The organism is Vineibacter terrae (assembly GCF_008039615.1).
In the GTDB taxonomy this organism is placed as follows: domain Bacteria; phylum Pseudomonadota; class Alphaproteobacteria; order Reyranellales; family Reyranellaceae; genus Vineibacter; species Vineibacter terrae.
On sequence record NZ_VDUZ01000009.1, the window covers coordinates 1 to 213,355 of the forward strand.

Annotated in this window: 163 protein-coding genes and 1 pseudogene; 87 read left to right on the forward strand and 77 right to left on the reverse strand. The window is 68.2% G+C overall.

From position 1 onward, the window contains the following. Window positions 1-417, forward strand: a pseudogene (locus tag FHP25_RS40745) (hypothetical protein); the annotation flags it as partial. A gap of 107 nt (window positions 418-524) precedes the next feature. On the opposite strand, the gene FHP25_RS09855 reads toward FHP25_RS40745, so the two are convergent. From FHP25_RS09855 to FHP25_RS09870, 4 genes are all read right to left on the reverse strand, one after another. After that, window positions 525-1,811: an MFS transporter gene (locus FHP25_RS09855; protein WP_147846760.1), complete on the reverse strand. Its 1,287-nt coding sequence runs from the start codon at window positions 1,809-1,811 to the stop codon at window positions 525-527. Between the two features lie 318 nt (window positions 1,812-2,129). Continuing rightward, on the reverse strand, window positions 2,130-2,906 hold the full coding sequence (locus tag FHP25_RS09860; protein ID WP_147846761.1) for a crotonase/enoyl-CoA hydratase family protein: 777 nt from the start codon (window positions 2,904-2,906) through the stop codon (window positions 2,130-2,132). Between the two features lie 29 nt (window positions 2,907-2,935). Then, window positions 2,936-3,394, reverse strand: coding sequence for a MaoC family dehydratase (locus FHP25_RS09865; protein WP_147846762.1), 459 nt, complete (start codon window positions 3,392-3,394; stop codon window positions 2,936-2,938). Between the two features lie 78 nt (window positions 3,395-3,472). Beyond that, window positions 3,473-3,661, reverse strand: a complete 189-nt coding sequence (locus FHP25_RS09870; RefSeq protein WP_147846763.1) for a zinc-finger domain-containing protein — start codon at window positions 3,659-3,661, stop codon at window positions 3,473-3,475. Between the two features lie 68 nt (window positions 3,662-3,729). On the opposite strand from FHP25_RS09870, the gene FHP25_RS09875 reads away from it, so the two are divergent. The 8 genes from FHP25_RS09875 to FHP25_RS09910 all read left to right on the forward strand — a co-directional run bounded on the left by FHP25_RS09875 (window position 3,730) and on the right by FHP25_RS09910 (window position 12,876). After that, window positions 3,730-4,860, forward strand: coding sequence for an alpha/beta hydrolase (locus tag FHP25_RS09875; RefSeq protein ID WP_178133425.1), 1,131 nt, complete (start codon window positions 3,730-3,732; stop codon window positions 4,858-4,860). Window positions 4,861-4,955: 95 nt separating this feature from the next. Continuing rightward, a complete protein-coding gene (locus FHP25_RS09880) occupies window positions 4,956-5,987 on the forward strand; it encodes an N-acetylneuraminate synthase family protein (protein ID WP_218578310.1) in 1,032 nt (343 codons plus the stop codon). Next, window positions 5,984-7,150, forward strand: a complete 1,167-nt coding sequence (gene neuC, locus FHP25_RS09885) for a UDP-N-acetylglucosamine 2-epimerase (protein WP_147846766.1) — start codon at window positions 5,984-5,986, stop codon at window positions 7,148-7,150. The genes FHP25_RS09880 and neuC overlap by 4 nt, the downstream gene beginning before the upstream one ends. Before the next feature lie 21 nt (window positions 7,151-7,171). Next, on the forward strand, window positions 7,172-8,134 hold the full coding sequence (locus FHP25_RS09890) for an SGNH/GDSL hydrolase family protein (protein WP_147846767.1): 963 nt from the start codon (window positions 7,172-7,174) through the stop codon (window positions 8,132-8,134). A gap of 88 nt (window positions 8,135-8,222) precedes the next feature. Continuing rightward, window positions 8,223-9,629, forward strand: coding sequence for an MBOAT family O-acyltransferase (locus tag FHP25_RS09895; protein ID WP_147846768.1), 1,407 nt, complete (start codon window positions 8,223-8,225; stop codon window positions 9,627-9,629). A gap of 5 nt (window positions 9,630-9,634) precedes the next feature. Continuing rightward, window positions 9,635-11,008 (forward strand): surface carbohydrate biosynthesis protein, encoded by a 1,374-nt coding sequence (locus tag FHP25_RS09900; protein WP_147846769.1) that lies wholly within the window; start codon window positions 9,635-9,637, stop codon window positions 11,006-11,008. Window positions 11,009-11,016: 8 nt separating this feature from the next. Further along, window positions 11,017-11,916: a class I SAM-dependent methyltransferase gene (locus FHP25_RS09905; RefSeq protein ID WP_147846770.1), complete on the forward strand. Its 900-nt coding sequence runs from the start codon at window positions 11,017-11,019 to the stop codon at window positions 11,914-11,916. A 24-nt stretch (window positions 11,917-11,940) separates the two neighbouring features. Then, window positions 11,941-12,876 carry a polysaccharide deacetylase family protein gene (locus FHP25_RS09910; protein WP_178133426.1) on the forward strand — a complete coding sequence of 312 codons (936 nt, stop codon included), beginning with the start codon at window positions 11,941-11,943 and terminating at the stop codon, window positions 12,874-12,876. 75 nt (window positions 12,877-12,951) lie between these two features. On the opposite strand, the gene FHP25_RS09915 is transcribed toward FHP25_RS09910, so the two are convergent. Next, window positions 12,952-14,004, reverse strand: a complete 1,053-nt coding sequence (locus tag FHP25_RS09915) for a methyltransferase domain-containing protein (protein WP_178133427.1) — start codon at window positions 14,002-14,004, stop codon at window positions 12,952-12,954. A 315-nt stretch (window positions 14,005-14,319) separates the two neighbouring features. On the opposite strand from FHP25_RS09915, the gene asnB reads away from it, so the two are divergent. Beyond that, complete coding sequence (gene asnB / locus FHP25_RS09920; RefSeq protein ID WP_147846773.1) at window positions 14,320-16,188, forward strand: asparagine synthase (glutamine-hydrolyzing); 1,869 nt, start codon at window positions 14,320-14,322, stop codon at window positions 16,186-16,188. 16 nt (window positions 16,189-16,204) lie between these two features. Here asnB and hisH read toward each other — a convergent pair whose 3' ends face one another. From hisH to FHP25_RS09940, 4 genes are read right to left on the reverse strand one after another with little or no spacing between them, the layout of a single operon-like run. After that, the gene (hisH, locus tag FHP25_RS09925) at window positions 16,205-16,918 is read right to left on the reverse strand and encodes an imidazole glycerol phosphate synthase subunit HisH (RefSeq protein ID WP_147846774.1); all 714 of its coding nucleotides are present in this window, start codon (window positions 16,916-16,918) and stop codon (window positions 16,205-16,207) included. Then, a complete protein-coding gene (gene hisF, locus FHP25_RS09930) occupies window positions 16,908-17,783 on the reverse strand; it encodes an imidazole glycerol phosphate synthase subunit HisF (protein ID WP_231712270.1) in 876 nt (291 codons plus the stop codon). The genes hisH and hisF overlap by 11 nt, the downstream gene beginning before the upstream one ends. Before the next feature lie 7 nt (window positions 17,784-17,790). Then, window positions 17,791-18,996, reverse strand: a complete 1,206-nt coding sequence (locus FHP25_RS09935; RefSeq protein WP_147846776.1) for an N-acetyl sugar amidotransferase — start codon at window positions 18,994-18,996, stop codon at window positions 17,791-17,793. A gap of 32 nt (window positions 18,997-19,028) precedes the next feature. Further along, complete coding sequence (locus FHP25_RS09940; protein ID WP_147846777.1) at window positions 19,029-20,408, reverse strand: surface carbohydrate biosynthesis protein; 1,380 nt, start codon at window positions 20,406-20,408, stop codon at window positions 19,029-19,031. Between the two features lie 289 nt (window positions 20,409-20,697). On the opposite strand from FHP25_RS09940, the gene FHP25_RS09945 reads away from it, so the two are divergent. Together FHP25_RS09945 and FHP25_RS09950 are read left to right on the forward strand one after the other, a co-directional pair. Beyond that, window positions 20,698-21,429 carry a methyltransferase domain-containing protein gene (locus FHP25_RS09945; RefSeq protein ID WP_147846778.1) on the forward strand — a complete coding sequence of 244 codons (732 nt, stop codon included), beginning with the start codon at window positions 20,698-20,700 and terminating at the stop codon, window positions 21,427-21,429. A 38-nt stretch (window positions 21,430-21,467) separates the two neighbouring features. Beyond that, the gene (locus FHP25_RS09950) at window positions 21,468-22,517 is read left to right on the forward strand and encodes a methyltransferase domain-containing protein (protein WP_147846779.1); all 1,050 of its coding nucleotides are present in this window, start codon (window positions 21,468-21,470) and stop codon (window positions 22,515-22,517) included. Between the two features lie 27 nt (window positions 22,518-22,544). Here the strand turns inward: FHP25_RS09950 and FHP25_RS09955 are convergent, their stop codons facing one another. From FHP25_RS09955 to FHP25_RS09995, 9 genes are all read right to left on the reverse strand, one after another. Further along, entirely contained in the window at window positions 22,545-23,831 is a 1,287-nt protein-coding gene (locus FHP25_RS09955; RefSeq protein ID WP_147846780.1) for a nucleotide sugar dehydrogenase, read from the reverse strand. Between the two features lie 99 nt (window positions 23,832-23,930). Further along, window positions 23,931-25,262, reverse strand: coding sequence for an ABC transporter permease (locus FHP25_RS09960; protein WP_147846781.1), 1,332 nt, complete (start codon window positions 25,260-25,262; stop codon window positions 23,931-23,933). Continuing rightward, the gene (locus tag FHP25_RS09965; protein WP_147846782.1) at window positions 25,259-26,005 is read right to left on the reverse strand and encodes an ABC transporter ATP-binding protein; all 747 of its coding nucleotides are present in this window, start codon (window positions 26,003-26,005) and stop codon (window positions 25,259-25,261) included. Before FHP25_RS09965 ends, FHP25_RS09960 begins: the two co-directional genes overlap by 4 nt. A gap of 188 nt (window positions 26,006-26,193) precedes the next feature. Further along, window positions 26,194-28,182, reverse strand: a complete 1,989-nt coding sequence (locus FHP25_RS09970) for a vWA domain-containing protein (RefSeq protein ID WP_147846783.1) — start codon at window positions 28,180-28,182, stop codon at window positions 26,194-26,196. A 9-nt stretch (window positions 28,183-28,191) separates the two neighbouring features. Beyond that, window positions 28,192-29,418: an SEL1-like repeat protein gene (locus FHP25_RS09975; protein ID WP_147846784.1), complete on the reverse strand. Its 1,227-nt coding sequence runs from the start codon at window positions 29,416-29,418 to the stop codon at window positions 28,192-28,194. A gap of 197 nt (window positions 29,419-29,615) precedes the next feature. After that, entirely contained in the window at window positions 29,616-32,288 is a 2,673-nt protein-coding gene (locus FHP25_RS09980) for a virulence factor SrfC family protein (protein ID WP_147846785.1), read from the reverse strand. Window positions 32,289-32,295: 7 nt separating this feature from the next. Further along, window positions 32,296-35,268, reverse strand: a complete 2,973-nt coding sequence (locus tag FHP25_RS09985) for a virulence factor SrfB (RefSeq protein WP_178133428.1) — start codon at window positions 35,266-35,268, stop codon at window positions 32,296-32,298. Between the two features lie 505 nt (window positions 35,269-35,773). Further along, complete coding sequence (locus FHP25_RS09990) at window positions 35,774-37,486, reverse strand: SrfA family protein (protein WP_147846787.1); 1,713 nt, start codon at window positions 37,484-37,486, stop codon at window positions 35,774-35,776. A 28-nt stretch (window positions 37,487-37,514) separates the two neighbouring features. Then, window positions 37,515-39,140, reverse strand: a complete 1,626-nt coding sequence (locus tag FHP25_RS09995; protein WP_178133429.1) for a VWA domain-containing protein — start codon at window positions 39,138-39,140, stop codon at window positions 37,515-37,517. Window positions 39,141-39,410: 270 nt separating this feature from the next. Here FHP25_RS09995 and secA point away from each other — a divergent pair, with 270 nt between their 5' ends. After that, entirely contained in the window at window positions 39,411-42,185 is a 2,775-nt protein-coding gene (secA, locus tag FHP25_RS10000) for a preprotein translocase subunit SecA (protein WP_147846789.1), read from the forward strand. A 206-nt stretch (window positions 42,186-42,391) separates the two neighbouring features. On the opposite strand, the gene FHP25_RS10005 is transcribed toward secA, so the two are convergent. From FHP25_RS10005 to FHP25_RS10035, 7 genes are all read right to left on the reverse strand, one after another. Beyond that, window positions 42,392-43,093: a Fic family protein gene (locus tag FHP25_RS10005; RefSeq protein ID WP_147846790.1), complete on the reverse strand. Its 702-nt coding sequence runs from the start codon at window positions 43,091-43,093 to the stop codon at window positions 42,392-42,394. A gap of 14 nt (window positions 43,094-43,107) precedes the next feature. Beyond that, window positions 43,108-43,293, reverse strand: a complete 186-nt coding sequence (locus tag FHP25_RS10010; protein ID WP_147846791.1) for a hypothetical protein — start codon at window positions 43,291-43,293, stop codon at window positions 43,108-43,110. Between the two features lie 210 nt (window positions 43,294-43,503). After that, window positions 43,504-44,460: an NAD(P)H-dependent flavin oxidoreductase gene (locus FHP25_RS10015; protein WP_218578313.1), complete on the reverse strand. Its 957-nt coding sequence runs from the start codon at window positions 44,458-44,460 to the stop codon at window positions 43,504-43,506. Window position 44,461: 1 nt separating this feature from the next. Beyond that, on the reverse strand, window positions 44,462-45,235 hold the full coding sequence (locus FHP25_RS10020) for a crotonase/enoyl-CoA hydratase family protein (RefSeq protein WP_147846792.1): 774 nt from the start codon (window positions 45,233-45,235) through the stop codon (window positions 44,462-44,464). 85 nt (window positions 45,236-45,320) lie between these two features. Further along, window positions 45,321-46,115, reverse strand: a complete 795-nt coding sequence (locus FHP25_RS10025; protein WP_147846793.1) for an SDR family NAD(P)-dependent oxidoreductase — start codon at window positions 46,113-46,115, stop codon at window positions 45,321-45,323. Further along, complete coding sequence (locus FHP25_RS10030; protein ID WP_147846794.1) at window positions 46,112-47,662, reverse strand: class I adenylate-forming enzyme family protein; 1,551 nt, start codon at window positions 47,660-47,662, stop codon at window positions 46,112-46,114. Before FHP25_RS10030 ends, FHP25_RS10025 begins: the two co-directional genes overlap by 4 nt. Further along, window positions 47,659-48,369: a TetR/AcrR family transcriptional regulator gene (locus FHP25_RS10035; protein WP_147846795.1), complete on the reverse strand. Its 711-nt coding sequence runs from the start codon at window positions 48,367-48,369 to the stop codon at window positions 47,659-47,661. Before FHP25_RS10035 ends, FHP25_RS10030 begins: the two co-directional genes overlap by 4 nt. 129 nt (window positions 48,370-48,498) lie before the next feature. Here FHP25_RS10035 and FHP25_RS10040 point away from each other — a divergent pair, with 129 nt between their 5' ends. From FHP25_RS10040 to FHP25_RS10055, 4 genes are all read left to right on the forward strand, one after another. Then, window positions 48,499-48,936, forward strand: coding sequence for a Zn-ribbon domain-containing OB-fold protein (locus tag FHP25_RS10040; RefSeq protein WP_178133430.1), 438 nt, complete (start codon window positions 48,499-48,501; stop codon window positions 48,934-48,936). Between the two features lie 22 nt (window positions 48,937-48,958). After that, complete coding sequence (locus tag FHP25_RS10045; RefSeq protein ID WP_147846797.1) at window positions 48,959-50,104, forward strand: thiolase family protein; 1,146 nt, start codon at window positions 48,959-48,961, stop codon at window positions 50,102-50,104. Between the two features lie 72 nt (window positions 50,105-50,176). After that, on the forward strand, window positions 50,177-51,388 hold the full coding sequence (locus tag FHP25_RS10050) for a CoA transferase (protein WP_147846798.1): 1,212 nt from the start codon (window positions 50,177-50,179) through the stop codon (window positions 51,386-51,388). 10 nt (window positions 51,389-51,398) lie between these two features. After that, window positions 51,399-52,607 (forward strand): CaiB/BaiF CoA transferase family protein, encoded by a 1,209-nt coding sequence (locus FHP25_RS10055; protein ID WP_147846799.1) that lies wholly within the window; start codon window positions 51,399-51,401, stop codon window positions 52,605-52,607. A 137-nt stretch (window positions 52,608-52,744) separates the two neighbouring features. On the opposite strand, the gene FHP25_RS10060 is transcribed toward FHP25_RS10055, so the two are convergent. The 5 genes from FHP25_RS10060 to FHP25_RS10080 all read right to left on the reverse strand — a co-directional run bounded on the left by FHP25_RS10060 (window position 52,745) and on the right by FHP25_RS10080 (window position 58,205). After that, the gene (locus FHP25_RS10060; RefSeq protein WP_147846800.1) at window positions 52,745-53,737 is read right to left on the reverse strand and encodes an ABC transporter ATP-binding protein; all 993 of its coding nucleotides are present in this window, start codon (window positions 53,735-53,737) and stop codon (window positions 52,745-52,747) included. A gap of 1 nt (window position 53,738) precedes the next feature. After that, window positions 53,739-54,722, reverse strand: coding sequence for an ABC transporter ATP-binding protein (locus FHP25_RS10065; RefSeq protein WP_147846801.1), 984 nt, complete (start codon window positions 54,720-54,722; stop codon window positions 53,739-53,741). Beyond that, window positions 54,719-55,534 carry an ABC transporter permease gene (locus FHP25_RS10070; RefSeq protein ID WP_178133431.1) on the reverse strand — a complete coding sequence of 272 codons (816 nt, stop codon included), beginning with the start codon at window positions 55,532-55,534 and terminating at the stop codon, window positions 54,719-54,721. The genes FHP25_RS10065 and FHP25_RS10070 overlap by 4 nt, the downstream gene beginning before the upstream one ends. A gap of 1 nt (window position 55,535) precedes the next feature. Continuing rightward, a complete protein-coding gene (locus FHP25_RS10075) occupies window positions 55,536-56,492 on the reverse strand; it encodes an ABC transporter permease (protein WP_147846803.1) in 957 nt (318 codons plus the stop codon). Between the two features lie 159 nt (window positions 56,493-56,651). Continuing rightward, a complete protein-coding gene (locus FHP25_RS10080; protein ID WP_147846804.1) occupies window positions 56,652-58,205 on the reverse strand; it encodes an ABC transporter substrate-binding protein in 1,554 nt (517 codons plus the stop codon). A gap of 268 nt (window positions 58,206-58,473) precedes the next feature. Between FHP25_RS10080 and FHP25_RS10085 the strand changes: the two genes are divergently transcribed. Continuing rightward, the gene (locus FHP25_RS10085) at window positions 58,474-59,085 is read left to right on the forward strand and encodes a TetR/AcrR family transcriptional regulator (protein WP_178133432.1); all 612 of its coding nucleotides are present in this window, start codon (window positions 58,474-58,476) and stop codon (window positions 59,083-59,085) included. 5 nt (window positions 59,086-59,090) lie between these two features. After that, entirely contained in the window at window positions 59,091-60,008 is a 918-nt protein-coding gene (locus FHP25_RS10090) for an ADP-ribosylglycohydrolase family protein (RefSeq protein WP_147846806.1), read from the forward strand. Here FHP25_RS10090 and FHP25_RS10095 read toward each other — a convergent pair. After that, complete coding sequence (locus tag FHP25_RS10095; protein WP_178133433.1) at window positions 59,992-61,638, reverse strand: FAD-binding oxidoreductase; 1,647 nt, start codon at window positions 61,636-61,638, stop codon at window positions 59,992-59,994. The two genes, FHP25_RS10090 and FHP25_RS10095, sit on opposite strands and share 17 nt — an antisense overlap. A 98-nt stretch (window positions 61,639-61,736) precedes the next feature. On the opposite strand from FHP25_RS10095, the gene FHP25_RS10100 reads away from it, so the two are divergent. The 4 genes from FHP25_RS10100 to FHP25_RS10115 all read left to right on the forward strand — a co-directional run bounded on the left by FHP25_RS10100 (window position 61,737) and on the right by FHP25_RS10115 (window position 64,960). After that, on the forward strand, window positions 61,737-62,987 hold the full coding sequence (locus FHP25_RS10100; RefSeq protein WP_147846807.1) for an epoxide hydrolase family protein: 1,251 nt from the start codon (window positions 61,737-61,739) through the stop codon (window positions 62,985-62,987). A 4-nt stretch (window positions 62,988-62,991) separates the two neighbouring features. Beyond that, entirely contained in the window at window positions 62,992-63,510 is a 519-nt protein-coding gene (locus tag FHP25_RS10105) for a GNAT family N-acetyltransferase (RefSeq protein WP_147846808.1), read from the forward strand. Window positions 63,511-63,588: 78 nt separating this feature from the next. Beyond that, the gene (locus FHP25_RS10110) at window positions 63,589-64,260 is read left to right on the forward strand and encodes a TIGR02466 family protein (protein ID WP_147846809.1); all 672 of its coding nucleotides are present in this window, start codon (window positions 63,589-63,591) and stop codon (window positions 64,258-64,260) included. Window positions 64,261-64,306: 46 nt separating this feature from the next. Next, on the forward strand, window positions 64,307-64,960 hold the full coding sequence (locus FHP25_RS10115; RefSeq protein WP_178133434.1) for a TIGR02466 family protein: 654 nt from the start codon (window positions 64,307-64,309) through the stop codon (window positions 64,958-64,960). Window positions 64,961-65,096: 136 nt separating this feature from the next. Here the strand turns inward: FHP25_RS10115 and FHP25_RS10120 are convergent, their stop codons facing one another. From FHP25_RS10120 to FHP25_RS10165, 10 genes are all read right to left on the reverse strand, one after another. Next, entirely contained in the window at window positions 65,097-65,906 is an 810-nt protein-coding gene (locus FHP25_RS10120) for an enoyl-CoA hydratase/isomerase family protein (protein ID WP_147846811.1), read from the reverse strand. A gap of 8 nt (window positions 65,907-65,914) precedes the next feature. Further along, complete coding sequence (locus FHP25_RS10125) at window positions 65,915-67,066, reverse strand: CaiB/BaiF CoA transferase family protein (RefSeq protein ID WP_147846812.1); 1,152 nt, start codon at window positions 67,064-67,066, stop codon at window positions 65,915-65,917. Between the two features lie 62 nt (window positions 67,067-67,128). After that, a complete protein-coding gene (locus tag FHP25_RS10130) occupies window positions 67,129-68,112 on the reverse strand; it encodes a Bug family tripartite tricarboxylate transporter substrate binding protein (RefSeq protein ID WP_147846813.1) in 984 nt (327 codons plus the stop codon). A gap of 28 nt (window positions 68,113-68,140) precedes the next feature. Next, on the reverse strand, window positions 68,141-69,376 hold the full coding sequence (locus FHP25_RS10135) for an acyl-CoA dehydrogenase family protein (RefSeq protein WP_147846814.1): 1,236 nt from the start codon (window positions 69,374-69,376) through the stop codon (window positions 68,141-68,143). Window positions 69,377-69,535: 159 nt separating this feature from the next. Beyond that, window positions 69,536-70,279 carry an IclR family transcriptional regulator gene (locus FHP25_RS10140; RefSeq protein WP_178133436.1) on the reverse strand — a complete coding sequence of 248 codons (744 nt, stop codon included), beginning with the start codon at window positions 70,277-70,279 and terminating at the stop codon, window positions 69,536-69,538. Between the two features lie 22 nt (window positions 70,280-70,301). Next, the gene (locus FHP25_RS10145; RefSeq protein WP_147846816.1) at window positions 70,302-71,738 is read right to left on the reverse strand and encodes an amidase; all 1,437 of its coding nucleotides are present in this window, start codon (window positions 71,736-71,738) and stop codon (window positions 70,302-70,304) included. Window positions 71,739-71,801: 63 nt separating this feature from the next. Continuing rightward, window positions 71,802-72,491 carry a DUF2889 domain-containing protein gene (locus FHP25_RS10150; RefSeq protein ID WP_147846817.1) on the reverse strand — a complete coding sequence of 230 codons (690 nt, stop codon included), beginning with the start codon at window positions 72,489-72,491 and terminating at the stop codon, window positions 71,802-71,804. Between the two features lie 82 nt (window positions 72,492-72,573). Then, on the reverse strand, window positions 72,574-73,881 hold the full coding sequence (locus tag FHP25_RS10155) for an HlyC/CorC family transporter (RefSeq protein ID WP_147846818.1): 1,308 nt from the start codon (window positions 73,879-73,881) through the stop codon (window positions 72,574-72,576). 12 nt (window positions 73,882-73,893) lie between these two features. Beyond that, complete coding sequence (aroB, locus tag FHP25_RS10160) at window positions 73,894-75,024, reverse strand: 3-dehydroquinate synthase (protein WP_147846819.1); 1,131 nt, start codon at window positions 75,022-75,024, stop codon at window positions 73,894-73,896. Further along, on the reverse strand, window positions 75,021-75,590 hold the full coding sequence (locus FHP25_RS10165) for a shikimate kinase (RefSeq protein ID WP_147846820.1): 570 nt from the start codon (window positions 75,588-75,590) through the stop codon (window positions 75,021-75,023). The genes aroB and FHP25_RS10165 overlap by 4 nt, the downstream gene beginning before the upstream one ends. A gap of 232 nt (window positions 75,591-75,822) precedes the next feature. On the opposite strand from FHP25_RS10165, the gene FHP25_RS42255 reads away from it, so the two are divergent. From FHP25_RS42255 to FHP25_RS10180, 4 genes are all read left to right on the forward strand, one after another. Continuing rightward, on the forward strand, window positions 75,823-75,954 hold the full coding sequence (locus tag FHP25_RS42255; protein WP_269434391.1) for a hypothetical protein: 132 nt from the start codon (window positions 75,823-75,825) through the stop codon (window positions 75,952-75,954). Further along, window positions 75,951-76,958, forward strand: coding sequence for a site-specific tyrosine recombinase XerD (locus FHP25_RS10170; protein ID WP_147846821.1), 1,008 nt, complete (start codon window positions 75,951-75,953; stop codon window positions 76,956-76,958). The genes FHP25_RS42255 and FHP25_RS10170 overlap by 4 nt, the downstream gene beginning before the upstream one ends. Window positions 76,959-77,089: 131 nt before the next feature. Further along, window positions 77,090-78,070, forward strand: a complete 981-nt coding sequence (locus FHP25_RS10175) for an HpcH/HpaI aldolase/citrate lyase family protein (protein ID WP_147846822.1) — start codon at window positions 77,090-77,092, stop codon at window positions 78,068-78,070. Between the two features lie 66 nt (window positions 78,071-78,136). After that, complete coding sequence (locus FHP25_RS10180) at window positions 78,137-79,093, forward strand: acetyl-CoA carboxylase carboxyltransferase subunit alpha (RefSeq protein WP_147846823.1); 957 nt, start codon at window positions 78,137-78,139, stop codon at window positions 79,091-79,093. Between the two features lie 146 nt (window positions 79,094-79,239). On the opposite strand, the gene FHP25_RS10185 is transcribed toward FHP25_RS10180, so the two are convergent. Further along, window positions 79,240-79,593: a BolA family protein gene (locus FHP25_RS10185; RefSeq protein ID WP_408068521.1), complete on the reverse strand. Its 354-nt coding sequence runs from the start codon at window positions 79,591-79,593 to the stop codon at window positions 79,240-79,242. 39 nt (window positions 79,594-79,632) lie between these two features. Between FHP25_RS10185 and FHP25_RS10190 the strand changes: the two genes are divergently transcribed. The 3 genes from FHP25_RS10190 (at window position 79,633) to cobT (ending at window position 83,293) form a co-directional block, all read left to right on the forward strand. Beyond that, window positions 79,633-80,193: a J domain-containing protein gene (locus tag FHP25_RS10190; RefSeq protein WP_231712271.1), complete on the forward strand. Its 561-nt coding sequence runs from the start codon at window positions 79,633-79,635 to the stop codon at window positions 80,191-80,193. Window positions 80,194-80,375: 182 nt separating this feature from the next. Next, window positions 80,376-81,350, forward strand: a complete 975-nt coding sequence (gene cobS, locus FHP25_RS10195; protein ID WP_147846825.1) for a cobaltochelatase subunit CobS — start codon at window positions 80,376-80,378, stop codon at window positions 81,348-81,350. 17 nt (window positions 81,351-81,367) lie between these two features. Beyond that, entirely contained in the window at window positions 81,368-83,293 is a 1,926-nt protein-coding gene (gene cobT / locus FHP25_RS10200; RefSeq protein WP_218578314.1) for a cobaltochelatase subunit CobT, read from the forward strand. 15 nt (window positions 83,294-83,308) lie between these two features. On the opposite strand, the gene FHP25_RS10205 is transcribed toward cobT, so the two are convergent. Then, window positions 83,309-83,761, reverse strand: coding sequence for a class I SAM-dependent methyltransferase (locus FHP25_RS10205; RefSeq protein ID WP_231712272.1), 453 nt, complete (start codon window positions 83,759-83,761; stop codon window positions 83,309-83,311). Window positions 83,762-83,960: 199 nt separating this feature from the next. Between FHP25_RS10205 and FHP25_RS10210 the strand changes: the two genes are divergently transcribed. Then, on the forward strand, window positions 83,961-84,440 hold the full coding sequence (locus FHP25_RS10210; protein WP_147846826.1) for a DUF1178 family protein: 480 nt from the start codon (window positions 83,961-83,963) through the stop codon (window positions 84,438-84,440). Window positions 84,441-84,461: 21 nt separating this feature from the next. Here FHP25_RS10210 and ubiG read toward each other — a convergent pair whose 3' ends face one another. After that, window positions 84,462-85,202 carry a bifunctional 2-polyprenyl-6-hydroxyphenol methylase/3-demethylubiquinol 3-O-methyltransferase UbiG gene (ubiG, locus tag FHP25_RS10215; RefSeq protein ID WP_147846827.1) on the reverse strand — a complete coding sequence of 247 codons (741 nt, stop codon included), beginning with the start codon at window positions 85,200-85,202 and terminating at the stop codon, window positions 84,462-84,464. A gap of 259 nt (window positions 85,203-85,461) precedes the next feature. On the opposite strand from ubiG, the gene FHP25_RS10220 reads away from it, so the two are divergent. From FHP25_RS10220 to ispG, 4 genes are all read left to right on the forward strand, one after another. Then, the gene (locus FHP25_RS10220; RefSeq protein ID WP_147846828.1) at window positions 85,462-86,709 is read left to right on the forward strand and encodes an aspartate kinase; all 1,248 of its coding nucleotides are present in this window, start codon (window positions 85,462-85,464) and stop codon (window positions 86,707-86,709) included. 430 nt (window positions 86,710-87,139) lie between these two features. Further along, a complete protein-coding gene (gene ptsP / locus FHP25_RS10225; protein WP_147846829.1) occupies window positions 87,140-89,347 on the forward strand; it encodes a phosphoenolpyruvate--protein phosphotransferase in 2,208 nt (735 codons plus the stop codon). A 175-nt stretch (window positions 89,348-89,522) separates the two neighbouring features. Next, window positions 89,523-90,695 carry a helix-turn-helix domain-containing protein gene (locus FHP25_RS10230; protein WP_178133438.1) on the forward strand — a complete coding sequence of 391 codons (1,173 nt, stop codon included), beginning with the start codon at window positions 89,523-89,525 and terminating at the stop codon, window positions 90,693-90,695. 116 nt (window positions 90,696-90,811) lie between these two features. Further along, window positions 90,812-91,954 carry a flavodoxin-dependent (E)-4-hydroxy-3-methylbut-2-enyl-diphosphate synthase gene (ispG, locus tag FHP25_RS10235; RefSeq protein WP_147846831.1) on the forward strand — a complete coding sequence of 381 codons (1,143 nt, stop codon included), beginning with the start codon at window positions 90,812-90,814 and terminating at the stop codon, window positions 91,952-91,954. Window positions 91,955-92,040: 86 nt separating this feature from the next. On the opposite strand, the gene FHP25_RS10240 is transcribed toward ispG, so the two are convergent. After that, window positions 92,041-92,481, reverse strand: a complete 441-nt coding sequence (locus FHP25_RS10240; protein ID WP_147846832.1) for a PadR family transcriptional regulator — start codon at window positions 92,479-92,481, stop codon at window positions 92,041-92,043. A 136-nt stretch (window positions 92,482-92,617) separates the two neighbouring features. Between FHP25_RS10240 and hisS the strand changes: the two genes are divergently transcribed. The 4 genes from hisS (at window position 92,618) to FHP25_RS10260 (ending at window position 96,965) form a co-directional block, all read left to right on the forward strand. Beyond that, a complete protein-coding gene (gene hisS, locus FHP25_RS10245) occupies window positions 92,618-93,952 on the forward strand; it encodes a histidine--tRNA ligase (protein WP_147846833.1) in 1,335 nt (444 codons plus the stop codon). Between the two features lie 19 nt (window positions 93,953-93,971). Then, a complete protein-coding gene (prfA, locus tag FHP25_RS10250; RefSeq protein ID WP_147846834.1) occupies window positions 93,972-95,048 on the forward strand; it encodes a peptide chain release factor 1 in 1,077 nt (358 codons plus the stop codon). Window positions 95,049-95,064: 16 nt separating this feature from the next. After that, the gene (locus FHP25_RS10255) at window positions 95,065-95,796 is read left to right on the forward strand and encodes a sulfite exporter TauE/SafE family protein (RefSeq protein WP_147846835.1); all 732 of its coding nucleotides are present in this window, start codon (window positions 95,065-95,067) and stop codon (window positions 95,794-95,796) included. A 92-nt stretch (window positions 95,797-95,888) separates the two neighbouring features. Then, window positions 95,889-96,965, forward strand: coding sequence for a trypsin-like peptidase domain-containing protein (locus FHP25_RS10260; RefSeq protein ID WP_218578315.1), 1,077 nt, complete (start codon window positions 95,889-95,891; stop codon window positions 96,963-96,965). A gap of 27 nt (window positions 96,966-96,992) precedes the next feature. On the opposite strand, the gene FHP25_RS10265 is transcribed toward FHP25_RS10260, so the two are convergent. After that, on the reverse strand, window positions 96,993-97,817 hold the full coding sequence (locus FHP25_RS10265; protein ID WP_147846836.1) for an aldo/keto reductase: 825 nt from the start codon (window positions 97,815-97,817) through the stop codon (window positions 96,993-96,995). Window positions 97,818-98,034: 217 nt separating this feature from the next. Here FHP25_RS10265 and FHP25_RS10270 point away from each other — a divergent pair, with 217 nt between their 5' ends. The 24 genes from FHP25_RS10270 to tssG all read left to right on the forward strand — a co-directional run bounded on the left by FHP25_RS10270 (window position 98,035) and on the right by tssG (window position 147,252). Then, on the forward strand, window positions 98,035-98,529 hold the full coding sequence (locus FHP25_RS10270) for an L-2-amino-thiazoline-4-carboxylic acid hydrolase (RefSeq protein ID WP_231712275.1): 495 nt from the start codon (window positions 98,035-98,037) through the stop codon (window positions 98,527-98,529). A 115-nt stretch (window positions 98,530-98,644) separates the two neighbouring features. After that, window positions 98,645-99,502: a peptide chain release factor N(5)-glutamine methyltransferase gene (prmC, locus tag FHP25_RS10275; RefSeq protein WP_147846837.1), complete on the forward strand. Its 858-nt coding sequence runs from the start codon at window positions 98,645-98,647 to the stop codon at window positions 99,500-99,502. Between the two features lie 250 nt (window positions 99,503-99,752). Then, on the forward strand, window positions 99,753-100,748 hold the full coding sequence (locus FHP25_RS10280) for a DUF4167 domain-containing protein (RefSeq protein ID WP_147846838.1): 996 nt from the start codon (window positions 99,753-99,755) through the stop codon (window positions 100,746-100,748). Between the two features lie 199 nt (window positions 100,749-100,947). Further along, window positions 100,948-103,572, forward strand: coding sequence for an ATP-dependent chaperone ClpB (clpB, locus tag FHP25_RS10285; protein WP_147846839.1), 2,625 nt, complete (start codon window positions 100,948-100,950; stop codon window positions 103,570-103,572). A gap of 311 nt (window positions 103,573-103,883) precedes the next feature. Further along, on the forward strand, window positions 103,884-105,164 hold the full coding sequence (locus FHP25_RS10290) for an outer membrane beta-barrel protein (protein ID WP_178133439.1): 1,281 nt from the start codon (window positions 103,884-103,886) through the stop codon (window positions 105,162-105,164). 97 nt (window positions 105,165-105,261) lie between these two features. After that, entirely contained in the window at window positions 105,262-105,975 is a 714-nt protein-coding gene (locus FHP25_RS10295; protein ID WP_231712276.1) for a metallophosphoesterase family protein, read from the forward strand. A 186-nt stretch (window positions 105,976-106,161) separates the two neighbouring features. Beyond that, the gene (gene tssK, locus FHP25_RS10300) at window positions 106,162-107,508 is read left to right on the forward strand and encodes a type VI secretion system baseplate subunit TssK (RefSeq protein WP_147846842.1); all 1,347 of its coding nucleotides are present in this window, start codon (window positions 106,162-106,164) and stop codon (window positions 107,506-107,508) included. A 17-nt stretch (window positions 107,509-107,525) separates the two neighbouring features. Further along, window positions 107,526-109,034, forward strand: coding sequence for a type IVB secretion system protein IcmH/DotU (gene icmH, locus FHP25_RS10305; protein WP_147846843.1), 1,509 nt, complete (start codon window positions 107,526-107,528; stop codon window positions 109,032-109,034). Between the two features lie 37 nt (window positions 109,035-109,071). Next, complete coding sequence (gene tssM, locus FHP25_RS10310; RefSeq protein ID WP_147846844.1) at window positions 109,072-112,665, forward strand: type VI secretion system membrane subunit TssM; 3,594 nt, start codon at window positions 109,072-109,074, stop codon at window positions 112,663-112,665. Continuing rightward, window positions 112,641-113,807: a type VI secretion system-associated protein TagF gene (tagF, locus tag FHP25_RS10315; RefSeq protein WP_147846845.1), complete on the forward strand. Its 1,167-nt coding sequence runs from the start codon at window positions 112,641-112,643 to the stop codon at window positions 113,805-113,807. Before tssM ends, tagF begins: the two co-directional genes overlap by 25 nt. Next, the gene (locus tag FHP25_RS10320) at window positions 113,804-114,667 is read left to right on the forward strand and encodes a PP2C family protein-serine/threonine phosphatase (protein WP_231712278.1); all 864 of its coding nucleotides are present in this window, start codon (window positions 113,804-113,806) and stop codon (window positions 114,665-114,667) included. The genes tagF and FHP25_RS10320 overlap by 4 nt, the downstream gene beginning before the upstream one ends. Beyond that, a complete protein-coding gene (locus FHP25_RS10325) occupies window positions 114,657-116,843 on the forward strand; it encodes a protein kinase domain-containing protein (protein ID WP_147846846.1) in 2,187 nt (728 codons plus the stop codon). Before FHP25_RS10320 ends, FHP25_RS10325 begins: the two co-directional genes overlap by 11 nt. 203 nt (window positions 116,844-117,046) lie before the next feature. Then, complete coding sequence (locus FHP25_RS10330; RefSeq protein ID WP_147846847.1) at window positions 117,047-118,750, forward strand: ShlB/FhaC/HecB family hemolysin secretion/activation protein; 1,704 nt, start codon at window positions 117,047-117,049, stop codon at window positions 118,748-118,750. A gap of 166 nt (window positions 118,751-118,916) precedes the next feature. Beyond that, window positions 118,917-134,102 carry a filamentous hemagglutinin N-terminal domain-containing protein gene (locus tag FHP25_RS10335; RefSeq protein ID WP_178133440.1) on the forward strand — a complete coding sequence of 5,062 codons (15,186 nt, stop codon included), beginning with the start codon at window positions 118,917-118,919 and terminating at the stop codon, window positions 134,100-134,102. A gap of 16 nt (window positions 134,103-134,118) precedes the next feature. Next, the gene (locus tag FHP25_RS10340) at window positions 134,119-137,199 is read left to right on the forward strand and encodes a CHAT domain-containing protein (protein WP_178133441.1); all 3,081 of its coding nucleotides are present in this window, start codon (window positions 134,119-134,121) and stop codon (window positions 137,197-137,199) included. Between the two features lie 149 nt (window positions 137,200-137,348). Then, on the forward strand, window positions 137,349-138,086 hold the full coding sequence (locus tag FHP25_RS41345; protein ID WP_147846850.1) for an OmpA family protein: 738 nt from the start codon (window positions 137,349-137,351) through the stop codon (window positions 138,084-138,086). A gap of 211 nt (window positions 138,087-138,297) precedes the next feature. Beyond that, window positions 138,298-139,419 (forward strand): type VI secretion system protein TssA, encoded by a 1,122-nt coding sequence (gene tssA / locus FHP25_RS10350; RefSeq protein WP_147846851.1) that lies wholly within the window; start codon window positions 138,298-138,300, stop codon window positions 139,417-139,419. A 103-nt stretch (window positions 139,420-139,522) separates the two neighbouring features. Continuing rightward, window positions 139,523-140,032 carry a type VI secretion system contractile sheath small subunit gene (gene tssB, locus FHP25_RS10355; RefSeq protein ID WP_147846852.1) on the forward strand — a complete coding sequence of 170 codons (510 nt, stop codon included), beginning with the start codon at window positions 139,523-139,525 and terminating at the stop codon, window positions 140,030-140,032. Between the two features lie 3 nt (window positions 140,033-140,035). Further along, window positions 140,036-141,514 (forward strand): type VI secretion system contractile sheath large subunit, encoded by a 1,479-nt coding sequence (gene tssC, locus FHP25_RS10360; protein ID WP_147846853.1) that lies wholly within the window; start codon window positions 140,036-140,038, stop codon window positions 141,512-141,514. A gap of 94 nt (window positions 141,515-141,608) precedes the next feature. After that, window positions 141,609-143,036 (forward strand): type VI secretion system contractile sheath large subunit, encoded by a 1,428-nt coding sequence (gene tssC, locus FHP25_RS10365; protein WP_178133442.1) that lies wholly within the window; start codon window positions 141,609-141,611, stop codon window positions 143,034-143,036. Between the two features lie 33 nt (window positions 143,037-143,069). After that, a complete protein-coding gene (locus FHP25_RS10370) occupies window positions 143,070-143,879 on the forward strand; it encodes a type VI secretion system accessory protein TagJ (RefSeq protein ID WP_147846855.1) in 810 nt (269 codons plus the stop codon). Window positions 143,880-143,901: 22 nt separating this feature from the next. Beyond that, entirely contained in the window at window positions 143,902-144,387 is a 486-nt protein-coding gene (gene tssE / locus FHP25_RS10375; protein ID WP_147846856.1) for a type VI secretion system baseplate subunit TssE, read from the forward strand. A gap of 7 nt (window positions 144,388-144,394) precedes the next feature. Then, on the forward strand, window positions 144,395-146,209 hold the full coding sequence (gene tssF / locus FHP25_RS10380) for a type VI secretion system baseplate subunit TssF (protein ID WP_147846857.1): 1,815 nt from the start codon (window positions 144,395-144,397) through the stop codon (window positions 146,207-146,209). Next, window positions 146,206-147,252 (forward strand): type VI secretion system baseplate subunit TssG, encoded by a 1,047-nt coding sequence (gene tssG / locus FHP25_RS10385; RefSeq protein WP_178133443.1) that lies wholly within the window; start codon window positions 146,206-146,208, stop codon window positions 147,250-147,252. Before tssF ends, tssG begins: the two co-directional genes overlap by 4 nt. Window positions 147,253-147,258: 6 nt before the next feature. Here the strand turns inward: tssG and tagH are convergent, their stop codons facing one another. From tagH to FHP25_RS10405, 4 genes are all read right to left on the reverse strand, one after another. Continuing rightward, entirely contained in the window at window positions 147,259-149,469 is a 2,211-nt protein-coding gene (gene tagH / locus FHP25_RS10390; protein ID WP_147846859.1) for a type VI secretion system-associated FHA domain protein TagH, read from the reverse strand. A 164-nt stretch (window positions 149,470-149,633) separates the two neighbouring features. Next, window positions 149,634-150,497 carry an N-acetylmuramoyl-L-alanine amidase gene (locus FHP25_RS10395; RefSeq protein WP_147846860.1) on the reverse strand — a complete coding sequence of 288 codons (864 nt, stop codon included), beginning with the start codon at window positions 150,495-150,497 and terminating at the stop codon, window positions 149,634-149,636. An 11-nt stretch (window positions 150,498-150,508) separates the two neighbouring features. Further along, window positions 150,509-151,099: a DUF6931 family protein gene (locus FHP25_RS10400; RefSeq protein ID WP_147846861.1), complete on the reverse strand. Its 591-nt coding sequence runs from the start codon at window positions 151,097-151,099 to the stop codon at window positions 150,509-150,511. A 32-nt stretch (window positions 151,100-151,131) separates the two neighbouring features. Then, on the reverse strand, window positions 151,132-152,982 hold the full coding sequence (locus FHP25_RS10405) for a type VI secretion system Vgr family protein (protein ID WP_147846862.1): 1,851 nt from the start codon (window positions 152,980-152,982) through the stop codon (window positions 151,132-151,134). On the opposite strand from FHP25_RS10405, the gene FHP25_RS10410 reads away from it, so the two are divergent. Further along, the gene (locus FHP25_RS10410; RefSeq protein WP_147846863.1) at window positions 152,982-153,812 is read left to right on the forward strand and encodes a hypothetical protein; all 831 of its coding nucleotides are present in this window, start codon (window positions 152,982-152,984) and stop codon (window positions 153,810-153,812) included. The genes FHP25_RS10405 and FHP25_RS10410 overlap by 1 nt on opposite strands. A gap of 93 nt (window positions 153,813-153,905) precedes the next feature. On the opposite strand, the gene FHP25_RS10415 is transcribed toward FHP25_RS10410, so the two are convergent. The 4 genes from FHP25_RS10415 to FHP25_RS10430 form a co-directional block, all read right to left on the reverse strand. Further along, window positions 153,906-154,391, reverse strand: coding sequence for an Hcp family type VI secretion system effector (locus tag FHP25_RS10415; protein ID WP_147846864.1), 486 nt, complete (start codon window positions 154,389-154,391; stop codon window positions 153,906-153,908). Window positions 154,392-154,513: 122 nt separating this feature from the next. Further along, entirely contained in the window at window positions 154,514-157,150 is a 2,637-nt protein-coding gene (gene tssH / locus FHP25_RS10420) for a type VI secretion system ATPase TssH (protein ID WP_147846865.1), read from the reverse strand. A gap of 281 nt (window positions 157,151-157,431) precedes the next feature. Continuing rightward, window positions 157,432-157,854 (reverse strand): response regulator, encoded by a 423-nt coding sequence (locus FHP25_RS10425; RefSeq protein ID WP_147846866.1) that lies wholly within the window; start codon window positions 157,852-157,854, stop codon window positions 157,432-157,434. 95 nt (window positions 157,855-157,949) lie between these two features. Further along, window positions 157,950-158,705, reverse strand: a complete 756-nt coding sequence (locus tag FHP25_RS10430; RefSeq protein WP_178133445.1) for a response regulator — start codon at window positions 158,703-158,705, stop codon at window positions 157,950-157,952. A gap of 334 nt (window positions 158,706-159,039) precedes the next feature. Between FHP25_RS10430 and FHP25_RS10435 the strand changes: the two genes are divergently transcribed. Then, window positions 159,040-159,801 carry a sensor histidine kinase gene (locus FHP25_RS10435; protein ID WP_147846868.1) on the forward strand — a complete coding sequence of 254 codons (762 nt, stop codon included), beginning with the start codon at window positions 159,040-159,042 and terminating at the stop codon, window positions 159,799-159,801. 65 nt (window positions 159,802-159,866) lie between these two features. On the opposite strand, the gene FHP25_RS10440 is transcribed toward FHP25_RS10435, so the two are convergent. The 3 genes from FHP25_RS10440 to FHP25_RS10450 form a co-directional block, all read right to left on the reverse strand. Then, window positions 159,867-160,628 (reverse strand): response regulator, encoded by a 762-nt coding sequence (locus tag FHP25_RS10440; RefSeq protein WP_178133446.1) that lies wholly within the window; start codon window positions 160,626-160,628, stop codon window positions 159,867-159,869. 403 nt (window positions 160,629-161,031) lie between these two features. Next, window positions 161,032-161,481: an ANTAR domain-containing protein gene (locus FHP25_RS10445; protein ID WP_147846870.1), complete on the reverse strand. Its 450-nt coding sequence runs from the start codon at window positions 161,479-161,481 to the stop codon at window positions 161,032-161,034. Window positions 161,482-161,597: 116 nt separating this feature from the next. Then, a complete protein-coding gene (locus tag FHP25_RS10450; protein ID WP_147846871.1) occupies window positions 161,598-162,047 on the reverse strand; it encodes an ANTAR domain-containing protein in 450 nt (149 codons plus the stop codon). 213 nt (window positions 162,048-162,260) lie between these two features. Here FHP25_RS10450 and FHP25_RS10455 point away from each other — a divergent pair, with 213 nt between their 5' ends. After that, entirely contained in the window at window positions 162,261-163,376 is a 1,116-nt protein-coding gene (locus FHP25_RS10455; RefSeq protein ID WP_147846872.1) for a 5-methyltetrahydropteroyltriglutamate--homocysteine S-methyltransferase, read from the forward strand. Window positions 163,377-163,513: 137 nt separating this feature from the next. Here the strand turns inward: FHP25_RS10455 and FHP25_RS10460 are convergent, their stop codons facing one another. Then, window positions 163,514-164,494: an aldo/keto reductase gene (locus tag FHP25_RS10460; protein ID WP_147846873.1), complete on the reverse strand. Its 981-nt coding sequence runs from the start codon at window positions 164,492-164,494 to the stop codon at window positions 163,514-163,516. An 82-nt stretch (window positions 164,495-164,576) separates the two neighbouring features. Then, window positions 164,577-166,802, reverse strand: coding sequence for an LPS-assembly protein LptD (locus FHP25_RS10465; RefSeq protein WP_147846874.1), 2,226 nt, complete (start codon window positions 166,800-166,802; stop codon window positions 164,577-164,579). A gap of 274 nt (window positions 166,803-167,076) precedes the next feature. Here FHP25_RS10465 and FHP25_RS10470 point away from each other — a divergent pair, with 274 nt between their 5' ends. Continuing rightward, the gene (locus FHP25_RS10470; protein ID WP_178133447.1) at window positions 167,077-168,213 is read left to right on the forward strand and encodes a mandelate racemase/muconate lactonizing enzyme family protein; all 1,137 of its coding nucleotides are present in this window, start codon (window positions 167,077-167,079) and stop codon (window positions 168,211-168,213) included. A 6-nt stretch (window positions 168,214-168,219) separates the two neighbouring features. Here FHP25_RS10470 and FHP25_RS10475 read toward each other — a convergent pair whose 3' ends face one another. Genes FHP25_RS10475 through FHP25_RS10485 form a run of 3 tightly spaced genes read right to left on the reverse strand, consistent with a single transcriptional unit; the run spans window position 168,220 to window position 171,480 of the window. Then, window positions 168,220-168,570: a cupin domain-containing protein gene (locus tag FHP25_RS10475; RefSeq protein ID WP_147846876.1), complete on the reverse strand. Its 351-nt coding sequence runs from the start codon at window positions 168,568-168,570 to the stop codon at window positions 168,220-168,222. Window positions 168,571-168,590: 20 nt separating this feature from the next. After that, on the reverse strand, window positions 168,591-170,177 hold the full coding sequence (locus FHP25_RS10480; protein ID WP_147846877.1) for an ABC transporter substrate-binding protein: 1,587 nt from the start codon (window positions 170,175-170,177) through the stop codon (window positions 168,591-168,593). A 34-nt stretch (window positions 170,178-170,211) separates the two neighbouring features. Continuing rightward, complete coding sequence (locus FHP25_RS10485) at window positions 170,212-171,480, reverse strand: MFS transporter (protein ID WP_147846878.1); 1,269 nt, start codon at window positions 171,478-171,480, stop codon at window positions 170,212-170,214. Window positions 171,481-171,646: 166 nt separating this feature from the next. Here FHP25_RS10485 and FHP25_RS10490 point away from each other — a divergent pair, with 166 nt between their 5' ends. Continuing rightward, window positions 171,647-172,546, forward strand: a complete 900-nt coding sequence (locus FHP25_RS10490) for an amidohydrolase family protein (RefSeq protein WP_147846879.1) — start codon at window positions 171,647-171,649, stop codon at window positions 172,544-172,546. Window positions 172,547-172,593: 47 nt separating this feature from the next. On the opposite strand, the gene FHP25_RS10495 is transcribed toward FHP25_RS10490, so the two are convergent. The 5 genes from FHP25_RS10495 to FHP25_RS10515 all read right to left on the reverse strand — a co-directional run bounded on the left by FHP25_RS10495 (window position 172,594) and on the right by FHP25_RS10515 (window position 177,360). Further along, window positions 172,594-173,802, reverse strand: a complete 1,209-nt coding sequence (locus FHP25_RS10495; RefSeq protein WP_147846880.1) for an SAM-dependent methyltransferase — start codon at window positions 173,800-173,802, stop codon at window positions 172,594-172,596. 90 nt (window positions 173,803-173,892) lie between these two features. Continuing rightward, the gene (locus FHP25_RS10500; RefSeq protein ID WP_147846881.1) at window positions 173,893-174,714 is read right to left on the reverse strand and encodes an SDR family NAD(P)-dependent oxidoreductase; all 822 of its coding nucleotides are present in this window, start codon (window positions 174,712-174,714) and stop codon (window positions 173,893-173,895) included. Window positions 174,715-174,724: 10 nt separating this feature from the next. Continuing rightward, complete coding sequence (locus tag FHP25_RS10505; protein ID WP_147846882.1) at window positions 174,725-175,762, reverse strand: DODA-type extradiol aromatic ring-opening family dioxygenase; 1,038 nt, start codon at window positions 175,760-175,762, stop codon at window positions 174,725-174,727. Window positions 175,763-175,783: 21 nt separating this feature from the next. After that, window positions 175,784-176,104, reverse strand: a complete 321-nt coding sequence (locus tag FHP25_RS10510; RefSeq protein WP_147846883.1) for a 2Fe-2S iron-sulfur cluster-binding protein — start codon at window positions 176,102-176,104, stop codon at window positions 175,784-175,786. A gap of 38 nt (window positions 176,105-176,142) precedes the next feature. Beyond that, window positions 176,143-177,360, reverse strand: coding sequence for an NAD(P)/FAD-dependent oxidoreductase (locus FHP25_RS10515; RefSeq protein WP_147846884.1), 1,218 nt, complete (start codon window positions 177,358-177,360; stop codon window positions 176,143-176,145). Window positions 177,361-177,634: 274 nt separating this feature from the next. On the opposite strand from FHP25_RS10515, the gene FHP25_RS10520 reads away from it, so the two are divergent. The 13 genes from FHP25_RS10520 (at window position 177,635) to FHP25_RS10580 (ending at window position 192,800) form a co-directional block, all read left to right on the forward strand. Continuing rightward, window positions 177,635-178,936: an aromatic ring-hydroxylating oxygenase subunit alpha gene (locus FHP25_RS10520; RefSeq protein ID WP_218578316.1), complete on the forward strand. Its 1,302-nt coding sequence runs from the start codon at window positions 177,635-177,637 to the stop codon at window positions 178,934-178,936. A gap of 23 nt (window positions 178,937-178,959) precedes the next feature. Further along, on the forward strand, window positions 178,960-179,481 hold the full coding sequence (locus tag FHP25_RS10525) for an aromatic-ring-hydroxylating dioxygenase subunit beta (protein WP_147846885.1): 522 nt from the start codon (window positions 178,960-178,962) through the stop codon (window positions 179,479-179,481). A 16-nt stretch (window positions 179,482-179,497) separates the two neighbouring features. Further along, window positions 179,498-180,502 (forward strand): amidohydrolase family protein, encoded by a 1,005-nt coding sequence (locus tag FHP25_RS10530; RefSeq protein ID WP_218578317.1) that lies wholly within the window; start codon window positions 179,498-179,500, stop codon window positions 180,500-180,502. A 21-nt stretch (window positions 180,503-180,523) separates the two neighbouring features. Beyond that, window positions 180,524-181,180: a TetR/AcrR family transcriptional regulator gene (locus tag FHP25_RS10535; protein ID WP_147846887.1), complete on the forward strand. Its 657-nt coding sequence runs from the start codon at window positions 180,524-180,526 to the stop codon at window positions 181,178-181,180. Window positions 181,181-181,441: 261 nt separating this feature from the next. Next, window positions 181,442-182,413, forward strand: a complete 972-nt coding sequence (locus tag FHP25_RS10540; protein ID WP_147846888.1) for a tripartite tricarboxylate transporter substrate-binding protein — start codon at window positions 181,442-181,444, stop codon at window positions 182,411-182,413. A 32-nt stretch (window positions 182,414-182,445) separates the two neighbouring features. Then, complete coding sequence (locus FHP25_RS10545; protein ID WP_231712279.1) at window positions 182,446-183,414, forward strand: NADPH:quinone oxidoreductase family protein; 969 nt, start codon at window positions 182,446-182,448, stop codon at window positions 183,412-183,414. A 152-nt stretch (window positions 183,415-183,566) separates the two neighbouring features. Continuing rightward, entirely contained in the window at window positions 183,567-184,799 is a 1,233-nt protein-coding gene (locus FHP25_RS10550; protein WP_147846890.1) for an ABC transporter substrate-binding protein, read from the forward strand. Window positions 184,800-184,906: 107 nt separating this feature from the next. Then, window positions 184,907-186,031, forward strand: coding sequence for a Zn-dependent alcohol dehydrogenase (locus tag FHP25_RS10555; RefSeq protein WP_147846891.1), 1,125 nt, complete (start codon window positions 184,907-184,909; stop codon window positions 186,029-186,031). 94 nt (window positions 186,032-186,125) lie between these two features. After that, window positions 186,126-186,959 (forward strand): phytanoyl-CoA dioxygenase family protein, encoded by an 834-nt coding sequence (locus FHP25_RS10560; protein WP_147846892.1) that lies wholly within the window; start codon window positions 186,126-186,128, stop codon window positions 186,957-186,959. 366 nt (window positions 186,960-187,325) lie between these two features. Continuing rightward, window positions 187,326-188,609: a transporter permease gene (locus FHP25_RS10565; RefSeq protein ID WP_147846893.1), complete on the forward strand. Its 1,284-nt coding sequence runs from the start codon at window positions 187,326-187,328 to the stop codon at window positions 188,607-188,609. A gap of 4 nt (window positions 188,610-188,613) precedes the next feature. Beyond that, window positions 188,614-190,767: a hydantoinase/oxoprolinase family protein gene (locus tag FHP25_RS10570; protein ID WP_147846894.1), complete on the forward strand. Its 2,154-nt coding sequence runs from the start codon at window positions 188,614-188,616 to the stop codon at window positions 190,765-190,767. A 1-nt stretch (window position 190,768) separates the two neighbouring features. After that, entirely contained in the window at window positions 190,769-191,446 is a 678-nt protein-coding gene (locus FHP25_RS10575; RefSeq protein WP_147846895.1) for a hypothetical protein, read from the forward strand. A 142-nt stretch (window positions 191,447-191,588) separates the two neighbouring features. Continuing rightward, complete coding sequence (locus FHP25_RS10580) at window positions 191,589-192,800, forward strand: ABC transporter substrate-binding protein (protein WP_147846896.1); 1,212 nt, start codon at window positions 191,589-191,591, stop codon at window positions 192,798-192,800. A 22-nt stretch (window positions 192,801-192,822) separates the two neighbouring features. Here FHP25_RS10580 and FHP25_RS10585 read toward each other — a convergent pair whose 3' ends face one another. Both FHP25_RS10585 and FHP25_RS10590 read right to left on the reverse strand, forming a co-directional pair. Continuing rightward, window positions 192,823-193,947, reverse strand: a complete 1,125-nt coding sequence (locus FHP25_RS10585) for a hypothetical protein (RefSeq protein ID WP_147846897.1) — start codon at window positions 193,945-193,947, stop codon at window positions 192,823-192,825. A gap of 288 nt (window positions 193,948-194,235) precedes the next feature. Further along, window positions 194,236-195,096, reverse strand: a complete 861-nt coding sequence (locus FHP25_RS10590; RefSeq protein WP_147846898.1) for a universal stress protein — start codon at window positions 195,094-195,096, stop codon at window positions 194,236-194,238. A gap of 63 nt (window positions 195,097-195,159) precedes the next feature. Between FHP25_RS10590 and trxC the strand changes: the two genes are divergently transcribed. Continuing rightward, window positions 195,160-195,669 carry a thioredoxin TrxC gene (gene trxC, locus FHP25_RS10595; RefSeq protein WP_456243300.1) on the forward strand — a complete coding sequence of 170 codons (510 nt, stop codon included), beginning with the start codon at window positions 195,160-195,162 and terminating at the stop codon, window positions 195,667-195,669. Here trxC and FHP25_RS10600 read toward each other — a convergent pair. Continuing rightward, the gene (locus FHP25_RS10600; protein WP_178133448.1) at window positions 195,558-196,700 is read right to left on the reverse strand and encodes an NADPH:quinone reductase; all 1,143 of its coding nucleotides are present in this window, start codon (window positions 196,698-196,700) and stop codon (window positions 195,558-195,560) included. The two genes, trxC and FHP25_RS10600, sit on opposite strands and share 112 nt — an antisense overlap. Window positions 196,701-196,870: 170 nt before the next feature. Here FHP25_RS10600 and FHP25_RS10605 point away from each other — a divergent pair, with 170 nt between their 5' ends. Both FHP25_RS10605 and FHP25_RS10610 read left to right on the forward strand, forming a co-directional pair. Further along, window positions 196,871-198,034 carry a thiolase domain-containing protein gene (locus FHP25_RS10605; protein ID WP_147846900.1) on the forward strand — a complete coding sequence of 388 codons (1,164 nt, stop codon included), beginning with the start codon at window positions 196,871-196,873 and terminating at the stop codon, window positions 198,032-198,034. A 3-nt stretch (window positions 198,035-198,037) separates the two neighbouring features. After that, the gene (locus FHP25_RS10610; RefSeq protein ID WP_147846901.1) at window positions 198,038-198,421 is read left to right on the forward strand and encodes a Zn-ribbon domain-containing OB-fold protein; all 384 of its coding nucleotides are present in this window, start codon (window positions 198,038-198,040) and stop codon (window positions 198,419-198,421) included. A 128-nt stretch (window positions 198,422-198,549) separates the two neighbouring features. Here the strand turns inward: FHP25_RS10610 and FHP25_RS10615 are convergent, their stop codons facing one another. The 3 genes from FHP25_RS10615 to FHP25_RS10625 all read right to left on the reverse strand — a co-directional run bounded on the left by FHP25_RS10615 (window position 198,550) and on the right by FHP25_RS10625 (window position 203,015). Further along, complete coding sequence (locus FHP25_RS10615) at window positions 198,550-200,199, reverse strand: acetolactate synthase large subunit (RefSeq protein ID WP_147846902.1); 1,650 nt, start codon at window positions 200,197-200,199, stop codon at window positions 198,550-198,552. 27 nt (window positions 200,200-200,226) lie between these two features. Continuing rightward, window positions 200,227-201,297, reverse strand: coding sequence for an NAD(P)H-dependent flavin oxidoreductase (locus FHP25_RS10620; RefSeq protein ID WP_147846903.1), 1,071 nt, complete (start codon window positions 201,295-201,297; stop codon window positions 200,227-200,229). Window positions 201,298-201,395: 98 nt separating this feature from the next. Continuing rightward, on the reverse strand, window positions 201,396-203,015 hold the full coding sequence (locus tag FHP25_RS10625) for a thiamine pyrophosphate-dependent enzyme (RefSeq protein WP_147846904.1): 1,620 nt from the start codon (window positions 203,013-203,015) through the stop codon (window positions 201,396-201,398). A gap of 137 nt (window positions 203,016-203,152) precedes the next feature. Here FHP25_RS10625 and FHP25_RS10630 point away from each other — a divergent pair, with 137 nt between their 5' ends. Both FHP25_RS10630 and FHP25_RS10635 read left to right on the forward strand, forming a co-directional pair. Further along, entirely contained in the window at window positions 203,153-203,695 is a 543-nt protein-coding gene (locus tag FHP25_RS10630) for a VOC family protein (RefSeq protein ID WP_147846905.1), read from the forward strand. Window positions 203,696-204,034: 339 nt separating this feature from the next. Then, window positions 204,035-205,249 (forward strand): MFS transporter, encoded by a 1,215-nt coding sequence (locus tag FHP25_RS10635; RefSeq protein WP_147846906.1) that lies wholly within the window; start codon window positions 204,035-204,037, stop codon window positions 205,247-205,249. A gap of 226 nt (window positions 205,250-205,475) precedes the next feature. Here the strand turns inward: FHP25_RS10635 and FHP25_RS10640 are convergent, their stop codons facing one another. The 4 genes from FHP25_RS10640 to FHP25_RS10655 form a co-directional block, all read right to left on the reverse strand. Next, the gene (locus tag FHP25_RS10640) at window positions 205,476-205,910 is read right to left on the reverse strand and encodes a hypothetical protein (RefSeq protein WP_147846907.1); all 435 of its coding nucleotides are present in this window, start codon (window positions 205,908-205,910) and stop codon (window positions 205,476-205,478) included. A gap of 177 nt (window positions 205,911-206,087) precedes the next feature. Beyond that, complete coding sequence (locus FHP25_RS10645; RefSeq protein WP_147846908.1) at window positions 206,088-207,194, reverse strand: TRAP transporter substrate-binding protein; 1,107 nt, start codon at window positions 207,192-207,194, stop codon at window positions 206,088-206,090. Window positions 207,195-207,561: 367 nt separating this feature from the next. After that, on the reverse strand, window positions 207,562-210,954 hold the full coding sequence (locus tag FHP25_RS10650; RefSeq protein ID WP_147846909.1) for a carboxyl transferase domain-containing protein: 3,393 nt from the start codon (window positions 210,952-210,954) through the stop codon (window positions 207,562-207,564). Window positions 210,955-211,091: 137 nt separating this feature from the next. Further along, a complete protein-coding gene (locus tag FHP25_RS10655) occupies window positions 211,092-211,982 on the reverse strand; it encodes an alpha/beta hydrolase (RefSeq protein WP_147846910.1) in 891 nt (296 codons plus the stop codon). A gap of 214 nt (window positions 211,983-212,196) precedes the next feature. Here FHP25_RS10655 and FHP25_RS10660 point away from each other — a divergent pair, with 214 nt between their 5' ends. Then, entirely contained in the window at window positions 212,197-213,228 is a 1,032-nt protein-coding gene (locus FHP25_RS10660; RefSeq protein WP_147846911.1) for a phosphotransferase family protein, read from the forward strand. The last annotated feature ends 127 nt before the right edge of the window (window positions 213,229-213,355 follow it).

The following is a 213,355-nucleotide window of genomic DNA, read 5'->3' on the forward strand; positions in this document are numbered from 1 at the left end:
GCGGCGAGTCCGCCGGCGGCGACCTGGCGCGGCCAGCAGCGTCGGTTTGCCGCCTTTGTCCGCCAATTCAACGAAGAGCGGCCGCATGAAGCGCTCGGCCAGGTGCCACCGGCGCGGTGCTACCAGCCCAGCCCTCGGCGCTATCATGGCCAGCTGCTTGAGCCGCAGTACGACGGCACCGACATCACGGTTCTGCGTGTCCGTCCCAAGGGCACTATCCGCTGGCATGGCCATGAGGTGTTTCTGAGCGAAGCGCTGAGCGGCGAACCGATCTGCCTGGAGCCGACGGCACGCGATGGCGTGATGCGGTTGCGCTTCGGCCACGTGCCGTTGGCCCTGCTCACCCCCGCCGGAAAATTCGAGCCGCTGCCGGGGGCGCGCCCCCGGCAGCGGCCAGCGGCGGCACCGAAAGTGTAACCGATGTATCCGGTCCAAAGTGTTACCTATGTATCCGGTCTAAAGTGTTACCGATGTATCCGGTCGTACACCCTCCCTCTCCCCGCTCTCGCGGAGAGAGGTGTGCATCACGTATCGGCGTGAAGGACCCTGCCGCGGGTTTCCGGCAAGGCGAACGCGGCGATGAAGAACACGCCATACGCCACCACCGCAAAGATCGCGATGGCGTTGCCCAGCGAGGTTCGCGTCGACAGGAAGCCGACCAGGAACGGGAACAGCGCGCCGATGCCGCGGCCGAAATTGTAGCAGAAGCCCTGTCCCGACCCGCGCAGGCGCGTCGGGAACAGCTCGGTCAGGAACGCGCCCATGCCGGAGAAATAGCCGGACGCAAAGAAGCCCAGCGGGAAGCCCAGCAGCCACAGGATGTCGTTGGTCAGTGGCAGTTGCGTGTAGACGACGATGACGGCGATCGCGCCGACCGAGAAGGTCAGGAAGAGGTTGCGCCGCCCGATGCGGTCGGCGAGCCAGGCGCCGACGAGGTAGCCCACGAACGATCCGATGATGAGGGCGGCGAGATAGCCGGTGGAGGTCACGATCGAGAGGTTGCGCTCGGTGGTGAGGAACCGCGGCACCCAGAACGTGATGGCGTAGTAGCCGCCCTGGCACCCGGTGGCCGCGAGCGCAGCCAATATGGTGGTCCTCAGGATGGGACCCGAGAAGATCTCCCACAGCGCCGGGCGATCGCCGGTCGCTTGTTGCCGCGCGCGTGTCTGGGCGGCGATCTGCGGCTCTTCGACATAGCGGCGCAGATAGAAGACCATGAGCGCGGGCAAGGCACCGATCACGAACATCCAGCGCCAGGCGACCTCGGCCGGCAGATAGGAAAACAGCACCGCCTGCGCCAGCACGGCCAGGCCCCAGCCCACCGCCCAGCCGGATTGCACCGAGCCTACGGCGCGGCCGCGGTATTGCGGCCGGATGGCCTCGCCCATCAGCACGGCGCCGGCCGCCCACTCGCCGCCGAAGCCCAGGCCCAGCAGGGCACGCGCGATCAGCAGCTGATCGAAGTTCTGCACGAAGGCGCAGACCAGCGAGAAGAACGAGAACCACAGGATCGTCAGCTGCAGGGTGCGCACGCGGCCGATGATGTCGGCGATGTAGCCGGCGAGCCAGCCGCCGACTGCCGATGCCAGCAGGGTCACCGTGCCGGCGAGGCCCACCGTGCCGGCATCGACGTGCCACATCGCAATGATGGTGCCGATGACCAGCGGATAGATCATGAAGTCCATGCCGTCGAGGGCCCAACCCGATGCGCAGGCCCAGAACGTGCGCCGCTCCGGCACGTCCATGTCGCGATAGAATGCAAGCAGGCTGGTGTCTTCGACAGCAACGGTGTCAGAGGGGTTCGCCGCCATGGTCGCCTCCCGTCTTCTCATGCTCATCCTGCGATGACGCTGCTGCAGTCTATTCGCGTGTCATCGCCACTGCCATGAGTCGTCAGGTGCACGGCCGTGATTCTTGTCGGCCAGGGCGTGCGATGCCGGCCACCTGCTGGACGGTCAGTAGGCCACCGCGGGTCAGTCGCTATTCCGGTGCCATCGCGTTGCACCCGAAACAGATGCCAGGGGCTCGATCCAGTCGGGCGCGAAGGCGCCGCGGATGCAGATGGCGCCATCGTCGCGATAGCGCGATGTTGGCGTCGGTCAGGGGCAGGGCGGCTTCGTGGCTCATGGTCAGATATCCGCGAAATCACCGCCACGGCCCTTGCCGCCGGCGAAGCGGGCAGCGCCCTTGCGCGCTTCCTGGGCCAGCGCCGGCCCGCCGCGGCGGCCCTCGTTCCTCAGCGCGTCGGCGATGTCCATGCCCCATTGCTCGTAGGACGACAGCCGGTCGCTGCGCATGCAGGTCTGCGGGAACTTCGTCAGCACGGCCGCCAGCGCCTGGGCTTCCGCCAGGGCCTGGCCCGGTGCCACCAGGCGGTTGGCCAGCCCCCACTCGAAGGCCTCGCGCGCGCCGACCTCGCGGCCGGTGAGGATCATGTCCAGCGCGCGGCTATGGCCGATCAGCCGCGGCAGGCGCACGGTGCCGCCATCGATCAGGGGCACGCCCCAGCGACGGCAGAAGACCCCGAACCTCGCCGTCTGCGAGGCGACGCGCAAATCGCACCACAGCGCCAGCTCGAGGCCGCCGGCCACGGCATGGCCTTCGACGGCGGCGATCACCGGCTTGGACAGCAGCAGGCGGGAAGGGCCCATCGGGCCGACGCCTTCCGGGTCGTGGCGGGACATCCCGGCGCTGGACGCCGCCGCCTTCAGGTCGTAGCCGGCGCAGAAGGCGCCGACCGCGCCGGTCAGGATCGCGACCGACTGCGAGTCGTCCTGATCGAAGGCGATGAAGGCCTCGCGCAGCAGGATCGCGGTCTCGGGGTCGACGGCGTTGCGTGCCTCGGCGAAGCGGTTGATGGTGACGGTGGTGACGGCGCCCTCGCGTGCGACCAGAACCTTGGACATGGTGGTCTCCGTGCGGGTGCTGGCGCGGGTCAGACGCGGCCGCGCATCATGCGCAGCGGATCATAGGTCAGCACCGTCTCGCCCTTCTGGTTCTTGACCAGGTTCATGGTGCGCACGATGCCGCGTGACGGATCCTTCGAGGTCGGCCGCACCTCGGTCACCTCGCACTCGACATGGATGGTGTCGTTGACGAAGGTCGGCGCCTTGATGTCGAGCGTCATGCTCAGGAAGGCCATGCCCGTGCCCTGGATCGAGACCGGGATCAGCAGGCCTTCGGCGAAGCTGTAGACCAGCGCGCCCGGCACCAGGCGGCGCTTCGTCGGCGAATGCTTGTCGATATAGTCGAGGTTGTTGAACAGCCCTTCCTGCATGCCGGTGCAGCAGATGAAGTTCACAAGGTCGGCCTCGAAGATCGTTCGGCCGGTGGTCCTGAAGCGGTCACCGACCTTGAGGTCGGTGTAGTACATGCCTTCGCCCAGCGTGCGCATCGCGTGCTCCTTCGTGGTGGAGGACGATGCTGGCGCAGGCGACGCAGGACGGCAATCGCTGACGGTTTCGCAGGGCGGTCAATGACCGTGGCCGACATGGGCGCCTTCGGCCAGCACATAGTGGCGGCCGCAATAGGGACAGTCGACGAAGCCTTCCTTCACGAGGCTGAGATAGACCAGCGGATGGCCCAGCGCACCACCGCCGCCGTCACAGCCGACCCTGTCGGTTTTGACTTCAATCGTTTCCAACGGCTTCGTCGCATCCATGCGCGGCTCTCTCCCCGAACGGCAGGCGGCGGATCATAGCGGCGGGCGCCCGCCAATCAACAGGAGGCGTGACGACGCAGATCGCGCCACTGCTACCGGACCGCCACACCGGCGCCCACAACTGCGCTATAACTGCCGCACCCATGCGCCGATCCCCATCCATCGTCCTGCTGCTGGCGCTGCTCGTGCCGGCGCTGACGCATTGCGCCCCAGTGGTGGTGCCGTCGGGCCCCGCCGTTTCGGCGCCGTTGCTGGAGCCGTCCCGCATCGTGGCCGCCGACGGCGCCGTCCTGCCGCTGCAGCACTGGCCGGCGACGGCCGGCACCCGCAACGGCCAGCCGCAGGCCGTGATCCTGGCGCTGCACGGGTTCGGCGACTATTCGGGCGCCTTCGAGGAGCCGGCGCAGACATGGGCCGCGCTCGGCATCGAGACCTATGCCTACGACCAGCGCGGCTTCGGCGATGGGCCGCATCGCGGCCGCTGGGCCGGCGTCGACACGATGGTCAACGACGCGCTGACGGCGCTGCGCCTGGTGAGCGCACGGCATCCCGGCACGCCGATCTATCTCACCGGCGAGAGCATGGGCGGCGCCGTGGTGCTGGCGGCGCTGGGGCGGCTGGCCGATGCCCCGGGGCTGGCGCCGGTCCCGGCAGGGGCGATCCTGATCGGCCCGGCCGTGCGCTCGCGCGACACGATCGGCGGCCTGGCGCGCGGGGCGCTGTGGATGGCGGCGCACATCGCGCCGTGGCATCCGGTCGGCCCGACCTCGATCGACTTCCAGCCCTCGAACAACCGCAAGATGCTGGAGAAATACGCCAAGGATCCCAAGGTGCTGCGCTATCCGCGCACCGACCTGGTCTGGGGCCTGGTCGACCTCATGGACGCCGCCAAGCAGGCGGCGCCCAGGATCACGACACCCTACCTGCTGCTCTACGGCCTCAACGACCGGATCGTGCCGGAAAGCGCGATGCGGGAGGTGCTGGCCAGGCTGCCGCGGCGCCCCGACTCGCGCCTGGCCTTCTACGCCAAGGGCTATCACATGCTGCTGCGCGACCTGGACGGCGTGACGCTGCACCGGGACGTGGCCGACTGGATCGCCGACAAGCGGGCGCCGCTGCCGTCGGGTGCCGACCATCAGCGGTCCGACCTGCAGGCCCTGTGGGGCAGCCGCTTTGACTTGACGACGGGCGGCGGGTAGGTTGCGCCCGCGTGCCGCCGCAATGTCCCTGTAGGACGCAGAAACGCAAGACGAATCAAGGCGTTATGAACCAAGAAACCAAGCCTGTCACATGGTTGTCCGACCCCCGCCGGGGACGGCCATGCACCATCATTGGCGAGGTCGCGCAGGCACATGACGGCAGCCTCGGGCAGGCGCATGCCTTCATCGACGCCATTGCCGATGCCGGTGCCGACGCGGTCAAGTTCCAGACCCACATCGCGTCGGCCGAAAGCACGCCGGGCGAGCCGTGGCGCAAGAAATTCAGCCCGCAGGACGACACGCGCTACGATTACTGGAAGCGCATGGAGTTCACCGAGCCGCAATGGCACGCGCTGAAGAAGCACGCCACCGAACGCGGCCTGCTGTTCCTGAGCTCGCCCTTCTCGCCGCAGGCCGTCGAGCTCCTGAAGCGGGTCGGGGTCGCGGGCTGGAAGGTGGCGTCGGGCGAGGTGTCCAACCTCGATCTCATCGATGCCATGGCGGCCACCGGCCAGCCGGTCATGCTGTCGTCGGGCATGAGCGGCATGGCCGAGCTGGACGAGGCGGTTGCCGTCGTGAAGAAGCGCGGCGCGCCGCTGGCGGTGATGCAGTGCTCGACCATGTACCCGACCTCGCCCGAGGCCGTGGGGCTCAACGTGATGGCGGCGTTCCGCGAGCGCTATGGCTGCGCCGTCGGCCTGTCCGACCATTCGGCGAAGATCTTCCCCGGACTTGCCGCCGCGACCTTGGGCGCCGAGGTGTTCGAGCTGCACGTGGCGCTCAGCCGCCACATGTTCGGGCCGGACACCATCGCCTCGGTGACGCCGGAAGAGCTGAAGCAGCTGGTCGAGGGTGTGCGCTTCATCGAGCGCATGCGCGCGGCGCCGATCGACAAGGACCAGTCGGCGCGGGATCTGGCGGCGATGCGCGGCATCTTCACCAAGAGCGTCGTGGCCGTCGGCGATCTGGCGGCTGGCACCGTGCTCGAGGCCCAGGTGCTGGCAGCCAAGAAGCCGGGCACCGGAATCCCGGCCAAGGAGCTGAAAGGCCTGGTCGGCCGCCGCCTGAAGCGCGCCGTCAAGCACGACACGCCGCTCAGCTGGGACGACCTGGAGCCTGCCGCGTGAGCCCGGCGCGCCGCAAGATCTGCGTCGCCGTCACGGCCCGCCCGAGCTACTCCCGCATCCGCTCGGCGCTGGTGGCGATCCGCGCCCGCGATGACCTCGACCTGCAGCTGATCGCGGCCGCCTCGGCGCTGTCCGACAAGTACGGCAACGTCGTCGACGTCATGGAGGCCGAGGGCTTCCGCATCGACCGGCGGATCGGGATGGGCGGCGAGACCGGCACCCTGGTGGCGCAGGCGCGCTCGACCGGCATCGTCCTGACCGAGATGGCGGGCGCCTTCGATGCCCTCAAGCCCGACTGGGTAGTGAGCGTCGCCGACCGGTTCGAGACCATGGCCACGGCTGTCGCCGCCGCCTACATGAACATCCCGCTGGCGCATGTCCAGGGCGGCGAAGTCACCGGCAACATCGACGAGAAGGTGCGCCACGCCGTCACCAAGCTCGCCGACCTGCATCTCGTGGCCAACGAGAAGGCCCAGGAGCGGGTGGTGCGCATGGGCGAGCGGGCCAGCCGCGTCGTGGTCACCGGCTGCCCGTCGATCGACGTGGCCCGCGAGGCGGTCGCCGATCCGCAGGCGGCCGACGCCCTGGTGGCGCGACTGGGCGGCGAGGCCGGCCGCGACCTGAGCCGCGGCTTCCTGATCGTGTCGCAGCATTCGGTCACCAACGAGCACGGCGACGGGCCGTTCCAGACGGCCCAGACGGCCCAGGCCGTCGCCGCCTCGGGGCTGCCGGCGCTGTGGTTCTGGCCCAACCTCGACGCCGGCTCCGACGGCGTGTCGCAGACGCTGCGGGCCTGGCGCGACGGCGGCCGGCTGCCGGGCGTGCATTTCGTGCAGAACGTGCCGCCGGAGGACTTCATCCGCCTGCTGCAGCGCTGCCATTGCATCGTGGGCAACTCGAGCGTGGCGATCCGCGAATGCGCCTGGCTGGGCGTGCCGGCCATCAATATCGGCAGCCGCCAGTCCGGGCGCGATCGCGGCGCCAACGTGCAGGACGTGAACTACGATTCCGACGAGATCCTGGCGGCCATCCGCCGCCAGATGAAGGTCGGCCGCTATGCGCACGACACGCTGTACGGCGACGGCCATGCCGGCGAGAAGATCGCGGCTGCGCTGGCCACGGCCACGCCGCAGATCGACAAGCGCCTGGCCTACGATATCTGACCCCCTCCTTGGACGCCGACCGTGAAGAACATCCTGTCATCGATCGTCATGTTCGTCGTCTCGGTGGTGGTGGCGCTGGGCATCGGCGAGGCCGCGTTGCGCTTCAAGAACGCCGACATGCGCAACTACGACATCGAGATGTGGCGCTACGCGCTGGAGCTTAAGAAGCGGTCGGACGATCCGGTCCTGGGGCATGACCATCAACGCTCGAAGTCGGCGGTGCTGCAGTCGGTGGAGATCCGCACCAACGAGCTGGGGCTGCGCGGCGGCCCGACGCCGCCGGTCGAGCCGGGGCAGCGCCGCATCCTGTTCCTGGGCAGCTCGGTGACCCTGGGCTGGGGCGTGCCCGAGAAGGACACGGTCGAGGCGCGGCTGCAGGAGATGTTCAAGGCGCAGGGCGACAATGTCGTGGTGATGAACGCCGGCATCGGCAACTACAACGCCGAGCGCTACGCGCAGCGCTTCCTGACCGAGCTGACCGCGACGCAGCCGACGGATATCGTGGTGCATTATTTCGTGCGCGATGCCGAGAAGCTGGATGCTGGCGGCGGCAACTGGTTCCTGCGCAACAGCCAGCTTGCCGTGACCCTGTGGATCGCAGGCTCGCGCCTGTTCGGCGAGTCGGGCGAGAAGTCGCTGGTCGACCACTACAAGCAGGTCTACGAGCCCAGCCAGCCCGGCTACCAGGCCATGCTGGCGGCGCTGAAGCGGCTGAAGGACTATGCCGCCAGCAAGAACATCCGGGTCTACCTGGCGATGACCCCCGACGTGCACGACCTCGTCGACTACAAGTTCGACTTCATCCACGAGCGCATGAAGGCCGTCGCCGGCGAGGACGGGTTCAGCTACGTCGACCTGCTGCCGGCGATGCGCAACCTCAAGCCCGAGGAGCTGTGGTCGATGCCGGGCGACCCGCACCCCAACAGCCTGGGCCACAAGCTGATGGCGGAGGCGCTGTTCCCGGCGCTTCAGCTCGGCAAGTAATGCGATTCCTCTCCCGCAGGGCCTTGCCCCCTTGACGCCGGCCCGCGCGTCGGGTTCCTAACGTCACCCCCTCCGGCCGGATCCTCCCGTGCTGTTCAGCGCGCCCGAATTCTTCGCCTTCTTCACCATCTACCTGCTGCTGCACCTGGCGATCCCGGCGCGGCACCGGCTGATCCTCGTCATCATCGGCAGCACCATCTTCTACGGCTGGTGGAACTGGCGCTATGTCTGGATCCCCCATGTCCTGATGCTGGTCGCCTATCTCGGCGTGCTGTGGATGGAGGCGGCGGCCGCGGCGCCGGACCGCAAGCGGCGCATGATCGCCGTCACCGCGCTGCTGCTGCTGCCGCTGGCGTTCGTGAAGTACACCGACTTCATCTATGCCGACGTGCTCGGGCCGGTCTTCGGCTGGTCGGGCAAGCTGCTGAACATCGCGCTGCCGCTGGGCATCAGCTTCGTGACCTTCACGCTGATCGCCTATGTCGTCGACGTCTATCGCCGCAAGTATCCGGTCGAGCGCCGGGCCGGGCTGCTGGCCGGCCTGGTGCTGTTCTTCCCGCATCTGATCGCCGGCCCGATCCTGCGGCCGCACGAGCTGATGCCGCAGCTCGCCAAGCCGCGGCCGGCGCGGCGCGCCTTCGGCCGGCGGCTGGTGTTCGGGCTGGCGGTCTTCACCCTGGGCCTGTTCAAGAAGCTGGTGCTGGCCGACCAGCTCGCCGACGTGGTCGACCATGTCTACAAGACCACGGCCGGGCTGACCGCGGTCGACTACCTGCTGGCCATCTACGGTTTCTCCCTGCAGATATACTGCGATTTCAGCGGCTATACCGACATGGCCATCGGCGTGGCGCTGATGATCGGCGTGCGCCTGCCGACCAATTTCAGGCAGCCCTACACCTCGGCCTCGATCGTCGAGTTCTGGCGCCGCTGGCACATCACGCTCAGCACATGGCTGCGCGACTATCTCTACATCCCCCTGGGCGGCAACCGCGACGGCCGGGCGCGCCAGCTGCTCAACCTGATGATCACCATGCTGCTGGGCGGCCTGTGGCACGGCGCCAACTGGACCTTCGTGCTGTGGGGCGCCATGCATGGCGGCGCCATCGCCCTGGTGCATGCGCTGCGCTGGTCGCCGCTCTACGGTGCCATCCGGCGCGTGCCGGCATGGATCTGGCTGCTGATCACGTTCCATTTCGTGACCTGGGTCTGGGTTCCGTTCCGCGCGCCCGACATGAGCACGGCCGCGCGCGTGGCGCTGGGGCCTTTCACCGCGCCGCTGGGCGACTGGGAAACCGCCCTGCGGCTACATGCCTTCCCGATCGCGCTGCTGGCGGTCTTTCTCCTCACCCACGGATGGGATAATCATCGCGCCATCCACCGGGCGGCGCGCCGGCTGCCGCAAGCGGTGTTCTGGCCATTGATCGCGCTGGTCTGGGCGCTGGCGATCACGTTGAGCCAGGGCAGCTCGAAGAAGTTCGTGTACTTCGACTTTTGACAAACATGGCACGCGCATACGTCATCATTCCGAGCGAAAACCAGTCGCGCGAGTTCGACGCCAAGCTGCTGCTGGCCTGCGCCTTGGCCGAGCGCGGATTTAGCAGCATCGTTGGCTCGCGCAACGATATCCACATGCAGATCGCGCGCCTGCCTCGCTCTATCTATGTCGGCAAGGACATTCGTTCCTCCAGCAATCGCATCTCAGGCATTCTGAAGCGGCTGGGTCACGTCATCGTGGCGTTGGACGAGGAGGCGCTGGTCTATTTTACGCACCAGACCTACCTGACCGCACGTGTGGCGCCTCCGGCGTTCCAGGCGGCTGCTGCTCTCATGGCATGGGGCCCCGACAATGCCGAGGCTTGGCGTGAGTCGCCGCACTACCTCGGCACACCGATCTATGAGACCGGCAACCCACGCGTCGATATGATGCGGCCTGAGCTGCGTCCCTTCTTTGCCGCCGATGTCGAAGCGCTGAAGCGGCGGTTCGGCCGTTTTGTCCTGATCAACACTAACTTCGGCACCCTCAATCATTTCTTTCCAAATCTGACGTCGATGAAGGCACCCGAGCGGCCCGATGCGCCGCCTCCGGGCGCCGATTGGGAGACGGGCCTCGCCTATCATCGCTACGGCATCTTCTGGGCCTTCCAGAAGCTGGTTCCTGTTCTGGCGGCGCGCCATCCCGACACCGCGATCGTCGTGCGACCGCATCCGTCCGAGAATCACGAGACCTGGCGGCGTGTCGCGCAGGGGATCCCGAACGTCCAGGTGCTGCACGAGGGTAACGTGGTCCCGTGGCTGCTGGCGTCGCAAACCGTCATCCACAACGGCTGCACGACAGGCATTGAAGCTTATGTGCTTGGGGGGCGACCGATCGCCTATCGCCCGCTCACGTCGGAGAAATACGATCTCAAGCTGCCCAACAGCGTAAGCCATGAGGTGTTCGACGAAGCCGAGCTGCTCGCCGCCGTCGATGCGATCCTCGAGGACCGTTTCGCGGTCGGCACCGCGCAGGCCGAGGAACGTCGATCCATTCTGCGGCGGTACCTTGCGGCGACCGACGGCAGGATGGCGGTGGAGCGCATGGCCGATGTCATCGAGACAGTCGAAGGCTCGCACTACGGCCAGGTCCAGCCAGGCATCGGCACCCGGCTGATGGGGCATGCGGCAGCCGAGTGGCGCCGGATGCAGAAGCGTCGCAACGCCAGCCGGCCTCAGCACAAGTCGAACGTTGCCTATACGCGGCATCGCTTTCCCGACATCGACCTGCCCAAGGTGCAGCAACGTATCGATGCCTATGGTGGCATTCTCGGGCGTTTCCAGAACGTGCGTGCCGAGGCGGTCGATGCGAATATCTTCCAGATCAGCAAATCGAGATAGGCCCGCAGATGCCAGGCAACCAGCAAGCCGAAACGCAGCAATACTTCGATCGTTTCGCCGAGGATTGGAAACGCAAAGGTTCGGGTGCGCTGCCCGCTCGCGTCAACATCATCGCGCAGCGCAATGGCATCGCCCTCGATGTGCTGGCGTCGCTGCCCGCACCGCGCCGTGTGCTGGATATCGGCTGTGGCACCGGTGATCTGGTGCTCGATGTCGCACGTCGTGGCATGGATGCTGTCGGCATCGACTTCGCGGGGGACATGATCCGGATCTGCGAGGCGTCGCGTGCCGAGGCGGGGCTCGAGCGCGCGCGGTTTCAGCAGGTATCGGTGTTCGACTTCGACCCGCAGGGCGAATCGTACGACCTGATCAGCGCCCAGGGCTTGATCGAGTATATTTCGGCCGACCAGCTCGTCGACCTGTGCCGAAGGATCTTCCCACTGCTGGCACCGGGTGGCGCCTTCGTCGTGGGATCGCGCAACCGGCTGTTCAATGCCTTCTCGCTGAACGCCTTTACCGACATGGAGCGCAAGCTCGGTGCGCTCGATGCGATGATGATCGAGGCCGAGGCGATCGCGATGGCGGCAAATGGCGCGGCTGCTCTGGCAGCGGCAGAAAAGGCCGCCCGATCCTATCCCCAGCCGGAGCGGCATCCGGAGACAGGCGTGACTGTTTCAGTACGCTATCAATACACGCCAGGTGAGCTGTCGCGCTTGCTGCGCAGCCACGGCTTCACCCCCGCCGCCGTCTACGGAGCGCACTATCATGCATTGCCGCCGGCCGTAGCGAAGGACTGGCCGCAGCTCCATGCCGGACTCTCTGAAGCCATTTACCGCGAGCGTCGCTCCGATCATCGGCTGCTGGCGCAATGCACGACCTTTGTCCTTGACGTGCGCCGTCCGGCATAGGGGCGATCGGCGATGAGCGGGCGGTTGACCATCGTCATGTATCACTATGTTCATGAACTCGCCGGGCAAGGGTTCGTGAAGCTGGTTGGTCGAACCTATGACGAGTTCCAGGGTCAGCTCGACTATCTCGAGCGTCGCTTCACGATCGTCACGCCTGAGCAATTCATCGATGCCGTGAAAGGGCGCTGCGCGTTGCCGGCCAACGCCTGCATGCTCACGTTCGACGACGGGTATCGCATTCACTATTCCGTGGTCTTCAAGGCGCTGCGGGAGCGCGGCCTCGCGGGCTTCTTTTTTCCGCCGGCCCGTCCTGTTCTCGAGCCCAGCGTGCTGGATGTCCACAAGATCCACTTCACGTTGGCGTCGACGGCCGGGGCGGCCGAGGTCGCGCGGCAACTGTGCGATTGGCTCGAGATGAACGCGGTCGCGTTCTCGCTTCAGCCTGTCGCCTCATACAAGGCTGCCTATGCGAAGGCATCGCGGTTCGATCCGGCCGAGGTCGTGTTCGTCAAGCGCATGCTGCAGAAAGGCTTGCCTGATGCGGTCCGCACGGCAGCCGTCGATGCGCTGTTTCGCAACCTGTCCGGCTACGACGAGGCTCTTCTGTCGGAAGCGCTGTACCTGCGCGCGCACGAGATCGCGGAGATGGTGGACAGCGGCATGTACGTTGGCGCGCACGGCTACGATCACCGGTGGCTCGACACGCTGACGGTTGCCGAGCAGGAGCGCGAGCTTGATTTGTCCTTGAGCTTCCTTGAGGACGTCGGCGCGCCAACCGAGAACTGGATCATGTGCTATCCTTACGGCGGCCAGGACCCGCTGCTGCTCGACGGGTTGCGGCGACGCGGGTGCGTGGCGGGTCTTACGACCGAGGTCGCGGTGGCCGATATCGGTCGGTACGACCCATTGTTGCTGCCCCGCCTCGACACCAACGACCTGCCGTTGCACCGCGACGGATAGGAACGGCTCAGGCGATCCGGCGAAACGCAGCATCTTCCGGATCGACCCGGGCTGACGGCCGCGTTCCGTCGCATGTCAGGCCATTCGCCGGAAGACGAAGTGGTAGCGTCCTGAAAGCATCTCGTCCTCGGTGGCCGAGGGATGATTGCCGTGGACGGCATCCCAGAAGTCAGGGATCAGATCGATGAACTTCTGGATACGGTGCGCGTGGCGCATCGGCTCGTTGATCGACGCCTGCAGCACGAAGCCGTTGCGCCGGGCGATTTCCGTAAGCTGGTGCATCGTGTTGCGCGGATAGCAAAGGCCCGAGAAATAGAACTCGACCATCTTCTTGGCACGATGGCTGTGGAACTCCGTGGCGAAACGCCGGTACTCGGCATCGCTCAGAAGCAGGTGGCCCCAGGGAATATTGGTGGTCGCGTAGCGATGCGGGCCGAGATAGGCGAAGAACGAGAAATGCTTGATCACGAACAACGATCCGTCGTGGCTCGCCGCGCGTGCGGCGCGGAAGATGCCATCCCAATCGCTGATGTGGTCGATCGCCTTGCAATACAGGATATCGAACGTCTCATCCAGCTGCGCCAGGTCGTGGGCGCCGAGCTGGGCGAAGCGGAACTGCTTGGCGCTGCCGCGCTTGTAGGCGATCCGGCCCGGGCGCAAGGTGAAATGCTCGAAGCCCGTGAGGTGGCGGTAGCGGGTGAAGTCGAGCTCGCCCGGCGACTCGCTTTCGATGTAGTCCGCCAGCTCGCGGAACAGGCTGTCGCGATCATGCGGCTGCCAGCTGCTCTGGTGCTCGCCGTCGAGGAAGGGGTCGACACCGACCGCATTGCCCAGCACCGAGAACTCGAGCATCAGGCGGGGAATCATGCCGTTGCCGGTGCCGATATCCAGCAGTGACTTGCCGGTGAGGTCGACGCCGGATCGTTCCAGCACGTCAAGGACCTGGTGCAACTGGAGCAGGACCCGGCCGCGCTGGCGGTCGCTGGCTGCGCCCGGCGGAGGCCCATCCCAATACTGGCTGCCCGGCGAGGTCGGGGACAGGAAGGGCAGGAGGAAGTCATCGGAGACCGGAAGACGAATGCCGTTATCCTTCTCGAACGTTCCCGCAACTTTCACCGCATCATTCACGATTGTCCTCATTCGCCCGTTTGTCCGCAAAGCGTGCTCCGGAGTCCAGCGCAGGCAACCCCATTCCGTGACGCGTCTGTGATGCGCGCGAGGCCATTATATGAAATAGCGCAGCCGGGCGCCCAGCTCCGCGTCGGCGTATTGTCGCAGATTTGTTGGGCGGCCAACCAGCGGGCCTCCCGAATCTGGTTGCATCGGATCGGTCCCCGGCGTATGCGCGCTGCACGAATAATCAATGAGGCGAAAAAATAGCCTCAGGTGACAGAGAGGCTTTCGTGATATCGACGATCCGTCCGTTGCGCGGTTAGCATATAGATGTGCGGCTTGGTTTTCTGGCGGCACCGTCGCGCGGCGCTGGACGCTGCCGTCTGGGCCCGGGCGTTGGCCTATCTGAGGCAGCGCGGACCGGATGGTCAAGCCACTGCGAGCGGTCCGGGTTGGGCTCTGGGGTTCACCCGCCTAGCCATCATCGACCTGTCGGCGGCCGCGATGCAGCCGTTCGCCGATCGGACGGGACGCTACGTCCTTGCCTTCAACGGCGAGATCTATAATTACGCCGAGCTGCGCGACGCGCTGATCCAGGAAGGCGTGGTCTTCCGCAGCCGTTCCGACACGGAAGTCCTGCTTGAGCTGATCCTGAAGCGGGGCCTGGACGCTGCCCTGGCGGCTGTGAGAGGCATGTTCGCGTTCGTCCTGATGGACAAGCGAACCGATCGTGTGGTCGCGGTCCGGGACCATTTCGGCCAGAAGCCGCTCTATTGGTTTGCCGAGGATGGGCAGATCGCGGTCGCATCGGATCAGCGCAGCCTCAATGCGTTGCGCGCCTCGGTGGTGCCGAACCTCGATGCCTACCACGTCTATCTGTCGACCAGCGGCGAGGAAGGCACGCGCGGCATGTTCGGCGCGCAGACGAGCTTCTTCGCCGGGCTGCAGATGCTGCCCGCAGGCCACATGCTCATTGTCGACAAGGGCACGCCGTCGGTTCGGCGCTACTTCGCGCCCTGGGAACTGGTCGATGGCGATCGGATGGCGCAGGCCGCGGCGCAGCCCTATCCGGCGCTGCTGGACGAGCTCGCCGGCCTGTGGCAGCAGGCCGTCCGCCGCCATCTCGTCGCCGACGTGCCCACTGGGGTCCTGCTGTCGGGCGGGCTCGATTCAAGCATGGTCTTCTGGCACGCGCAGCGCCTGGCCAGCCCGCTGACAGCCTTCACCAAGCTGTCGCCGGGGATCGAGGAGCTGCCGCTGTCCGTCGTGCCGGACCTGCTGGAACAGCGCCCGGCGCATTGCTATTTCAGCTTGCAGAGCCGCCGCACCTATCTGCCCGAGCTGCAGGCGTTCGTCGACTATGCCGCAGCACCCTCGCGCTGGGGCGGCGGGCCGCCCATGCACCGCCTGTGCGTCGATGCCCGCCGCAACGGCGTCATCGTGCTGCTCGGCGGCGATTGCGCCGATGAGTATCTCGGCGGCTACAAGCACTACAAAGCCCTGTTCGAAGCCGCCACCGAGACGACCCTCGGGCCGCTGGTCGGATTGGATCCGCGCAGCCCGTCCTACAACGCCGGCGCCGCGGCATCGCACGAATCCCGCGAGGCCGGCGTCCGGCAGGAGATACTGGCGCATCTGACCCGGGCTGGTGTCCGCACCGACCGTGCTGCGCATGCCATCATGCTGCACGACACGGCGGGCTTCCTGCCGACATGCAACCTGCCGCATAGCGACACCTACGCAATGATGGCCTCGGTCGAGCTGCGCAATCCCATGCTGGACATGGATCTCGTCCGGTTCTGCGTGAACCTGCCGCTCCGCCTGCGCGCAGCGCCCGACGAGTCGGGCCAGTTCGGCAAGCGGATCCTGCGCGACCTGGCATCCCGCGAGATCGGTCCTTCGATCAACCGGAAGAAGGAAGGGACGCGCAACTACTCGATGGCGATGGCGGATCCGACATATTGGCGGCCGGATGCGTTCCGCATCGGGGCGTTCCTGCCTCTGCCGGCCGCGCCCACCCGCCGCGACATCATCCGGTTCGTCAATCTCGAGCTCTTCCATCGCCGCCACATCGAGGGGCAGGACGCACCCCTGCCGTCGATGCTGACGGAAGCCGGGCTGGCGGCGACCGACCTGGGTCTGGCGCCGGATGCTGCCGCTCAAGGGCACGCCATGGAACCCGCCGCGGCCGTCATTTGACGGGGCCGGCATAGGATCACCACGGCAGTGATTGCGCGGCTGCTTTGACTCCCAGGTGTCGCGCGAGGTTGTCGTAGAGGCGCAGGCCGTCGGCGCCGGAGCGTTCCGGGTGGAACTGGCACCCGAAAACGTCACCGGCCTGGATGGCGCAGCAATAGGCGAGCTCGCCGAAGCGGGCTGTCGCCAATGTCGCCGTATCCCGCGCCGGCCGCGCATAGAAGGAATGGACGAAGTACATCGGCGCCCCGTCGGGGACGCCGGCCAGGAGCGTGCCGGTCCATCCGTCATCCGATCGCCCCGTGCTTGCGCGGTGGATGCCGAGCCAGCCGACATGGGGCACCTTGAGCCTCCGGCCTGTGGCGGCAGCGGGCGCTGCGTCGCGCAGGTTCTCGACGACGCCGTCGACGATGCCCAGTCCGGCATGGGTGCCGAACTCGCAGCTTTCGCTGAAGAGGAGCTGGAAGCCCAGGCAGATGCCGACGACAGGCTTGCCTGCCGCCGCGACCTCGATCAGGGTCGAGCGCAGGCCCAGCCGGTCGAGCGTGCGCATGGCATGCCCGAAGGCGCCGACGCCGGGCAGGATCACGCCATCGGCGCGCCATAGGTCATCGGGCGCGGACGTTATGGCGCTGTCGAGGCCGGCATGGCGGCACGCCTGCGCCACGCTGAAGAGGTTGCCCAGGCCATAGTCGACGATGGCGACGCAAGGGCGGCCGGCTTCATCGGGCATCGGCGGGCTCCGCGCTGTCCGCGATGCGGCAGGCTATGCCGGCGTCGATCAGATGCCGCTTCAGTGTCGGGATGTCGCTCGGCTGGACACGGCCGAAATCGCGTTTCTCGGCCAGGACCTTGAACTGGCCGGCACCTTCGAACTGGAAGCCGCGCTCGAGCAGACGCTGCGCCACCCCATAGTGCAGCATCGAGGCGACACATACGGCGTCGGCGTGCGCATCGGCGATCGCGACCCGGACGTGATCGCCGGTGCCGGCGCCGCCGCAGGCGATCACCGGCAGCGGCACGGCGTCGGCGATCGCGCGCGTCAGGTCAAGGTCATATCCCTGGCCGGTGCCCTCGCGATCGATGGAGGTGATCAGGATCTCCCCGGCGCCCAGATCAGCGGCGCGGCGCGCCCAGTCGACGGCATCGAGGGTTGACGGCTCGCGCCCGTTCTCGGTCCAGGCGATCCAGCGCCCGCCGGCGCTGCGCTTGGCGTCGATGTGGACCACGATGGTCGATGAGCCGAACCGCTCGGCCGCGGCCTCGATCAGGTCGGGATTGCCGATCGCGGCCGTGTTGATGGCTACCTTGTCGGCGCCGGCACGCAGCACGGCGGCGATGTCGTCGAGCGAACGCAGGCCGCCGCCTACGGTGAGGGGAATGAAGGTCTCCCGTGCCGTGCGCTCGACGACATCCAGAAGGCTGTTGCGTCCGTAGAGGCTTGCGACTGCGTCCATGAACAGCAGCTCGTCGGCACCGGTCTGATAGTAGGTGCGGGCGAAGACCTCGGGCCGGCCGAGCACGCGCAGCCCCTCCAGATGGATGCCCTTGACGAGATTGGGTCCCTTGATGTCGAGCCGCGGGATGATGCGGATCACGACGCCTTCACCGCGTCTGATGCTTCAGCACCCAGGCGTTGCCGTCCTTGCCCCACAGATGCGGCGAGCGGGCGCTGTCGACGACTTCCCAGTACTTGTCCTCGTCGAGGCCGACATAGCCGAGGAAATCGCCGAAATACTTCTTGGGGAACTCGCCGTCGTACTTGTTGCACAGCACCACGCCTTCCTCGCGCGTGATATGGCCGTCGCGGATGTCACGGCAGGCATCGTTCATGGCACGGCCCTGGCCGAACTTCACGAACATCGTGAAATAGTGCTGCCCGTCGATGCGGTCGTCGAGGCTGGCATACTTGGAGTAAGTGCCCTCGCTGCGTCCGTCCGGGTTGGGCTCGAAGGCGGCGTGCTCCTTGGCGTAGTAGTAGTTGTATTGCGGCGACCAGGGCACGTAGTAGCTCATGTAGTGCACTTCGATTCTGGCCTTCACGACATCCTCGCGCAGCAGCGGGAGGTAGGGATTCATCTCGTGCAGCGGCACGCCGTGCTGCGCCATGTCGTCGATGTGCACGCCGCCGAAATAGAGCTCGCGGTCCGACGTCGATTCGCGGGTGAAGTGTTTGATGTCCATCAGCGGCGAGAAGTTCTCGCCCATGACGTTGTGGCACTCGGCCTGGTTCTCGCCGTACATGATCAGGGGCACGTTGTACTGCAGCGCGACCCGCGGCGCGGCGATCTTTTGTCCGAGAATGAACGGCTGGAACGGGTTGACCAGGTTCAGGAACGCCAGCCGCGTCATGATGCTGTGCGCTTTGGGGTTGGGCGTCACCAGGACGCTGTCGAACCCCGACTTGAGCCAGTTCTGGAAGTTCTTCCAGCCGATGTCGGTGTAGATGTGCGGCGCCCACGTCACGGTGAGCGGGTTCATGCCGTACTTGTACTTCAGCAGATGGGTGACGAAGATCGAGTCCTTGCCGCCGCTGCCCGGCACGATCACGTCGTAGCTGCCATCCTTGCGGCGGTGACGGGCGCACAGCTCAAGCAGCTCCTTCTCGCGCGCCGACCAGTCGATCCTGCCTGCCTTGTACTCGGCGTAGCGGCAAGCATCGCAGATGCCATCATCGCCGAATGCCGCGGTGCCGATGTCGGAGCTCTTCTTGCGGAACTCCGGCGAGGTTGAAGGGCGCTGATTCGACATGACGCAGCGCCTGCAGAAGATGACGGTCTGGGGAAGGCCATGCTTGGTGACAAGGTTCATGTTCCAGCCATTCTTCCGGAGAAGCCGTGGAGTCAGGTGATCCGTGGTCGTTGTCGAACGCGAAAGATGTTCTCCGACACCGGCTCGACGATCACGCCATCGAAGCGGCCGAGCAGCTGGCCGAAGCGTCGGATGCGGGTTTCGACCTCGGGCACGGCGATGCCCGGGAACCTGTGCCGGTTGTAGGCGCGGCTGTTCTTGTGTCCGGGGCGCAGCGCGTTGATCCGCTTCTTGGATGCCCGCCACGCGGCGCGGGCGCGGGCGCGGACGCGCTCGGCCGCGGTGGGGAGAGGCCGCGACAGCGCCGGGGCGGCGAATGCCGTGACATGATCGGCGATGCGCTCGGCTGCCAGTGGGCCATCGAGCGCCGACAGGAACCGGCCGGCGACATCGAGCCGCGACCGGTCCTGCAACGATCGCCGGCGGCCGTCCGCCAGCTCGCGCACCGTGGCGACGAGGCTGTCGAAGTCGTACGCCTCCCAGCTGACATCGTTGGCCAGATGCAGATCGTATTCTTCGGATACCAGCGGACGGTAGGACACGACGGGCGCGTCGAGCAGGAAGCCCTCCAGGCCGGTCGTGCAGCCATTGTGGATCATGGCGACACAGCCGCGCAGCCAGCCGTAGACGTTTCCCTCATGCAGGACATGAATGTTGGACATGCCGCCTGCCGCCTGGCGCCATGTGTCGTGGTTCTCCGCCGGATGCGGGCGCACGACGATCTGCAGGTCGGGAAAGGCCGACGCCAGCCGTGGCAGCATCTCCTGGAAGGCCTGGAAGATGCCATGACGATGCTGCCATGCGCCTTCCATGAAGGGCGTGATCACGCCGCCGACGCTGGCGTCCCGGCCGCCCGGCCGCACGGTGTATCTCTCGACGAAATGGTTCAGCTTGCCGAAGTTGGTGTTGATCAGGATGAAGCGGCCGAACCGGGCCCGCAGCGCCTCGACCTCGGGGTCGAAGAACGCCCGCAGCTCCGGCCGCATCAGATCGATACGCGGGTTGCCGGTGTCGTGGATGGGGGCGCCGTGATAGGCCGGTGCCGTGGCGATGAACTCCTTGTTCTGCGGTCCCCAGGCGAAGAACGCCTCGACGCGCCCGAACGTGCCGGGATGCACCCGCCGCTCGTGGAATTCCCGGGCATTGTAGAAAAGGATCGCTTCCTCGTCCCACGCCATGATCGGATTGCCCAGGCCTTGCAGGATGTCGAACATCCTGGCCGAGCTGACCCGGAAATCCTTGGCGATGTAGACGCTGCGCGGCAGCGACGCGATCTGCATATGGATGTCGACTCGCGACCCGACATACGTTTCAAGCCCACGCTCGGCAAGGTAGCAAGCGAGGAGAAGCTTGCCATCGAACTCTCGACTTTGCGTCTCTGACGGCAGGATGACGGAGCCGTTCGATTTCATTGCATTTCCGGAAATAGCCTGGCGCCCAAATAGACTTTGAGTCTCTGACGGCAGGGTGACGATACTGGACGAATTCTACTGCATTTCAAGGAGGATCGCGGGCACTGTTATGCTCGCCGGTGCGCAAGCGGCCCGTCCTCTTGACCGGTGAACATCCCGGACATACTAAGGTCGCACCTACTTGACACCACCTGGCGGGCGTCGTCCAGGGAGCAAGTGTCCGGCTGCGTATACTGGCGGCGAGCCGACCCTGGACAATGTTCCCGGAAAGAAAAGAGAAGGCGGCATCATGAGCAAGATTGGTTCGGTCGGTGACGGCATCAGCGCCGAGAACGCCAACTGGTCGTTCGCCGGCAACGTTGCCCAGACCTTCGACGACCATGTCTCGAAGTCGGTGCCTCTTTACGACGAAGGCCACGAGCTGGTCTGCGGCCTGTCGGATTTTTTCATCAAACCCGACTCGCTGGTCTACGAGCTTGGATGTTCGACCGGCACCCTCACGATGCGGCTGGCGCAGCACCAGTCGGGCAAGCCGACGGCACGCTACATCGGAGTCGATATCGAGCCCGACATGGTCGCCAAGGCGGAAGAGAAGCGGGCCGAGCTCGGGTTGCGCAACGTCAGCTTCGTGGCTGACGACATCAGCCAGGTCGATCTGCAGCCCTGCGACATGGTGGTGGCCTACTACACCGTGCAATTCGTCCGCCCCAGCCGGCGGCAGGAGCTGATCGACCGGATCTACAAGTCGCTGCAATGGGGCGGCGCGCTGATCCTGTTCGAGAAGGTCCGCGGACCGGACGCGCGCTTCCAGGACATCCTGACGGCGATGTACTCCTACGACTACAAGCTCAAGCAGGGTTACGACGCCGAGGAGATCGTGTCCAAGGCGCGCAGCCTGAAAGGCATCATGGAGCCGTTCTCGACACAGGGGAATGTCGACATGCTCAAGCGCGCCGGCTTCCAGGACATCATGACGATCATGAAGTTCATCTGCTTCGAAGGCTTCGTCGCCATCAAGTAGCGGCGGCCTGGGGGAGGATGACGGCGATGGACGGCGCGATGGCTGCACCCACGGCGTGGTTCACCAAGGATGACGGGCGCAAGCTGCCGGTATCGGACGACTATCTGATTCCGTTCCTGACCCCCACCAGCCCCGGCACCAGCTACTGGGAGCCACCGCCGGCGGACAATGTCGAGGCGTTGCGGCGCGAGGACGGCCGGGTGCTGCTGCAGCTGCATCAGGTGATCGACCTGCTGCTGCGCTGCGGCGTCGATCTGGGCAACAAGACCCTGCTCGATATCGGCACCGGCAACGGGATGATCCCGCGTCTGATCCTGCACTATTCGGACCTCAAGGCGGCAGTCGGCATCGATCCCTATCTCGACGGCGAGCATCTCTCGAGCTGGCAGGCGCATGATCATGGCGAGCTGTTCAAGGAGCTGACGGGCTTCATCGACAAGCATTGTCCCGACGCGATGGATTTCCAGGAGTACCGCCACCTCGCCGGCTACCAGGATTTCTCGCTGCAGCCGGCGCGCGTGCCGCTGCGTGCGCAGGGTCACAAGAACTTCCGCTTCGAGAAGATCGGTGCCCACGACCTGCAGCAGCTCGACGAGAAGTTCGACATCTTCTACGCCAAGGCGATCGACCATATCCCGGACTGGCCGAGGATCTTCAAGGCGATCAGCGCCGTCGCCAGCGACGACGCGCTGATCGTCATCAAGCATTTCTCGTTCTTCGCCTATCTCGGCCCGCATCGCTACGCCACCACGAACATCCCGTGGGGCCATCTGCTGCTGACCGATGCGGAATACCGTCGCTTCGCCGAGGAGTTCCACGGCCATCGCGCCAGGGAGATGGTCGAGTTCTATTTCGACGGGCTGTCCTATCCGCGCACCACGATGCACCAGATGGTGATGATGGCCCGGGAGAACGGCTTCACGCTGCATGCCGCGATCAATGAACCCAACCGCAACGTCGCCAGGATCCAGCGCATGGCGGATGTGGTGCCCGATTTCTGGGACATCGTGCGCCAGAACCATCCGACGGTCAGCATCGAGGAGATGCTGTCGGGCCGCTACCACATCGTCTTCCGGCGGGCCCGCTAGAACGGGGCCTGGATCAGTCCGACCGGCTCACAGCCGCCAGAGCGCGATGTCGGCGGGCCTTATGTCGCGGTCGAGCACGCCCTGCACATCGGCCACGTAGCCGCTGTCGTTCTTCAACAGCCGGCGCACCAGGCTCCAGCCCGCGTCGATATACTGCTTGTGCGCCACGGCCAGCACGACGGCGTCAGCCGGCGCCATGGCATCCAGGTCCTTCAGCTCTAGCCCGTACTGGCGCCGCACTTCCGCCGGATCGGCCTGCGGATCGTGGACCTGGGCCAGGACGCCGAAATTGCGCAGCTCGCGCACCACATCCGCGACGCGCGTGTTGCGCACGTCGGGGACGTTCTCCTTGAAGGTGAACCCCAGGATGGTGACGACCGGCCGGCCGTTCCAGCCTCGGCGCATGAGGTTGCGCACGATGCGGTTGGCGACATAAAGGCCCATGCCGTCATTGACACGTCGGCCGGCCAGGATCACCTGCGAATTGTAGCCCACCGATTCGGCGACATGCGTGAGGTAGAAGGGATCGACGCCGATGCAATGGCCGCCCACCAGGCCGGGCCGGAACGGCAGGAAGTTCCACTTGGTGCCGGCGGCTTCCAGGACGTCGCGGGTGTCGATCTCGAGCCGGTCGAAGATCAACGCAAGCTCATTGATCAACGCGATGTTGAGGTCGCGCTGCGTGTTCTCGACGGCCTTGGCGGCCTCGGCGACCTTGATCGACGCGGCCCGATAGGTGCCGGCCGTGACGACGCTGCCATAGACGTCGTCGACGATATCGAGGGTCGCGGGCGTGTCGGCCGAGATGACCTTCCGGATGGTCTCGAAACGGCGCTCCCGGTCGCCGGGGTTGATGCGCTCGGGCGAGTAGGCGACGTTGAAATCCGTCTTCCAGGTGAGGCCGGATTCGCGCTCCAGGATCGGCACGCATTCCGTCTCCGTGACGCCGGGATAGACCGTCGACTCGTAGACGACGATGTCGCCTTTCTTGAGCTGCCGTCCGACCGCTTCCGATGCCGCGTGAAGCGGCGTGAGGTCCGGCCGGTTCGAGGAATCGGTCGGCGTCGGCACGGTCACGATATGGAAATCGGCGTTCCTCAGGTCTGCGGCATCGGCCGTGAACAGCAGGCCGGGTCGCTGCAGGTCCACGGCGTCGACCTCGTGGGTGCGGTCGTGGCCGGCCCTGAGCTCCTGGACCCGGGCGCTGGAGATGTCGAAGCCGATCGTCGGGCTGCCGATGCGCGCGAATGCGGCAGCCACCGGCAGCCCGACATAGCCCAACCCGATCACCGATATGCGCCGATTATGACCCATGGCATCCTCACCGCATGGCACCTGCCGGCGGAAGCGCGCCCTATACTGGAATTCGTTCCTGACCACAAACCGTGACGGACGGTCGCGGCCGGCGTCGGATCACAGCTCGCGCAGCCCCTCGGAGGGGTCGATCCGCGCCACCCGCAAGCCTGCCAGGGCCGAGGCGGCCAGGGCGCAGAGCAGGGTGACGGCGACGGCGACACCGACATGCGACGGCAGCAGCCGGCAGGCGGTTTCGCCGACGCCCAGGCTGCCGGCGAAATGGCTGTTGATGACCGAGGCGACGATCGCGAACACGGCCATCGCCAGCGCCACGCCCAGGACCGCGACGGCGGTGGCCTGGATCATCGGAAAGGCGACGGTGGCGCGTGTGCGGAAGCCGAGCAGGCGCAAGGTGGCAAGATCGCGGCGCTTGCGCTCGACCGCGCCCCACAGGCTGACACCCAGCGACAGCAGGAAGCCCGCGGTGCCGATGCCGGCGATCAGCCAGAACAGCAGGCCGAGGTTGCGGTCCAGCGACATGAGCTGCTCGACCTCGGCGGCCCGGGTCGAGACCTCGGTCCTCCCCGCCACCAGGCGGTCGCGCAGCGTCGGGATATCGTAGATGGTGCGGCCGTACAGGCGGAAGCCGGCGTAGAGCCGCTCGCCCTCGGGCCGCGTGCCGCCCTCCGACTTCAGCAGCGGCTCGGCGAAGCCGTCACGGAACGACTCGCTGGCATCCAGCAGCTCCAACGGCACGAAAACCGCGTCACGCGCATAGGTCGCTTCCGGCACGATCGCGATCACGTTCAGCGCGACGCGCGCATTCTCCTGCCGCCCGTCGATCGACCGGCCGACGATCCCGGCGATGACCGCGCCCTGCACGATGCCGCCCGCCTTGCGCGCCGCCGATTCCGACAGCGCAACGAGGATCCGGGGCCGGGTGGGTTGCTCTGCCTGTGCCGGCTCTTCCGGCAGGATCCGCGGATAGACCCGCGGCGGACACACGACGGCCGGATCTTCGTTCGGTGCCGTCGTGCAGGTCGGCGTGGCCGGCAAGAGGCCCTTCAGCAACGGGTCGCCCGGCGCCGTCGGGACCATCTCGACGTTGATCGCCGGTCCGCCGGGCTTCATGACGTCCATGCTGGCGGCGATGGCACGGGTACGGGGAATGACGAACGCGACCTCCGGCCAGGCACGCGCCGAATCAAACCAGGCCTTGTCGAAACGGCCGGCGCCGACCGGCACGATCTCGAGGTTGCGCGGATCGCCGGCCAGCCGTTCGGTCAGCGTCTGCACAACGCCAAAACGCAGGCCGAACAGCACCAGAAGCGGCGCCAGGACCGCGGCCAGAGCCAGCACCAGGCACAACGTCGCCCGCCATTCGTGACGCGCGTCGGCCAGGGACAGCACGACGATGCGGCCCAGATCACGTGGCGCGGGCACGGTCATGATTGCCGCGCGAAGGTCGAGCGCACGACCACGCCGTCATCGCTGCGCTCGCGCGCGATCTCAGGCGCGATGCGGGCCAGCCCCAGGCGCTCGACCCGGGCCCAGTCATGCGAGGCCAGCAGCAGCGCCGCGCCGCGCTCCTTCGCCTGCTCGAGCAGCAGGTTGGTCACGATGTCGGCGGTGGCCGGATCGACCGATGCGGTCGGCTCGTCCGCCAGCACCAGCGACGGGCCGTGGGCGAGCGCGCGTGCGATCGCGACCCGCTGGCGCTGCCCCACCGACAGCGATGCCGGCTTCTTGCGCAGCTGATCCGCCACCCCCAGCCGTTCCGCGAGGCGCTCGACCACGCTGCCGTCGCGCGGCAGGCCGAGCAGGCGGCGCGGCAGGTCGATGTTGTCGAACACGCTCAGGAAGGCGAACAAGCCACCGGTCTGCGGCACGTAGCCGATATGCCGTGCCCGCAGCGCCGCCAATGCATCGGACGCGCCGTCGCGCCACAGGGTGACGACGTTGGCGACGGCGTCATCGACCTGCAGCCGGAAGCGGGCGGCGTCGTCGGGGCGAGACGCCAGCGCGACCAGGTCCAGCAAGGTGCTCTTGCCGCTGCCGCTTTCGCCGACCAGGGCGATGCGCTCGCCTGCCACCAGGTCGAGCGCATCGACGTGCAGCTCGAAGCGGACGCCAGCCGCCAGCCGCTGCTTGGTGACGCCGCGCAGCGACAACAGGGGGGATGCGTTTCCCATCAGTGATGCACTTCAACCGTCGCCCAGAGGGGCGGAAGGGAAAACGGATGCGACGTGCATGCGGGGCTGTGCCGGGAGCGCGCTACTCCAATGGCGCACCGGCGCGTAGCGCCGGCTCATGCACGACGGAAAGACGAGAACCGGCCTTGCGGGCCGGTGCGCCACCGGCGTGGCGCGCTCCCGGCCTCTCACGGCAGGGCGTCGAGCGGGATGGGGTAGACGGCGTCGCCCGGATCGCCACCCGGGCCGCCGAGCTGGACCCAGAGCGCGGCGTCGTTGTGGAAGCGCTCGTAGAGCCGCGCCTTGGCCTCCAGCTCGTTGATCAGCGCCTGCTGCTCGGCGATCGACCAGGCTGTCCAGGTCGCCTGGTCGATGCCCATGATCTTGCTGCGATAGGGCAGGTCGTCGAGGTACTCGCCCATCAGGCCCAGCTCACCGAGCTTCTCCGTGCCCCGCCGGCCGATCCGCGAGGGATCGCGGCTCATGGCGGCGGCGGCGCTGCGCAGCTCGTCGAAGAAGCCGGCCGGCGTCAGCTGGCCGCGCTTGCCGGCATCGACGATGCGCCGGATCGTCTGCTGCAGATCGCTGAGCTGGTTCTTCGTCAGCAGGACGCGCACCTCCAGGGCCGTCGAGGTCGGCGTGTCCATGTCGCGGTCGGTGGCCCAGGCCTCGAACATCTTGGGCGCCTGGGTCTGATTCTGGCTCCCGAGATAAGCCAGCGCCATGGCATGGCCGATGAGCTGGAAATCCCGCTGCACGCGGGCCGCCGATTGCGGCGGTTGCTGCTGCTGTTCCTGCAGCCGGCCCGCCGCGAACATGCGCATCAGCTGCGTGGCGCCCTCGGCGATGCTTTCCATGTTCTTGCCGAACTCGGCCACGCTGCCGGCCTCGACAGGATAGTAGAGCGCCCGCGGCAGGTTCTTGCCTTCGGTCATCGCCTTGTACTGGCCTTCCGCCGAAGCATGGTCGGTCTTGCCGGCAGCGGTGCGCAAATGCACCGCCATGAGGTGGATCTTGCGGGTCTCGGCCAGCTCGCGGATGCGGTCGACGTCCAGCCCTGTCGACCCGCTGGGGTCGCTGCTCTGCAACGGCCCGGCATCGGTGATCAGGACCACGATGCGGCCATCGAAGCCGGACCAGTCGATCTCATCGATGGCGGCTTTCACGCCGGCGATCGAGTCCTCGGTGAAGGCATGGCTGGAAACGGTCGTCGCCTTCAGATCCTTCAGCTTCTCCAGGAACGCCTTGCCGTCCGGCGCATCCTTGGGCTGCACGAACACCTTGGTGAGGTATTCGAGGCCGGGGGTGATCGAGGTGTTGTTGCGGAAGGCCACCAGGCCATAGCTCGCCTTCAGCCCGGCGCGCTCGATCTGCTCGTAGAAGCGCCGGGCGGCATCGCGCGCGCGGTCGAGATAGGGCTGCATGGACGTCGTGGTGTCGACCACGAAGACGACACCCAGCTTGAAGTCCTTCAGCGATTCATAAAGGTTCTGCCGCACCTTCGGCTTGAGCGGATCGTCGCCGTCCTTCTTCAGCGTGACCGAGGCGACGCGCAGCATCCGCACCTTGATGTTGTTCGACAGATAGGCCTCGGACGCCTCCAGGATGGGCAGCAGGTAGAATTGCTTGCTGATGTCGATATGGGTGCTGGGCTCGATCGAGATCACCGGGAAACCGGCCGGCAGCGTGCCGCCGGCAACGATGGCATCGCGCAGCTTCTTGGCCTGCGCGACGCGGTCATTGGCCTCCAGCACGCCCTGCAGCTTGTCGCGCTCGCGGAAGAACAGAGCCCGCTCGCGGCCGGCGGGGTTGGTGAAGGCCAATGTCAGCGTCTGCCGCCATGCGACCGTGTCCGGGGCCTTGAGCCAGCCGGTGGTCTTGCCGTCGCTGCCGGGGCCGACCTCGAGCCAGTCCATGCCGCCCACCGTCTGCCGCGCATAGACGTAGAGCGCGCTCATCGGCGGCAGCGCGGCGCCCGCGGTGCCGCCCGGCTTGTCGAACGGCTGCGCGTCCGGACGGGTCAGCACGCGCTGGAACAGGGTCTTCTTGCCTTCCATCAGCAGCGGCGTGCGCCCACCGGAGGATGGCTGCTGCGCGACCGCTGCCGTCACCAGCATCAGCGCCGCTGCGAGCACCACCGCGGATGCTGTCGCCACACGCCGCGCGATTGCGATCATGGTCGGCTCCTATGTGCATTGCAGATCGGCAAACGACTTCTTCGCCTCGGCATCCCCCTTGTCCGATGCCTTCTTCAGCCAGTCGCATGCCTTCGCCTTGTCGGCCGGGAAGTTGTCGGCGCCCTTGGCGTAGAGCTGGCCCAGACGGCGCATCGCCAGCGGCAACTCGACCTTCGCTGCCTTCTCGTACCATTGCGCCGCCTGCACCGCGTCGGAATCGATCGGCGAGTTGGGCGCGCGGTTGACCGGATCGAAGAAGCCGGCGTACTCGGCGGCGCCCACCGGATCACCCGAATCGGCGGCCGCGCGGCAGACGAGAAACGCCGCGATCTGCTTGCCGTCCTGGCGCAAGGCGCGGCATTTCTCCACCATGGCCTCGGCTGCCGGCTTGGTCTCCAGGAACTCGGCTGCCAGCACCCGCTCGGGCTTCTCGATGGTCGGCGGCTTCGCCTTGTTCTTGTCGCCCTTGTCGCCCTCCGCGATTTGCGTCGTGCGCATGAAGAACCACCAGTAGGCGCCGGCGCCGACGCCGCCTACCAGCAGGACCAGGATGACAGCCAACCCGATCCACAAGCCGGCCGAGCTCTTCTTCTTTTTCTCGTCGCGGCCGATGCGGTCCATCGGGTCGGGCGGGCGCAGGCCGCCCGGGCCGGGATCGAATGGCGGCGGCGGCTCCTGCGGGAAAGGGAACAGCGGCGGCGGCTCGGCCGGCTGGAACAGGGGCGGCGGCTCCGGCGCCGGCTGAAACGGCGGTGGCGGGTCTGCGACCCATGGCGGCGGTGGCTCAGGCGGCGGTGGTGGTGGCGGTGGTTCCGCCAGCCCCGGCGTCCGCAGCACGGTGGTCTGCCCCGTGCCGCCACCAAAGCCACGGTCGGTGCCGGCCGGTGCGTCGCCGGCGACCATGCGGTTGGGGTCGTAGGCGCCGGATGTCTGCATGCTGGGCCACGCCACGACCGTGGCACCGACATTGCCCACGCCAGGCTCCCGCACCGACAGCCGGACGGTCAGGCCGGCCACCATGTCGCACACGACGGGGCCGACATGGAAATCAATGCCGCCGCCGAACGGCTGGACCCGCTCGGGAGCCAGCCAGGACTCCGATCGCTGCCAGCCGCCGTCCGACAGGTACTTCTCCGGCCCCTGCCGGCGCTCGATGCAGATCGTGAGGCCGTCCGGTGCGGCGTCCAGCTCGTGAACGCGCAGAACGGCGTGCCCGGGCAGGTCGGGTTTCGGCATGACTTCTGCGCGCATAGCCCACTCTAAAGTCGCGATTGCGGCGCCATTTTGGCCCGCTATGGGGTCGCGGGCAATCGTGAGCGGCCGTGAGCCGCCCGAGCGCAGCGAGGGATCTCCTGCGGCAAGACGCACAGTGCGCCATTCTCGGGAGATCCTCGCTGCGCTCGGGATGACGGAGAGCTCGGGATGACTTGGAATCAGGCGGCGAGCTTGGCCTGCTCGGCGCGGCGCAGGATGGTGCCCAGCCGGTCGTTCTGCTCGGGCGTGATGTCGCGGCCGCCCTCGAAGCCGACATTGTCCATCGCCAGCTGCAGGAAGGCGCGCATCCAGTCGGCGCAGAAGGTGTTGTAGATCGGCAAGGGCTCCTCGCCTAGCGGCGGGGGGTCGTTTTCAGCAAAGGGCGGCGGATCGTCGAACACACGCCGCGTCGGCGCCTGCGGCGGCAGGCCGGGCCGGTGCTCGCGGGCCACGCGCTCGAAGCCCAGCCAGTCGACGAAGCGGTTGATGACATTGGCGGCGGCGCGCACCTGGCGCTCGGCGATGTCCTCCCACTTGGCGTTGGCGTTGTTCTCGACCGCCCGCACATCCTTGGCCAGCCCGTCGGCGATGCGCAGCCGGTTAGCGCCCACCGCCAGCTCGTCGACCAGCCAGCCGAACTGCTGGCGATCGACGTTGAAATGCGACAGCGCGCGTTCATCGCCGCTGGTGCGCCGCAGCCGTTCCATCCAGTGCTGCAGGGCTTCGCTCGCGAAGCGGTGGGCACGGTCCTGCAGCGTCGAGCTGCCGCCATCGGACAGCCCGAGGGCGGCATCGTGGCCGAACACCTCGCCGAAGATGTCGCCCAGGTCGATGCCGGCGCCGACGGCCTCGCCGCCGCGGTCGCCCGGCTTGCCGTGCTTGCCGTTGCCGTCGGCCTTCATGGTGGCGACGCGGAAGTAGATGCCGCGCAGGTCTTCCTCGTCGACCTGCAGCGCATTCACCAGCTCGCCGAAGCGCTGAGCCTTGATGCATGGTCCCAGCCCGCGCAGCACCTGCTGCACCAGAACCTGCTTCTTCTGCCGCGCGTCCGAGTCGGTGCCGCTGTGGAAGCCGGCCAGCCGGTCCGACAGCCGGCGGATCTGCTCGTCGATCTGGCCGCGCACCTGGGCGCGCTTGATGGCCGGATCGCATACCGGCGTCAGGTTGGCGACGATATAGGACAGGCCGCCGTCGTTGGGCCGGAACGCCTCGTCCCAGGCCTTGGCCGGGTCGGCGAAATGCTGCTTCACGATCTCGTTGCCGACGAAGGCGTCGCGCAGCAGGCGGCAGCGCTCCACGAACGTATCGGCGATGCCGACCTCGCGCCCGTCGGCATAGAGCATCAGCCGCTCGTCCTTGACCGTCGGGTTGCGCAGCCAGAAGGAGTTCCGGAACGGCTTGCCGTCCCAGTTGCGGGGCCAGTCGCCGCGGAAGTTGTTCAGCAGCGAGTTGTTGAGCCGTGCGCCCCAGCGGCCGCTGAGCTCGGTCTCGCCGGCCTTCTGCTCGAACTCGCGATCCATCTTGGTGAGCACGAGGAAGAGGCCGTTCTTCTGCCGCGCGCGCGCCGGGGCGGTGTCGCCGAAGGTGGCGCCGACCCAGCCCTCCATCATCGGCGACAGGTCGCGCACCTCCTGCACGCCGTCGGGGATGCACAGCAGGATGGCCGAGATCTCGCGTTCGGCCGAGAAGCGCTGGAACAGATAGGCGACCTTGCCGCGCAGCAGCAGCTCGCGCAGCGGGTTGGCGTTCTGCTTGCCGTCGCTGCCCTTGCCGGCGTCCTCCAGCTTCTCCAGCTTCAGGCGCGAGCGCGCGCCGGGGAAGTCGAGCAGGTCGGTGTGGTCGAAGAACGGCCAGGGCTTGTCCTCGATGGCGATGCGCAGCTCGGCCGTGAGCGCGCAGACCAGCGAGCGCGGCAGCTCGCTGTCGGCGGCGCCCGGCAGCTTGGGCCGCACCTTCAGCGTGTCGCCGGCGTCGGTGCCCAGGCGGTCGAGGATCAGCACGTCGATGATGCTGTTCTCGCGCGGCACCAGGGCGTCGATCTGGCAATGCGCCTCCTCGGCGAAGCCCAGCTTCTTCAGCCCGGCGAAGAGGTCGTTGAACAGCTTGGTGTAGGGCTCGAAGTCGTACCACAGCAGCGACCACAGGCGGGCGCGGTCGGGCCCGGCCAGCCGGGGCGCCAGGTGCAGGGCCTCGCGCCAGAAATCGACATGGAAATCCTGGGTCATGCCCTTGAAGTAGCCGTCGAAGTACTCGATCAGGTCGAGCACGTCGTCCTCGTCAAGCCCGTCGACGGGCTTGTCCTTGGCCAGCCCGCGCAGCTCACCCAGGCGCTCGCGGATCTTGTCGGTCGTGGGCCGCTGGAACGCCGCCTTCTGGTGGTCGAAGTCGAGGAAGAACGAGTTGGCGAGGATCTTCACCAGGTCGGTCTGGGTCAGCAGCCTCAGCTCGACGGGATAGCCCGCCGGGCCGTCGCTGGCTTCGGTGCTGAGACGGGTCACCAGACCGGTCGATTCGCGGCCGCCGGGCGGGTTGATCTCGCGCAGGAAGTCGTAGCCCTTGCCGTCGAACCGCGCGATCAGCGGCCGGCCTTCGCGGCTGGCCAGGATCGACACCAGGTAGGACTTGCCGGCCTGGCTGGGACCGAAGACGCCGACGCACATCTTGCGCTTGGCGGCGCGGGCCAGCTTGCGGCTCTGGTTGCGCACCTTCTGCAGCTCGGCGATCAGCGAGCTCGCCTGCTGGCCGATGCTTTCGGCCGTCGGCGCCACGTCGCGGATCCAGGTGATCGCCTCGGCAGAGGCGGTGGCAGCCGCCTCGCAGTCGCGCGACAATTTGAGGTCGACTTCTTCCATCGTCGTGTCAGCCTGTCTTCAGCGCGCCGGTGTCCAGCCAATAGCCCTCGGATTGCGCCAGCGTCTGCAACCGCAGGACCAGGGACCGGCGGTTGACGTTGTTGCCGTCGCGATCGACGACCGCGGAGATGTCGAAGTTCTCGGTGTCGATGCCGCCGCGCTCGGTGGGGCGCAGCCGCTTGAACGTCACGAACAGCGGCGTGCGCCGGCTGAGCGCGTCGCCATCGCGCTTGCTGGAATATTCGAGATAGTAGAGCCGCGTCGTGGGCCAGCGCTCGAGGTCGACCTGACGGAACCCGATCGGGACCGGGGCGCGGAACTCGAACGGCTTCTCCGGCAGCTGGTACTCGGGGTTGTCGAGATCGACGTTCGAGAAATAGGTGTCCTGGCGCAGCAGCCGCCCCGCCAGCTCGATCGAGCCGATATAGCGCGCGGTGCTGCGGGCCCTGAGCTTGTCGGAGCGGAACGAGAAGCCCTGCAGCTGCGACTGGCCCAGCACGCAGATCATGGCGCCGACCGCGACCGTGGTCTTGGGATCGCCCACGCGCAGCCGGTTGTCGCGGAACGGATACCAGTCGCCGACACGATACTCGTGCAGCGGCACCACCCTGTCCGGCGACAGCGGCAGCAGCTTCAGGGCCAGCGATTTCATCGCCGGCAGTCGGGAGGGCCGGCCGGTCAGCAGCAGGAGATCACAGTCGTAGGTGTAGACCAGCTCGCACAACGGCGTGAGCACGTTCTTGATCTCGGCCTGCACCGTGTCGTCGATGCCCTGCAGATCGATCGGCACCAGGATCTTGCGCAGGTCGAAATCGCGCGCGCCGCGCTTGCGGGCGGCATCGTTCACGAAGGCGACCACCTCCGGCGCCGGACGTGCGCCGGGCGGGAAGAACGATTCGAAGGGCCGTGCCTCGGGTGCCACCGTCGCCTCCAGCGGCTGGTAGCTCTCGCAGGCAAGCAGCAGCGCCAGCCCGATGGGGCTTGCGACCTGCAGCGCGAACTGACGCCGCAGGTTCTGGGTTTCCACGTCCTCGCCGCCGCGGTTGCTGCGGAACAGCTCGGTGGTCAGGTCCTCGGGGTTGGCAAGGCCGGCATCGGCCATGGCCGCCTCGATGGCCGGCAGCACGTGGTTCTGGATCACGCGCAGCAGGATGTCGTCGCCGGCCTTGTTGAAGCCTTCGCGGAAGGTCTGCTGCGGGTGCATCGTGACGGAGATGCCGGTGCCTTCCACCGTGTAGGTGTTGATGATCAGGTCGGTCGTGCCGCCGCCGATATCGATGCTGGCCACGCGCAGGGTGTCGGGCCTGTCCTGGCGCACGCGCGGACGGCGCGCGGCCTGGAAGAAGGCGCGCGCATCGCCGCCGAAGTTGCGCGCCACCTCGGTGTACAGATAGACGAGCTGCGTGCAGCTCGCCTCGTCCCACTCCAGGAAGACCTCGGGCTGCGTGCCGTCGTCACCCAGCAGCTGCCAGCCCAGCACCATCCAGACGAGATCGCGCGCCGCCTCGGCGCGCTGCCGGAAGATCTGGCGCTCGGCCAGCGGCATGCCGGTCGGCACCGTCATGATGATGCGGCGCAGGCGTCGCGGGATCTCGGCATGGCTGCGGCGGATGCGCTGGGCCGGCGAGTTCATCTGCGTCAGCGCCTGCAGGATGATCTCGCACAGGGCGAAGGTCATCATCGACGAGCGCGAATAGAGCGGCTCGAAGACGGGCAGGTTGTCGGGATCGTCCGGTTCCAGCCGGTGCAGCGCCTCGCCCTTCTGGTTCACAAGCTGCGCCAGCGGCCCGCTGTTGGCCGCCATCGTGCCCTGCTCGGGCGAGAAGGCGGCGTTGAAGAACCACTCCCGCTTCTGGGAGTCGGTATCCCAGAGATATCGCTTGGGCGACGACATCCCGGTATTGCCCTCGGTGCCGCGGCGGCGCGACGCCAGCCGGGTCGCTTCCGGCCCGATGCGCGCCATGGTCGGCCAGACGAAGGCGTCGGTGCGGCCTCCCAGGCGTGAGAGGTGGTTCTTGCCGAACGAGGCCTGGGCGAACTCGATGCGCGATTCGAACGGCTTGGCGTAGACGTGCTCGGGGTGTGTCAGGTCGCGCAGCGCCAGCTCGTAGGAATCGTTGAGGTTGGCGGCACGATCGTCGGTCGACTCGATCAGCATGCCGCAGGTGCGCGAGTTGCCGACGTCGAGGACGAGATCGACGTCGATCGCGCCGCGCCCCGGGCGCTCGGCGTCGCCGACCACCTTGATCGCCGGGAAGATGCCGGCGCCGTCGAGCATGCCCAGGAAGGCGAGGTAGCGGGCCGTCGGCTCGGTCGGCGCCCGCTTGGCCTCGGTGTCGATCTCATGCGCCGAAAGCTTGGGGAAGAGCTCGCGGAACAGCTCCTCGATCCATTTCTGCACCCATTCCTGGCGCAGGAACCACTGGTTGTCGGCCTGGCGCGGCGCCAGGGCGAAGATGGCGCCCGACGCCACGTCCTTGGGCGAGGGCGCCAGGTAGGCGCGGCCGTCGAGCTCGGGCAGCAGGCCGGTGTCGAACGCCAGCACGGCGCGGTAGCGGTGCCCGTGCTCGTCGCGGAAGCCGTCGCCGTGACGGGCCTCCAGGTCGACGACGCGCACCCGCGCCCAGTCGCTGGGTCCATCCTTGAAGACCTTGCCGGGGCGTGCCTGGAAGAACGGCACCGGCACCCAGCGGTCGAGGAACGGGGCCAGCGCGTCCTTCAGGCCGATATCGAGGTTGCCCAGGGCCTCGCGCCGCTTGCCGGCCTCCATGACGGTGTAGACCCCGGTCCCGGGGTCGTACTCGAACTGCACCAGCTTATCGACGGTGGCGGCGCTGTCCGGGGTGTTGGTGTCGAGGAACCGCCACTCCTTCACCAGCAGCCGGCTGGGGTCGAAGCCGAAGTCGAGAAACTGCACACCGCTTTTCGCGATCAGAGTTGTCGGCTGGGGGTAGCGAGGCAGATAGGCGAGATCGCTCATGGTCCGACGCATACGACGGCTGCGCACCGACGGCGCGGCATAGCCATAGTGTATCGGGGCAGGGTGCTGCGCTGCAACCACGGCGGGGTCGTGTGCGCAAGCAGCGACGGGCCGCGGCACGTCCGCTCCCGCCGATCGCGTGACAACAACGACAACAACGACAAAAAGTCGCCGCCGCAGGCCGCCGGATCCCCCCGACCAGGCATCGCGACGCCCGTCCGTGCCCAATGATCAGGCGGTGTGAACGCGATGACTGTCACTGCTCGATCTTAATGAGGGTGGGATAGCGCTGCCTGACGGCGACAGCCAACGAGACCAGGAGAATGGGGGCGAGCGCTAGCTTATCAATATAATATTCTTTTGAAGAGATCAATATTTTTGTTGGCCGACAACCAGTCGGAGAGTGAGGCGCGGCTGTCACCCCGAGCGCAGCGAGGAATCCAGGCGCCCTCCCTGGATCCCTCGCTGCGCTCGGGATGATAGCCGTATCAGCCTGCCGCGACCGTCACTTGCCCAGGCGCACGGCGTAACCTGGGCCGCCTTCGGTGCTGCCCTGGCATTGCGCCCGGCCATCGGCGCCGCTGTCGCAGGTCACCGTCGACGGCGCGTAGGTCGTGCCGTCGGTGCATTTCAGCGCTTCGGTTTCCTTGATGACCAGCTTGCCGGAGCCGTCGCGGCTGGCCTGCGCCGGCCCTTCGCAGACGACACCGTTCTTCTGCACGATGCGGCTCTTGCCCTTGCCGTCCTTGTCGAACGTGTATTGCGGCCGGATGACCTCATCGCCGTCCTGGGTGGTCAGGTCGGTGCTCGACCGCCAGTCGCCTTGCATGAAGCGCACGCCCGGCTCCTTGGGAATCTGCACCGGCTCGATCGGCTTCTCGCCCGGCTTGAGGCCGGCGCGCGGGTCGGTGGGCCGGGCGGCCTGCTGCGGCGGCCGCTGCTGATCGGCCTTCGGGTTGGCCTTGGGGTCGGGCTGCGGCTTGGCGTCCGCCTGGCGCTCGGGCTTGGCTTCGGGCTTCGTCGTATCGGCCTTGGTCTGCGGCTTGGTGTCGGTCTTGGTGTCCGGCTTCATGTCCGGTTTCATTTCCGGCTTCCGGCCCGCTTCCGTCGATGGCTTGGTGGTGCCGTCAGGGCCGGGGCGCTCGACCGTCCCGCCAGGCTTCGGATCGGTGGTGGTGCCGCCGTCTTCGGCCGTCGTGCCCGGCACCACGACGGTGCCGCCGTCCTGACCGGGCACGACCGTCGTCGAGCCCTGCTGGCCGGGCGTGCACTGGTTGCGCTTTTCGTTGAACTGGGCCCACAGGCGCAGGAAATCGGATCGCAGCGCCGCCTCGCGCGCCTGTTCGGCGCGCAGGGCCGAATCGTCGGCGCCATCCGCGCCGGCAGGTCCGGTGCCCGCGGTCGACGGCAGGGTGAATTTGCCGTCCCACACCCAGCGCGGCAGGTGGGGTTTCACCAGATAGGCGGCCACGGCCAGCAGCAGCAGCAGGAAGAGGGCGACCAGCAGCCACTTCCAGAGGCTCGGGGCGGCCGGCGGCGCCACGGCTGCCATTGTCGCCGAGGGCGCGGCGGCGGGCGGCGGTGGGCCCGGGGGCCATTGTCCGGATGGCGGTTCGGCGGCGGCCGGTGGTGCAGGCGGCGGCGCGGACGACCAGGCGGTCGGCGCGGCAGCGGGCGGGGGAGGAGAAGGGGGCGGCGGTGCCGCCGCGGCGGGGCCGGTTGACCACGATGGCAGGCTGGCCACGGACGCGCCGGCGATGCCCAGCAGCATGCCGGCGGTGCCTTCGGCCGTGAAGCCCCAGAACGCCAGCACCGGCCGCGAGTCGACGGAGAACAACGTTTCCGGGCCGGGGGCCAGCAGCGCCTGCCGCAGCAGGCGGCCAAAGGCACGCTCGCCGTCCGAGCGACCGGCGCCGTCCAGGCGGTCGACCAGCCGCTCCAGATCGGGGCGCAGCTCCTGCACCTTGGACTGCAGGGCCCGCTTCTCGGCCTCCGACAATTCAGTGTAAGGGCGCGCGGTGCCTTCGAACGGCGCCCGCCATTCGATGCTGCTGCCCTGCTCCTGCGGGATCGCGAACAGCTCGGCATGGCGCCTGCCCAGCCGCGTGTCGATCGCGGCGCGCAGCTGCGCGGCGCGGCGCCAGACCGGCTGGCCGCCGTCGCCCAGCGCGCTGTAGGCGCCGGCGTCGGCCGTCATCAGTAGCGGTCCGGAGCTCATGGCTGAAACGCTCCTGCTGTCCCTTTGCTCAGTTGCCCGGCCGGCAGCGCGGCGGCACCTGGACCGATGCCGTGGCATCAGTGAAGGCATCCAAGGCCGCCTGCGCGCTGGTCGCCGGGTACATCTTGCCACCCGTGATGGTGGCCAGGCAGGTCGAATCCTCGGCGCTGCCGGCGACGTCGATGACGTGAACCTTCACGCCGGGCTTGGCGGCGTGCAGGCGCTGCGCCACGGCGCAGACATTGCCGCCGCACGAATCGCGGCCATCGGAAAACACCACGATGGTGCCGTTGGCGCTGCGCATGCCGTTGGCTGCGGTCTCGATGGCCCGCGCCAGCGGCGTGCCGCCCTTGGCCACCTTGCCCTGGATCAGGGCGATCAGCCGCGCCCGGTCGTTGCCGCCGAAAAACCCGAAATCCTGGATGGCGCGGCAGTCGTCGAACACGACGAACCCGAGACGCACATCGGTCGGCAGCTGGGGGATGACCTGGACCACCGCCTGCTTGGCATCGTCGAGCCGCTTGGGGCCCGGCGTCTGGATCAGCGTCTTGATCTCGCTGGCGGCGGTCCGGTCGCCACGCCGGCTGCGGGCGGTGAGGCCCTCCTCCTGCGCCGCGTTCAGCCCGCTGGGCATGTTCATGCTGGCCGCGCCGTCGATGATGACCGTGAGCTCGGGCTGCGGCGTACCGGGCCGTCGCGGCGGCGGGCAGGCCATCTCGCTGGTGGCGGTGGCGCCGGGAGCAGAGGGCGCCAGGGCCTCCTCGCCCCGCGGCTCGCCGGGCGTCGATGCAGGTGCCCGGCATCGCTCGAGCTCGCGGCGGGCCTGCTCCTGCAGCGACGCCAGCTCGACGCCCAGCTCCGCGCCGCGCGCCCGCGACTGGGCCAGCGACGCGCTCAGCCGGATATGCTGCTCGACGACCGCGATCGCGGCTGGCGCCGGCGGCGGGGGTACGTCCGACGATGCCGTGTCGAACACGGTCGCGACGCCGGGGAAGCCCTGCATGGCCCAGGCCGTGCCCGCGAGCAGGAAGGCCGCCGCGCCCGAGGCCCACCAGCGGCGGCGCACCGCCTGACGGCGAGCGGCGGCGGCCGGCAGCGTGTCGCTGGCCGTGGCATCCGGCGCTGAAAAATAAGCCGCGGGTGCCGGCTGTGCCGTTTCCGCTGTCCGGGGGATGGCCGCGGGCAGCACCGGCGGTCCGGCAGCCTCCGATTCGTAGCCCCAGCACACGACGACCGGCTGATCGCCGACCAGGAACAGATAGTCGTCCGACGGACGGCGAACGGCCAGAGCCAACGCATGGCCCAGCAGCCTGCCGTCCTCGTTGTCGCTCTCGGCATAACGGCGCCCGAGCGCCTCGATGTCGCCCAGCAGGCCGTCGATCTCGCTCAGCAGGGCGCGCTGCCGGGCCTGCGGCAGGCTGGAGAAGCGCTGCACGGGGCCGGTGGCGGCGGTGTACCAGTCGATGGCGCGCCCGCCGTCGTAGGGCTGCGGTTCGGCCAGCAGCCGCGCGTAGCGTTCGCCCAAACGGCGGCGCAAGGCGCCACGGACCTGGTCGTGGGCCTTGTGCAGGGGCTCGCCGCGCATGCCCAGCGGGCGGGCGCCCGCGAGCGTGGTGCTGACCAGCGTGTTGACGTTCACCCCGCGTGTTCCCACCCGGTGCGCTCCATGGGGAGGCGCCATGCGGCGCTCATTCGCCGCGGGACGCAGGATCGGGGCCGAATACGGCGAAAATGCGAGATCACGGGCCGCTCAGCGGACGCCGCCGGACAGAAAGGGAACGAAATTCCACCACGCCGGCATCCGTTTGCGGCCATCTGCCTTCCGGTCTCGTTGACACCCGGGGGTGGGGTCTCTATCTCTGCCCCGCCCGGGCGTTCGGCCGCCGATCCTGCCTGGGACGCCTTTGTTTTGTCGAGGTTTTTCATGTTCGCGGCCGTCGCACGCCGTCTCTTCGGAAGCGCCAACGACCGGCTGGTCAAGACGCTCGACAAACCCGTTGCCCGCATCAATGCGCTCGAGCCCGAGCTCATAAAGCTCTCGGACGACGAATTGCGCGACCGCACGCGCCAGTTCAAGGAGCGCCTGGAGAAGGGCGAGACGCTCGACGATCTCATGGTCGAGGCCTTCGCCACCGTGCGCGAGGCGGCCAAGCGGGTCCTGGGCCAGCGGCATTTCGACGTCCAGCTCAAGGGCGGGATGATCCTGCACCAGGGCAAGATCGCCGAGATGAAGACCGGCGAAGGCAAGACCCTGGTCGCCACGCTGCCAGTCTATCTCAACGCCCTCTCCGGCAAGGGCGTGCATGTCGTGACGGTCAACGACTACCTGGCCCGACGCGACTCGGAGTGGATGGGCCAGGTCTACCGCTTCCTCGGCCTGACCGTGGGCGTGATCGTGCACGACCTGACGGACGAGGAGCGCCGCGTCGCCTACGCCTGCGACGTGACCTACGGCACCAACAACGAATTCGGCTTCGACTATCTGCGCGACAACATGAAGTATCGTCGCGAGCAGATGGCGCAGCGGGAGTACAACTACGCCATCGTCGACGAGGTCGACTCGATCCTGATCGACGAGGCGCGCACGCCGCTCATCATCTCGGGACCGGCCGAGGACTCCTCGGAGCTGTACCGCGCCTGCGATGCGCTGATCCCGCTGCTGGAGCCCGAGCACTACGAGAAGGACGAGAAGCAGCGCACGGTATCGTTCACCGAAGCCGGCACCGAACGCATCGAGCAGCTCATGAAGGAGAAGGGGCTGCTGGATACCGACAGCAACCTCTACGCCCTGCAGAACGTGTCGCTGGTGCATCATGCGACGCAGGCGCTGCGCGCCCACAAGCTGTTCACCCGCGACGTCGACTACATCGTCAAGGACGACCAGGTCATCATCATCGACGAGTTCACCGGCCGCATGATGACCGGCCGGCGCTACTCGGAAGGCCTGCACCAGGCCCTGGAGGCCAAGGAGAACGTCGAGATCCAGCGCGAGAACCAGACGCTGGCGTCGATCACCTTCCAGAACCTGTTCCGCCTCTATCCCAAGCTTTCCGGCATGACCGGCACGGCCATGACCGAGGCGCCGGAGTTCGGCGAGATCTACGGCCTGGAGGTCGTCGAGGTGCCGACCAACGTGCCGGTGGCGCGCAAGGACAACGACGACGAGGTCTACCGCACGGCGCGCGAGAAGACCAAGGCGATCGTCGAGCTGATCGAGGACTGCCGCAAGCGCGGCCAGCCGGTGCTGGTGGGCACGGTGTCGATCGAGAAGTCCGAGGCGCTCTCGACCATCCTCAAGGACCACAAGGTCCCGCACAACGTGCTCAATGCCCGCTACCATGAGCAGGAGGCGACGATCATCTCCCAGGCCGGGCGGCCGGGCGCGATCACCATCGCCACCAACATGGCCGGCCGCGGCACCGACATCCAGCTCGGCGGCAACGTCGAGATGCGGGTGCGGCTGGAGCTCGCCGACGTCACCGACGAGGCCGAGCGTGAGGCCCGGCGCAAGGCGATCGAGGAAGAGGTGCTGGCGGCGCGCGAGGCGGTGAAGAAGGCGGGCGGCCTCTACGTGGTCGGCACCGAGCGGCACGAGAGCCGGCGCATCGACAACCAGCTGCGCGGCCGCTCCGGCCGCCAGGGCGATCCGGGCGGGTCCAAGTTCTTCCTGTCGCTGGATGACGACCTGATGCGCATCTTCGGCACCAACCGCATGGATGGCATGCTGCAGAAGCTGGGCTTGCAGGAAGGCGAGGCCATCGTCCATCGCTGGATCAACAAGGCGCTGGAGCGGGCGCAGCAGAAGGTCGAGGCGCGCAACTTCGAGATCCGCAAGAACCTGCTGCGCTACGACGACGTGATGAACGCCCAGCGCAAGGAGGTCTATCGCGAGCGCCTCGAGCTGATGGGGCAGGAGGACCTGTCGGAGATGGTGGGCAACATGCGCCACACCGTGGTCGACGGCTTTGTCACCCGCGCCATTCCGGAGAACGCCTATCCCGAGCAGTGGGACGTGGCGGCGCTGAAGGACAACGTGAAGCGCGTCTTCGGCCTCGAGCTGCCGATCGAGGAATGGGCCAAGGAAGAGGGCATCGCCGACGACGAGATCCGCCAGCGGCTGACGGCGGCGGTCGACCGGCAGATGGCCGAGAAGGCCGCCAACTACGGCCCCGACATCATGCGCCAGGTCGAGAAGAGCGTGCTGATGCAGGTCTACGACCAGTCGTGGAAGGAGCACCTGCTGCATCTGGACCATCTGCGCCAGGGCATCGGCCTGCGCGCCTACGGCCAGAAGGATCCGCTCAACGAGTACAAGAGCGAAGCCTTCAACCTGTTCGAGAGCATGCTGGGCCATATGCGCGAGACGGTGACCCAGGTGCTGGCGCATGTGCAGGTGCGCCTGGAGGAGCCACCGCCGCTGCCGATGGAGCCGACGCCCGAGCAGCTCCACACGATCCACGAGGATCCGGCGCTGGCCGCGGCGATGGCCGATGACGGCGCGGTGTTCCGCCAGGGCGAGGCCATGGAGCCGGTCGAGCGCACGGGCCCGGCGCCGTCGTCATCCGGCCCGGTCGTGCGCCGCGGCGCCAGGCAGGCCGACCCCAACGATCCATCGACCTGGGGCCGCGTGTCGCGCAACGCGCCCTGCCCCTGCGGCTCGGGCCGCAAGTACAAGCGCTGCCACGGGCAGTACAGCTGAGGCGGTCAGGTCGGGCCGCGCGCTCCAGCGGCGCTCGAAGCACGTCCTGTTCAACGGACATGTCCTTGGGAGCGCCGGCTTCCAGCCGGCTCATGATCCGGCGTTTCGCGCCGATGCTGGCTAGCCTATGTCCAAGTTCAGACGGGACGAGCTGCTCCACGGCAGTGGAATGAACAGCATCTACGGCGCCATCGATTGATGCCGCATCACGATTCAGAGCCAGTCTGCATGGTCGATGTTGGCACTGTGTTGCCGGTGGCTTTCCTATGATAGTCGGCCAGCTGCGTTGCCAGCGTTGCGGACACAAGTTCTTCGACGTCAGATATATCGAGCTTTCCCTGCTCCCACCGCTCGTCCGCTCTTTCCAGCGCGTCATAGTACGGAGCCATGTTGGCCTTTATCTGCGCCGGAACCGTGTTGTCGCCAGGCAGGACATTTCCGCTCTTAATACACAGAATCAAATAGGACACAGCTCTAGACGTGCGGCCGTTTCCATCACTGAAGGGATGGATCCAGTTCAGGCGCCATAGCACGTAAGCCGAGAGGTGCGCGGCGGGTTTGCCATTCCAATTGTCGTTTACGTAGTCACACATCTCTTCCACCAGTTGGGCTACGAGATGTGCGCCTGGCGGAACATGCTTACTCTGCTTGATCGCCACCCCAGCGGGTCGCCAATTCCCCGCAAAGGTCGATAGGCCATCCAACGCCGTTCGATGAAGAGCCTGGATCATCGACGGACGAAGCTTGAAGGTCCGCTCCGGCTCCACCCACTCTTTCACCAGTTCGACCACATGGTCAAACTGACGGAGGCCGTTGTCGACTTCCCGTCGAGCAACGGCCTCTGGATCCCTTACGATCTCTGGTTCATCTGCCCGACTATGGCGGCGCCCATCATCATCGTCGGACATGGTTATCTCGCCCGTTACTCTGCGCGTTGGACCTTGAGCTTCTCCGCTTGCTCATCGACCATTGCGCGCGTGATGAGCTTATTCTCGATGGCAGTGTTGCCATACGCAAAGCTGCGGCGCTGCTCCTCCTGTTCGGCCGGTGTCATCTTGACCCGCCTAGCCATCTCCAGGAGATAATCCAAGCTAGGGTTGGATGCCATGATGCTTCTCCGCCACGAAGGTCATATTTGATTCTTCACGTTTCTTGAAAAATTAGCGTATATAATTTGTCGCCACGCGACAATACCAGTTTGCGCTCTCGGAAAAACGATAAGGTCACCTCAAAGGTTTCGTCTGAGCGGACACGGACCGGCCGCGTTCACGTCTGGCGTGGCGGCTCATCCTCCAGCGTGGCGGCGCGGCCCGGCCGGTTACCCTGCCCGGGCCGCTTCGTATTCGCCGACCAGGCGACCCACCAGATCGGCGACATCGGTCACGCTGTCGACGCCGGAGACCGAGTGGCCGGCGCTCCAGATATCGGACCAGCGCTTGGGGCGGGCATTGCCGGTGCCGCCGCCGTATTGCTGCCTGGCGCGCTCGACGCTCACCTCTTCATCGAGCTTCGCGGGATCGAGGCCGGCGGCGATGATCGAGGGGCGCAGCATGTTGGTGTCCAGGCCGGTGAAGGCCCTGGTCGTCAGCACGTCGTCCAGGCTCGAGGCCACCAGCATGTCCTTGTAGCGCGGCGCGGCCATGCTCTCGGTCGTGGCGATGAAGCGTGTGCCCATGTAGGCGAGATCGCAGCCCAGCACCTTCGCAGCATGGAGCGAGCGGCCGTCGCTGACGCCGCCGGCCAGGACGACGGGACCGTCGAACATGGCTCGCACCGCGCGCACGAACGCGAACGGGTTGACCCAGCCGGTCTGGCCGCCGGCGCCGGCCGTCAGCAGGATCAGGCCGTCGGCCCCGGCCTCGATCGCCTTCTCGGCATGCCGCACCGATGCGATGTCGGCGAACACCTGGCAGCCGACATCGTGCAGCGGGCCGACGGCTGCCGCCGGCGACCCGACGCTGGTGATCACCATCTCGACGCGGTGGCGCACGAGGCAGGCGAGGTCATCCTTGAAGCGCGGCTGGCGGATGATCAGGTTGGGGCAGGGCGGCGCCGAGCCGGCGTCGAGCGCCGCGCCGATGCGGCGCAGCCATTCGTCGAGCTCCTCCACCGTGCGGGCGTTGGCGGTCGGGAAGGCGCCGACGACACCTGCCTTGCAGGCCGCGATCACCAGATCGGGGCCCGAGACGCGCAGCATCGGCGCCGCGATCACGGGCAGGCGCAGCCGTCGCGCGATGCTGTCGGGCAACGGCTTGCCGGGGCGTGGCGCCGACATCCTAGCGTCCCTTCCACACCGGCTTGCGCTTCTCGGCAAAGGCTTTCAGGCCCTCGCGCCGATCCTCCGAGTCGAGCGCCTTCTGGGCGATCGGCATCTGCTTCTCCCAACCTTCGCCGTCCTGCCAGTTCAGCGACTGGAAGATGATCTCCTTGCTGGCCGCGAGCGCCGTCGGCCCGTTGACCAGCAGCGATTCGGCCAGCTTGATCGCCTCCGCCAGCGCCTGGCCGGTCTCGACGACGCGGTTGACCAGGCCGTGCTGCTGGAAGAACGCAGCGTCCTTGAAGCCGCCGGTCAGCGCCAGCTCCATCACGACGTGGTAGGGCATGCGCCGCGGCAGGCGGAACAGGCCGCCGCCGATCGCCACCACGTTGTGGCGCACCTCGGGTAGGCCGAGTTTGGCATCGCGCGCCGCCACGATCAGGTCGCAGGCGAGGCACATCTCCAGGCCGCCACCCACGGCATAGCCTTCGACGGCCGCGATCACCGGCTTGCGCGGCGGACGCTTCATGATGCCGAAGCCGCCTCGGGCCAGCTTCGGCCGCGGGCCGCCGCGGGCCGCCGCCTTCAGGTCGGCGCCGGCCGAGAAGTTGCCGCCGGCGCCCGTGATGATGCCGATGAAAAGCTCGTCCTCGGCGTCGAGCAGGTCCATGGCCGCTTCCATGGCGAGGGAGGATTCGCCGTCGAAGGCGTTCTTGGCCTCGGGCCGGTTGACCGTGACGATCAGGATCGGGCCGCGGCGCTCGGTGAGCACCCGCTGGGATGGGTCGGTCATGTGGCGTTCCTTGGGGTTGGCAAGGTAAGGGGTAGGGCTGTTTTCAACACCTCTCCCCGCTCCCGCGGGGAGAGGAGATTCAGGTCTACAGGCCGAAGGTGAAGCCGCCGTTGACGCCGTAGGTCTGGCCGGTGATCCAGCTGCTGGCGTCGGACGCGAGGAACAGCACCATGTTGGCGATGTCGGCGGGCTGGCCCGGGCGGCGGATGACGTAGTTGTTCATCATCTTCTTCAGCCGCTCGGGATCGGCCTTCAGCCGCGCTTCCGTGGCCGGCGTGACCGTGGCCGCGATCGCGACGCAATTGGCGGTGATGTTGAAGCGGCCCAGGGTGCGCGCCGTGGCGCGCATGAAGCCGGCGGCGCCGGCCTTGGCGCCTGCATAGACCTCCAGGCCGGAATCGCCGTAGCGGCTGGCTTCGGAGATCACGGTGATGATCCGGCCCGGCGCCTTGCGCGCGATCATGCCGGGGATGCAGGCGCTGGTGCAGTTCACGACGCCGTAGAAGTTGACGCCGATGAAGCTGTTCCATGCCTCGGGCCCGGTCTCCCAGAACGGCTTGCGGGCGTCGGCCGAGGGCGTCGCGCCGGCGTTGCCGGCATTGTTCACCAGGACGCCGATCGGGCCCAGCTCCTGCTCGGCCTTGGCGACCATGGCCTTGACGCTGGCGAGGTCGGTGACGTCGGCCTGCAGCGCGACGGCCTTGCCGCCCTGGCCGCGGATTTCGGTCGCGACCGCTTCGGCGCGCTCCAGGACATAATCGTTGACGACCACGCCGGCCGCCGTGTGCGCCGCCAGATGCAGCGCGATCTGCCGTCCGACGCCTTGGCCGGCGCCGGTGACCAGCGCGACCCGGCCGCCGAGATCGAGGATGTCGCTCATACTTTTCTCTCCCGTCCTTTCCAGAAAGGTTCCCGCAGCTCGCGCTTGAGCAGCTTGCCCATGGTGTTGCGCGGCAGCTCGCCGACGACGTCGATGGACTTCGGCCGCTTGTAGGAAGCGAGGTGGTCCCTGGCGTGCGCGGCAATATCGTCGGGCGTCGCCTTGGCGCCCGGCTTGAGCTCGATGAAGGCCTTCACCTGCTCGCCAAACTCATCGTCGGGGATGCCGATGACGGCGGCGTCCTGGACGGCCGGATGCCTGAGCAGCGCCGCTTCGATCTCGGCCGGGTAGATGTTCACGCCGCCCGAAATGATCATGTCCTTGGCGCGGTCGGTGATGAAGAGATAGCCGTCTTCATCCACGCGTCCGACGTCGCCGACGCGGAAGAAGCCGTCCGCATCCAGCGTGTCGGCGCTCAGCGCCTTGCCGTTGAGGTACTGCCGGATGGTGGCCGGCGTGCGCACCCAGATCTCGCCCACCGATCCGACCGGCAGGTTGGCGCCGGCCTCGTCGCGGATGCGGATGTCGACATGCCGGTGCGGCAGGCCGCTGGAGCCGGGCTTCGTCCTGTGCATGCCGGGCGCGAGATGGGTGATCATGCCGGTCTCGGTCGAGCCGTAGCCTTCGCTCAGGAGGCCGGCGCCGAAATAGCTGTCGATCCAGTCTTTCAGCGCCGGCGGCACCGGCGCCGCGCCGACACCCAGCAGGCGCAGCGACGACATGTCGTGGCGCGCCAGCTCCTCCCTGGGCAGGGCAGCGATGCGCTTGTACATGGTCGGCACGCCGGTCCACACCGTCACCTTGTGCCGCGCGATCAGGTCCAGCGTGCCGGCCGGATCGAAGCGGCGCATCAGCACGATCGGATTGCCCAGCCGCAGGGCGCCCCACAGCGCCGCCGGGCCGGCGCCGTGATGCATCGGCAGGGTGAGCAGCACGACGTCGCCCGCGACCTGCGGCCGGCTGCCGGCAACGTCCTGCAGGTATTCGGCCGCCTTGCGATCGGTCTTGGCGATCTGCTGGGTGTTCATCACCACCCCCTTGGGCAGCCCGGTCGTGCCCGAGGTGTAGATGATCAGCGGTGGCGTTCCGGCCGAGACGCGCGGCGCATCGGGTTCCTGCGCCAGCGCCTCACAGGAGACGAAGCCCGGGGCCGGCGTGTCGATCGAGACCGCGAGCTTGATGGGCAGGCCGGCGAAAGCCGGCGCCAGCGCCGCGGGGTCGGCATCGTCGCACACGAACACGGCGGCGCCGCTGTTGCCCAGGACATACTGGGTCTCGGCCGGCGTCAGCCGCCAGTTCAGCGCCAGCAGCGAGCAGCCGAGCTTGCCCAGCGCCGCCGACAGCACCGCCCATTCCAGCCGGATCTGGGTGCGCAGCACGACGATATCGCCGCGGCCGACGCCGCGCGCGTGCAGCCCGGCGGCGATGCGGTCGGCGGCGTCGTTCCAGGCGCGGTAGGTCAGCGTGCGATCGCCTTCGATGATCGCGATCGCGTCAGGCTTGACGGCGGCCCAGTGCTCGACTGTTCCGGACACGGCGGTGGTCATGCGGCAAGGCTCCGCTGCAGGGATGAGACATAGCAGTCGCGCAGCGTCGCGAGGTCGACGTGCTCGGGATCGATGACCCAGTGCGCGATCGTGGTGCGCAGCGTGCCCAGGATGATCACCGCCTGGGCATGCGGGTCGACGTCACGGCGGATCTCGCCGCGCTCGATGCCCTGGCGGATCATCGCGCGCAGGCGTCCGACCGAGCGCTGCGTGACGCCGGACATCGCCTCCGCCAGCACCGGCTCGGTCAGCGCCTCGGCCAGCGCGATCATGAGGGCGCGCGTGGGCGCGGCATCGTCCGGCGCCGCGCGGTCGAGATAGGACGCCACGGAGTACAGCAGCGATGCCATGCCGGGTGGGCGATCGGATGTGCGCGCCAGGCGGGTCGCGAAGCCGTCGGCGATGTAGCTGGCGACGGCCGCCACGAGGTCGTGCTTGCGGCCGAAATAATGCGCCGGCAGGCCGCGGCTGTAGCCCGCCGCCTCCCCGACCTCGGTCAGGGTCATGCCTTCGATGCCGCGATCGGCGACGATGCGCACGGCGGCCGCCAGCAGGCGGCGTTCGGCCTCGTCGCGCCGTTCGGCATGCGTGCGGCCGCTGGTGGCCGGGTCGGCCGGGGCACGCGGGTCGTCAGGCCGGGGCGCGGCGGCCGCCCGGCGCGGGGCAGCCCGCTTGGGGTTCGCTGGCTTCCTGTCGGCACGCGGCATGAGGCGTGACCTCCTGGCTTCGTTTCCGTCCCGCGAAAGCGCCTAATTTGGCCCTTGCTGTCGATGAACTTATATGCTTGCTTATCCGATAACAAGTATTTTTGTCGACGCTCGATCGGGAGGCGAAAGATGAGCCCGTCGGAACTGTTGAAGCCTACGCTCTATGCGGCCGAGGGCACGGCGGCGGTGCCGGACCACCCGGCGCTGCACGGCGGCAAGTGCACCTGCGGGCACGTGTTCTTTCCGATGCAGACCTACGGCTGCGAGGTCTGCGGCCGCAATGGCGATGCGCTGCAGCCGCTGCGGCTCAGCGGCCGCGGCAAGCTGATCGCGACCGCGACCGTGCATATCCACGCCGGCAAGCCGCCGAAGCCGGAGGTGAAGCCGCACGAGGTGCCGTTCACCATCGGCTCGATCGCGCTGGAGGACGGGCCGACCGTGCGCACCCTGCTGGTGGGTGTCGCGGGCAAGGCGCTGAAGCCGGGCACCGCGATGGTGGCAACGCTCGTTCCCGTCGGCACCGGCGCTGCGTCGATCCTCGACCTGCGCTTCACCCCGGCGTCCTGACCTCGCACTGCTGGACCGCACCATGGCCAAGACACTCAAGGATCTCCGTCCCGTCTATGTCGTCGGCGCCGGCTGGCATCGCTACCAGCCCCTGAGCGAGACGCCCTATGTGATGCTGGGCTTGCCCGCGATCCGCGGCGCGCTGGCGGATGCCGGCATCGCCTGGACCGACGTCGAGTCCACGTATTTCGGCACCGGCCTGCTGGGCATGGCCGCCGGTCGCGCCATGCTCAAGCACCTGGGCGCTACAGGCCGGCCGCTGGTGCATATCGAGAACGCCTCGGCGTCCGGCTCGGCGGCCTTCCGCCATGCCTGCATCGAGATCGCGGCCGGCATTGCCGATGTCTCGCTGGTGATCGGCGTCGACAAGCCCGGCGTGGTGCAGCGCGCCTTCACCAAGACCGGCATCTCCAACCTCGCCGACGATGCCATCGTGCCGTTCACGCATTTTGCGCTGCTGACCAACGAGTACGCTAACAAGCATGGCGTGGCGCCGGAAGATGTGGCGCTGGTCGCGGTGAAGAACCACCGCAACGGCGCGCTCAACCCGCATGCCCACCGCCAGCAGGTGCGCACCCTGGAGGAGATCCTGGGCGGCCGGCCGGTGTCGGGCACGCTGACCGCGCTGCAATGCTGCCCGGTCGGCGAGGGCGCGGCGGCGGTGATCGTCGTGTCGGAGGATGCCATCAAGCGGCTGGGCATCGACCCGGCTCACGCCGTGCGGGTCACGGCATCGGCGGCGTCGAGCGAGCGGGCCGGCGCCGTCGGTGCCGCCGACGCATCGATCACCAAGGACACGATCGCCGAGGCGCTGGCCCAGGCCCAGATCGGGCCCAGGCAGATCGACGTCATGGAGCTGCACGACGCCTTCACCATCGAGGAGCTGCAGTACGTCGAGGCGATGGGGATCTGCAAGCCGGGCGAGGCGATCCACCTGCTCAAGGAGGGCGCCTTCGACATCGGCGGCCAGTGTGCCGTCAGCCCGTCCGGCGGCCTGATCGCGATGGGCCATCCCATCGGCCCCACCGGCGTCGGCCAGATCGGCGAGCTGGCTCTGCAGCTGCGCGGCGACGCCGGACCGCGCCAGCACAAGGGCGCCAAGGTCGGGCTGGCGCACATGGTGGGCCTGGGAGCGGTCTGCTACGTGCACGTGCTGCAGCGGCCGTGACCTCATGCTTCGGACCGCGCGCTTCATGAGCGCGCGTGGACGCGCGCGGTCCAAAGAAAAGGAAGCAATCCCATGCTGAGCGACGTCCGCGTCATCGAGCTGTCGGCGCCACCGACCATGATGGCGGGCCGGATCCTGGCCGATCTCGGCGCCGACGTGATCGTGGTCGAGCCGCCCGGCGGCGCGCGCGGCCGGCGGCTCGAGCCGTTCCTGGACGACCAGCCGGGATTGGAGCGCAGCCTGACCTGGCAGGCGCTCAATCGCGGCAAGCGCGCCATCACGCTGGACCTGGACCAGGACGACGGCCGGGCGCTGCTGGCCGATCTGGGCCGCGGCGCGGCGCTGGTGCTGGAAGCCGATGCATCCGTGCCGATGCGCTTTCCGGAGACCGTGGTGCGATGCCGTATCACGCCGTTCCTGTCGACCGGCGCCAAGGCGGACTACGCCGCGTCCGACCTGATCGTCATGGCGGCCAGCGGCGTGCCGGGGATCACCGGCCATCCCGACCGGCCGCCGCTCTTCTACCCGGTGCCGCAGTCGATCATGGAGGCGGGCGCGGAAGCGGCGATCGCCGCGCTCGCCGCGCTCTGGGCGCGCGACAACGACGGGCTGGGTCAGGCGATCGAGGTGTCGGCGCGGCTTGCCGCGATGATGAGCGCGCTCAGCGTGCCGATCGTGGTGCCGGCGGGCAATCCCGGCCTGCAGCGCGCGCCGGCGCGCCAGAAGCTGGCCGGCGTCAGCCTGCCGGGCATGTTCGCCTGTCAGGACGGCTACGTGCTGATCTCGTTCGCCTTCGGCCCGGCTTTCGGGCCCATGACGCAGCGGCTGATGCAGTGGGCCGTCGAGCAGGGCTGCCTGGAGGCGCGCTTCGGTACGCTCGATTGGCCGACCGCGCCGCAGCAGGCGGAGAAGGGCAGCCTCACGGCCGCCGATGTCCAGGCGGTCGTCGACGGCATCGCGGCGCTGGCGGCGCGGCACACCAAGGCCGAGTTCGGCGCGTCGGCGCGCCGGCTGGGCTTGCTGGCCGCGCCGCTGATGGACATGCGCGATATCGATGTCTCGCCGCAGTATCGCGAGCGCGGCCTGTGGTCCGCGCCGGTCGCGCTGGGGCCGCAGGGACCGGCGGTCGCCGACCCGGCCCGCTTCGCGCAGTTCTCGAACTACACGATCGACGTGAAGCGTCCGGCACCGCGCTTGTCGCAGCACACGCTCGAGGTCCTCGACAAGGATCTTGGCCTGTCGCCGCTGGAGATCCAGGCGCTTTTTGTCCACGGCATCATCTGAGGAGCGTGCGATGAGCGCACCGTTGGCTGGACTGCGCGTGCTCGACATGGGCTGGGTGATGGTCGGCCCGGTGAGCGGCCGCTACCTTGCCGATCTCGGCGCCGACGTGGTGAAGCTGGAGAGCGCGCGCCGCGTCGATCCGCTGCGCACGCTGGGGCCGTTCAAGGACGGCAAGCCCGGCCTGGAGCGCTCGATCAGCTATCACAACCTCAATGCCGGCAAGCGCAGCATCACGGTCGACCTCAAGGATCCGCGCGGGCGCGAGGCGATCCTGCGCCTGGTCGACTGGGCCGACGTGGTGATCGAGAGCTTCAGTCCCGGCGTGCTGGAGACGCTGCAGCTCGACTATCCGCGCCTGGCCGCGCGCAACCCGCGCATCATCATGGTGTCGACCAGCCTGCTGGGGCAGACCGGGCCGCATGCGCGCGGCACCGCCGGCGTCGGCACCATGGGCGCGGCGATGTCGGGCGCCAGCCTGCTGCTGGGCTGGCCCGGCCATGCGCCCTGCGGCACCTACGGGCCGTGGACCGACTCGGTGGCGCCGCGCTTCATCGTGCCCAGCGTGCTCGCGGCCCTGCACCGGCGCCGCAGCACCGGCGAAGGCTGTCATATCGACGTGGCGCAGGCCGAGGCCGGCATCCAGTTCCTGTCGCCGGCCTGGTACCAGTACGCCGCCAACGGCACGGTGCCGCAGCGGCGGGGCCATGCCGGCTCGCCGCTCAAGGCGCCGGAAGGCATCTTCCGCTGCGCCGGGCAGGACCGCTGGATCGCGATCGATGCCTCGGCCGGCGGGGCCTGGCGCCGCTTCCGCACCACCGTCGGCGGCGGCTTGCTGGACGGCGCGTTCGACACGCTGATCGGGCGCCTGCGCGGGCGCGAGGCGCTGGAGCGGATGATCGGCCAATGGACGGCGCCGCAGGACGCTGCCGCCGTCGAGCAGCTTCTGCAGGCCGCCGGCGTGCCGGCGCATGTCGTCAGCAGCGCCAGCGACCTGGCGGCTGATCCCGACCTGACCGAGGGGCATTACCGCCGGATCGACGATCCCGTGGTCGGCGAGGCCGTGATCGAGGGACCGCGCTTCCGCCTGGCCCGCACGCCGACCTGCGAGACGCGGCGCGGGCCGCGCATCGGCGAGCACACGCAGGCCGTGCTGCGCGACATCTGCGGCTACGACGACGCGGCGATCGCCGCGATGCAGGAGGCAGGCATCCTGAGGTGAATTCGTATTCCTCCCCAGCTTCGCTGGGGAGGTGCCCGAAGGGCGGAGGGGAGGCGACGTGGTCTATGTAACTGGGACCTCGTTGGCTCCCCCTCCGCCCTTCGGGCACTTCCCCCAACTGCGTTGGGGGAAGGAGCTTATCCTGGATGATGGCAGGCCACGAAATGTCCGGGGGAGCCGTCGATGGGGCGGATCTGCGGCTCCTCGCGGGCGCAGCGCTCGGTGGCGGCCGGGCAGCGGGTGCGGAAGCGGCAGCCGGAGGGCACGTCCAGCGGCGATGGCGTCTCGCCGCGCGGCATCTGCGGCTGGGCGCTGCGGCGCTTGGGCGTGAGCGACGGCACCGATGCCAGCAGCGTCGCGGTGTAGGGATGGCGCGGCGTGGCGTAGAGCGCATCGGTGGGGGCGATCTCGCAGATCTTGCCCAGATACATCACGATGACGCGATCGCTGATGCCCTTCACCACGCTGAGGTCGTGCGAGATGAAGAGCATCGTCAGCGAAAAGGCCGCCTTGGCATCCTCCAGCAGGTTCAGCACCTGGGCCTGCACCGAGACGTCCAGCGCCGACACGGGCTCGTCGCAGACCAGCAGGGCCGGCCGCAGCACCAGCGCGCGGGCGATGCTGACGCGCTGGCATTGGCCGCCGGAGAGCTCGTAGGGCCGGCGGTGGCCGACCACCTCGCCGTCGAGGCCGACGCTGCGCAGCGTCTCCATCACCGTCGCGCGCCGCTCGGCCGCCGTGCCGCTTCCGGCCACCAGCAGCGGCATCGCGACGATGTCCAGGATGCGATGCGCCGGGTTCAGCGACGACAGCGGATCCTGGAACACCATCTGCATCTGCTGGCGCAGGCCGCGCAGCCGTGCGCCGGCGGCGTCGAACACCGCGGCGCCATCGAAGCGGACGGTGCCGCTGTCGGGACGCGGCAGGGCCAGGATCGCCCGCGCCAGGGTCGACTTGCCCGAGCCCGATTCGCCGACCACGCCCAGCGTCTCGCCGCGCACGATATCGAGCGAGACGTCGGACAGCGCCTGCACACGGCGGCCGCCCTTGGCCTTGTAGGTCTTGACCAGGTTCTGCGCTGACAGCAGCGCGTTGTCGCGCTGCAGATGCGCCGTACCGCTGCCTGCCACGTCAGCTCTCCGGACTCGGGTTCCAGCACGCGAAGCGGTGATCCGTGCCGGCGCCGCTCTGGGGTGGGATTTCGCTGTCGCAACGGTCCAGCCGGTGGGCGCAGCGCGGCGCGAAGCGGCAGCCCGACGGCGGCGTGACCAGGTTGGGCGGCTGGCCGGGGATGACCGGCAGGCGCACATGGCTGGGGCTGTCGATGCGCGGCACCGATTGCAGCAGCGCCTGGGTGTAGCGCATGCGCGGGCGCGCCAGGATGTCGCCGACGCCGGCCTGCTCGACGATGCGGCCGGCATACATCACGGCGACGTCGTCGCACATCTCGGCGACGACGCCGAGATTGTGCGTGATCAGGATCAACGCCATGGCGTGCTTGTCCTGCAGCCGGCGCAAGAGGTCGAGGATCTGCGCCTGGACGGTGACGTCGAGCGCGGTGGTGGGCTCGTCGGCGATCAGCAGGCGCGGGTTGCAGGCCAGCGCGATGGCGATCACGATGCGCTGGCGCATGCCGCCCGACATGCGGTGCGCATACTCGGCGGCGCGCTGGCGCGGCGCCGGGATGCCGACCTCGGCCAGCAGCTCGACGGCGCGCTCGCGGGCGGCGGTGGGTGCCAGGTCGGTGTGCTGGCGCAGGACCTGCACGATCTGGCGGCCCACGGTCATCACGGGATTGAGCGATGTCAGCGGGTCCTGGAAGATCATCGCGATCTGCCGCCCGCGGACCTGGCGCATCGCCGATTCCGGCAGCTGGCGCAGGTCGCGGCCGTCGAAGACCACACGGCCGCCGGCCTCGACCGCCTGCGCCATCGGCAGCAGGCCGATGATGCTGCGCGCCAGCACCGACTTGCCGGAGCCCGACTCGCCGACGACGCCCAGCGTGCGGCCGGCCTGCAGGGTGAATGACACGCCGTCGACCGCCCGCAGCTCGCCGTGCGGCAGGCGGAAATGCGTCTTGAGGCCATCGACCTCCAGCAGGGGCGCCGTGGTCATGCCGTGCCCGCCCGGCCGTCGATGCGGCGCTGGATCTCCTCGCCGATCAGGTTGAGCGCGAAGATGGTCAAGAACAGCATGCCGGCGGGGAAGAACACCGCGTGCGGCGCCTCCAGCGCATTGGCCTGCTCCGAGGCCATCATCTGGCCCAGAGTCGGGGTCGGCGGCGGCACGCTGAGGCCGAGATAGCTCAGCCCCGCCTCGGCCAGGGCGCCGATGGCCACCAGCAGCAGGCAGTAGGCCAGCAGCGAGGGCACGAGGTTGGGCAGCAGCTCGCGCACGATGAGACGCGCATCGCTCATGCCCGCGGCGCGGGCGGCGGTCACGAACTCGCGCTCGCTGAAGAGCAGCGTGTTGGCGCGCGCGATGCGCGTCACCGCCGGCATGAAGACGATGCCCAGCGCGATGATGACCTTGACCAGCGCCTCGCCGGGATAGGCGACCATGGCGATGATCAGCACCAGCGGCGGGAAGGCGAGCAGCACGTTGACGCCGATCAGGATGATGCGCTCGACCCAGCCGCGGAAGTAGCCGGCGCAGATGCCCAGCGCGCCGCCGAACACCAGCGCCAGCGCCGCGGCGCCCAGGCTGACGGCAAAGGTGATGCGAAAGCCGTGGATGGTGCGGGAGAAGACATCGCGTCCCAGCGAGTCGGCGCCGAACCAGCGCGCGATGCCGGGCGCGGCCAGCATGTTCAGCAGGCTCTGCTTGTTGGGATCCTCGATCGGCAGCCAGGTGGCGGTGAGGGTGGCCAGCGCCACCAGCAGCAGCCAGGCCACCGACAGCATGACGCTGAGGCGATAGCGGCGCATGTCAGTGACCGCCGTCGCGCTGCAGACGCGGGTCGACCAGGGCATAGACCAGGTCGGTCAGCAGGTTGATGAAGATGAACATGGTGGCCACGAACAGCACGATGCCCTGCGTCATCAGGTATTCCTGCTGGTAGATCGACTCGACCAGCAGCTGGCCGACGCCGGGCAGGGCGAACATCTGCTCGATGATGATGGCGCCGCCCATCAGCCGGCCCATGTTGATGCCGACCACCGTGATCAGGTTCAGCGACGAGGGCCGCAGCGCATTCTCCAGCAGGATGCGCCAGGTCGGCAGCCCCATGCCGCGGGCGAGCGCGATGAAGTTCTGCTGCAGCGTGCCGATCATCTCGCTGCGCAGCAGGCGCAGGTAGACCGGCACCTCGATCAGGGCCAGCGACACCACCGGCAGCACGAAGCTCTGCAGGTTGGCGCCGATGCCCTCGTGCAGCGGCACGAAGCCGGTGGCCGGCAGCCATTGCAGGTTCAGCGCGAAGATGTAGATCAGGAACAGGCCGACGACGAAGGCCGGGGTCGACAGCAGGGCCAGGCAGCCGACGAGGGTGGCGGTATCGACGCTGCTGCCGCGGCGATAGGCGCTCCAGATGCCGAACGGGATGGCCAGCCCCAGCGCCACCACCTGGGTGAGCAGGATCAGCTCGATCGTCACCGGCAGCCGCGACAGGATCACGTCGAGCGTCGCCTCGCCGGAATGGATGGCGCGGCCGAGATCGCCCGACAGCACGTTGCCCAGCCATTGCAGGTAGCGGATGGGCAGCGGCTGATCCAGGCCCAGCTGCTCGCGCAGGGCCGCGACGCGCTCGGGTGTCGCCGAGTCGGCCAGGATCAGGACCGCGACGTCGCCCGGCAGCAGCGCGACCAGCAGGAAGCTCACCGCCGAGACCGCCAGGAGCGTGCCGGCGACACCCGCCACGCTCCACAGCCAGCGCTGCAGGATCATGACAAACATTCCTCCCCAGCTTTGCTGGGGAGGTGTCCCGAAGGGGCGGAGGGGAGCCGACGTGGTCTATGTAACAAAGACCCCGTTGCCTCCCCCTCCGCCCTCCGGGCACCTCCCCCAACTGCGTTGGGGGAGGGAATGATCCGCCGACCCATCACCCTACTCCAGCCACATGTCGGCGAAGCGCACGAGGCCGTCGGGCACGGCCGGCAGGCCCTTCACCTTGCGGGTGATGACGATGTTGTCGGCGACGTAGAACAGGTAGGCGTAAGGCAGGTCTTGCGCCAGCACCTGCGCCAGCTCGCCATAGATCGCCTTGCGCTTGGCGGGGTCGACCGTCGCCACGCCCAGCTCCAGCAGCTCGTCCACCTTCGGGTTCTTGTAGTGGCCGTAGTTCGACGACGGCGTCACGTCGGCGAACTTCGAATGGAAGAACGGATAGGTGTTGATGTGCGGATCGGCGCGGCCGGTGAAGCGGTAGAGCGAGGCCACGAACTGCTTGGACGACATGTTCTGCACGATGCGGTTCTGGTCGACCGGCTGCAGCTCGACCTTCATGCCGGCCAGGCCCCACATCTCCTGCAGCGACTGCGCCAGACGCAGCGCGCTGGGCGAGTTGTTGAACTGCAGCGTGAAGGTGACCGGCTTGCCATAGGCCGCGACCAGGGACTTGGCCTTGGCCAGATCGTATTTCGGATAGTTCGGCACCTTCTGGTGCACGGTCATGCCCGGCCCGTAGGGGCTGTCGGCGAGCTGAGGGATGCCGAACTGAAGCGTCTTGCGCAGCAGCTCGCGGTCCATCGCATGCGCGACGGCCTGGCGGATGCGCAGATCGTCGAACGGCGGCTCCGTCTGGTTCATGTAGACGCCGTCGTAGCCGAAGCCGCCGGGCTGCAGCACGACGTACTTGGCGTTCTTCTTCATCTGCGACACGAAGCGGTGCGACGGCTGGATGATGATGTCGGTCTGGCCCGACAGGAACGCCGCTTCCAGGGTTTCGGTGTTCTGGATGCCGCGGAACACCAGCTGGTCGATATAGGGACGGCCGGGGCGCCAGTAGCCCGGGTTGCGGGTGAGCACGTAGCGGCTGCCGCGGATCCATTCGACGAACTTGAAGGGGCCGGTGCCCACCGGCTTGGTGCCGATGCCGGTGGGGTCGGCCTTGAAGGCGGTCGGGGACACCATCACGCCCGGCGCGTCGGCCAGGATGGTGGGGAAGGCGGCGTTCGGGGTCTTCAGCTTGAACTCGACCGTCAGCTTGTCGACCGCCGTGACCGCCTCGATCTCCTGCACGAAGGACAGGCAACGGCAGCCATTGGCCGGATTGCGCGTGCGATCGAAGTTGGCCAGCACGGCGTCGGCATCCAGCGGCGTGCCGTCGTGGAACTTGATGCCGGCGCGCAGCTTGACGCGGTACGTCCTGGCATCCTCGGAGACCGTGTAGCTTTCGGCCAGGAACGGCACGGCCTGGCCCTTGGCGTCGATGTCGAACAGCGCCTCGTAGACCGGCGTCGCGAACTGCCGTTCCGTGAAGCTGCCGGTACGGATCGGGTCCACGATCGGCGGATCCTGCGCCAGGCCGACGGTCAACGTGCCGCCGCGCTTGGGCTCCACCGCGCCGGCCGACAGAGCCGCGCTGCCCAGCAGCAGCGCCGTGATGACGCCGGACAATACCGAACGCGAACGGGCGGATGCCCTCCCCAACCGGACCATGCTCACACTCCTTCTTCTGTCGTGTCGTGTGTGGACGCACGCCGCACGCCGTCGCGCGCAGCCATTTCCTCCCGTGTGGACCGCTTCCAGGATCCGATTGCGCGCACTATCATAATTTGCTTATCAAGAAGCAAGCATTTTTCTGGGGCCATCCCGGGGCGGCAAAACCGGTTGTCGAGATGGCGCCAAGCCAATACTTCTTTGCGGGCAACCGCAGAGGCGGACACAGGTGACAATGTCGATGCAGGCAGGCCGTTTGGGTAAGGCGATGCCGAAGCAGGCGCGCAGGACCCAGGCTGACCGTCGCGAGGCCGCCGAGCGGCGCCTGCTGGATGCCGCCATTCGATTGATCGCGGAACGGGGCATCAAGGGTACGACCCTGGGCGATGTCGGCGAGGCGGCGGGCTATAGCCGCGGGCTGACGGCGCACCATTACAAGACCAAGGAGGGCCTGCTGCGCGCGGTGGTTGCCGAGATCCACCGGCGCTACAGACAGCGCATGGCGGCCGCCGGGCCGCCGGCAGAGGGCCTGAAGCGGCTGCTGGCGACCATCACGACCTACCTTGATGTCGGCGTGGACGTGCCGGCGTCGCGCGCGCTGCATCTGATCCAGAAGGAAGCGCTGACGACGCAATCCGAGTTTCGCGACATCATGCGCAAGTTCAACCGCCTGTCGATGGCAGCGATCGAGAAGCAGATCCGGATCGGCATCGCTGCCGGCGAGATCCGGCCGGATGTCGACCCCGTGGCGCAGGCCGCGCTGCTGCTGGCATCGCTGCGCGGGGCGCGGGCGCAATGGCTGGTGGCGCCCACGGATGTCGACATGGAGGCGGTGACCGCGGCGCTGATCGCCCATGTCAGGCGCGCCATGGCGGCCTGACGGCGATGACCGACCGGGCCATAGGCTGCCTCGTGGGCCTCGCGGTGGGCGACGCCCTGGGAACGACGCTGGAGTTCTCGGCGCGGGACGCCGGCACCCCTATCACCGACATCGTCGGCGGCGGTCCCTTCGGCCTGAACGCCGGCGAATGGACCGACGACACCAGCATGGCGCTGTGCCTCGCCGACAGCCTGCTGGCCTGCCGCGGGCTCGATCCGTCGGACCTCATGGCCCGGTTCCGCCGCTGGCGCGACGAAGGCTACAACGCGGTCAACGGCCGCTGCTTCGACATCGGGATCACCACCCGCCAGGCCATTGACCGCTACCTCGACACGCAGGAGCCGCTGGCGGGCTCGGCCGACCCGAAGGCGGCCGGCAACGGCTCGATCATGCGCCTGGCGCCGGTGCCGATATTCCATGCCGGCGATGCCGGCGCCGCCGACACGGCCGCTGTCCTGCAGAGCCGCACGACGCATGCCGCCATCGAGTGCCTGGACAGTTGCCGCCTCATGTCCCGCATCCTGGTGGCGTTGCTGAACGGAGCGTCGTGGCCCGAAGCGCTTGCCGTCGAGCCACGCCTGTTCGCTGCGCCCAAGGTCCAGGCGATCGCCGCCGGCACCTGGAAGAGCAAGACCCGCGCCGACATCAAGTCCACGGGCTACGTCATCGACACGCTCGAGGCGGCGCTGTGGGCCGTCGACACCTGCGAGGATTTCACGAGCGCGCTTCTGGTTGCCGTGAACCTGGGCGATGATGCGGACACGGTTGGCGCCGTCACCGGCCAGCTCGCCGGGGCGCGCCACGGCCTGTCGGGGATCCCTGCGGCATGGCGCCGCAAGCTCGCCTGGCACGACCGCATCGCCGAGCTGGCGCGGGCGCTGGTCCAGCAGGGAAGCGACCCGGCGTCTACCGGACGGCGGTAGCGGCGCCTGACGCCGTCTGGCGCTTGGGCGGCAGCAGCACGCCGGGATTCATGACGCCGCTGGGGTCGATCGCGTCCTTGGCCCCCTGCAGCGCGGCGGCGAACAGGTCGGGGCGCTGCTTCTCGTACCAGGGCATGTGGTCGCGGCCGACGGCGTGATGGTGCGTGATCGTGCCGCCGAGCCGGTTCAGCACATCCGAGCAGGCGTGCTTGATCGCCTGCCATTGATCGACCATGCCGCCGGGCCGCCCCTTGCCGTAGAAACTGAAATAGGGCGCCGGCCCGTCGGGATAGACATGCGTGAAACGGCAGGAGGCGATGGCGCCCGGTCCGCATTCGCGCCGCATCACGTCATGCAGGGCCGCCATCACGTTGGCGTGGAAGTCGCCGAACCGGTCCCAGGTGATGGCGGTCTCGAAGGTGTCGAACAGCACGCCCAGCGGCGTGAGGATCTCGCGGAAGAACGGCATGCGGATGAAGGCGTTGCGCCAGGCGCCCGAGGCGCCTTCGCGATGGCCGCCGGTCGCCTCGAGCTGGTCCATGTCGGGCGTGCCGCCATGGTCGCGCACGCATTCCAGGGCGCGCGCCATCCATGGCCCGACATCGTGGTCGGCCGACTCGAAGGCCAGCACCATCACGTCGGCCGTGCCGTCGCCGGCGCCGGTGGTATGGGCCTCGACGCGGTCCAGCAGACGGACATTGGCAGGATAGAGGCCGGCCTGCGATATGGCGCGCACGGCGCCCCAGGCATCCTCGAACGTCCGGAAGCCGACCGACGTGCCGGCGCGAAAGCGCGGTCGGTCCTGCAGGCGCATCCAGGCCTCGGTGATGACGCCGAGCGCGCCTTCGGAACCGATCGCCAGCCGGTCGGGGCTGGGGCCGGCGCCGGAGCCGGGCAGGCGGAAGCTCTCCCACACGCCGCGCGGCGTGACCATGCGCACCTGCTCCACGAAATCGTCGATATGCGTGTAGAGGGTCGCGAAATGCCCGCCCGAGCGGGTGGCGATCCAACCGCCCAGGGTGGAATACTCGAAGCTCTGCGGGAAATGCCGCAGGGTCACCCCGTGCGGGCGCAGCTGCGCCTCGAGCTGCGGCCCCAGCACGCCGGCCTGGATGCGGGCGGCACGGCTGGCCTTGTCGACCTCCAGCACCTTGTCGAGGCGCTGCAGGTTGACCGAGACGACGCCCTTGAAGGCGTCGCCCACCACCGGCTCGACGCCGCCGACCACCGAGGAGCCGCCGCCGAAGGGAATGACCGCCACATCGTTCGACGCTGCCCAGTCCAGCAGGTCGACCACGTCCTGCTCGCCGCCGGGATAGGCCACGACGTCGGGCGGGTTGGGCACGCGCCGCTCGAAGATGCGCACCGAGTCGATGAAGGACTTGCCGTAGGCGTGCACCAGCCGGTCCAGGCGCTCGCTGCTGCAGAAGCCCGCCAGCGCCTGCGGCACGGCCACGCGCGGGGCACGCAGCGTGTAATCTTCGGCGCGCGGCGGCGTGTCGTCGAACGTGGTGGCGCCAAATTTCGTGGCGGCCGTCTTGTGCACGGCGGTGCGTTCTTCCGGCGTCGCGCCTTCGCCCTCGAAGCCCCAGCCCCAGAATTTCATGCGCCGTGGCGGCAGGCCCGACATGCGTGTCCTCCATTGATTGGCGTGTGCTTGCGCGCGATCTTGCTCTTCCATGCGTGGGGAAGGCAATGTGGCCTCCCGATATCCTCAGACAACCTGGCATGCCCGAGAGTACACGCTTCGAAACGCCCGAGCCGTTCCGGATCACCATGCCGGACCAGCGCCTCGATGATCTCGACGAGCGGTTGCGGCGCTGGAAGCCGCCGGCTGGCATCGATCATGCCGGCTGGGACTATGGCACCGACCCTGCGTTCCTGCGCGAGCTGGTCGATCATTGGCGCTATGCCTACGATTGGCGGCGGCTCGAGGACGAGATCAACGGCTTTCCCAACTATCTCGTCGATATCGGCCCGCAACGCCTGCATTTCATCCGCGAGCCCGGCACCATCGTGCGCGGCGCGCCGCCGCCGGTGCCGCTGCTGGTGACGCATGGCTGGCCCGGGTCGGTGGTCGAGTTCCTGCATGTGATCGACACGCTTGCCCATCCCGAGCGTCACGGCGGCGATGCGCTGGACGCCTTCGACGTCGTCGTGCCGTCGCTGCCGGGCTATGGCTGGTCGGCGCCGCCGGTGCGGGCCGACGGCACGGTCGGGCCGATCGGCCCGCGTGCGATTGCCGGCCTGTGGCATCGGCTGATGGTCGAGGCGCTGAACTACCAGCGCCCCTATGTCGTGCAGGGCGGCGACTGGGGCAGCACGGTATCGGCCTGGGTGGCCTTTGATCATCCCGTGACCAAGGGCGAGGGCGATGTCGAGACCGGTTGCCAGGCGCTGCATCTGAACATGATGGCGCTGCGCCCGGGCATCGACGAGCGCACCGCCGGCCTCACCGAGGCGGAGACGCAGTGGCTCGTCCAGGCGCGCGCCGGCCGCAGTGAGAAGACGGCCTATCAGCGCATCCAGTCGACCAAGCCGCAGACGCTGGGCGTCGGGCTCGCCGACTCTCCAGCGGGCCTCGCCGCCTGGATCGTCGAGAAGTTCCACGGGTGGAGCGATTGCAAGGGCGATCCCGGCACGCGCTTCAGCATGGACCGCCTGCTCGACAACATCATGGTCTACTGGCTGACGGGAACGGCCGGGACCGCGACCTGGCTCTATCGTGGCGTGATCGAGGAGAAGTCGCTGGCGCTGCCGCCGGGGAGGAAGGTCGAGGTGCCGACGGCTTTCGCCGCCTTTCCTGCCGACCTGGCGCCGCCGCCACCCGAGGCCTGGGTCGAGCGCGCCTTCAACCTGCGGCGCTACACGAAGATGCCGTCCGGCGGACACTTCGCGGCGATGGAGGAGCCCGATTTGTGGGTCGCCGACATCCGCGACTTCGTGCGGCCGATGCGCTTCGGGGCTGCCAACGATTGAGACCATGCCGCACCCCTATGCGATCCGGCTGGCGCGACGCAGCGAGCTGCGCACGGTCCAGCAGATCGAAAACATGGCGGACCTCGTCTTCCGCCGTGTCGCCATGCCGTGGGTGCTCGCCATGCAGCCGGCGCCGCTGCCGGTGCTGCAAGAGGCGTATCGGCGCGGCTGGCTCTGGGTCGCGGTCGACGGCATCAATCGTCCACTGGGGTTCGCGTTGTTGACGACCGTGGACGGCGAGGCCTACCTGCATCAGCTCTCGGTGCTGCCGCGCACCGCCGGCCGCGGCATCGGCTCGGCGTTGATCGAGAACGCCTGTGACGCGGCGCGCGCGGCGGATCATCGCACGCTCCTGCTGTCGACGTATGACGGTGTGCCCTGGAACGCGCCTTTCTACGCCCGCCGCGGGTTCGGGATCGTGCCGCCCGGTGCCTACACGCGCGCCCTGCGCGGCTTGCGTCAGGAGGAGATCAGGCTGGGGCATCCGGCATGGCGCCGGGTGCTGATGCGGCGGGCCGTGTAGCGCCGTGGCGTCGCGGCGCATGCCGCCGGCGGCCGGCTTCGCTATAGTGCGCCGGCACGCGAGGCAGGAGCGCGATTGATGGCAGGCGAGCAGCCGAAGATCAGCAAGGTCGACGTCCAGGAGGTCTTTCCGACGCCGCTGTGGATCGTCGACCTCGATCCTGCGACATATCGGCCGCTGAACGAGGCGCTGCGCGCCGAGATCGAGCGGCTGCTGACGCCGCGGCCGCCGATTCCCAAGGGCGCCAACTGGCAGACCGCGCAGGATCTGCACGAAAGCCCCAAGTTCGCGCGGCTGTGCGAGGTCGTGACGATGGCGGCGCGCGGCGCCATGCGCTGGTGGGGGCTCGAGGAGCACCCGCTGGTGATCACCGGCTGCTGGGCCAACATCAACCCGCCGGGCGCGCATCACCCGCGCCACACGCATCCCAACAACCTGCTGAGCGGCACCTACTACATCCAGGCGGGACCGGAGGCGGCGGAGATCGTGTTCTCCGATCCGCGGCCGCAGGCCCATGTGCTGATGCCGCGGCCGTCGCAGTTCAACACCCGCAACACCAACAGCCTGTCGGTCAAGGTGCAGGACGGGCGCATCGTGCTGTTCCCGTCATGGCTGCAGCATCATGTCGTCTCCAGCCAGAGCGATCTGGAACGCATGAGCATTGCGTTCAACTTCATGATTCCGCGCTACACCGAGACGCTGAGCTCGCCCATGTGGAAGGGCAACGTGTCGACGAGGAAGGCGGAATGATCGGCGATAGCCTGCCGATGGCAGGATGCGGGGAGGCGGACAGGTGATGATCGAACGCACGGAAATGCGGCAGATCTTTCCCACGCCGCTGTGGATCGTCGACCTGAAGGCAGACATGGCGCGTGCGGTCAACGGCAGGCTGATGGCCGAGATCACGAAGCTGGCGACGCCGCGTCCTGCCGTGCCCAAGGGCACCAACTGGCAGACCGATCCGGTGCTGCACAAGCTGCCGCAATTCGCCGAGTTCGTGAGCCTTGTCGAGACCGCGGCCCGTGGCGCCCTGCGCTCCCTGCGCCTCGAGAAGTATGCGATGTTCGTCACCGGCTGCTGGGCCAACATCAACCCGCCCGGGGGCATCAATTCCAGCCACAGCCACCCCAACAATTTCCTGAGCGGCGTCTACTACGTCTCCATCCCGCAGGGCGCCGACCGCATCGAGTTCCTCGATCCGCGGTCGCAGGCGCAGGTGCTGATGCCCCATCCCGAGGAATTCAACCCGCTCAACGGCAACAGCATGACCATCGAGGCGCGGGATGGCCGGCTGGTCCTGTTCCCGGGCTGGCTGGTCCACCAGGTGCCGATCAACATGTCGAATGCAGAGCGTGTGTCGATCGCCTTCAACCTGATGTTCCGCCAGTTCGGCGAGACCGCGTCGGCACCGCTGTGGAAGGGCCGCATCCCGATCAAGCTGCCGGGCTGATCCGGTACCCGCCTCGCTGCTCCCTGCTACACCCGACCCGTCATCCCGAGCGCAGCGAGGGATCTCCCGCGAAAGACGTACCGTGCGCCATTCGCAGGAGATCCCTCGCTACGCTCGGGATGACAGCCGTGACTCGCTATTTTCCGCGGTCCATCGCTTCCCAGTCGAACAGGCTGGGTTGCCTGTCGCCGAACCTCGCCACCGCCTGGCGGTGATAATCGGTATTGCGGGCGATCGCCTGGCTGGCGGCCTCCATCTCCAGAACCGCATGCAGGTCGAGCTCGAAGGAACGGTTGAGGATCGTCTTCGACATCGCGATCGCGGCCGTCGACGCGTGGCGGAAACGTGCGGCCAGCTTGCGGGCCTCGGCCATCAGGGTTTCGGGGGAATGGATGGCGTAGACGATTCCGAGCTCCTTCGCTTCCGCGGCGGGCAGCCGGCGGGCGCTGAAGATCAGCTCCTTGGCCTTCTGCAAGCCGACGATGCGCGGCAGCAGGAACAGGCCGGACCAATCCGGCACGAGGCCGATGCGGCCGAAGGCCTGCAGGAAGAAGGCGCGGGGCGTCGCCAGGATGAAATCGCCCGCAAGGGCGAGGTTGCATCCGGCGCCGGCCGCAGCGCCATCGACGGCGACGATCACCGGCAGCTCGAGATTGACGAGATCATGCAGGCGATTATGGGCATCGCGCATGCGTTTGCGCATTTCCAGAGGCGGCTCCTCCTGCGCGCGCATGCGCTTGACATCGCCGCCGGCCGAAAAGTTGCCGCCGGCGCCGGTGATGATCGCGGCCTTGATCTGCTGGCCCGCCTGCTCCTTGAGCAAGGCGAGCACCTGGTCGAGGTCGTGCCGCATCTCCGTCGACAGCGCATTGCGGGCTTCGGGGCGGTCGAGCGTGATGGTGGCGATCTCGTCGGCGACCTCGAAGCGAATGTGCGTGAGCTGCATCGTCATCCTCACTCGGTGGCGGTTCGCGGGGCGGCGCGTGCGACAAGCCGATCGGGGTCGTGCTCACCAAGCATCGGCGCCGGTCGTGCTGCGCGCGGGCGCAGGCCGTCGAACGACACCGGTAGACGAACGAGGCGGGCGTCGGAGCCTTCGACCGTGTCGAAGATATCGAGCGCCTGAACTTGCGGGTGGTCAAGCACGTCCGGCAGCGTGTTGACCGGCGCGCACGGGACGCCGGCCGCCGTCAGGCGCGCCATCCACTGGGCGCGCGTCGCACCGCGGACAAGGGGTGCGATCATGCCGTTCAGCATCTCGCGGTTTGCGCTGCGGCCGCGCGCGGTGCGGAAGCGCTCGTCGCTGGCCCACTCGGGATGGCCAAGCGCGCGCGCCAGCTTGGCGAACAGCCGGTCGTTGGCGCCGGCGATCATGATCTCGCCGTCCTGGGCGTCGAAGCAGCGATAGACCACGACCTTGGCGCTCCCGGACCGGGAGCGGCGTGGCAACTCACCCGAAGCGGCGTAGGTGGCAAGCGGAATGGCAAGCCAGCCGAGCGCGGTCTCCAGCAGCGAACCCTCCACGAGGCAGCCTTGCCCGGTGCGGTGTCGTTCCATCACCGCCGCAAGGCAGCCGAGCGCCGCCCAGATCCCGGTGCCAAGATCCAGCACCGAGGTGCCGATGCGCGCCGGCGGCGAGGCCTCGTCACCATTGACGCTGAACAGGCCCGAGAAGGCCTGGACGACCTCCTCGTAGCCCGGACTTCCCTGCAGCGGGCCGCGCGAGCCGAAGGCCGACAGCGAGCAGTAGACGAGACGTGGGTGCTCGGCACGCAGCGCGGCAGCGCCCAGACCGGCGGCTTCCATGGCGCCCGGGCGCATGTTCTCGATCAGCACGTCGTGCTCGGCGAGCTGCTGCCTGACCCAGGCGACGGAAGCGGGGTCCTTGAGGTCGAGCCGGATGCTCCTCTTGCCGCGATTCATGGTGTTGAACATCATGCTGGCGTCGCGGGCGAAGGGAGGCCCCCAGGCGCGGCAGTCGTCACCACCGTCGGGGCGCTCGATCTTGATCACGTCGGCTCCCAGGGCGGCGAGGATCTGGCCGGCCTGGGAGCCGGCAATATTGAGCGTGAACTCCATCACGCGCACGCCTTTCAGCGGCTGCATGGCCGTGTACCCCGCTTCTGCGACATGGATGCGAGCGTCCGGAATCCCGGTTGGCTCGCGTGTCAGGTGGCGATCTTGGCCTTGAGGATGATGTCGGCCCAGCGCTCGCGCTCATGGGTGATGAAGGCGGCGAGCTGTTCCGGCGTCAGCGGCGGCGACTCGCGACCGGGCGATGTGAGCGGCGGCTTGCCCGGGCCGCCGGCGATCTCCTCGATCACGGCCTGGTTGAGCGTGCGCACCACGTGGTCCGGCGTGCCGCTGCGCACGCAGAAGGTGACGAACGGCAGATTGATGACATTGGGCAGGCCCAGCTCGGCAAACGTGGGCACGTCCGGGTACATCGGGATGCGCTGCGTATGGCTCACGGCCAGCGGGATCATGTCCTTCTGCTTGACGAAGTCGATGATCTCGAAAGGCGTGGCGAACATCATGTCGATATCGCCCGACCGGATGGCCATCAGGGTCGGTGGGCTGCCGCGGTAATGCACGATCAGCGTGTCGATTCCGGCCTCCCGGTTGAACAGCTCCGCCACCAGATGCACCGTCGAGCCGACACCGCCGGACCCGATCGTGAGTTTTCCCGGGTTTGCCTTGGCCTTCGCGACCAGCTCGGCGAGCGAGTTGACGCCCAGGCCCGGGCGCACCACGAGCATGCCCGCGCCGCGCTGGACGAGGGCCACGGGCACGAAGTCCTTGGCCGGGTCATAGGGGAAGGTGCGTCCCGAGTTGCGCCAAAGAAACTCGCCGTTGACCAGCTCGCCGTTGGTGCCGATCAGCAGCGTGTAGCCGTCGGCCGGCGCGCGCAGCGCCTCGCTCGCCGCGATGGTTCCCGCCGCACCCACCTTGTTCTCGACGACGATCGACACGCCGAAGCGCTCGCTGAGCCGTTGGCAGACGGCGCGCACCGGCGCATCAACGCTGCTCCCCGGCGCCGATCCGACCAGGACACGCAACAGCTTCGTTGGCCAGCGCTCTTCTGCGCGCACGGCAGTGGCAGGCAGCATCGCGGCGGATGCCAGCGCTGCCAGGCGTCGTCTCGTCAGCATGTCTGTAATCTCCTTGGCCCGTTATCGGTCACAACGCCAGGTCGCCGTCCAGCATCGCCCTGGCGATGGCGCGCCGCAGGATCTCGTTCGAGCCGTCGGCGATGTTCACCTTGCGCATCGACACATAGGCCTCGGTCAGGTTCAGCTCGTTGGTCATGCCCATGGCGCCGTGCACCTGCATCACCGAATCGAGGGCCTTGGCGCCGGCCTGGACGGCAAAGGCCTTGGTCATCGACAGCTCCTTGCGGGCAGGCAGGCCGCGGTCGAGGAGCTGCGAGACGTTGAGGCTCATCAGGTGGGCGGCATGGATCTGCATTGCCGCCTCGGCCAGCGGGAAGGTCACCCCCTGGTATTCGGCAATCGGATGGCCGAAAGCCTGGCGCACCTTGGTGTACTCGAAGCCCATCTCCAGCGCCCAGCGCGAGACGCCGACGGCGCGGGCCGAGTTGTAGATGCGCCCGAGGTTGACCCCCAGCATCGCCGTGGCGAAGCCGCGGTGCAGCTCGCCGACCAGCTGGTAAGGCTCGATCCGCACGTCGTCGAAGTGCAGCAGCGCTTCGTCGCCGCCGGCGCTGCCCCACATCTTGATGATGCGCTCGACCTTGAAGCCGGGCGCATCGGTCGGCACCAGGAAGGCGCTGATGCCGCCCTTGCCCTGCGACGCGCGCTCCGCGTCGGTGACGGCAAAGACGATGCAGAACTCGGCATGTGGGCTGTTCGTCGTCCAGATCTTGCCGCCGCTCAGGCGCCAGCCATCGCCGTCGGCGACCGCGCGGGTTTTGATGCGCGCCGCATCCGAGCCGGCGCCGGGCTCGGACAACCCGAAGCACATGCTGGTCTTGCCGGACATCATGTCGGGCAGGATCCGGCGCTTGGCTTCCGGCGTCATCTTGGCGAGCACCGGGCTTGGTCCCATCGCCCAGTGGCTCACGGCGTAGTGGCCAAGCCAGTGCTTGTAGCCGCAGGCATGGAAGATCTTTTCCCACACGCCGAACCAGGCGACATGGCCCATCCCGGCGCCGCCGATCTGCTCGGGTGCGCACATGGCGTAGTAGCCGGCCGCGGCCGAGGCCATGCGGATCTCGCGGATGATGTCGAGCACGGCCGGGCTGAAGCGGCCGTCTTCGGCGTAGAGCTTGCGATCGTCATCCAGCAGCGCCTCGTGCCGCGCGTGTCGCGTGAAAACTTCCGCATGCAGGAAGCTTTCGATGCCGTCGCGCACGGCGCGCACATCTTCCGGGTACTCGTAGGCGATGGCATTCATGTCCGTTCCTCCCTCGGTCGGCGGACCGTGTTAGCACCCATCGGCGGCGGGCGGAGCGGCTGCGGGGCCCTTCGCGCATGATATTGCATATGCAATGTCGTGCGATGCCGGAGCCGCGCAGGAACTGCTCTCGGATCGAGCGATACGGGAGGCTGCCGGCTACGCGTCAGGCATCGTCTGGCAATGCGAGGCGACCTGCTTGCGCAGCACGTCGGCGAGAAGCCGATGCTCGGCCCGGATACGACGTGCCGACCCTGCCACTGAAAGCACCAGCGGCTTGTTGAGGATGTCGTTGAAAGGCAGCCGCACGGCGACCGAGCCAACGTCGCGGAACACACCGTTCGTGATCCAACCGTAGCCGTCGCGACGGGTGCGGCCGACATGGCGCAGAACGCACCCGAGATCCTCGTGCTGCGCGGCAGCGGTGGCGTTGATCAGGCGCACGATGCGGCCGACCTCCGCATCGGTCCGTTCGGCCAGCAGCACCAGGCCACCGGCGCCGCGGCAGATCGGCCGCGATGTCCCCGGCCGCAGGGCCAGCTTGGATGACGACCGGCGCGCCTCGATGACGTACATGTATTGCAGCTCGACACCGTTCTGCGTGCAGAGCATCGTCGTCATGCGCGTCAGCTCGCGCACCCGTGCCAGCAGTCCGAAGATCTCGTTGCGACCGAACGTGCCGGCGTGGATCCATCCGCCGAGCAGAGCCACGCGCATGGTCGGCGCGAAGCGGCGTGTCTCGGTGTCGTAGTTCAGGTATCCCGTGCGCCGCAGGTCGTTCATCAGGAACGACGTGCTCGACTGCGGGTAGCCGAGCATGGCGGCGATCTCGCCTACTGCTGCCGGCCGGCGCAGCTTCTCGTAGAGATCAAGAATCTCGAGCGCCCGGCGTGCCGATTTCACCGACCGTTCTGCCGCCATGGAGTCAGGCCGATGCGAGGGCCATCTTCTTCAACGACGCCGCCAGCACCGGCGTCGGCCACAGCGACGCTTGCGAGGCGGCCTCGTAGGCCGCAGCGGCGCGCAGGATCAGGCGCTCGCTGTATTTCGGCCCGACGATCTGCAGGCCTGCCGGCAGGCCATCGGATGTGACGCCGCAGCGGATCGTGGCGCAGGGCTGGCCGGTATAGTTGAACGCCACCGTGAACGGCGTGGCCCGCGCCCAGCGGTCGTTGCCCTGGGCGTGGTAGGGCATGGCGGCATTCACCGGCGGCGCCGGGATCGTGGGCATCAGCAGCAGGTCATGGCGCTGATGGAAGAGCGCCATCTCCGTGCCCAGCTCGATGCGCGCCAACTCGCCGGCATAGGCCTCGGCGCGCGTCACAGACTGGCCACGCCGCGCCAGCTCCAGGAAGCCGGGATCAAGCTCGGGCCAGCGCGCCGGCGGGATGCGCGCCAGGGTCTCGCCGAAGCCTGCCAGCCAATAGGCCTCGAACCGCGGCCGCAGCGGCGCGGTGATCTCGCCGACCTCCTCGACGATCGCGCCCAGCTGCCCGAGCACGCGGGCCGCGGCCTGGACCAGCGTCGCAACCTCCGGGTCGGTCTGGGCGCCCCCGAACGTCGTCGTCACGGCGATCTTCAGGCCGTCGACGCCCCGCCACAGGTCGGCACCGAAATCCTCGCCGGTATAGGGCAGGGCGTACCAGTCGCGCGGGTCGGGCCTGGCCATCTCGTTCAGCATCAGGGCCGCATCCGCCACCGACCGTGTGATCGGGCCGGCGGCGACCAGCGTGCCGAAGGCACCTTTGTGCGGCGCATGTGGCACGCGGCCGAAGGTGGGCTTGAGCCCGAACAGCCCGCAATGCGTCGCCGGAATCCGCACCGAGCCGCCGCCATCGGTGCCCAGGGCCAGAGTGCCGATGCCGGCGGCCAGCGCTGCCGCCGCGCCGCCGGACGAGCCGCCCGGGGTGCGCTCGAGGTTCCAGGGGTTGCGCGTGGTGCCGAACAACGGCCCGTCGGTCATGCCCTTCCAGCCGAACTCGGGCGTCGTCGTCTTGCCCAGGATCACGCAGCCGGCCGCGCGCAGCCGGGCTGCTTCCGGACAATCCTGCGCTGCCGGCGCGTCCGGTGTCGTCCGCGAGCCGGCGCGGGTCGGGAAGCCCTGAAGATCGACCGTGTCCTTGATCGTGACCGGCACGCCGTCGAGCGGCGACAATGGCGCGCCACTGCGCCAGCGCGCCGCCGAGGCCTGCGCCTGGGCCATCGCGCCATCGCGGTCGATCACCATGAACGCATTGAGCGTGCCGTTGTAGCGCTCGATGCGGGCGAATGCCGTCTCCGCGACCTCGACCGGCGAGAGGGCGGCGCGCCGGTAGAGACCCCGCAACTCGAGCGCGGTCAGCCATTCGATCGAGGAGGCCATGGTCCGGTTACCTTCCGCAACGTGAAACTCAAGAGGCCGCCATCATTGCCTCACCGGGGATCGTCAGTCGCCGGCCGCGGCGTCGTATTTCTCGATGCGGGCGTTGATTGACGCTTCGGCCTGGGCGCGCACGGCGTCGCCATCGGGTCCCTTGTAGAATAGTGGCTCCCAGCGACGCACGGCTTCGCCGTCCGCGGCCCAGGCGTGGCACGTGTCGATGACCGACGGCGGCCGCCGTTCCTCAGGCGTCAGGGGCCGCGGGCGGGAGGGCGTCTTGCCGCTGGCGGCCGCCAACCGTGCCTTGTGCTCCTGCATCAGCTCGCGCGCCTTGTCGCTGTGCATGGTCTGGTAGGCGGTGGTGGCCACCGGCCCGAGCAGCTCGACCAGATGGGTGCAGCCCTGGGTGCCGCCGACCCGTTCGCGCGCCTGGCGGTGGAAGCCACCGGCAATGCGCAGGCCGATCAGGCGCTTGAAGTTGGGCGTGATCTCGGGACAGACCCGATAGGGGGAGTTGTCGGTCACCGCTTCGACGTCGCGGATCACCATGTGCTCGTCGAGCGTCAGGCGGATCCACATGTTGTGCACGTATTCGCCGGGCTGCAGCTCACCGCGCCAGTCGCCGTCATTTGGATAGTGCTTCTCGTCGGTGATGTGGCCCTCGATGTCCCAAAGCCCGTCCTCACGGAAAAAGCCCTGACACGTCACCTTGCGCGTGTGCAGGGGCCGGCGGGCGGCCGGCGCGGAAAGCGGCATGTCGATCCTCGATCATGAATGGACGTTTATTTGACGCGGACTATAGCCGCGACCGGCCGGTGCGCAACCTGCGACACGGTGCTCACAGGCCGGGCGGTTCGGCCGCTGGCGGCACCAGGCGCAGCTGCGCGATGCGGTTGCCCTCGCGCTTGAGGACCTCGAAGCGGAAACCGTGGAAAGCGAAAGTCTGTCCGACATCCGGAATGCGCCGGGCCTCGTGCAGCACCAGGCCCGCGATCGTCGTGGCCAGGTCCTCCGGCAGCTCCCATCCGAACTCGCGGTTGAGGTCGCGCACCGGCACGCCGCCGGCGCAGACATAGCTGCCATCGGCCGAGACCTCGACGCCGACCACCCGTATGTCGTGCTCGTCGTCGATCTCGCCGACGATCTCCTCGATGATATCCTCCAGGGTCACGACACCCTGCAGCGCGCCGTACTCGTCGATCACCAGCGCGAAATGCTCGCGCCGCTGCTTGAACGCCTGAAGCTGGTCCAGCAGGCTGGTCGTCTCCGGGATGAACCACGGCTCGCTGACGAAGGCGTCGAGGTTCAGCGTCGCCAGCGGGCCATCGTGGCGCTGCACGGCACGGAACAGCGCCTTGGCGTGGATCACGCCCACGATGTTCTCCAGCTGGCCACGATAGAGCGGCAGGCGCGTGTGCGGGCTCTTCAGCACGTGATCGACCAGCTTGTCGGTCGGCATGTCGATGTCGAAGGCTTCGACATTGGCGCGATGGGTCATCACCGCCTCGACACCGAGATTCGCCAGGTCCAGCACCGAGCGCAGCATCTTCTTCTCGGTCGGCGCCTCGGGCTCGTGGCCGCCCTCGCCATGCAGGTCGATGGCGCCGCGCAGCAATTCGTTCTGCGCATGAGCGTCATGGCCGACCACCGGCCGCACGCCCAATAGCCGCAGGAAGAACCGGGCCGTCGCCGATACCGCGCGCGCCGTCGGGCCCAGCAGCGTCAGCGCCACCTTCAGCCCCGGCGCCAGCACCAGCGCCACCCGGTCGGCATGCAGCAGCGCCCATGTCTTGGGCATCACTTCGGCGAACAGCACGACCATCACGGTGATGCCCACGGTGGCGTAGGCGACGCCGGCGGCGCCGAAGAGATCGGCCAGGACGGCCGTCGTGAGGGACGCCGCCAGGATGTTGACGACGTTGTAGCCGACCAGGATGGCGCTGATGACCTGGTCCTTCTGGTCGAGCAGGCTGTTGACGGTGGCGGCGCGGCGATTGCCCTGATGCTGGAGGCGGTGCATGCGCGGACGCGAGGCGCCGGTGATCGCAGTCTCGGCCGCCGACAGGAATGCGGAGACGATCAGGCACAGCAGCACCAACGGGCCGGCGATGGCCGGTGACAGGCCCAGGTCGAGCTGCGGTTCCACGTCGGTATGCCGTCAGGCGGCGAGCGCGCGACGCACCGTGTCCAGCGCCGGCGCCTCGTCGGTACCACGCGCCACGAAGGCCTGGCCGATACCGCGTGCCAGCACGAAGGTGATGCGGCCGTCGCGATTCTTCTTGTCGCCGCGCATGTGGTCGATCAGCCGCGCCGCGTCCCAGGCCCGGGCGTTGTCGCCGGGGATGGCGCGCGGCGAGGTCGCCAGGCCGACCGCCTCCAGATGCCGGCGCACGCGCGCGGCGTCCTGCGGCGGGCACAGGCTGAGCGCCGCCGACATGTCGAAGGCCATCACCATGCCGATGCCCACGGCCTCGCCGTGCAGGAGATTGGCGCCGTAGCCGGTCTCCTTCTCCAGGGCGTGCCCAAAGGTATGGCCGAGGTTGAGCAGCGCGCGCAGGTCGCCGGTCTCGCGCTCGTCGCCGGCCACGATGCGCGCCTTGGCGGCGCAGCTGCGGGCCACCGCCTCGGTGCGCGCAGCATGATCGCCGTCGAGCAGCGAGCGGCCATTGGCCTCCAGCCAGGCGAAGAACGGCGCGTCGTCGATCAGCCCGTACTTCACCACTTCGGCGTAGCCGGCCAGCAGCTCGCGCCGCGGCAGGGTGTCGAGCGCCGTGATGTCGGCGATCACCAGGCGCGGCTGGTGGAAGCTGCCCACCAGGTTCTTGCCGTGCCGGGTGTTGATGCCGGTCTTGCCGCCGACCGAGCTGTCGACCTGGGCCAGCAGGGTGGTCGGTATCTGGATGAAGTCGACGCCGCGCAGCAGCACCGCGGCGGCGAACCCGGTCAGGTCGCCGACCACGCCACCACCCAGCGCGATCAGCACGGTGCCGCGATCAGGCCGGTGGTCGAGCAGCGCCTCCATGAGGCGCTGGAAGGCGCCGAACTCCTTGCTGCCCTCGCCGGCCGGCACGACGACGGTGTCGGTACGCACACCGGCGCTGTCGAGGGAGCGCACCACACGGTCGAGGTGCAGCGGCGCCACCACTGCGTCGGTGACCACGATGGCGCGGCGGCCCGTTATCAGCGGCGCGCACAGCTTGCCGGCGCGGTCGAGCAGGCCGGCGCCGATCTCGATGACATAACGGCGGTCGCCCAGTTCCACCGCCACTTGGCGCGAGGCTTCGCTCATGACGCGGCTCCAGCCGGTGTGCGGGCATGCAGGAAGTCCGTCAGGGCCGCCAGCACATCGTCGGTGGTGCGTTCGGCGGGCGCATCGCGGCTGTCGACCGTGATGTCCGCCTCGGCATAGACAGGATAGCGCAGGGCCATCAGCCGCCGCAGCACGGTTTCGGGGTCGTCCTGCTTCAGAAGCGGCCGGTTCGTGCGCCGGCCGACGCGCTCGATCAGCACCGGCAGCTCGGCCCGCAGCCAGATCGTGATCGCTCGCTGGCGCATCAGGGTGCGCGTCTGGATGTCCATGAAGGCGCCACCGCCGGTCGCCAGCACGATCGTCGGCCCGTCCAGCAGGCGCTGGATCACCCGGCGCTCGCCGGCCCGGAACTGGGCCTCGCCGTAGCGGTCGAAGAATTCCTCGATGGTGCAGGCGGCGGCCGCCTCGATCTCGGCGTCGGCGTCGACGAAAGGCAACCCCAGCCGGCCGGCCAGCCGTCTGCCGATGGCGCTCTTGCCGGCCCCCATCAGGCCGACGAGCGCTACCGTGCGGTCCGGCACGGGCACGCTGCTAGCAATCTGCATGGCGCAGCGCATGGTTTGCCGCAAGATCGCCAAATGAGGCGGGAAAAAGGCGATTCACCGAACGTTCTCAATGTGTTGCATACCACCGCAATTGTCATCGCGATGCGCACGCTATAGTGTGGGCACTATCGCCGCTCGCGCGCCGCCACACAAGCGGGGCGCGGGTCGTCCCTCCGACCCCAAAGCCGGCCCCATGTTCGGTCGACGTAGCCAATTCCAAGGCGGCACCAGCGTGCGTTCCGTTTTCCTGATCGTCCTGGCCATTGTCCTGGTGGCGGGATTCGTCGTTCTGGCGTTCATCGACGTGGCGCCGCCGCAGCGGACCCGCGAGATCCCGATCCCGCCGGAGCGCTTCAGCAAATGACGGCGTCGCGCGTGCCTGCCGCTGCGGCCGGGCCGGTGGCCGGCCGTCCCGGCGGGCCGGCGCGGCGGCGAGGCCGGCGGCCCAAGGACGAGCCGCGCCGGGCTCCCGAGGTCGAGCTGTTCCTGGAGATGCTGGCGGCGGAGCGCGGGGCTGCAGCCAACACGGTCGAGGCCTATGGCCGCGATCTCGGTGCCCTGTGCGCTTTTCTGGCCCGGCGCAAGGAGGGCCCGCTCGACGCTACGCCGGATGCGCTGCGGGCTTACATCGCCAGCCTGCGTCATCTTGGCATGGCGGCGCGGACCTCGGCGCGCCGGCTGTCGGCGATCCGCCAGTTCTTTCGCTTCCTGCTGGCCGAGGGCCAGAGGGCCGACGACCCGTCGGCCGTGCTCGATTCGCCGCGGCTGGACCGGCCGTTGCCCAAGGTGCTGTCGCAGGACGACGTCATGGCGCTGATCGCCGCGGCGGCCAGGCGCGATGCCGCCGAGGGCCTGCGGCTGTCGGCGCTGATGGAGCTGCTCTACGCCACCGGCATGCGCGTGTCGGAGCTGGTGAGCCTGCCGCTGGCTGCGGTCGAGCGCGACCCGGAAGCGCTGATCGTGCGCGGCAAGGGCGGCAAGGAGCGCCTCGTGCCGCTGGGCGAGCCGGCGCGCGATGCCATCCTGGCCTGGCTGGGGGCGCGCGCGGCCGGCCTGCGGCCTGGCCAGACCTCGCCTTATCTCTTCCCTTCGCGCAGCCGCGAAGGCCATCTGACCCGCCAGCGCTTCGCGCAGCTGCTCAAGGAGCTGGCCATCGCGGCCGAGCTCGATCCGCAGCGCGTCTCGCCGCATGTGCTGCGCCACGCTTTCGCCAGCCATCTGCTGGCGCACGGCGCGGACCTGCGCAGCGTTCAACTCATGCTCGGCCACGCCGACATCGCCACGACACAGATCTATACCCACGTGCTCGACGAGAAGCTGCGCGCCCTGGTCGAGGACAAGCATCCGCTGGCGAAGAAGGACGGATAGGCTCTTCACTCCCCAACGCTTGGGTTGGAGGAGGTTGCGGTTGACAGCAGCCGTCGGGTGGGCTTGTTGCTGCGCTGCGATAGCACATGATAGTGCATCGCGGCAAAGATGCCGCAGCAAGAGGTAGGACCATGAGCTTCACCATCGTCGAGCCGGTCACGTCGCGCCTGAACCGCAGCGAGCTGGCTGTGCCGTGCAGCCGGGTCGAGCTGTTCGAGAAGGCCGCCAAGGGCGCCGCCGACGTGATCTTCCTCGACCTCGAGGATGCGGTCGCGCCGGACGACAAGGAGCGGGCGCGCAAGAATTGCATCCAGGCGCTGAACGACGTCGATTGGCGCGGCAAGACCATCTCGCTGCGCGTCAACGGGCTCGACACCCACTGGATGTACCGCGACGTGGTCGACGTGCTGGAGGGCGCGCCAGGCAAGCTCGACCTGATCATGATCCCCAAGGCCGGCACGGCCGCCGACATCTATGCCGTCGACATGCTGGTGACGCAGATCGAGGCCGCGACCAAGGTGACCAAGCGCATCGGCTTCGAGATGATCATCGAAACGGCGCTGGGCATGCAGAACGTCGATGCCATCGCCGGCGCCAGCAAGCGCAACGAGTCGCTGCATTTCGGCGTTGCCGACTACGCCGCCTCGACCAAGGCCAAGACCGTGAACATCGGCGGCCCGCACCCGCAATACGGCGTGCTCACCGACAAGGACGCCGACGGCAAGCGCGACTATTTCTGGGGCGATGTCTGGCACTACGCGCTCTCGCGCATGGTGGTGGCGGCGCGCGCGCACGGCCTGCGGCCGATCGACGGGCCCTTCGGCGACTTCTCCGATGCCGACGGCTTCCGCGCCCAGGCCAATCGCGCCGCGGTGCTGGGCTGCGAGGGCAAGTGGGCGATCCATCCCTCGCAGATCGGGTTGGCCAACGAGGTCTTCGGACCCAGCGCGGCCGAGGTCGCCAACGCCAAGCGCATCCTCGATGCCATGCTGGCGGCGCAGCGCGAGGGCAAGGGCGCGGTGGCGCTGGACGGCAAGCTGATCGACAACGCTTCGATCAAGCAGGCCCAGGTTCTGCTCAACATGGCGCAACGTCTGGGCATGGCGGTGTAGGCGCCCGGCGCTTGACACTGAAGCGCTTGGCCGGCTAGCGGTCGACAGCGCGCAACCGGAGCCGACATGCCAACGACGTTCCTCGACTTCGAGAAGCCGATTGCCGACCTCGAAGGCGCCATCATGGAGCTGCGCCATCGCGGCAACGGCGAGGGCGTGGACATCGCTGAAGAAGTGTCGCGCCTGCAGGCCAAGGTCGAGCGCCAGCTGAAGGCGACGTACGCCAAGCTCACGCCATGGCAGCGCGTGCAGGTGGCGCGTCATCCCGAGCGGCCGCATGCCGTGAAGTATATCGAGACGCTGATCACCGAGTTCACGCCGCTGGCGGGCGACCGCGCCTACGCCGAGGACGCCGCCATCGTCGGCGGGCTGGGCCGCTTCCGCGGCCGGCCCTGCGTCGTGATCGGCCAGGAGAAGGGCGACGACACCGAAAGCCGCATCAAGCACAATTTCGGCATGGTCAAGCCCGAAGGCTATCGCAAGGCGCAGCGCCTGATGAAGCTGGCCGACCGCTTCGCCTTGCCGGTGATCACCTTCGTCGACACGGCCGGCGCCTATCCCGGCGTCGACGCCGAGGCGCGCGGCCAGGCGGAAGCGATCGCGCGCAGCATCGAGGTATGCCTGGAGCTCGGCGTGCCCCTGGTGAGCCTGGTGATCGGCGAAGGCGGCTCGGGCGGCGCTGTCGCGCTGGCGGCCGCCAACCGCGTGCTGATGATGGAGCATGCGGTCTATTCGGTGATCACGCCCGAAGGCTGCGCTTCCATTCTGTGGCGCTCGGCCGAGAATGTGCAGGATGCCGCCGAGGCGATGCGGCTGACGTCCGACGACCTGAAGAAGCTCGGCGTGTGCGACGTCGTTGTCGGCGAGCCGCTGGGGGGCGCGCATCGTGATCCGGATGCCGCCGTGAAGGCGGCCGCCGATGCCATCGAGACCGAGCTGGCGTCGCTCGACGGCATGGATGCCGCCGCCTTGCGCCAGCACCGTCGCGACAAGTTCCTGGCGATGGGGCAGAAGGGGCTTTGAGGCCTCTCTCCTTCCCCACGCCAGTGGGGAAGGTGCCCGAAGGGCGGAAGGGGAGCCGACGTGGTCTCAGTTCCAGAAACCGCGTGGGCTCCCCTCCGGCCCTTCGGGCCACCTCCCCAACTTCGTTGGGGAGGATAGGACGATGATCAACCCGCTTCGGCCGGCGTCCTCGTCACCAGCGCCAGCGCGTGCAGGCCCTGGGCGAACTCGTCCTTGAGCAGATCGTAGACGAGGCGCTGGCGCGCGACCCGGCTCTTGCCCTCGAACGCGGCCGACACGATCGTCACCGTGAAATGGCTTTCGCCGCCGGCCCGTGCGCCGGCATGGCCGGCGTGCCTCGAGGAATCATCGGTGATCACCAGATCCGTCGGCGCGAGCGCGTCGCGGATCCTGCGCTCAATGCTGTCGGCGACGGCACCCATGGCACGAACTCCTGCGGCAAGGAAGTCAACGGCAATCTTCGCCACCGGCATCTTGCCGGGATCGCTGGTGGCGCGCATATATCCCAGATGCCCGGTGGACGACGCAAATCGGTTTTGATGGCTTCGGACGTGCGCGTCGAAGGACGCGTGTGCGAGTATCCAGGCTGCACGGCCGCCGGCGAGTTCAGAGCGCCGAAATCGCGCGACAAGCTGCACCAGTACCGTTGGTTCTGCCTCGAGCATGTGCGCGAGTACAACGCCAAGTGGGACTTCTACGCCGGCATGAACGAGATCGAGATCGAGGCGCAGATCCGGGCGGACCAGACATGGCGGCGGCCGACCTGGAAGGTCGGCACACGCACGGGCCGGCAATCCCAGGACCCGTTCGAAAGCCTGCTCGATCCCTATGACATCCTGGCCGATTCGGACGTGATCGGCACCGCCGGCCGGCGCCCCGCAGCGCAGGCCAACAACCTGACCCCGGCGGAGCAGCAGGCGCTGTCGATCCTCGACCTGACCTGGCCGCAAACCCTTGATTCGCTGAAGGTCCGCTACAAGGAGCTGGCCAAGCGCCATCATCCCGACGCCAACGGTGGCAGCAAGGATGCCGAGGAGCGGCTGAAGCTGATCAACCGCGCCTACTCCACCCTGCGGCAGAGTCCGCATTTCGCGACGTGATGCGAGGCGCGGGCGGCGCGACTGCCGTAATTTCGCGAGCTTTCCTTAAGTGATTGAGACGTCAGGCCAATCGTTGTGGTAAGCAGCCTTGCGGTAGCTGCAAGATAGGACAGCATTTCGGCCCTTGCGGGGGGATCGGTGGCCTGCCATCCTTCGGCGCCCGCCCTCCTTGGACATATGTGATGAACCCCGACTCCGGTCAGCCCGATACCACGGTTTCCGTTCGCGAGAAGTTCGCCATCGACAGCGACATGATGGTGCCGGCGTTTGGCCAGGCCACCGAGCATGTCCCGGTGATCGACCCGGACTACCTGTTCGACCACGACACGACGCTCGCCATCCTCGCCGGCTTTGCGCACAACCGACGGGTCATGATCCAGGGTTATCACGGCACGGGCAAGTCGACGCATATCGAGCAGGTGGCGGCCCGGCTCAACTGGCCGTGCATCCGCGTCAATCTGGACAGCCATGTCAGCCGTATCGACCTGATCGGCAAGGACGCCATCGTGCTGCGCGACGGCAAGCAGGTCACCGAATACAAGGAAGGCATCCTGCCCTGGGCGCTGCAGCATGCCTGCGCCCTGGTGTTCGACGAATATGACGCCGGCCGCGCCGACGTGATGTTCGTGATCCAGCGCGTGCTGGAGGTCGAGGGCAAGATGACCCTGCTCGACCAGAACAAGGTGATCCAGCCGCATCCGGCGTTCCGCCTGTTCTCGACCGCCAACACGGTGGGCCTGGGCGACACCACCGGCCTCTATCACGGCACCCAGCAGATCAACCAGGGCCAGATGGACCGCTGGTCGATCGTCACGGTGCTGAACTACCTGCCGCACGACCAGGAGGTCGGCATCGTGCTGGCCAAGGCCAAGCAATACAACACCGATGCCGGCCGCAAGATCGTCAGCAACATGGTGGCGCTGGCTGACCTGACCCGCGCCGGCTTCATCGCCGGCGACATCTCGACCGTCATGTCGCCGCGCACGGTGATTACCTGGGCGCAGAACGCCCAGATCTTCGGGGATGTCGGCTTTGCCTTCCGCCTGACCTTCCTCAACAAATGTGACGAGGTCGAGCGCACCACGGTGGCTGAGTACTATCAGCGCTGCTTCGGCAAGGAGCTGCCGATGGGCCACGGCAAGGCCAAGCTGCACTGATGCTGTAGGGGCCCGACGTGGCCGGCAAGGACACCACTCCGCTCGAGGAATTCCGCCGCATCACGGCCGCGACCATGCGCGCCGTGTCGCGCCGTGACGTGAACGTGACCTTCGTGCCCGACGGCGGCCAGCTGATGGGCAACGAGGCCCGCATCACGGTGCCGGCGCGCGACCTGCCCGCCGACGACGTGGCGCGCGCCCGCGGCGAGTCCGACTCCATGGCGCTGAAGATGCGCTACCACGACCGGCGCATGCACCTGCGGCGCATGCCGGCGGGCGAGGCGGCGCGGGCGGTGTTCGACGTCGTCGAGCAGGTGCGGGTCGAGTCGATCGGCGCGCAGCGCATGCCGGGCGTGGCCAGCAATCTCGATGCCGTGTGGGCCGAGCGCTGCGAGCAGCGCGGCTACCGACGCGTGCGCAGCAAGGACGATGCGCCGGTGGCCGATGTCGTGGGCCTGCTGGTGCGCGAGCGGCTGCTGGGCACGGCGCCGCCGGAATCGGCGCGCGAGATGGTCAACCTGTGGCGCGACGATGTCGAGCAGGCCGCCGGCAAGGACCTCGACAAGCTGGCCGAAACCATCGGCAACCAGGAGCAGTTCGCGCGCGCCCTGCGCCGGCTGATCAAGGACCTGCATCTGGGTGACGAGTCCGCGGACCTCGACGACGACGACAACGAGGACCAGGACTCGAGCGAGAATCCCGAGGGCGAATCCAACGAGACCGGCGAGGACGGGCAGGACTCGACCGAGACCCACGGCTACGGCGCGCAGGGCGAGGAGACCGAGGACACCTCGGATCAGGACGACTCGTCGGAGACGGTCGCCGACCAGGCCCAGACCGAGATGCAGATGGGCGCCGGCGACGAGGACGAGCCGGGCCGCGCCGAGCGGCCGTGGCTGCCGCCCGGAGCGCTGAGCAACGAGCCGGCAGGCCAGCAGTATCACGCCTACAGCACGAAGTTCGACGAGGTCGTGGACGCGGTCGATTTGTGCGACGCCGACGAATTGGCCCGCTTGCGCCAGCACCTCGACCAGCAGCTGTCGCACCTGTCGGGGGTCATCGGGCGCCTGGCCAACCGCCTGCAGCGCAAGCTGATGGCGCAGCAGAACCGGTCGTGGGAATTCGACCTCGACGAAGGCATGCTCGACGGCGCGCGGCTGGCGCGGGTCGTCGCCAATCCGACGCAGCCGCTGTCCTTCAAGCAGGAGAAGGACACCACGTTCCGCGACACCGTGGTGAGCCTGCTGATCGACAACTCCGGCTCGATGCGCGGCCGGCCGATCACGGTGGCAGCGATGAGCGCCGACATCCTGGCGCGCACGCTGGAACGCTGCGGCGTGAAGGTCGAGATCCTGGGCTTCACGACCCGGGCGTGGAAGGGCGGCCAGAGCCGCGAGCAGTGGCTGGCGGCCGGCAAGCCCGCCAACCCCGGGCGGCTCAACGACCTGCGCCACATCGTCTACAAGGCGGCCGATGCGCCGTGGCGGCGCGCGCGCAAGAATCTCGGCCTGATGCTGCGCGAGGGCATCCTCAAGGAGAACATCGACGGCGAGGCGCTGTTGTGGGCGCACAACCGGCTGCTGCCGCGCCACGAGGACCGCCGCATCCTGATGGTGATCTCCGACGGCGCGCCGGTCGACGACTCCACCCTGTCGGTGAATCCCGGCAACTACCTGGAGCGCCACCTGCGCGATGTCATCGACTGGATCGAGTCGCGCTCGCCGGTCGAGCTGGTGGCCATCGGCATCGGCCATGACGTGACGCGCTACTACCGCCGCGCCGTGACCATCGTCGATGCCGATCAGCTGGGCGGCACCATGATGGAGCAGCTCGCCTCGCTGTTCGACGAAGATGAGAATGCGCGTGTTGCCGGCGAGCTGCGTCGCGCCGGGCGCAAGATCAGCGCCGCGATGCTGGGCGACCAGAAGCGCCGACGGGCCTGAGCAGCGCAGGCGGGCTCAGGCGCGCCGTGCCGCGATGCGCTGCATGACCGCGGGCTGCGGTTCGTGAATGGCTTCGTAGGCTATTACTGACAGGCCGCCGGCACGGGCGACGTCGAGCAGCTCGCCGTCGTGCAGCAGGAATTCGGGTCGGCGTGGTCGGCCATGACGCTCGTGACCCACCATGAACGTTTCGTAGAGCAAGACACCGCCCGGCTCGAGCGCCGCCAGCAGCGCCGGAAAGAGGGGACGGTGCAGGTAGTTGGTCACGACCACCCCGCCGAAGGTCTCGCCCGGGAGCGGCCAGGGGCAGCCGTTTTCCAGGTCGGCCTGGACGATCCGGATCCTGTCCGGCTGAGCGCCGAAACGGTCGGCCAGCATGGCCACCGTTTGATCGACCGCCGTCACCTCGTGGCCGCGGGATGCCAGAAGGGCGGTATGGCGGCCTCCGCCGGCGGCGACGTCCAGCACGGGGCGGCCGGGCGGGATCGAGGGGGCCCAGCGGACGATCCAGGGCGATGGGGCGTGATCGCCGGCCGGTGGCGCCGCGCTATCCGGGGTCGGGGCTGGACCTTGCGCCATCTTGCCAAAAGCCTTTCTTTGCACCATGTCTATTGGCACTCAGCCACCATGAGTGCCAAACCGGACCTCCGATAGCGTATACTGGACGATGATCAAGTACCGCCTGCGTTGCGCAAACGACCATGCCTTCGAAAGCTGGTTCAAGGATAGCGCTACCTACGAACGACAGGAGAAGCGCAAGCTTCTGGAGTGTCCGGTCTGCGGCGACGGCAAAATCGAGCGTGCGATCATGGCGCCCAATGTCGGCCGCAAGGGCAATGCGCGCAGCACGCCGGCGGCGCTGCCCGACGTGCCGCCGCCCGATACGGCGGCAGCCAGCGCGCCTGCCGTGGTGCCGGCGCCGGCCATGCCGCCCGAAATGCGCAAGGTGCTGCTGGAGCTGCGCAAGCAGGTCGAGAAGAACTGCGACTATGTCGGCGACAAGTTCGCGGACGAAGCGCGCAAGATCCACTATGGCGAGACCGACAAGCGCGGCATCTACGGCGAAACCTCCGACGAGGAAGCCGCTGCCCTGGCCGACGAGGGCATCGAGTTCGGCCGCCTGCCGTGGGTGCCGAAGGGCAACTGAGCGGTGTGACCGGGCCGCTGTTCAGGCGGCCTTCGTGGCCACCATCAGGTAGTTCACGTCCAGATCGTCCGGGTCGATCCGCCAGCGGCCGGTGATGGGGCTGTAGGCCAGGCCTGCCAGCGCCTCGACCGTGAGTCCGGCGGCGCGCAGGGGGCGGGCCAGCATCGACGGCTTGAGGAACTTGCGCCAGTCATGCGTGCCGCGCGGCAGCCAGCCGAGCACGTATTCCGCGCCGACGATTCCCAACGCGAACGCCTTGGCCGTGCGGTTCAGCGTGCTCAGCACCAGCACGCCGCCCGGCTTCACCAGGTCGGCGCAGCAGCGCAGGAACAGATCAGGGTCGGCGACGTGCTCGACGACCTCCAGCGCCAGCACGACATCGAAGGCGTCGCCGGCGGCGCACAGCCGCTCGGCGGCATCCGCGCGGTAGTCGATCGTCAACCCCATGCGCTCGGCGTGCAGACGGGCCACCGCGACATTCTGCTCCGCGGCGTCGATGCCGACGACATCCGCCCCCAGGCGGCGCATCGGCTCGCAGACCAGGCCGCCACCGCAGCCGATGTCGAGCAGCCGCAGGCCGGCCAGGGGTGCCGGCTTCAGCGGATCGCGGTTGAAATGCGCCGCCACCCGGTCACGCACGAAGCCGATGCGGGCCGGATTGAGCCGGTGCAGCGGCGCGAACTTGCCGTCGGCGTCCCACCACTCGTCGGCGATCCGCGCGAAACGCTCGACTTCGGCCGGATCGACGGTGGTGGCATTCATCACAAGGCTCCCGGCAGTCGCCCACCCTCCGGATCGGTGCCGGCCGCGTCTCGGGGTGAAAGAAGACGCGACCACAATGACGCGCCCCCGGTGCTTGCCGGGAGGCGGACCCGCGGCTAGATATACGCGCCTTTTTCCGGGTCGGCAGCCGGCGTGACAATCGACCGCCGGCCTGCTGCCTGCTCTTCGCGACTGCCTCGACCGGTGTTGCGGGGCGCGCGGCCGCTCCGGAAAGTTTGTCATGGGTTCGAGGCGGGTAATGGGCCTGATCGTCCTTAAGTTTGGTGGCACCTCGGTCGGCGACGTCGATCGCATCAGGAACGTGGCAGCCAAGGTGAAGAGGGAAGTCGACGCCGGCCACAAGGTGGCGGTCGTGGTTTCCGCCATGTCCGGCGTCACCAATCAGCTCGTCGGCTATGTCGACTCCATCGCGCCGCTGCCCGATGCGCGGGAGTACGACGTCGTGGTGTCCACCGGCGAGCAGGTGACCATCGGCCTGCTGGCGCTGGCGCTGCAGCAGCTTGGCGTCAAGGCGCGCTCCTTCACCTCGTGGCAGCTGCCGGTGCGCACCAACGACGCCCACGGCAAGGCGCGGGTCGACAGCATCGGCACCGAGGAGCTGCTGGCGGCGCTGAACGGCGGCGCCGTGGCGGTGGTGCCCGGCTTCCAGGGCGTCAGCGCCGAAGGCCGCGTCACCACGCTGGGCCGCGGCGGCTCGGACACCTCGGCCGTGGCCCTGGCGGCGGCCCTGCGCGCCGACCGTTGCGACATCTACACCGACGTCGACGGTGTCTACACGACCGATCCGCGCATCACCGACAAGGCCCGCAAGCTGCCGATGGTGACCTACGAGGAGATGCTGGAAATGGCATCCCTGGGCTCCAAGGTGCTGCAGACGCGCTCGGTCGAGCTGGCGATGAATCACGGCGTGCGCGTGCAGGTGCTGTCGACCTTCTCCGAGACGCTGGGCAGCGATCTGCCCGGCACGCTCATCGTCGATGAGGAAGAGATCATGGCCAAGGGGCTGGAGCAATCGGTCGTCAGCGGCATCGCCTACGCCAAGGACGACGTGAAGATCACCGTCACCGGCGTTGCCGACCGGCCCGGCGTGGCCGCCGGACTGTTCGGGCCGTTGGCGCAGGCCAATATCAACGTCGACATGATCGTCCAGAACGTGTCGCTCGACGGCAAGTCGACCGACATGACCTTCACCCTGCCCAAGGCTGACCTGCCGCGCGCGGTCGCCGAGCTGGAGAAGGCCAGGACGACCATCGGCTACCAGGAGGTCAAGACCGACACCAACGTGGCCAAGATCTCGGTCATCGGTGTCGGCATGCGCAGCCATGCCGGCGTGGCGCTGACCATGTTCGAGACGCTGGCCAAGCGGGGCATCAATATAGAGGTGATCTCCACCTCCGAGATCAAGATCAGCGTCTTGATCGAGGCCGAGTACACCGAGCTCGCCGTGCGGGCCCTGCACACGGCCTATGGCCTCGACGCAGCCTAGGACCTGCTGAAACGCGCGGTCTGCGCCGCCCGCCTGCGGGCGGCGGGGAACATGCGCACCCCAGGGATTTCCGCCGCCTTGGGAGGGCTGCCGACCGCCAGAGAGTCCTTCGGCGGCGCACGGCTTCTGTGCCGATTGTCACTCTGGACGGCGTCGGGGAAAGCGGCGATAAGGCGTTCATGCACGCGATGCGCGATAGCGGATGGGCACCTTCAGCCGCCGCCCTTGGGGCGGTCGCCGCCGCCGTGCGCGGTGCCGTCGTGGCGTGCATGCGCGTTGCCCATCGTCGTGGGGCGCGTTGTTGGCAGGTCCAGCGAGCGCGCACCACCGTTCCGTCGCGAGTCCGGGACAAGTACGGAGCGGTCTGACCATGGAGCAGAGGACTTCGTTGGCCGGGCCGCGGTTGGTGCTGAGGCGGCTCCGGGATGTGATGGCGCGCGCCGGCTCCGCCCAGGAGCGGCTCGACCAGATCGTGCGGCTGGTCGCCGGCGAGATGGTGGCCGAGGTCTGCTCGATCTATGTGCTGCGCGCCGGCGAGGTGCTGGAGCTCTACGCCACGCAGGGCCTCAATCCGGACGCCGTGCACCGCACCCGCCTGCGGGTCGGCGAAGGCATCGTCGGCGACATCGCCGCTCACGCGCGGCCAGTGTCGCTGGCCGACGCGCAGAGCCACCCCAGCTTCGCCTACCGGCCGGAGACCGGCGAGGAAATCTACCACTCGATGGCCGGCGTGCCTGTCCTGCGCGGCGATCGGGTGCTGGGTGTGCTCGCGATCCAGAATCGCCGCAGCCGTCAATACGACGAGGAGGAGATCGAAACCCTCCAGAACGTCGCCATGGTGCTGGCCGAGCTGGTGGCGTCGGGCGAGCTGGTCAATCCCAACGAGATCAAGCAGGTCGACGGCATCGGCCTGCTGCCGATCCGGCTGGACGGGGTCCAGCTCAATGGCGGCGTCTCGATCGGCCGCGCCGTGCCGCATGAGCCGCGCATCATGATCAGCCGGGTCGTGGCTGAGGATCCCAAGGCGGAGCTCAAGCGGTTCGGCGACGCGCTGCACGCCGTCCGGGCCGATCTCGACCGCATGCTGGAGGATGGCGACCTCGGCCATGGTGAGCATCGCGAGGTGCTGGAAACGTTCCGCATGTTCGCCGACGACCGTGGCTGGGTCGAGCGCATCCGCGAGGCGATCAGCGACGGCCTCACGGCCGAGGCGGCCGCTCAACGCGCCTTCGACGATACGCGGGCGCGCTTCGCCGATGTCACCGATCCCTATATCCGCGAGCGGCTGAGTGACCTGAGCGATCTGACCAACCGTCTGCTGCTGCGTCTGAGCGGACGCAACACGGCGGCCGATCCGACGCAGTGGCCGGACGAGATGGTGGTGGTGGCCCGCGATCTCGGACCGGCGGAGCTGCTGGAGTACGACCGCACGAAGCTGCGCGGCCTCGTGCTGGAGGAAGGGTCGGCGTTGTCGCACGTCGCCATCGTGGCGCGTGCGCTGGATATCCCGGTCGTCGGGCGTGTCGAGAACATCCTGCAGCGGGTGGAGCCCGGCGACGCTCTCGTGGTCGATGGCGACAACGCCCAGGTGTTCGTACGCCCGGCCGAGGAGATCCAGCAGCAGATCGCCGAGACGATCAGCCTGCGCGAGGCGCAGCGGCAGGAATATGCCCGGCTGCGCGACCTGCCGGCCGCGACCCGCGACGGGACGGCGGTCTCCCTGCGCATCAACGCCGGCCTGATGATCGACCTCAACCATCTCGAGTCGACGGGCGCCGATGGCGTTGGCCTATACCGCACCGAGATTCCCTTCATGGTGCGGTCGACCTTCCCGGATGTCGAGGAGCAGACATCGATCTACGCCCGCATCCTGGACGCGGCGGCGGGCCGGCCGGTGGCGTTCCGTACGCTGGATGTCGGCGGCGACAAGGTGCTGCCGTATGTCGGCGCTTTCGACGACGAGAATCCGGCGATGGGCTGGCGCGCGATCCGCATCGGCCTGGACCGGCCCGCCATGCTGCGCCGCCAGCTGCGCGCCTTGGTCGCGGCTGCCGGCGCGCGGCCGTTGCAGGTGATGTTTCCGATGGTGGCCGAGGTCGCCGAGTTCCGCGCCGCAAGCCACCTGCTGGCGCTGGAGCTGCATCGGGCGAAGGCCCGCGGCGCGATCACGCCGGCGCGGCTCTCGGTCGGGTTGATGCTGGAGGTGCCATCGCTGATATGGCAGCTCGAGGCGCTGCTGACCGAGGTCGACTTCGTGTCCATCGGCACGAACGACCTCATGCAGTTCCTTTTTGCAGCCGATCGCGGGAACCCGCGCGTGGGCAGCCGCTACGACAGCTTGTCTCCCGCAGCGCTGCGTGCACTACGATTTGTGGTCGACAGCTGCGACAAGGCCGGAGTCGAGGTCAGTGTCTGCGGCGAGATGGCTGGTCGGCCCATCGAGGCGCTGACGTTGCTGGGGCTTGGCGTTCGTACGCTGTCGATGTCCCCGGGATCGCTCGGAGCGGTGAAGTCGATGCTGCGATCGCTCGACCTGGTGCATTTCGCTGCGTATCTGCGCAGCCTGCTGGACGGATCGGAGCGAAGCCTGCGCGACAAGATCATGTTGTACGCCCGCGACCGGGGGGTGCGGCTGTAAAACAGTTCACCGTTTACGGCTCAAGAAGCAAGAGTCCGGTTTCACCGCTCAAAGGTCTCTGCTAAGACTCCGCCGTTCGCCGGATTTCTCGAGCCTGTTCCGCGACCGAATGCGCAACGAAATGCCTTGGCAATCTGACGCGAGCGTCCCCACCGGCGCAGCCGCTGTTGGACAGATGCTGCGTGAAGCCCGAGAAGCGCTCGGGCTTGATCGCGCGCAAGTGGCCGAAAGCACGCGTATCCGCCCGCCGTTCATCGAAGCGATCGAAGAGGGTCGCTTCAGTGATCTGCCAGGCAGCGCGTATGCGCCGGCCTTCCTGCGCGGCTATGCCGCCTGCGTCGGGCTCGATGTCGAGCGCGTCATGCAGGTGTACCGGTCGGCCGACGCGCCGGCGGTAGTGCCGGTGCCGGCGCACCAGTTCCCGCTCGTGGCGCCGGAGCGGCGCGTGCCGCGCGGCACGATGCTGCTGGCGTCGGCCGTGCTGCTGGTCTGCGCCTACGTGACGTGGCACGCGCTGACACGCGACCAGATGACGCAAGACGCGCGCGTGCCACCAGTGCCGCAGCGGCTGCTTGCAGATCAGAAGCCGGCGACGCCGGCTCCCGAGCCCGCGTCATCGGCGCAAGCGCAAGCACCGGCGGTGCCGCTCACGGCGCCAGCCCCGGCGGTCGCGCCGGCGCCAGCGCCTTCTCCTTCTCCTGCCCCGGCGGTCGCCGCGACACCACCGGCCGCGCCAGCCGCAGGCGCGTCGGCCGTCACGCCGCCAGCGCCGCTGGCTGCCGGTGCGACGCCTGTTCCCGTGCCGGTGCCCCAGCCGTCAACGGCCGGTGCCACGCCCCCATCCGATACGGCCGGCAGCGGCGGTCCGCGGCCGACGGCCCGAGCCGACAGCAAGCCGACGCCGCCGGCCGACGCCTCGCGGGGCACGGGCGGTGACGTGAAGCCCGTGCCGGCCGCGCCACAGGTTGCAGCCTCGCCGCCGGCCCGCCGCCCCGAACCGACGCGCAAGCCGGATACCATCGGCACGACGGGCGACGGCGTCTCGGCGACCGATACTGACCCGACCCAGGGCAACCGGGTGACGTCCCGGGCAGGCTCGTCGCGGTCCGACGCGCCCGCCCCGCAACAGGCGACGCTTCCGCCCGAGCCGGCGCGGCCCGCCGTCAAGGCGCGCACGATATCGGCGCCGGCGATGCCGACGCCGCGGACCGTGCGGGCCGAGGTCGACAGCACCCTGGAGCTGCGCGGCCCGACCGGCGAGGTCCTGGCGACAACATATCTGCATGCCGGCGCCACCTACACCGTGCCGGAATATGTCGGCTATGTGCTGACCCCGGCAGGCCGATAGATCTCGCGACGACGACAGGATCATGACACGGCTGCGCCAAAGTGCGTCTTGGCGTTGCGCCGCCGTTCGTCCACCTGTATCGGTATCGTCGTGCCTGCGAGCCTGGACCGGATGATATGAGCGTCAGACCTTATCGCGACATCCTGCGGCGCAAGTCGCGGCAGATCATGGTCGGCAAGGTGCCGGTCGGCGGCGACGCGCCGATCACCGTGCAGACGATGACCAACACCCTGACCGCCGACGCGGCCGCGACGATCGACCAGATCCGCCGGGCGGAGGAGGCGGGTGTCGATATCATCCGGGTCTCCTGTCCGGACGAGGATTCGACCAAGGCGCTGAAATCGATCGTGCAGGCGGCGCGGGTACCGGTGGTGGCCGACATCCACTTCCACTACAAGCGCGCCATCGAGGCGGCAGAGGCGGGCGCCGCCTGCCTGCGCATCAATCCGGGCAATATCGGCAGCGCCGATCGCGTGCGCGAGGTGGTGAAGGCCGCCAAGGACCATGGCTGCTCGATGCGCATCGGCGTCAACGCCGGCTCGCTGGAGAAGGACCTGCTGGAGAAGTACGGCGAGCCGTGCCCGGATGCGATGGTCGAGAGCGCGCTCGACCATGCGCGCATCCTGGAGGACCACGACTTCCGCGAGTTCAAGATCAGCGTCAAGGCATCCGATGTGTTCCTGGCGGTGGCTGCCTATCAGGGACTCGCCGATGCTTGCGAATATCCGCTGCATATCGGCATCACCGAGGCCGGCGCGCTGCGTACCGGCACGGTGAAGTCGTCGATCGGGCTGGGTTCGCTGCTCTGGGCCGGGGTCGGCGACACGCTGCGCGTCTCGCTGTCCGCCGAGCCCGAGGAGGAGGTGCGGGCCGGCTTCGAGATCCTGAAGGCGCTGGGCTTGCGGCATCGCGGCGTCAACATCGTCTCGTGCCCGTCCTGCGCGCGCCAGCAGTTCGATGTGATCCGCACGGTCGAAGCGCTCGAGAAGCGTGTCGCCCACATCACCACGCCGATGACCGTGTCGGTGATCGGTTGCGTCGTGAACGGTCCCGGAGAGGCGCGCGAGACCGATATCGGCTTCACCGGCGGCGGCAACGGCACCCATCAGGTGTATGTCGCGGGCGTGCCGCATCACCGGCTGAAGGACGCCGGTATCGTCGAGCACCTCGCCGAGATGATCGAGAAGAAGGCAGCCGAGATCGAGGCTGCCAAGGCGGCGGCCGGGGACGCCGGCGCGCCGCGTCACGCCGCGGAATAGCGGTCCGGCCGCCTACGTCGCGGCCCGTGCCCGGGCGACGGCGCGCAGGCCGATGCGCCGCATGACGTAGGCGCCGGTGACGATGATCACTTTGCCTTTCGGATCCATTTCTTGCCGCCCTGTCGGCGGCCCAGGCGCTCGCGCGCCTGCGCGATCCAGGCCAGCTCCATGTCGCACCACGCGATCCCGTGCTCGATCGCCACGTGCCAGATGTCCCGCTCGCGCGCCGGGCGGGCGAGGGTGAAGATCTCCGGCGCTTCCTGCCGCGCGGCATAGTCGGCGCGCCTCGCCGCGATGCCCTCGGCGTATTGCGCCAGGACGGCGTCGAGACGCTCAGGCGGCAGGCGGGCCGCGAAGACGACCTTCAGCAGCAGCGGATGGCGCAGGACCAGGGGCTCGAGCGGCTCCTCCAGCCAGCGCGCCAAGGCGTCGCGGCCGGCTGGCGTCAGGGCGTAGATCTTGCGGTCGGGCTTGCCGTCGCCGGGCACCGCCTCGACGCTCACCAGCCCCTCGCGCTGCAGGGTCATATGGCTACAAGGTCATATACAACGGCGGCGCCCGGGATGGCGGCAAGCGGTCATATGCGATACCCCTATCGGCGAACGGGGCTGTTCATGACGGACCAGGGACGATAAGAACGCCGCCGTACCGAAGGAGATTGTCGTGTCCAGACTCCAGCCCGTGCGTGGCACGCGTGACATCCTGCCGGACGAGTTTCCGCGCTTCGCGCATGTCGTGGACACGGCCCGTGATGTGGCCCGGCTCTACGGCTACAGCGAGATGGCGACGCCGATCTTCGAGTTCACCGAGCTGTTCGCGCGCGGCATAGGCGAGACCACGGATGTCGTGTCGAAGGAGATGTACTCGTTCCTCAGCCGCGGTGACGAGGAGGAGGAGCGGCAAAGCCTCACCCTGCGGCCGGAATACACGGCCGGGATCTGCCGCGCCTTCGTCTCCAACGGCGAGCTGCGGCAGCAGCTGCCGCTGAAGCTTTTCGCGCACGGGCCGATGTTCCGCTATGAGCGGCCGCAGGCCGGCCGCCAGCGGCAGTTCCACCAGATCGACATCGAGGTGCTGGGCGCGCCGGAGGCGGAGTGCGATGTCGAGGTGATCTCTGTCGCGGCCGATATCCTCGATCGGCTGGGCGTCCTGTCGAGCTGCGTGCTGAAGCTGAATTCGCTGGGCGACCCGGAAAGCCGCGCCGCCTATCGCACGGTGCTGGTCGACTACTACCGCAGCCACCAGTCGAAGCTGTCCGAGGAGTCGCTGCGGCGTTTGGAACGCAATCCGATGCGCATCCTCGACAGCAAGGACGAGGGCGACAAGGCGGTCAACGTCGACGCCCCGTCGCTGGCCGACCACCTCAACCCTGCCTCGCGCACGTTCTTCGACACGGTGCGTGCCGGGCTGGATGCCTCGGGCATCGCCTATGAGATCGATCCGGCGCTGGTGCGGGGGCTCGACTACTACACCCACACCGCCTTCGAGTTCGTCACCACGAGCCTGGGCGCCCAGGGCACGGTGATCGGCGGCGGCCGTTACGACGGGCTGATCGAGCAGCTTGGCGGCCCGCCGACAGCCGGGATCGGCTGGGCCGGCGGCATCGAGCGGCTCGTGGAGCTGCAGCGCAAGCTGGACAAGAGTCCGCCGGCGCCGGAACGGGCGGTGGCCATCATTCCGATGGGGCAGGCAGCCGAGCTGCGCGCCCTGGCGCTGGCCCGCGAGCTGCGCCAGGCCGATGTGCCGGTCGAGCTGGCCTATCGCGGCAACATGAAGCGCCGCCTGCAGCGCGCCAGCAAGCTCAATGCCTCGCATGCGCTGATCATCGGCGACAGCGAGCTGGCCAAGGGCGTGGTGGCGATGAAGGATCTCGACTCGGGCACTCAGGAGGAGGTGCCGTTCGACGAGGTGGTCGACGCGCTGGGCGATGACGCGCTCGATGCGCTGATGAGCCTCGTCGGCGCCGATGACGACGAAGACGGCGACGGCAATCGCTGAGGCGGGGAACGATCGCGTCATGTCGCTCGACACCAAGCTCGACCAAGTGGTGCATCGGCACGCCGAGCTGCAGGCGATGCTGTCGGCCGGCACGCTCGATTCGGCCAAGTTCGGCCAGGTGTCCAAGGAATACGCCGATCTGACGCCGCTGGTGGATGCGGTCGGCGCCTTGCGCAAGGCCCAGAAGGAGGCCGCCGAGCTTGCCGCCATGATCGCCGACCCCGCCACCGACAGGGACATGAAGTCGATGGCGGAAGAGGAGTTCGTGGCGCTCAAGGAGCGTGTGCCGGCGCTCGACCGGCAGGTGCGCGTCATGCTGCTGCCGCGCGACGCGGCCGACGCGAAGAACGCCATCCTCGAGGTGCGGGCCGGCACCGGCGGCGAGGAGGCGGCGCTGTTCGCCGCCGATCTGTTCCGCATGTATCAGCGCTACGCCGGCCATCGCGGCTGGAAGTTCGAGGTGATGGAAATATCCGATACCGGCCTGGGCGGCTACCGCGAGGCGGTGGCCGAGATCACCGGCAAGGAGGTCTTCGCGCGCCTCAAATTCGAGTCGGGGGTGCACCGGGTGCAGCGGGTGCCCGCGACCGAGGCGCAAGGCCGCATCCATACCTCGGCCGCCACGGTCGCCGTCCTGCCCGAGGCCGAGGATGTCGACATCAAGATCGACGAGAAGGATCTGCGCATCGATGTCTTCCGGTCCTCCGGGCCGGGTGGCCAGTCGGTCAACACCACCGACAGCGCGGTGCGCATCACCCATCTGCCCAGCGGCATCGTGGTCAGCCAGCAGGACGAGAAGAGCCAGCACAAGAACAGGGCCAAGGCGATGAAGATCCTGCGCGCCCGGCTCTACGAGGCCGAGCGCCAGCGCCTCGACTCCGAGCGCGCCGCCTCGCGCCGCGGCCAGGTCGGCAGCGGCGATCGCAGCGAACGCATCCGCACCTACAATTTTCCGCAAGGCCGCTGCACCGACCACCGCATCAACCTGACGCTCTACGAGCTCGACAAGATCATGGACGGCTCGTCCCTCGACAAGATCGTGGAGGCCTTGATCGCCGACGACGAGGCCGCGCGCCTGTCCGAAGTCGAGGCTTGACCCGGTCGCGTCGCCGATGAGCGACCACGCTGCGCTTGTCGTCATCATCGCTGCCGTCGCGCTGCTGTACGCCACGGCGGGGCAGGCCGGAGGCACGGCTTTCCTGGCGGTGATGGCGCTGGCCAAGGTGCCGGCGGAGCAGATTCGGCCAACGGCGCTGCTGCTCAACATCGTTGCTGCCGGCTACGCCACGGCCTGGCTGTGGCGTCATGGCGCGATCGACTGGAGCCTGCTGCTGAGGTTCCTGGCGGCAGCATTGCCGGCAGCGTTTGTCGGCGGCCTGATCGTCCTCGAAGGACCGGTCTACTTCCTGTTGACCGGCTTGCTGCTGCTGGCGGCCGCGGGATGGATGGTGCTTGGCGGAGCGGTCGACAGCGATGGTGGTCGCAGCATCGGTCATGGGCCGGCGCTGCTGGCCGGTGGCGCCACCGGGTTCCTCGCGGGCCTCACGGGCATGGGCGGCGGCGTGTTCCTTGCGCCCGTCATGATCGCGCTAGGCTGGGCCTCCCCGCGCCAGGCGGCCGCGTTCTCCGCGCCCTATATCCTGGCCAACTCGATCATCGGCTTCGCCGGTGTCGCGGCCGCCGGCCAGCAGCCGGCGCCGGGGATCGTCGCCTATGCTGCGGCGGCCCTCGCAGGTGCCGCCTTCGGCAGCGCCATCGGGGGGCGCTGGATGTCCAACCGGCACACGCGCTACATGCTGGCGCTGATCCTGGCCGTCGCCGGCGTGCAGCTGCTGCTGCGCTGATCACGAGCGGCCGAGGTTCGGCGGGACGCCTTGCGGCCGCCATTTTCTCGCAGGACAGCTACCGGCCATGCCTTCAGCACTGGAGGTGTGTGATGGTCCTGCCGGTCATGGCCCGCCGTTGCGCGGCGATGCTTCTTCCTCTTCTCATGCTTGCAGCTCTGCCGGCGGCGGCCCAGCGCGAATCGAGCGTGCCGCCGCTGCTGTTCCGCGATGGCGTGCCGACCCTTGCGCCGCTGGTCGATCGGGTGATGCCCTCGGTCGTCAGCGTCTCCGTGGTCCACAGCGCGCCGCAGGAGCAGAACCCGCTGCTGCGAGATCCGGTCTTCCGGCGGTTCTTCCAGCCGGATGACAAGGGACAGCGGCCGGCTCTTGCCGCTGGATCGGGCGTGATCGTCGACGCTGCCAACGGCTATGTGCTCACCAATGCGCACGTGGTCGCCAACGCCCAGCGCATCCGCGTCACGCTGTCGGACCGGCGCACCCTTGACGCGCGGCTGGTCGGCGCCGATCGCATCAGCGACATCGCCGTGCTGCGGATCGCGGCAGAGCGCCTCACGGCGCTGCCGCTGGGCGATTCGGACACGATCAAGGTCGGCGACTACGTGGTGGCGATCGGCAATCCGTTCGGCATCGGGCAGACCGTCACGGCAGGCATCGTCAGCGGCCTGAGCCGCAGCGGGCTGGCGGAAGGCAGGCTCGAGAACTTCATCCAGACCGATGCGCCCATCAATCCAGGCAATTCCGGCGGCGCCTTGATCGACCTGCACGGGCGGCTTGTCGGCATCAACTCGGCCATCATCGGGCCGTCGGGCGGCAATGTCGGCATCGGCTTCGCGGTGCCGACCAATATCGCGCACGCCGTGATGGGCCAGCTCGTGTCGAGCGGCAAGGTGCGGTACGCCCGGCTCGGCGTCGGCGTGACCGACCTGATCGGCGACAACCGCGGCACCGAAGGCGTGAACGTGACGCGCGTCGAGCCCGGATCGGGCGCCGACCGGGCGGGGCTGCGCAACGGTGACATCATCGTTGCGGTCGACGGCCGCCCGGTGCGATCGGCCGCCGACCTGCGCAGCCGCGTGGCACTGGCGCCGGTCGACTCGACGGTCAAGGTGGACGTGCTGCGCAATGACCGGTCGATGACGTTCGACGTGCGCCTGAGCGGCTTGTGACGCCGCCGCGCAGCGCGGGCCGCACGATCACCGCCTGCTCCAGTCCGCGATCATCCGCGCCCGCAGCGCCGGGTCGGGCAGCGGGCCGCTGCCGGCCTGCACATTGTCGGCCATATGCTCAGGCCGGCTCGTGCCCGGGATGGCGCATGTGACGGCCGGATGGGAGAGCACGAACTTCAGGAGCACCTGCGCCCAGCTCGTGCAGGCAATGTCACGCGCCCAGCCGGGCAGGGAGCGGCCGCGCAAGGCCGGTATCAGCCCGCCCCCGCCCAGCGGCCGGTTCACGATCACGGCGATGCCGCGCTCCGCCGCCAGCGGCAGCAGAAGCTGCTCGGCGGCGCGGTCTTCCAGCGAATAGTTGAGCTGCACGAAATCGATCGGCTCGGCCCGCATGACAGCCGCCAGGGCCTCGTGCGCGCCGGCGGTATAGTGCGTGATGCCGAGATAGGCGATACGGCCCTCCGCCTTCCATGCCCGCAGGGTCGGCAGGTGCGTCTGCCAGTCCACGAGATTGTGGATCTGCATCAGCTCCAGCCGCTGGCGCCGCAGGCGGTCCAGCGAGCGTTGCATCTGCGCGACCCCGGCGGCGCGGCCCTGCGTCCACACCTTGGTGGCGACGAAGGCGCGCTCGTGCGCCGACATTGCCGACAGCAGGTCGCCTACGACGTCTTCCGCCCGGCCGTACATTGGCGAGCTGTCGACCACGGCTCCGCCCGCGGCGAACAGGATGTCGAGCACCTCGCGCAGGCGGCTGCGCTCGGTATCGCCGGCGCCGACATCGAACGCGCGCCAGGTGCCGCAGCCGATCACCGGCAGCGCCGCGCCGGTGGACGGAATCGGGCGTGTCCGCATCCCGGAGGGCATCACGACCTCGGTGCCGGACTGGCGGGCATTCCCGTGAATGCCGACGATATTGGCAGCGGATGCGGCTTCATGACGGCTCCAGGGTGCGGCGCCTGTTCTTCCCAACCTTAGCCGGACCCGGTGATGGCGAAAACACGGCGCCATGGGTAAGGTCCGTCGCCAGCCGGATCGGCTCGTGACGTCGATGACCGTGAGAGAGGAAGCCATGACAGCGCCCGCCCCCAACCCGCCGATGGGTATCCTTGAACGCCGCCGGATCGAGGCCGAGATCATCAAGCCGATCTACGAGGAGATGAAGGCGGCCTTCGGCGAGGAGGCCGCCCGCGGCGTCCTGGAGCGTGCCGTGAAGAAGGCCGCGGTGGAGGCCGGGCGCCAGTTTGCGGCCCAGGCGCCGGGCGGCACGTCGATCGCCGCGTTCGCGGCGATCCAGCCGCTGTGGACGCAGGGTGATGCGCTGCGCATCGAGCCCGTGGCCCAGGACGAGAAGACCCTGGCCTTCAACGTCACGCGCTGCCGCTATGCCGAGATGTACCGTGCCATGGGCCTGGGCGAGATCGGCCATCTGCTGTCATGCAACCGAGACGGCACATTCATCGAGGGTTACGATTCGCGGATCAAGATGGATCGTACCCAGACCATCATGCAGGGTGCCAGCCATTGCGACTTCCGCTATCGGATGGCCGAAGACGGCAAGCCATAGCGGTCATCGGCGCAGCGGGTGTCGGGTTGTTGTTCCATCTTGCGAATCGCGGGGCGCAAAGGCCTTGCGCCACCGGCAACACGCCGCCAGCCTGACCCGGGGGTAGAACGGATCAATGCTCACGGTCGGGGAACTGGTGCAGGCGGTGGCGCAGCGGCTGGACGGCGTCGGCATTGCCGAGAGCCGGCTTGAGGCACGGCTGCTGCTGGCCGAGGCCGCGGACTGGACCTTGGAGAAGATCATCGCCGAGCGCGATTCGGCGGTCGAGGCGGGGATCGTGGCCCGTGTCGAGCGGCTGGCCGCGCGCCGGCTGGCCCGTGAGCCGATGTCCCACATCCTGGGCTGGCGCGAGTTCTGGAGCCTGCGCTTCCGGGTCACATCCGACGTGCTGACCCCACGGCCCGACAGCGAGACCCTGATCGAGGCGGTGCTGCGGGCCCTCCCGGACCGGGATGCGCCGCTGCGGGTCCTCGACCTGGGCGTCGGCTCGGGCTGCCTGCTGCTGTCGCTGCTGCACGAATTGCCGCGGGCCAGCGGCATGGGGGTCGACCGCAGTGCCCGGGCGCTCGTGGTGGCGCGTCAGAACGCGCGGGCGCTGGGCCTGGCGGGGCGGGCGGAGCTGCGGGCCGGCGACTGGGGCGAGGGCATCGAAGAGGTGTTCGATGTCGTGGTCTCGAACCCGCCCTACGTGCCCAGCGACGACATCGAGACGCTCGACCCGGAAGTGTCCGAGCATGAACCCTGGCTGGCGCTGGACGGCGGTGCGGATGGACTGGACTGCTATCGCCGGCTGACCGGCGAGCTCGGCTACCTGGTGCGCCCCAGTGGCCTCGTGGCCCTGGAGGTGGGCAAGGGACAAGCCGGCGCGGTCGGACGCCTCATCCGGGCCGCCGGCTTCACCGATCTGGCGGTGCGTGACGATCTGGCCGGGATTCCCCGTGTCGTCCTGGCGCGCCGTCCCATCACAGGTTGACGCGTGTTATATGCAGAAACAGCATCGGTCTGCGTGTGCCCGGTCCGTTTTCCCTGGGTCCCCCCGGAAAATTCGGTTGGCAACCTCTTGGGGAGGCTATACGTTGCGCCATCCGACAAGGGTGAGGGCTGGCTCGATTGGCTGGCTTACTGAACCCCTCCCTAATGTCCGTGACGGGGCCTGCATGAATGCAGGCGGAGGCAGATGTCGGATAGCGAGCGCCCGTCACGGCCGACGATCGGCAGATTGAATGCGACCCAACCATCAGCGGCGGCAACGCGGCCGCAACGGGAAGCCCAATAAGTTTCCCAACCGCAACCAGAGTTACGATAGCAACGGCCCGGATGTGCGGGTGCGGGGGACGGCTCACCAGATCTATGAGAAGTATCAGGCGCTGGCGCGGGAGGCGGCGACGTCTGGTGATCGGGTGATGGCGGAAGCCTATTACCAGCACGCCGAGCATTACTTCCGGATCATCCAGGCGCAGGGCGGCTTCGTGCAGCCGCGCTATCCGCAGCCCTGGGAGGACGCGGAGGCCAGCGAGGACGGCGGGCTCGGCGGCGACGGATCTGCGGCTGATTCAGGCATGGGTGGCGGCATGGATCCCGCCGACGGACCGCAACCCGGCGTTGACTATGCGCAGCAGGGTGGCGGCTCGTTCGCCCAGGGGGATGACTATCAGCCGCCGCGGGACGGCGCCGGCTACAACGGCGACGATCGCTATCGCGGCCGGGACGACAACCGTGGTGGTGACGGCCGTGGCGAGGGCCGTGGGTACGACCGGCGCCAGGATCGGCAAGATCGACAGGATCGCCCCGACCGGCAGGACCGGCGTGAGGACGACGGTGGCGGTAGCTTCGGGCAGCGCGGCGGCCGCCGCGACTTCGTGACCCGCTCCGAGCAGCGCTACCAGGATCGACAGGAACGCTTCGAGCGCCCAGCGGCTGCCGGCGAGGCGCGTCCGGCCGCTGCGGCGGCGGACAACGGCGTGGCGCCGAGCGAGCCGGCCGCCGAGGCGCCGCCGGATGCTCCGGTGGCGGATGCTCCGGCGCCGGATGTGGCTGCCGCTGACGGCGCCGCGGCGGACAACCGCGGTCAGCGGGAAGGTCGTCCTTTCCGACCGCGGCACCCGCATTTCCGTCGCTTCCGCGGTGGTCCGCGCGGGCAGAACGGCGTCGACCCGGCGCAGCAGGATCAGCCGGAATTAACGGGAACGAGCTCAGGCGGCTCCGGCAGCGGCACCTGAGTCCTGCCATTCCGGTTCGAGCATGCGGGCGGCCCCTTGGGCCGCCCGTTGTCGTTGGGGGCATGGCGGCTTCGCATTCCATGTCAACCATGAGGTCTTGTCGCCGCCGAGAGCACCACCATATGAAAACGTGGATGCCTCTAGTGGGGTCCACCCGATCGCCCGCCGCTTGACGGGGGCTCTCGAGAAAGGGTGTCGTATGGACCAGGAAAAATACACCGACCGCGTGCGCGGTTTTCTGCAGAATGCCCAGATGCTGGCGCTGCGGTCAGGCCATCAGCGGTTCGTTCCCGAACACATTCTGAAAGTGCTGCTGGACGACGAGGAGGGCCTTGCGGCCAACCTGATCTCGTCCGCCGGCGGCGATCCGCGGCTGGCGCTGCGCGAGACCGAGGCGGCGCTGGCAAAGCTGCCCAAGGTCGAGGGCGCCGGTGCCGGCCAGATCTATCTGGCGCCGGAGACCGCCCGCGTCTTCGAGCAGGCCGAGAAGCTGGCCAAGAAGGCGGGCGACAGCTTCGTGACCGCCGAGCGGCTGCTGCAGGCATTGACCATGGCCAGCGGCACCGAGGCGGCTGCGGTGCTCAAGCGCGCCGGCGTCACGCCGACCGCCCTCAATGAGGCCATCAACACGCTGCGCAAGGGCCGCACGGCGGACAATGCCGGCGCCGAGGGGGCCTATGATGCGCTGAAGAAGTACGCGCGCGACCTGACCCAGGCAGCCCGCGAGGGCAAGCTCGACCCGGTGATCGGCCGTGACGAGGAGATTCGCCGCACCATGCAGGTGCTGAGCCGGCGCACCAAGAACAACCCGGTGCTGATCGGCGAGCCTGGCGTGGGCAAGACCGCGATCGCCGAAGGCCTGGCGCTGCGTATCGTCAACGACGACGTGCCCGAGTCGCTGAAGGGCAAGCGCCTGATGGCGCTCGACCTGGGCGCGATGGTGGCCGGCGCGAAGTACCGCGGCGAGTTCGAGGAGCGCCTGAAGGCCGTGCTGTCGGAGATCGCGGCGGCCGAGGGCGAGATCATCGTCTTCATCGACGAGATGCACACGCTGATCGGCGCCGGCAAGGCCGACGGCGCGATGGATGCGTCCAACATGCTCAAGCCGGCGCTGGCGCGCGGCGAGCTGCATTGCATCGGCGCCACGACCCTGGACGAGTACCGCAAGCACGTCGAGAAGGACGCGGCGCTGGCGCGCCGGTTCCAGCCGGTGTTCATCGCCGAGCCGACGGTCGAGGACACGATCTCGATCCTGCGCGGCCTGAAGGAGAAGTACGAGCTCCACCACGGCGTGCGCATCGCCGATGCCGCCATCGTGGCTTCAGCGACGCTGAGCCATCGCTACATCACCGACCGCTTCCTGCCGGACAAGGCGATCGACCTCATGGACGAGGCCGCCAGCCGCATCCGCATGCAGGTCGACAGCAAGCCCGAGGACATCGACGAGCTCGACCGGCGCATCCTGCAGCTGCAGATCGAGCGCGAGGCGCTGAAGAAGGAATCCGACGCGGCTTCCAAGGAGCGCCTGGGCAAGCTCGAGAAGGAGCTGGTCGAGCTGGAGCAGAAATCGGCATCGCTGACGGCGGCGTGGAAGGCGGCCAAGGACAAGCTCGCCGACTCGCAGAAGATCAAGGAGCAGCTCGACAAGGCGCGCGCCGATCTCGAGATCGCCCAGCGCAAGGGCGAGCTGGCCAAGGCCGGCGAGCTGGCCTATGGCGTCATCCCCGACCTGGAGAAGAAGCTGAAGGCGGCCGAGCAGGTTGATGCCGGCAACGGTGCGCGGGCCCTGAAGGAGGAGGTCACGGCAGAGGACATCGCGGCCGTCGTGTCGCGCTGGACCGGCGTGCCTGTCGACAAGATGCTGGAAGGCGAGCGCGCCAAGCTGCTGCGCATGGAGGCCGAGCTGCACAAGCGCGTGATCGGCCAGGACGAGGCGATCGTCGCGATCTCCAACGCCGTGCGTCGCGCCCGCGCCGGCCTGCAGGACCCGAACCGGCCGATCGGCTCGTTCCTGTTCCTGGGCCCCACCGGCGTCGGCAAGACCGAGCTGACCAAGGCGCTGGCCGCGTTCCTGTTCGACGACGACCAGGCGATGGTGCGCATCGACATGTCGGAATACATGGAGAAGCACTCCGTGAGCCGGCTGATCGGCGCGCCGCCGGGCTATGTCGGCTACGACGAAGGCGGGGCGCTGACCGAGGCCGTGCGCCGGCGCCCCTACCAGGTGGTGCTGTTCGACGAGGTCGAGAAGGCACATCCCGACGTCTTCAACGTGCTGCTGCAGGTGCTCGACGACGGCCGCCTGACCGACGGCCAGGGCCGCACGGTCGACTTCAAGAACGTGCTGATCGTGCTGACCAGCAACCTGGGCAGCGAGCATCTGGCGGCGCTCAAGGACGGCCAGCCGGCCGAGCTGGCGCGCAGCAAGGTGATGGAGGACGTGCGCCGGGCCTTCCGGCCGGAATTCCTCAATCGTCTCGACGAGGTGCTGCTCTTCAACCGGCTCAGCCGCGCCGATATGGGCGACATCGTCGATATCCAGCTCGGCCGCCTGGGCAAGCTGCTCGAAGCGCGCAAGCTGACCTTGGACGTCGACTCTGCGGCGAAGACCTGGCTGGCCAACGAAGGCTACGACCCGATCTACGGCGCACGTCCGCTGCGGCGTGTGATCCAGCGCAGCCTGCAGAACCCGCTGGCGCAGCTCATCCTGGAGGGTGAGGTGCGTGACGGGGATACAGTGAAGGTCACGGTCGTGAACGGCGAGCTCAGCGTCGCTGGCCGTATCGTCAATGTCGGCGACGTCGGCACGCTGGCGGCCGAATAGACACCACATCGAGGCGTCTTTTGTGCTCCCGCCGGGCTTGGCCCGGCGGGATGCTTTTTGCCGTCCCGGCCGAGCTTTAAATTTATTATTGATTTTCAACCCCTTGGTGACCAAACTGTCACAGTTTGGTCACCGCGTAGCGAGGATGCCGAGGCAGGTGGCGTGTTGCGTTTCGGGCATCGTGTGGGATGATTCGAGCGTCATCGTGTGACGGCCACGCCGCAAGGCCGGAACCGACTCGCCATGTTGGTTCACCGAGAGAGCCGGGGGGTCATGTCGTCCCATTCATCGCGTTTTTGGGGATCTCGACCATGAGCAACTTCGCCAGGGCTGGTGCCGTCGCACTGGTCGCCTCCACGCTTGCGACCGCGGGGTGGTCCACGAAGGCCGAGGCCCAGTCGCAGCCGCGGCCGGACGTGCAGGAGCCGCGCAAGGGCGAAAGCTATGAGCCGATCGGCATTCCCGTGGGCGGCTTCCGCCTCTTCCCGGTGCTGGAGCTGATCGAGCAGTACAACACCAACATCTTCGCGACGGAGCATGACAAGAAGGACGACCTGATCACGATCGTGCGCCCCTCGCTCGAGTTGCGGTCGAACTGGAACAACCACATGCTGAACCTGTTCGCTTCGGCCGGGTTCGGGATCTACGCCAGCCACAGCTCCGAGGACTACAAGGATTTCCGCGTCGGCTTCGACGGACGGCTCGACATCCAGCGCAACTGGTATCTCTACGGCGGGGTGCAGTTCAATCACCTCCATGAGGATCGCGCTGACCCCAACGCCACGTCATCCGGCAAGCTGGACGAATACAACCAGCTCTCCGCCAATCTCGGCCACTACGTGAAATTCAACCGCCTGAGCCTCAAGCTCGACGGTCGCATCGACGATATCACCTACACGAACAACAAGAGCGCCACCCCCGACACGATCTCGAGCCGCGACCGCGACCGCACCGAGTACACCGAGTCGCTGCGGGTGGCTTACGAGTTCATCGACAACTACGAAGCCTGGGTGCAGGGCGGTCTCAACCAGCGGGTCTATGACCGCAAGGTCGATAGCGGCGGGTTCCGCCGCAGCTCGAACGCGTGGGAGGTCCTTGCCGGCGCCACCATCGACTTCGGCGGCATCACGCAGGTCGAGTTCTTCGGCGGCTATCGCGACCAGAACTACGATGATCCGCGGTTCGGACATCTTCGCGGCCCGATCTTCGGGTTGACCGGCACCTGGAATCCGCTGGTGCCGCTGTTCGTGAAGCCGTTCGTGAAGCGGACGATCGAGGAGACCGTGTCCACGTCCTATATCGGCTACTGGGCCACGATCTTCGGGGTCACGGTCGACTATGATCTGCGGCCCAACATCAAGCTCACCAGCTCCTTCAGCTATACGATTGCCGACTACAAGAAGACCAAGAGTGCCGTGGGCGTGACCAACCGCAGCGACGACTACATCACCTTCGAGATCGGCCTGCGCTACCTGCCGACGGAGAATTTCTTCATCGGGCCGAGCTACCAGTTCTCCAACCGCAATTCCAACCTGCCCGATACCGATTTCGGCCGGCATCTTTTCTCGATTCGCATTGGCGCCCAGCTATAAGGGTGGATGAGCCGGCCGCCGCCCGCGCGGCCGGCGCGTGTGAACACAATCGATGCTGGGTTGGTTCAACAGATCGCGCGCTCAACCCGTGTCCCGGATGCCCGACGGCACGCGGCTCTATGCCGTCGGCGACATTCATGGCCGCGACGACCTTCTCGACCGGCTGCTTCAATCGATTGCGCAGGATGCGGCGGCGGCGGCGCCGGACGTCCGCCGGGTGCTGGTCTATCTCGGCGACTATGTCGACCGCGGCCTGGGGTCCAGGCAGGTGATCGACCGGCTGCTGGATCCACCGCTGCAGGGTTTCGAGACGGTCCATCTGCTGGGCAATCACGAGGAAGCGTTCCTGGGCTTCCTCGAAGGCATGCCCATCGCCTTTGACTGGTTCAAGTACGGGGGGCTGGAAACCCTGTATTCATACGATGTGCCAATACCCCGCCGGGCATCCGGGCCAAGGGACATCGACGCCTTGCGGCGCTGTGCGGTGGCGGCGGTCCCGGCGGCGCATGTCGATTTCCTGGGGGGGTGCAAGCTGTGGCACGTGGAGGGCGACTACGCCTTCGTGCATGCCGGCATCAAGCCGGGCGTGCCGCTCGAACACCAGCGGCCCGACGATCTGCTCTGGATCCGCGACGAGTTCCTGACGTCTCGCGCCGATCATGGCGGCAAGGTCGTGGTCCACGGCCATACGATCTGCGAGCGGCCAGAGATCCGGCCGAACCGGGTCAACATCGACACCGGCGCCTATGCCAGCGGACGCCTGACATGCCTCGTTCTCGAAGGAACGGACCGGCGATTCCTGACCACCTGAGCCGCTGCCGGGCACACCCGGGCATCCGCCCGCGATGGACCAAAAAGTTAGCGCGCGCTCATGTTATCCTCTTTTCAGAATGGCAGCGTTCGCGCACTATGATGCCGGCGTCGGATGGGGGCCCCGGAAGACGCGGCACCGGACGGTGTTGTGTCCGTGCCGTCGGTCAAGGGAATAGGGCAGGACATGGGGACGAACAGCCGGGTCGTGTGGTCGGAGGGGATGTTCCTCCGGCCGCAGCACTTTCAGCAGCAGACGCGGCACGTTGACCGCATCATGCACCAGCGGGTGTCCGCTGTGCGGTCGTTCGGCTGGGGCGTGTCCGAATTCCAGGTCGACAAGGCGGCGCTGAACATCGGCAAGTTCGCCCTGGCGTCCGCCGCTGGCGTGCTCGACGACGGCACGCCTTTCGCCATCCCCGACGACGTCCCGCCGCCAGTGCCCATCGACGTGCCCGAGCAGACCCGCAACCAGCGGGTCTGCGTGGTGCTGCCGCTGGCGCGCGCCGGCATGCCCGACACGGTGCTGGGCGACCGCGATGACGTCGCGGCCCGCTACGCCGCGGGCGACTACGATGCCGCCGACTCCATCGTCGGCAGCGACGTCGTGGCACCGGTCAACGTCGGCCAGCTGCGGCTGCGCTTCGCGATCGAAGGCTTCGGCGATCTCGGCGGGTTCGCGGCCCTGCCCATCGCCCGGATCGTCGAGGTGCGCGGCGACAGCAAGCAGGTGATCATCGACGATCAGTATATACCGCCCTGCGTGACGATCGCCGCCTCCCAGCCGCTGAGCTCGTTCGCTGTCGAGCTGCATGGTCTGCTGCATAACCGCGCCGAGGCGCTGGCCGCGCGGCTGGCCCAGCCCGGCATGCGTGGCGCCATGGAAATGGCCAACCTGCTGCTGCTGCAGATCGCCAACCGGTACTCGCCGCTGGCAGCGCATATCGCGCAGACGCCCACACCGCACCCGCAGGACTGGTACGGGTTGCTGGTCCAGATGGCGGGCGAGCTGGCGACCTTCACGTCGCAGCGCCGCCGGCCGGTCGAATTCCCGACATACCGGCATGATGACCTGCAAAAGGTCTACGAGCCGGTGATCGCCGCGCTGCGCCAGGCTCTGTCGGTGCTGATCGACACGGGCGCCGTGCAGATCCCGCTGCAGGAGCGTCGCCACGGCGTGCATGTCGGCGTCATCAACGACAAGACCCTGCTGCGGTCGGCACCGTTCATCCTGGCGGTGCGCGCGGAGGTCTCGCCCGACTCCACGCGCCGGACCTTCCCGACCGTCGTCACGATCGGGCCGGTCGAGCAGATCGTCCAGCTCGTGAACACGGCCCTGCCCGGCATCAAGCTGTCGGCCTTGCCGGTGGCGCCGCCGCAGCTGCCGTTCAACGCCAGCACGGTGTATTTCGATCTCGATCGCTCGAGCGAATTCTTCCGCAACCTCGCGACGTCCGGCGGCATCGCCCTCCATGTCCAGGGCGAGTGGCCGAAATTGCATATGGAACTCTGGGCCATCAAGCAGCAGGCTTGACGGCGGGAAAGGCACACATGGCCGGCAATCCCAACGATCCGTTCGGCGACAGCGCGGGCGAGAACCGCACGGTCGTGCGTCCTGGCATCAACCGGCAGCAGCCTGGCCCGGCGGCGCCGGTTGGATCGCCCTATCAGCAGGCGCCGACCCCGCCGCCCTATCAGCCGGCGCCACCCCAGCAGCAGCCTTCCTTTGATGCGCCGCCGGCCTATCAGGCGCCACCGCAACAGCAGCAGCAGACAGCCTATGCGCCCCCGCAGGGCGGGTTGCTGGCCGCTGCCGCGGCAGGTGGTCGTGGCGGGACCTCGATCGACGTCAATGACCTGTCGCGGGGCACGGGCTCGCCGCTGGCGGCCGCGGCCGTGCCGCTGCTGGGACTGTCCGCCCGGCTGCGGGCGATGACCGGTCAGGTCGATGTCAACGCTGTGCGCGAGAGCGTCTATCAGGAGCTGCACGGCTTCGCCAAAGCCGGCCGCGAAGCCAATGTCCAGCCGGAGATCCTGCGCGCGTCGCACTACGCGGTGGCGGCCACCATCGACGACGTGGTGATGAACACGCCGTGGGGTGCCCATAGCGGCTGGAACAAGCGCACCATGGTCAGCGCCTTCCACGGCGACGTGGAAGGCGGCGAGCGCTTCTACGCCTATCTCGAGCGCATGACGCAGGCGCCGTCGGTCAACCGGCCGGCGCTGCAGATCATGTACGACTGCATGTCCCTGGGCTTCGTCGGCCGCTATCGCCTGCGCGCGCGCGGCCCGGCCGAGCACGACCAGGTGCGTGAGAAGGTATGGCAGATCCTGCGCGGCGTCGCTGGCCCCGTGGAGCGCGAGCTGTCGCCGGACTGGCGCGGCGTGGACGCGCCGGCGCGCCTGGCCGAACGCGTCATCCCGGCATGGCTGGTCGCGGCCATCGCCGCCCTGCTGGCGTTTCTCATCTTCGGCGGCCTGCTGATCGCCCTCTCGGTGCGCGCCGACGCCACCAACGGGCCGTTCTCGCGGCTGCTGCTGCCCAGCGAGATCAAGCTGCCGATCTCGCCCAACCAACCGCCGCCACCACCGCCGCCGCCGCCGGACACCCGCATCGTCCGCTTCCGGACCCTGCTGAAGCCGGAAATCGACGCCGGCAAGGTGTCGGTCGACCAGCAAGGGCCGGTGCTGCGCGTCACGATCAACTTCAAGGACATGTTCCCATCCGGCGAAGCCACGCTGCGCCCCGAGCTGGATGCGTTGCTGACCCGCATCGGCCAGGAGCTGAAGACGCCGGAAGGTCTGGGCAACGTCGAGGTCATCGGTCATACCGACAACGACCCCATCACCGGCGTGCTGCGGCTGCGGTTCCCCGACAACATGGCGCTGTCCAAGGCACGTGCCGACAATGCCGCCAGGGCGATGATCGCCCAGTCGGGCAGTCCGGAGCGTTACAAGATCATCGGCAAGGGCGAGACGGCACCGATCGCCGATAACGCCACCGCCGATGGCAAGGCCAAGAATCGTCGCATCGAGATCCGCCTGATCCGGCCCGAGTGACATCGGCGTCGCGATCGGCACGCAAGGAACGAGTCCTATGAAGCGCGTTGGGCAGGCACTCCTCAGCCCGTGGCTCCTCTATCCGTTGGGGGCCGTGCTGCTGTCGTTGCTGATCTGGTTCGCGTTCCCGTTCATTGCCTTCGGCGGCTTCGAGCCGTTCGAAAGCATCTGGGTACGCATCGGCCTGATCGTCTTTTTCGTCCTGCTGTTCGGTCTGCTGCTGTTCCTGCACTGGCGCCGGGGACGCAAGGCGGACAAGGATCTGGTGGCCGGCATCACCGCCGAGGCGCCCGATCCGACCGGTGAGGCGATCTCGGCCGAACGGCAGCGCACCGAAGCCAAGCTCAAGGAAGCGCTCGCCGATCTGCGTCAGACCCTGGGCAAGGGCGGACAGGCGCTCTACCAGCTTCCCTGGTACGCGATCATTGGACCGCCGGGCGCCGGCAAGACCACGGCGCTGCTGAACTCCGGCCTGCGTTTTCCCCTGGCCGAGCGCCATGGCGCGCAGGCCCTGAAAGGGGTCGGCGGTACGCGCGACTGCGACTGGTGGTTCACGGAGAAGGCGGTGATCCTCGACACCGCCGGCCGCTGGACCACCCAGGACAGCGACGCCAAGGTCGACCAGGCCGCCTGGGGCAACTTCCTGGGCATGCTCAAGCGGACGCGCGAGCGCCAGCCGCTCAACGGCATCCTGGTCGTGTTCGGCGTCGCCGGCAGCCCCGGCGACCTGCTGAACCTCACGCCTGATCAGCGCGCCGCCGCGGCGCGCGCCGTGCGCACGCGCCTGCTGGAGCTGCAGGCTGCGTTCGGGCTGACCCTGCCGGTCTATGTCGTGCTGACCAAGCTCGACATGATCGCCGGCTTCGTGGAGTTCTTCGACGACCTGGACCGCGAGGGCCGCGAGCAGGTCCTGGGGCTCACCTTACCGCTGGGGACCGGCAACAAGGACGACCTGCCGCAGTTCCGCTTCTCGGCTCTGTTCGACCGGTTGATCGAGCGTCAGCGCTCGCGTCTTCTCGACCGGCTGCAGAGCGAGCGCGATCTGGGGCGGCGCACGCTGATCTACGGCTTCCCCTCGCAGTTCGCGTCGCTGGGCCGTGTCATCGACGACCTGCTGGCCGAGACCTTCAACGACTCCCGGTTCGCCAGCCGCCTGTCGCTGCGCGGCGTCTACTTCACGTCGGCCACCCAACAGGGCAGCCCGATCGACCGGCTGATGGAAGCCATCTCGGGCAAGTTCGGGATCCAGCGCCAGCAGCTTCCGGCGCAGGTCGGCCAGGGCCGCGGCTTCTTCCTGCGCCGCCTGTTCGACGACGTCGTCTTCAACGAGGCCGGCCTGGTCGGCACGAATCCCAAGGTTGAGCGCCGCCGCGCCCTGATCCGCTATGCCGCCTTTGCCGCCACCGGCCTGTTCTTCCTCACCGCCGCCAGCCTGTGGACCTGGAGCTACTTCGACAACCGGGCGCTGATCACCAAGGTCGAGGACGAGGTGCGGCGACTGGAGCCGCAGATCGTGGCGGCTGAGAGCCAGCGCGCGGCCATGCGTGAGCCCAAGGACTTCGACCCGCGCAAGCACCTGCAGCTGCTCAACGAGCTGCGCGCCCTGCCGACCGGCTACGAGGCGCAGCAATCCCGCAAGGTCGAGGCGGTGAGCTTCGGCCTCGGCCAGAGCGACCGGCTGGCGGTGCAGACGACCGAGCTCTACAAGCGCGGCCTGCGCTCGCTGCTGCTGCCGCAGCTGCTGATGCATGCGCAGGTCAAGATGGCCGATATCCTCACCAAGCCGAAGCCGCCGGCGGCGGGAGAGGGGGCGGTCAACGAGTATCTGTTCGATGCGCTGAAGGCCTACATGCTGCTGGGCAGCGAGACCAGCCGCTTTGGTCGGTCCTACAGGGCGTTCGTCACCGACTGGTACAAGAACGACTTTGCCGACACGCCCGGCTACACGGCCGGCGAGGCGGCGGCGCTGGCGACCCATGTCGCGGCGCTGGTCGAGGATCCGACCTGGGATCCGATCGGCCTTGACGAAGCCCTGATCGCGCGCGTGCGCCAGCGTATTGCCGCCCTCACCGTGGCCTCACGGGCGTTGCGGCGGCTGGAGACGGACGAGACCCTGCGCAACCGGCAGGTATGGCGCATCATCGACAATGTCGGTGCCCAGCGATCGGTGGCGGAAGAGGTGCTGGTGCGCCGCAGCGGCCAGCCGTTCTCGTCGGATGCGATCCCCTACCTCTACACCCGCCGTGGCTACTACGAGTTCTTCATCAATCTGGTGGGCCCGGCGGCGGCATCGGCCAACACCGATGCCTGGGTGCTGCGCCAAAGCACCTTGACCGGCGCTCCGGCCGTCAATCAGGTCGTGAACCAGACGGTCAAGGACTACATGGAGCGCTACATCAACTACTACAGGGCCGTGATCGACGACGTGCGCGTCGTGCGGCTGAACGACCTCGAGCAGGGCGCCGACGTTCTCAACAAGCTCTCCAGCGCCGACTCGCCCTTGCGCAACCTCTATGAAGCGGTGGCGCGCGAAACCCGCCTGTCGCAAACGCAGAAGGTCGATCCCGCCATCCTGGCGCTGCGCGGCAACATCCTGCAGCGGCTGCTGCGCGGCATCCAGGACACCGCCGACTGGATCCTGCAGAGCCAGCGCATCCTGGGAGACGGCAGCCTGCCGGGCCAGAGCGTCGATCGCGAGTTCGAAGCGCTGCACCGGTTCACTGGCGCCGAGGGTGCGCCATCCTCGCCACTGTCGGCTTTCCTGGATAACTTCCGGCTGCTGGCCAACAAGATGAGCGACGCACGCCAGCCGGGCAATCCGGGCGGCAGCGCCGCGGTCAGCCAGTTGGCGCGGCAGATCGCCGACCGGTCGGGTCAGTTCCCGCGGCCGGTGCCCGAAATCGCCCGCACCATCGCGTCGGATGCCGGCAACCTGGGCACGAAGGCAACGCGCGAGCAGATGGCGGCGGAGTGGGACAGCCAGATCTTCGCCTTCTGTCAGCGCAACATCATCAACGCCTATCCGATCAATCTCGGCGCCGCAGCGTCGCGTGACGCGAGCAGCGACGATTTCACGGCCATGTTCGCCAAGGGCGGGCGCATCGACAAGTTCATGCAGCAATACCTGCAGGTCTACCTCGATACCGGCGCCAACCCCTGGCGATGGAAGCCGGAGGCCCAGAGCCTGGCGTTCAACCAGCAGGTCCCGGCCGTGCTGCAGGCCGCCGCCGAGATCCAGGAGTCGTTCTTTGGGCCGGGCGGCGCGGCGCTGGGCGTGGTATTTACCATGCGAGCGCTCGAAGGCCAGACCAAGGGGGCGAAGCTGGAGATCGCAGGTGACGTCATGCCGCTCGACCCGGGCGACGCCGTGAAGAACGTCGCGTGGCCGACAGGTGCCGGCCGCGGCGCCCGTGTCTCGGGCGACTTCAACGAGCAGACTTTCGACGGCCTGTGGGCCTTCATGCGGATGATGATCGCATCGTCACCCAGCGGCAACGGCCCGGAGTGGCGTCTGAAGCTGGCCAATGGCGTGACGTTGAAGCTCGAATTTCAGAAGGCCAAGAATCCGCTGACGGTAAGGCCGTTGCTGGGCCAGAGGAAATTCCAGTGCGTGCCGTTCCTGCAGCAGTGAACGCCTTTGAAGCCGGTGGCACCGGTGCGGCACCGATGGTGTCGGCGCCGGCTGCCGGCCGGGTGGGCTTCTTCGGCAAGGTGCCCAGCCGTGGCGACTTCGTGCGCCGTGATTTGCCGAACGGTTTCGTCGACGCCTGGGATCTGTGGCTGCAGCAGGGAATCGCCGCCAGCCGCGATGCGCTCGGCGAGGCCTGGCTCGACTCCTGGCTATGCGCGCCGATCTGGCGCTTTGCCGTGCCGCCGGCGGCTTGCGGCGCCGACGGGTGGGTCGGCATCTTGATGCCCAGCGTCGATCGTGCCGGCCGCTACTTCCCGTTGACCCTGGCGACGATGACGCCGGCCGGTGCGCCGGCGGCTGCAGTTCTGGCGGGCGATTGGATCGCGGCGCTTGAAGCTGTCGCCCTCTCGGCGCTGCAGCAGGACAGCGACTTCGAGCAGTTCGCGCAGGCGGTGGGCGGTCTGCCGGCCTTTCCAGCGGTCAATGTCGATATCTGGGCCGGCGGCTGGCGGGCGCGGGGCGGGGCCGGCGATGCGACGTCCGCATTGGCGGCGGCCGCTGCCGCCGTGTCGAGCAGCCAATGCATTTTCGCGACACGGGGCGGTGGGCATGTGGCCTCGGCCGCCTGGGTGCTGCCGCGGCTGCCGGCGCCGCAGTCGTTCGTCGGCCTGATCGATGATCGTGTCTTCGGTGCGGCCGCTGGCGGCATGACCGCGCCGTCATGGATGGCCGCGCCCGCAGCGGCCGCGCTGGCCGCGAGCGATGGCCAGATACCGGCCGTGGGATTGTTTGGCGGCGATTATGGTGAGGATTCACCGCCGGCCGTGGCGGGAGAACCGCCGGGCGGCGCGTTCGACCGGTTGTTTGATGATCTGCCGCCGGCAGCGCCGGGCCAGGGTGCTTTCGATGCGCCACCGGCTGCGCCCGCGGCACCGCCTACGGCCGTCGCCGGCCTGCATGCCGGCGACGTGCAGTCCATCGGCGCAGGGGGAGTCGATGCCATGAACGCGCCACCGGCGCCTGAGAAAAAACAAGTGATGCTGTCGCACAGGGAGCTGTTCGGTGACGACGGCGACGACGTTCCGGCGGCGCCCAGCAGCGACCTGTTTGGCGACAAAAACGGCAAGGAATCGGCGTCATGAGCGACGATCCGGGCCATGTGCCGACGCAACGCGCGCCGCAGCGTCCGCTGGTGATGACGGCTCCGAATGGCGAAGCGTTCCGCGTTCACGGAGTTGGCGCGACCCACCAGGGCATGGTGCGCAAGCACAACGAAGACAATCTGCTGCTGCGGCCGGAGGCGGGGCTCTGGATGGTGGCGGACGGTGTCGGCGGGGCGCAGGCCGGCGACTGGGCCAGCGCCCAGATCGTGGATGCTCTGCAGGACATGCCGGTGCCTCCGACCGCGCCGGAAGTGCTGGCCAGCGCCGTGGCGCGGCTCGAGGCGGCGAACCTGCGCATGGTGAGCCGCGCCGCTGAGCGGGGCGGCGGCATGACGGCCAGCACCGTGGTGCTGCTGTTGGTTCACGGTGTGCATTATACTTGCCTATGGGCCGGCGACAGCCGCTGCTATCTTCTGCGTGACGGTGTCATGACCCAGATCACGCACGACCATAGCGAGGTGCAGGAGCTCGTCGATGCCGGGGCGCTGTCCCCGGAGGAGGCGGAGCGTTATCCGCGGGCGAATGTGATCACGCGCGCCCTGGGCGTGGCCCCGCGCGTGCAGCTTGATCGCGTCGCCGGCCGGCTGCAGCCTGGCGATCGTTTTTTGTTGTGCACGGACGGCCTGTCGCGGATGGTCAGCGACGCGGAAATTGCGGCATTGCTGACGGAGTCCGATATCGCTTCCTTGCCCAGCTCGTTGATCGCCGCCGCCCTGTCGGCCGGTGGTCACGACAACGTGACGGTCATGGTCGTGACCTGCGAGGCCGTCGCGGGCGATACGATCACGCCCGCGGCACCCGGCGCGCCGTGGGTGACAGGGGCGGGTGATGTCCGATAACGCCGACGCGACGGTTGTCGCATCACCAGCATCCAGCGGGCCCCCGGCTGCGTCCGATCCGCCCGGCAGCAATGCATCGGCGGGCAGCAACCCGGGCTGGAGCGCGGATGCGCCGGCAAGGGCCGGGCCGCTGCCGGAGACGGAGATACCGGGAGCGCGGCCGCCGCCACCGCCGGCGCCGGGGGGCCCTCTGGCGCCCGGCGTCGTGCTCAGCAGCACCTTCGAGATCGAGCATCTGGTGGCCCGCGGCGGCATGGGCGAGGTCTATCGCGCCCGCCATCGCATCACGGGCGATCCGATCGCCATCAAGACCATCCGCCCGGAGCTGGCCGGCGATGAGAAGATCGCCGAGCTGTTCAAGCGCGAGGCGCAGGCCCTGCGCGGCATCCGCCATCCGGCGATCGTGTCCTACGAGGGTGTGTTCGACGACGGCACCGGACAACTCTACATCGCCATGGAGTTCGTCGACGGACCGTCCCTGTCGAAGTTGATGCAGAACGGCCCGTTGGCGCCCGCCGATGTCCGCCGGCTGCGCGACCGTGTCGCCGACGGGTTGGCGGCGGCCCATGCCCAGGGTGTGATCCACCGCGATCTGTCGCCCGACAACGTCATCCTGCCCGGTGGCCGCATCGACGCGGCCAAGCTGATCGATTTCGGCATTGCCAAGCAGACGGAAAGCTCCAAGGCAACCGTCATCGGCAACGATTTCGCCGGCAAATATTCCTACGCCGCGCCCGAGCAGCTGGGCCTGCAGGGCGGCGAGGTCGGTCCCCGGGCCGACGTCTACAGCCTCGGCCTGGTGCTGGCGGCGGCGGCGAGCGGCGCGCCGCTGGACATGGGCAATGCGTTGCCTTCGGCGGTCGCGGCCCGCATGCGGGTGCCGGATCTGGGTGCGCTGCCGGCCGAGCTGCGCGCCGAGATCACCAGCATGCTGCAGCCCGACCCGTCCGACCGGCCGCAGTCCATGGCCGAGCTGGTCGGACGGACCGGGACGACCCAGGTTCAGGCCCGATCCGAGCGGAGCTCGGCACGGGCGCGCAGCGGGGCTGGGCCCCTGGTCGCCGGGATTGCCGTTGCCGTCGTGGTGCTGCTGGGCGGCGGCGCATTCCTGATGAAGGACCGGCTGTTCCCACCTGAGCCTGCGCCCTCGCCTCCGGGCACCACGACAGCGACCACGAGCCCGACGACCCCGCCCGGCACGACGACAACGCCGCCAGGCATCGAGACGCCACCTGCGACGACAGCCGGCAAGACCGCCACGCCGGGCATCGAGTCGCCGCCATCGACGCCGGGCATCACAACGACGCCGCCGGCGACAACGACGCCTCCGTCCAGCCCGCCCGCGACATCGCCGCCAACAACCACCGCGACGACGACACCACCGGCGACCTCGCCGCCGTCCAGTCCGCCGACCCCATCGACAGGAATCACGACCCCGGAGGCATCGCCGCCGGCGGCTACCACCCCGCCGGCCACGACACCGCCGGCCACGACACCGCCTGCGACCACGACGGCCACGGCGACCCCGCCGCAGTCCGACACCGCGGTGATCCGCAGCCGTCTCGATGCCCTGATCTCGCGGTTCGACTGCGCCGATCTCACGGCGCGTGTCGACAGCGATCTGATGGTGCGGCTGCAGGGCTATGTGGAGTCCGACGACGACCGCTCCCAGCTGCTGGCAGCGGCGCGCGGCATTGATGGTGTGCGACGTGTCGATGCTGCGGTCTCGGTCCAGCCCTGGCCGTTGTGCGAGCTGGTGCGCGTGGCGGCAGGCTCGACATCGCCCGATTTCCGGGTGGTGCCCAACAAGCTCGACCGGCCCTACAAGATCCGGGCCGATCGGGTCATGTTTCAGGTCTTTCCGCCGGCCGGCCGGCGCGGCCTGTTGAACGTCGTGTTCCTCAATTCCGACCGGACCGCCTGGCACTACGAGCCCTGGTCGAAGATCCGCGTCCGCCCCGGCCAGCCGGAAACTTTCGGCGACAAGCTGTCGATCACGCTGGCCCCGCCAGTGGGCAAGATGGCGATCATCGCCGTGATCTCCAACGAGCCGCTGTTCGCCACGCCGCAAGCCGAGGAGCAGCCGACCAAGGAGTACCTGGCTGCCCTCAAGCAGGCGTTGGCCCGGCATCCCGACGCCATTGTCAGCTACGTGGCCTTCGATACGGTCGATTGAAATATAATTCGCACAATTAGTGCGAAATTAAATTATATTAATGAAGGCCATCTTCCTTAAAAGGGAATGAATAACGTCCTCTTATAAGCTATTATTTTTGTTGGCGTTTGGTGTTTGGCTTAGAGGACGTAATGGGGGTGGACAGACGTCGCGCAGTTGCCGCGCCGTCCCGGCGGTTGGCGTGGCGATGGCTGCTGCCTGCCATGGTCGCGTCCATTGCTGTCCCTGGGCCTTCCGCCCACGCGCAGCGCGCGCCCGTCCTGCAGGCGCCGCCGCAGCAGCTTACGCCGCCACCGGCACCACCTGCGCCCGCTGCGCCCGGCGCGATCCCGGCAGCGCCGCCGGGGACGACCGCCGCGCCGCCGGGCGCCGACAAGGTATTCCTGACGCCGGTGGCGATCGATGTCGAAGGCGCCACAGTCTATCCGCCCGAGGCCATCGCCGCGCTCACCCAGCCGCTGATCGGCAAGCGCATCGCCGCGACAGAGGTCTTCGCCCTGGCGCGGACGCTGGAGCGCAAGTATCGCGACGACGGCTACTTCCTGACATCGGTGGTGGTTCCGGCCCAACGCGTCGCCGATGGCCGGGTGAAGCTGCGCGTGATCGAGGGCTACGTGTCGGGCGTCGTGGTCGAGGGCGATGTCGGCGCCGTCGCCAAGCAGGCGCGGCGCTTCCTTGAGAAGCTCGTGGGCCGCAAGCCCGTCAGCCTGCGCGACATGGAGCGCTATCTGCTCCTGACCGAGGACATACCCGGCATCTCGGTGAAGGCGGTGCTGCGACCGGGCAAGGAGCCCAGCTCGTCGGAGCTGGTGGTGCAGCTCAAGCGTGAGGCCTGGGATGTTTTCGCCCAGGCGGACAACCGCGGCTTCAAGCATACCGGGCCGCGGCAGGTGACCGTGACGGGCGGCGCCAATGCCTTCACCGGCCTGGGCGAGCGGCTGGAGGCGACCTTCTTCACGACCCTGAGCCGGGAGCAGAACTTCGGCCAGGTGGCGTGGTCGAACTTCATCGGCGGCGACGGGTTCCGCGTGCGTGCCTATGGCGGCCGCGGCTACGTCAAGCCCGGCGGCCCGCTGAAGGCGACCGAGTATGACGGCGTCATCACCATCGGCGGAATGTACGGCCTGTATCCGGTCATCCGTTCGCGGCAGCTCAATCTCAATGTCACCGCCGGCTTCGACTACTACCGCTCCGATGTCGACGTCCTGGGCAACATCCTGCTCAACAGGACCAAGCTGAGCATCGTGCGGATCGGCGCCGACGCCAGCTACCGCGACGACTGGAACGGGGTGACCTTCGGCAACTTCCGCCTGTCGAAGGGCCTGAGCTGGTTCGGGGCGTCGAAGAAGGGTGAGCTGCTCCTCAATCGCCTGGGATCGGAGCCGGAATTCCGCAAGTTCAACGGCGAAGTGTCCCGGCTGCAGGGGATTTATGCCACCGAGGACTTCTCCCTCAACCTGTTCGGCACTGTTGCCGGCCAGTATTCCAAGGACATCCTGCCGGCCAACGAGAAGTATTTCGTCGGCGGCGACCGTCTGGGCCGCGGCTACTATGCCGGTCAGGTCACCGGCGACACCGCCTTTGCCGGCAGCCTGGAGTTGCAGTTCAGCTTTGTGGTGCCGTACGAGGGGATCGAGGGCGGCAGCGTGACGGCCGATAGCCGGTCGCGGGGCACGCCGGTCCAGCTCTACGCGTTCTACGACCACACCAAGGTCTGGAACAATGCGCCGCTGGAGATACAGAGCCTGATGGCCCGTTCCTTCGGCGGCGGCGCCCGCATCAACGTGCTTGAGACGACGACGGTCGAGGTCGAAGGCACCCGCCGGATCGACCTTGACGTCGATGGGCCGAATGCCAAGCGGCTCGATCCGTGGAGCGTCTACCTGAGGTTGACGTCGCGGTTTTGAGCAGTTGGGTGTAAACTCGGAGCGTCCGCATCGGGGCGTGCCGGGAGCAGGGGGAGCTGCCGGCGGCGTGGCGGGGCCTGCGTAAGGGAGTGCGTTGATGGCGAAGGGGGAGGCTCTGCCCCGCCGGTCGCGGATTGCACGGTCATTTGCGCTTCCGTCGTCTCGGATGGCGGCGTGGCGCGCCCGCGGCGACCTGCTGGGCGGCACGGCGCTCGCCGCGCTGGTGAGCTGTGGCCTCTTCGCGTTCTCGACGCCGGTTGCCGCGCAGGTGAGCGGCGTCAGGGGCGGCGTCGTGGTTGCCGGCCAGGCGACGATCGCCAACACCGCGCCCGGCCAGGTCACGGTGAACCAGTCGAGCGCCCGCGGCGTCATCGACTGGCACAGCTTTTCGATCGGCGCAGGTGAGCGGGTCGATTTCCAGCAGCCTTCGGCCAGCGCGGTCACCCTCAACCGGGTCACGGGTCCCGACCCCTCGGTGATCGCCGGCCGGCTGACGGCCACCGGTCAGCTGATCCTCGTCAACGGTGCCGGCATCGTCTTCAGCAGCGGCTCGCAGGTCAACGCCGCCGGCCTCATCGCCTCGACCGCCAACGTCGTCGATCCGCAGCGTTTCATGCAGGGCGGCACGATCGCGTTCGACCGTCCGTCCTCCAACCCGAACGCCGGCGTCGTGAATGCCGGCACCATCACGGTGAGCGACGGCGGCCTGGTCGGCCTGGTCGGCAACACGGCCTCCAACAGCGGCACCATCAACGCCCGGCTGGGCCGCGTCACGATCGGCGGCGCCGAGACCTTCACGGTCGATCTCGCCGGCGACGGCCTCATCAATTTCCAGCTCGGCAACCCGGTCTCGCGCCAGCCGGTCGACGCGCAGGGCAACAAGCGGCCGCTGGCCGCCAATACCGGCACGATCAACGCCGACGGCGGCGTCGTGACCCTGACGGCCCGCGCCGCGCGCGGTGTCGTCGACAACGTCGTCAATGCCGGCGGCACGATCAATGCCCGGGCCGTGCGCAACGACGGCGGCGTGGTGGTCTTCGGCGCCGACGAGGGCACGGTCAATGTCACCGGGACCGTCGACGTGTCGGGCGCCGCTGCGGGCCAGCGCGGCGGCCAGGTGGTCGCCACCGCGGCCAAGGGCACGGTCAATGTCGGCGCCTCGGCACGGATCAACGCGTCGGGCGGCTCGGGCGGCGGCACCGTCCTGATCGGCGGCGGCAAGCAGGGCCAGGGCCCGGTCGCCAACGCCAAGAACACGACGGTGGCACCGGGCGCCTCGATCAACGCCGACGCGACCCATCAGGGGCACGGCGGCACGGTCGTCGTCTGGGCCGACAACGCCACGGTCTTCGGCGGCTCGATCTCCGCCAAGGGCGGCCCGCAGGGCGGCGACGGCGGGTTTGCGGAGACATCCGGGAAGGAGACGATCAGCGTTCGTCCCGGCGCCTCGGTCAATGCGAGCGCATCGGCTGGAAAGGCCGGCCTGTGGCTGATGGATCCGACCGATCTGACCATCGATCAGGCCTTGGCGGACACGATCGTGGCGGCGCTGGTGGCGGGCACGAGCTATGAAGCCGTCACCAGCGCCAGCGGAAAGGATCTGGGCAACATAACGCTTGCAGCCAACATCGTGGCCAGCGTTGGCACGGCCAGTGATGTCACGCTGACGCTGCGTTCCCATGGCAGCATCGATCTTGGCACCAGCTCGATCAGCCTCACGCCCTTTGCCGGCAAGAGCGCCAACCTTGTGCTCGACACGGCTTCCCTTGCCGACAAGGCGTCTGTCCATGCCATCACCGGAAGCGGCGCAATCGGCGCCACGGTGCTGACCCTGAACAGCGCCATTGATGGCGGCAGTGTCAACCTAACCGGCGCGGTCGCTGTCAGCACGCTCAATTTCGTGTCCAACGGCGCTGTCACAATCAACAACAGCAGCAACGCGATCACCAACATCGCGGCCACCGCATCCAAGGCAGGTGGCGCGGTGGCCATTGTCAGCGCCGCCCCGACGACCATCCAGAGCGGCGGCATCGATGCTACCGGCAATGCGGTCAGCATCACGACAATTGGTGGCGGCAACGCGATCACCCTCAACGGGGCCTTGGTCGGCAGCACGGTCATATTGAACTCCTCTGGCGCGCTTGCCGGCTCGGGTTCGATCAGCGCCACAGGTCTGGTTTCGCTGACCGCCGCTGCCGACGGTATCGATCTTTCCGGCACGATCATCGGCACCGGCGTGACGGTCGCATCCGGCGGCGGCGTAACGCTCAGCAGCACGTCGAATGCCTTCGGCCAGTTCGCGGCTACGGGCACTATCGCCGGCGACGTCGCGGTCAGCCATGGCGGCAACTTGATCATCAACGCCGTCAATGCAGGCGCCAACGCCGCGATCTTCAAGACTATTGGCAGCGGCGACATCACGGTCGCCGGCGCGCTCACGGCCACCGGCGGCATTACGTTGACGGCGACAGGCGCGGTTGCGGTCAATGCCGCGCTCGACGCGACCGGTGCTGTGATTTCCCTGTCCGGCACATCGATCGCCCAGGCGGTGGGCGGCACGATCACCGCCTCGGGCCTCGCCGCGACCGCGACCGCCGGCGCCATCGCGTTGGATCTGGCCGGCAATGCCGTTTCGACCTTTGCCGCTGCCGCGACCGGCGATATCGTGTTTCTGAACCTCAATGCCCTTGCCATCGGCCTCGCGGGCGGTATCGACGGCGTCACGACGGCGGGCAATGTGCGGCTCCAGGCCGGCGGTTCGATCACGCAGACTCAGGCGGTGTCGGCGGCCGGCCTGGCGGTGACGGCAACCTCCGGCAACATCGACCTTGCGGGTGTTGCAAACGCCGTCGCCACACTGGCCGCCGAGGCGACCGCCGGCAGCGTCAGCTTCAAGGCATCGGGCGCGCTGGCGGTCGGCTCTGTCGGCGGGCTCGATGGCATCACGGCCACCGGCGTCTCGCTGACCACCAGCGGCGCGCTGGCGGTGAACGCGGCGATCAATGCCGCCGGCGCCAACGTCACCCTCGCTGCGACAGCCATCTCCCAGGCCAGCGGCGGCACGATCACGGCCTCGGGTCTGGCGGCGACGGCGAGCACCGGCGACATCGACCTCACGGCGGCCGCGAACGCCGTCACCACGCTGGCCGCCACGGCGGCCGCCGGCAACATTGGCTTCAAGGCATCGGGGGCGCTGGCGATCGGTTCGGTCGGCGTGCTCGATGGTGTCACGGCCAACACGAATGTCCAGCTCAGCGCCGGCGGTGCGGTCACGCAGACTAGCGCCGTGACGGCCGCCCGCCTCGCGGTCACGGCCACGACGGGTGACATCACCCTGACTGATCCCGGCAACAGCTTCGGCACGGTCTCGGCGTCATCGGCCGGTGCTGTCACGCTGCAGCAGACCGGCGGCATCACGGTTGGCTCGGTCGGCGCCGTCGGGGCGCTAGGTGTGCTGAACGGCATAGCCGCCGTCACCGGTGCCACCTTGACCACGAGCGGTGCGCTGGCGGTGAATGCGGCGATCAATGCCGCCGGTGCCGACGTCACCCTCACTGCCACGGCGATCACCCAGACCAGCAGTGGCGTGATCACGGCCTCGGGTCTGGCGGCGACAGCGAGCACCGGCAGCATCGACCTGACACAGGCGGCCAGCGCCGTCACCACGTTGGCGGCCGAGGCGGTCGCCGGCAGCATCGGCTTCAAGGCATCGGGGGCGTTGGCGATCGGCGCGGTCGGCGGGCTCGCTGGCGTCACGGCGTTGGCGAACGCTCAGCTCTCTGCCGGTGGCGCGGTCACGCAGAGCAACGCGGTGCAGGCCGCCGGCCTTGCGGTCACGACCACGGTGGGCGACATCACCCTGACCGGTCCCGGCAATAGCTTCGGCACGTTCGCGGCATCATCGGCTGGGGCCGTCACTCTGGAGCAGGCCGGCGGCATCACGGTTGGCTCGGTCGGCGCCGTCGGCGCGCTGGGTGTGCTGAGCGGTGTTGCCGCGGCCGCCGACGTCACCTTGACCACGAGTGGCGTGCTGGCGGTGAACGCGGCAATCAACGCCGGTGGTGCTGACGTCATCCTCGCGACCACGGCGATCACCCAGACCGGCAGTGGCGCGATCACGGCCTCGGGTCTGGCGGCGATAGCGAGCACCGGCAGCATCGACCTGACGCAAGCGGCCAGCACCGTCACCACGCTGGCCGCCGAGGCGGGGGCCGGCAGCATCGGTTTCAAGGCATCGGGGGCGCTGGCGATCGGCAGGGTCGGCACGCTCGACGGCGTTACCGCGCAAGCGAATGTCCAGCTCTCTGCCGGCGGCGCGGTCACGCAGAGCAAGGCAGTGGCGGCCGCCGGCCTTGCGGTCACGACCACGGCGGGCGACGTCACCCTGACCGATCCCGGCAACAGCTTCGGCACGGTCTCGGCGTCATCGGCCAGTGCCGTCACGCTGCAGCAGACCGGCGGCATCACCGTTGGTGCGGTCGGCGCCGTGGGGGCGCTGGGTGCGCTTTCCGGCATTTCGACGACAGTGGCAGCCAGCGTTTCATTGACCACCAGCGGCGCGCTCACCATCAACGCGGCGATCAGCGCACCGAGCGCCAGCGTGGCGCTCAGCGGCGCGACGATCACTCAGGCCGCCGTTGGCGTGATCTCGGCGGCCAGCTTGGCGGCAACCGCGACGACGGGGAACGTTGACCTGGACCAGGCGACCAACGCTGCCGCGACCTTCGCTGCCAGCGCGTCGGCCGGCACCGTCGCGTTCAAGGCGTCGAGCAGCTTTTCCATCGGTTCGGTCGCCGGGATCGACGGCATCACCGCGACGGCCACGACCCTGGTGACGACCGGCGGCAGCATCAGCCAGACCAAGGCCATCAACACAGGCACGCTCGATATCAGCACGGCCGGATCGGCAGCCGTCAACCTGAACAACAACGGCAATCTGATCGGCACGGTGCTGAGCAGCGATGGGCTGGGGTCGGGCGCGTTCACGGTCTCCGACAGCGCCGGCGGCCTGAACGTGGGCGGCATCAACGGCAACGGGGCAATCACGATCACGACGACCGGTGGCCCGTTGACCGTGGTTGGCACCGTCAGCGCGCCGGCCGACAGCATCGCGCTGGTGTCGAGTGACGGCGATGTCCTTGTGAATGCGGCCCTGAACGCGAGCACCGTGACGTTGAGAGCGGGCGGCAGCATCACTGCCACGGCCGGCGCGATCACGGCGAGCACCCTGCGGCTGGAGACCGGCACCCTCGGCGGCGTCGACATCGAGACGGCCGCGCACAAGGTCGGAACCGTGCAGACAGATGGGGCGGGCATCGGCAGCGGCGGTCTGACGTTCAAACAGAGCAACGCAGCCGGGACCGCGCTGGGCGCGATCCTCTCGGCCGGCAATGTCACGATCCGCGAAAGTGAAGGCGCCCTGACCGTCGGCGGCCTGATCAATGCCGGCGGCGGCACTGTCGTGCTTTCCGCCAAGAGCGCAATCACGCAGAACCTCGATGGCGGGATCACAGCAGGCTCCCTGCTGGCCGAAAGCACATCGGGCAATGTCAACCTGACGAACGGAACCAATACCGTCGGCACATTCGCGGCGTCGGCGGCGGCAGGGAGTGTCCTCTACCGCAGCGTCGGCACGTTCACGATCGGAACCGTCGGGACCACCGAAGGCATCACGACGGCGCCTGGCGGCCTTGTCAGCCTGACCGTCGTCTCCAAAGGCGACACGATCAACGCCGTCGGCAAGATCACCACCGGCACCCTCAACATCACGACGAACAGCGGCGACGTCACGCTCGACAACGACAACAACAGCATCGGTGGGCTCGGCGTCGTCAGCCTCGGCGCCGGCAAATTCACCTTTGTCAACAATGCCGGCAGCGTCCTCAATATCGGCGGCAACGTCAGCGCCGACGGCGGCATCGATATCACCAACAAGGGCGCTATCGCCACCACGGCCGCGATCAGTTCGATCGGCGACATCTCGCTGACATCGACCACGGGACAGGTGCAGCTTGGCGGCGCGGTGACGTCGAGCAACGGCAGCATCGCGCTGCAGTCCAACAGCACGCTGGATACCGGCGGGTCGCTGATCTCGGCTGCGAACGGCAACGTGACCCTGATCTCCGATGCCGGCACCGTGACGATCGGCGCCGGCGGCGTGCTGGTCGGCAACACCTTGACGATCAAGATCGCACCGGGGCTGCCGCTGGCGGTCACCGGCGCCATCGTCGCGCCGCGGATCGAGCTGATCGCCGATATCATCACGATCGGGGCCAACGTCGGCGATACGGCGACGACGGACATCACCCTCGGCCCGGTCAGCGCCGGCCGCGCGATCATGCTGGGTGGCAGCGGCGCGGGCCCCGGCGCGGCGCTCACCTTGAACGATGGCGCGTTGGCCTTTCTCGCCCCGGGCGCCAATCTGACGATCGGCAATGCCACGGCTGGCACGATCACGGTCCAAGGCGCGACCATCGCGAACAGCAAGCTCAGCCTGATCACCGGCGCCGGCGTCAACCAGACCGGCCTCCTGAGCATCGGTGGCGGCTCGGGGACGCTCACCATCAGCGCCGGCGGCAACGTCGACCTGACCGGTCCAGGTGTCGAGGTCAGCCAGATCGGTGGCGGCTCGAGCGGCGGCGCGTTCGATGTCGTCGCCTTCGCCGCTGGTGGGTTGACCGTCAACGCCATCACGAACAGCGGCGGCGACGTCGTCATCGTCAACAGCTCGGGCAGTGTCTCCGTCGCCGGAGCCATCAACAGCAACGGCCAGAATGTCGCCGTCCTGGCGCCTCAGGGTGCTCTGGCCATCAATGCGAGGATCACGGCGATCGGCGCCAGCGTCGGCCTGCAGGGCGCCAGCGGCATCACGCAGAGCGGGCCAGGGATCATCACCGCAGCGAACCTGCTGGCGACGACCACCGGCGCCATCGGTGCCGACATCACGCTCAATAGCGCCAACGTCATCAACGGCAATGTCACGCTCAATGCCCGCGGCGGCGATGTCAGCTTCACCGACACGACGGCGTTCACCGTTGGCGGCATCTCGTCGATCGCCTATCCGCTCTTCGGCACGCTGGTCGCGGATGTCGGCGCCGGTATCCGCACTTCCGTCAATGGCCTGACGACCTTGACCATCGGTGGCGACGTCACGCAGGCGGCCGGCGCCACGGACATCATCAGCACCGGGACGTTGACCATATCAGGCAACGGCAGCGCCAGCGTCACGCTCAGCAATGCCGCCAATGCCGTCACCGTCCTCGGCTCCGTCGCCCTCGGCGCGGGAGCTTTCGCGCTGGGCGATACGGGTGGCCTCACGATCAACGGCGCCGGCACCGCCGGCGGCGGCTACGCGGTCGGCACGAGCGGCTCGCTGGCGCAGAACGCGGCGATCGACACCAGCAGCGGCAACGGCGCCATCGTCCTGACGGCAGGCGGCTCTGTCTCGCTCGCGGCCATCGTGAATGCAGGGACCGGCTCGGTCACGCTCGATGCCGGCAGCAAGGTGACCCAGAACGCCGGCGCCATCACCGCCGCCAGCGTCGACGCGCGCGCGCAGGACAGAGTCGACCTCAATCTTGGCGGCAATGCCTTCGGTGTCATCACCGGCTCGGGCGCGCTCGGTTTCAGCGCCGTCACGACGCAGGCGCTCGCCATCGGCGCCGCAGGTGTGGGCTCGGCATCGGGCTCGGTGAGCCTGACGACGATTGGTGTCGGCAACGACATCACGCTGGCAGGCCAGATATCGGCTGCTGGAACAGCCTCGCTGCAGGCCGGCGGTGGCATCGTCGACACGGTCGCCGGGAGCATCGTAGCCACCAGCCTGCGGGCCGTGGCGACAGGCGGATCAGTCGACCTGTCGAATGCCGCCGCAGCCAACAAGGTCGGCACGATCGCCGGCTCGGCCGTCGGCGATTTCACCTATATCGACAACAACACGGCCGCCTTGGCCGTAGGGACGGTCACGACGGTCGGTGTCACCTCGACCACCGGCAATGTCACGATCAAGGCCACATCTGGCAAGTTGACAGTCAGCCAGGCGGTGCAGGGCTTCACCGGCATTTCGCTCCTGTCGGGTGGCGATTTGGCCATCGCGGCGAAGGTGACGGCCACCACAGGCGACATTGACGCAACGTCGGCAAGCGGCGCGATGACGGTAGGCGGTGCCCTGACAGCGTCGGCTGCCGGCGGCGACGTGACGTTGCAGGCCAACGGCGATCTCAACGTGACGGCGGCGGTAACAGCCAACGGGGCGGATGGACGGGTCAGCCTGACCTCCGTCGCTGGCTCGGTGGTCGAAGGTGTTGGTGGTGCCATTGCGGCCGCGCAGCTGGTGGCGCTCGCGGCAGCCAATGTCGACATCGCGCAGCTTACGAACACTGTCGGCAAGACCGGGTTTGCCGCAAAAGCGACGAACGGCTTCGTGGTGTTCAGGAATTCCGGCGCCATCGAGCTCGATCAGGTCGCCGGCGTAAGCGGCGTGACTGCCGGTGGGGCGGTGGTCATCTCGACCACCAGCGGCGACATCAGCCAGACCAGCAACGGCATCATCACAGCCGGCGCCGGCCTTGGGGTGGAGGCGCAGAACGGATCCGTGATCCTCGCCGAGGCGAACCTGATCACCGGCAACGTCGCTGTGGTCGGCACAGTCAACGGCAACGTCACGATACGGACCGTCGGCGACCTCAATGTCGGCACGGTGGGCCCGATCAACACAGCCGGCGTCGACGTGCCGTCGCTCAACGGCATAACGGCATCGACCGCTGTCGGGAAATTCGTGTCCTTGATTTCGGACACGGGTGCCATCTCGCAGAGCGCCGGGGCAACAAACAAGATCGTCGGCGGGGAGCTGCGGGCGGCGACGAGCGGCAAGGATGTGACGCTCACCAATGCCAGCAATCAGCTGGTGTCCGTGGGTGACCTCACCGGCGCGAATCTGGCAGTCGTCGATTCTGCAGGCGGCTTGTTCGTGGTCGGCACCATCGTCGCGAGTGGCCAGGTGGAGCTTGCAACAGCCGGCGGCACGCTCACCCAGACGAGCGGCACCATCACCGCCCAGTCGCTCATCGCGAGCGCCTCCAATGGCGTCGAGCTGGTCCAGGCCGGCAATGACGTTGCGACGATAGCCGGATCCTCGGGCACCGGCACGTTCCGCTATCGCGATGCGAGCGCGGTTGCCATCGGTGCGCTGACCGGCACGGGCGGCGGCGTGACCGGGGTGAGCGCAAGCGGCAAGGACATCACGATCGTCGCCGGTGACGGCAGCGCAGCCGGCGGCATCGCGGTGAATGCGATCGTCAACGCCGGTGGCGGCACCGTTCGGTTGCAGACCAGCCAGGGCGACATCACGCAGGCGACCAACGCTGCGATCACGGCAGGCGCGCTTCTCGCCAACGCTGCTAACGGCTCCGTCGACCTCGGCGGCTCGACCAATGCCGTCACCAGTGTCGCGGGCACCGCGCTGGGCAGCACCTTCACGCTGGTCGATGCCGGCGGCGTGACCGTGACGACCGTCTCGGGTGACTCGCTGACGACAGGCGCCGTCGGCATTGTCGCCAATAACGGCGACATCGTCTTGCGCAGCAGCGGTGCGATCGTGCTCACCAGCACGGTGAATGCCGCCAACGGTGATGCGACGCCCGGTGTTGGGGCAGGGAGCATCACCCTGGAAGCGACCGGCGGCAGCATCAGCCAGGCTGCGACGGCGGCGATCGTGGGCGCCAGCCTCCATGCGGTGGCATCGGGGACCGGGTTCGGCGTGACGCTGAACGCCGCGACCAACGCCTTCGGCACGATCACCGGGTCGGGCACGGCGGGCTTCAGCGTCACGTCCTCGCAGACGCTGGCTGTGGGCGCGGCCGGCGTGTCGTCGTCGGCCGGCCCGGTCAGCCTCACGGCGGCCGGCGCCGGCAGCGATCTCAATGTGACTGGCCTGGTGCAGGCAACGGCCGGCGCGGTCAGCCTGATCGCCGGCGGCAGCATCGCCGATGCGGCGTCGGGCGGCATCGTTGCCCAGGGTCTGCAGGCGGTCGCAGCCGGCTCGGTCGACCTGTCGGCGGCCGCCGCCAACCACAGTGTCGGGACGCTGGCCGGCTCGGCCGGCGGCAGCTTCTCCTACGTGTCGACGTCGTCCGTGGCGCTTGTGATCGGCACTGTCGTCGGGACGGTGGGCATAACGTCAACAAACGGCAACGTCACGGTGGCGGCCACGGGCAGCACGCTGAGCGTGAACCAGGCGGTGAGCGCCGTCTCGCCCGGTGGCAGCGTGTCCCTGGCGGCGAACGGCAATCTCAGCCTGGCGGCCGCGGTCAGCGCCAACGCCGGCAACGGCACCCTCAGCCTGACCTCGACTGCCGGCTCCATCATCTCGACGACGAAGGCGGGGATCGTTGCCGGCAACCGGGCCGTTCTGCGCGCCGGCGTCAACGTCGACCTGGCACGCGCCGGCAATGCGGTCGGCGCCGGCGGCCTGGCCGGCACGGCCAGCGGCGGGTTCTTTGTGGTGTCCAGCGGCACGGCGCTGCATGTCGACACGGTCGAAGGCGTGGCCGGCATCACGTCGCAGGGCGCCACGATCCTGACGGCGGGCGCCGGCAGCATCACCCAGAGCGCGACCGGCACGGTCACGGCCGGCGGCGGGCTCGGCGTGCGTGCCGATGGCGGCGACGTGGTGCTCGACCAGGCCAACGCGGTGGCCGGCAACGTCTTCGCCTCCGCCGTCAACGGCAGCGTGACGTTCCACAACAGCGGCGCGGTCAATGTCGGCGCCGTCAGTGCTGCGTCGGTCTCGGCCGGGCTGGTCCAGGGCAACGGCATCACGGCATCCATCGCCGCCAGCAGCTTCGTCAGCCTGCAGTCGGACAGTGGCACGATCGGGCAGGACGCGGCGGCCGGTGCCCGCATCGTGGGCGGCGAGCTGCGAGCCGCGACGAGCGGCAAGGATGTGACACTCACCAATGCCAGCAATCAGCTGGTGTCCGTGGGTGACCTCACCGGCGCGAATCTGGCAGTCGTCGATTCTGCAGGCGGCTTGCTCGTGGTCGGCACCATCGTCGCGAGTGGCCAGGTGGAGCTTGCAACAGCCGGCGGCACGCTCACCCAGACGGGCGGTACCGTTACCGCCCAATCCCTCATCGCGATCGCCTCCAATGGCGTCGAGCTGGTCCAGGCCGGCAATGACGTTGCGACGATAGCCGGATCCTCGGGCACCGGCACGTTCCGCTATCGCGATGCGAGCGCGGTTGCCATCGGTGCGCTGACCGGCACGGGCGGCGGCGTGACCGGGGTGAGCGCAAGCGGCAAGGACATCACGATCGTCGCCGGTGACGGCAGCGCAGCCGGCGGCATCGCGGTGAATGCGATCGTCAACGCCGGTGGCGGCACCGTTCGGTTGCAGACCAGCCAGGGCGACATCACGCAGGCGACCAACGCTGCGATCACGGCAGGCGCGCTTCTCGCCAACGCTGCTAACGGCTCCGTCGACCTCGGCGGCTCGACCAATGCCGTCACCAGTGTCGCGGGCACCGCGCTGGGCAGCACCTTCACGCTGGTCGATGCCGGCGGCGTGACCGTGACGACCGTCTCGGGTGACTCGCTGACGACAGGCGCCGTCGGCATTGTCGCCAATAACGGCGACATCGTCTTGCGCAGCAGCGGTGCGATCGTGCTCACCAGCACGGTGAATGCCGCCAACGGTGATGCGACGCCCGGTGTTGGGGCAGGGAGCATCACCCTGGAAGCGACCGGCGGCAGCATCAGCCAGGCTGCGACGGCGGCGATCGTGGGCGCCAGCCTCCATGCGGTGGCATCGGGGACCGGGTTCGGCGTGACGCTGAACGCCGCGACCAACGCCTTCGGCACGATCACCGGGTCGGGCACGGCGGGCTTCAGCGTCACGTCCTCGCAGACGCTGGCTGTGGGCGCGGCCGGCGTGTCGTCGTCGGCCGGCCCGGTCAGCCTCACGGCGGCCGGCGCCGGCAGCGATCTCAATGTGACTGGCCTGGTGCAGGCAACGGCCGGCGCGGTCAGCCTGATCGCCGGCGGCAGCATCGCCGATGCGGCGTCGGGCGGCATCGTTGCCCAGGGTCTGCAGGCGGTCGCAGCCGGCTCGGTCGACCTGTCGGCGGCCGCCGCCAACCACAGTGTCGGGACGCTGGCCGGCTCGGCCGGCGGCAGCTTCTCCTACGTGTCGACGTCGTCCGTGGCGCTTGTGATCGGCACTGTCGTCGGGACGGTGGGCATAACGTCAACAAACGGCAACGTCACGGTGGCGGCCACGGGCAGCACGCTGAGCGTGAACCAGGCGGTGAGCGCCGTCTCGCCCGGTGGCAGCGTGTCCCTGGCGGCGAACGGCAATCTCAGCCTGGCGGCCGCGGTCAGCGCCAACGCCGGCAACGGCACCCTCAGCCTGACCTCGACTGCCGGCTCCATCATCTCGACGACGAAGGCGGGGATCGTTGCCGGCAACCGGGCCGTTCTGCGCGCCGGCGTCAACGTCGACCTGGCACGCGCCGGCAATGCGGTCGGCGCCGGCGGCCTGGCCGGCACGGCCAGCGGCGGGTTCTTTGTGGTGTCCAGCGGCACGGCGCTGCATGTCGACACGGTCGAAGGCGTGGCCGGCATCACGTCGCAGGGCGCCACGATCCTGACGGCGGGCGCCGGCAGCATCACCCAGAGCGCGACCGGCACGGTCACGGCCGGCGGCGGGCTCGGCGTGCGTGCCGATGGCGGCGACGTGGTGCTCGACCAGGCCAACGCGGTGGCCGGCAACGTCTTCGCCTCCGCCGTCAACGGCAGCGTGACGTTCCACAACAGCGGCGCGGTCAATGTCGGCGCCGTCAGTGCTGCGTCGGTCTCGGCCGGGCTGGTCCAGGGCAACGGCATCACGGCATCCATCGCCGCCAGCAGCTTCGTCAGCCTGCAGTCGGACAGTGGCACGATCGGGCAGGACGCGGCGGCCGGTGCCCGCATCGTGGGCGGCGAGCTGCGAGCCGTGACCAGCAACCGCGACGTCACGCTGGTCAACACCAGCAACGAGCTCGAGGCGGTCGGCAACTCCAATCTCGGCGACGGCAAGCTGACGGTGTTCGACTCGACCGGCGGGTTGACCCTGAGCGCGCCGGTGATCGCCGATGGCGGCGTGATCCTGACGACCCAGGGCGCCTTCACCCTGCCCGGCAGCATCGTCGTCGCCCACGGCGATATCTCGCTGACGTCGTTGACCGCCGGGATCAGCCTCGGCAGCACGCTGTCGGCGGTGAACGGCCAGGTGCAGCTCGTCGCCGGCGGCAGTGGCGCCATCACGCAGCTGGGCGGCACGATCACGGCCCGGTCGCTGATCGTGCGGGCGCCCGGCGATATCGAGCTGACCCAGGCCGGCAACGAGGCCGGCGTCATCGCCGGCGCCTCCGCCGCCGGCACGTTCCGCTATCGCGACGCGACGGCGGCCACCGTCGGCACGCTGGTGGATTCGACGGGCACGGCCATAAGCGGCATCACCACCGCCAATCGCGACATCACGATCGTCGGTGCCGACGACGGCGTCAGCGGCGGCATCGCCATCAACGCGGCGATCAACGCCGGCACCGGCACCGTGCGGCTGCAGACGGCCAGAGGCGACATCACGCAGGCGGCAAACGCGCCTATCACCGCGGCGGCCGTGATGGCCAATGCCCTGGACGGTTCCGTGAACCTCAGCGGCTCGACCAATACGGTCGGCATCATCGCCGGCGTCGCATTGGGCAGCACCTTCACGTTTCTGAGCAATCAGGACGTGCTCGTGACATCGGTCGGTGGCGACACGATCACGATCACCAGCACCGGCATCGTGACCCGCAACGGCGACATCGTGCTGCAAAGCAGCGGCGGGATCGCCATTGGCGGCATGCTGAACGCAGCCAACGGCAATGCCACCGGCGGCCCCGGGACGGGCAACGTCACGCTGATCGCCGGCGGCGGCAGCGTCAGCCAGACGGCGACGGCTGCGATCGTCGGCGACAGCCTGCACGTAGAGGCGGCCGGCAACGTCGACCTGGCCGCGGCCGGCAACGATGTTGCGCGACTGGCCGGCACCGCTGCGACCGGCACGTTCCGCTACCGCGACGCCAGCGCGCTTGTCATCGATACCGTCGGCGGACGCATCGGCATCACCACCAATGACCGCGACATCGGCATCCATGCTGGTGGCGACCTGACGCTCAATCAGGCGGTCGATGCGCGCGGCGCGGCTTCGGCCACCACGGCGGTCGTGCGGCTGCAGGCCACCAACGGCAACATCACGCAAAGCGCGGCGGGCAACGTGGTCGGCGGCACGCTGCTGGCCAACACGGTCGGTTCGGGCGACATCGTGCTGACCAACCACACCAACCTGCTGCAGAGTGGCGCCGGCAGCACCACCGGCAATCCGGGCTTCGTCGCCGGCACGGCAAGCGGCAACTTCCGGTTCATCAACGGCGGCGACCTGACCGTCAGCGGCGTGACGGTGGACGGCGACGCCGGCCTGGGCATCAACGGTGCCACCGGCGTGACGGCCGGCACCGGCCGGCTGGTGGACCTCGGTGTCTCGGCCGGCGATCTCAGCATCCTGGGACCCGTCAGCGCCAATGAAGGCATGATCCTGTATCGGCGCACCGCCGGCGCGCCGACCGGCGACATCACCATCGGCGGCCCCGGCAACAATCCCGGCAACGGGGTCGGCGGCGCCTGGCTGCTGGTCGCTGATCTGACCGGATCATCGTCGCAGGCGCTGACCGGGCTCACCGAATCGGGTGCCGGCAGCATGGGGGCGCCGAGGGGCCTGTTCACGACGCCGACGCCACCGACGACGCTTGGTCCTACCGGCCTGGGCGGGCCCAACAGCGGCGGCGAGCTGACCATCGGCGCAATTCAAGGCATCAACTCGACCATCTACCTCGCCGGCGGCGCCACCAGCGGTATCACGAGCACGGCGCCGGGCTTCTTCGGCGTGCTCGGCGTCTACGCGCAGGAGGGCGCGCGGGTGAACCTGCAGTCGATCGTGCGCGCCATCCCCAACACGACGGTGCGGCCGATCGGGCCGTTCGGGCCTAACGACCCGGGGCCTGTAGGCACGCCACCCGATGTCGTCGCGCGCGACTTCGTGCGCAAGGGCGGGCTGCCGTCGATCAACCAGCGGTTCAACAACTGCGTCATCGCCGGGCCGAGCTGCACCACGATCTACACTCAGATCGCCAACCCGCCGACGACGGCCGACGATGCGGTCATCGGCATCGCCGGCAGCTCGCTCGACGATTCCAGCATCATCCTGGTCAACCAGGGCAACGAGGAGTTCATCGAGGAGGACGACGACGAACGGCGCCGCGACGAGAAGCGATGATGCCGGGATGATGATCATGAAGCATCTGAAGGCGCATATCCGACGGTCCGGGCTGCCGATCATGGCCGGCCTGGCGGTGCTGGCTGTGATCGGCGCGGCTGGCGCGCAGCCGGCGCCGGCACAGTCCCGGCCGGGTGGCGCGCCGGCTGGCCAGACACGCGCCGGCGAGGCGTGCACCTATCATGCGATCGGCGCCGATCCGGCGATGGTGGCACGTGGCGCCTATGACATCTTCTGCGGCAAGGCGCTCGATCCGGTGGCGCGCGTCTTCCAGCTCGATGGCGCGCAGCCGGCCGGCAATCTGAGCAGCCTAGCCGCCAGCGGCCCGTGGCGCAGCTACCTGGAAGGGCGTGCCCGGTGCAGCGCCGCCTCGAGCACGACGCTGGGCGGCAGCCCCGCGGTCCTGCTGCCGTGCGCCCGCCGCTCCGGCGCCGTGCCCTATGTCGGCGTGGTGACGGTGCGGGGCGGCTTCACGTTCCTCGGCGACGGCCTGTCCACGGCCGCGCCTGCCATCGAGGCGACGATTGCCGCGCTGGGCGGCGGCGCAGCGCCAGGCGGGCGCGGCGGCTCGATCGCAGACTCGCTGGGCGGCCGCTTCGCCGCCGGCTTCGGCTCCGGCGATATCGACCGCTACCAAAGCCTGATGCGGGTGGGCGCCCGGCACAACGTCGAGGAGGACTATCAGCAGGCTGAGCGCGCCTACCGCGACGCCCTGGCGCTGCATCAGCGGCTGTTCGGGCGCGACAACCCCGATCAGGTCGATGCGCTGGTGCACCTGGCGCTGAACATCAGCAACCAGGGCCGGTTCACCGAGGCGGGCGAGCTCTACCGCCGGGCCGAGGCGCTGGTCGCCGGCGTGCAGGAGCCGCTGGTCAGGGCCCGTGTGCGCCAGTACACCGCGCAGAATCTGGCCAACCAGGGCCGGCGCGACGAGGCGCGCGCGATGCTGGACCAGGCCGAGGAGCTCTATTTCGTGAGCGCCCCCGACCTGAAGCCGCTGATGGCGCGGCAGGTCCAGCGCGAGGTCCAGGCCCCCGCCTATGGCTTCGGCGTACGCGGCCAGCAGTTCATCGATCCGCGCGGCAAGAAAGGCATGGGCCAGGATCTCGCCAGCGCCGTGACGATCAGCCCGGCGATGCAGCTTGCGGCCCAGGGCGTCGCGGAAATCTACCGTACGCGCGCGCTGCTGGCCCTGGCCGACAAGCAGCCGGACCAAAGCCGCGAGTATGCAATGCGTGCCGTCACATTGCTGGAGGGGGTCGGCATCGACCCCGGCGGCATCCGCTGGCGCGCGATCCGCATCGCCGGTCTCAGCGCCGCCTCGACCAAGGATCTGGGCACCGCCAGCGCCGATCTCAGCGATTCGGCGCGCGGGCTGGCGGCGGCCCTGCCGCAGTCCCAGCCGGCCGGCAAGACATTCCTGGAGTCGGGCGAGATCCAGCTGCAACGCGGCAACAATTCTGCGGCCCTGGCAGAGTTCCGCCGCGGGGCGCAGATCCTGCGCGCGCGGCGCAACACCGTCTCGACTGACGCGGTCCTGCCCTATCTCGATGTCCTGGCCGGCAAGGCCGGGGTATCGGAGGCGGCGACGGCGGCGGAGATGTTCGACGCGGCCCAGCTCATCAGCACCGGGGTCACCGCTGCCTATGTCGCGCAGGCGGCGGTCCGGCTGGGTGACGGCAACCAGAAGGTGCGCGAGCTGCAGGATCTGGAAACGCGCCTGACCGACCTCTTCCAGCGCCGCGACATTGCCGCCAACCGCGGCGCTGAGCTGTCGGTCCTGCAGGCGATCGATACACAGATCACCGATGCCAGCCGGGCGCGGGATGCCGCCGAGCAGGAGGTCAAGCGTATCCTGCCGAACTACTTCCAGCTCATCGAGGGGCAGGCGGCCGCCAAGGATATCATCGCCGTGCTGCGCCCGGGCGAGGGATTCCTGCAGGTGGTGCTTGGCCCCAAGCGCAGCTTCGGGTTCCTGGCCCGTGACGGCCGTGTGACGGCCTACCGGATCGCGCTGACCCTCGACGAGGCGGCGCAGATGGTGGCCAAGCTGCGCGGCGCCTTCACGCCCGACGCCCAGGGCGAGCTGCCGGCCTACGACGTCGCCTTGGCGCACGAGCTCTACAAGCGCCTGCTGGGGCCGGTGGACGGGCAGCTCAGGGCGATGCGCGAGCTGGTTGTCGCCACGAACGGCGCGCTGCAATCGCTGCCGCTGTCCATCCTGGTGCGCGAGGCGCCGCCGCCCATCACCGACGTGGCCGACTACAAGAAGGTCGCCTGGCTGATCAAGTCGCTGGCCCTGTCCTATGTGCCGGCGCCGCAGTCTCTGGTGCTGCTGCGGCGGGCCGCGGCGCGGTCGCGCGCGCCGAACCGCTACATCGGCTTCGGCGGCTTCGAGCCGCTTCCGTTGGCCACGGCGGCGCGCGTGGTGCAGGCATCGCGCACCGGTGCCGTCACGACGCGGTCCTGCGAGGGCGACGCACGGGAGCTGGCGTCGCTGCCGCCGCTGCCCCTGGCCGAGGGCGAGGTGACGCTGACGGCCAGGCAGCTGGGCAGCGGCACCGCGACCCGCCTGGGCAGGGCCTTCAGCCGTACCGCCGTGATCCGCGGCGGGCTCGAGCAATACCGTGTCGTTCACTTCGCGGCCCATGCCCTGCTGCCGACCGAGCTGCGCTGCCTGCAGCAGCCGGTGATCCTGACCGGGCAGGGCGGGACCGAGGCGCTGCTGACCGCCGCTGACGTCGCCGCCTTGCGCCTGGACGCAGATCTGGTCGTGCTGTCCGCCTGCAACACGGCCGGCCCGGATGGTCGCAGCGCCGGCGAGGCCTTTTCGGGCTTGGCCCGTTCCTTCTTCACGGCCGGCACGCGTGGCCTGATGGCGTCGCACTGGAGCGTCGCCGACGAGACGACGACGCTGATGATGGTCAACATGCTTGCCGCAATCGGCAGGGGCGGCAGCCCCACGCACGTGCTGCGCGAGACCCAGCTCGAGCTGCTGGAGAATGCGGGCAAGGGGCAGGACCCGGCGCGTTGGGCGCACCCGTTCTACTGGGCGCCCTTCGTGTTCGCAGGTTCGAGCGTGCGAACGGGAACTTGATGCGACAGATGGACCAGAACTTGATACGATAAGCGGATTTCAGGCTTGACCTTGTTTGCGCGGTAGGGCATTACTGCGAGTAATCACTCATTTTAACTTTGCGAGACGGCGAAAAATCTGGTAGAATTATTACCAATGGGAATAGCTCGATGTCGCCGTCGCTGTTCCCTTGGAGGGGAACCATGCTTCAGCAAGCCAAGCTGGCCGGTGCGCTTGTCGTGTCGGCCGTCATCGGGTCGATCGCTTTCATGCCGTCCGTGCAGGCGCAGGTTGTCGATGGCACCGGCGGCAAGGTGAGCCGCTGCGATATGTTCCGTGCCCTGGGCCGCAATCTGCCGCCTGAGTGCGGCGGCACCGGTCGGCCCGGCGGTGATACCACGCGCGGTCGCGTCGTGATCGGCACGCCCGACGCCGGCGGCAAGCCGGCCACCGCGCCGGCGGCCGCGGGAACGGCGCCAAGCGCCGCGCCGCCGCCGGCAGGTTCGTCGACGGCAGCAGGAACGCCGCCGCCGGCGGCCACGGCGCCAGCCGCGACGCAGCCTCAGGCGCCGAAGGGAATTGGGCTCGCGGTTCCGTTCGCCATCGACTCCGACCAGCTCACGCCGGAAGCCAGGCGCATCGTCGACCAGCTCGCCGAGGTGTTCAAGCTGAACCCGTCTGATCGGTTCCTCATCGAGGGCCACACCGATACGACTGGCGGTGAGGCGTACAACAGGAGCCTGTCCGAGCGCCGGGCGCAGGCCGTGATCAACTATCTCGTCAGCCAGCATGGGCTGTCGCGGGACCGCTTCGAGGGTCGGGGCCTGGGCAGCTCCAAGCTGCTGCTGCCGAATGACCCGACGAATGGTCGCAACCGTCGCGTCCAGGTGTTGAACATCGGTTCGTGACATTGGGGGGTGCTGCGCGCCGGCACACCGGCGCGCGGCGCTGAAGTATTGGGGGCTGTGAATCCGGGGCTCCGCGGAGGCTGACATGCGGCAAGGCGTGTCATGGGGCTTTTGTCGTGGCTGTGATGGCTACCGGCAGCAGCGGCCGACGCGAGGCACTGGGCGCCGCTTGCGCCGGTTGGTCCCCAGCATCGACGGCTGAGGCATCGTAATGGCCAAAGGGTCGCCGCAGGTTATTGACGTCGAAGCCCTGGCGGCGCCGCTCGAGGGTGACAATCCCTGCGGCCCGAACCTGCGGGCCGACGAATCCGACAACGCGCCGTACTACGCCTTGCGCCGGCTCCAGGGGCAGGCTCGTACGGCCGAGCGGCAGGCCGCCATGGCGGCCGTCGCGGCGGAGGAAGGTGAGGATACCGGCAGCGGCGGGACGGCGGCCCTGCGGGAGTGGAGCAGCCTTCTGGAGCTGTGCGAGAAGACGCTGCACGAGACGTCCAAGGACATCGAGGTCGTCTGCTGGATGATCGAGGCGCTGGTGCGCGAGCACGGGTTCGCGGGGCTGCGCGATGGCTTCACGCTCGCGGCCGAGCTGGTCGAGCGCTACTGGGACAACCTGAACTACGATACCGAGGACTCCGATGCCGGAGCCAAGGGCCAGCCTTTCGCCGGCCTCAACGGCACCGATCGGGAAGGCGCGCTGATCCGGCCTTTCAAGTCGGTGCCGATCACCCCGGTGGGGGACACGGGCGCCTTCGGCTTGGGCAAGTGCGAGCAGCTGCAGCGCGACAAGCAGATCGGCGAAGCCGAGACGCTGGCCCGGCAGGGCGGGGTCAACTTCTATCAGCCCCTCATGGCCGACCTGACGGCAGCCCGCGATGCCTACCAGCGCCTGACTACGTTCCTGGACGACAAGATGGGCCGCGACTCGCCCGGCTCGTCGCAGATCCGGGAGGTGTTCGAGGCGGCGGACCGGATGATCCGCACGCTCGCCGGACAGTTCCTGGCGTCGGATGAAAGCGAGGCGGCCGCGGCGGCGGGTGGCGATGGCGCGGCGGCGGATGCCGGCGGTGGTGGTGGAGGCGGTGGCGGCGGCGCGGGTGTGGCGCGGCCCGGCACGTTCAACACCCGCGAGCAGGCGCTGGAGATGTTGAACGCGGTGGCAAAATTCTTCCGCGAGCGGGAGCCGCACTCGCCCATTTCCTACGCGCTGGACTCGATGATCGAGCGCGCGCGCATGCCGCTGTTCGATCTGCTGGCCGAGCTTTTGCCGGACGAAGAAGTGCGTACGCGTGTTCTTCAGAATGCCGGAATCCGGCCGCCCAAACCGCCCGAGTAGTTCGGCGTGGCCGCCGCCCGACGCGGTGCGCGGTGAATACGGGAGTCGCGCGTGCGAGACCCGGTGTGTTATTTTTCCGTAGGGGTTCGAGGGAGGTGTTCCGATGGCTGGTTCTACACAGGAAAAGCTGGACCGCGTGCGCAAGCCGCGCGTCCATATCAAGTACGAGGTCGAGACCGAGGGCGCCCAGGTCGAGAAGGAGTTGCCGTTCGTCGTCGGCGTGATGGGCGACTTCTCGGGCGACCCCACACAAAAGCTTCCCGAGGTGCGGGATCGTAAGTTCGTCCAGATCGATCGCGACAACTTCGACAAGATCATGTCGAACATGACGCCGGGTCTGAACATGCGTGTTCAGAACAAGCTGCAAGACGACGGCAGCGAGATGGCGGTGAACCTCAAGTTCAACTCGATGGAAGACTTCGAGCCGAAGCGGATCGTCGACCAGGTCGAGCCGCTGCGTCGGCTGAAGGAGACCCGCGACAAGCTTCGTGACCTGATGACCAAGGCCGATCGCTCCGACGATCTCGAGCAGCTTCTGGAGAAGGTCCTCGCCGACGAGGAAGCCGTCAAGAAGCTGCACGACGAGATCAAGAAGCGCGGCGGGGAGGGTTGATCCATGGCTGAGACACAGGCCCAGGCACAGGGCGCCCAGGCTGCGACCGAAGAGGGCGCATCGCTTCTCGACGCAGCAATCGGCGCAACCAAGCAGACCGACGCCAACGAGGCCCAGGACCTGCTGAAGGCGCTGACCGAGCAGGCGATGGCCGGCACGGTCAAGTTCAGCAAGAACCTGAACCAGACGATCCGGCGGGCGATCGCCCTGATCGACGCCAAGATCTCCGGTCAGCTCGCCGAGATCATGCACCATGAGAAGTTCACGAAGCTCGAAGGGAGCTGGCGCGGACTGCATCACCTGGTGATGAACAGCGAGACCGGCACCAGCCTCAAGATCCGCGTGCTCAACCTGAGCAAGCGGGCGCTGCTGAACGACTTCAGCAAGGCGACCGAGTTCGACCAGAGCCTTCTGTTCAAGAAGATCTACGAGAACGAATTCGGCACGCCCGGCGGCGAGCCCTACGGCGCCCTGATCGGCGACTACGAGTTCTCGCCGCATCCCGACGACGTCGAGCTGCTGCGTGGCCTGGGCGGCGTTGCCGCGGCGTCCTTCGCCCCGTTCATCTCGGCTGCCGATCCCAAGATGTTCGAGCTCAGCGACTTCCGCGGCCTGCGGGACATCCGCGACCTCAAGAAGGGCTTCGACAGCGTGAAGTACGCCGGCTGGCGTTCGTTCCGCGACAGCGAGGACTCGCGCTTCGTGACGCTCACCATGCCTCGGGCCTTGGCGCGCCTGCCCTACGGCAAGGAGACCAAGCCGATCGAAGAGTTCGACTACGAGGAGGGTGAACCCGGCAAGGCGCTGGCGCATGAGCACTATTGCTGGATGAACTCCGCCTATGTGATGGGCGCCCGCATGACGGACTCGTTCGCCCGCAGTGGCTTCTGCACCTCGATCCGTGGCGCCGAGAACGGCGGCATGGTCCAGAACCTGCCGTCGCACACCTTCGTCAGCGATGACGGCGACCAGGACCAGAAGTGCCCGACCGAGATCGCCATCACCGACCGCCGCGAGAAGGAGCTGTCGGATCTCGGGTTCCTGCCGCTGTGCCACTACAAGAACACGGACTACGCGGTGTTCTTCGGTGCGCAGACGGTCCACCGCCCCAAGAAGTACGACAAGCCGGAGGCGACGGCCAACGAGGCGATCTCCTCGCGGCTGCCGTACATCATGGCCTCGTCGCGCTTCGCGCACTACCTGAAGATCATGGGCCGCGACAAGATCGGCTCGTTCATGGAGCGTCACGACGCCGAGAAGTGGCTGAACTCCTGGATCAACAACTACGTCAACGCCAACGTCGATGCCGGCCCGGAGATGAAGGCCCGGTATCCGCTGCGCGAAGCCCGGGTCACGGTCCAGGAAGTGCCGGGCGCGCCCGGCTCGTACTACGCCGTGGCGCATCTGCGGCCCTGGCTGCAGATGGAAGAGCTGACGACGTCGTTGCGTATGGTCGCCCGTATTCCGAAGGCCGCGGCCTGACGGAGATACAGTGACGGCACCAGAGGACGCCGTTCCCAGCGAGCACATGGACCCCGCCGGCCACTCACTGGCGGACGCTGGGCTCGTTGCCCCGATGGATCGGCAGCCGGATCTCCCGGCTGCCGATGCCGTGAGCGAGAAGGTCGCCGCGTTGACGCCGGCGCGCCGCGAGGCGCTGTGGCAGCGCAACCGCGAGACCACCTTCACGATCGACCGCCTCATCGCCGGCATCGACCGGCTTCTGTCGGTCCAGGTCGACGAGATCATCCATCATCCGCGCTTCCAGCGCCTGGAGGGATCCTGGCGCGGGCTGATCTGGCTCGTGCGCATTGCCGACGGCCTGAAAGCCGTGAAGATCCGGGTCCTCAATCTGTCGTGGCGCGAGCTGACGCGCGACCTGGAGCGCGCCATCGAGTTCGACCAGAGCGAAGCCTTCAACAAGATCTACACGCAGGAATTCGACACGCCGGGCGGCGAGCCCTACGGCCTGATCGTCGCCGACTACGAGCCGAGCAAGCACCCGAAGGATCTGGAGACGGTGCGCGCTTTCGCCGGCGTGGTGGCTGCGCCGCACGCGCCCACGGTGATGGGCTGCTCGCCGGCCATGTTCGGCATCGACCGCTTCCGCGAGCTGGTCCCCACGATCGACCTGCCGGGCATGTTCCTGCGGCCGGAGTTCGCCGGCTGGCGCTCCCTGCGCACCGGCACCGAGGATACCCGCTATCTCGGCGTGGTCTTCCCGCGCATCCTGATGCGGCTGCCCTACCGGCCGGACGGCTCGCGCGCCGATGGCTTCGTCTATCGCGAGACCGTGCATGCCGAGGATGCGCGGAACTGGCTGTGGGGTTCGGCGGCCTACGCCTTCGGCGCGGTTGTCATACGCTCCTTCGGGACCTATGGCTGGTTCGGCGACATTCGTGGCGCCGGGCGCGACCTGCCGGGCGGCGGCCTGCTCGACGACTTGCCGTTCCCGTGGTTCACCACCGATCGCCCGCGGGTCGCGCAGCGCCCGCCGGTGGAGGCCATGCTGACGGAGCGCCAGGAACGGGAGCTGGCGGAGCTCGGCTTCATTCCGCTGATGACGGCACGCCTGACAAGCTACCTTGTCTTCAATTCCAACCAGTCGGTGTGGCAGCCGACCCGCTACGACAAGCCGGCGGCACGCGCCAACGCCAAGCTGTCCTCGATGCTGCAGCAGATCCTGTGCGCATCGCGGTTCGCGCATTACATCAAGGTCATCGCGCGCGACATCATCGGCGCCTCGACGACGCCCGAGACATGCCGCGACCGCCTGTCGGCCTGGATTTTCAACTATACGATGGGAGGCGGCTCGGAGACGTCGCTGGAGATGAAGTCGCGCTATCCCCTGCAAAGCGCCCAGATCGATGTGCGCGAGCTGCCCGGCAAGCCCGGGCACTATGCCCTGATCGCGCGCCTGCAGCCCCAGTTTCAGCTCGACGAGATGGGCGCCACGTTCAACCTGATCAGCACGGTCCGCCAGCAGGCCCAGCGTGCCGCTTGACGCGCCGGCTGACGATCACGGGAGGCAATTTACATGACCACGGATGCCAAGTCGCTGTTTCGCGACGGCAAGCTTGCAGAGGCCATCGAGGCCCAGACTGCCACGGTGCGTGACAAGCCGAGCGATTCGGATGCCCGCGCCTTCCTCGCCGACCTGCTGATGCTGGTGGGCGCCTACGAGAAGGCCGACCGCCAGCTGGATGCGCTGTCGACCCAGCACACCAAGCTCGCCGTGGGCGTCGCCCTGTCGCGGCAGCTGGTGCGCGCCGCCATGGCCCGCCAGGAAGTGTTCGAGAAAGGCCGGGCGCCCGAGGTGGCGACCGAGCCCGGCCCCTGTGTCCAGGCCGCGCTGCAGGCGCTGCTGCACCTGCGCGAGGGGCGCACGCGGGAGGCGGCCGCACTGCTCAGCGAGGCCGACGAGAAGCGCACCCGCACGGCTGGCAGGCTCGGCGAAGGTGGCGCGGCGTTCGAGGACTTCCGTGACGCCGACGACCTGTGCGCCGGTTTTGTCGAGGTGATGACCAGCACCGGCAAGTATTTCTGGATCCCGATCGATCGGATCGACCTCATGGAGTTCGAGAAACCCTCCCGGCCGCGCGATATCATCTGGCGCCAATGCAAGATGGAGGTGCGGGGCGGTCCCGAAGGCGTGGTCTATGTGCCGGCGACCTATCCGATCCTTCCCGCCGACGGCGACATCGACCTGTTCCGGCTGGGCCGGACCACGGAATGGGTCGGCGGCGACGGCGAGCCGACCCGCGGCCTGGGCTTGCGCATGTTCCTGGTCGGCGACGACGGCCTGAGCATCGACGAGCTGCAGACCGTCCAGTTCGGCGCGGGATGATCCGCGGCGGAGGCTGCCATCCATGGCGCTCGACGACGATGCCCTGAGGGCGGAGCTTTCCGTCCTCGACCGCCTGATAGACGACCGGCCCGATGAGACACGGGAGCGGCCGATGACGCCGGCGCAGACCATGGCGCGCCTGCGCGAGGCGGTGCGGCGTGACCTGGAGGCGCTGCTCAACACGCGTGAGCGTTGCCGTGGCTGGCCGGCGGCCTTGAAGGAGATCGACGAGTCCGTGGTCGGCTACGGCCTGCCCGATTTCTCGGTGCTGTCGCTGCAAGGCGAGTGGCGCACCACCCTGTGCCGGCGTGTCACCGAGGTGATTCGTCGCTTCGAGCCGCGTTTGACATCGATCAGGGTGCAGTTCGACACTCGCGGCGATCGGCTGGAACGGGTCGCGCGCCTGCGCATCGAGGCGATGATGCAGGCTGACCCGGCACCCGAGCCGATCGCGTTCGATACCCAGATCGACAGCGGCACCCGGCTGATGTCGATCGCGGACAAGTGACGGCGATATGGACGACCTGCTGCCGCTCTACAATCGCGAGCTGGAGTTCCTGCGGCGCGACGCCATGCGCTTCGCCGAGGCCTACCCCAAGATCGCTGGCCGTCTGCGCCTGGGGCCGGACGTCTCGGCCGACCCGCATGTCGAGCGTCTCATCGAGGCAGTTGCGCTGCTCAACGCCCGCACCCGCCTGAAGATCGAGGACGAGTTCCCCGAGCTCACCGAGTCGGTGCTCAACACGCTCTACCCGCATTATCTCCTGCCCGTGCCGCCGATGGGCATCGCGCGGATCGATGCGGTGCCGGAGGTCACGGAGCCGCTGCGGCTGGCGCGCAGCGAGGAGCTGCAGACGGACCCGGTCGATGGCGAGCGCTGCCGCGTGCGCACCACCCAGGAGGTGACGCTGTGGCCGATCGAGATCGCCAGCACGACCTTGCAGGGCCGTCCTTTCCGGGCCCCGGTCAATCCGCGCGCATCAGGCGCGCTGGGGGTGCTGCACATGCGGCTGCGCTGCATGGGCACGAGCACCACGTTCGAGGCATTGCAGCCGGATCCGCTGCGGTTCTTCATCAACGCCCCGATGGAGCGGGCGCTGCCGCTCTACGAGCTGATCATGAACCGGCTGGTGGGCATCGCGGTGTCGGAAGGACCCGACGACACGCGGCCGGTATTCCTGGCGCCCAGCGCCGTGCGGCCGATCGGCTTCGGGCGTGACGAGGCGATGCTGCCCTATCCGGCGCGCTCGTTCTCGGGCTACCGGATCCTCAGCGAATACTTTGCCCTGCCGCAGAAGTTCCTGTTCTTCGAGGTCAGCGGCCTGGGTGCGCGGTGCATGGCCGGCGCCGGCCGCGAGCTCGACCTGTTCTTCTATCTCAGCGACACCGACAAGGACCTGGAGCGCGGCGTGGTGGCCGGCGACATGCAGCTCAACTGCGTGCCCGTCATCAACCTGTTCCGCCATCGCGCCGAGCCTGTGCGGCTGGACGGAACCCAGTTCGAGAACCGCGTCATTCCCGATGCGCGGCGCCCCGACGTGCTGGAGATCTACAGCGTCGAGCGCGTGACGGCCACGTCGCCGGACTCGGGGGAGCATACGCTCGATCCGTTCTTCGGCATTCGCCATGATTCAGCGCCGGGAAGCCGCTTCTGGCAGGCAAGCCGGCGGGCAGGGGTCGGCGCCCGTGATCGCGGGACCGAGCTGTTCCTTTCGGTGTTCAACCGCGACGCCAACGCCAACACCCCCGCCAACTGGATCGTGTCCGTCGATACCGTCTGCTTCAATCGCGACCTCGTGGCGCGGCTCTCGGGCAGCGGCGGCCAGATCCGGCTGGAGCTCGTGACGCCGGCGGCGGCGGTGCGCCAGGTCGTCATGATCACGCCGTTCACGCCCACGCGGCGCCCGCCGCTGTCGACCGGGCGCCTGTGGCGGCTGTTGTCGCATTTGTCCCTCAATCATTTGTCGATCACCGATGGCGAAGCGGGCGCCGACGCGCTGCGCGAGGTGCTGCGCCTGTATGATTGGGGCGATCGTGAAGAATCGCGCAGCCTGATTGGCGGAATTCGGTCGATCGAGAGCCGCCGGGCCTTGGCGCGGGTTCCTGTCGGGCCCTCGACCACGATCGCGCATGGGCTTGACCTCGACCTGCTGCTGGCCGCGGAGAACTACAGCGCCGGCAACGCCTATCTGCTGGCCAGCGTGCTCGAACGATTCTTCGGGCTCTACGCTGCCGTCAACGCCTTCACCCGGTTGACGGTTCGCCTCACCGGACGCACAGGGAAGCTTGCCTCATGGCCGCCGCGGACGGGCGAGAAGACCCTTCTTTGATCGAGCGCCTGCGCACCGAGCCGCAGGCGTTCGACCCGCTGCAGGCGCTCCTGATCCTGGAGCGGCACGCGGCGCACGAGGCGGCGACGGATCGTGCCGCCCGCGCGGCGCCGGTCGGACGCGATGCGCATCCGCGGCAGGAAGTCGTGCGCTTCGTATCCGAGACCGCGCTGGCGTTTCCGCCGTCGGAACTGACCTTCTATCGCGAGCAGCCCGATGCCGAGGTTCGGCTGGGCGTGTCCTTCATCGGGCTGCATGGTCCGTCGGGCGTCATGCCGCAGGCCTACAGCGAGCTGATCCAGGCACGCATCCGCGAGAAGGACACGTCGCTGGCGTCGTTCTTCGATCTGTTCCTGCATCGTTCGGCCAGCTTCTTCATGCGGGCCTGGACCAAGTATCGGCTGACGGCGCAGACACCACCCGATGAGCGGGCGCGCGACGTGCTGCCGGCCGAGGCCGGCATCAGCGGGCTGATCGACGCTTTGATCGGCTTCAGCACTGAGGGCCTGAAGGCGCGGTTGGCGACGCCGCATGCCGCGCTGCGCTTCTATGCCGGCGCGCTGGCCGGCAACCCGCGCTCGGCCGTGGTGCTGGAATCGCTGCTGTCCGACTATTTTGGCGAGTCGATCCGGGTCGATACCTTCGTGCCGCACTGGCACCGCCTGCCCCAGAGCGAGCGTACCCGGCTGGTGCCGGGCGGCTTCTGTCGGCTGGGCGACGAGGCGGTGATCGGCGAGAAGATCATGCGTCCCGAGGGCGCCTACAGGATCGAGCTGGGCCCGCTCACCTACGCGCGCTTCCGGATGTTTCTGCCCGATCGCGAGCCGCTGCGCCAGCTCGTGCACTTCGCCCGGGTGTTCACGGGCGAGGCGCTCTATTTCGACGTCCGCCTGTCCTTGAAGAAGGAGGACGTGCCGCCGCTGAAGCTGGGTGACTGGGGGGGCGGCGACGGCCCGCGCCTGGGATGGAACACCTGGGTCAGCAGCCTACCGGCCGTCAAGGACAAGGCCGACACGCTGCTGTCGTGCGATCGTGTCGCCTGATACGCGCTATCGCGATCCGCCCCGGCGTCCATTCTCCGTCTCGTAAGCCTCGGCGAAGATCTGGCCCAGCCGGCCGGCGAGCGTGTTGCCGATATCCTGGCGCAGATCGCCATAGACCTTGGCATAGCGTTCCCAGAGCGCGGCGTCGCGTGCCTGCGGCAGCAGCCGGCCGAAGAAGCCGGCCTCCTCATTGGACGCGATGGCCTCCGGGGCCAGCCGCGCGAAGACCGCATCGAGGACCGCGCGGAAGGCCGCGAGCATCGCCAGCTGGTGCGCCTCCAGGTCACGCCCGGCGTCCCATACCGCGGCCTCGCCGCGCTGGAAGCCAGGTCGCACCGAGCCGAGCAGCACCAGCATCAGCTCGCTCTCGTCGACCGAGAACTTCAGCGGATTGTTCTCGCGCGCCCCGACCACGGTCTGGGTGATGCGGAATTCGCCCTTCAGCAGCCGGCGTGCCTCCAGCAGCCGGGCGAGCGTCGACACAATGGCGCGGCTGGAGGCGCCCAGCGTGCGCATGGCCTGCACCGGGTCGAGATCGGGCGGCACCTGCTGCAGCGCGGCGCCTTCCATGAAGGCGCGCAGCAGGGCATCGCCGGTCGTCGCAGCAGCGGCCGGTCCCGGCTTGGCCGGTGGCGCGGGGGTTGGCGTGGGACGTGGCGCGGGCGCCGGCGGCGCACCCGGCTGCCACGCGGCGCCGGGGGATTGTGGCTGGGGCTGCTGCGGCTGGAACGCCGCCGACGGCGCGGCGGCCGGTCCCGATGGCGTTCCCACGGCGACGCCGGGCCGTGGCTGCGACAGGGCCGGCGCGGGCGCCGCGGGATGAGCGAAGACGTCCTCCATGACGGCGCGCTGCGGTGGTGTCGGCGCGCTGAAGAAATCGGTCCCGGGCGGGATCGGCGTGCCCCGTGCGGGCGCTTGCAGGCCGCCGCCCGGCGGTGATGGAAAGGCGGCCGACGGCGGCAAGCCGTCGGGTGTCGACTGCCGCGCCTCAGGAGCGGGGGGTGGTGCTGCGCCGAACAGGGCGGCGCTGTCCGGAACGGCCGAACGCGGGATCGCCGCTTGCTGCTGCGGGCCGGGAGCCGCGGGCTTGTCGGCTCCCTTCAGGCCGGCCAGGGCCTGCTCGATCGGATCCAAATCGGGAGGAGGCGCAGCGGGTGCCGACATCGGCTCGGCATTCCAGTCCGCCGGCAGGGCCGCGTTGACGCCCGGCCCGCTGATCTCGGGCACGGGAACGGCATCGAACCCCAGCGGCGCGGGTGCGTGATCGCGGCCGAAGCCCACCGGGTCAGGCGTGCCGAACGGGCTCGCCGGGTTGCCGAAAGGCGAGGGCCCGGCCGGCGCATTGAACGGGTCGACCGGCTTCAGGCCTGCATCGGCGCGCGGTGTGCCGCCGGCCAGCGGATTGCGGATCGCATCGGCTGATCCGAACTGGTCGCCGAAGACGGAACCGCCGCCCGGATTGGAGAACGGGTCTGTCACCATGGCGCCGGCATTCGGCACCGGATGCGCCGCCGGCCCACCCCAGTCGGCGCCGGCAGCCGGCGGGGCACCGAACGGCGCATGCGGATCGCTGGTTCCACCGAACGGCGCCGGACCGGAGCCGGGAAGCGGCCCGACCGGCACATCGAGGCCGCCGAAAGCGGCGACCGGTGCCTCGTGGTTCGCCTGAATGCCGACACCGGGCGCGACCTGGCGAGCGCCGAAATCGCCGAACAGGTCGATGTTGCGCGGGGCTTCGGCCATGCGCTCCGGCGGTGGCGGGTCGAACGGCGAGGGGCCGGATGGTGGCGGCGGTCCGGCGCCGAAATCGGCGCGTGCGAACTGGCCGACGTCGTACGGGTCGGCCAATGGCTGCACCGGTGGCGCCATCTGGAAGCCCTGCATCGCATTGCCGCCGTCGGCACAGGGTTCGACGACGATCTCGTAGTCGCCGATCTTGATCATGTCGCCGGGCGCCAGCGGACGCGCGTTGCCGCGGCCGACAAGCTGCCCGTTATGCAGCGTGCCGTTGGCCGATTCGTCTGTGACGCGCCAGATGCCGCTCTGCTCGCTGACCGTGGCGTGCTTGCGCGACACGTTGGCGGTGGAATCGGGCAGCACCCAGCCATTGTCATCACGGCGCCCGATGCTGACAGGGCCGCCGGCCAGCAGAAGAGGGGCTGGTGGAGTCTCGGTCAGCGGCGCCTTATGAACCCGAAGGCGAAGCGAGGCGGTCATGCGTCCATCTTCCGAATCCCGCAGGCAATAAGGAAACGTTCCAGCGGGCCCGGCCGGACAATAGCACAACGGCGGCAGGCCTGCGCCAGCCGGCACGTCGCGTATCACGCATCACAGCAACTCATTCCCTTGCTGCGCTCGGGGTGACAGTTTCGCCGCCGGGACTAGACGATGTCGCGGCCGATATTGCCGGCGGCGAAGGTTCGGCTGGTCACGAGATTGCGCACATAGTCCGGGCTGTTCAGCGAGCCGGTATAGCCCGGCCGCCGGTGGTCGTCCTGGTAGAGGATCACGCGGCTCTCCGGCATCCAGCCCAGCAGCGACTCCAGCCGCATCGCCGGCCCCGGGTCGATCTTGCGCTGCGGGGCATAGTCGTCATGCCCGATGATGTTGCGGATCGACGGGTAGCGCGTCACGAGCATGCTGCACAGCCGTTGCAAGGCCTTGAGCTGCTCCTCGGGAAAGATCTCCCATTCGACATTGGTGAAGTCGGGCTTCTCGACACCCTTCTTGACGATCCTGTTGTAGGCCGCTTCGCCCATCAGCGTCTTGACGTCGAGGCTCTTGGCGTTGCGATGGGCGTCGCGGACCGTGGGGAACCCGATCCGCTCGATGCCGTAAGAATCGATCAGGAGCTGCCGCTTGTTGCGCCACATGGGGCCGAGATTGCAGGTCTCGATGCCGATGCTGTGGCTGTTCAGGTTGTTGCGGTAGATGCCCCAGTTGCCGTTGCCGGCGTGATAGGCGGTGCGTGTGAGCGGCACGCCCTGCCAGATGTCGCCGCTGCGGTCGACCACGATGTGGGCCGAGACGTTGCGGGCGTTCATGGCATCGATCGACCGCTGCGCCGTCCCGGGCCCGGCGGTGAAATGGATCAAGATCACCTGTGGATCGACGAGATGTCGCCCGATATTCGTGCACCGCGACTGGCGCACGCCCTGGCCGGACAGCACGCCCGTGCGCATGTTGACGTCGAGGTCGCCGAACGCCATCGGCGGCTTGATGTCGGCGATCATGAGCTGAGCCATGGCGATCCTCGTCAGCTTTGGCCGTTGCCGCCGCGCGCGATGTCCAGGCCCTGGTTCAGGAGCTGCCGCTGGCGCTTCTCGACTTCGGGCGGCGGCGCCGAGCCGGTGGCGATCATGATCGCGCCCCAGACGGCCCGGCCGATCAGGTGCTGCGGCGGCGGCACCGCCGGCGCTTCCGGCGGTGCCATGCTGCCGCCGCTCCAGAATGCGGCAATGGCAGCCCACGAGGCCGGGCTCTGGTAGCCGGTGTCCTGGGCCTTGGCCATGGCCGCGCGCCGGTTCTCCTCCTCGGGCTTGAAGACCCAGGTCTCCGCGGCCGTCAGGGCGGCCACGTCCGGCTCCGGCAGCGTGTTGCCCCACCCGACGTAGGCGCGCGCGGCCAGGCAGGCCCACCATACGCTTTCGCGCGGGCGCAACCCCTGCGCCAGCCAGCGTATGGCGTCGGACATCAATCCCGCCTTGGTGAGCGAATCGATATAGGCCTCGGCGCTGGACGCGCTGGGCACCATCTCCTTGGCCGGGTCGGTCAGCTCGCACAGCGCCGCAACGTCCCCGACCGTCGTGGTCACAAGTTTCACGAAGGGCTGTGCCTGCTCTGCCATCGCCTCCTCCAACCGCGCCGCCCCTTGCGACCTCAGTTGATGAATATAATACCACCTTTCAGGATCAGCATGCCGCTGGCCTGTATCTGAATCATCGGCGCCTCCTCCTTCAACATCGCCTGGGCCTTGACGGTGATCATGACCGACTCGATGGTGATGCTTGCCGGGTCCATGGTGATCTTCGACTGGCCGCACTCCAGGGTGATCTTCGTGCCGGCCTTGATATGCTGGTCCAGCCCGATATCGACCTTCTCGCTCATCCCGACCTTGCGGGTGCGGTTCATCTTGACGTCTTGGTTCTGGTCGTTGCCGACGTCGAGCTTGTCGTCGTACTCGACCTCGCGCCGGAAGTTCTTGGCGGCGTGAAGCCAGATTTCCTCGCTGCCGCCCTTGTCCTCGAAGCGCAGCACGTTGGATTTCTCGCCGCTGTACTTGCTGGTGCCGCTGGCGCGGGTCCGGAAGCCGCTCTGCGTCCAGTTCGACGGCAGGTCCCAGGGATACTTGTTCTTGCCGTTGTGCACCGAGCCGATGATCAGCGGGTAGTCCGGATCGCCGTCGGTGAAGGCGACGATCACCTCGTCGTTCACCTGCGGCACATACTGGAAGCCGAACTTGGGGCCGGCGAAAGGCTGCGCGACGCGCACCCAGCACGATTCCCCCGGCCGTCGGCCGCGCGTCGCCCAATGGAACTTCACCTTGACCCGACCGTGGCTGTCCGGGTCGCCGCTGGCCTCGGCCGTCGAGACGATCGCCGTCTGCGTGCCGGCGATGACCGGCCGCGGGGTCTTGCGTGGCGGCTTCAGGGGCGTGTCCTTGGGCGCGCAGGTGAAGCTGTTGGCATACATGGGCGCGTCATCCTCGCCCGCCAGCTCCGAGGCCTCCTTGCAGGTGTGGTGGACGCGCGACGTGACCCATTCCTTGCCTTCCTCGCCTTCCGCGTAGTGGTCCTTGAGCTGGAAGAAGGAGCCTGCCGCCATGAACCGCGCCGACCCGTGTCCCGTGGCAACGACACCGCTGGTCTCGATCGCGGCCATGCGGTTCCTTGCCTTCTCGTCCTGGTCGTTGGTGTCCATATGGCCGCCGGGGAAGTCGTACACCGTCAGCGGCCCGGAGGCCGGCTTGGGCAGCACCGTGCTCGGCTTGGCGGCCGACTGCGACACCTTGAGGTAGCTGAAGTCGCCGGTCTCCCATTGTGTCGGCAGGATGCGCTGCTCCAGCTCCCAGCTGTCAAGGACATGGGTCTGCTTGTTCTTGTGGCCCAGGAAAACTGCAGGACCGAATTCGATCGGGTAGTAGCTGGTCGCCTTGTCGGTGATGTGCAGCGCGTGAGCTGACTGGGTGAATTTGTGGAAGTAGAACCAGCCTTCCTGCTCCATGAGCCGTGAGATGAACGCGAAGTCCGATTCCATGTACTGGACACAGGTTTCCCATGTGCGGCCCGGCTCGCTGGGCATTTCCGCCGGGCTGATGCCGAACTCGCTCAGCACCGAGGTGATGACATCCTTGGTCGTCATCTCCTGGAAGATGCGGCACTCCGTATTCTGCGTCAGCAGCCACAGCTTGGGAACGACATCGAAGCGGTAGCGGTAATATTTCTCGCCATCGACAAAGCTGCGTGCCAGGCCGTACTGCGAAAAGTTGGAGATGATGCCGTGGAACCACCGCTTATAGGTGCCGTCCGGCTCGCCGATCACGATGCCCGCCGGCTGGTTCAGGATGGCGGTCGGCGCGATTGTCTCCTTCGGCGAGATGGCGTCGACCCGGAACCGATACAGCTCGCTCACAGCCTCTTCGCCCGAGAACCCCTGGAGGATGAGGTCATCGTTGCCCAGAGCGGCGCACTGGATTTGCAGAAACTTCGTGTTCTGCGTGAACCTAGCCATTGCTATACCCCTCGAGCGGCACGATCAGTCCGCCGGAACGATGTCGAAGTTTCTGTCCGAACATCGTCGGGGTCAAGGAAAAACGAACGCTTCCTCACTTTTTTGTCCTCCTCCACCAAGGAAACGACTCGATGGCGCGACGTAAACCGAAATCGAACCGAATTGTCGGCATTCTGGCTGCTGCCTGGCTCGGCGTGATCTCGCATGCTGCCATCGGCCAGGCGCCGGCGCCGAAGCCTTCAACCGACCAAACATCCAAACCGGACCCGAATTCCGGCATCGACGGCTTTCGCTCCGCCAAGTTCGGCATGACCGAGGCGCAGGTGCGCGAGGCGATCAGGGCGGATTTCAAGCTCGCCGACGCGGCCATCAAGGTGACCAAGCATCCCGTCGAGCAGACGCGGGTGCTGCAGGTGGTCGTCCGCGATCTGGTCGGCAGCAGCGGCGAAGCCCAGGTCGCCTATGTCCTGGGCGTCAAGTCCAAGACCTTGATCCAGGTCAACGTCCTGTGGACCGCGGCCGATAGCGCTGCGGCGGAAACAGTGATGGGTGTTGCCAACGCGCTGCGCGATTACTTTCAGGCCGAAGTATCCCGTTTCAAGAAGGACTCCGTTACTGCCAATGCGCGCCTGCCGGACGGCAGGATCGTGGTGTTCCGTGGCGCCGACGAGAAGGGCCGGGTGATCGAGCTGATCCTGGCGGTGGCGCCGTCCTCGGCGCCGGCGGCCGGTCCGGCTGCGCCCCGGCCGGTGGGCGTGCAGCTGCGGCTGACCTACGTGCTGTCACCGGAGAACCCGGACATCCATCGAATCCGGCCGGGCAACTTCTAGGGTCTGCCGGCCGGTGGCGACGCGGCCACCGGCCAAAAGCAACGGCGCGGCCCAGGGGGCCGCGCCGCGCTCACTCTCCGATGGTGCCGGAGATCACACCTTCTGAGCCTTGGCGAGGTCGTACGCGGCGGAGTGCGGCGTCTCCTTGCCCTTCGAGTCGCGCTCGATGTACTTGTACTCGATCTTCGAGAAGGTGAAGTGGACCGAGTCCACGTCGCCGCTGCGGGCGAAGCTGCGCACCATCACGTCGGTCAGCTTGGTCTCGCGGCGCAGGTTGCTGGTGCCGTCGCCCGCGGTCTCGACCTCGGAGAACACGGCGTTCTCGAAGTGCTTGCCCGTGGCGCAGGCCTGCATGAAGACCGGCGTGGTGCGGTCGACCCGCTTCATGAACGAGATGTCCGAGAAGTCGGCCTTCGCGCCACCGGAGGCGCCGGACGCGCCACCCGCGCCGAGGCCCGCACCCATGTTCGACACCGACCAGGTGACCTCACCGATGATCTGGATCTGCTTGGTGAACTTCGCGTCCGTCACTTCACCATCAACGCCGTCAAGCTTCAGGTATGTTCTGTCTTCAGCCATTTGATCCTCCTCAAGGGCCCCTCGGCCTCCTCACGAACCGCCCGGTTAGTCCCCCGATCCCGCCAGCTCCCGGGCAGAGCCGCGTTGTTCGTTTCGCCGGGGGACAAGCTCGATATGAGCGATTACTCAATCATATACTCGAACTGTCCGGCCTTGTCCACTCCGACATGGACCTTGTGGATAACTTTTCCGTCGGCCAGCGCGCCCAGGAAGTTGCTGGACAGCTCCGGTAGCAGGGTGCGCTGGATGATCTGCTCAATGTTGCGGGCGCCGGACGCGACCTCGGTGCACCGAGCGGCGATGGTGTCGACCATCTCGTCGGCGTAGGTCATCGGCGCCTTGTAGTTTTCAGCCACCCGCTTGACGACGCGGCCGAGCTGCAGCCGGACGATCTTCTTGATGGTGGCCTCGTCCAGCGGGTAGTAGGGCACGATCGTGATACGGCCCAGGAAGGCCGGCTTGAACGTCTTCAGCAGCTCGGGATGCAGCGCCTCGTTGAGCGCGTCCGGGTTGGGCCGGGTATCGGGATCGGCGCACAGCTTGGCGATCAGGTCGGTGCCGGCGTTCGACGTCAGGATGATCACGGTATTCTTGAAGTCGATGTCGCGGCCTTCGCCGTCGCGCAGCATGCCCTTGTCGAACACCTGGTAGAACACGTCCTGCACGCCGGGATGGGCCTTCTCGACCTCGTCCAGCAGCACCACGGAGTAGGGGTGCCGGCGCACCGCCTCGGTAAGCACGCCGCCCTCGCCGTAGCCGACATAGCCCGGGGGCGAGCCGACCAGCATCGAGACCTTATGCTCCTCCTTGAACTCGCTCATGTTGATGATGGTCAGCGCCTGGTCGCCGCCATACATCTGCTCGGCCAGGGTCAGCGCCGTCTCGGTCTTGCCGGTGCCCGATGTGCCGGCGAGCATGAACACGCCCAGCGGCTTGCGCGGATCCTGCATGCGGGCGCGGGCCGTGCGCATGCCCTTGGCGATCAGCTCGAGCGCATGGTCCTGGCCGATGACGCGCTCGGCCATCTTGTCCTTGAGGCTGAGGACGGTACGGATCTGGTCGCCCATCATGCGGCCGACCGGGATGCCGGTCCAGTCGGCGACGATGGCGGCCGTCGCCTGGCCGTCGACCAGCGGCATGACCAGGGGTGTCTCACCCTGCAGGGCCTTGAGCTCGGACCATTTGGCGTCCAGCGCCGCCTTCTTGGCCGGCCGCTCGTCCTCGTTCAGCTCGCCCTCGAGGTCGGCACGCAGCTGGGTGACCTCGTCGACCAGCACCTTCTCCTTGGCCCAGCGCGCCTCCAGCGCCTTCAGCTCCTCGCGCAGGTTGGCTGCCTGCAGGTCGCCTTCGGCGATATCCGTGGCGTGGTCGCCGCCGGCCTGCTGCTCGCGCCGCAGGATGCCGAGCTTGACGTCAAGCAGCTCGATCTGACGCCGCAGGTCCTCCACGGCCGCCGGTGTCGAGGCTTGCGCCATCGCCACCCGTGCGCAGGCGGTGTCGAGCACGCTGATCGCCTTGTCCGGAAGCTGGCGGCCGGCGATGTAGCGGTTCGACAGGCGCACCGCCTCCTGCACGGCCTCGTCGAGCACGCGCACCTTGTGATGCTGCTCCATCACCGTGGCCACGCCGCGCAGCATCTCGATGCCGTTGCGCTCGTCGGGCTCCTCGACCTTGACGACCTGGAAGCGCCGCGTCAGCGCCGGGTCGCGCTCGAAGTACTTCTTGTATTCCGCCCATGTCGTGGCTGCGATGGTGCGCAGCTCGCCGCGCGCCAGGGCCGGCTTCAGCAGGTTCGCGGCGTCGCCCTGGCCGGCGGCGCCGCCGGCGCCGATCATCATGTGGGCTTCGTCGATGAACATGATGATGGGCTGCGGCGAGGCCTTCACATCCTGCAGCACGCCGTTCAGCCGGTTCTCGAACTCACCCTTCATGCCGGCGCCAGCCTGCAGCAGGCCGAGGTCGAGCACGCGGATGGCGCAGCCCTTGAGCTTGTCGGGCACGTCGTCGGCGGCGATCTTCAGGGCCAGGCCGTCGACGACCGATGTCTTGCCGACGCCGGCCTCGCCGGTGAGGATCGGGTTGTTCTGCCGGCGGCGCAGCAGGATGTCGATGCACTGGCGGATCTCGGCGTCGCGGCCCAGCACCGGGTCGAGCTTGCCGGCCTTGGCGCGCGCCGTCAGATCGGTCGTGTAGAGATCCAGCGCCCCGCTGGGGCCCTTGCGTGGCGCAGCGCCCGCGGCGGCGGCGCCGGCCTGCACGTCCGACACGGCCGCGGCGGCCCTGGCCTCGCTCGAGCCATCGGTCGCCTGATCGAAATCGCGGGCCAGCGTCTCGACCGGAATCTTCGCGAGCTGCGCCGAGGCGTTGCGCGCCGCGATCGACATCGCCTCGTCGGTCAGGATCGCGACCAGGATATGGCCGGAGCGCACCTCGTGCGCCTGCCGGTTGACCGACGCGAAGATCCAGGCGTCGCGCGCCAGGCTCACCACTTGGGGCGACAGGCCCGGCGGCCGTCCGTTGCCGGTCTTGAAACGCTCGATTGCGCGGTTGAGCTCGCCGGATAGGCGGCCAAGATCGGCTTCATAGCGCGCCAGGATCTTGGCGATGTCGCCGTCCTTGATCTCGATGAGCTTGAGCAGCCAGTGCTCTATCTCGACGTTATAGTGCGTTCGCGACATTGTCAGGCCGGCAGCGTCTTCCAGTGCCTTGCGGCATGGCGCGTTGAGCTTGCCGACTAGTGATTTCAAATCGACGGCCATTGGACTATCTCCCCAAAGCATACTGTTGGGAACGCGCTTGACACGACGGCATTACCGGCGCGTTGCAACGCGCGGCGCGCTGGTTCTCGTATTTCAAACCGACTGCTTGTCGTCCCCAATGCGAAAGCATGACCTGATTCGCCAGCAAAGTCGAGGGAATGTTCATTTCTACTAAACGCTAACGGATAATGATCGCCATCGGGTGCTGCGGGCCCCATGCCGGTTACCAGCATGGACACACCGGGCGGCCCGACATTCCCTGCCCGGGCCCGGGCAGGGAGCTATGTATGCGGCGGGGCTGCGAGCGAGGCTTCGATGGCGGCGGCGAGCTGGGCTCGCCGGTAAGGCTTGCTCAGGACCGGGAAGCGGCCCTGGCCGGCGTCGGGCCCGACGTCCTGCAGGTTTCCTGACGTCAGCAGCACGCGCAGGTCCGGATGCTGGCGCACCGCCGCTTCGGCCAGGGCCGGACCGGAAAGCAGCCCCGGCATTCGTACATCGGTGAACAGCAGATCGACGTGCTGCGCCGGGTCGCCAAGGATGCGCATGGCTTCGCTGCCATCGCGAGCCTCGATGACGGCGAAGCCCAGCCGCCGCAGGTTCTCGGCCGCGACGCGCCGCACGGCCTCGTCGTCGTCGACAGCCAGGACAACCCGCGCTCCGGAAGGGATCGGGGGCGTGCTGGCGGGTCGCTGCGTGTCTACCAATCGGGCGCCTCATATCGACAAGCTGCCACTATGGTCATCGTATCAACGCGTTCGTGTCCGCGACGGCGTCGCGGGCCTTGGCCACGCTGGCGGGACTACGAGCCGGTGTGCTCCAGCTCGGCGCACGCGGACACCTTGTCCAGCCCCTCGGGTGTCAGGAACACCCAGGACCTGCGTGCGTCGGCGGGATCCTGCTCGCGGCGGAACAGGCCGGCGTCGATCATCTGCGAGAGGCGGCGCAAGGCCGTGGCGTGGGGCGCGCCCGATGCCAGGCACAGCGCCGAGACGTGATAGGGCCGCTGCGTGGAGTGGGCGTCGAACAGCTCGAGCAGCATGATCCAGCCGGGGTCGATCTCGAACTGCGCGCCGAGGATCTTGCGCCGCCTGCCGATCGCTTCGAGCTCGCGCAGCGCCCAGGCGCGTCGCGCGTCGCTTTCCTTGCGGCTCTCCGGCCGATTTGCCGTGTCGCGGATCGGTGCCCGCACGGCTGCAACCGGCGGCAGCTCGACGAGGGTGCGGATGCGCGCAACCAGCTCGGCGATGCGCAGCGGCTTGGCGAAGAAGTCGACGGCGCCCAGTCGCAAAGCCGAGACGGTCATGGGGACATTGGCGCGCCCGGACATGAAGACGATGTGGGGCGCGGCCTGCTTGCGGTTGCGCACGGCCTTGGCGAACTCCAGGCCGCTGATCTCCGGCATCGCCACGTCAGTGAGGATCACGCGGATCGAGTCGCTGCGCTCGAGCGCGGCGATTGCCGGCGCCGCGCGCATGAACGCGCAGCAAGGGATTTTCTCCCGTGCGAAGATGTCGGCCAGCGCCTCGGTCGTCGCCCTGTCGTCGTCCACGATCATGACGAGCGGCTCTTGCAGGCGAGGCGCTGAACGTGCGCCGCCTGTACCCTCGCTCAATCGAGACTCGCCGGGTATGGACGTATTCATGACCGATCATCAATTGCGGCCAAAATGTGGCCGCAAGATCTATTATGAACTTAATCTAAACCTGCAAGGAGCGCCTCGCAAAGTCAAAGAAAAGGACAATTCATTCATTTTGAATGTGTCTGACCGCGTGCAAAATGGGTGAAGGCGCTACCATGGCGCATCTCGGCGATGTCGGGCAGCTTGGGTGATGGCACGCCGTCGGGGCGTGACGGCCGACAGCGTTGCCCGTGCGTCCTCAGGAACAATCATGACGATACGCCGGCTGTCCATTGAATCCGAGCTGAGGGTGCTGCAGGAAGCCGTGGCCTCGGCCGTGCACGAGCTGTCCCAGCCGCTCAACGTCGTCAACCTGCTGGCGGACAACGCGCTTGACGATGTCGCCACCCTGGAGGCGGCTGGTGTCGCCGATGCGGCGGTGCTGGGAGGCTTGCGGCGGCGCGTCGAAGCGATCGTGGAGCATGCGGGCAAGGCTTCCGACATCACCCGCTGGGTGCGCGCCTTTGCTGTCGGGATTGGCGAGGAGGCGACGGTTTTTGATCCCGGTGCGGTGATCGATCGGGTCGCCGGTATATTCGGAAACGACTTGCGCGTCGCTGGCGTCGACCTCGGCGTTGACACCACCTCGGCCGGCGGCGACCTGGTTGTCGGCAACGAGGCACTGTTCGGCTTCGCGCTGACGGAAGCCATCCTGTGGATGGCACGCGAGCCGGGGCAGCCTGCAGTCGTGGACACAATGGCCGAGGCGCCGCTTCGGCAGCTCGTGGTTCGCTGCATGACGGACCCGTCATCGGCCGTCGTGGCCGTGACGGTCGGCAGCGAGCTGCCGGCACCGGCCGGCGATCAGGTTGAAGACGGGGAGGGCCGGCGCGGGCTGGCGTCGGAGCCGGACGAGGCTGTCGCGGTGGCCTTGCCGCTTCTTGCGCGCGCCGGACAAGGCGCGGGCGCGAGCCTCGTGATGACCCGGAAGGACCGCAGCGTCCGCATCACCTTGTCGCTGCCGTTGTCCTGATCCGATGGTTCGGGCGAACCGAAATGGGCGATCGCCCGGCGTAGCCGGGCGACGCCGCGGGCACGTCAATGGACGATGCTGACCTGGGAAACGATCTTGCTCACCATCTCGATAGCGCGGTCCGTCAGCGCCACCCAGATGCGCCGCGCATCCTTGGGGTCGCGCTCCTTCACGACATAGCCGTCCGCCATGAGGTCGCTCAGGCGACGCAGCGCGCTCGTCTGAGGCACACCCGATGCGGCGCACAGGGCCGAGACAGGAACCTGCTGGCCGCTCAGTCGGGCATGCATCAGCTCCATCAGCATGTTCCAGCCAGGCTCATCGCTGAACCGTGCGCCCATGACCCGCTCGCGCGCCAGGCGATAGCGGCGCTCCTGCATCAGCCAGCGCGCCTGCGCTGCCAGCGCGTCATCGGTCTTGCTCGGAGCTTCGGCCGGCGCCGGTGCGGGTGCCGCCACGGCCGGTGCCGAGAGGAGCTGCTCGACCCGTTGCACCACGTCGCGCGGCCGCAGCGGCTTGGTCAGGAAATCAGACGCGCCCAGGCGCAGCGCCTTGACCGCCGAGTCGACCGTCGCTTCGCCGGTCATGAACAGCAGGTGCAGCGTATGGTTCGATGCGTACGTCGCCGACACGTCGGCCGCGAAGTCGAAGCCTGACATCCCGGGCATGCGGATATCGCTGATCAGCACGCGAATGCTGTTCCATTTCGCCAGGGCTTCGCGGGCTTCCGCGACACTTGAAACGCCGCGGCTGGGGATACGATGACGGGTGAGAAATTCGGCAATCTCGGTGCTGCAGGCGGCTTCATCATCGACGATCAGAGCCACTGGAGCATCATTCGCGGACGAATGCGCGGACAGCGCGGTCATTGTTTCACCTTAATAAATGGAGGATTATTTGGTTCGCAAAACTCTGACTTATGTGAGTGGAGTCACCATATCCGGTGCAAAAGAGCCAGAACCATTTGATGCAGGCCGCTAAAAAATCCTCAGGGCGGCTGCATTTAACGTCCGATTGACGCTGGTTTGAGTTGGCAGAAGCTCAATATCTATGGGCTGGCGATGTAGTTCACCCTACATGCGGGATTTGGTTCAATCTGAACAGATCGCCGAAAGCGGGCCCGGCCGGGCGGAAGACCACCATGCTCACGGCTCGGGCAGGCTTGGTCGCCCCGCCAGCCGGGCAAGGTCGTCAGAGAGAGGTGAACGTCGCAGGGGCAATGCCCCGCGATCAGTGCACGAGGCGCAGTTGCGGCTGGGGCGCAGTCGGTTCGGATGAGAGCGACTCGGACGCGAGGGCCAGAACGGCCTCGGAATCGCCGCGGGTGGCGATCCCCAGCACCGACTTCACGAAGCGCGCCAGCGGCGCCATCGCCACCGGCGTGCGGATGACGATGACCAGCAGCCGGCCGTTGAAGTAGACCTCGTCCTTGGCGGCGCTGGCCTCGGACAGGAGGACAATCAGTGGTGGGTCAGCCGATTCCTGGAGGGCGTGGAACAGTGCGATGCCCGTCGACCCGGGGCGGCAGACGACGACACGCGCGCCGACATCCTCGATCAGCCGGACGACGGACGCATCCGACGTGGCATGCGCATCGATGTCGTGCGCCTTGAGCCATGAGACGATCTCGCTGCAGCTCGTTGGGTTGTCGTCGGCAACGACGACGGCGTTCGCCGGCATGCGAAGGATCCTCGTTTCATGCGCATTGCAGATCTAGGCGAGCGCTGGTCCTCCCTCAATCGGCAACCGATCCGCCGCGGACCGTCCATCGCCGCCGGCGCCGCTTCGGGCCAGGGTCAGTGCAGGGTCCGCGGCTGTCGGCCGACATGAAACAGGAGGCGTTCGGGCATCGTGCCGTCGTTGGGCGACGCCTCGGACCGGTCGAGCCGCGCGACGATCTGCAGGGCCGTGCGGATGAAGCGGCTGAGCGCCACCATGCGCACGGGTGCCCGCACGACGGCGATCACCGTCCGGCCATCGAAATAGACGTCGTCCCGGATCTTCGGATCCTCCGACAGGACCACCACCATAGGTGGCTCCGGCAATTCGCGGACGGTATGGCAAAAGGACAGGCCGTCGGACGTGTCGCTGCACACCACCACGCGCGGCTTCAATTCGCGGACCATGTCGAGAGCGGTCTGATCCGACGTGCCGTAGGCGCTGACATCCTGCGACTCAAGCCATTGCAGAACTTTCCCGCTCCTGATCGCTTCGTCGTCGGCGACTACCACGGCATTGCGTCGCATCCCGGTCCTCCACGGCCCAACCCGTTGTGTCTAGAGGCAGGGCGCTGGCCGCTCAATCGACATTGAATCCGGAGCGGACCTTTCGGGCTGGCACTGCAACTTCCTTCTCGCGCGGCAAAGACTGAGCGGCGGCAGGGCCGTTTCGGCGCAATCGCGAACACGCGTGCAGGCTGATAGGATCGCAGCGTGCATGGCGTTTGCGGGAGGGACATGATGAGCGGCGGCAAGAAGCCACCTTTTCGGGCCGACCATGTCGGCAGCCTGTTGCGACCGAAGGAGGTGCTGCGGGCGCGAGACGATCGCATGGCGGGGCGCATTTCTGCCGACGAGCTGCGTGCCGTCGAAGACAAGGCGATCCGCGACGTGGTGAAGATGCAGGAGGATATCGGGCTGCTGGGCGTCACCGACGGCGAGTTCCGGCGCGCCTCCTGGCACATGGACTACCTGTATCAGGTCGGCGGCGTCACCAAGACGCAGGACAATCTGAAGGTTCAGTTCCGTAACGAGCAGGGGGTGATTGAGTTCACGCCGGCGGCGCTGCGTGTCACCGGCAAGCTGAAGCTGGAGAAGTGCATCTTCGGCAACGACTTCCAGTTCCTGCAGTCGGTCGCCACCGCGACGCCGAAGCTCACGATACCGTCGCCGAGCATGATGCACTATCGCGGCGGACGGGCCGCGATCGATGCCTCGGTCTATCCCGCGATGGAGGATTTCTGGCTCGATCTCGGCAAGGCCTACGCCGAGGAGCTGGCGGCGCTGGCCCGGCTCGGCTGCTCATATGTGCAGCTCGACGACACCAGCCTGGCCTACCTGAACGATCCGGCTCAACGCCGGCACATCGCCGAGCTCGGTGGCGATGGCGAGCAGCAGCACCTGACCTATATCCGCCTGATCAATGCCGCCTTGGCCGGCAAGCCGGATGGCATGACGGTCTGCACGCATATGTGCCGCGGCAACTTCCGGTCGTCGTGGGTGGCGTCCGGCGGCTACGACCATGTCGCCGAAGCCTTGTTCGGGCAGCTCGCCGTCGATGGCTTCTTCCTGGAGTATGACGATGCGCGCTCAGGCGGCTTCGAGCCGCTGCGCTTCGTGCCGAAGGGCAAGATGGTGGTGCTGGGGCTCGTGACGACCAAGAAAGGCGCGCTGGAGAAGAAGGACGACCTCAAGCGGCGCATCGACGAGGCCGCGAAATACGTGCCGCTGGAGCAGATCTGCCTCAGCCCGCAATGCGGCTTCTCGTCGACGGTCGACGGAAATGCGCTGACCCTCGACGAGCAGATCGCCAAGCTGCGCCTGATCGTCGACACCGCGCGCGAGGTATGGGGTTAGACTCTGGCTATCGGTAGAAGGTGAGTCATGACTGTCATCCCGAGCGCCCCTTCGACAGGCTCAGGAGAGGGATCTCCTGAGCCTGTCGAAGGGGCGCTCGGGATGACAGGTGTATCAGCGACCAGCGATTCCAGGTACTACCCGGCGGCGATGGCAGCGGCCCGTGCCAGGGCGGCTTGCGGCAGCGGTCCCTTGCTCACCGCCTGCCCCGCCGCCTCCAGCTCGTCGAGCGTTGATGTGCCGACCAGCATGGTGGTCATCGCCGGGTTGGCGATGACGAAACGCAGCGCGGCCTCGATGATGCTGCCGGCATGGCCTTCGCGCACCAGGGCTTCGAACTGCCGCGCCCGACGGGCGTCGGCGGCGTAGCTCGGGCCCGAGCCGATGGGGTCGACGGCGGCCATGCCGATCGGGTGTCGTGCCTCGCTGCCGCTTAGCGCGCCGCCGGCCAGGGCACGGATGCCAATGACCCCCATGTCGGCGCGCTGCGTGCGGTCGAGCAGGCGGCCATAATCCTGGCCCGGCATGCCTTCGGGTGCGGCGTTGCCGGCTGTCGGGTTCAGCATGTTGTAGACGAGCTGCGCCGTGTCGAAGGCGCGGGCGTCGGCGACGGTGTGCAGCGCCGCCGTGTCACCCAGCGCGGTAATGCCGATGAAGCGGGTCTTGCCCTGCTGTCGCAGGCGTTCGAAGGCGGCGACAGCTTCATCCAGAACCGCGGCGACGCCGATCGTCGTGCCGTGTCCGTCGGTGGTGATCGGGTTGTGCAGCTGGAACAGATCGACATGGTCGCGGCCCAGGCGGCGCAGGCTGTCCTCCAGCGAGCGGGCCACGGCATCGCCGATCCGGCCGCGCTCGACCGGTGTCGGCAGGCGCACCTTGGTGCCCACGATGACGTCAGGCCGCAATGTCGCGAGCACCCGGCCGAGATTGCGCTCCGACTCGCCATCGCCGTACAGCGCCGCCGTATCGAAATAGTTGATGCCCAGCTCGACTGCGCGCGCGATGGCGCGCTCCTGGTCTGCGGCGCTGCCGCGCACCATAAGGCCGCCCACGGCACCGCAGCCGTAACCCAGCACCGATGTCTTCAACTCCGTCCGTCCGAGCCTGCGCAACTCCATCGTGCCCTCCCTGGGATGCGGGCATCATATGATATCGCGGCGCGGTTCCGTCAGCCCTGTGGGGGGCATTTCCGGCGGGCCATCAGAACGTCGTGTCCGTGGTCGGCTTGAGCCTGATCTGGAACCCGATGCGGGTATCGGGCTTGATTTCCTTGTCGGTGAAGTAGCGGCGTGTCACCCGCAGGCCGATCAGGAAGCACTCGTCCTCGTACTCGACCTTGCCCTGGATCTCGCGGGTTGCGCCGGCCTGGAGGTCGCGCGATCCCCATGCCGTGACGATCCAGTTCTCGTGCGGCCGCACGATGACTCCGATCCGCCCCTCGGAGCGGTTGCCCAGCGACGCCGTCGGCTGCAGGTTGTCCTGGACCTTGATATAGCCGAGGAAGCCGCGGAACTCGCGCGGCCCGGCGCTGACCAGGGCGTCGACCTGGCGAACGCGGGTCGGATTGTCCTTGTCGACACGGATGCGCCCGAACACGTCCCAGTACCGGCCAGGGCTGATCGACAGGGCGCCGATGAGGTCGGAGAGGCCCGAGCGCAGGCCGCTGCCGCTGGGGAAGGACGTGTCGCGCTGGAAGCGGAAGCTCTGGCCGACGAATACCCAGCTCGAGCCGCCGCCGGCATCGTTGAGGCCCACCTTGAAGCCGTAATTGATGCGCTGGCCGCCTTCGAGGCGATCGTCGCCGGTGGTGCGGTTGGGGCTGAACAGGTTGGTCTCGTCGAACACCTGGTCGACGGCGTCCTCGTTGGGGATCTTCCACTGCCGCCCCATGGGCGGCGCGGCGACGAAGCCCACGATCGGCTCGATCGTGAAATACGACCGCTCGCCGGCGCGGCGCATCAGGGGATAGCGCCAGTCGGCCGAGATCTGCGGGAAGATGCGAGCCTTGACGCCGGTGAACTGGTTGGCGGTGTTCTCCGGGTCGACGGCGTCGTGGACGTCATAGATGTCGCCGCGCACCGTTGCCAGCACGTTGAAGACGTGGCCGTCGCGCGTGACGTGGGTGAAATCGTAGCCGATGCGCGCCATCAGGCGGGTGCTGTCGGCACCCTCGTCCCGGAACAGGTAGCGCATGTTGGTGTCGGCGATGAAATGGCCGCCGAACGGCATCTGCTCGCCCACGAAGTTGTAGCTGGCGATCGGCAGGACATACGGTGCCTGGCGCTGCGACACGTTCGAGCGCATCTCCTGGAAGCCGTATGCGAAGATCGAGCCGTAGCTGCGGCGGTTGAACGTCTCGACCCAGGCCTTGCTGGTCAGGAACGAGCTGCTGTCGATATCGTAATAGCGCAGGTAGGTCTTGTCGGTGGCACGCTGGAGCTGCATGCCGGCGCGCCAGTTTTCGTCGAGGTTGAACTGCGAGGTCCCGAAGACATGGCCGCGCACCTCGGCTCCCTCGCGGTCGTGGAACCAGTCGCGGGTGATCGAACCCTTGAACTGGATGTCGCCTTCGTCGAAGCGCTTGCGGATGTCGCCCGACATGACCAGGCCGCGCCTCGTGAGGAAACGCGGGGAGAGCGTGATGTCGGCCGTGTCGTCGATCACGCCGTAGTACGGCAGCGTCATGCCGTAGCCGAGCTGGCCCGAGTGCTCGAAGCTGGGCGTCAGGATGCCGGAACGCCGCTTCACGCTGGGATCGGGATGCGAGAAGTAGGGCGTCCACGCCACCGGCACGCCGAAGAACTCCAGGGTGGCGTCGTAGAAGTAGATGTCCTTCTTTTCCTTGTCGTGGACGATGCGCGCCGCCTTCACCTGCCACAGCGGGGCGCGCATGGGATCGTCCTTGCAGGGATCGCAGGGCGAATACACTGCCTTCTTGATCTCGGTGATCTTGCCTTCCGTGAACTGGCCGCTGTTGCCGGCCAGTCGCGCGTCGTTGGCCAGCCGTGCCCGGATGTCGCGTGCGGCACCTTCCTTGAGGTCGCCGGTGACCTGCATCTGGTCCGCGTAGATCACCTCGCCCGTAGGCTCGACGATGCGGACATGGCCGATCGCGGTCATGATGTCGCGCTTGCGGTCGTAGACGACGCGGTCGGCCTGCAGGATGCGATCGTTCTGCGACATTTCGACGTTGCCGCTGGCGGTGACCACGTCGGTCGTGCGGTCGTAGGTGACGTCGTTGGCCTGCACGAGCACCGGCTGCTCGGTGGACGGCTTCTCGCGCGAGGGCACCACCGGCTGCTGGCGGACCCGGTCGGGGTCAGTGCGGTCGGGCTTCCTGTCCGGCCGAAGCTGGGCCGACGCGGGGACAGTCTCGAAGAACGCCAGGCCGACAACCAGGAGAATGAGCGCGCGTAGGGCAGTCACTGGCTGTCACCACCAGCGGCAGGGGGCCACGGTCTGGATAGCCTCGACTGCGTACGCGCACTGGCTCCTCCTGTCACACTGTCCCCCGGTCATCCGCTACGGCGGCGCATCATATGAAGCCGCCTGCACCAAGTCATCCATCCTTTCCAGCGCGGCATGCACAGGGCGCCGCGCCACGGCGAAGCCGGCGTCGGCTCCGCCTGCGCCGCCCGCCGGGGCTTGCGCCGGCAGGGGCATTCGGTTCCTGATGGCCGAGCTGCCCAGGAGGACCGCCGTGCCTACGATCGAACGATTGGCTTTCACCGGCCTCGAATACGTCATGCCTCCGGAAAAAGCCTTCGGCATGTCGCGGGCCGTCGGCAACCGGCGCATGGGGGGCCTGGTCGAGATCGTCACTGACCAGGGCGTGACCGGCACCGGCGAGGCCTTCGGCGATCCGCGCGTGACAAGCGCCTATTTCCAGATGATCGAGCCCTTGTTCCGCGGCCGGTCGATCTACGATTTCGACCATGTCGAAGCCGGCATCCGCAACCGGATGTACCATCTGGGCGCGCAGAACCAGCTCACCGCCTGCCTGTCGGGCATCAATCTGGCGCTGCACGACGCCATCGGCAGGACCCACGGCGTGCGCGCCTGCGACCTGATCGGCGGCTGTGGCACGGACCGCCTGCCGGTCTATGCCTCGACCGGCTTCTTCTCGAAGGACCCGACGAATCAGCTCGAGCACCAGCTGGCGGTGGTGAAAGCCCATCCGTATGCGGGCGCCAAGATCAAGATCGGGCGCGGGCCGGCCGATGATGCGGCGCGCTGCAGGCTGGCGCGCGAGATGCTCGGCGACGACGCGCTGCTGATCGTCGACGTGAACGGGAACTACACGGTCGATCTGGCGCTGGCCTGCATCCGCGCCATCGAGCGCTACGACATCCACTGGCTCGAGGAGCCGCTGCCGCCGGCCGACCTGCGGGGCTATGCCGAGCTGCGCGTCCGCTCGCCCATTCCGCTGGCGGCCGGCGAGGCGCACTATACGCTGCGCGATTTCCGGCAGCTCATCGAGGGGCGCTGTGTCGATATCGTGCAGCCGTCGATCCCCACGGTGGGCGGCCTTACAGAGGCCAAGCGCATCGCGGTGATGGCGCAGGCGGCCAACCTGAGAGTGTCGCCGCACGCCTGGGGCGGGGCCGTGGGCCTGGCGGCCGCCTTGCATCTGGTCGCCTCGCAGCCGGCCCATCCGCATGGCGACAATATTCCCTATCCGACCTTGGTCGAGTACGACATGAGCGACAACCCGTTGCGCACGCGGCTGCTGCGCACGCCGCTGGCGCTCGAGGAGGGCCACCTGCTGCTGCCGCCCGGGCCGGGGCTGGGCGTCACGCTCGACCCTGCCGTGGTCGCGCAGTACCGGGTCGAGTGAGGCAGCCTAGTCGATCGGCACGAAGATGCAGTGGCGCAGCTTGCCGTCGAGCGCCTTGGACAGATGGCCCTTGCCGCTGGTGTCCTCCACCAGGATCACCTCGCCGGCGCCGATCACGCGTGCCTCGCCGTCGCTGGCCGTGATCTGCACGCCGGCATCGAGGTTGATGATGTATTGGCGCCGCGGCGCGGGGTGCCAGTCGAGATCGTAGGTGGGCGGCACCTGGCGGAAGATGATGCCGGTGGCGGGCAGGCGCTTCGACAGCTTGCCGCCGGGCGTGTCCTCGACCCATTCCACTTCGACGTCGCGGAAATGCGATTCGCCGTCAGCATCGGCATAGAGATTGTGAACGCGCATCGCAGCAACCTCCGGCGGCTCTATTTCCTGTCGATGTTCCAGAAAGCGAAGGACGGCGCGGCCAGCATGCCGGTGACGGTCTTGCGCAACGCCGTCGGCGTGGTGAACTGGCCCAGCGGCACGTGGGTGGGATAGGTCAGCACATGGCGCTGCACGGCCTCGGCGATCGTCTTCTGCTTGTCGGGATCGGTTTCCTTGGCGTACTGATCGCGCAGCTTCTCCAGGTCCGCGTCGCACGGCCAGCCGAAGGTTGCCTTGTCGCAGGCGGCGTTGAGGAAGCTGGTGGCCACCGGATCGAGCACGTCGACCGAGCTCCATGACGTGAAGTAGGCGTGCCAGCCGCCCTGCGCCGGCGGGTCCTTCTTGGCGCGGCGCGCCACCAGGGACTGCCAGTCCATCGCCTGCAGGTCGACCTTGAAGCCGGCGCGCTCGAGCTGCGCCTTGCCGACAGTGGCGAGGTTGCTGTGGCCGCTGATGTCGGTCTGGTGCAGCAGCACGACAGGCGTGCCGTCATAGCCGGCCTCGGCCAGCATCGCCTTGGCCTTGGCGGCATCGCCGTTCAGCACATCGGCCCAGCCCGCCGTCGATTCCAGCGGCGAGCCGCAGGGGAACAGCGACTTGCATATCCGGTACCATTTGGCATCCCCGACATTGGCGTCGAGGAACTCCTTCTGGCTGAGCGCCATCAGCGCCGCGGCGCGGATCTTGGGATTGTCGAACGGCTTGTGCAGCACATTGAAGCGCATGGCGTATTGCCGACCGGCCGCGTTCACCACGCGAACCTCGATGTCCTTGCTGTCGGTCAGAAGCGGCAGCAGGTCGGGCGACAAGATCTCGATGAGGTCGATCTCGCCGCCAATCAGGGCGTTGACCTGGGTCTGCGGGTCGGGGATCCACACCCATTCGATCCGATCGACCATCGGCACCTTGCCGCCGGCCAGCCCCGACGGCGGCTCGACGCGCGGCTTGTAGCGCGGGTTCTTGACGTAGACGGCTTTCTCGCCCGGCTTCCACTGATCCTTGACGAAGATGAACGGGCCCGAGCCGGTGGCGTCGGTGATCTGGGTGTTGGGATCGGTGGCCGCCACCCGCCTGGGCATCATGAAGGGCACGTTCGAGCCCGACTTCGCGAGGCTCTGCAGCACCAGGCCGTAAGGCTCCTTGAGCGTCATGCGCAGGGTCCGCGCATCGGCGGCCGCAAGCTCGGCCACGTACGACATCAGCTTCTGGCCTACCGTGTCGCGCGCCGCCCAGCGCTTCAGCGACTGCACGCAGTCTTCCGCCGTCACCGGCGCGCCGTCGTGGAAGGCCAGGCCCTCGCGCAGCGTGAAGGTCCACACCAGCTTGTCGGGGCTGGCGTCGTAGCGCTCGACCATCTGCGGCCGCACCTGCAGCTTCTCGTCGAGCGCGAACAGCGTGTCGTAGACGAGATAGCCGTGGTGCGTGGAGATCAGCGCCGTGGTCCAGATCGGGTCCAGGATCTTGAGGTCGGAATGCATCGCCACGCGCAGCGTCTTCTGCGCCAGGGCCGGCGCCACGAGGACCGACACCACCAGTGCGGCGGTGACGAGCAGGGTGCGCAGCTGCCGGGTCAAGAGGGACGACATCGCCAGCCTCCCAGGGCGGAACGGATGGCGGAGGCTAGCCTCGTGCGATCGTCGAGTCACGGCCGCTCATGGTGCCGGACGGACTGCGCGGTGCGTTCGACACGGCCTGGGAACCGGACGCGCCGCCCGCTTCGGACTTCACCGGCGATTGCCGTGGCAGGAAGCAGGCCACGACGATGCCCAGCAGATTGCCGCAGCCGGCGATGGCGATCGCCAGCCGGTAGCCGCCGGAGAGATCATAGAGATGCCCGGCCAGCACCGGCAGCGTCACGGCCGCGGCGCACCAGGCGATGTAGAGCCGGCTGGCGATGCGGCCGTAGTCGCTGCTCGGCCAATAGGCGGCGATCGCCCCGGCGGTCGAGCCGGAGATGAAGCCGTAGCCCATGCCGATCATCGCCAGCGTCGCCAGAGACACGACGGGCGTCGGCCACAGCGTCAGCACGATGGTGCCGCTCAGCGCCAGCACATGGGCGGCAGCCATCACCACGGGCACCGGGAACTGGTCGACCAGCCAGCCGCCGCCCAGCCGCGCTGCCGCGATCGCGCCGGTGATCGCCGTGGTCGCCGCCAGCGCCATCGCGGTCGAGCCGCCATACGCGACGATCATGCCGGCCGCCTGGCTCAGCACTGTGAGGCCGGCGGCCGCGGCCAGGAAGAAGACCGTCCAGATCTGCCAGAAGATCCAGACCCGCGCCGTGCCGGCAGCCGATGACGACGTGTGCGCCGCCGCGGTCGGCAGGCGCACGCCGCCATGCATCGCGAGCGCCGTGGCTGCCAGTCCTGTCGCCGCGACGGCGGCAGCCAGGCCGGCCAGGGTCGTGTGCACATCCCAGCGGCTGAGCGCCCAGCCGAACAGCGGCGCCGCGATCATCGCGCCGGCGGGATAGAGGCTCACGATGTAGCCGTTCAGCAGCCCCAGGCGGCGGCGCACGATCAGGTTCACGCCCTGCTGCAGGAAGATGTAGGCGGCACCGCCGCAGATGCCGAACAGCACGCCATAGCCGAGCGCGAGCTGCACCAGGCTGGTCGCCGCCGCGGCCAGGGCCACGCCGACCGTGCCGCCGGCGGTGCAGCCCAGCAGCAGCACCGGCGCGCTGGCGACATGGAACAGGCGCGGCGCTAGGTTCATGCCCAGCGTGAAGCAGACGGTCGCGACGCCGAACACGGCCGACAGCTCGGAGCGGGTGGCGCCCAGCGACGCTTCGAGCGGCTTCAGGAACACGCTGAAGGCATAGAGCGACCCCATCGGCAGGTTGAGCAGGGTCGCAGCGGCGATCGCCGCCCACGCACGTTGTCGGATCATGGCACCAATCATCAAAACCAGCCGCGACGGTAGCATCCGCTTCAGCGGCCGCCGACAATTTAGTGACGACCCGCTTCGGCGGCGCGGCAAGGCGTTTGTCGCAGCGCCCGGGGGGTGCTTGACTGGGGGCAGGACGGCGCCGACCGTCGACCCAGGGAAGATCGCCATGACGCGGGAGCCGCCCGTCCATCCGCTGGCCACGGCCGCGGCGCCGGCATGCGCCGGCCCGCGGGCCGACCTGCATCCGCCGTCGTGGCAGGTGCCGTTCGGCGCCTGCGATTCGCACGCCCATGTCATCGGCGACGGCCTTGAATATCCCTTCGTGCCCGACCGCAGCTTCACGCCTCCGGCAGCGACCGAGCGGCAGTACATGCGCATGCTCGACACGCTGGGCATGACCCACGGCGTGCTTGTGCAGGTCAGCGTGCACGGCACCGACAACCGCCTGATGCTGGAGACGCTGCGCAACCATCAGCGGCGGCTGCGTGGCGTCGCCGTGGCGGCGCCTGATGTCAGCGACGCGGCGCTGCGTGACATGCACGATGCCGGCGTGCGCGGCCTGCGCCTCAACGTGTCGGTCGGCGGCGGTGTCGGATTCGAGGCGCTGGAGATGCTGGCAGCGCGCATCGCGCCCATGGGCTGGCACCTGCAGCTGCTGACCACGCCGGCGCGCCTGGTCGAGGTGGCGTCGCGCCTGCCCGGGCTGGGGGTGCCCGTGGTGATCGACCACATGGCCATGGTGCCCGCCGCTGATGGCGTCGGGCATCCGGCGTTCCAGGCGCTGCTGGCGCTGGTGAAGGATGGGCATGCCTGGGTGAAGATCTCCGGCGCCTATCGCATCAGCGCCCAGGACCGCGACTGGACCGACGTCGATCCGATGGCGCAGGCGCTTCTGGCGGCGGCGCCCGGGCGCATGCTGTGGGGCAGCGACTGGCCGCATGTGCATTTCGCCAGGCGCATGATGGGCACCGGCGAAACCCTGGCGATCCTGGGCCGCTGGATACCCGACCGGGCGCTGCGCAAGCGCGTCCTCGTCGACAACCCCACGGCGCTATACGGATTCTAACCCTTCCATCCCTTCGCGCTCCGGACGACAAGAAAAGCCGCACTATCTCACGCGTGCATCTGCTCCCAGTCGACCATGTAGTCGCGGGTCGGCGGCAGAGCGTCTATCCGGCGCGTGATCTGGATCTGGAACACCATGGTGCGCAGGTAGCGGAAATCCATCTCCGCGCCCTTGAGATAGAACTCCCACATCCGGCAGAAGCGCTCGTCATACAGCGCCGCGACCTCACAGCGGTGGCTCTGGAAGCGCTCGTGCCAGTGGCGCAGGGTCTCGGCGTAGTGCAGGCGCAGGATCTCGACGTCGCAGGCCCACAGGCCGGCGCGCTCGATCACCGGCAGGACTTCCGACAGGGCCGGCGCATAGCCGCCGGGAAAGATGTATTTGCGCAGCCAGGCGTTGGTGGTGCCCGGCCCGTCCATGCGGCCGATGGCGTGCAGCAGGGCCGCACCCTGCGGCGCCAGCAGTCGTTTCAGCGTCGCGAAGAAGGCCGGATAGTGGTTGACACCGACATGCTCGAACATGCCGATCGACACGATGCGGTCGTAGGTGCCGGCCTCCTCGCGATAGTCGCGTAGCGCGAAGCGGACGCGGTCATGCAGCCCCATCTCGCGGGCGCGCGCGTTCGAGCGCGCATGCTGCTCGGTGGAGAGGGTCAGCCCGGTGACATCGGCGCCGCATGTCCGCGCCAGGTAGAGCCCCAGCCCACCCCAGCCCGATCCGACGTCCAGCACCCGCATGCCGGGCTCGATCGCGAGCTTGGCCGCGATATGGCGCATCTTGTTGCGTTGCGCGGTCTCCAGTGAATCGTCGGCGTGCCTGAAATAGGCGCAGGAATATTGCCGCTCCGAGTCGAGAAACAGATCGTAGAGCCGGTCCGAGAGGTCGTAGTGGTGCGCCACGTTCTGTCGGGCGCGCGCGATCGGGTTGTATTGCTGCAGCCGGCGCAGGACCGGTGCGAGCCGCTCGCCCACGGCTTCCCATGGCAGGGCTGGCGCGGTATCCAGATTCAGCGACAGCACCGTCAGCAGCTCGCCCAGGGTGCAGCCCTCGGTCGTCAGCGTGCCGTCCATCCAGGCCTCGCCCAGGGCCAGCTCGGGCTCGAGCGCAAGCCGGTGGTGCAGGGTCGCGTCGTGCAGGCGCATGGTGGCGGCCGGCAGCGCGCCGGTGGCGCCGAACTCGAACGTCCGCCCCCGCGCATCGATCAGCGTGAGATGGCCGCGCCGGATCAGGCGGCGCAGCGCCCAGGCAAGCAGCATGGCGGTCTGTTCCCGAGTCCGTCGAAGCCATGGCGACCCTGTCGGCATGGCCTGACGCCCGGCTGACCGGCCAGTGGCCGGCGCGCATCATCACACGCGGACGGCGGCGGCCGGATCCCAGGCCCAGTAGCGCGCCACGGCGCCGGCATCGACACGCAGATCGGTGCCCGTGATCATGCCGGCATCGTCGGAAGCGAGGAACACGGCGGCGCGGCCGTAGTCGCTGGGCACCGGCAGCCTCTGCATCGGAATGCGGGCGCGGAAGGGCGCCATCACCCGGTCGAGATTCTCCGGCCGCTTGACGGCGCGGCCCCAGCGGGCGGCGCGCTCGAAGGATTCGGCGGGATCGGTTGCCGTCGGCGTCAGGCTGTTGACCCGGATGCCGTGGCCGACCAGCTCCATGGCGGCGGACCGCGTGAAGTTGATCAGCCCGCATTTGGCGGTGCTGTAGGCGATGTTGCCGGGCTCGCCCTGGTGCCCTGCCGTCGAGATGATATTGATCACGCTGCCGCCCGCGCCGCGCGCGATCATGGCCTTGCAGGCATGCTTGGTGAACAGGAAGGCGCCACCCAGGATGACGCCGGTCTGCCGGTTCCACTCCTCGAAGGACATGTCGATCACGCCCTTCTTGTTGAAGAACGCGGCGTTGTTCACCAGCACGTCGATCCGGCCGAACGCGGCCAGCGCTGCCGCCACCGCGTCCTTCACCTGAGCCTCGTCGGTGACGTCGCATGTGACGGCGATGGCGCGGCCGCCGGCGCCGGCGACGGCGTTGGCGCAGTCCGTGGCGTTGGCGGCGTGCGCATCGACCGCGACGATCGCTGCGCCTTCCGCCGCCAGTCCTTCGGCGATGCCGCCGCCGATATTGGGGCTTGTGCCGGTGACGATCGCGACCTTGTCCTTCAGCTTCATGGCGGCAGCCTCAGTGCGGTGGCGCGATCAGGAACGCCTTGGACGAGTTGAAGATCCAGGTGTCGACGAAGCCGGTCTGCTGCGGCTTGCGCTGCAGCGCGCTCAGCGCCCCCACCAGGCACACCCAGTTGAGGATCTCCTGCTGGCCACTGTCCTCGACCTCGGTGCCCGTGTAGTTGCGCCAGGTCTGGTAGTCGCCGGCGCACATCGCGTCGTACATCCGCTGGTCGGCCGGCGTGTCGGGATACAGGAAATGGTTCTTGGCCGTGAGGAAGGCATGCGACCAGCCCGACGAGGCCAGGAGCGCCACCCGGTAGGGCGACTCGGCCAGGATCCGCGCCGTCGCGGCACCGAGATCGAACAGGCGCCGCGGCGTCGGCGCGGGCGGGTCGAGGTCGTCGTCGCTCAGCTCGCGGTCGAAGACCGGCATGCCGCCGCGCTGGGAGATCACCCGCCGCCCGTAGCAGTTCACCGCGAAGGGCACGATCGGATAGGCAAATCCCTTGCGGCCGTAGTCGAGGTACATGACGGCGTTGGTGAAGGCGTGCCCCAGCGGGTGGTGCAGCGGCTTGTACGAATAGGCCGTGTCGAAGCCGGCCTCGATCAGGCGGCTGGCCAGCATCTTGGCAGCGGCCGGATGTCCCGGCAGGTCGAACTTCCTGTCGGTCTCGCCCCATACATTGCCCGGCGGCGGCGAGAACGTGAAGCGGTCATAGGCGTTGATGCAGTAGGGCGGGATGATGTCCTCGCGGAAATTCTCGTACTGATCGTCGCCCCACATCAGGATGAAGTCGGGCGCGAAGGCGTCGAGCGCAGCCCGGGTCTTGTCCATCCAGCCCACCAGGTCGGCGCGGTGGCGCATGGCCGATGATGTGCCCTCGTCGTTGCCCCACTCGGCGCGCATCGGCTCGGGCCAGCCCGCCGGTGTCCGCAGCGCTGCCGGCAGCTTCGGATTCTGCAGCATGCGCTTGAGGATCCAGGACATGCGCTCGTCGGTGCCCGCCAGCGGCGGGTAGTGGGAAATCCCAAGTGCCAGGATCTCGGCCATGGTCGCTTCCTCTCGGCGGTTCTAATGCTGGCTTTCGGGGAGCGAGAGGCGCAAGCCGTCCAGGTCGTCGCTCACGTTGATCTGGCACGACAGGCGCGACCGCTCGTCGGCATGCGGGCAGAACTGCAGCATGGCTTCTTCGTTGGCGTCCTTGGCCGGCAGCCGGTCGCGCCAGTCGTCGGGGACATAGACCATGCACGTGGCGCAGGAGCAGGCGCCGCCGCAATCGGCATCGATCCCCGGCACCATGGCACGCACGGCGCCTTCCATGATGGAGAGGCCGTTGCTGATCTCGATTGTCTGTTCCTTGCCGTTGTTGTCCTGAAAAGTGATCTTGGCCATGTGCTCTTTCCTGGTGACGCTACCGTGGACGGCCTACCCTAGACGGCAAACGCCTTCATGGCGACGCGCTCGTCACCCAGGCGCGACGGGTCGGGCCGCGCCCGCGCTGCGATCAGCGCCTTGGACGCCATGAACTCCGGCATGCGGTTGACGGCGTCGACCGCGATCAGCACGCCGTCGCGCAGGTAGAAGACCGCGAACGACCGGCCGCTGTCCGGCGAGCCGCGCACGATGGCCGTGTCGTGGCCGCCCGACAGCCCCGCCATCTGCAGCTTCACGTCGTACTGGTCGGACCAGAACCACGGCGTCTCCATCGCCGGCGGCGGCCGGCCGCAGATGGAAGCCGCCGCGATCTTCGCCTGCTCCAGCGCGTTGTGCACCGACTCCAGCCGCAGGTTCTGGTCCAGCATCGGATGCAGTCGCCGGGTGCAGTCGCCGACGGCATAGACCGCCGGATCCGCCGTGCGGCACTGCGCATCGACCACGATGCCGTCCTCGACGGCAAGTCCGGCGTCGCGCGCCAGCTCGACATTGGGCGCGGCGCCCACGCCCACCACCACGAGGTCGGCTTCATGCCGCGCCTCGCCGCAGACGACATGCGTGACCCGGTCGTCGCCGGCGAAGCCGCTGACGGCCGTCCCGGTGATCACGTTCACGCCTTCCTCGCGGTGCAGCCGCTCGTAGAAGCCGGAGACGATCGGGCCGACGCCGCGTGCCATCAGCCGCGGCGCCTGCTCCAGGACGGTGACCTGCAGCTTCTGCCTGGCGGCGACCGCCGCCAGCTCCAGGCCGATATAGCCGCCACCCACGATCACCAGCCGCCGGCCCGCCGCCAGGCGGGCGCGGATCGCCTGCACGTCCTGCACCGTGCGCAGGTAGAGCACGCCGTCGAGATCGTTGCCGGCGAGCGGCAGCGCGCGCGGCCGGCTGCCCGTGGCCAGCACCAGGGTGGTGTAGGGAAGCGCCGCGCCACCGTCGATGACGACGGTGCGCGCCGACCGGTCGATGGCCACGGCGCGGGTGTCCAGCATCAGGCGGACGCCTGATTTATCGTAGAACGCGGGCGGCCTGACATAGAGGCGGTCCAGGGTGACCTCGCCGGCCAGGAACTTCTTGGACAGCGGCGGCCGCTGGTAGGGCGGATGCGGCTCCTCGCCGACAAGCGTCACGGCGCCCTTGAAGCCGTCCTGCGCCAGGCTGGCGGCGAGCTGGCCGGCGGCATGTCCTGCGCCGATGATGACAAGCGATTCGTTCACGCGTTCCTGCCTGCAAAGATGCCGAGAAAAGTTCCGGCATCGTAGCGCAATGACGATTGGTCGTGCACCCGCGTCCGATGGCACTATAACCGTGGGCCGGTCGCCGGTTCAAGATTCTAACGGATGTTTGTTATTTTTATTGACTTGAAAGGGCCTGTGCGCCAATGCCGAGCTGTTCGGCGGCGCCCGGGCGCTTTGCGACCGCGTCATGGACATGGTCGAGCGCAAGGCCGCCGAGTAGGCTGGCCGTCATCGCGCCGTGAGGGAGGAAAGCATGAGCATCGTGGCCGCCCTGCCGGACTCGTCCGGCGCCTATGCCGGCATGATCCGCGAGGACCGGGAGCGGCATCTGTTCCGCGTCGCCCGGCAGGCCTTCACCGACGAGGCCGTGCTCGAGGCGGAGCGACGGCAGATCTTCGATCGCTGCTGGCTCTATATCGGCCATGGCTCGGAGATCGCCGGCAACTGCGATTTCCTGACCCGCTCGGTCGGCGGCCGCGAGCTGATCTTCAATCGCGACCGCGGCGGCGCCGTGCATGCGTTCCTCAACACCTGCCCCCACCGCGGCGCCACGGTCGTGCGCGAGAGCAAGGGCAATGCGTTGTCGTTCCGCTGCTTCTATCACGGCTGGTCGTTCAACGTGAACGGCCGCTTCGCGTCGCGCTTCGAGGAAGGCAACTACGGCAAGGACCACTACGACGGCGGCTGCGCCGACCTCGTGCAGGTGCCGCGCCTGGAGAGCTATCGCGATTTCTGGTTCATCAATTTCGACCGCAACGCCGTGCCGCTGCCGGATTACCTGGCGCAGGCCAAGGAGTTCATCGACCTCGTGGCCGACCAGGCCGAGGCCGGCATGGAGATCATCGGCAGCGGCCAGCAATACATCATCAAGGCCAACTGGAAGCTGCTGGCCGAGAACAGCGTCGATGCCTTCCATGGACTGCCCACGCACAGCACCTATTTCGACTACCTGCAGAATGTCGGCAGCCTGCGGATGGGCAAGGGCTTCGACGCCAGCGCCAACCGCATGACCGACCTGGGCAACGGCCATGCCGTGATCGAGTACGGCTCGCCCTGGGGCCGGCCGATCGCGCGCTGGGTGCCGGCCTGGGGCGAGGAGACGCGCGACGTCGTGCAGCGCCTGCGCCAGGGGCTGATCCGGCGTTTCGGCGAGGTGCGTGGCCTGCGCATGGCCGAGACCAGCCGCAACATGATCATCTTCCCGAACCTGGTGATCAACGACATCATGGCCATCACCGTGCGCACCTTCTATCCCGAGGCGGCGGACCGCATGGCGGTTAGCGCCTGGGCGCTGGGCCCGTGCGGCGAGGATGCCGCCCTGCGCAAGCTGAGGCTGTTCAACTTCCTGGAGTTCCTGGGGCCAGGCGGCTTCGCCACGCCCGACGACCAGGAGGCGCTGGAGAATTGCCAGCGCGGCTATCGCAACATGCGCGAGGCGGGCTGGAACGACATCTCCAAGGGCATGCCGCGGGCCGGCGCCCCCAGGAACGACGACGAGGAGCAGATGCGCTGCTTCTGGCGCGAATGGCGCCGCCGCATGACGGCGGCCGCTTGAGCGGGCATGGGAGCAGGTGCGACATGAACGCCGACTCGCCGATCGCCGATGACCTGGCCATGAGCGGAAGCTGCACCCGGGCCAAGGTCGAGAACTTCCTCTATCACGAGGCCGCGCTGCTCGACGGCTGGCGCATCGAGGAATGGTTCGCGCTCTTCGCCGAGGGCGCGACCTACGAGGTGCCGCCGACGGGCGATGGCGACGAGACCGACCCGGCCACGTCGCTGTTCTATATCGCCGACGACTACGTGCGCCTGCGCGAGCGCGTCACGCGGCTGCTGAAGAAGGACGCGCATTCCGAGTTCCCGCGCTCGCGCCAACGCCACATGGTCAGCAACGTGCGCGTCACGGCGCTGGTCGACGGTGTCGCCGACGTCGCATGCAATTTCGTCACCTACCGCGCCCGGCGCGGCGTGGTCGACACCTACTACGGCCAGCATCTCTACCGGATCGACTGCAACGCGGCGCCGTGGAGGATCCGCTCCAAGCGCTCCGTGCTTGACATGGACATGCTCTATCCCGGCAAGCTCAGCATCATCATCTGACGATGGAGCGTTGCTGATGGACGGCCTGATCGACGTGCACTCGCACATCGTGCCGCGCGACCTGCCGGCCGAGCCGACGGCCGGCGGCATCGACAAGTGGCCCTGCATCCAGTGCCATAGCGCGACGGCGGCCACCGTCCTGATGGGGCGCAAGCCGTTCCGCGAGATCGACGAGCGCTCGTGGGACATCCAGCGCCGCATCGCCGACATGGACCGCGACGGCGTGTCGGCCCAGGTGCTGTCGCCGATGCCGGAGCTGCTGTCGTACTGGATCGATGCGGCGCCGGCCACCGAGCTGGCGCGCTTCATCAACGGCGCCATCGCCGAGATGGTGGCCAAGCGGCCCGACCGGTTCCACGGCCTGGGCTCCGTGCCGTTGCAGGACCCTGAGCGCGCCGCCGCCGAGCTGCTTCTGGTCAAGGAGCGCTTCGGGCTGAGCGGCGTCGAGATCGGCAGCAACATCAATGGCCGCTATCTCGGCGACCGCCGCTTCGATCCGTTCTTCGCCGCGGCGCAGGAGCTCGACCTGGCCGTCTTCGTGCATGCGCTGCATCCGCTGCAGGCGCCGCATCTGACCGCGAGCCCGGCCCTGGTGGCGCTGGCGGCGTTTCCCGTCGACACCGCCTTGTGCGCCGCCAGCCTGATCATGGACGGCGTGCTGGAGCGCTTCCCGCGGCTGCGGATCGGGTTCAGCCACGGCGGCGGCGTCCTGGCGCCCATCCTGCACCGCATGGAGAACGGCTGGCACCGCATGCGCGGCTTCGACGGCAAGCTGCCGCAGTCGCCGAAAGCCTATGCCGCGCGCTTCTTCTACGACAGCCTGGTCTACGATGCGCATTATCTTGCGCACCTGGTGACGGATGTCGCGCCCGGCCAGGTCTTCGCCGGCACCGACTATCCCTATCTCATCGAGCAGCGTGACCCCGCTGCCTTCATCGCCGGCGTCGCTGACCGGGTCGCCGGGGGCGCCACACTGTGGTCCAGCGCCGCACGGCGCTTCCTCGGGCTGGACGTTGCATGAGGCGGCTCCTATAAGATCGCGGTGGTGGGGCCGCACGGCACGTATTGCGGGCAGGTGATGCAGCAGTTCGCAAAAACCACGAAGAACGCGGTATCGAAGGCAGACAAGACAAAGGCGCGCTTGATCAACGTCGCCAAGCGCCTGGTTCAGGAGCACGGCTCCGATGTCGTGACCCTGCGCGATATCGCGGCGGCGGCCAAGATGAAGGCCGGCAGCATCTACTATCACTTCGAATCCCGGGATGAGATCATTCGCGCCGTGCTGGCCGACGGTATCGGCCGCGCCACCGTGGCGGTGACGGCAGCGATCACCGCCGCCGGCCCGCAGAGCACGCCGATCGAGCGTTTCCACGCGGCTTTGCGGGCGCATCTGAAATACACGGTCGAGGAGCATTTCTCGGCGCGGCTCAAGGCCATAAGGCGCCTGCCCAAGCGCCTGCGCGACCAGCACATGAGCCAGGAACGCGAGTACGCCGCGATCTTCACCGGCCTGCTGCGCGAAGCCCAGAAGCAGGGGGCGTTGCGCCCCGGCTACAATCTGTCGGTGGTGCGCATGCTGGCCATGGGCGCGCTCACCTGGGTTGCCGAGTGGTACGACCCGCAAGGCCCGATGTCGCTCGACGACGTGGCCGACGAGCTGATGCGCATCCTGCGCGACGGTGTCATCAAGCCCGCATAGCCGCGCCGCTCGCCCGAGCGGCCCACGCTGTCATTCCGGACGATCCACGCCGTCATCCCGAGCAGTCCCACCATTGTCATCCCGAGCGCAGCGAGGGATCTCCCGCGCATGGCGCACCGTACCTCATTTGCGGGAGATCCCTCGCTGCGCTCGGGATGACGGTTGCGCTCAAGATGACAGAACCCGGCTTGCGCTGAATTCTAACATCTGTTCTATTCGAACAAAGGTAAGTTTTCGGGGTCGAGACGTCGGGAGGCAATCATGCGCAGGCTGCGCTTCATCGATCTTGCCGCCATGGGCGGCGTGGCCATGGCGGCGGCGCCGTCGTCATCGTGGGCGGTGCAGCCCTATCCGTCGCGTCCGGTCAGGGTGGTGGTGCCGCTGGCGGCCGGCGGCAACATGGACGCCATGACCCGTCTGATCACCGAGCGGCTGGCGGCCGTGCTGGGCCAGCCGGTCATCGTCGACAACCGGCCGGGTGCGACCGGCATGATCGGCGCCAATGCCGTCGCCAAGGCGGAGCCCGACGGCCATACCGTTCTGTTCGCGATCAGCAGTGTCGTGCAGAGCATCCGCCTGCAGAAGAATCCACCCTACGCCTTGCGCGAGCTGGCGTCGGTCACGCAGCTCGCCGATCTGCCGGTCGCCTTCGGCATTGCCGAGGCGCTGGGGGCGCGCGACCTTGCGGGATTCGTCAACATGGTCAAGCAGCGGCCCGGCAAGCTGTCGTACGGCTCCTACGGCATCGGCTCCAGCGGCCACATCATCGGCGAGATGCTGAAGCGCACGGCCGGCATGAACATCGTGCATGTGCCCTACAAGGGCGAGGCGCCGGCGATCAACGACCTGCTGGGCGGGCAGGTCAGCGCCGTGTTCGGCTCGGCCGGCGGCGTGGCGCAGCATCCCGGCAAGATCCGGATGGTGGCCGTGTCGGGAGCCCGCCGCCTCACCCGCTACCCTGACGCGCCGACCTTCGACGAGGCCGGCTTTCCGCTGGGCGGGCTGACCGGATGGGCGGGCGCCTTCGTGCCGGCGTCGACGCCGGCGCCGATCATCGAGCGGCTGCGCGTCGAGATCGATCGTATCGTGCGTCTGCCGGATATTGCGGCGCGCATTCTCGATTTCGGTTTCGAGCCCATGGGCGAGACCGCGACGCCTTTCGCCGCCTTCGTGCAGGACCAATATGATCGTTGGGGCGCGGCCATCAAGGATGCCAATATCGAACCCGAATGAGGTGCGTTGATCGGAGGACGCGCGTGAAAGCCATGATGTGCCGGGCATTCGGCCCGCCGGAGTCGCTCGTGCTGCAGGAATTGCCGTCGCCGCCGCTGGCGCCGGGCCAGCTCAGGGTCGCAGTGCATGCCTGCGGCGTGAACTTCCCCGACCTGCTCATGATGCAGGGCCGCTACCAGTTCAAGCCGCCGCTGCCCTTCGCGCCTGGCGGTGAGGTCGCCGGTGTCGTGGTCGAGACGGGGCCGGATGCCACGGGCTTTCCCGTCGGCGCGCGCGTGCGCTGCTCGGTGGGCCATGGCGGCTTCGCCGATGAGGTGGTCGTCGCCGGGAAGCAGGTGGTCGCGCTCCCGGACGCGGTGGATTTCGTCACCGGTGCCGTGATGGGCGCAGCCTACGGCACGTCGCTGCACGCGCTGGCCGACCGCGCGCAGCTCGCGCCGGGCGAGAGCGTGCTGGTGCTGGGCGCGACCGGCGGCGTCGGTCTGTCGGCCGTCCAGCTCGCCAAGCTCATGGGCGCCCGGGTGCTGGCTGCCGGCGGCAGCGATGCCAAGCTGGCACAGGTCGCGGCCGCCGGGGCCGACGCCGTCGTCAACTACAACACCCAGGATCTGCGTGCCGCGATCGCAGCCTTCACCGACGGCAAGGGCGTCGACGTGGTCTACGACACCGTCGGCGGCAGCTACAGCGAGCTGGCCTTGCGGTCGACCGCCTGGCGCGGACGTTTCCTGGTCGTCGGCTTCACCGCTGGCGAGATCCCCAAGCTGGCGGCCAATCTGCTGCTGCTCAAGGGCTGCGCCGCCATCGGCGTGTTCTACGGCGACTATCTGCGGCGCGAGCCCGAGCATGGCCGCGCCGAGTTCCAGCGACTGATGGGCTGGTTCGAGTCCGGCCAGCTCAAGCCCCACATCCACCGCACCTATCCGCTGGCCGAGGCATCGGCGGCGCTGCGCGCGATGGCCGACCGCCAGGTCGTGGGCAAGATCGTGGTCGTGCCGCGCTGAGGCGGCGCGGCTCCTGCCGTCCCGATCACTGTCATCCCCTCGCTTCACGCGCGATGACCACGTTGTAGAAAATAACTACCATCTGTTAGATTTCGATTGCGCTCCCGAGGCTTGTGGCTATGTTCTGCGGCAATCAGACCCGGGAGGAAGCCATGAGCAGGGGCGTGACGCGGCGCGCGGCATTGGCAGGGGTTACCGGCGCGTCGCTGGCGGCTTGCGGCATCGGTCGCGCTGCGGCGAAGAGCTACGGCCCGGGCGTCACCGATTCGGAGATCAAGCTCGGCACCACGTCGCCCTACAGCGGCCCGGCGTCGGGCTTCGGTGTCTACGGCCAGGCGCAATCGGCCTATTTCCAGATGCTGAACGAGCAGGGCGGCGTCAATGGCCGCAAGGTCAACCTGATCTCGCTCGACAATGCCTACAACCCGCCCAAGGCCCTGGAGCAGACGCGCAAGCTGGTCGAGAGCGACAACGTGCTGGCCATCGCCGGGTTCCTCGGCACGGCGCCCAACACCTCGGTCCAGAAATACCTCAACGGCAGGAAGGTGCCGAGCCTGTTCCTCACCTCGGGCGCCGAGCGCTTCAACGATCCGAAGGAGTATCCCTGGATCGTGCCGCTCTATCCGACCTATGTCGCGCAGGGCAGCATCTTCGCGCGCTACATCCTCGACCAGAAGCCCGGCGCGAAGATCGCCGTGGTCTATCTCAATGACGATCTCGGCAAGGACTTCCTGCACGGCTTGAAGATCGGCCTGGGCGACAAGGCCAGGTCGATGATCGTGCGCGAGGTCAGCCATGAGCTGACCGATCCCAGCATCGACAGCCAGATCATCGATCTGAAGGGCGCCGGCGCCGACACGCTGATGCAGTTCACCACGTCGAAATTCGCCGCCCAGGGCATCCGCAAGGTCCACGACCTCGGCTGGAAGCCGCTGCACATCCTGGCCAGCATCGCCTCGGGCATCGGCGCGACCCTGGTTCCCGCCGGCGTCGAGCAATCCAAGGGCATCATCACGGCGCGCTGGGAGAAGCTGCCCACCGATCCGGCGACGCTGAACGACCCCGATGTCGTCGCCTACGCGGCCTTCGTGAAGAAGCACATGCCCAGCCTCAACATCGAGGACAACACGGCGGTCCCGGGCTACATCAACGCTTTCATGATCGCGCATGTCCTGCGCCGGTGCGGCGATGATCTGACACGCGAGAACGTGCTGAAGCAGGCCACCAGCCTGAAGGATGTCGCGCCGCCGATGCTGCTGCCGGGCATCACGCTCAGCAACTCGCCGCAGGATTACCTCGCCTTCCACGGCATGCAGCTGGGCCAGTTCGACGGCACACGCTGGGTGTCGATCGGCGACGTGATCAGGATCAGCGCCGCCCGGTGATGATCCCGGCGGGTGACGACGCGGCATTCCGCGAGTCGCTTGCGATGACATGAGGGCGATGTCCCGCTACGCTCGGCCTGACCGACCGAACGGGGCTGCCCATCGCCATGACCGATTTCCAGGCCGCGATTCTGCATCAGGTGGGGCAGCCCTTGGCGATCGGCCGCGTCACGATCGACCGGCTCGAGCGTGGCGACGTGCTCGTGCGCATCATGGCATCGGGCCTCTGCCATACCGATCTGGAGGTCATCGACGGATCGCTCGCTTATCCCATGCCGATCATCCTCGGGCACGAGGGCGCCGGCGTGGTCGAGGCCGTGGGTGAGGGCGTCGAGGATATCGCCGCCGGCGACCATGTCGTGGCCTCGTGGAACCCGCATTGCGGCCACTGCTTCTACTGCCGGCGCGACCAGCCGATCCTGTGCGAGCCGTTCACCTGGCATCAGCCGCGCGGGCACCTGCTCGACGGCGCCTCGCGGCTGCGCGCCGGGGCGCAGGCCGTCCACCATTTCTCGGTAGTGTCCTCGCACGCGCAGTATGCGGTGGTGCCGCGGTCCGGCGCGATCCGCGTGCCGCGCGAGATCCCGTTCGATCGCGCCTGCCTGATCGGCTGCGGCGTGATGACCGGCGTCGGGGCTGCGGTCCGCGTCGCCGCGGTCCAGGCCGGCGCGACGGTCGCCGTGATCGGCTGCGGCGCGGTCGGCCTGAATGTGATCCAGGGCGCGCGCCTGGTCGGCGCCGGCACGGTCATCGGCATCGACCGGGATGCGGCGCGCCGCGACCTGGCGCGGACCTTCGGCGCCGACCTCGCCATCGGCGCGGTGGGCGAGGACGTCGATGCCGGCGTCAAGGCGGCGACCGCGGGCCGTGGCGCCGACTACGTCTTCGAGGCCGCCGGCAGCGCCGAGGGCTTCCGGCTGGCCACCGAGATCACGCGCCCCGGCGGCCAGCTCGTGTTCCTCGGCAAGGTGAACGTGTCCCAGGACGTGTCCTTCCGCTGGGGCGCGCTGATGGGCGAGAAGAAGATCACCCGCTCGAGCTACGGCGGCGCCCGGCCGGAGCGCGACTTTCCGTGGCTGGCGCGCTGCTATCTCGACGGCAAGCTGAAGCTGGACGAGCTGATCACGGCGCGCCTGCCCCTGGCGCGCATCAACGATGGCTTCGACGCGATGCGCCGCGGCCAGACGATCCGCACCGTGGTGCAGCCCTGGGATGCGGCGGGCTCGCCTTGACGCCTATGGAAGCGCTACCATAGAGTTCGGGCGTGCCGGCGCACCGATCGATGGTGCGAGCGGATGCAGGAAACGCACAAACGAGGCATGCCGGATGCCCAAGCTTCTCTCGGACGATGCGGTCGCCGCCTATCAGCGCAACGGCTACCACTTCCCGATCGACGTGCTGACGGAGGCGGAAACTCTGGATCTGCGCCGGCGGCTGGAAGCCCATGAGGCGGGCGCTGGCGGCCCGATCCAGGGCGACCGCCGGCACAAGGCCCATCTCTACCTGACGTGGCTGAACGACCTGATCCGCCACCCGCGCATCCTCGACACCGTCGAGGACGTGCTGGGTCCCAATCTCCTGTGCTGGAGCACGAGCTTCTTCATCAAGGAGGCATCGGATGCCGGCTTCGTCTCCTGGCACCAGGACGCGACCTATTGGGGCCTGAGCTCGCCCGCCGTCATGACCGTGTGGGTCGCCTTCACGCCGGCCAACCTGCTCAACGGCTGCATGATGTTCATGCCCGGCTCGCACCGCGAGCAGCTCGAGCATCGCGATACCTTCGACAAGAACAACCTGCTGAGCCGCGGCCAGGAGATCGCCGTCAAGGTCGACGAATCCAAGGGCGTGCCCGCGATCCTCAAGCCGGGGCAGGCATCGCTGCACCACGTGCTGCTGGCGCACGGCTCGGCGCCTAACAAATCGGATGATCGCCGTATCGGCTTCGCGATCCGCTACATCCCGACCCATGTCAGCCAGGCGGTCGGCGAGAAGGACAGCGCCACCCTGGTGCGCGGCGTCGACACCTACCATCACTTCGATCATGAGGCGCGGCCGTCCGCCGACTGCGCGCCCGAGGCGCTGGCCGCCCACGCCGCCATTGTCGGCCGCCAGGTCCAGGTCCTCTACCGCGGCACCGGCCAGGAGCATTTCCGGCCGTAATCACTGTCATCCCGAGCGCCGCGAGGATCTCCCGCGAATGGCACCTCGTCCGCTTGACGCACGAGATCCTCGCTGCGCTCGGAGTCTGTGATCTTGTCCTTCCTCCGGCGGGTAGAGCCAGGGCAGCGCATATGGCTTCTGTCCTTCTGAGCGAAGCGAAGGATCCCTTGAACGATCGGTTCGCACGGAACCATCGATGACGCAAGATGCGGGCTCTCTCGACGGCTCGTGCGTGTCGACGGCTCAAGGGATCCTTCGCTTCGCTCAGGATGACAGAAGCCATGGGCGATAACCCTATCCCTCTCGGGGAAGGATGACGTCACACACTCTTGGGCCGACGCAAAATATCAAGGGGAGAGAGGCGCCATGGAAATGCTGACCGGGATCGCCCTGCTGCTGGCGTTCCTCGCCGTGGTCGTGCTGATCATCCGCGGCCAGAGTCCGGTGATCATGCTGCTGGTGCTGGCGATCGCCTGGGCGGCGATCTCCGGCATCGGCGTCAACGACATCCAGGCCAAGATCCTGCAGGGCGGCGGCGTGCAGTTCGCCAGCGCCGTCATCATCATCGTGTTCGGCGCCTGGTTCGCGCAGATCCTGATCCAGACCGGCATCGCCGAAAGCGTGATCCGCTCGGCCGTCGAGCTGGCCGGCGACCGGCCCATGGTCTCGGCCATGACCGTCACCGTGGTGACGGCGCTGCTCTTCACGTCGATGTACGGCGTCGGCGCCGCCATCGCCATCGGCGTCATCGCGCTGCCGATCATGATGAGCCAGGGCATCCCGCCGCGGCTGGCGGCGCCGGCCTTCACCATGGGCATCGGCGCCGGCACGATGGTGAACCTGGTGCAGTTCGGGACGTTCCAGAAGCTGTTTCCCGGCATCGTGTACGGCGGCCCGCACCTCACCTACTGGGCGGTCGGCGCCTGCGTCTACGTGCTGTGCGCCTGGCTGATGACCGCCATCGTGCTCAAGCGCTCGGGCGTGCGCCAGATGGCGTCGGTCGACGCCGCCGGCGCTGCGCCGGTGCGCCGGCGCACGCCATACTACACCTACATCGTGCCGATCTTCCCGGTGCTGATGATCATCATCGCGAAGTGGGAGATCATCCCGACCTTCATCCTCAGCATCGTGCTGGCGCTGGCGCTGACATGGAAGGACCGCACCGTCCAGGGCCACGTCAACCTGTTCAACAAGACCTTCTACGACGCGTTTCCGGACATCGCCACGATCGCGGCCCTGTGGACCATCTGCGGCATGATCATCGTCTGTGGCCAGATGCCCCAGGTGTCGGCGTCGCTGAAGCCGATCTTCGGCCCGATCCTGCCGCACACGCCGCTGCAGGCGGCGATCTTCTTCGGCGTGCTGGGCGGCATCGGCAGCATCTATCGCGGGCCGCTGGTGGTGATCGGCACCGGCGCCGCGGTGCTGGCGCTGGTGCTGGCCAACAACGAGCTGCCGGTGCCGCTGCTCTACTCGCTGTGGCTGGCGCCGACGGTGATGCAGGGCAGCGTCGATCCGACCAACTCCTGGACCCTGTGGACGATCGGCTACACCAAGATCTCACACGGCGACTTCCTGAAGACGGCCTTGCCGTTCGGCTGCCTCATGGTGGCGCTCAATTCCGCCATCGCCTACCTCATGCTGGCCTAGCCCGATGGACAGGAAAGCCTATCGCATCGGCATCGACGTCGGCGGCACCTTCACCAAGGCGGTGCTGATCGACAACGCCACCCATGACGTGGTCGGCCGCTATTCCGTGCTGACCACGCATGCCGATTCCCGCGGCGTCGCCAAAGGCGTGGTGGATGTCTTCCGCAACGTGCTGGAGCGCTCGCGGGTCGATCCCAAGGACGTGATCTTCCTGGCCCACAGCACGACCCAGGCCACCAACGCGCTGCTGGAAGGCGACGTCGCGCCGGTCGGCGTGATCGGCATGGCCAGCCGCGTCGAGGCCCTGCTGGCGCGCGGGCAGAGCAACATCAGGGAGATCGAGCTGGCGCCCGGTCGGTTCCTGCGGCCGGCCCATCGCTTCGTCACCACCAGCGCGCTCAGCCCGAATAGCGCGCTGGCCGCCGTCCAGGAGCTGCAGGCCGAGGGCGCCCGCGTCGTGGTCGCCACCAGCGCCTTCGGCGTCGACGACCACAGCGGCGAGGAGGCGGTGCGCGATGCCGCCGTCGGCGCCGGCGTGCCGGCGACCTGCGGTCACGAGATTTCCAAGCTCTACGGGCTGACGACCCGCACCCGCACGGCCGTGATCAACGCCAGCATCCTGCCCAAGATGATCGACACCGCCAGCATGACCGAGGCCAGCGTGCGCGAGGCCGGCATCCAGGCGCCGCTGATGATCATGCGCGGCGACGGCGGCGTCATGGATATCCAGGAGATGCGCCGCCGCCCGGCGATGACCATGCTGTCGGGGCCGGCCGCCAGCGTCGCCGGCGCACTGATGCACCTGCGCGTCTCCGACGGGATCTACTTCGAGGTCGGCGGCACCAGCACCAATATCGGCGTCATCCGCAACGGCCGGCCCACGGTCAAGTATGCCCGCGTCGGCGGCCACGAGACCTATGTCAGCTCGCTGGACGTGCGCGTGATCGGCATCGCCGGCGGCAGCATGGTGCGGGCGCGCGACGGCAAGCTGGTCGATGTCGGGCCGCGCAGCGCCCACATCGCCGGCCTGCCTTATGCCGCCTTCGCCGACCCGGCGGTGTTCGTCGACGCCGAGGTCGAGCTGTTCCAGCCCAAGTCGGACGATCCCGACGACTACGTGTCGATCCGCGTCGCCGACGGCACGCGCTATGCCATCACCAACACCTGCGCCGCCAACGTGCTGGGTTACGTCAAGCCCGGCCTGCATGCCTACGGCAATCCTGAATCGGCGCGGCGCGCGCTGGCGCCGCTGGCGGCGCTGCTGGGCTGCCCGATCGAGGAGGCCGCGCGCCAGATCCTCGACCGCGCCACGGGCAAGGCCGTGCCGATCGTGGAGCAGCTGATCGCCGAGTACGGGCTGGACCGCGACCAGGCCGTGCTGGTGGGCGAGGGCGGCGGCGCCGGCGCGCTGATCCCGTTCACCGCCGAGCGCATGAAGCTGGCCCACACCATCTCCAAGGACGCCGAGGTGATCTCCTCCATCGGCGTGGCGCTGGCGCTGGTGCGCGAGAGCGTCGAGCGGGTCATTCCCAATCCGCAGCCCGACGATCTGAAGGCGATCAAGCGCGAGGCGTTCGACGCGGTCGTGAGGCTGGGGGCCGCGGCCGAGAACGTCGAGGTCACGATCGAGGTCAACCCGCACACCCAGCGTGTGCGCGCCACTGCCATGGGCGCTTCCGAGATGCGCGCCCGCACCCGCACCAGCGCGGTCGACGAAGCCGAAGCCAAGGCCATCGGGGCGCGCTCGATGGGCCTGCCGGTCGAAGCGGTGCGCGTGGCGGCCGAGACCGACCGCATGCGCGTGATCCAGGGAACCATCACCGAGAAGTACTGGAAGATCCTGACCCGGCGGCGCCACCCGGTGCGCGCCGTGGATCTCGACGGCGTGATCCGCGTGCAGCGCGCCGATGCCAAGGTGAGCCGGGCCGAGGCGCGGCACGGGCTCGACTCGCTGAAGGCGATCTGGGAGGAGGCGACGATCTACAACGGCGACAGTGTGATCGTGCCCGACATGTTCATCATCGTGGGCGCCCAGGTCTTGGACCTCACCGGCGTCGTCGCCCTCGACCAGGCGCTGGCGGTGGCGCGGACCGAGCTCGAAGGGCTGTCTCCCGATGCCGGCGTGGTCTTCATCGCCGTCGCCGGCACGCGCCGCTGAGATGCGAGCGGCGCTGGCCGAGCTGCTGGCGCGCGCCGCGCCGGCCGCGACGCCGGTCGCTCTGGGCCTGGTGGAGCTGCAGGCCGACCGCCAGTTCCATCGCATTCCGCAAGCCGCGCGGCAGCCACTGGTCGAGGACGCGCTGGCCAGCGGCGAGCAGGCAGCCCGCGCCGGGCGCGCCGCGCATGGCACGGACGATCCTCAGGTGCTGGCCCGGCGCCTGGGCGTGCGGGTGGAAGTGGTTGCAGGCGAAGGTGGCTTCGGCAGCGTCTCGGTCTTTGCCGACTACGTGAAGCGGCCGCCCTGCATCCGTCTCTATGCCCCCGCGATCGACGCCCTGGACCGCCGCCTCGAGGCCTATCCCGACCGTGACCGCCTGGCCGCGGGCACGCGCGCGGTCTTTCTCGCGCACGAGCTCTTCCATCATGTCGAAGGGCAGCAGCCGTCGCGCGCCTTGGCGGCGCGGCACCGCGTGGCGCTGTTCGCGCTTGGCCCCTTGAAGCCCACCGTGGGCCTGGCGTCGCTGGCCGAGATCGCGGCCGGCGCCTTCGCCCAGCATCTGCTGTCGCTGCGCTACCATCCCAAGCTGCTCGATGTCGTGGCGTTGTTCGCCCGCGATCCCGATGCCGCGCGGCACATGGTCGACCGACTTTGCGTGGCGGAAGCGGGCGGTCGATAGAAGCTGACTCGGATGCGACGTCCATGCGCTGGGGCATGCCACTGCGGGCGCGTCGTCTTCCCTGGCGAGGCATTCCCGGCGTAGGCTGGGCGCAGCCGCCGATCACCGCCACGCGCCAAGCAAGCAAAATCCAGGAGGAACCATGCCCGCCATCCATCGCCGCTCGCTTCTGGCCGGCTCCGCGGCCGCGCTCGCGCTCGCCGGTGTCGCGCGCGCCGAGGACACGCCCGGCGTGACGGCCACCGAGATCCGTATCGGCAGCACCACGTCGCTCAGCGGTCCGGTGTCGGCGCTGGGGGTGCAGGCCCGGTGCCAGGAGGCCTTCTTCAGGATGGTCAACGAGCAGGGCGGCATCGCCGGCCGCAAGATCACCTACATCTACTATGACGATGGCTTCAGCCCGCCCAAGACCGTGGAGCAGGTGCGCCGCCTGATCGAGGAGGACAAGGTCGCGCTGCTATTCAACATGCTGGGCACCGCGCCCAACTCGGCGGTAGTGAAGTACATCAACCAGAAGAAGGTGCCGCACCTGTTCCTGTCGGTGAACGGCGACAAGTGGGGCGACTACAAGACCAATCCCTGGACCATGGGCTTCGCGCCGTCGGCCCGCATCGAGGCGCAGATCTATGCCAAGCACGCGCTGATGCAGAAGCCCGGCGCCCGCTTTGCGATCCTCTACCAGAACGACGATCTCGGTAAGGACTACCTCGCCGGCGTTCGCGACGTGCTGGGCGACCGCTTCGCCAGCCAGGCGCAGGCTGTCTCCTACGAGGTGACCGACGCCACGGTCGATTCGCAGATCATCTCGCTACGCGCCAGCAATGCCGACGTCCTGCTGTCGGGTGGCACAGCCAAGTTCGTCGCGCAGTCGATCCGCAAGGTCAGCGACCTGGGCTGGAAGCCGATGCATTTCATCGCCAGCGGTGCCACGTCGGTGGCCGGCGTCATCGAGCCCGTCGGACGCGAGCGTGCGGTCGATGTCATGTCGTCGGCCTACGTCAAGGATCCCAACGATCCGGCCTGGGACGGCGATGCCGGCATCGCCGAGTACCGCGCCTTCATGCAGAAGCACTTCCCCGACGGCAACGTCAAGGACACCTACAACACCTATGCCTACACCGTGGCCCAGGTGCTGATGCGGGTGCTGCGCCAATGCGAGGGCCGCCTGACGCGCGAGAACATCATGCACCAGGCCGCCAATCTGAAGGACGTGGAGGTGCCGACCCTGCTGCCCGGCATCACTGTCAACACCAGCCCCACCAACTACCACCCCCTGCGGCAGGTCCAGCTCATGCGCTGGAACGGCCAGACATGGGAGCGTTTCGGCAAGATCATCGCCGGCTCGGACGTGTGAGCCCGCGTCGCCTCCCAAAGGCTCAACCGGGGCTGCCTTCCGGCTCTTCGCCGAGCGCTGTCGCGATCTCCTCGAGGAGCGCCCGGCGGTTCGTCAGACGCGTGAACTCGCGATCCTCGCCTTCCACCATGGCGACGAAATCCGCCTGGCGCCGCAGGACCGCGCGCGTTCGTTGACTGCGTGGGGCATCGCGCAGCGCATTCGTCCACGCGGTGAAGGCGGACGGCGGCAGCAACGACGACAGCAGCTCACGGGTGACGTACACACCCCGCTCGAAGACGGTGCCTGTTCCCAGCTGCACCCATTCGCCTTCCTTCATCGGCGGCGTCGGAGGTCCCTTGATCTGCAGGGAGTCGATGAAGCTGCTGACGATCTGGCGTGCCTGGAAGGGCTGCAAGCCGCCGCTGTCCGAAACGATCACCGGCTGCGGCACGGCGACCTTGCCAGGATCCGGCAGCCAGGAGGCACCGGGGGGCAACGCTGCCGCCGCCGCGGGAATCTCCGCTGGGAAGACAAACAGGCTGGCGCGCGCCAGTGCCGCCTCGAGCCATGGATAGCGGCGCGCGAGCGCCCAGCGTACCTGGCGCGCGGACGCGACCGCCACGAGCTTGCGCTCGCTCGACGGCGAGCGCTCCACGAACACCAGGGCCTGAAGGCCGCGCATGCGTTCCATCATGACGGCGGCGATATAGAGCCGGGATGTGATCCATTCTTCGCCGGCGCCCAGCGCGACGACCGCGAAATCGGCGGGTCCTCCGGACTGGACCTGCTCCAGCATCATGCGTGAGGAGTCGTTGATGTCGGCCGAGCTCGTGGCCGTGCGAATGTCATCGAGCAGCGGCGTCGATACGGCGGCCGTCGCGGGCAGAAGCTCGACCTCGACCTTGAAGATCGACAGCTTCGTGATGCGGCTGCCGATCGCGCTGACAAACCTCGAGATCGGCTGAAAGAAGATGCCGGCGATGACCAGGGCTGCGATCGGCCATCCGAGCGCCTTGGCCAGCTCGACCTCGGGGCTCGCCGGCACCGTGGCGGGTGGCGGCGTGGTCGGCGTGACGCCGGCAGTTTGCGCGTAGGCCGAGCAGGCGAGGACGATGAGCACGATCGCCGCGAACAGCGGATGACCAGCGTATCTCTGTACGGTCATGGCAGCTTCCTTGAGCTCAAGGAGCCCGATCGGCGGATTGGCAATGATCTTGCCAAGTGAATTCTCCCGCGGATCCTCACGGCAGAAGATACACCCATTTCGGAATTCTTGTCGCTGCCTTGCGCGACTTGGGCTCCGGAAGAAGTCTAAAAATTTGAGGCCGGCATGAGGGCGAGGCAGGCCCGATGCCGCCTCTCAGCCAAGCAAATCCATGGTGCAGGATGTCCCGGGGCGCGTCAGATGTACCGCCCGACGCACGTTCGCGGACCAGGCCGGGGGCGACGCTTGTCAATGCGTCATCAGGACCGGGATCGTGGTGTGGCGCAGGACGATGTTCGTCGCGCCGCCGAAGACGAGATTGCGCAGGCGCCCGTGGCTGTAGGCGCCCATGACGATCAGGCCGGCGTTCTCCTGCGCCGCCACGGCCAGCAGGCCGGCGCCGGCATTGTCGGCCGGGTCGCTGACCACCGTCGCCGGCGCGCAGGCGCGCCAGGCCAGGTGACGCACCAGGTCGTCGGCCGACTCCCGCAGCTGGCGGTCGCCGCCACCCACGAACACGACGATGCGACGCGCGCGGGCGATCAGCGACCACGCCGCCGAGACCGCATGCGCCGCCTCGCGGGTGTCGTTCCAGGCGATGACGACCGTGTCGAACAATCCGGCCTTGCTCTCGCCGGGCACCAGCAGGACCGGTCGACCGGACTCCCATAGCGCGCCCTGCAGGGTCTGATCCGAATCCACGGCGTACTGGCGTCCGGTGCGGGCCACCACCGTCAGGTCCGCGGTGCGGGCGCGGCGCGCGATCTCCTGCGCGACCGGGCCCTGCGCCTCGCACCATTCCGCCGTGACGCTGCCGGAAGACGGCGGCGTCGAAGCGCTCTGGATGTCGGCCGCTTCCTGCCAGGCGCGGAACTTGTCGCGCGCCGCGGCGGCGCTGGCGCGCCCGCTGGCCTCGAGCGCGTCGACGACGCCTCGTGTCATGTAACCTGGCCCCACGATGCCGCCGGCGACGGCAAGGCCGACCGGATGGCGCACATGGATGCCGACGATGTGCGAGCGGATCATGTCGGTCAGGTTGCGCGTGAGATCCAGCGCGTGCTGCTCGGCCGGATCGCCCATGATCGGGACGAGGATGACGCGGTATGCCATGAGGCGGCCTCCGATGATGCGCCGGGTTCAAGCCCCTGTCGCACGACCTTTACAGCATCGGCCTTGATCTGGATTAAGACAAGGCAGACGCTTTTGGCTCATATCGCCTGGATATCAGGAAACGCGATCATGACCGAACTGTTGCATCTCGCCTGTCCACGCTGTCATACTGTCAACCGTGCCCGGCGGGAGAAGCTGGCCGCGGGCTTGCGCGGCAAGTGTGGAAAATGCGGCGCGCCGCTGTTCGACGGCCATCCGGTGGCGCTGGATGGCGCCAGCTTCGAGCCGCACGCCGCGCGCAGCGACATCCCGTTGCTGGTCGATTTCTGGGCACCGTGGTGCGGGCCCTGCAAGGTCATGGCGCCGCAGTTCGAGAAGGCGGCTGGCCGTCTCGAGCCGGCGTTGCGGCTTGCCAAGGTCAATACCGAGGAGGAGCAGGGGCTGGCAGCGCGGTTCGGCATTCAGAGCATTCCGACACTGCTCCTCCTGCGCAACGGGCAGGAGATCGCGCGCCGGTCCGGCCTCATGGATGCGGCCGGGATCGAGCAGTGGGCGGCGCAGTCACTGCGCTGATGCGTGCGCCGGCAGCGATGCCAGCTCAATCGATGTCGACGACGACGTGGCCGATCTTGGTTCCGGCCTCGACGCAGGCATGGGCGTCGGCGGTGGCGGCCAGCGGGAAGCGCTGGGCGATCGCGAACTGCGCCGCCCGGGTTGTCGGCGCCGGCCAGGCCGCGGTCGGCCAGCCAGCGGCCGATGTCGCGGATCGCCTGGTCCCGCTGCGCCGGCGTGATGGTGTACATCAGCACCGGCCGGATCAGCACGTTCTTCAGGATGCTGCGGAAGAAGGGCAGCTGCGCCGCTGGCGTCTTGGAGCCGTAGTAGACCAGCACACCCTGGTCGCGCAGCATCCCGAGGTCCATGTCGAGGTTCTCGCCGAGCTCGACCTCGATGATGCGGTCGACGCCGGCGCCGCCGGTCAGCTGCGCCACGCGCGCGGCCACGTCCTCGGTCCTGTAGTTGATCACCGCGTGCGCCCCGGCCGCTGCGGCATGGGCCGCCTTTTGCGGGCCGCTCACCGTGGCGATCACCTGTGCGCCGGCCCAGCGCGCCAGCTGCACCGCGTAGTGCCCGACGACGCCGGCGCCGCCCGAGACCAGCACCGTCTCGCCGGTCGGCGGCCCGTCGGCGAACAGGCAGCGATGCGCCGTCAGCAGCGGGATGGCGAGGCAGGCGCCCTGTGCGAAGTCGAGCATCGCTGGCAGCGGGACGGCCATCTCCGCGGGCAGGGTGCAGAGCTGAGCGGCCGTGCCATTCCATCGGCCGTAGGCGGCGTTCCAGGTCCAGACGCGCTCGCCGATCCGGCTGCGCGGCACGTCGGCGCCGACATCCACGATCTCGCCGGCCGCATCGCTGTGCGGGATCTGCCGCGGCACGCTCATCTTGCTGCGCAGTCCGGCGCGCGACTTCACGTCGGACGGGTTCACCGCCGAGGCCCGGATCCGCACCAGCACCTCGCCACGGCCCGGCACCGGGTCGGGCATCTCGCCGACCTCGATGACCGCGAGGGCGGGGCCGTTGCGCTCATACCAGGCGGCTTTCATCGACATGCTCCATGGCAAGGCGGCCTCTCGTTGCGCGCGATGTTGCCGGATCGGTCCGGGCATCGGGAAGAGGAATAAACGCCGATGAGCCTTGCGCCGGCAGGCATGGACATGGCCGGCGCCGGTGCGCGATGTAGCGGCATGCTTCAGGGACCCAGACGGAGAGGCGGATGACGATCAAAGGCAAGGCGTATATCGCCGGGATCTACGAGCACCCGACACGCAAGGCCGACGGCATCTCGCTGGCCCAGATCCATGCCGACGTGGCACGCGGCGCGCTGGCCGATGCCGGGCTCAGCCGCGACGACGTCGACGGCTATTTCTGCGCCGGCGACGCGCCAGGCCTGGGGCCGATGTCGATGGTCGAGTATCTCGGGCTGAAGCCGCGCCATGTCGACTCCACCGAGACCGGCGGCTCGTCCTATGTCATCCATGCCGCGCACGCCGCCGAGGCGATCGCGGCCGGCAAGTGCAAGGTGGCGCTCGTGACCCTGGCGGGCAAGCCGCGCAGCGGCGGCGCCCCGCCGGGCGGCGGCCGCAAGCCTGTCGACTCGCCGGACTTTGCCTTCGAGGCGCCCTTCAAGCCCACGGTGCTGAACCTCTATGCCATCTGCGCCCGGCGCCACATGCACGAGTTCGGCACCACGGCCGAGCAGCTGGCCTGGGTCAAGGTGGCGGCCTCGCAGCACGCCCAGCACAACCCGCACGCCATGCTGCGCGACGTGGTGACCGTCGAGCAGGTCGTGAGCTCGCCGATCGTCGCCGACCCGCTGCACCGTCTGGATTGCTGCGTGATCTCCGACGGCGGCGGTGCCCTGGTGATCGTGGCGCCCGAGATCGCCGCGACGCTGAAGCGGCCAAAGGTGCGCATCATCGGCGCTGGCGAGGCGATGAAGAACGTCAATGGCGGCCTGGTCGACATCACCTATTCCGGCGCCGTGTGGTCGGGCCCGGCCGCCTTCGCCGAGGCGGGCGTGAAGCCGGCCGACATCAAGTACGTCTCGATCTACGACAGCTTCACCATCACGGTGCTGATGACCCTCGAGGATCTTGGCTTCTGCGAGAAAGGCAAGGGCGGGCGCTTCGTCGCCGACGGCAACCTGATCTCCGGCGTCGGCAAGCTGCCGTTCAACACCGACGGCGGCGGGCTGTGCAACAACCACCCCGGCAACCGCGGCGGCATGACCAAGGTCATCGAGGCGGTGCGCCAGCTGCGCGGCGAGGCGCATCCGGCGGTGCAGGTGAAGAACTGCGATCTGGCGCTGGCCCACGGCACCGGCGGCTTTCTCGGCACCCGGCACGGCAGCGCCACCCTGATCATGGAAAGGGCCTGAGCCATGGCCGACAAGAAGACCGGCACCCCCGTCGCCGACATCGCCTTGCAGCCCTACTGGGACGCCGCCGCGCGCGGCAAGCTGCTGATCAAGCACTGCCAGGCCTGCGGCCGCAATCACTACTACCCACGGCCGCTCTGCCCGCATTGCTTCAGCGACAAGACCGAATGGCTCGAGACCAGCGGCGAGGGCACGATCTACTCCTGGAGCGTCGAACGGCGCGCCAGCCCGCCGTACTCGATCGCCTACGTCACGCTGCCCGAAGGCGTGAGCCTGCTGACCAGCATCGTCGATTGCGACTTCGACAACCTGTCGGTCGGCCAGAAGGTGACGCTCGCCTTCGAGCAGCGTGACGGGCAGCCGACACCGGTATTCCGCCCGGTGTAGGGCGCGCCGGCTACCGCATAAGCTGTCATCCCGGGCGCAGCGAGGGATCTCCTGCGGAAGACGCACCATGCGCCATTCGCGGGAGATCCCTCGCTGCGCTCGGGGTGACAGTGCCGTACCTTGCCCGCTCAGCGGGCCTCGGGCGCCGTCACGTTGGCCTTCAGCTCGTCGACCAGGACGCGGGTGTTTTCCGAGTAGTCGACGGGAACGCTGACCAGGCCCACGCCGCCGGCCTTGAAGGCCGCTTCAAGCGTCGGGACCAGCCCGTCGGCGTGCTGCACATGCCAGCCGCTGGCGCCGTACGCCGCGGCGTACTTGACGAAATCCGGATTGCCGTATGTCAGGCCCCAGTCGGGGAAGCGGTCGACAGCCTGCTTCCAGCGGATCATGCCGTAGGCATTGTCGACGAGGACCAGGACGACGAGGTTGAGCCGCAGCCGAACGGCGGTCTCGAGCTCCTGCGAGTTCATCATGAAGCCGCCATCGCCGCAGACGGCCAGCACGCGCCGGTTCGGGTGCAGCATCGACGCCATCATGGCCGAAGGCAGGCCGGCGCCCATCGTCGCCAGCGCATTGTCCAGCAGCAGTGTGTTGGCGACCGTGGTGCGGTAGTTGCGTGCGAACCAGATCTTGTACATGCCGTTGTCGAGCGCCACGATCCCGTCGGCGGGCATGACGGCACGCACGTCATGCACGATGCGCTGTGGCGTCAGCGGAAAGCGCGCCTCCGTCGCGCGCTCGGCGATCCGTGCGAGGATGCCGTCACGCAGGGGCAGCAGCGCCGAGGCGCGCGGCAGCTTGCCGTCCAGCCGGTCGGCGAGCAGTGCAAGGCTAGACCCGACATCGCCGACAACCTCGGCATGCGGGAAGAAGACCTGCTCCACGGTCGCCGGCGTGTAGCCGACATGGATGACCTTGGGGCCGCGCGGCCCCATGATGAACGGCGGCTTCTCGATGGTGTCGTGACCGATCGCGACGATCAGGTCGGCCCGGTCGATGGCGGCGTGGAGATGGTCGCGTTCCGACAGCGCCGCCGTTCCCATGTAGAGGTTCGAGCCACCTGCGACCGAGCCCTTGCCCATCTGGGTGTTGAAGAAGGGAATGCGCGCGCGCTGCACGAACGCCGACAGCGCGTCGGCCAGGCGCGGTCGGCTGGCTGCCGCGCCGAGCATGATCAGCGGCCGTTGGGCGGCGCCGATGAGCGCGGCCGCGCGATCGAGGGCCGCCGGATCCGCGACCGGTATCTCGATCGGATGCGGCGGCACGAGGGCGGCATCGGCTTCCTCGCCGGCGACGTCCTCCGGCAGCTCCAGATGCGCCGGTCCCGGCCGTTCCTCCTGGGCGGTGCGGAAGGCGTCGCGCACGAGCGTCGGAATCGTCCCGGCGCTCACGATCTGGCGCGCGGACTTGGTGAGCGGCTTCATCGTGGCGACGATGTCGACGATCTGGAATCGCGCCTGGCGCGCCGTTCGGATTGCCTTCTGCCCGGTGATCAGCACCATCGGCATCGCGCCGAGATGGGCGTAGGCGGCGCCTGTCGCAAGGTTGAGCGCGCCGGGCCCGAGCGTGCTGATGCAGACGCCCGGCCGCCCCGTGAGGCGCCCGTAGGTCGCCGCCATGAACGCCGCCGCCTGCTCGTGCCGCGTCAGGACCAGCTGGATCCGTGACTGGCGCAGCGATTCGACGACGTCGAGGTTCTCCTCACCTGGAACGCCGAAGATCCGTTCGACGCCCTCATTCTCCAGCGCGCTGACCAGCAGGTCCGATCCCTTCGGCATGGCTTCGCTCCGCAAACGTCTGCGGCGTCATGATAGTATGGCGCGAGCCTCATCCCACAGCTTCTGCACCAGCGCCGCCGCCGGCTCGGCCCTGGCCAGCGCCGCTGACTGTCCGGCCCACGCCTGCATGCGCTGCAGGTCGCCCTCCTTCTGGCCCGCGACGCGCATCGCACCGGTCAGCCCGCGCTGGATCGGATAGGGGGCCGGCGCCGGCGCGCCGTCGGCCAGCGCCGCCCGCACATAGGTCGTGGCGATGGCGCGGCCGGCGCGGCCGCTGAAGACACGGCTCACCACCGTGTCCTCGGGCGCGGTGCGCGCCAGGGCATCGGCCCAGGCCGGATGGATCTTGGCTTCGGGGCAGCGCAGGAAGCCGGTGCCGATCTGCGCGGCGCTGGCGCCCAACGCCAGCGCCGCGGCGATGCCGCGCCCGTCGGCGATGCCGCCGGTCGCGACCACCGGCACCTGCACCGCGTCGACGACCGCCGGCAGCAAGGCGAACAGTCCCACCTGGCGGCGCTCGGCATCCGCCGCCTCGAAGGCGCCGCGATGCCCGCCGGCTTCCGCTCCCTGGGCGACGATCACATCGGCGCCGGCCGCTGCCGCGGCACGAGCCTCGGCCACCGTCGTTGCGGTGGCGAACCAGGCGATGCCGCGCGCCTTGAGCTGCGCCACGAACGGTGGCGGATAGAGGCCCATGATAGACGACACGATGCGCGGGCCCGCCGCCAGCATCGCATCGCACTGGGCGGCGAAGTCGGGCAGCGTCACCTCGGCCGCTTCAGGCGGCACCGCCGGTCCCCACTGCTCGAGGAAGGCCCGCACGCGGGCCTCGTGATCGGGATCGCGCCTGGGTGCCGGATCCGGGATCCAGGTGTTGAGCTGGAAGGCGCCGTTGCTGCCGGCGCGCACCTGGTTCGCCCAGGCCATGATCTCGTCGGGCTGCATCAGCAGCATGCCGCCGGCGCCGAGCCCGCCGGCACTGGCGACCGCGATCGACAATGCTGGCGGGCAGGCCCCTGCCATCGGCGCCAGCAGGATCGGCACGCGCAGGCCGAAGCGGCTGCAGAAAGACTCGGCCCGGCTGATGATCGCACGCATGACGGCTCTCCTGGTTCGATGCACCCATGCCGTTGTTCGTGGCGCGCTGGCGCGACTCAAGCGAAAGTTTGAGATAGCCGTGATCTGCGCCGGTGATATCAGCGCCGCCGGGGCTGGTGGAACTCGTAGGGCGGATAATCCTTGGTGATGTCGGACACCACCTCGATCAGCGCCGGCCCGTCGCCGGCGAGCGCCTCGCGCAGCGCGCCGCGCAGGGCATCGGCGGTCTCCACCCGCCAGGCGGCGACGCCGAACGCGCGCGCATAGGCAAGGAAGTCGGGGTTGGTCAGCTCGGCGCCGGCATGGCGCCCGTCGTACAGCCGCTGCTGGTCGCGCAGCACGTTGCCGTACGCGGCGTTGTTCACCACCACCGTCACCAGGTTGATGCCGAACTGCACCGCCGTCGCCAGGTCGGAGCCGCCGAACAGGAAGCCGCCATCGCCGGTGATCGACACTACCGGCCGGTCGGGGTTGGCCACCTTCACGCCCAGCGCCGTCGGGAAGCCGTAGCCCAGCGTGCCGGAGAAGCCTGACGTGATCAGGGTGCGCGGCCGATGGACCGGATAGCCGTACCAGGCGATATAGGCCACCTGCGTCACCTCATCGACCACGATGCCGTCGTCCGGCAGCACGTCGCGGATGGCCTCGACAAACGAATATTGCGGCTGCGCCTTCTCGATCGCGGCGAGCGCCGCCGCCTTGGCTGCCGCCACGGCATCTCGCCACGCGGCGTTCTCGCGGCGTGTCACGGCCGCTGTCAGGGCGCGGGCGCCGTCGGCCGCATCGGCCACGATCGCGACATCCACGGCCAGCCGGCGATGCTCGGCCGGATCGATGTCGATGCGCGCCAGCTTCAGCCCGGCGGGGGCCGGCGTCCAGCGCGCAGTGGGTACATCCAGGCGCGTGCCGATGCCGATCAGCAGGTCGGTCTTGTCCCAGAGCTGAAAGCCGCCGACCGTGTTCAGCGACAGCTCGTGGCGCGAGTCCACGACGCCCTTGCCGGCGCGGAACGAGACCACCGGCGCGCCGATCTTTTCCGCCAGGGCCAGGATCTCCGGTCCGGCCTCGGCGGCGCCGCCGCCGACCCAGATCATCGGTGCCTTGGCGCCGTCCACCAATTTGGCCAGGGCGGTGATCTTCTGCGCATCGGGCACCGGGTTGGCGCGCCGGCCCAGCGTCTCGACCGGGTCGACATCGGCGCTGGCCGAGAACATGTCCCACGGCATCTCGACGGCGACCGGCCCAGGCCGGCCGGAGACCATGGCCTGGAAGGCGCGCGCCATCACTTGCGGCGCGTCGGTGGGATGCTCGATGCGTTCGGCGAACTTCAGCAGCGTCTTCAGCGTGGCGAGCTGGTCCGGCATCTCGTGCAGCTGGCCGCGCCCGCGGCCGATCATGGCGCTGGGCACCTGTCCGGTGATGCACATCACCGGCGCGTTCATGCCCCAGGCGGTGGTGAGCGCGCCCATGGTGTTCATCACGCCCGGTCCCGGCACCACGGTGAACGCCGATGGCCTGCCGGTCGACTGGGCGTAGCCCAGCGCCATGTAGGCGGTGGTCTGCTCGTGCCGCGCGTTGATCACGCGCAGGCGGTTGGCGTTGCGCGCGAAGGCGTCGAACAGGCCGTACATCTGCACGCCGGGCAGGCCGAAGATCGTATCGATCCCATGGCGCAGCAATGAATCGACAATGGCGTCGCCGCCGGTCATGCGGGGCATCTTGTATCCTGCTGTTCGTTGCGTCCGGTCGATCTTGGCACGGCGGCCTCCCGCAGGGCTATCGGCAGATGTGCATGTTGCCGGCGTGCCGGCGCAGGGCTACCGTTCATGCATCGACTGTCCAGGGAGGTGGCGCCATGAAGACGCCGACGAAGCTCGCGCACATCGTGCTGCAGACCAATCAGCCGGCCGCCCTGCGCGACTGGTATTGCCAGGTGCTGGGCGCCACGGTGGTGCACGAGAACGACTTCATCTGCTTCATCAGCTACGATGACGAGCATCACCGGCTGGCCTTCATCAATCCGGGCGCCTTGGCGGCGCGCCAGCCGGGGCAGGGCGGCGACATCCGCGCCGGCGCCGAGGCCGGCCTGCACCACATGGCCTTCACCTTCGCCAGCCTGGGCGATCTGCTCGACACCTTCAGCCGCCTGAAGGAGGTCGGCATCCGGCCGTTCTGGTGCATCAACCACGGGCCGACCACGTCGATGTACTTCCGCGACCCCGACAACAACCAGGTCGAGCTGCAGATCGACAACTTCGATGACGTGGTCGACGGCAAGGCCTACATGCAGTCCGAGGCCTTTGCCAAGAACCCGATCGGCGTCGAGTTCGACCCCGACGCGCTGGTCGCGCGCTTCCGCGGCGGCGCCCCCGTCGAGGAACTGGTCCGCCTCGCCTGAGCCCAGGATTCGCATACGCCGTCGTTCACCCCTCTCCCGCTTACGGCTACAGTATTCACACATCGTGACTGTCATCCCGAGCGCAGCGAGGATCTCCCGCGAAAGACGCACGGTGCGCTGTTCGCGGGAGATCCCTCGCTGCGCTCGGGATGACAGGTAACGGGCGGCGTTGCGTGCGCCCACGCTGTCATCCGGGCACACGAAGAGGTGTTCTTGGGAACGATCGGAGAGCGTCTGACAAGAGCGCCCCGCGTGAAAAATCTTTGTTGGTGGCTGATGTCGGCTGATGCCGGGTTCAGTCGTCCTTGGGGCAGGCAGTCTGATGCTCGTGAGGGCCCCATGAAGCTCTACTACGGATGGGTCGTGGTCGCGGCCGGCGCGTTGATGGGCTGTGTCGCCATCGGCACGGTGTTTTCGCTGGCGGTTTTCCTGCAGCCGATCTCGGAGGCGACCGGCTGGTCGCGCACCGGCATATCCATGGCGATGACGCTCGACTTCATCACGATGGGAGTCGGGGCCTTCTTCTGGGGCGCGATCATGGATCGCTTCGGCCCGCGGCCCGTGGTGCTGTCGGGCGCGGTCCTGCTGGGCCTGGGCGTGGCGCTCGCCAGCCGCGCCGGCAGCCTGCTCGAGTTCCAGCTTGCCTACGGCCTGGTGGTCGGCGCTGCCGCCGGCGCGATCTTCGCGCCAACGATCGCCACGGTGACGGGCTGGTTCGAGAAGCACCGCAGCCTTGCCGTTTCCCTGGTGTCGGCCGGCATGGGCGTGGCGCCCATGACGATTTCGCCTTTCGCGGCCTGGTTAATCTCCACCTACGACTGGCGCACGGCGCAGATGGTGATCGCGGTGATGGCGTGGGTGCTGATCGTGCCCATTGCGTTGCTGGTGCGCAGGGCCCCTGCCGTCGCGGGCGATGGTGCGGCGCCGGGTTCCGTCACTCCGGGCGATCCCGGCATGAGCGTCGGCCAGGCGCTGCGCTCGCCGCAGTTCATCGTGCTGTCGCTGGTGTTCTTCTGCTGCTGCGCGGCGCATTCCGGCCCGATCTTCCATACGGTCAGCTACGCCATCGCCTGCGGCCTGGGGCCCATGGCGGCGGTCACGATCTACAGCGTCGAGGGCCTCGCGGGCCTGGGCGGCCGTCTCCTGTTCGGCATCGCCGGCGACCGGTTCGGCGCCCGCCCGGCGCTGGTCGCCGGGCTCATGGTCCAGGCCCTGGCGGCGGGCAGCTACTACTTCACGCGCCAGCTCGGCGAGTTCTATGCCGTGGCTGTCGTCTTCGGTGTCGCCTATGGCGGCGTGATGCCGCTCTACGCCGTGATCGCGCGCGAATACTTCCCGATGCGCATCATGGGCACCGTGTTCGGTGCCGCCACCATGGTGTCGGCGCTGGGCATGGCGCTGGGGCCGGCGGTGGGCGGCTGGATCTACGACACGTTCAACGGCTACGGCTTCCTCTATATCGGGTCGCTGGGCATCGGCATCGGCGCCGCCGCCATCGCGCTTGCCTTCCCGCCGTTGCCGTCAGCAAGCCGGCGCCAGCCGCAGCCGGCGTAGCGTTGATCGTCCGTCATCGTATGGCGTGATGCTGCGCGGCTGCCCTCTCTGTCATCCCGAACGCAGCGAGGGATCTCCCGCGAATAGCGCACCGTGCGCCTTGCCGCAGGAGATCCCTCGCTGCGCTCGGGATGACAGCAGGGCCATGTGCGATTGCCCTGCGCCCTCCGGGAAGAATTAAGTAGCAGGCTCCGAGCGCAGCGCGGGATGACAGCGCGTTCCCGCACTACATCTGCGGTCCGGCGCGCTTGCCGCTCATGACCCGCTCGCGGCCGCTGACGTCGTCCAGCGGCTGCAAGGCGCAGCTTGGCGCCAGCAGGCCGACCTGGAGCTTGGCCTCGACGAAGGCGACCTGCGCCGGTGCGACCTGCACCACCTGCGCGGTGTTGGTATCGCCGCAGCTGATGCGGTGCTGCCCGGGCGGGACGTCGATGCGGGCATAGCCGTCGCGCCACAGCGATGCGATGGGTTGCCCATCGAGCTGCACCGGCACGCCGGCCAGGAAGACAGCGTCGCGGGCGCGCACGATGTAGATCGCGCCGGCGCCCGGATTGGGCTCGAAGCGCTTGGCGTCCGCGTCCAGCGCTGTTGTCGCCGGATGATCCGGCGTGCATGCCGCCAGGGCGGCACCCAGGCCCAGCATCACGACAGCTTTCTTCATCGGATCGGTTCCTCTCGACACGATAAGCCTGTTCGAAGGCCGGCCACGGCCGCGACGAGGCACTGTTGGGCCGATCTGCGACAATGATAAGGCATGCTTCGTGCTCGTGGGAGCGAGGTGCGGCATGCGCCGCCGCCGCGTCGGTTGCGGCGGCGGCGATCCCGCTGCGTGATCCTCTCACAGCTTGTTGGCGGCTGATTGGCGTCCCATGAAGTTGTCGAAGGTGTTCTCGCAGACGCGGAACCACAGGATCGTCTCGTTGCGGAACGGCCGCCACGAATCATAGATCTTCTTGAACCTCGGGTTCTTCGCCGCGATCTCGGCATAGAGCTCCGTCGCCGCGACGAAGCACGCCTCCATGACGGACTGGGGGAATGGCATCAGCTTGGTGCCGGCGGCGACCAGCTCGCGCAGCGCCTTGGGATTCTCGGCGTCGTATTTGGAGACCATCAGCGTGTGCGCCTTGGCCGCGGCCGCCTCTATCACCGCCCGGTAGGCCTTCGGCAGCTCATTCCATTTGCCGAGGTTGATGTATGCCGATGTCTGTGGCCCGCCCTCCCACCAGCCCGGGTAGTAGTAATAGGGTGCGATCTTGTTGAAGCCGAGCTTCTGGTCGTCATACGGGCCCACCCACTCGGCGGCGTCGATCGTGCCCTTCTCCAGCGCGGGATAGATGTCGCCGCCGGCGATCTGCTGCGATACCGCCCCGACCCGGTTGCACACTTCGCCGGCCAGCCCTGCGATGCGGAACTTCAGCCCCTTCATGTCGTCGACGGTCCTGATCTCCTTGCGGAACCAGCCGCCCATCTGCGCCCCGGTGTTGCCGCAAGGCAGGCTATGGATGTTGTAGCCCTTGTAGAACTCGCCCAGCAGCTCGCGGCCGCCGCCCCAGTTGATCCAGGCATCCTGCTGCCGGGCATTGGTGCCGAACGGAATGGCGGTATCGAACGCGAAGGTCGGGTCCTTGCCGACATAATAGGCGCCGGCGGTGTGGCCGATCTCGACTGTGCCGTTCTGCACGGCATCGGCGACCTGCAGCCCGGGCACGATCTCCCCGGAGGCAAAGACGCGGATCTGGAACCTGCTGTCCGTCGCCTCGGCGACGTATCTCGCGAAGGTCTCGCCGGCGCCGTACAGCGTATCGAGCGACTTGGGGAAGCTCGACGCCAGGCGCCACTTCAGCTCCGGCATCGACTGCGCGATCGCCGGCGCCGCGAGCGTGCCACCAGCAACCATTGCGCCACTGCCCAGGCCGGCAGAGCGCATCAACGTGCGACGCTGCATGACTATCCTCCCGCGTTTGCTTCATTTGTTCGGCCCAGATTCCGCTGGACGAAACAATCTGACATGACGCGGGGCGCTTGGCAAAAGGCATGTCTCCCCGCTGGCGCGGGGACGGGATTCACACATCCAGTCTCAGAGCGCTTGCGTCCCGAAAAACAGGACTGTCATCCCGAGCGCCAGCGAGGGATCTCCCGCGAATGTCGCACGGTGCGTCTTTCGCGGGAGATCCCTCGCTGGCGCTCGGGATGACAGTGAAGATGTGCGAATACCGTAGGCCGGCGCGGGGAGACATGCCGATGGGTAGGCAGGTCAGCGGCCTATCGGGCGGTGCCGCGGGTTCAGGCCGGGCGCCGGGGAACGGGTCCCCCTATGGCCTGAACTGCAGCGCGCGCGGCACCAGCCGTGAGGGTTGCGCGATGATGCGGTAGGCATCAACGAGCCATTCGCAGATCAGCCGGCGCGTGTCGCGCGGATCGATCATCTCCTCGATCTCGAAGCGGTTCAGCGGCCCGATCGGGCCGCGCACGCTTTCGATGCGGGCATAGATCTCGGCGCGCAGCGCGGCGGGGTCGGCCGCCTCGGCGAGCTGCCGCTTGTAGGCCGCCTCGATGCCGCCTTCGGGCGGGATGCCGCCGACATCGGCCGCCGGCCAGGTCACGCGCACCGATGCCGCCGCGCGCGGCGTGGCGTAGTTGTTGCCGGCGACACCGAAGCTGCGTCGCATCAGCACCGTGAAGATCGGCACGTTCACCTGGGCGAAGGCCACCATCCATTCGCCGCCCTTGCGGATCGTGCCCGCGATCTCGTGCTCGATGCCGACCGCGAAGCCGGGGTTGTCGACCAGGTTCAGCACCGGCAGGTGGAAGAGGTCGCACAGGTCCAGGTGCCGGCGCAGCTTGTCGCAGCCGTCGGCCGTCAGCGCGCCGCCGTTGATGTGCCGGCTGTCGGAGGCGATCACGCCCATCGGATGGCCGTTGAAGCGCACGAACCCGGCGACCTGGTCCGTGCCCCAGAGCGGCCCGACCTCGAAGAACGAGTCCTTGTCGGCCATCAGCCGGATCGCCTGGCGCACGTCGAAGGTCGCGGTGCGCTTGCGCGGGATCAGCGTCAACAGCGCCTCGTCGCGGCGGTCGGCGGGATCGGCGGGATCGGGCGCCGCCACCGGCGGCACCTCGTAGACGCTGGCGGGCAGGTACGACAGAAAGCGCCGCGTCATGGCGATGGCGTCCTGCTCCGATTCGGCCAGGTTGTCGACCGAGCCGTTGCGGCAATGGATCTGCCAGCCGCCGAGGTCCTCCTTGGTGACCTCGTAGCCCATGGCGTGGCTCACGACCGGCGGGCCGGCGACGAAAAGCTGCGAGATGTCGCGCACCATCACCGAGAAGTGGCCGAGCACCGCCTTGGCCGCACCGATGCCGACCACGCTGCCCAGCAGCATGTTCACGACCGGCACCGTGGCCAGCTGCTCGACGAACATCGTGCTGCCGAGATGGCTGGGCAGGAACGACCCGCCGCCACCCACCACGCGCGGGCGGCCGGCCTTGATGGCGCCCGTGCTTTCCTTGGCCGATGCCGTGCCGTCCTGCTTGGGCACCATGGTGGCGACGCTGCCACCGCCGGAGGAGCCGTCGAGCAGGCGGATCGAGGGCACGCGCATCTCGATCGACAGGCGGTCGAGGTAGCGCGACTTCTGGCCGATCGCGCCATCGGCATGGCCGCCGCGCGAGGTGAAATCGTCGGCGCACACGATGCAGGAGCGGCTTTCGATGCGGCCCTGGCCGCCGACATGGCTGGCCGGCGTGAACGCCATGACCTCGCCGTCCTCGTCGAAGGAGGCGAAGCCCGCCAGGCTGCCGATCTCGCGGAAGCTGCCGGGATCGAGCAGCGCATCGATGCGCTCGCGGCAGGTGTGCTTGCCGCGGTTGCGCTGGCGCACCACGCCGGACTCCTGCGATTGCGGCGCCAGCCGCGTGTGCGCGATCGCGCGCAGCGCGTCGACCTTGGCCAGCATCGGCGTCCAGCCGCCGTCGGCTGTTCCACGCGCCGCGGCAGCGCCGCCATCGGCCGATGGCCGGATCACGGCCAGGATCTGGCCCGCATCGACCGCGTCGCCGGCCGCCAGCGGCGCCAGCCCGGCGATGACGCCGGCGCTCGGGGCTGTCACCGCCGTCTCCATCTTCATGGCCGTGACCACGAACAGGGTGGCGCCGGCGCTGACCTGCTCGCCCTCGCGCACGCTGACATCGATGACCGATCCCGCCTGCGGGCTTTCGACGCCGACATGGCCGTCGGGCACGGGCAGCGACGGCCTGGCAGCCTGCGGCGCGGCTGCCGTGCCGCCCTGCCGGCCCAGCGCCGCCGCCTGCTGGTCGAGCAGCTGCAGCGTCGCCGTGGCGGAAGCCGAAGCGGCTTTCATCGGCGCCTCGCCGAGCAGGGTGGTGCGGGCATCACCGGCCCGGAAGGCGGGATGGGCGAGGATCGCGCGCAGCTGCGCATTGTTGGTCGGCACGCCCGTGACATGGAACTCGTCGAGCGCGCGCTCCATGCGCGTGATGGCCGACTCGAAGCTGCCCGAGGAATTCGACTGGCTGATCAGCTTGGCCAGCAGCGGATCGAACTGCGGCGGCGGCGTGAGCCCGACATAGCCGCAGGCATCGACGCGCATGCCCGGGCCGGACGGCTCGCGGTAGGCGCTGAGCGTTCCCGTGCCCTGCGCCACCACGCGCGCCTGGATGGCGAAGCCGCGCGGCGCCGGCACCGCCTGCTGGCTTGCCAGGCCCAGCGCCGCCAGCGTCGCGCCGGCGGCGATGCGGAACTGCGCCTCGAGGAGGTCGAAGCCCAGCACCTGCTCCGTGATCGTATGCTCGACCTGGATGCGCGGGTTGCACTCGATGAAGAAGTGCTCGCCGGACTCGGGGTTCACCAGGAACTCGATGGTGCCGGCGTTCTCGAACCGCGCCGCGCGCGCGAGCTTCAGGGCATCGGCGAAGATGCGCTGGCGCAGGCCGTCGTCGAGGTTCGGCGCCGGCGCCACTTCCACGACCTTCTGGTTGCGAAGCTGCACCGAGCAGTCCCGCTCGTGCAGATGCACGACATTGCCCTGGCCGTCGCCCAGCACCTGCACCTCGATATGGCGCGGCCGCGGCACGATCTTCTCCAGGAACACGGCGCCGTCGCCGAACGCCGCCTGCGCTTCGCCCTGGCAGCGCGCGAATGCCTCGTCCATCTCCTCGGCGCGCGCCACCACGCGCATGCCGCGCCCGCCGCCGCCGGCCGACGCCTTCAGCATCACCGGATAGCCGACGGATTGCGCCAGCGCCTTGGCCTCGTCGCCCGAGGCCAGCGCGCCGGGCGCGCCCGGGACGACGGGAATGCCCTGTGACTGGGCAAAGGCGCGCGCCTCGACCTTGTCGCCGAACAGCACCAGGGTCGCGGGCGACGGGCCGATGAAGCGCAGGCCCGCGCTCTGGCAGCGCTGCGCGAAGTTGGCATTCTCCGACAGGAAGCCGTAGCCGGGATGCACGCAGTCGCTGCCACTGTCCTTGGCGGCGGCAATGATGGCGTCGACGTCGAGATAGGGGCGCACCGGGTCCGCGGCGGCATTGCCGATGGCGCGTGCCGTGCTCGCCAGCCTCGTATGCAGCGACAATGAATCGGCCGGCGTGAAGACGGCGACAGACTCGATGCCGAGCGACGCCGCGGCCCGGGCAATGCGAACCGCGATCTCGCCGCGATTGGCGATCAGCACACGCTTGAACATGGGACTCCCTCGGGAACTCTGTCATCCCGAGCGTAGCGAGGGATCTCCCGCGACAGGAGGCCCCCCTGCCGGGAGATCCTTTGCTACGCTCGGGATGACGGTTTCGATCTAACTGGTGCGAGCTGTGCCGGCCTCGCTCAGGCCGTGCGGCCGCGGATGAAGGTGCCGATCTCGACGCAGCCGTCGCGTCCTTCGGAGAGGATGGGTGCGAACAGCGGGAACACGTGCAGCATGTTCGGCCACACCGCCAGGCGCACCTCGACGCCCGACGTGTGCAGCTTCTCGGCGATGCGCGTGGCGTCGTCCAGCAGTGTCTCGGCCGTGCCGACCTGGACCAGGATCGGCGGCAGGCCCTCGAGGTCAGCGTGTAGCGGTGCCGCCAGCGGCGTCCTGGCGTCCTTGCCGCCGAGATACATGCCGGCCATCCACAGCAGCCCGGCCTTCTGCACCATGGGATCCTGCGCCGCGCGCGCCGTGATGCTGTTGCCGATGCCCTCGAGGTCGACCCAGGGCGAGATCATCACGGCGCAGCCCGGCAGGCCGAGCTTGCGGTCGCGTAGATTGACCAGCGTCGCCAGGGTGAGCCCGCCGCCAGCCGAATCACCGGCGATCGCCAGCCGGTTGGCGGCAATCCCCTGCTGCAGCAGCCAGCTCCACGCCTTCGTCGCGTCGTCCACGGCCGCCGGGAAGGGGTGCTCCGGCGCCAGGCGGTAGTCGATCACCAGGACCCGCGCGCCCGATGCGGCCGAGATGTCGTAGGCCAGCCGCCGGTGCGTGGCGATCGAGCCGATGGCATAGCCGCCGCCATGCAGGTACAGCACCGCCCGCTGGGCATCGCAGCCCGGCGCGGCCACCCATTCCGCAGGCACGCCGCCGGCATCGACCTTCTCGCACCTGGCGTCCGGCGCGCCGCCCAGGACCTCCGCCAGCTTCTCGAAGCCCGCGCGTGCGTCGGCGACGCTGGGCTTTTCGGGGGCGGGGCGCGAGCGCAGCAGGGTGACGAGGCTGTCGAGCTGAGCGATGGTCATGGAAGATCGTCCCGAAGTTGGTGCGGTGCCCGCAAGAGTGCGGACAACGGGGACAACAGTTCAAGCCGCCCGTGACCGAAGGTTCGCGCCGTGGAACTCGCCTGTTCACTGCTCAGCATTGCCATGGATGTTTGTAACAGTGTTATTGTCTGTGTGTTGCACGTCTGATAGAGCACGGAGATATCGGAAAGGATATCCATAACACCGTGATGGAATGAGCGCGAACCAGACCGATGCGACGGACGCAGCGGTCAGCGGAATGCTGCCCCGGCTTGGCGCCTGGAGCCGGCAGACCTATGGCGCCGGCGCGGTGGTCGAGAGCGTGCGCTCGCTGGGCGGCCACTCGGCCGTCACGATCGGCTTCGACGTGCGCGTCGAAGGCCGGATCGTGCAGCGGCTGGTGCTCAAGGCGCCGCCGGTGGGCGTCAACCGCAAGAACAACTTCGATGTGCTGCGCCAGGTGCCGATCCTGCGCCTGCTGCAGCAGCAGGGGATCCCGGCGCCCCGGGCCGTGCACTGGTCCGAGGACGAGCGCCACTTCGGATCGCCTTACCTCATGATGTCGCGGCTCGAGGGTGCGTCGCTGCCCGACCTGTTCGGCCCGCAATCGGGCCTGGGAGTCGCGGACGCTGCCGGGCTCTTCGCCGAGCCGGTCCGGGCTCTGGCCAGGCTGCACGCCATCGACGCGCGGTCAGGCCTCGCCGGGTGGAATGCCGTGCGCCTGCCGCCGGCCGAGATCGATCATTGGGTGCAGGTGCTGCGCAAATCGAGCAACGCCGACTGGATCGCGCTGGGCCTGGATGTGCGCGATCGCCTGCACCGCACGACACCCGACGACGTGCCGATCGGGATCGTCCACGGTGATTTCTATTCCAACAACTGGGTCTTCGACGGACGGCGCCTGTCGGGCATCGTCGACTGGGAGGGCGCCTCGATCGGACCGAGCCTGCTCGATCTCGGGTGGGTGGCGATGATGTACGACAAGGCGAGCTGGGGGCCGATCCGCCGGCGCACGATGGATTGGCACCCGGGCCCGGATTTCTTCGTCAGCCTCTACCGCAGCCTCTCGCCGCTGGATCTCAGCCGTATCGGCTGGTACCGCGCGCTCGCCGGCTACCGGCTCGCCTGCATCACCACCTACTACTACGAGCGGCATCGCACCGGAAAGGTCGACAACCCGGCGTGGGAGGTCCTGGGCGAATCGGTGCCGTTCATGCTGCACCGCGCCATGGACCTGCTCGCCTAGCCCAACTTTCCCTACTGGCGAGTAGCGAAGGCAGAAAGTGTAATCGAATCAACGGCGGCTCGTGAAAGGTCTTCACTACATGGCGGGCTCGGGCTGGCGGTCGAGGGCACCGGCGGCAGTGATCCTG

Coding starts and splice junctions, on each gene's coding strand:
- FHP25_RS09855 (WP_147846760.1), bottom strand. CDS start 1,811: ATGGCGGCGAACCCCTCTGACACCGTTGCTGTCGAAGACACCAGCCTG.
- FHP25_RS09860 (WP_147846761.1), bottom strand. CDS start 2,906: ATGTCCAAGGTTCTGGTCGCACGCGAGGGCGCCGTCACCACCGTCACC.
- FHP25_RS09865 (WP_147846762.1), bottom strand. CDS start 3,394: ATGCGCACGCTGGGCGAAGGCATGTACTACACCGACCTCAAGGTCGGT.
- FHP25_RS09870 (WP_147846763.1), bottom strand. CDS start 3,661: ATGGATGCGACGAAGCCGTTGGAAACGATTGAAGTCAAAACCGACAGG.
- FHP25_RS09900 (WP_147846769.1), top strand. CDS start 9,635: ATGGCACGCGCATACGTCATCATTCCGAGCGAAAACCAGTCGCGCGAG.
- FHP25_RS09905 (WP_147846770.1), top strand. CDS start 11,017: ATGCCAGGCAACCAGCAAGCCGAAACGCAGCAATACTTCGATCGTTTC.
- asnB (WP_147846773.1), top strand. CDS start 14,320: ATGTGCGGCTTGGTTTTCTGGCGGCACCGTCGCGCGGCGCTGGACGCT.
- hisH (WP_147846774.1), bottom strand. CDS start 16,918: ATGCCCGATGAAGCCGGCCGCCCTTGCGTCGCCATCGTCGACTATGGC.
- FHP25_RS09935 (WP_147846776.1), bottom strand. CDS start 18,996: ATGAACCTTGTCACCAAGCATGGCCTTCCCCAGACCGTCATCTTCTGC.
- FHP25_RS09940 (WP_147846777.1), bottom strand. CDS start 20,408: ATGAAATCGAACGGCTCCGTCATCCTGCCGTCAGAGACGCAAAGTCGA.
- FHP25_RS09945 (WP_147846778.1), top strand. CDS start 20,698: ATGAGCAAGATTGGTTCGGTCGGTGACGGCATCAGCGCCGAGAACGCC.
- FHP25_RS09950 (WP_147846779.1), top strand. CDS start 21,468: ATGGCTGCACCCACGGCGTGGTTCACCAAGGATGACGGGCGCAAGCTG.
- FHP25_RS09955 (WP_147846780.1), bottom strand. CDS start 23,831: ATGGGTCATAATCGGCGCATATCGGTGATCGGGTTGGGCTATGTCGGG.
- FHP25_RS09960 (WP_147846781.1), bottom strand. CDS start 25,262: ATGACCGTGCCCGCGCCACGTGATCTGGGCCGCATCGTCGTGCTGTCC.
- FHP25_RS09965 (WP_147846782.1), bottom strand. CDS start 26,005: ATGGGAAACGCATCCCCCCTGTTGTCGCTGCGCGGCGTCACCAAGCAG.
- FHP25_RS09970 (WP_147846783.1), bottom strand. CDS start 28,182: ATGATCGCAATCGCGCGGCGTGTGGCGACAGCATCCGCGGTGGTGCTC.
- FHP25_RS09975 (WP_147846784.1), bottom strand. CDS start 29,418: ATGCCGAAACCCGACCTGCCCGGGCACGCCGTTCTGCGCGTTCACGAG.
- FHP25_RS09980 (WP_147846785.1), bottom strand. CDS start 32,288: ATGGAAGAAGTCGACCTCAAATTGTCGCGCGACTGCGAGGCGGCTGCC.
- FHP25_RS09985 (WP_178133428.1), bottom strand. CDS start 35,268: ATGAGCGATCTCGCCTATCTGCCTCGCTACCCCCAGCCGACAACTCTG.
- FHP25_RS09990 (WP_147846787.1), bottom strand. CDS start 37,486: ATGAGCTCCGGACCGCTACTGATGACGGCCGACGCCGGCGCCTACAGC.
- secA (WP_147846789.1), top strand. CDS start 39,411: ATGTTCGCGGCCGTCGCACGCCGTCTCTTCGGAAGCGCCAACGACCGG.
- FHP25_RS10005 (WP_147846790.1), bottom strand. CDS start 43,093: ATGTCCGACGATGATGATGGGCGCCGCCATAGTCGGGCAGATGAACCA.
- FHP25_RS10010 (WP_147846791.1), bottom strand. CDS start 43,293: ATGGCATCCAACCCTAGCTTGGATTATCTCCTGGAGATGGCTAGGCGG.
- FHP25_RS10015 (WP_218578313.1), bottom strand. CDS start 44,460: ATGTCGGCGCCACGCCCCGGCAAGCCGTTGCCCGACAGCATCGCGCGA.
- FHP25_RS10020 (WP_147846792.1), bottom strand. CDS start 45,235: ATGACCGACCCATCCCAGCGGGTGCTCACCGAGCGCCGCGGCCCGATC.
- FHP25_RS10025 (WP_147846793.1), bottom strand. CDS start 46,115: ATGAGCGACATCCTCGATCTCGGCGGCCGGGTCGCGCTGGTCACCGGC.
- FHP25_RS10030 (WP_147846794.1), bottom strand. CDS start 47,662: ATGACCACCGCCGTGTCCGGAACAGTCGAGCACTGGGCCGCCGTCAAG.
- FHP25_RS10035 (WP_147846795.1), bottom strand. CDS start 48,369: ATGCCGCGTGCCGACAGGAAGCCAGCGAACCCCAAGCGGGCTGCCCCG.
- FHP25_RS10040 (WP_178133430.1), top strand. CDS start 48,499: ATGAGCCCGTCGGAACTGTTGAAGCCTACGCTCTATGCGGCCGAGGGC.
- FHP25_RS10045 (WP_147846797.1), top strand. CDS start 48,959: ATGGCCAAGACACTCAAGGATCTCCGTCCCGTCTATGTCGTCGGCGCC.
- FHP25_RS10050 (WP_147846798.1), top strand. CDS start 50,177: ATGCTGAGCGACGTCCGCGTCATCGAGCTGTCGGCGCCACCGACCATG.
- FHP25_RS10055 (WP_147846799.1), top strand. CDS start 51,399: ATGAGCGCACCGTTGGCTGGACTGCGCGTGCTCGACATGGGCTGGGTG.
- FHP25_RS10065 (WP_147846801.1), bottom strand. CDS start 54,722: ATGACCACGGCGCCCCTGCTGGAGGTCGATGGCCTCAAGACGCATTTC.
- FHP25_RS10070 (WP_178133431.1), bottom strand. CDS start 55,534: ATGCGCCGCTATCGCCTCAGCGTCATGCTGTCGGTGGCCTGGCTGCTG.
- FHP25_RS10075 (WP_147846803.1), bottom strand. CDS start 56,492: ATGATCCTGCAGCGCTGGCTGTGGAGCGTGGCGGGTGTCGCCGGCACG.
- FHP25_RS10080 (WP_147846804.1), bottom strand. CDS start 58,205: ATGGTCCGGTTGGGGAGGGCATCCGCCCGTTCGCGTTCGGTATTGTCC.
- FHP25_RS10085 (WP_178133432.1), top strand. CDS start 58,474: ATGCCGAAGCAGGCGCGCAGGACCCAGGCTGACCGTCGCGAGGCCGCC.
- FHP25_RS10090 (WP_147846806.1), top strand. CDS start 59,091: ATGACCGACCGGGCCATAGGCTGCCTCGTGGGCCTCGCGGTGGGCGAC.
- FHP25_RS10095 (WP_178133433.1), bottom strand. CDS start 61,638: ATGTCGGGCCTGCCGCCACGGCGCATGAAATTCTGGGGCTGGGGCTTC.
- FHP25_RS10100 (WP_147846807.1), top strand. CDS start 61,737: ATGCCCGAGAGTACACGCTTCGAAACGCCCGAGCCGTTCCGGATCACC.
- FHP25_RS10105 (WP_147846808.1), top strand. CDS start 62,992: ATGCCGCACCCCTATGCGATCCGGCTGGCGCGACGCAGCGAGCTGCGC.
- FHP25_RS10110 (WP_147846809.1), top strand. CDS start 63,589: ATGGCAGGCGAGCAGCCGAAGATCAGCAAGGTCGACGTCCAGGAGGTC.
- FHP25_RS10115 (WP_178133434.1), top strand. CDS start 64,307: ATGATCGAACGCACGGAAATGCGGCAGATCTTTCCCACGCCGCTGTGG.
- FHP25_RS10120 (WP_147846811.1), bottom strand. CDS start 65,906: ATGCAGCTCACGCACATTCGCTTCGAGGTCGCCGACGAGATCGCCACC.
- FHP25_RS10125 (WP_147846812.1), bottom strand. CDS start 67,066: ATGCAGCCGCTGAAAGGCGTGCGCGTGATGGAGTTCACGCTCAATATT.
- FHP25_RS10130 (WP_147846813.1), bottom strand. CDS start 68,112: ATGCTGACGAGACGACGCCTGGCAGCGCTGGCATCCGCCGCGATGCTG.
- FHP25_RS10135 (WP_147846814.1), bottom strand. CDS start 69,376: ATGAATGCCATCGCCTACGAGTACCCGGAAGATGTGCGCGCCGTGCGC.
- FHP25_RS10145 (WP_147846816.1), bottom strand. CDS start 71,738: ATGGCCTCCTCGATCGAATGGCTGACCGCGCTCGAGTTGCGGGGTCTC.
- FHP25_RS10150 (WP_147846817.1), bottom strand. CDS start 72,491: ATGCCGCTTTCCGCGCCGGCCGCCCGCCGGCCCCTGCACACGCGCAAG.
- aroB (WP_147846819.1), bottom strand. CDS start 75,024: ATGAGCGAAGCCTCGCGCCAAGTGGCGGTGGAACTGGGCGACCGCCGT.
- FHP25_RS10165 (WP_147846820.1), bottom strand. CDS start 75,590: ATGCAGATTGCTAGCAGCGTGCCCGTGCCGGACCGCACGGTAGCGCTC.
- FHP25_RS10170 (WP_147846821.1), top strand. CDS start 75,951: ATGACGGCGTCGCGCGTGCCTGCCGCTGCGGCCGGGCCGGTGGCCGGC.
- FHP25_RS10175 (WP_147846822.1), top strand. CDS start 77,090: ATGAGCTTCACCATCGTCGAGCCGGTCACGTCGCGCCTGAACCGCAGC.
- FHP25_RS10180 (WP_147846823.1), top strand. CDS start 78,137: ATGCCAACGACGTTCCTCGACTTCGAGAAGCCGATTGCCGACCTCGAA.
- FHP25_RS10185 (WP_408068521.1), bottom strand. CDS start 79,593: ATGCGCGCCACCAGCGATCCCGGCAAGATGCCGGTGGCGAAGATTGCC.
- FHP25_RS10190 (WP_231712271.1), top strand. CDS start 79,633: ATGGCTTCGGACGTGCGCGTCGAAGGACGCGTGTGCGAGTATCCAGGC.
- cobS (WP_147846825.1), top strand. CDS start 80,376: ATGAACCCCGACTCCGGTCAGCCCGATACCACGGTTTCCGTTCGCGAG.
- FHP25_RS10210 (WP_147846826.1), top strand. CDS start 83,961: ATGATCAAGTACCGCCTGCGTTGCGCAAACGACCATGCCTTCGAAAGC.
- ubiG (WP_147846827.1), bottom strand. CDS start 85,202: ATGAATGCCACCACCGTCGATCCGGCCGAAGTCGAGCGTTTCGCGCGG.
- FHP25_RS10220 (WP_147846828.1), top strand. CDS start 85,462: ATGGGCCTGATCGTCCTTAAGTTTGGTGGCACCTCGGTCGGCGACGTC.
- ptsP (WP_147846829.1), top strand. CDS start 87,140: ATGGCGCGCGCCGGCTCCGCCCAGGAGCGGCTCGACCAGATCGTGCGG.
- FHP25_RS10230 (WP_178133438.1), top strand. CDS start 89,523: ATGCTGCGTGAAGCCCGAGAAGCGCTCGGGCTTGATCGCGCGCAAGTG.
- ispG (WP_147846831.1), top strand. CDS start 90,812: ATGAGCGTCAGACCTTATCGCGACATCCTGCGGCGCAAGTCGCGGCAG.
- FHP25_RS10240 (WP_147846832.1), bottom strand. CDS start 92,481: ATGACCCTGCAGCGCGAGGGGCTGGTGAGCGTCGAGGCGGTGCCCGGC.
- prfA (WP_147846834.1), top strand. CDS start 93,972: ATGTCGCTCGACACCAAGCTCGACCAAGTGGTGCATCGGCACGCCGAG.
- FHP25_RS10255 (WP_147846835.1), top strand. CDS start 95,065: ATGAGCGACCACGCTGCGCTTGTCGTCATCATCGCTGCCGTCGCGCTG.
- FHP25_RS10260 (WP_218578315.1), top strand. CDS start 95,889: ATGGTCCTGCCGGTCATGGCCCGCCGTTGCGCGGCGATGCTTCTTCCT.
- FHP25_RS10265 (WP_147846836.1), bottom strand. CDS start 97,817: ATGCGGACACGCCCGATTCCGTCCACCGGCGCGGCGCTGCCGGTGATC.
- FHP25_RS10270 (WP_231712275.1), top strand. CDS start 98,035: ATGACAGCGCCCGCCCCCAACCCGCCGATGGGTATCCTTGAACGCCGC.
- prmC (WP_147846837.1), top strand. CDS start 98,645: ATGCTCACGGTCGGGGAACTGGTGCAGGCGGTGGCGCAGCGGCTGGAC.
- FHP25_RS10280 (WP_147846838.1), top strand. CDS start 99,753: ATGCGACCCAACCATCAGCGGCGGCAACGCGGCCGCAACGGGAAGCCC.
- clpB (WP_147846839.1), top strand. CDS start 100,948: ATGGACCAGGAAAAATACACCGACCGCGTGCGCGGTTTTCTGCAGAAT.
- FHP25_RS10290 (WP_178133439.1), top strand. CDS start 103,884: ATGAGCAACTTCGCCAGGGCTGGTGCCGTCGCACTGGTCGCCTCCACG.
- FHP25_RS10295 (WP_231712276.1), top strand. CDS start 105,262: ATGCCCGACGGCACGCGGCTCTATGCCGTCGGCGACATTCATGGCCGC.
- tssK (WP_147846842.1), top strand. CDS start 106,162: ATGGGGACGAACAGCCGGGTCGTGTGGTCGGAGGGGATGTTCCTCCGG.
- icmH (WP_147846843.1), top strand. CDS start 107,526: ATGGCCGGCAATCCCAACGATCCGTTCGGCGACAGCGCGGGCGAGAAC.
- tssM (WP_147846844.1), top strand. CDS start 109,072: ATGAAGCGCGTTGGGCAGGCACTCCTCAGCCCGTGGCTCCTCTATCCG.
- FHP25_RS10320 (WP_231712278.1), top strand. CDS start 113,804: ATGAGCGACGATCCGGGCCATGTGCCGACGCAACGCGCGCCGCAGCGT.
- FHP25_RS10325 (WP_147846846.1), top strand. CDS start 114,657: ATGTCCGATAACGCCGACGCGACGGTTGTCGCATCACCAGCATCCAGC.
- FHP25_RS10330 (WP_147846847.1), top strand. CDS start 117,047: ATGGTCGCGTCCATTGCTGTCCCTGGGCCTTCCGCCCACGCGCAGCGC.
- FHP25_RS10335 (WP_178133440.1), top strand. CDS start 118,917: ATGGCGGCGTGGCGCGCCCGCGGCGACCTGCTGGGCGGCACGGCGCTC.
- FHP25_RS10340 (WP_178133441.1), top strand. CDS start 134,119: ATGAAGCATCTGAAGGCGCATATCCGACGGTCCGGGCTGCCGATCATG.
- FHP25_RS41345 (WP_147846850.1), top strand. CDS start 137,349: ATGTCGCCGTCGCTGTTCCCTTGGAGGGGAACCATGCTTCAGCAAGCC.
- tssA (WP_147846851.1), top strand. CDS start 138,298: ATGGCCAAAGGGTCGCCGCAGGTTATTGACGTCGAAGCCCTGGCGGCG.
- tssB (WP_147846852.1), top strand. CDS start 139,523: ATGGCTGGTTCTACACAGGAAAAGCTGGACCGCGTGCGCAAGCCGCGC.
- tssC (WP_147846853.1), top strand. CDS start 140,036: ATGGCTGAGACACAGGCCCAGGCACAGGGCGCCCAGGCTGCGACCGAA.
- tssC (WP_178133442.1), top strand. CDS start 141,609: ATGGATCGGCAGCCGGATCTCCCGGCTGCCGATGCCGTGAGCGAGAAG.
- FHP25_RS10370 (WP_147846855.1), top strand. CDS start 143,070: ATGACCACGGATGCCAAGTCGCTGTTTCGCGACGGCAAGCTTGCAGAG.
- tssE (WP_147846856.1), top strand. CDS start 143,902: ATGGCGCTCGACGACGATGCCCTGAGGGCGGAGCTTTCCGTCCTCGAC.
- tssF (WP_147846857.1), top strand. CDS start 144,395: ATGGACGACCTGCTGCCGCTCTACAATCGCGAGCTGGAGTTCCTGCGG.
- tagH (WP_147846859.1), bottom strand. CDS start 149,469: ATGACCGCCTCGCTTCGCCTTCGGGTTCATAAGGCGCCGCTGACCGAG.
- FHP25_RS10395 (WP_147846860.1), bottom strand. CDS start 150,497: ATGGCTCAGCTCATGATCGCCGACATCAAGCCGCCGATGGCGTTCGGC.
- FHP25_RS10400 (WP_147846861.1), bottom strand. CDS start 151,099: ATGGCAGAGCAGGCACAGCCCTTCGTGAAACTTGTGACCACGACGGTC.
- FHP25_RS10405 (WP_147846862.1), bottom strand. CDS start 152,982: ATGGCTAGGTTCACGCAGAACACGAAGTTTCTGCAAATCCAGTGCGCC.
- FHP25_RS10415 (WP_147846864.1), bottom strand. CDS start 154,391: ATGGCTGAAGACAGAACATACCTGAAGCTTGACGGCGTTGATGGTGAA.
- tssH (WP_147846865.1), bottom strand. CDS start 157,150: ATGGCCGTCGATTTGAAATCACTAGTCGGCAAGCTCAACGCGCCATGC.
- FHP25_RS10430 (WP_178133445.1), bottom strand. CDS start 158,705: ATGATCGTGGACGACGACAGGGCGACGACCGAGGCGCTGGCCGACATC.
- FHP25_RS10435 (WP_147846868.1), top strand. CDS start 159,040: ATGACGATACGCCGGCTGTCCATTGAATCCGAGCTGAGGGTGCTGCAG.
- FHP25_RS10445 (WP_147846870.1), bottom strand. CDS start 161,481: ATGCCGGCGAACGCCGTCGTCGTTGCCGACGACAACCCAACGAGCTGC.
- FHP25_RS10450 (WP_147846871.1), bottom strand. CDS start 162,047: ATGCGACGCAATGCCGTGGTAGTCGCCGACGACGAAGCGATCAGGAGC.
- FHP25_RS10455 (WP_147846872.1), top strand. CDS start 162,261: ATGAGCGGCGGCAAGAAGCCACCTTTTCGGGCCGACCATGTCGGCAGC.
- FHP25_RS10460 (WP_147846873.1), bottom strand. CDS start 164,494: ATGGAGTTGCGCAGGCTCGGACGGACGGAGTTGAAGACATCGGTGCTG.
- FHP25_RS10475 (WP_147846876.1), bottom strand. CDS start 168,570: ATGCGCGTTCACAATCTCTATGCCGATGCTGACGGCGAATCGCATTTC.
- FHP25_RS10480 (WP_147846877.1), bottom strand. CDS start 170,177: ATGTCGTCCCTCTTGACCCGGCAGCTGCGCACCCTGCTCGTCACCGCC.
- FHP25_RS10485 (WP_147846878.1), bottom strand. CDS start 171,480: ATGATCCGACAACGTGCGTGGGCGGCGATCGCCGCTGCGACCCTGCTC.
- FHP25_RS10490 (WP_147846879.1), top strand. CDS start 171,647: ATGACGCGGGAGCCGCCCGTCCATCCGCTGGCCACGGCCGCGGCGCCG.
- FHP25_RS10495 (WP_147846880.1), bottom strand. CDS start 173,802: ATGCTGCTTGCCTGGGCGCTGCGCCGCCTGATCCGGCGCGGCCATCTC.
- FHP25_RS10500 (WP_147846881.1), bottom strand. CDS start 174,714: ATGAAGCTGAAGGACAAGGTCGCGATCGTCACCGGCACAAGCCCCAAT.
- FHP25_RS10505 (WP_147846882.1), bottom strand. CDS start 175,762: ATGGCCGAGATCCTGGCACTTGGGATTTCCCACTACCCGCCGCTGGCG.
- FHP25_RS10510 (WP_147846883.1), bottom strand. CDS start 176,104: ATGGCCAAGATCACTTTTCAGGACAACAACGGCAAGGAACAGACAATC.
- FHP25_RS10520 (WP_218578316.1), top strand. CDS start 177,635: ATGAGCATCGTGGCCGCCCTGCCGGACTCGTCCGGCGCCTATGCCGGC.
- FHP25_RS10525 (WP_147846885.1), top strand. CDS start 178,960: ATGAACGCCGACTCGCCGATCGCCGATGACCTGGCCATGAGCGGAAGC.
- FHP25_RS10530 (WP_218578317.1), top strand. CDS start 179,498: ATGGACGGCCTGATCGACGTGCACTCGCACATCGTGCCGCGCGACCTG.
- FHP25_RS10540 (WP_147846888.1), top strand. CDS start 181,442: ATGCGCAGGCTGCGCTTCATCGATCTTGCCGCCATGGGCGGCGTGGCC.
- FHP25_RS10545 (WP_231712279.1), top strand. CDS start 182,446: ATGATGTGCCGGGCATTCGGCCCGCCGGAGTCGCTCGTGCTGCAGGAA.
- FHP25_RS10550 (WP_147846890.1), top strand. CDS start 183,567: ATGAGCAGGGGCGTGACGCGGCGCGCGGCATTGGCAGGGGTTACCGGC.
- FHP25_RS10555 (WP_147846891.1), top strand. CDS start 184,907: ATGACCGATTTCCAGGCCGCGATTCTGCATCAGGTGGGGCAGCCCTTG.
- FHP25_RS10560 (WP_147846892.1), top strand. CDS start 186,126: ATGCCCAAGCTTCTCTCGGACGATGCGGTCGCCGCCTATCAGCGCAAC.
- FHP25_RS10565 (WP_147846893.1), top strand. CDS start 187,326: ATGGAAATGCTGACCGGGATCGCCCTGCTGCTGGCGTTCCTCGCCGTG.
- FHP25_RS10570 (WP_147846894.1), top strand. CDS start 188,614: ATGGACAGGAAAGCCTATCGCATCGGCATCGACGTCGGCGGCACCTTC.
- FHP25_RS10575 (WP_147846895.1), top strand. CDS start 190,769: ATGCGAGCGGCGCTGGCCGAGCTGCTGGCGCGCGCCGCGCCGGCCGCG.
- FHP25_RS10580 (WP_147846896.1), top strand. CDS start 191,589: ATGCCCGCCATCCATCGCCGCTCGCTTCTGGCCGGCTCCGCGGCCGCG.
- FHP25_RS10585 (WP_147846897.1), bottom strand. CDS start 193,947: ATGACCGTACAGAGATACGCTGGTCATCCGCTGTTCGCGGCGATCGTG.
- FHP25_RS10590 (WP_147846898.1), bottom strand. CDS start 195,096: ATGGCATACCGCGTCATCCTCGTCCCGATCATGGGCGATCCGGCCGAG.
- FHP25_RS10600 (WP_178133448.1), bottom strand. CDS start 196,700: ATGAAAGCCGCCTGGTATGAGCGCAACGGCCCCGCCCTCGCGGTCATC.
- FHP25_RS10605 (WP_147846900.1), top strand. CDS start 196,871: ATGACGATCAAAGGCAAGGCGTATATCGCCGGGATCTACGAGCACCCG.
- FHP25_RS10610 (WP_147846901.1), top strand. CDS start 198,038: ATGGCCGACAAGAAGACCGGCACCCCCGTCGCCGACATCGCCTTGCAG.
- FHP25_RS10615 (WP_147846902.1), bottom strand. CDS start 200,199: ATGCCGAAGGGATCGGACCTGCTGGTCAGCGCGCTGGAGAATGAGGGC.
- FHP25_RS10620 (WP_147846903.1), bottom strand. CDS start 201,297: ATGCGTGCGATCATCAGCCGGGCCGAGTCTTTCTGCAGCCGCTTCGGC.
- FHP25_RS10625 (WP_147846904.1), bottom strand. CDS start 203,015: ATGCCCCGCATGACCGGCGGCGACGCCATTGTCGATTCATTGCTGCGC.
- FHP25_RS10630 (WP_147846905.1), top strand. CDS start 203,153: ATGAAGACGCCGACGAAGCTCGCGCACATCGTGCTGCAGACCAATCAG.
- FHP25_RS10635 (WP_147846906.1), top strand. CDS start 204,035: ATGAAGCTCTACTACGGATGGGTCGTGGTCGCGGCCGGCGCGTTGATG.
- FHP25_RS10640 (WP_147846907.1), bottom strand. CDS start 205,910: ATGAAGAAAGCTGTCGTGATGCTGGGCCTGGGTGCCGCCCTGGCGGCA.
- FHP25_RS10645 (WP_147846908.1), bottom strand. CDS start 207,194: ATGCAGCGTCGCACGTTGATGCGCTCTGCCGGCCTGGGCAGTGGCGCA.
- FHP25_RS10650 (WP_147846909.1), bottom strand. CDS start 210,954: ATGTTCAAGCGTGTGCTGATCGCCAATCGCGGCGAGATCGCGGTTCGC.
- FHP25_RS10655 (WP_147846910.1), bottom strand. CDS start 211,982: ATGACCATCGCTCAGCTCGACAGCCTCGTCACCCTGCTGCGCTCGCGC.
- FHP25_RS10660 (WP_147846911.1), top strand. CDS start 212,197: ATGAGCGCGAACCAGACCGATGCGACGGACGCAGCGGTCAGCGGAATG.